This is a genomic window from Thiohalorhabdus sp. Cl-TMA, assembly GCF_041821045.1.
Classification (GTDB): Bacteria; Pseudomonadota; Gammaproteobacteria; order Thiohalorhabdales; family Thiohalorhabdaceae; genus Thiohalorhabdus; species Thiohalorhabdus methylotropha.
The window spans coordinates 219671-445779 of sequence record NZ_JBGUAW010000002.1 but is presented as its reverse complement, the minus strand read 5'-3'; the positions used below and the strand labels follow the sequence as shown (position 1 = coordinate 445779).

214 protein-coding genes, 5 tRNA genes, 4 pseudogenes and 1 riboswitch (2 of these 224 running past the window's edge) are annotated in these 226109 nt (G+C 66.0%); of the genes and pseudogenes, 105 read left to right on the top strand and 118 right to left on the bottom strand.

Annotated features, from left to right (window positions below; genetic code table 11):
• The 3 genes from ACERLL_RS04410 to ACERLL_RS04400 all read right to left on the bottom strand — a co-directional run.
• Positions 1–8, bottom strand: the 5' end (the start) of a protein-coding gene (locus ACERLL_RS04410) for a hypothetical protein (RefSeq protein WP_373654834.1). Its footprint begins 208 nt before the window's first position; the window shows 8 of its 216 coding nt (coding positions 1–8); the start codon lies at positions 6–8; its stop codon lies beyond the left edge, outside the window.
• A gap of 68 nt (positions 9–76) precedes the next feature.
• Positions 77–1036: a fatty acid desaturase gene (locus ACERLL_RS04405; RefSeq protein WP_373654852.1), complete on the bottom strand. Its 960-nt coding sequence runs from the start codon at positions 1034–1036 to the stop codon at positions 77–79.
• A gap of 1086 nt (positions 1037–2122) precedes the next feature.
• Positions 2123–2326 (bottom strand): hypothetical protein, encoded by a 204-nt coding sequence (locus ACERLL_RS04400; RefSeq protein WP_373654833.1) that lies wholly within the window; start codon positions 2324–2326, stop codon positions 2123–2125.
• Between the two features lie 320 nt (positions 2327–2646).
• On the opposite strand from ACERLL_RS04400, the gene ACERLL_RS04395 reads away from it, so the two are divergent.
• The 8 genes and pseudogenes from ACERLL_RS04395 to ACERLL_RS04360 all read left to right on the top strand — a co-directional run bounded on the left by ACERLL_RS04395 (position 2647) and on the right by ACERLL_RS04360 (position 11476).
• Positions 2647–3729 carry an NADH:ubiquinone reductase (Na(+)-transporting) subunit F gene (locus ACERLL_RS04395; RefSeq protein ID WP_373654832.1) on the top strand — a complete coding sequence of 361 codons (1083 nt, stop codon included), beginning with the start codon at positions 2647–2649 and terminating at the stop codon, positions 3727–3729.
• Between the two features lie 237 nt (positions 3730–3966).
• Entirely contained in the window at positions 3967–4599 is a 633-nt protein-coding gene (locus ACERLL_RS04390; RefSeq protein ID WP_373654831.1) for a response regulator transcription factor, read from the top strand.
• A gap of 40 nt (positions 4600–4639) precedes the next feature.
• Positions 4640–4990, top strand: a pseudogene (locus ACERLL_RS04385) (acyl-CoA dehydrogenase family protein); the annotation flags it as partial.
• An 18-nt stretch (positions 4991–5008) separates the two neighbouring features.
• Positions 5009–5827: an acyl-CoA dehydrogenase family protein gene (locus ACERLL_RS04380; protein WP_373654851.1), complete on the top strand. Its 819-nt coding sequence runs from the start codon at positions 5009–5011 to the stop codon at positions 5825–5827.
• A gap of 80 nt (positions 5828–5907) precedes the next feature.
• Positions 5908–7896 (top strand): PAS domain-containing sensor histidine kinase, encoded by a 1989-nt coding sequence (locus ACERLL_RS04375; RefSeq protein WP_373654830.1) that lies wholly within the window; start codon positions 5908–5910, stop codon positions 7894–7896.
• A 609-nt stretch (positions 7897–8505) separates the two neighbouring features.
• Positions 8506–9762 (top strand): OmpP1/FadL family transporter, encoded by a 1257-nt coding sequence (locus ACERLL_RS04370; RefSeq protein WP_373654829.1) that lies wholly within the window; start codon positions 8506–8508, stop codon positions 9760–9762.
• 793 nt (positions 9763–10555) lie between these two features.
• A complete protein-coding gene (gene fae / locus ACERLL_RS04365; protein ID WP_373654828.1) occupies positions 10556–11068 on the top strand; it encodes a formaldehyde-activating enzyme in 513 nt (170 codons plus the stop codon).
• A 72-nt stretch (positions 11069–11140) separates the two neighbouring features.
• Complete coding sequence (locus ACERLL_RS04360) at positions 11141–11476, top strand: LuxR C-terminal-related transcriptional regulator (protein WP_373654827.1); 336 nt, start codon at positions 11141–11143, stop codon at positions 11474–11476.
• Positions 11477–11482: 6 nt separating this feature from the next.
• Here ACERLL_RS04360 and ubiT read toward each other — a convergent pair whose 3' ends face one another.
• A complete protein-coding gene (ubiT, locus tag ACERLL_RS04355; protein WP_373654826.1) occupies positions 11483–12094 on the bottom strand; it encodes a ubiquinone anaerobic biosynthesis accessory factor UbiT in 612 nt (203 codons plus the stop codon).
• Positions 12095–12341: 247 nt separating this feature from the next.
• Between ubiT and ACERLL_RS04350 the strand changes: the two genes are divergently transcribed.
• The 8 genes from ACERLL_RS04350 to ACERLL_RS04315 all read left to right on the top strand — a co-directional run bounded on the left by ACERLL_RS04350 (position 12342) and on the right by ACERLL_RS04315 (position 23435).
• Positions 12342–14489, top strand: a complete 2148-nt coding sequence (locus ACERLL_RS04350) for a 4Fe-4S binding protein (RefSeq protein ID WP_373654825.1) — start codon at positions 12342–12344, stop codon at positions 14487–14489.
• A gap of 68 nt (positions 14490–14557) precedes the next feature.
• Positions 14558–16507 (top strand): TAT-dependent nitrous-oxide reductase, encoded by a 1950-nt coding sequence (gene nosZ / locus ACERLL_RS04345; protein ID WP_373654824.1) that lies wholly within the window; start codon positions 14558–14560, stop codon positions 16505–16507.
• A 70-nt stretch (positions 16508–16577) separates the two neighbouring features.
• Positions 16578–17831: a nitrous oxide reductase family maturation protein NosD gene (locus tag ACERLL_RS04340; RefSeq protein ID WP_373654823.1), complete on the top strand. Its 1254-nt coding sequence runs from the start codon at positions 16578–16580 to the stop codon at positions 17829–17831.
• Positions 17828–18766 (top strand): ABC transporter ATP-binding protein, encoded by a 939-nt coding sequence (locus tag ACERLL_RS04335; protein ID WP_373654822.1) that lies wholly within the window; start codon positions 17828–17830, stop codon positions 18764–18766. The genes ACERLL_RS04340 and ACERLL_RS04335 overlap by 4 nt, the downstream gene beginning before the upstream one ends.
• Before the next feature lie 190 nt (positions 18767–18956).
• The gene (locus ACERLL_RS04330; protein WP_373654821.1) at positions 18957–19790 is read left to right on the top strand and encodes an ABC transporter permease; all 834 of its coding nucleotides are present in this window, start codon (positions 18957–18959) and stop codon (positions 19788–19790) included.
• A gap of 11 nt (positions 19791–19801) precedes the next feature.
• Positions 19802–20368: a nitrous oxide reductase accessory protein NosL gene (locus ACERLL_RS04325; RefSeq protein ID WP_373654820.1), complete on the top strand. Its 567-nt coding sequence runs from the start codon at positions 19802–19804 to the stop codon at positions 20366–20368.
• Between the two features lie 314 nt (positions 20369–20682).
• Positions 20683–20789: riboswitch (TPP riboswitch) on the top strand.
• A 143-nt stretch (positions 20790–20932) separates the two neighbouring features.
• Complete coding sequence (thiC, locus tag ACERLL_RS04320; RefSeq protein ID WP_373654819.1) at positions 20933–22822, top strand: phosphomethylpyrimidine synthase ThiC; 1890 nt, start codon at positions 20933–20935, stop codon at positions 22820–22822.
• Positions 22823–22886: 64 nt separating this feature from the next.
• A complete protein-coding gene (locus ACERLL_RS04315; protein WP_373654818.1) occupies positions 22887–23435 on the top strand; it encodes a gamma-glutamylcyclotransferase in 549 nt (182 codons plus the stop codon).
• Positions 23436–23506: 71 nt separating this feature from the next.
• Here the strand turns inward: ACERLL_RS04315 and metE are convergent, their stop codons facing one another.
• Complete coding sequence (gene metE, locus ACERLL_RS04310; RefSeq protein WP_373654817.1) at positions 23507–25798, bottom strand: 5-methyltetrahydropteroyltriglutamate--homocysteine S-methyltransferase; 2292 nt, start codon at positions 25796–25798, stop codon at positions 23507–23509.
• Positions 25799–25940: 142 nt separating this feature from the next.
• Here metE and ACERLL_RS04305 point away from each other — a divergent pair, with 142 nt between their 5' ends.
• The 4 genes from ACERLL_RS04305 (at position 25941) to cydB (ending at position 30904) form a co-directional block, all read left to right on the top strand.
• Positions 25941–26873 (top strand): LysR family transcriptional regulator, encoded by a 933-nt coding sequence (locus ACERLL_RS04305; RefSeq protein ID WP_373654850.1) that lies wholly within the window; start codon positions 25941–25943, stop codon positions 26871–26873.
• 147 nt (positions 26874–27020) lie between these two features.
• Complete coding sequence (locus ACERLL_RS04300) at positions 27021–28010, top strand: zinc-dependent alcohol dehydrogenase family protein (RefSeq protein WP_373654816.1); 990 nt, start codon at positions 27021–27023, stop codon at positions 28008–28010.
• 505 nt (positions 28011–28515) lie between these two features.
• Complete coding sequence (locus tag ACERLL_RS04295) at positions 28516–29898, top strand: cytochrome ubiquinol oxidase subunit I (RefSeq protein WP_373654815.1); 1383 nt, start codon at positions 28516–28518, stop codon at positions 29896–29898.
• 1 nt (position 29899) lies between these two features.
• The gene (cydB, locus tag ACERLL_RS04290; protein WP_373654814.1) at positions 29900–30904 is read left to right on the top strand and encodes a cytochrome d ubiquinol oxidase subunit II; all 1005 of its coding nucleotides are present in this window, start codon (positions 29900–29902) and stop codon (positions 30902–30904) included.
• Positions 30905–30989: 85 nt separating this feature from the next.
• On the opposite strand, the gene ACERLL_RS04285 is transcribed toward cydB, so the two are convergent.
• The 3 genes from ACERLL_RS04285 to ACERLL_RS04275 form a co-directional block, all read right to left on the bottom strand.
• The gene (locus tag ACERLL_RS04285; protein ID WP_373654813.1) at positions 30990–32285 is read right to left on the bottom strand and encodes an NAD(P)/FAD-dependent oxidoreductase; all 1296 of its coding nucleotides are present in this window, start codon (positions 32283–32285) and stop codon (positions 30990–30992) included.
• 164 nt (positions 32286–32449) lie between these two features.
• On the bottom strand, positions 32450–32770 hold the full coding sequence (locus ACERLL_RS04280) for a cyd operon YbgE family protein (protein WP_373654812.1): 321 nt from the start codon (positions 32768–32770) through the stop codon (positions 32450–32452).
• A 26-nt stretch (positions 32771–32796) separates the two neighbouring features.
• Positions 32797–33378, bottom strand: a complete 582-nt coding sequence (locus tag ACERLL_RS04275) for a Tll0287-like domain-containing protein (RefSeq protein ID WP_373654811.1) — start codon at positions 33376–33378, stop codon at positions 32797–32799.
• Positions 33379–33599: 221 nt separating this feature from the next.
• Between ACERLL_RS04275 and ACERLL_RS04270 the strand changes: the two genes are divergently transcribed.
• The 3 genes from ACERLL_RS04270 to ACERLL_RS04260 all read left to right on the top strand — a co-directional run bounded on the left by ACERLL_RS04270 (position 33600) and on the right by ACERLL_RS04260 (position 35912).
• On the top strand, positions 33600–34142 hold the full coding sequence (locus tag ACERLL_RS04270) for a tetratricopeptide repeat protein (protein ID WP_373654810.1): 543 nt from the start codon (positions 33600–33602) through the stop codon (positions 34140–34142).
• 101 nt (positions 34143–34243) lie between these two features.
• A complete protein-coding gene (dusA, locus tag ACERLL_RS04265; RefSeq protein ID WP_373654809.1) occupies positions 34244–35242 on the top strand; it encodes a tRNA dihydrouridine(20/20a) synthase DusA in 999 nt (332 codons plus the stop codon).
• A 91-nt stretch (positions 35243–35333) separates the two neighbouring features.
• A complete protein-coding gene (locus ACERLL_RS04260; RefSeq protein ID WP_373654808.1) occupies positions 35334–35912 on the top strand; it encodes a thioredoxin family protein in 579 nt (192 codons plus the stop codon).
• 103 nt (positions 35913–36015) lie between these two features.
• On the opposite strand, the gene ACERLL_RS04255 is transcribed toward ACERLL_RS04260, so the two are convergent.
• The 4 genes from ACERLL_RS04255 to ACERLL_RS04240 all read right to left on the bottom strand — a co-directional run bounded on the left by ACERLL_RS04255 (position 36016) and on the right by ACERLL_RS04240 (position 38976).
• Complete coding sequence (locus tag ACERLL_RS04255; RefSeq protein WP_373654807.1) at positions 36016–36246, bottom strand: DUF6494 family protein; 231 nt, start codon at positions 36244–36246, stop codon at positions 36016–36018.
• 45 nt (positions 36247–36291) lie between these two features.
• Positions 36292–37257, bottom strand: coding sequence for a YihY/virulence factor BrkB family protein (locus tag ACERLL_RS04250; protein ID WP_373654806.1), 966 nt, complete (start codon positions 37255–37257; stop codon positions 36292–36294).
• Positions 37258–37402: 145 nt separating this feature from the next.
• Positions 37403–38203: a lysophospholipid acyltransferase family protein gene (locus ACERLL_RS04245; RefSeq protein WP_373654805.1), complete on the bottom strand. Its 801-nt coding sequence runs from the start codon at positions 38201–38203 to the stop codon at positions 37403–37405.
• Positions 38200–38976, bottom strand: coding sequence for a GNAT family N-acetyltransferase (locus ACERLL_RS04240; protein WP_373654804.1), 777 nt, complete (start codon positions 38974–38976; stop codon positions 38200–38202). Before ACERLL_RS04240 ends, ACERLL_RS04245 begins: the two co-directional genes overlap by 4 nt.
• A gap of 206 nt (positions 38977–39182) precedes the next feature.
• Here ACERLL_RS04240 and ACERLL_RS04235 point away from each other — a divergent pair, with 206 nt between their 5' ends.
• The 3 genes from ACERLL_RS04235 to ACERLL_RS04225 are packed head-to-tail and all read left to right on the top strand — an operon-like array spanning position 39183 to position 41704.
• Positions 39183–40208: a glycosyltransferase family 4 protein gene (locus ACERLL_RS04235; RefSeq protein ID WP_373654849.1), complete on the top strand. Its 1026-nt coding sequence runs from the start codon at positions 39183–39185 to the stop codon at positions 40206–40208.
• A 27-nt stretch (positions 40209–40235) separates the two neighbouring features.
• Positions 40236–41456: an NAD-dependent epimerase/dehydratase family protein gene (locus ACERLL_RS04230; protein WP_373654803.1), complete on the top strand. Its 1221-nt coding sequence runs from the start codon at positions 40236–40238 to the stop codon at positions 41454–41456.
• A gap of 29 nt (positions 41457–41485) precedes the next feature.
• On the top strand, positions 41486–41704 hold the full coding sequence (locus ACERLL_RS04225) for a hypothetical protein (RefSeq protein ID WP_373654802.1): 219 nt from the start codon (positions 41486–41488) through the stop codon (positions 41702–41704).
• Positions 41705–41753: 49 nt separating this feature from the next.
• Here ACERLL_RS04225 and metX read toward each other — a convergent pair whose 3' ends face one another.
• From metX to ACERLL_RS04155, 14 genes are all read right to left on the bottom strand, one after another.
• Positions 41754–42866: a homoserine O-acetyltransferase MetX gene (metX, locus tag ACERLL_RS04220; RefSeq protein WP_373654801.1), complete on the bottom strand. Its 1113-nt coding sequence runs from the start codon at positions 42864–42866 to the stop codon at positions 41754–41756.
• A gap of 132 nt (positions 42867–42998) precedes the next feature.
• Positions 42999–43937 carry an ROK family protein gene (locus tag ACERLL_RS04215; protein ID WP_373654800.1) on the bottom strand — a complete coding sequence of 313 codons (939 nt, stop codon included), beginning with the start codon at positions 43935–43937 and terminating at the stop codon, positions 42999–43001.
• Entirely contained in the window at positions 43934–44392 is a 459-nt protein-coding gene (locus tag ACERLL_RS04210; protein ID WP_373654848.1) for a putative molybdenum carrier protein, read from the bottom strand. The genes ACERLL_RS04215 and ACERLL_RS04210 overlap by 4 nt, the downstream gene beginning before the upstream one ends.
• An 83-nt stretch (positions 44393–44475) precedes the next feature.
• Entirely contained in the window at positions 44476–45597 is a 1122-nt protein-coding gene (locus ACERLL_RS04205; protein ID WP_373654799.1) for an FIST signal transduction protein, read from the bottom strand.
• Between the two features lie 157 nt (positions 45598–45754).
• Complete coding sequence (locus ACERLL_RS04200; protein WP_373654798.1) at positions 45755–47365, bottom strand: hypothetical protein; 1611 nt, start codon at positions 47363–47365, stop codon at positions 45755–45757.
• A gap of 111 nt (positions 47366–47476) precedes the next feature.
• Positions 47477–50506: a TonB-dependent receptor gene (locus ACERLL_RS04195; RefSeq protein ID WP_373654797.1), complete on the bottom strand. Its 3030-nt coding sequence runs from the start codon at positions 50504–50506 to the stop codon at positions 47477–47479.
• Positions 50507–50556: 50 nt separating this feature from the next.
• Positions 50557–51735, bottom strand: a complete 1179-nt coding sequence (locus ACERLL_RS04190; protein WP_373654796.1) for a tetratricopeptide repeat protein — start codon at positions 51733–51735, stop codon at positions 50557–50559.
• A gap of 21 nt (positions 51736–51756) precedes the next feature.
• Positions 51757–52404, bottom strand: a complete 648-nt coding sequence (locus ACERLL_RS04185) for an energy transducer TonB (protein WP_373654795.1) — start codon at positions 52402–52404, stop codon at positions 51757–51759.
• A gap of 10 nt (positions 52405–52414) precedes the next feature.
• On the bottom strand, positions 52415–52825 hold the full coding sequence (locus tag ACERLL_RS04180) for an ExbD/TolR family protein (protein WP_373654794.1): 411 nt from the start codon (positions 52823–52825) through the stop codon (positions 52415–52417).
• Positions 52822–53547, bottom strand: a complete 726-nt coding sequence (locus ACERLL_RS04175) for a MotA/TolQ/ExbB proton channel family protein (RefSeq protein WP_373654793.1) — start codon at positions 53545–53547, stop codon at positions 52822–52824. The genes ACERLL_RS04180 and ACERLL_RS04175 overlap by 4 nt, the downstream gene beginning before the upstream one ends.
• Entirely contained in the window at positions 53547–54971 is a 1425-nt protein-coding gene (locus tag ACERLL_RS04170) for a MotA/TolQ/ExbB proton channel family protein (RefSeq protein WP_373654792.1), read from the bottom strand. Before ACERLL_RS04170 ends, ACERLL_RS04175 begins: the two co-directional genes overlap by 1 nt.
• The gene (locus ACERLL_RS04165) at positions 54972–55754 is read right to left on the bottom strand and encodes a DUF3450 family protein (protein ID WP_373654791.1); all 783 of its coding nucleotides are present in this window, start codon (positions 55752–55754) and stop codon (positions 54972–54974) included.
• Positions 55755–55865: 111 nt separating this feature from the next.
• On the bottom strand, positions 55866–56903 hold the full coding sequence (locus tag ACERLL_RS04160; RefSeq protein ID WP_373654790.1) for a hydrolase: 1038 nt from the start codon (positions 56901–56903) through the stop codon (positions 55866–55868).
• Between the two features lie 145 nt (positions 56904–57048).
• A complete protein-coding gene (locus ACERLL_RS04155; RefSeq protein ID WP_373654789.1) occupies positions 57049–57405 on the bottom strand; it encodes a hypothetical protein in 357 nt (118 codons plus the stop codon).
• A 333-nt stretch (positions 57406–57738) separates the two neighbouring features.
• Here ACERLL_RS04155 and ACERLL_RS04150 point away from each other — a divergent pair, with 333 nt between their 5' ends.
• Entirely contained in the window at positions 57739–58092 is a 354-nt protein-coding gene (locus ACERLL_RS04150; RefSeq protein WP_373654788.1) for a hypothetical protein, read from the top strand.
• Between the two features lie 91 nt (positions 58093–58183).
• Positions 58184–59092: a homocysteine S-methyltransferase family protein gene (locus tag ACERLL_RS04145; RefSeq protein WP_373654787.1), complete on the top strand. Its 909-nt coding sequence runs from the start codon at positions 58184–58186 to the stop codon at positions 59090–59092.
• A gap of 12 nt (positions 59093–59104) precedes the next feature.
• Here the strand turns inward: ACERLL_RS04145 and ACERLL_RS04140 are convergent, their stop codons facing one another.
• From ACERLL_RS04140 to ACERLL_RS04125, 4 genes are all read right to left on the bottom strand, one after another.
• Positions 59105–59443 carry a hypothetical protein gene (locus ACERLL_RS04140; protein WP_373654786.1) on the bottom strand — a complete coding sequence of 113 codons (339 nt, stop codon included), beginning with the start codon at positions 59441–59443 and terminating at the stop codon, positions 59105–59107.
• A 301-nt stretch (positions 59444–59744) separates the two neighbouring features.
• Entirely contained in the window at positions 59745–61592 is a 1848-nt protein-coding gene (locus ACERLL_RS04135) for an AI-2E family transporter (protein ID WP_373654785.1), read from the bottom strand.
• Positions 61593–61688: 96 nt separating this feature from the next.
• Positions 61689–62756: a glycerol-3-phosphate dehydrogenase/oxidase gene (locus ACERLL_RS04130; protein ID WP_373654784.1), complete on the bottom strand. Its 1068-nt coding sequence runs from the start codon at positions 62754–62756 to the stop codon at positions 61689–61691.
• A complete protein-coding gene (locus tag ACERLL_RS04125; RefSeq protein ID WP_373654783.1) occupies positions 62753–63433 on the bottom strand; it encodes a glycerophosphodiester phosphodiesterase in 681 nt (226 codons plus the stop codon). The genes ACERLL_RS04130 and ACERLL_RS04125 overlap by 4 nt, the downstream gene beginning before the upstream one ends.
• A gap of 271 nt (positions 63434–63704) precedes the next feature.
• On the opposite strand from ACERLL_RS04125, the gene ACERLL_RS04120 reads away from it, so the two are divergent.
• The 6 genes from ACERLL_RS04120 (at position 63705) to ACERLL_RS04095 (ending at position 70222) form a co-directional block, all read left to right on the top strand.
• A complete protein-coding gene (locus tag ACERLL_RS04120) occupies positions 63705–64694 on the top strand; it encodes a type I glyceraldehyde-3-phosphate dehydrogenase (protein ID WP_373654782.1) in 990 nt (329 codons plus the stop codon).
• A gap of 48 nt (positions 64695–64742) precedes the next feature.
• Positions 64743–67259 (top strand): plasma-membrane proton-efflux P-type ATPase, encoded by a 2517-nt coding sequence (locus tag ACERLL_RS04115; protein WP_373654781.1) that lies wholly within the window; start codon positions 64743–64745, stop codon positions 67257–67259.
• A gap of 154 nt (positions 67260–67413) precedes the next feature.
• Positions 67414–67866, top strand: coding sequence for a protein tyrosine phosphatase family protein (locus tag ACERLL_RS04110; RefSeq protein ID WP_373654780.1), 453 nt, complete (start codon positions 67414–67416; stop codon positions 67864–67866).
• Positions 67867–67977: 111 nt separating this feature from the next.
• A complete protein-coding gene (locus ACERLL_RS04105; RefSeq protein ID WP_373654779.1) occupies positions 67978–68787 on the top strand; it encodes an OBAP family protein in 810 nt (269 codons plus the stop codon).
• 94 nt (positions 68788–68881) lie between these two features.
• Positions 68882–69613: a hypothetical protein gene (locus ACERLL_RS04100; protein ID WP_373654778.1), complete on the top strand. Its 732-nt coding sequence runs from the start codon at positions 68882–68884 to the stop codon at positions 69611–69613.
• 54 nt (positions 69614–69667) lie between these two features.
• Positions 69668–70222, top strand: a complete 555-nt coding sequence (locus ACERLL_RS04095; protein ID WP_373654777.1) for a hypothetical protein — start codon at positions 69668–69670, stop codon at positions 70220–70222.
• A 25-nt stretch (positions 70223–70247) separates the two neighbouring features.
• Here ACERLL_RS04095 and ACERLL_RS04090 read toward each other — a convergent pair whose 3' ends face one another.
• Positions 70248–70883, bottom strand: coding sequence for a hypothetical protein (locus ACERLL_RS04090; protein WP_373654776.1), 636 nt, complete (start codon positions 70881–70883; stop codon positions 70248–70250).
• Between the two features lie 1160 nt (positions 70884–72043).
• Between ACERLL_RS04090 and ACERLL_RS04085 the strand changes: the two genes are divergently transcribed.
• Both ACERLL_RS04085 and ACERLL_RS04080 read left to right on the top strand, forming a co-directional pair.
• Positions 72044–72991, top strand: a complete 948-nt coding sequence (locus ACERLL_RS04085; RefSeq protein WP_373654775.1) for a PAS domain-containing sensor histidine kinase — start codon at positions 72044–72046, stop codon at positions 72989–72991.
• Complete coding sequence (locus ACERLL_RS04080; RefSeq protein WP_373654774.1) at positions 72992–73486, top strand: sensor histidine kinase; 495 nt, start codon at positions 72992–72994, stop codon at positions 73484–73486.
• A gap of 15 nt (positions 73487–73501) precedes the next feature.
• On the opposite strand, the gene ACERLL_RS04075 is transcribed toward ACERLL_RS04080, so the two are convergent.
• Together ACERLL_RS04075 and ACERLL_RS04070 are read right to left on the bottom strand one after the other, a co-directional pair.
• Positions 73502–75178 carry a PAS domain S-box protein gene (locus tag ACERLL_RS04075; RefSeq protein ID WP_373654773.1) on the bottom strand — a complete coding sequence of 559 codons (1677 nt, stop codon included), beginning with the start codon at positions 75176–75178 and terminating at the stop codon, positions 73502–73504.
• A 546-nt stretch (positions 75179–75724) separates the two neighbouring features.
• Positions 75725–76351, bottom strand: a complete 627-nt coding sequence (locus ACERLL_RS04070) for a hypothetical protein (protein WP_373654772.1) — start codon at positions 76349–76351, stop codon at positions 75725–75727.
• 202 nt (positions 76352–76553) lie between these two features.
• Here ACERLL_RS04070 and ACERLL_RS04065 point away from each other — a divergent pair, with 202 nt between their 5' ends.
• Together ACERLL_RS04065 and ACERLL_RS04060 are read left to right on the top strand one after the other, a co-directional pair.
• Complete coding sequence (locus tag ACERLL_RS04065) at positions 76554–77072, top strand: MarR family winged helix-turn-helix transcriptional regulator (RefSeq protein WP_373654771.1); 519 nt, start codon at positions 76554–76556, stop codon at positions 77070–77072.
• 75 nt (positions 77073–77147) lie between these two features.
• Complete coding sequence (locus tag ACERLL_RS04060) at positions 77148–77615, top strand: YybH family protein (protein WP_373654770.1); 468 nt, start codon at positions 77148–77150, stop codon at positions 77613–77615.
• 298 nt (positions 77616–77913) lie between these two features.
• Here the strand turns inward: ACERLL_RS04060 and ACERLL_RS04055 are convergent, their stop codons facing one another.
• Positions 77914–78813 (bottom strand): sulfotransferase family protein, encoded by a 900-nt coding sequence (locus ACERLL_RS04055; protein ID WP_373654769.1) that lies wholly within the window; start codon positions 78811–78813, stop codon positions 77914–77916.
• A gap of 413 nt (positions 78814–79226) precedes the next feature.
• Positions 79227–80057: a formate/nitrite transporter family protein gene (locus ACERLL_RS04050; RefSeq protein ID WP_373654768.1), complete on the bottom strand. Its 831-nt coding sequence runs from the start codon at positions 80055–80057 to the stop codon at positions 79227–79229.
• A gap of 429 nt (positions 80058–80486) precedes the next feature.
• On the opposite strand from ACERLL_RS04050, the gene ACERLL_RS04045 reads away from it, so the two are divergent.
• The 4 genes from ACERLL_RS04045 (at position 80487) to ACERLL_RS04030 (ending at position 85380) form a co-directional block, all read left to right on the top strand.
• Positions 80487–82211 (top strand): bifunctional protein-serine/threonine kinase/phosphatase, encoded by a 1725-nt coding sequence (locus ACERLL_RS04045; protein ID WP_373654767.1) that lies wholly within the window; start codon positions 80487–80489, stop codon positions 82209–82211.
• A gap of 154 nt (positions 82212–82365) precedes the next feature.
• A complete protein-coding gene (locus ACERLL_RS04040) occupies positions 82366–82593 on the top strand; it encodes a hypothetical protein (RefSeq protein WP_373654766.1) in 228 nt (75 codons plus the stop codon).
• Between the two features lie 275 nt (positions 82594–82868).
• Positions 82869–83894, top strand: a complete 1026-nt coding sequence (locus ACERLL_RS04035; protein ID WP_373654765.1) for an IS110 family RNA-guided transposase — start codon at positions 82869–82871, stop codon at positions 83892–83894.
• A 445-nt stretch (positions 83895–84339) separates the two neighbouring features.
• Positions 84340–85380 carry a hypothetical protein gene (locus ACERLL_RS04030; protein ID WP_373654764.1) on the top strand — a complete coding sequence of 347 codons (1041 nt, stop codon included), beginning with the start codon at positions 84340–84342 and terminating at the stop codon, positions 85378–85380.
• 116 nt (positions 85381–85496) lie between these two features.
• Here ACERLL_RS04030 and ACERLL_RS04025 read toward each other — a convergent pair.
• The 4 genes from ACERLL_RS04025 to ACERLL_RS04010 all read right to left on the bottom strand — a co-directional run bounded on the left by ACERLL_RS04025 (position 85497) and on the right by ACERLL_RS04010 (position 85973).
• Positions 85497–85572, bottom strand: a tRNA-Lys gene (locus tag ACERLL_RS04025).
• Positions 85573–85589: 17 nt separating this feature from the next.
• Positions 85590–85665 (bottom strand) — tRNA-His (locus ACERLL_RS04020).
• Positions 85666–85766: 101 nt separating this feature from the next.
• Positions 85767–85843, bottom strand: a tRNA-Arg gene (locus ACERLL_RS04015).
• 53 nt (positions 85844–85896) lie between these two features.
• Positions 85897–85973, bottom strand: a tRNA-Pro gene (locus ACERLL_RS04010).
• A 328-nt stretch (positions 85974–86301) separates the two neighbouring features.
• On the opposite strand from ACERLL_RS04010, the gene folD reads away from it, so the two are divergent.
• Both folD and ACERLL_RS04000 read left to right on the top strand, forming a co-directional pair.
• On the top strand, positions 86302–87162 hold the full coding sequence (gene folD, locus ACERLL_RS04005) for a bifunctional methylenetetrahydrofolate dehydrogenase/methenyltetrahydrofolate cyclohydrolase FolD (protein WP_373654763.1): 861 nt from the start codon (positions 86302–86304) through the stop codon (positions 87160–87162).
• Positions 87163–87240: 78 nt separating this feature from the next.
• Positions 87241–87813, top strand: coding sequence for a YceI family protein (locus ACERLL_RS04000; protein WP_373654762.1), 573 nt, complete (start codon positions 87241–87243; stop codon positions 87811–87813).
• A gap of 87 nt (positions 87814–87900) precedes the next feature.
• Here ACERLL_RS04000 and clpB read toward each other — a convergent pair whose 3' ends face one another.
• Complete coding sequence (gene clpB, locus ACERLL_RS03995) at positions 87901–90498, bottom strand: ATP-dependent chaperone ClpB (protein ID WP_373654761.1); 2598 nt, start codon at positions 90496–90498, stop codon at positions 87901–87903.
• A 606-nt stretch (positions 90499–91104) separates the two neighbouring features.
• Here clpB and ACERLL_RS03990 point away from each other — a divergent pair.
• Together ACERLL_RS03990 and ACERLL_RS03985 are read left to right on the top strand one after the other, a co-directional pair.
• Positions 91105–95721 (top strand): glutamate synthase-related protein, encoded by a 4617-nt coding sequence (locus ACERLL_RS03990; protein ID WP_373654760.1) that lies wholly within the window; start codon positions 91105–91107, stop codon positions 95719–95721.
• 97 nt (positions 95722–95818) lie between these two features.
• Positions 95819–97294, top strand: a complete 1476-nt coding sequence (locus tag ACERLL_RS03985; RefSeq protein WP_373654759.1) for a glutamate synthase subunit beta — start codon at positions 95819–95821, stop codon at positions 97292–97294.
• 195 nt (positions 97295–97489) lie between these two features.
• On the opposite strand, the gene rsmI is transcribed toward ACERLL_RS03985, so the two are convergent.
• A complete protein-coding gene (gene rsmI, locus ACERLL_RS03980; protein ID WP_373654758.1) occupies positions 97490–98350 on the bottom strand; it encodes a 16S rRNA (cytidine(1402)-2'-O)-methyltransferase in 861 nt (286 codons plus the stop codon).
• Between the two features lie 36 nt (positions 98351–98386).
• Between rsmI and ACERLL_RS03975 the strand changes: the two genes are divergently transcribed.
• The 3 genes from ACERLL_RS03975 to ACERLL_RS03965 are packed head-to-tail and all read left to right on the top strand — an operon-like array spanning position 98387 to position 101335.
• Positions 98387–100312, top strand: a complete 1926-nt coding sequence (locus ACERLL_RS03975) for a penicillin-binding protein activator (protein WP_373654757.1) — start codon at positions 98387–98389, stop codon at positions 100310–100312.
• 38 nt (positions 100313–100350) lie between these two features.
• Positions 100351–100725 (top strand): YraN family protein, encoded by a 375-nt coding sequence (locus ACERLL_RS03970; RefSeq protein WP_373654756.1) that lies wholly within the window; start codon positions 100351–100353, stop codon positions 100723–100725.
• A gap of 1 nt (position 100726) precedes the next feature.
• Entirely contained in the window at positions 100727–101335 is a 609-nt protein-coding gene (locus ACERLL_RS03965) for a D-sedoheptulose-7-phosphate isomerase (RefSeq protein WP_373654755.1), read from the top strand.
• Positions 101336–101402: 67 nt separating this feature from the next.
• Here the strand turns inward: ACERLL_RS03965 and ACERLL_RS03960 are convergent, their stop codons facing one another.
• From ACERLL_RS03960 to ACERLL_RS03940, 5 genes are all read right to left on the bottom strand, one after another.
• Positions 101403–102737 carry a tRNA nucleotidyltransferase/poly(A) polymerase family protein gene (locus tag ACERLL_RS03960; protein WP_373654754.1) on the bottom strand — a complete coding sequence of 445 codons (1335 nt, stop codon included), beginning with the start codon at positions 102735–102737 and terminating at the stop codon, positions 101403–101405.
• Positions 102738–102832: 95 nt separating this feature from the next.
• Positions 102833–103288, bottom strand: coding sequence for an MgtC/SapB family protein (locus tag ACERLL_RS03955; RefSeq protein WP_373654753.1), 456 nt, complete (start codon positions 103286–103288; stop codon positions 102833–102835).
• Between the two features lie 97 nt (positions 103289–103385).
• A complete protein-coding gene (locus tag ACERLL_RS03950) occupies positions 103386–103547 on the bottom strand; it encodes a DUF1328 family protein (RefSeq protein WP_373654752.1) in 162 nt (53 codons plus the stop codon).
• 52 nt (positions 103548–103599) lie between these two features.
• Entirely contained in the window at positions 103600–103785 is a 186-nt protein-coding gene (locus tag ACERLL_RS03945; RefSeq protein ID WP_373654751.1) for a hypothetical protein, read from the bottom strand.
• A 340-nt stretch (positions 103786–104125) separates the two neighbouring features.
• On the bottom strand, positions 104126–104263 hold the full coding sequence (locus ACERLL_RS03940; RefSeq protein WP_373654750.1) for a hypothetical protein: 138 nt from the start codon (positions 104261–104263) through the stop codon (positions 104126–104128).
• A 185-nt stretch (positions 104264–104448) separates the two neighbouring features.
• Here ACERLL_RS03940 and ACERLL_RS03935 point away from each other — a divergent pair, with 185 nt between their 5' ends.
• Positions 104449–105618, top strand: coding sequence for a pyridoxal phosphate-dependent aminotransferase (locus ACERLL_RS03935; protein ID WP_373654847.1), 1170 nt, complete (start codon positions 104449–104451; stop codon positions 105616–105618).
• A gap of 73 nt (positions 105619–105691) precedes the next feature.
• Positions 105692–106840: a bactofilin family protein gene (locus tag ACERLL_RS03930; RefSeq protein WP_373654749.1), complete on the top strand. Its 1149-nt coding sequence runs from the start codon at positions 105692–105694 to the stop codon at positions 106838–106840.
• 10 nt (positions 106841–106850) lie between these two features.
• Here ACERLL_RS03930 and ACERLL_RS03925 read toward each other — a convergent pair whose 3' ends face one another.
• Positions 106851–108449: a methyl-accepting chemotaxis protein gene (locus ACERLL_RS03925; protein ID WP_373654748.1), complete on the bottom strand. Its 1599-nt coding sequence runs from the start codon at positions 108447–108449 to the stop codon at positions 106851–106853.
• A gap of 126 nt (positions 108450–108575) precedes the next feature.
• On the bottom strand, positions 108576–109229 hold the full coding sequence (locus tag ACERLL_RS03920) for a YiaD family glycine zipper/OmpA-like lipoprotein (RefSeq protein WP_373654846.1): 654 nt from the start codon (positions 109227–109229) through the stop codon (positions 108576–108578).
• A 150-nt stretch (positions 109230–109379) separates the two neighbouring features.
• On the opposite strand from ACERLL_RS03920, the gene ACERLL_RS03915 reads away from it, so the two are divergent.
• The 4 genes from ACERLL_RS03915 to ACERLL_RS03900 all read left to right on the top strand — a co-directional run bounded on the left by ACERLL_RS03915 (position 109380) and on the right by ACERLL_RS03900 (position 113523).
• Positions 109380–110270: an NAD(P)-dependent oxidoreductase gene (locus ACERLL_RS03915; protein ID WP_373654747.1), complete on the top strand. Its 891-nt coding sequence runs from the start codon at positions 109380–109382 to the stop codon at positions 110268–110270.
• A 45-nt stretch (positions 110271–110315) separates the two neighbouring features.
• Positions 110316–111317: a hypothetical protein gene (locus ACERLL_RS03910; RefSeq protein WP_373654746.1), complete on the top strand. Its 1002-nt coding sequence runs from the start codon at positions 110316–110318 to the stop codon at positions 111315–111317.
• A gap of 185 nt (positions 111318–111502) precedes the next feature.
• The gene (locus tag ACERLL_RS03905) at positions 111503–112006 is read left to right on the top strand and encodes a SixA phosphatase family protein (RefSeq protein ID WP_373654745.1); all 504 of its coding nucleotides are present in this window, start codon (positions 111503–111505) and stop codon (positions 112004–112006) included.
• A gap of 14 nt (positions 112007–112020) precedes the next feature.
• Complete coding sequence (locus ACERLL_RS03900) at positions 112021–113523, top strand: Ppx/GppA phosphatase family protein (protein ID WP_373654744.1); 1503 nt, start codon at positions 112021–112023, stop codon at positions 113521–113523.
• A gap of 50 nt (positions 113524–113573) precedes the next feature.
• On the opposite strand, the gene ppk1 is transcribed toward ACERLL_RS03900, so the two are convergent.
• Positions 113574–115652, bottom strand: coding sequence for a polyphosphate kinase 1 (gene ppk1 / locus ACERLL_RS03895; RefSeq protein WP_373654743.1), 2079 nt, complete (start codon positions 115650–115652; stop codon positions 113574–113576).
• A gap of 292 nt (positions 115653–115944) precedes the next feature.
• On the opposite strand from ppk1, the gene ACERLL_RS03890 reads away from it, so the two are divergent.
• The gene (locus tag ACERLL_RS03890) at positions 115945–116130 is read left to right on the top strand and encodes a Lar family restriction alleviation protein (RefSeq protein ID WP_373654742.1); all 186 of its coding nucleotides are present in this window, start codon (positions 115945–115947) and stop codon (positions 116128–116130) included.
• A gap of 88 nt (positions 116131–116218) precedes the next feature.
• On the top strand, positions 116219–116434 hold the full coding sequence (locus ACERLL_RS03885; protein WP_373654741.1) for a hypothetical protein: 216 nt from the start codon (positions 116219–116221) through the stop codon (positions 116432–116434).
• Between the two features lie 106 nt (positions 116435–116540).
• On the opposite strand, the gene ACERLL_RS03880 is transcribed toward ACERLL_RS03885, so the two are convergent.
• A complete protein-coding gene (locus ACERLL_RS03880; protein WP_373654845.1) occupies positions 116541–117545 on the bottom strand; it encodes an alcohol dehydrogenase in 1005 nt (334 codons plus the stop codon).
• Between the two features lie 493 nt (positions 117546–118038).
• Between ACERLL_RS03880 and ACERLL_RS03875 the strand changes: the two are divergent.
• The 5 genes and pseudogenes from ACERLL_RS03875 to ACERLL_RS03855 all read left to right on the top strand — a co-directional run.
• Positions 118039–118353 (top strand): annotated as a pseudogene (locus ACERLL_RS03875) (glycoside hydrolase 100 family protein); the annotation flags it as partial.
• A 32-nt stretch (positions 118354–118385) separates the two neighbouring features.
• Complete coding sequence (locus ACERLL_RS03870) at positions 118386–118844, top strand: glycoside hydrolase 100 family protein (protein WP_373654740.1); 459 nt, start codon at positions 118386–118388, stop codon at positions 118842–118844.
• Between the two features lie 573 nt (positions 118845–119417).
• Entirely contained in the window at positions 119418–119870 is a 453-nt protein-coding gene (locus ACERLL_RS03865; protein ID WP_373654739.1) for a Ros/MucR family transcriptional regulator, read from the top strand.
• A gap of 573 nt (positions 119871–120443) precedes the next feature.
• The gene (locus ACERLL_RS03860) at positions 120444–120794 is read left to right on the top strand and encodes a hypothetical protein (protein ID WP_373654738.1); all 351 of its coding nucleotides are present in this window, start codon (positions 120444–120446) and stop codon (positions 120792–120794) included.
• Positions 120795–120842: 48 nt separating this feature from the next.
• Positions 120843–123449: a PAS domain S-box protein gene (locus ACERLL_RS03855; RefSeq protein ID WP_373654737.1), complete on the top strand. Its 2607-nt coding sequence runs from the start codon at positions 120843–120845 to the stop codon at positions 123447–123449.
• A 289-nt stretch (positions 123450–123738) separates the two neighbouring features.
• On the opposite strand, the gene ACERLL_RS03850 is transcribed toward ACERLL_RS03855, so the two are convergent.
• The 3 genes from ACERLL_RS03850 to ACERLL_RS03840 form a co-directional block, all read right to left on the bottom strand.
• Complete coding sequence (locus ACERLL_RS03850) at positions 123739–124026, bottom strand: hypothetical protein (protein WP_373654736.1); 288 nt, start codon at positions 124024–124026, stop codon at positions 123739–123741.
• A gap of 28 nt (positions 124027–124054) precedes the next feature.
• On the bottom strand, positions 124055–124435 hold the full coding sequence (locus tag ACERLL_RS03845) for a hypothetical protein (RefSeq protein WP_373654735.1): 381 nt from the start codon (positions 124433–124435) through the stop codon (positions 124055–124057).
• Between the two features lie 94 nt (positions 124436–124529).
• The gene (locus ACERLL_RS03840) at positions 124530–125333 is read right to left on the bottom strand and encodes a DUF3108 domain-containing protein (RefSeq protein ID WP_373654734.1); all 804 of its coding nucleotides are present in this window, start codon (positions 125331–125333) and stop codon (positions 124530–124532) included.
• 175 nt (positions 125334–125508) lie between these two features.
• Between ACERLL_RS03840 and ACERLL_RS03835 the strand changes: the two genes are divergently transcribed.
• The gene (locus ACERLL_RS03835) at positions 125509–125721 is read left to right on the top strand and encodes a hypothetical protein (RefSeq protein WP_373654733.1); all 213 of its coding nucleotides are present in this window, start codon (positions 125509–125511) and stop codon (positions 125719–125721) included.
• 61 nt (positions 125722–125782) lie between these two features.
• On the opposite strand, the gene ACERLL_RS03830 is transcribed toward ACERLL_RS03835, so the two are convergent.
• Positions 125783–126199, bottom strand: coding sequence for a hypothetical protein (locus ACERLL_RS03830; protein ID WP_373654732.1), 417 nt, complete (start codon positions 126197–126199; stop codon positions 125783–125785).
• A 379-nt stretch (positions 126200–126578) separates the two neighbouring features.
• Between ACERLL_RS03830 and ACERLL_RS03825 the strand changes: the two genes are divergently transcribed.
• Both ACERLL_RS03825 and ACERLL_RS03820 read left to right on the top strand, forming a co-directional pair.
• Positions 126579–127631: a hypothetical protein gene (locus ACERLL_RS03825; protein ID WP_373654731.1), complete on the top strand. Its 1053-nt coding sequence runs from the start codon at positions 126579–126581 to the stop codon at positions 127629–127631.
• Between the two features lie 25 nt (positions 127632–127656).
• Positions 127657–128667, top strand: a complete 1011-nt coding sequence (locus ACERLL_RS03820) for an alpha/beta fold hydrolase (RefSeq protein WP_373654730.1) — start codon at positions 127657–127659, stop codon at positions 128665–128667.
• Between the two features lie 290 nt (positions 128668–128957).
• Here ACERLL_RS03820 and ACERLL_RS03815 read toward each other — a convergent pair whose 3' ends face one another.
• The 3 genes from ACERLL_RS03815 to ACERLL_RS03805 are packed head-to-tail and all read right to left on the bottom strand — an operon-like array spanning position 128958 to position 130379.
• A complete protein-coding gene (locus ACERLL_RS03815) occupies positions 128958–129461 on the bottom strand; it encodes a TspO/MBR family protein (protein WP_373654729.1) in 504 nt (167 codons plus the stop codon).
• A gap of 8 nt (positions 129462–129469) precedes the next feature.
• Positions 129470–129670, bottom strand: a complete 201-nt coding sequence (locus tag ACERLL_RS03810; protein ID WP_373654728.1) for a hypothetical protein — start codon at positions 129668–129670, stop codon at positions 129470–129472.
• Between the two features lie 37 nt (positions 129671–129707).
• Positions 129708–130379, bottom strand: a complete 672-nt coding sequence (locus ACERLL_RS03805; RefSeq protein WP_373654727.1) for an HAD family hydrolase — start codon at positions 130377–130379, stop codon at positions 129708–129710.
• 144 nt (positions 130380–130523) lie between these two features.
• On the opposite strand from ACERLL_RS03805, the gene ACERLL_RS03800 reads away from it, so the two are divergent.
• Positions 130524–131027 carry a hypothetical protein gene (locus tag ACERLL_RS03800; protein ID WP_373654726.1) on the top strand — a complete coding sequence of 168 codons (504 nt, stop codon included), beginning with the start codon at positions 130524–130526 and terminating at the stop codon, positions 131025–131027.
• A gap of 16 nt (positions 131028–131043) precedes the next feature.
• Here the strand turns inward: ACERLL_RS03800 and ACERLL_RS03795 are convergent, their stop codons facing one another.
• From ACERLL_RS03795 to ACERLL_RS03740, 12 genes are all read right to left on the bottom strand, one after another.
• Entirely contained in the window at positions 131044–131469 is a 426-nt protein-coding gene (locus ACERLL_RS03795) for an iron-sulfur cluster assembly scaffold protein (RefSeq protein ID WP_373654725.1), read from the bottom strand.
• Positions 131470–131733: 264 nt separating this feature from the next.
• Positions 131734–132570, bottom strand: a complete 837-nt coding sequence (locus tag ACERLL_RS03790) for an XdhC family protein (RefSeq protein ID WP_373654724.1) — start codon at positions 132568–132570, stop codon at positions 131734–131736.
• A complete protein-coding gene (locus ACERLL_RS03785; protein ID WP_373654723.1) occupies positions 132567–133205 on the bottom strand; it encodes a nucleotidyltransferase family protein in 639 nt (212 codons plus the stop codon). Before ACERLL_RS03785 ends, ACERLL_RS03790 begins: the two co-directional genes overlap by 4 nt.
• Positions 133202–134197 (bottom strand): XdhC family protein, encoded by a 996-nt coding sequence (locus tag ACERLL_RS03780; protein WP_373654722.1) that lies wholly within the window; start codon positions 134195–134197, stop codon positions 133202–133204. Before ACERLL_RS03780 ends, ACERLL_RS03785 begins: the two co-directional genes overlap by 4 nt.
• A 13-nt stretch (positions 134198–134210) precedes the next feature.
• A complete protein-coding gene (locus ACERLL_RS03775) occupies positions 134211–135341 on the bottom strand; it encodes a vWA domain-containing protein (protein ID WP_373654721.1) in 1131 nt (376 codons plus the stop codon).
• A gap of 166 nt (positions 135342–135507) precedes the next feature.
• On the bottom strand, positions 135508–136380 hold the full coding sequence (locus ACERLL_RS03770; protein ID WP_373654720.1) for an AAA family ATPase: 873 nt from the start codon (positions 136378–136380) through the stop codon (positions 135508–135510).
• Positions 136381–136491: 111 nt separating this feature from the next.
• On the bottom strand, positions 136492–137100 hold the full coding sequence (locus ACERLL_RS03765; protein ID WP_373654719.1) for an SRPBCC family protein: 609 nt from the start codon (positions 137098–137100) through the stop codon (positions 136492–136494).
• A gap of 26 nt (positions 137101–137126) precedes the next feature.
• On the bottom strand, positions 137127–139529 hold the full coding sequence (locus ACERLL_RS03760) for an aerobic carbon-monoxide dehydrogenase large subunit (RefSeq protein WP_373654718.1): 2403 nt from the start codon (positions 139527–139529) through the stop codon (positions 137127–137129).
• 12 nt (positions 139530–139541) lie between these two features.
• A complete protein-coding gene (locus ACERLL_RS03755) occupies positions 139542–140039 on the bottom strand; it encodes a (2Fe-2S)-binding protein (RefSeq protein WP_373654717.1) in 498 nt (165 codons plus the stop codon).
• 2 nt (positions 140040–140041) lie between these two features.
• Positions 140042–140911, bottom strand: coding sequence for an FAD binding domain-containing protein (locus tag ACERLL_RS03750; protein WP_373654716.1), 870 nt, complete (start codon positions 140909–140911; stop codon positions 140042–140044).
• A 215-nt stretch (positions 140912–141126) separates the two neighbouring features.
• The gene (locus ACERLL_RS03745) at positions 141127–141849 is read right to left on the bottom strand and encodes a LytTR family DNA-binding domain-containing protein (RefSeq protein WP_373654715.1); all 723 of its coding nucleotides are present in this window, start codon (positions 141847–141849) and stop codon (positions 141127–141129) included.
• A gap of 250 nt (positions 141850–142099) precedes the next feature.
• A complete protein-coding gene (locus ACERLL_RS03740; protein ID WP_373654714.1) occupies positions 142100–142465 on the bottom strand; it encodes a VOC family protein in 366 nt (121 codons plus the stop codon).
• A 230-nt stretch (positions 142466–142695) separates the two neighbouring features.
• Here ACERLL_RS03740 and ACERLL_RS03735 point away from each other — a divergent pair, with 230 nt between their 5' ends.
• From ACERLL_RS03735 to ACERLL_RS03725, 3 genes are read left to right on the top strand one after another with little or no spacing between them, the layout of a single operon-like run.
• Positions 142696–143376, top strand: coding sequence for a haloacid dehalogenase type II (locus ACERLL_RS03735; protein ID WP_373654713.1), 681 nt, complete (start codon positions 142696–142698; stop codon positions 143374–143376).
• A gap of 27 nt (positions 143377–143403) precedes the next feature.
• Entirely contained in the window at positions 143404–143877 is a 474-nt protein-coding gene (locus ACERLL_RS03730) for an SRPBCC family protein (RefSeq protein ID WP_373654712.1), read from the top strand.
• A gap of 21 nt (positions 143878–143898) precedes the next feature.
• The gene (locus ACERLL_RS03725; RefSeq protein WP_373654711.1) at positions 143899–144282 is read left to right on the top strand and encodes a hypothetical protein; all 384 of its coding nucleotides are present in this window, start codon (positions 143899–143901) and stop codon (positions 144280–144282) included.
• A gap of 112 nt (positions 144283–144394) precedes the next feature.
• Here ACERLL_RS03725 and ACERLL_RS03720 read toward each other — a convergent pair whose 3' ends face one another.
• The 4 genes from ACERLL_RS03720 to ACERLL_RS03705 all read right to left on the bottom strand — a co-directional run bounded on the left by ACERLL_RS03720 (position 144395) and on the right by ACERLL_RS03705 (position 148427).
• Positions 144395–144931 carry a hypothetical protein gene (locus ACERLL_RS03720; RefSeq protein ID WP_373654710.1) on the bottom strand — a complete coding sequence of 179 codons (537 nt, stop codon included), beginning with the start codon at positions 144929–144931 and terminating at the stop codon, positions 144395–144397.
• Positions 144932–145350: 419 nt separating this feature from the next.
• Positions 145351–147144, bottom strand: coding sequence for an ABCB family ABC transporter ATP-binding protein/permease (locus ACERLL_RS03715; protein ID WP_373654709.1), 1794 nt, complete (start codon positions 147142–147144; stop codon positions 145351–145353).
• A 161-nt stretch (positions 147145–147305) separates the two neighbouring features.
• Positions 147306–147503: a hypothetical protein gene (locus tag ACERLL_RS03710; protein ID WP_373654708.1), complete on the bottom strand. Its 198-nt coding sequence runs from the start codon at positions 147501–147503 to the stop codon at positions 147306–147308.
• Positions 147504–147656: 153 nt separating this feature from the next.
• A complete protein-coding gene (locus ACERLL_RS03705) occupies positions 147657–148427 on the bottom strand; it encodes a phosphatase PAP2 family protein (RefSeq protein ID WP_373654707.1) in 771 nt (256 codons plus the stop codon).
• A 207-nt stretch (positions 148428–148634) separates the two neighbouring features.
• Here ACERLL_RS03705 and ACERLL_RS03700 point away from each other — a divergent pair, with 207 nt between their 5' ends.
• The 3 genes from ACERLL_RS03700 (at position 148635) to ACERLL_RS03690 (ending at position 151286) form a co-directional block, all read left to right on the top strand.
• On the top strand, positions 148635–149138 hold the full coding sequence (locus tag ACERLL_RS03700; protein ID WP_373654706.1) for a hypothetical protein: 504 nt from the start codon (positions 148635–148637) through the stop codon (positions 149136–149138).
• A gap of 174 nt (positions 149139–149312) precedes the next feature.
• Positions 149313–150194 carry a hypothetical protein gene (locus ACERLL_RS03695; RefSeq protein WP_373654705.1) on the top strand — a complete coding sequence of 294 codons (882 nt, stop codon included), beginning with the start codon at positions 149313–149315 and terminating at the stop codon, positions 150192–150194.
• A 354-nt stretch (positions 150195–150548) separates the two neighbouring features.
• A complete protein-coding gene (locus tag ACERLL_RS03690; RefSeq protein ID WP_373654704.1) occupies positions 150549–151286 on the top strand; it encodes a vWA domain-containing protein in 738 nt (245 codons plus the stop codon).
• A 100-nt stretch (positions 151287–151386) separates the two neighbouring features.
• On the opposite strand, the gene ACERLL_RS03685 is transcribed toward ACERLL_RS03690, so the two are convergent.
• The gene (locus tag ACERLL_RS03685) at positions 151387–151596 is read right to left on the bottom strand and encodes a hypothetical protein (protein ID WP_373654703.1); all 210 of its coding nucleotides are present in this window, start codon (positions 151594–151596) and stop codon (positions 151387–151389) included.
• A 591-nt stretch (positions 151597–152187) separates the two neighbouring features.
• Between ACERLL_RS03685 and ACERLL_RS03680 the strand changes: the two genes are divergently transcribed.
• Entirely contained in the window at positions 152188–152652 is a 465-nt protein-coding gene (locus ACERLL_RS03680) for a DUF3015 family protein (protein WP_373654702.1), read from the top strand.
• Between the two features lie 214 nt (positions 152653–152866).
• Here ACERLL_RS03680 and ACERLL_RS03675 read toward each other — a convergent pair whose 3' ends face one another.
• Both ACERLL_RS03675 and ACERLL_RS03670 read right to left on the bottom strand, forming a co-directional pair.
• A complete protein-coding gene (locus ACERLL_RS03675) occupies positions 152867–154057 on the bottom strand; it encodes a multidrug effflux MFS transporter (RefSeq protein WP_373654701.1) in 1191 nt (396 codons plus the stop codon).
• Positions 154058–154437: 380 nt separating this feature from the next.
• Positions 154438–155568: a hypothetical protein gene (locus ACERLL_RS03670; protein ID WP_373654700.1), complete on the bottom strand. Its 1131-nt coding sequence runs from the start codon at positions 155566–155568 to the stop codon at positions 154438–154440.
• 533 nt (positions 155569–156101) lie between these two features.
• On the opposite strand from ACERLL_RS03670, the gene ACERLL_RS03665 reads away from it, so the two are divergent.
• The gene (locus ACERLL_RS03665; RefSeq protein WP_373654699.1) at positions 156102–156956 is read left to right on the top strand and encodes a hypothetical protein; all 855 of its coding nucleotides are present in this window, start codon (positions 156102–156104) and stop codon (positions 156954–156956) included.
• Between the two features lie 503 nt (positions 156957–157459).
• Here the strand turns inward: ACERLL_RS03665 and ACERLL_RS03660 are convergent.
• The 4 genes from ACERLL_RS03660 to ACERLL_RS03645 form a co-directional block, all read right to left on the bottom strand.
• A complete protein-coding gene (locus ACERLL_RS03660; protein ID WP_373654698.1) occupies positions 157460–158272 on the bottom strand; it encodes a redoxin family protein in 813 nt (270 codons plus the stop codon).
• Positions 158273–158341: 69 nt separating this feature from the next.
• Complete coding sequence (locus ACERLL_RS03655; RefSeq protein ID WP_373654844.1) at positions 158342–158530, bottom strand: protein-disulfide reductase DsbD domain-containing protein; 189 nt, start codon at positions 158528–158530, stop codon at positions 158342–158344.
• Positions 158531–158670: 140 nt separating this feature from the next.
• Complete coding sequence (gene dsbG, locus ACERLL_RS03650; protein ID WP_373654697.1) at positions 158671–159273, bottom strand: thiol:disulfide interchange protein DsbG; 603 nt, start codon at positions 159271–159273, stop codon at positions 158671–158673.
• Positions 159260–159748, bottom strand: coding sequence for a DsrE family protein (locus ACERLL_RS03645; protein ID WP_373654696.1), 489 nt, complete (start codon positions 159746–159748; stop codon positions 159260–159262). Before ACERLL_RS03645 ends, dsbG begins: the two co-directional genes overlap by 14 nt.
• A gap of 141 nt (positions 159749–159889) precedes the next feature.
• Here ACERLL_RS03645 and ACERLL_RS03640 point away from each other — a divergent pair, with 141 nt between their 5' ends.
• The 9 genes and pseudogenes from ACERLL_RS03640 to ACERLL_RS03600 all read left to right on the top strand — a co-directional run bounded on the left by ACERLL_RS03640 (position 159890) and on the right by ACERLL_RS03600 (position 168388).
• Positions 159890–160549 (top strand): response regulator, encoded by a 660-nt coding sequence (locus ACERLL_RS03640; protein ID WP_373654695.1) that lies wholly within the window; start codon positions 159890–159892, stop codon positions 160547–160549.
• Entirely contained in the window at positions 160539–161888 is a 1350-nt protein-coding gene (locus ACERLL_RS03635; protein ID WP_373654694.1) for an ATP-binding protein, read from the top strand. The genes ACERLL_RS03640 and ACERLL_RS03635 overlap by 11 nt, the downstream gene beginning before the upstream one ends.
• Positions 161889–162223: 335 nt before the next feature.
• Positions 162224–163516 carry a tyrosine-type recombinase/integrase gene (locus ACERLL_RS03630; RefSeq protein WP_373654693.1) on the top strand — a complete coding sequence of 431 codons (1293 nt, stop codon included), beginning with the start codon at positions 162224–162226 and terminating at the stop codon, positions 163514–163516.
• A gap of 56 nt (positions 163517–163572) precedes the next feature.
• Complete coding sequence (locus tag ACERLL_RS03625; protein ID WP_373654692.1) at positions 163573–164133, top strand: hypothetical protein; 561 nt, start codon at positions 163573–163575, stop codon at positions 164131–164133.
• A gap of 87 nt (positions 164134–164220) precedes the next feature.
• Positions 164221–164430, top strand: coding sequence for a helix-turn-helix transcriptional regulator (locus ACERLL_RS03620; RefSeq protein ID WP_373654691.1), 210 nt, complete (start codon positions 164221–164223; stop codon positions 164428–164430).
• 226 nt (positions 164431–164656) lie between these two features.
• Positions 164657–167362, top strand: a complete 2706-nt coding sequence (locus ACERLL_RS03615; protein ID WP_373654690.1) for a DUF927 domain-containing protein — start codon at positions 164657–164659, stop codon at positions 167360–167362.
• Positions 167363–167540: 178 nt separating this feature from the next.
• Positions 167541–167966, top strand: a complete 426-nt coding sequence (locus ACERLL_RS03610; RefSeq protein ID WP_373654689.1) for a hypothetical protein — start codon at positions 167541–167543, stop codon at positions 167964–167966.
• Positions 167963–168142: pseudogene (locus ACERLL_RS03605) on the top strand (DUF5681 domain-containing protein); the annotation flags it as partial. The gene ACERLL_RS03610 and the pseudogene ACERLL_RS03605, both read left to right, overlap by 4 nt.
• Positions 168143–168208: 66 nt before the next feature.
• Positions 168209–168388, top strand: coding sequence for a hypothetical protein (locus ACERLL_RS03600; protein ID WP_373654853.1), 180 nt, complete (start codon positions 168209–168211; stop codon positions 168386–168388).
• 439 nt (positions 168389–168827) lie between these two features.
• Here ACERLL_RS03600 and ACERLL_RS03595 read toward each other — a convergent pair whose 3' ends face one another.
• From ACERLL_RS03595 to ACERLL_RS03580, 4 genes are all read right to left on the bottom strand, one after another.
• A complete protein-coding gene (locus tag ACERLL_RS03595; RefSeq protein WP_373654688.1) occupies positions 168828–169571 on the bottom strand; it encodes a hypothetical protein in 744 nt (247 codons plus the stop codon).
• Between the two features lie 248 nt (positions 169572–169819).
• Positions 169820–169895 (bottom strand) — tRNA-Lys (locus tag ACERLL_RS03590).
• 126 nt (positions 169896–170021) lie between these two features.
• The gene (locus tag ACERLL_RS03585; protein ID WP_373654687.1) at positions 170022–170456 is read right to left on the bottom strand and encodes a hypothetical protein; all 435 of its coding nucleotides are present in this window, start codon (positions 170454–170456) and stop codon (positions 170022–170024) included.
• A gap of 259 nt (positions 170457–170715) precedes the next feature.
• Entirely contained in the window at positions 170716–171114 is a 399-nt protein-coding gene (locus tag ACERLL_RS03580) for a hypothetical protein (RefSeq protein ID WP_373654686.1), read from the bottom strand.
• 230 nt (positions 171115–171344) lie between these two features.
• Between ACERLL_RS03580 and ACERLL_RS03575 the strand changes: the two genes are divergently transcribed.
• The 6 genes and pseudogenes from ACERLL_RS03575 (at position 171345) to ACERLL_RS03550 (ending at position 174837) form a co-directional block, all read left to right on the top strand.
• Positions 171345–171986 (top strand): class I SAM-dependent methyltransferase, encoded by a 642-nt coding sequence (locus tag ACERLL_RS03575; protein ID WP_373654685.1) that lies wholly within the window; start codon positions 171345–171347, stop codon positions 171984–171986.
• Between the two features lie 34 nt (positions 171987–172020).
• Complete coding sequence (locus tag ACERLL_RS03570; RefSeq protein ID WP_373654684.1) at positions 172021–172299, top strand: hypothetical protein; 279 nt, start codon at positions 172021–172023, stop codon at positions 172297–172299.
• Positions 172300–172330: 31 nt separating this feature from the next.
• Complete coding sequence (locus ACERLL_RS03565; RefSeq protein WP_373654683.1) at positions 172331–172852, top strand: DUF2062 domain-containing protein; 522 nt, start codon at positions 172331–172333, stop codon at positions 172850–172852.
• Between the two features lie 131 nt (positions 172853–172983).
• Positions 172984–173328 carry a PAS domain-containing protein gene (locus ACERLL_RS03560; RefSeq protein ID WP_373654682.1) on the top strand — a complete coding sequence of 115 codons (345 nt, stop codon included), beginning with the start codon at positions 172984–172986 and terminating at the stop codon, positions 173326–173328.
• A gap of 355 nt (positions 173329–173683) precedes the next feature.
• Positions 173684–174340: pseudogene (locus tag ACERLL_RS03555) on the top strand (PAS domain S-box protein); the annotation flags it as partial.
• Positions 174341–174516: 176 nt separating this feature from the next.
• Complete coding sequence (locus ACERLL_RS03550) at positions 174517–174837, top strand: ATP-binding protein (RefSeq protein ID WP_373654843.1); 321 nt, start codon at positions 174517–174519, stop codon at positions 174835–174837.
• Positions 174838–174873: 36 nt separating this feature from the next.
• Here the strand turns inward: ACERLL_RS03550 and ACERLL_RS03545 are convergent, their stop codons facing one another.
• The 3 genes from ACERLL_RS03545 to ACERLL_RS03535 all read right to left on the bottom strand — a co-directional run bounded on the left by ACERLL_RS03545 (position 174874) and on the right by ACERLL_RS03535 (position 180330).
• Complete coding sequence (locus tag ACERLL_RS03545; RefSeq protein ID WP_373654681.1) at positions 174874–177594, bottom strand: AAA family ATPase; 2721 nt, start codon at positions 177592–177594, stop codon at positions 174874–174876.
• Entirely contained in the window at positions 177591–178832 is a 1242-nt protein-coding gene (locus ACERLL_RS03540; protein ID WP_373654680.1) for a metallophosphoesterase, read from the bottom strand. The genes ACERLL_RS03545 and ACERLL_RS03540 overlap by 4 nt, the downstream gene beginning before the upstream one ends.
• A 106-nt stretch (positions 178833–178938) precedes the next feature.
• Positions 178939–180330: an FAD-binding oxidoreductase gene (locus ACERLL_RS03535; protein ID WP_373654679.1), complete on the bottom strand. Its 1392-nt coding sequence runs from the start codon at positions 180328–180330 to the stop codon at positions 178939–178941.
• A gap of 179 nt (positions 180331–180509) precedes the next feature.
• Here ACERLL_RS03535 and ACERLL_RS03530 point away from each other — a divergent pair, with 179 nt between their 5' ends.
• Positions 180510–180770 (top strand): hypothetical protein, encoded by a 261-nt coding sequence (locus ACERLL_RS03530; protein WP_373654678.1) that lies wholly within the window; start codon positions 180510–180512, stop codon positions 180768–180770.
• 41 nt (positions 180771–180811) lie between these two features.
• Here the strand turns inward: ACERLL_RS03530 and ACERLL_RS03525 are convergent, their stop codons facing one another.
• Entirely contained in the window at positions 180812–181381 is a 570-nt protein-coding gene (locus ACERLL_RS03525; RefSeq protein WP_373654677.1) for a cytochrome P460 family protein, read from the bottom strand.
• Complete coding sequence (ppc, locus tag ACERLL_RS03520) at positions 181378–184137, bottom strand: phosphoenolpyruvate carboxylase (RefSeq protein WP_373654676.1); 2760 nt, start codon at positions 184135–184137, stop codon at positions 181378–181380. The genes ACERLL_RS03525 and ppc overlap by 4 nt, the downstream gene beginning before the upstream one ends.
• 326 nt (positions 184138–184463) lie before the next feature.
• Here ppc and ACERLL_RS03515 point away from each other — a divergent pair, with 326 nt between their 5' ends.
• Positions 184464–184814 carry a hypothetical protein gene (locus ACERLL_RS03515; protein ID WP_373654675.1) on the top strand — a complete coding sequence of 117 codons (351 nt, stop codon included), beginning with the start codon at positions 184464–184466 and terminating at the stop codon, positions 184812–184814.
• 77 nt (positions 184815–184891) lie between these two features.
• On the opposite strand, the gene ACERLL_RS03510 is transcribed toward ACERLL_RS03515, so the two are convergent.
• The 25 genes from ACERLL_RS03510 to ACERLL_RS03390 form a co-directional block, all read right to left on the bottom strand.
• Entirely contained in the window at positions 184892–185272 is a 381-nt protein-coding gene (locus ACERLL_RS03510; protein WP_373654674.1) for a hypothetical protein, read from the bottom strand.
• 4 nt (positions 185273–185276) lie between these two features.
• The gene (locus ACERLL_RS03505) at positions 185277–186410 is read right to left on the bottom strand and encodes a lipoate--protein ligase family protein (protein ID WP_373654673.1); all 1134 of its coding nucleotides are present in this window, start codon (positions 186408–186410) and stop codon (positions 185277–185279) included.
• The gene (locus tag ACERLL_RS03500) at positions 186358–186789 is read right to left on the bottom strand and encodes a hypothetical protein (protein WP_373654672.1); all 432 of its coding nucleotides are present in this window, start codon (positions 186787–186789) and stop codon (positions 186358–186360) included. Before ACERLL_RS03500 ends, ACERLL_RS03505 begins: the two co-directional genes overlap by 53 nt.
• Before the next feature lie 109 nt (positions 186790–186898).
• Positions 186899–187813: a hypothetical protein gene (locus ACERLL_RS03495; protein ID WP_373654671.1), complete on the bottom strand. Its 915-nt coding sequence runs from the start codon at positions 187811–187813 to the stop codon at positions 186899–186901.
• A gap of 95 nt (positions 187814–187908) precedes the next feature.
• Positions 187909–189294, bottom strand: coding sequence for an OmpP1/FadL family transporter (locus ACERLL_RS03490; protein ID WP_373654670.1), 1386 nt, complete (start codon positions 189292–189294; stop codon positions 187909–187911).
• A 340-nt stretch (positions 189295–189634) separates the two neighbouring features.
• Positions 189635–190786 (bottom strand): radical SAM protein, encoded by a 1152-nt coding sequence (locus ACERLL_RS03485; RefSeq protein WP_373654669.1) that lies wholly within the window; start codon positions 190784–190786, stop codon positions 189635–189637.
• Between the two features lie 113 nt (positions 190787–190899).
• Complete coding sequence (locus ACERLL_RS03480; RefSeq protein ID WP_373654668.1) at positions 190900–192003, bottom strand: NAD(P)/FAD-dependent oxidoreductase; 1104 nt, start codon at positions 192001–192003, stop codon at positions 190900–190902.
• Positions 192000–193100, bottom strand: a complete 1101-nt coding sequence (locus ACERLL_RS03475) for a lipoyl protein ligase domain-containing protein (protein ID WP_373654667.1) — start codon at positions 193098–193100, stop codon at positions 192000–192002. Before ACERLL_RS03475 ends, ACERLL_RS03480 begins: the two co-directional genes overlap by 4 nt.
• Positions 193101–193109: 9 nt before the next feature.
• A complete protein-coding gene (locus ACERLL_RS03470) occupies positions 193110–194156 on the bottom strand; it encodes a radical SAM protein (RefSeq protein WP_373654666.1) in 1047 nt (348 codons plus the stop codon).
• 162 nt (positions 194157–194318) lie between these two features.
• Complete coding sequence (gcvH, locus tag ACERLL_RS03465; RefSeq protein ID WP_373654665.1) at positions 194319–194756, bottom strand: glycine cleavage system protein GcvH; 438 nt, start codon at positions 194754–194756, stop codon at positions 194319–194321.
• A 125-nt stretch (positions 194757–194881) separates the two neighbouring features.
• Complete coding sequence (locus tag ACERLL_RS03460) at positions 194882–195268, bottom strand: DsrE family protein (protein WP_373654664.1); 387 nt, start codon at positions 195266–195268, stop codon at positions 194882–194884.
• A 32-nt stretch (positions 195269–195300) separates the two neighbouring features.
• Positions 195301–195747 carry a biotin/lipoyl attachment domain-containing protein gene (locus ACERLL_RS03455; protein WP_373654663.1) on the bottom strand — a complete coding sequence of 149 codons (447 nt, stop codon included), beginning with the start codon at positions 195745–195747 and terminating at the stop codon, positions 195301–195303.
• A 67-nt stretch (positions 195748–195814) separates the two neighbouring features.
• A complete protein-coding gene (locus tag ACERLL_RS03450) occupies positions 195815–196729 on the bottom strand; it encodes a CoB--CoM heterodisulfide reductase iron-sulfur subunit B family protein (RefSeq protein WP_373654662.1) in 915 nt (304 codons plus the stop codon).
• Positions 196722–197441, bottom strand: a complete 720-nt coding sequence (locus ACERLL_RS03445) for a 4Fe-4S dicluster domain-containing protein (protein ID WP_373654661.1) — start codon at positions 197439–197441, stop codon at positions 196722–196724. The genes ACERLL_RS03450 and ACERLL_RS03445 overlap by 8 nt, the downstream gene beginning before the upstream one ends.
• A gap of 67 nt (positions 197442–197508) precedes the next feature.
• Positions 197509–198243: a hypothetical protein gene (locus ACERLL_RS03440; RefSeq protein WP_373654660.1), complete on the bottom strand. Its 735-nt coding sequence runs from the start codon at positions 198241–198243 to the stop codon at positions 197509–197511.
• Positions 198244–198310: 67 nt separating this feature from the next.
• Positions 198311–199363 (bottom strand): FAD-dependent oxidoreductase, encoded by a 1053-nt coding sequence (locus ACERLL_RS03435; protein WP_373654659.1) that lies wholly within the window; start codon positions 199361–199363, stop codon positions 198311–198313.
• Positions 199364–200707 carry a heterodisulfide reductase-related iron-sulfur binding cluster gene (locus ACERLL_RS03430; RefSeq protein WP_373654658.1) on the bottom strand — a complete coding sequence of 448 codons (1344 nt, stop codon included), beginning with the start codon at positions 200705–200707 and terminating at the stop codon, positions 199364–199366.
• A gap of 54 nt (positions 200708–200761) precedes the next feature.
• Positions 200762–201427, bottom strand: coding sequence for a 4Fe-4S dicluster domain-containing protein (locus ACERLL_RS03425; RefSeq protein ID WP_373654842.1), 666 nt, complete (start codon positions 201425–201427; stop codon positions 200762–200764).
• Between the two features lie 173 nt (positions 201428–201600).
• Positions 201601–202074: a sulfur carrier protein DsrE2 gene (dsrE2, locus tag ACERLL_RS03420; protein ID WP_373654657.1), complete on the bottom strand. Its 474-nt coding sequence runs from the start codon at positions 202072–202074 to the stop codon at positions 201601–201603.
• Between the two features lie 61 nt (positions 202075–202135).
• Positions 202136–202366, bottom strand: a complete 231-nt coding sequence (locus ACERLL_RS03415; protein WP_373654656.1) for a sulfurtransferase TusA family protein — start codon at positions 202364–202366, stop codon at positions 202136–202138.
• A 128-nt stretch (positions 202367–202494) separates the two neighbouring features.
• The gene (locus ACERLL_RS03410; RefSeq protein WP_373654655.1) at positions 202495–202818 is read right to left on the bottom strand and encodes a rhodanese-like domain-containing protein; all 324 of its coding nucleotides are present in this window, start codon (positions 202816–202818) and stop codon (positions 202495–202497) included.
• Positions 202819–202914: 96 nt separating this feature from the next.
• The gene (locus tag ACERLL_RS03405) at positions 202915–203853 is read right to left on the bottom strand and encodes a dimethyl sulfoxide reductase anchor subunit family protein (protein ID WP_373654654.1); all 939 of its coding nucleotides are present in this window, start codon (positions 203851–203853) and stop codon (positions 202915–202917) included.
• Positions 203854–203906: 53 nt separating this feature from the next.
• A complete protein-coding gene (locus tag ACERLL_RS03400; RefSeq protein ID WP_373654653.1) occupies positions 203907–204602 on the bottom strand; it encodes a 4Fe-4S dicluster domain-containing protein in 696 nt (231 codons plus the stop codon).
• Between the two features lie 30 nt (positions 204603–204632).
• On the bottom strand, positions 204633–207518 hold the full coding sequence (locus ACERLL_RS03395; protein ID WP_373654652.1) for a molybdopterin oxidoreductase family protein: 2886 nt from the start codon (positions 207516–207518) through the stop codon (positions 204633–204635).
• Complete coding sequence (locus ACERLL_RS03390) at positions 207518–208747, bottom strand: molybdopterin molybdotransferase MoeA (protein ID WP_373654651.1); 1230 nt, start codon at positions 208745–208747, stop codon at positions 207518–207520. Before ACERLL_RS03390 ends, ACERLL_RS03395 begins: the two co-directional genes overlap by 1 nt.
• Positions 208748–209046: 299 nt before the next feature.
• On the opposite strand from ACERLL_RS03390, the gene ACERLL_RS03385 reads away from it, so the two are divergent.
• From ACERLL_RS03385 to soxB, 11 genes are all read left to right on the top strand, one after another.
• The gene (locus ACERLL_RS03385) at positions 209047–209352 is read left to right on the top strand and encodes a hypothetical protein (protein ID WP_373654650.1); all 306 of its coding nucleotides are present in this window, start codon (positions 209047–209049) and stop codon (positions 209350–209352) included.
• 115 nt (positions 209353–209467) lie between these two features.
• Entirely contained in the window at positions 209468–209962 is a 495-nt protein-coding gene (gene moaC / locus ACERLL_RS03380) for a cyclic pyranopterin monophosphate synthase MoaC (RefSeq protein ID WP_373654649.1), read from the top strand.
• A 99-nt stretch (positions 209963–210061) separates the two neighbouring features.
• On the top strand, positions 210062–211525 hold the full coding sequence (locus tag ACERLL_RS03375) for a M48 family metalloprotease (protein WP_373654648.1): 1464 nt from the start codon (positions 210062–210064) through the stop codon (positions 211523–211525).
• A gap of 45 nt (positions 211526–211570) precedes the next feature.
• Positions 211571–212500 (top strand): phosphate/phosphite/phosphonate ABC transporter substrate-binding protein, encoded by a 930-nt coding sequence (locus ACERLL_RS03370; RefSeq protein WP_373654647.1) that lies wholly within the window; start codon positions 211571–211573, stop codon positions 212498–212500.
• Positions 212497–213954: a sensor histidine kinase gene (locus tag ACERLL_RS03365; RefSeq protein ID WP_373654646.1), complete on the top strand. Its 1458-nt coding sequence runs from the start codon at positions 212497–212499 to the stop codon at positions 213952–213954. Before ACERLL_RS03370 ends, ACERLL_RS03365 begins: the two co-directional genes overlap by 4 nt.
• An 8-nt stretch (positions 213955–213962) precedes the next feature.
• Positions 213963–215348 (top strand): sigma-54-dependent transcriptional regulator, encoded by a 1386-nt coding sequence (locus ACERLL_RS03360; protein WP_373654645.1) that lies wholly within the window; start codon positions 213963–213965, stop codon positions 215346–215348.
• A 431-nt stretch (positions 215349–215779) separates the two neighbouring features.
• Positions 215780–216169, top strand: coding sequence for a sulfur oxidation c-type cytochrome SoxX (gene soxX, locus ACERLL_RS03355; protein WP_373654644.1), 390 nt, complete (start codon positions 215780–215782; stop codon positions 216167–216169).
• Between the two features lie 37 nt (positions 216170–216206).
• Positions 216207–216710, top strand: a complete 504-nt coding sequence (gene soxY / locus ACERLL_RS03350) for a thiosulfate oxidation carrier protein SoxY (RefSeq protein WP_373654643.1) — start codon at positions 216207–216209, stop codon at positions 216708–216710.
• Positions 216711–216769: 59 nt separating this feature from the next.
• On the top strand, positions 216770–217099 hold the full coding sequence (gene soxZ, locus ACERLL_RS03345; RefSeq protein WP_373654642.1) for a thiosulfate oxidation carrier complex protein SoxZ: 330 nt from the start codon (positions 216770–216772) through the stop codon (positions 217097–217099).
• 39 nt (positions 217100–217138) lie between these two features.
• Positions 217139–218011 (top strand): sulfur oxidation c-type cytochrome SoxA, encoded by an 873-nt coding sequence (soxA, locus tag ACERLL_RS03340; protein WP_373654641.1) that lies wholly within the window; start codon positions 217139–217141, stop codon positions 218009–218011.
• 608 nt (positions 218012–218619) lie between these two features.
• Entirely contained in the window at positions 218620–220389 is a 1770-nt protein-coding gene (gene soxB / locus ACERLL_RS03335) for a thiosulfohydrolase SoxB (protein WP_373654640.1), read from the top strand.
• A gap of 72 nt (positions 220390–220461) precedes the next feature.
• On the opposite strand, the gene ACERLL_RS03330 is transcribed toward soxB, so the two are convergent.
• The 4 genes from ACERLL_RS03330 to ACERLL_RS03315 form a co-directional block, all read right to left on the bottom strand.
• On the bottom strand, positions 220462–221562 hold the full coding sequence (locus ACERLL_RS03330) for an AI-2E family transporter (RefSeq protein ID WP_373654639.1): 1101 nt from the start codon (positions 221560–221562) through the stop codon (positions 220462–220464).
• A gap of 183 nt (positions 221563–221745) precedes the next feature.
• Positions 221746–222132, bottom strand: a complete 387-nt coding sequence (locus ACERLL_RS03325) for a Crp/Fnr family transcriptional regulator (RefSeq protein WP_373654638.1) — start codon at positions 222130–222132, stop codon at positions 221746–221748.
• A gap of 15 nt (positions 222133–222147) precedes the next feature.
• Positions 222148–222897, bottom strand: coding sequence for a type 1 glutamine amidotransferase (locus tag ACERLL_RS03320; protein WP_373654637.1), 750 nt, complete (start codon positions 222895–222897; stop codon positions 222148–222150).
• Between the two features lie 23 nt (positions 222898–222920).
• Positions 222921–223871, bottom strand: coding sequence for a selenium metabolism-associated LysR family transcriptional regulator (locus tag ACERLL_RS03315; protein WP_373654636.1), 951 nt, complete (start codon positions 223869–223871; stop codon positions 222921–222923).
• 162 nt (positions 223872–224033) lie between these two features.
• Between ACERLL_RS03315 and ACERLL_RS03310 the strand changes: the two genes are divergently transcribed.
• The 3 genes in view from ACERLL_RS03310 to ACERLL_RS03300 are tightly spaced (at most 6 nt apart) and all read left to right on the top strand, a layout consistent with a single transcriptional unit that may run on beyond the window.
• Positions 224034–224447 (top strand): TM2 domain-containing protein, encoded by a 414-nt coding sequence (locus tag ACERLL_RS03310; RefSeq protein ID WP_373654635.1) that lies wholly within the window; start codon positions 224034–224036, stop codon positions 224445–224447.
• Entirely contained in the window at positions 224444–225643 is a 1200-nt protein-coding gene (locus tag ACERLL_RS03305; RefSeq protein WP_373654634.1) for an acetoin utilization protein AcuC, read from the top strand. The genes ACERLL_RS03310 and ACERLL_RS03305 overlap by 4 nt, the downstream gene beginning before the upstream one ends.
• A 6-nt stretch (positions 225644–225649) precedes the next feature.
• Positions 225650–226109, top strand: the 5' end (the start) of a protein-coding gene (locus ACERLL_RS03300; protein WP_373654633.1) for an aldo/keto reductase. It continues 734 nt past the right edge of the window; 460 of the gene's 1194 nt are visible here — the first part of the coding sequence; it begins with the start codon at positions 225650–225652; its stop codon lies beyond the right edge, outside the window.

Here is a 226109-nt window from a genome sequence, read left to right as displayed (position 1 = left end):
GTTTTCATTCCGGATTTCTCCTTGTCTCCTACCGGGCTACCGGGAATATTCCCGGTAGCGCCCTCGTCCCGACTTCTTAAGCCGCCGCGGCCTTACCCGAGGACTCCACCACGGGGTACCCAACCTGGCGATTCACTTGTGCGGCAAGAGCTTTCTCTTCAGGGCTGGCAAAGTCTCGATCCCACTCGGCCAGCTTGCGCTTCATGTAGGCATGCCAGAGGGGCGGGGTCAGGGTCAGCGGAAACAGGGTGAGATACCCCCAGCCAGTATCCGGGGCACCAACCGGCTGCAGATTCCAGAAGCTGGTCTCCCCCCGGTCGTGGTGGTCCGCCTGCCGGCCGATTTCGATGAAGGCCATTCCGGTCAGCATGGTGCTGTTGTCCCAGGAATGCCGGTACTCGATGGGCGCGCCTTTTTCCCTGATCAGCCCGTAATGCTCCATATAATTCAGAGCCTCGAGCTCAAGGTTGGCGATTGCCCAGATAGCCAGCATCGAGACAATTCCGATCCAGCCACCGGCCCAGAAGAACAGAGCCACGGTGGGAATGCTCATGGCATAGCCACGGAGCCACCGATTCTGAGGGGAGAAGAAGGGAGTCTTGCGCCGATTCAGCCGGCCCTTTTCCAGGCGGTAGGCAAACTTGGATTGGCCGAGGAAAGAAATGACGGTGTGCTTGTAAAGGTTCCGCCCCCGGGGTGCCGTGGCGGGGTCATCATCGGTGCCCAAATCCGTATGGTGATTGTAAACATGGGCGAAACAGAAGCTTGCGGCACCACTTAGAGCCATGGTCCAGCGCGCCAACCAGAAGGTGAAGCCTTTCTTGGTATGGGCGAGCTCATGGCCGAAAATAATGCCCATGCCCAGCCAAATTCCCGCCGATATGGTGGCTCCCACCAATTCAGCACCAGTCGTCCCCATCTGGATGGGTATCCCGAAAAATTCGGTGATGCCCATGGGAACGCCGGCCATGTAGGAGTACACCCTGGCCGCGAGGGCAAGCTGCAAGGCCATGAATATCGGCAACATGGCATACATCATGGCCTTGAGAATTGCCGGGCTGCCCAGTGAGCGGCCATTCTCATCCACAGCGCCATGCGTCCGAACCGGTACCGCCGTATCGGCCACGATGGCGGAGACTAGGAGCGCAAGTCCCAGCCAGACGTACACCCCACCGACAGCGACCCCGGTGAGGGCCGCGCCGATCAGCACGGGGGTGATGAAGTACTGAAGGTTCACCAGTAAACGCTTCATCCCTGAGTCCTCCCTAGGTGGTTTTTTGCTCGGCCCTTGGGTCGGCCAAACAAATTCGACACCTATATTTCTAGGCCTCAGGGGACCCCCGATAAAATCGGCAATTCCACGGCGGCCCATTGCGGATTCCCGAGCGTGAGCTACGTAGTAGCCTCACCATTTTTTCCTTCAGCCCAGTGATGAAGGGGGAATGTTTGGTCCATTCCGAAGCGAGGGTGTTGAGACCACCCGGGGAAGTACTGACATCCACAGTTCGCCCAATGGCCCCTAGGGAAAGCCCGGGACAACGGGAGCCTGAGGCTGTCGTACGAGGAGGGACCTCCCCTTCGACTTCCCAACCAGCCAAATCAATTTGGGGGCCGATTACCCCCGGGATCGGCAGACGAACGGAAGGAAAAAAGGCTCAGGGGAAGGAGATCATCCGGATATGGAAGGCGGCCGGGATACCCCATTTCGGTAAAGGGCCCTTGCCGCGAGCAGGGCTTCAGCGACGTCCGACTGCCAAAACTGGTCGTCCAAGTACGCAAGACCGAAGATGGTTTCGCGCTCCGGAAAATTTTCCGAGGGGGACTCGCCGCCACAAGAAGCTACTGGCGGAGAGCGGACTTCCCAATGCGGTCCTGCAAACGGAGCTCCCGAAAGTAGCGAGCCCACAAAGCGCTTGTAGCACATCGACGGGGTAAATCCGTCTCCGGCAGCAAGCCCAAGGCTATGCGCAAGAGGGCGCTATTTCAGCTTCCTGCGCATTGATGTCTTTCCGGATCCGAACGCCGAATCTCGGCGGAGCAATCGGCGATCCGCTGTCCGTGCATGAACTGGCCGAATAGCCCAGCGGTACTACAAGTAGGAAGTGGCCTGAAAAGGGGAGATTCAGAAGATGCTCTGAGTATTCCTGCTCATCAAGTCATACTCCAGCAATCTGAGCAGCGACTCAGGCAGGGATTCCCCGGGGTTATTTCCGTCAACCCATGTCAGGACCGTGACCACTGACACATCCAGCCTCCGGGCCACATCACGGTGAGTCAGCTCGAACTCATTAATTAGCCGCCGCAGTTCGGCGCAGGTATCGATCATGACCATTTCCTCGCTTCCATACAGGTATGCAGATTACTGAGACAGTACCTGCTATCTCATCCCACCCCCTCCTCCCACGAAACCCGTGGTTCCCAGTGCTCCCTTTCGGGTTTCCCGAACCTCTTTGAGGGATGAGCTCAATCCTGCCTGCCAGTAGTCCGTTTCAAGCTTGGCGAGGCCTTGGCCCCCTGCGGATTCCCGCTACTTAATTGCGGACCCCCGAAGCCCGGCTGTGGGAATCGCTAAGTTCGATCGACCATCCCCACCGCTAGAATCATAAAAAAACCTACCGATGGTTCATTGCTCCGAAGGGGTTCTAGATGTTTGGCCTAATTAAATCAAGTAAGCAGAAACAAACCGCTCAGGTTCAGCCCTCCGGCCAAGTATTCCAGGTTGAGCCCGGTGAAAAGCTTTTGGATGCCGCCCTTCGTGCCGGACTGGACTGGCCACACGACTGCCGTGTCGGAAGCTGCGGCTCCTGTAAGTGCAAATTATTGGAAGGGAAAGTCAAGGAGCTAGCGGATTTTGATTACACGCTGGACGAGGAGGAAATGGAGAGCGGCATGATACTGGCGTGCTCCAGCACCCTAAAATCCGATGTCGCGGTGGAGGTGCAGCTAGGCTCCAGGGAAAATTTGGAAATTGGCACCGTTGCGGGGGAAATCGCAAAAACCACCCCGCTCACGCATGACATCCTCCAGGTGGAAATTGCCCTTGATGAGCCCTTGCCGCCATACACTGCGGGACAGTACGCGGAAATATCCGTACCTGGCCGAATTGAGCACCCGCGGTCCTACTCCTTTGAAAAGGCCCCAGAGGACGAATCCCCCGATCGAGTCACCTTCCAGATTCGCCACGTCCCTAAAGGCGAATTCACTTCGTGGCTGCATGGAGAGAACCGAAACGGTGAAAAAGTCCAGGTAAGCGGCCCCTTTGGCAACCTCCTCGCGGATCCCCAAAAAATGTTGACCGAGCGAAACGATCCGATGATATGCGTTGCTGGAGGCAGCGGCATGGCCCCTATCAAGGCGTTACTGGAACATGCCCGCAACCTGGAGTGCCGACGAGAAACGATCTTCCTCTTTGGCGCTCGGAAACAGGAAGATCTATTTTGTCAAGAAGCGATGCAGCTCCTTGAAGAAAGTTGGGCGGTGACTGGAGGATTTTCTTTTATTCCCGTGCTTTCGGATGAACCTTCGGACAGCCAATGGCAAGGAGCAAGGGGGCTAGTAACGGAAAAAATCGCTGACCTGGGGCTGAATTTCGCAACAGCTGATGCGTTCCTTGCCGGCCCTCCTCCCATGATCGATGCGGCCGTGGAAACATTGACCTGTTGCGGCGTGCAGGAGGACAGGATTTTCTTTGATAAGTTCCTGGATGCGAGCCACACTTCCGGGAGGTGAATCCGCTTTTTGGCGTTACAACGCCTATTGGCTCCACTCCGGGGGTCTTCATTGGCCCTAGGTGACCTCTGCTTAAGGTATAGCCTTGACCCGGGTATACCGTTGACAGGCCCCCCGGTTGAGCCTAGGTTAGTAAATACTAACCCTAATAAGGGTCGAGATCCCTCCTTACCCGGATGAGCGGGCTAATAATCCTCTACCCCAGATCCCTGGGGTAACTGGGAATTGGTAGCGACCATGAGCACCGGAGAATCCACGGTATTCATCGTAGACGATGATTCTGCCGCCCTCGATGCCACAACGGCACTAGTCCGTTCGGTTGGCCTTCAGGCTATGGCGTATTCCTCAGCCAGCCAATTCCTCAAGGAATATGACCCTGAGTGGTCCGGGTGCCTAGTGCTGGATGTGCGCATGCCCGAGATGAGCGGGCTCCATGTCCAGGACAAGCTCCGGGAGCGGGAGCTCGACGTGCCTGTGATCGTGCTTACGGCGCACGGGGATGTCCCGGTAACGGTGCATGCAATGAAGGCAGGAGCCTTCGACTTCCTTGAAAAGCCCTGTAGCGAGGAAGTCCTTCTAGACACCATACAACGGGCCATCGAGCAGGACCGCGAAGTAAGGAAAAGAACCCAGGAAAGCTGTAGGCTCGCCGCAAGGATGGAAAATCTGACCCAGCGAGAGCGAGAAATCCTGGATCAGATCCGGGCGGGGAAGGCAAACAAAGTAATCGCTATTGAGCTTGGCCTCAGTGAGCGGACGATCGAAGCACATCGTTCGCGCATAATGGAGAAATTGGAAGCCCGCTCATTAAGCGACTTAATTCAAATGATACTTCAAGTAAATCCCGATCCCAATAGTAACCGTTACTGATTAGAAAATACCTGCCAACACACCTCTATAAGGTGCACCTATGGGACCACCGAGATCAGAATTTGAATACGATGGAGGCCTAGCTACGGCCCTTGAGTCGATTCGAGAAATTGCTTTTGAGGTGGCAGGGCCCAATGCCGAGCAGGTAGACCAGGAAGCGGCATGGCCCGAAAGGTCCCTCCGCAGTTTGCAAAAGGCCGGATTGGGGGGCTTGGTAGCTCCCACCTCGGCAGGCGGTCTGGGATATGGACTGCTAGCACTTGCCCAATCCTGCGAGACCCTTGGGCAGCATTGCGCGTCAACCGCCATGTGCTTCGGGATGCATTGTGTCGGCACCGCTGTAATCGCTGCAAAGGCCACCACCTACCAACAGGAACGGCACCTTGGTCCCATAGTCGAGGGGGGCAACTTGACAACCCTCTCTCTCAGCGAACCGGGGACCGGAACGCATTTCTACCTTCCTCAGACCACGCTGGAAGCCATTTCCCCTGAACAGTTTCGCGTTTCGGGGAAAAAAACCTTTGTAACCAACGGGGGTTATGCTGATCTATATGTGGTTTCCACAGTGGCGGCGGAGCCCCATGCCCCCCCGGGGCAATTCTCCTGCATAGTAGTCCCCGGAGACGCCGAAGGGTTGGAAATTGGTCCTCATTGGCAAGGCCTCGGGCTCCGGGGAAATTCCTCCCGAACGATCACCCTGAATGATGTTGTTATTAACCGTCGCGATCTACTGGGCAGGGAAGGGGACCAGATCTGGTATGTATTCCAGGTTATCGTTCCCTATTTTTTAATGGCTATGGCTGGCACCTATCTAGGGGTTGCTGGGGGAGCCCTGGAGGAAGCCCAGACGCATTTATGCCAGCGCCATTACTCCAGCAGCGGTTCGACGTTGGCTCAACAACCGGTGGTTCAGCACCGTTTGGGGGAGCTCTGGGGCACATTCGAACGAACCCGACAGCTCATATACCACGCGGCGCAATCTTTTGATGCGGGGCAGCCTTCCAGTCTTACTTCGGTGTTTTCAGCAAAGGCGGAAGCAGCAGACGCCGTTGTGCATATCGTCAATGAAGTAATGACGCTCATGGGGGGCACGGCCTATGGAGAGGGGTCCAAGCTTCATCGCATGCTCCGAGACGCCCGAGCAGCGCACGTGATGTCTCCCACTACCGACCTCCTGCGGATCTGGGCGGGAAGAGCCTTACTGGATCAACCCCTTCTCAGCCCCTAACCATGGAAAAATAAATGGCGGGAGTAATCGAGAAGCTAGGACCGTCATAACTCCCAAAAACAACTTTAATGGGAGAATATGTGGAAGCAGATAACCCGTACATTATTCTGGTGGACACCGATCGGAATTCTTTCGAGCCACTCCAGTTGCTGATTCCGGAACGAGTGTCCCTTCTGCAAGTATCAGATAGGGAGGGATTCCAGGACCTTATAAAAAACCAAGGGAATTCTCCCTCTACCCTGATTATTAGCCGCTCCGCCGATGACCCAATTCAAATTGCGCAACAAGCCCATCTATTGGACACCGGGATTCCTGTTCTAATACTTACCTTTCCTTCGCAGCACCAGAAACTTAAGCAAGCACTTCATTTTTCTCCTTTTCTGGGCAGTGATATTACACTGTGGTCTGGGGATTATGATGCTGAGCTCGGGGCTATTTTCCAGGAAATGGTAAAAAGGGCACAGCAGCGCAAGATCTTCCGTGGGCGCATGGCTGCGGTCCAAGCCGATATCCCCAACCTCCATGAAGGGCAGGCCCGAGTAACACACTATTTGGACCGCTTGCTCGATCGGGCCCCAGTAGGAGTAGTAACACTAAACGTGGATCGCCGAATTGTTGCAGTCAATCGACAAGCCAAAAACCTTCTTGAGAGTACCGAGCAGGAGCTTCTGGGCCAGAAACTACTAGACTTCTTTCCTGATGACGAGCAAAAACGGTTACAAAGCCTCTTTATACAGTCAGATCAAAACCCCCCTGTATCCGGTCCGGGCCCGGAACAGGTATACAAACTAATTACCCCTCAAAACGATCCCCTGTTCCTTGAAATTACGGTGGCTCCTCTATCGGATACCCCATCGCCTCAAGGCGCCATAGTTATTTTCCAGGATGTAACACCACGGATTCAGGCCGAGCGGGAACGCATAGATGCGGAGCTAGCCCTGCGCAACAGTGAGAAACAGCTTCGCCTGATCACCGACACTGTACCCGCCCTGATCGGCTACATAGACGCTGATGAGCGATACCGTTTTAATAACAGGGCCTATGAAGACTGGTTTGGATGGAAAAGGGAGCAGTTTTATGGACAGCACATAAAAGACATGCTTGGGGAAAATGTCTATGAGGAAATTCGACCTCATGTGCAATCCGCCCTCGCGGGAGAATGGGTGGAATACGAGTCAGAGCTACCTATTCCAGGCGGGGAAACCCGATTTGTTAGGGGAACCTACGTACCGGATCGATCGGAAGACGGGACTACCATCGGATTTTATACCCTATTGTCCGATATAACAGAACAAAAGAAGAATCAGGACCAAGAACGCCAGCGAATGTTGGAGTTTTGCCACGCTTCTAGATTAACCACTATCGGAGAGATGAGCAGCCAGTTAATCCATGAACTGGCCCAGCCCCTTGGAGCAATTGCTTATTATGGAAGTAGCTGCCTTCGTTTAATGGACAACGAAGGCCTTGAATCCAAAGAATTGCGTCGCATGACAGAGAGTATTCAAGAACAAGCGGATCGCGCTGTACAGATCATGAACCGGCTTCGCCGGTTTGCCAGGAAGGAGGTCACACCTACTACTTTTTCTCTAAATGAATTCGTTCACGGTGTGGTACATTTCGCTAATATTGAAGCCCGCGAAACAGGAATTACCATTCTAGAAGATTTGGGCGAGGGCGCGGGGTCTCTTATTGCGGATAGGGTCCTAATAGAGCAGGCCCTTCTCAACCTGATCCGCAATAGTATCCAGGCCATGATTGAATATGAAAATGCGGGGCAAACCATTACCGTTCAGACCTGGGAGGACTCGGAAGGAACGCTCCATGTTTCCGTTACAGATTCTGGGCCGGGATTACCGGACAGTCTCCTGGAAAAGTTATTTGAACCCTTTTTTACCACCAAAAAATCCGGTACGGGCATGGGGCTTGCTATTACAAAATCCATAATCGATTCTCATGGTGGCTCACTAACCGCTTACAACAATATCAATAAAGGGGCGACCTTTGCCCTGACCCTAGAAAAAGAATTCCCACCGTTGGAAGGATACACCCAAGCCCTGTCCGGATCCTGAATTCCCAGCAGTTTCGCCGATCTGCGTAAGGGGTAGCCATCCGGTCCGGGCTTTACCTCCCCTCCCTCTTGCTTGCTTTCTTGAAAACCTTTTTCCTGGAATGCCAATAACCACCACTTGGTAGAAACCAGCTCGCGCAAAGGACACTTCCTGCCGGGGCGGGCTGTCCTTCCATTTTTGAGCCCCTGACCAAGCAAAGCAGTCCTTAACTCGGGCCGGACATCTCCAGAGACCAATTGGGGGACTCGAGCACCAAACCGGCCTTGCCGAATTCAGTACCTAAGGTCTCAGGGCATTGTCCTTGAATGGAACCCTTCGGTTATAGGCAAGGCGCCCTTCCCGAGCCCAGCTTTCGGCCCTCAACCACCGCCGTTCCTCATCACCCTTTACCTGACGCTACCATCTTTTTGCTTTTATCTGGCATTGCGGCTTTCAGCCAACCCCTTAGAAAAGACACGATGACATGACAAATTTTCTCTATATCCAAAATAAGCCGCCAAAAAAAATAAAATTATACTTTATAATTATCGGGTTACGTTCCGGCACAGCAATTGCTAAGGGCATTGTAATTCCTTTGCACCGTTTTTCCTTCTTTACAAAGGACCAACCATGCCCGCAAAAAAGGTTTCCATCAGACGCTCCTGCATTCCAGTGCTGCTTTTATCAGGGCTCCCTGCTTTGCCGGCAAATGCCGGACCCCACGGGTTCGATTTGCACAATACGCTGATGCCCGCTTCCGGCGGCATGGCCGGGACCAGTCTGGCTACCCCGCTCGACGTACCCTCCGCCCTGTACGGCAACCCCGCCACCCTCAGCCAATTCCGGGGAACCCAAGCCGCCTTCGGAGCTACGCTTTACAAACCTCGGGTTGAGATCAACCACGACGGGAGCGTGACCGGTGCGGCATTCGACGCGGAATCGAACACTCAGGCCTTTCCGGTTCCGAACATTGCCATTACCCAGGATCTACGCGGAGGCGGCATCCCCGGAACCCTGGGAATCGGTTTTTCCGCGATTTCCGGAATCGGTGCGGAATTCAAAAACGAGCCGAAAAGCCTCGGCGCCGGCGCGGAATTTACCGTTTTCGGAGTCAACGCCGGTGGTGGGTTCGAGCTAGCCGATGGCCTTAGCCTCGGGGGCGCATTAACCGTCAGCTTTGCCCAGCTGGACGCTGGACTGGCCTCTTCCGGGGCCGAAGTACATGACCTGGGATATCGCGGGTCTCTGGGACTCACCTATGATCTTCCGGCCCACACGACTACCGCCTTGTATTACCAAACCGAGCTCAGCCACACCTTCAAAAACGCTTTCCAGACCGACTCCACTTCCGGGGGCTTCCCCTCCTATTCCTCACAGACTGTCGAGCAGCCGGCCAATCTGGGCTTTGGCTTGTCAAACCGCAGCCTATTGGATGGCAGGCTGCTGCTGGCCCTTGATGTGATTCATAAATCCTGGGAACAGAGCAAGTTCTGGGGGGATGTATATAACGACCAAACGGTGGGAAGCCTGGGAGCTCAACTGAGTAGCGGTGATTGGCGGTTCCGTTTGGGCTATGGATACGCCGAGGATCCAAACAAGGATTCTCCCGAATCTCTGGGCGGGCTCGACCAAGTCCAGGCAGGCGTGGGCGGCAAGGTGATTCCATTGTCGACACCTGTTATTCAGTACCTTCAGGCCACCCAAACGGTAGTGATCTACGAGCACCGCGCCACGGTAGGGCTGGGCTATAAGGACCTTGTCATGGAAGGGCTGGATGGAGACATCCATTTTGGCTGGCAGTTCGAGAATGACCGGGATTTCGGAGGTCATACCAAGGCCCGGGTCTCTTCCTGGCAGCTTGGGTTCGGGCTGACCTGGAGAATGTAATCCCGTCGGCGACCATCTCCGGTTGGAAGGCGGGGCGAAGGCCCTCAATTGCGCAAAAGGGGGGCTTTCCGTCCCCCTTTAGTTCGGGCCCGGGCGGCCGATTCCCAAATAGCCTCGTGTAGCGCTTCCTCCGGCTGCCGCCGCCCCCCAGGCAACATCCGATATTTCCTTTTCGCTTTGGAATAGAGGGCTAACGCCAATCCTCCCGTTTCAATCTTTGTGACCGCCATTCGTGTACCGGCGCCAAAGGGAGCCTTTCCTCGGAACCATTGAACACCCCCTAGCAGAAAAGCGGTATTTTCGAAAAATTCGAATTTACACCTTCCATAACCATTCCTTCTCTCCACGCCAAATGTCGATTTGACCTGACGCTTTGACACACCATAAGCCCGCAAAACGCCAAATCTTTGATTTTTTTATTATTTTTCAGGAAGCCATCTTTGGAACAAAGTTTGCCTATCTAGAGGAACGCTACAGCGTAATCATCCTATGGAAAGATGGGCCTCTCCGCGGTATACCCGCAAATCCCTGAAGCGACGGGTAACGGAGCCATCCCCGCCATATTGGTGGTCACCGCATTTGGCATTTGCCAAAAAATCCTGTCCATCGAATGCGGCTTGGTTCTGGATATTTTCCTAAATGGGCTGAGAGGAAACGTCATGGCTCTTTCGGACCTTCGGGCTTTTCCGCTGATCCGCCTAACAGCTAGATGAAAGGAGACTCAGCACCGGCACGGGAAGTAGTTCACTTCGAACACTGGTAGTCAAGCAACCAATCTACAAGGAACAAGATCATGCAAAAGATTTCGAAAACGCTGGTTGGAGAATCCCTCGTCGGAGACGATACCGAATTGGCCCACATTGACCTGATCATGGGGCCGAGCGGTAGCGCTGCCGAGACCATGTTCTGCCAAACCCTGACGAATCAAAAAGAAGGACACAACGGGCTTTTGGCAGTGATTGCCCCCAACCTGATGGTCAAGCCGGCCACCGCGATATTCAATAAAGTGACCATTAAGGGCGAAAAACAGGCGGTCCAGATGTTCGGTCCGGCCCAGAGGGGCATCTCCATGGCGGTAGCCGATTGTGTCGAAGAGGGCACCATCCCCCTGGATCAGGCCGATGACCTGTTTTTGAGCGTGGGGGTTTTCATTCACTGGGAAGCCGAGGACGACAACAAGATCCAAGACTGGAATTATCAAGCCACCAAAGAGGCTCTCCAGAATGCTGTGGCCGGGGAGCCCAAGGTCCAAGACATGCTTTCCCGGAGGAAGGACGAAAACCATCCTTTCGCGGCGCACAGCTAAAATCCTCCGGCGCTTCCTCTATTCGGGGAAGCGCCGTATAGACTGGAATATCCATTAAAGAGGCCTTCCTCCATGAGCTTTCTGTATCGCTCTCCAGGACAATACTCGTACCTACCAAATTGCCCTCCGCACCAATCCGACCAGAATCAATTTGTAGAGGGAAATGAGCGCTGCGACCTGACCGAACGGGAAAGGGAAATTCTCTTTCTGATCGCGGAGGGACTGACGAACAAGCACATTGCAAGAAGGCTGGGAATATGTGACGGAACGGTCAAAACCCACGTCCGCCGGATATTCCCCAAAATTAAGGCAAGGACACGATTGGAAGCAGCGGTTTGGCTGCTTCGAAGCCGGATCGATTTTCTTGAAAAGGAAATCGAGACTCTAAAACAACAAAACCCTCCCTGAACCTTCCTATCCCGTTTCTTGATAACTTCCCTGCCCAGTCCAGGATCTCTGGGTCTCGTACCCCGTACCATTTACCAACCGGTTCCGTGGCAAAAGCCGCCGTAGGGCCGCCAGGCGCTGTTCCGGCCGAACACGCCGCAGGATTTCCCGGGCCGATTTCCGTAGTGGTCCTGGCAGGGTCATCGTGATCGCCCTGCTATGCGCCTCCCAGTCCACCTCCAGGGCATCCAGCAAGTTCTTCAAGTACAGCCCGGTGGCCGTATCCCCCTCCATGCACAGGCGCCGGTTGAAGAATAGCGTGTCGGCGTCCTCCATCCCCAGCGCCAGGCGCAGCAAATCCTCGGCGCGGCCGCGCACGCGCACATCCCATCCGCACTCGCCACGGATGGGGTGGAGGCGGGGCGCGCGGACCTGAAAGCTCCAGGCATTGCCGGTTTCGGTAACCTCCACGGCGATCCGGTTGCCCTCCAGGTCCCGCATGCGGCGCCCGAAGGCCTGCCCCGCCACCACATGATTCCAAACCCGGCTGAGCGCGGCGCTGTGGAGGCAGTCGGGACAACACCGGAGGTGGAGCCGGAAAGCGCCCACCAGCACCGGGGGATGGGGAAAGTCGGTCATGTTCGCCTCCTGGGACTGGCGTGCGGCTGTGCCCGCTCGAGCGGGTAGCGCGGCAAGTCTCGGCCTCCCCGATGTTGCATTGCATTGACAACAATCATTTCCCCCGCGCCATTCAACGCCTATATTCCCCCAAAAATATTGCGGCATTTGCCACACCCGGCTCGGGGATAACACCCATATGCGGACAACCTTGAATAGCCCCCGCCCCGCTCAACCATTGCTGGCTATCACCCTCGGGGTTCTCGTCTTGCTCCAGGCGGGCGCGGCGGTGGCCGCCGAGTCCTTCGCCGAGCGCTATCCCGTGCGGGAGGTGATGCCCGAGGCGGGCAAATCGGTGGGCGAGCCCCGGGGCGACCCTCCGGCCGCGCCCGTGTACAAGGGGCGCCGTTCGGGCGGAGGGAAAGGCGCGGGGGGGAAGGTGGTGGGCTATGTATTCATCACCGGCGAGGTGGTGCATATCCCCGCCTATTCCGGCAAACCGGTGGTGATGCTGGTGGGCATGGACACCCGGGGCACCATTACCGGGGTGAAGGTGCTCCACCACGAGGAGCCCATCCTCAAGATCGGCATCCCCGAATCCACCCTGTTCGACTTCGTGGACCAGTTCGCGGGCGTCCCCGTGACCGCGCACGCCAAGGTGGGCGGCGGCGGCGAGGGGAGCACCATCGCCCTGGACGGCATCAGCGGTGCCACGGTTACGGTGATGGCGGCCAACGACACGGTCATGGCCGCCGCCCGGCGCATGGCCCGGAGCCGCGGCATCATCGAGGGTGAGGTGGCCGCCGAGCGCGAGCCGGCCACCATCAAAACCGACTTGTTCAAGGAGAAATCCTGGAAGGAGCTGCTCGGCGAGGGGGCCATCCGGTACCTGCACCTCACCGCCAAGGAGGTCAACGAGCGCTTCGCGGAACAGGGCGTCACCGAGCAGTGGTCGGGCAGCGAGCTGGCCGGCCTGCAGGGCGATGACCGCTTCATCGACCTCTACTTCGCCTACCTGAACGCTCCCACTATCGGCCGCAACCTCCTTGGCGAGTCCCGGTACCGGCGGCTCATGGACCGGCTCGAGGAAGGCGAGCACGCCCTGCTGATCATGGGCACGGGGCCCTACTCCTTCAAGGGCAGCGGCTACGTCCGGGGCGGCATCTTCGACCGCATCCGCCTGGAGCAGGGCATCGACACGGTGACCTTCCAGGACCTCGATCATCAGCGCATCGGCTCCCTGGCGAGCGAGGGCCATCCGCCCTTCGAGGAGCTGGGCATCTTCAAGGTCCGCGAGAAGTTCGAGCTGGACCCGGGCGCGCCCTGGAGCATGGTGCTGCGGGTGGGACGCTCCGTGACCCCGCTGAAAAGGGAGTTCGTCAACTTCAACGGGCGCTATCAGCTCCCCGAGCAGTACTTCATTGCCGCGGAGCCGCCAGCGGAGCCCCTGCCCACCTGGAAGCGCATCTGGCTCGACAAGACGGTGCAGATCGGTGTCCTGGTCACGGCGCTGATCCTGCTGACCGCCATCCTGGTCTTCCAGGAGTGGCTGGCCAAGCGCCCCCGCCTACTCTTCTACCTGCGGCGCGGCTTCCTGCTGTTCACCTTGTTCTGGATCGGCTGGTACGCACTGGCACAGCTCTCGGTGGTGAACGTGCTCACCTTCGCCAACGCCGTGATCGGCGAGTTCTCCTGGACCACCTTCCTGATGGACCCCCTGGTGTTCATCCTCTGGACCTTCGTTGCGGTCTCCCTGCTGCTCTGGGGCCGCGGCGTGTACTGCGGCTGGCTGTGCCCCTTCGGCGCCCTGCAGGACTACGCCAACTATATCGGCCGCTACCTCCTGCGCCTGCCCCAGATCGAGGTGCCGTTCAAGGTCCACGAGCGGCTGTGGGCCATCAAGTACGTGATCCTGCTGGTGCTGTTCGGCCTCAGCCTGCAGTCCATGGCCACCGCGGAGAAATACGCGGAGGTGGAGCCCTTCAAGACCGCCATCACCATGCACTTCTTCCGCGAGTGGGGCTTCGCCCTCTACGCCGAGCTGCTGGTGGTGGCCTCGGCCTTCCAGCACAAATTCTATTGCCGCTACCTGTGCCCCCTCGGCGCGGCGCTCGCCATCCCGGCACGCATCCGGTTGTTCGACTGGCTCAAGCGCCACAGCGCCACAAGGAGTGCGGCAGCCCCTGCCAAATCTGCGCCAACGAATGCGAGGTCCAGGCGATCCACCCCGAGGGGCACATCAACCCCAACGAGTGCCACTTCTGCCTGGACTGCCAGACCACCTACTGGAACGAGCACAAGTGCCCGCCCATGGTGCAGCGCCGCAAGCGCCGCGAGCGCGGCCCGAAGGCGCGCCGCAAGGCCCGGGAGATGGAAGAAGCCCTGGGCGGGACGGAGCCCCGGATCGAGCCGGTGAACGACTGAACATGCCGGGCCCGCCAGAGGGGCCCGACACCACGCCCCAGCGGCATAGGAGGGAGAAGCATGACCGACGACGAAAAGGCGCCCGAGCAACCGCCGGAAACCGAAGCGGAATCCCCGACCGGGCTCACCCGGCGCCAGTTCTTCGGCACCACCGCCAGCAGCGCCGTGGTGGGAGCCGGCCTGGCGGCGGGCAGCTGGCCCCTTTCCAGCAGTCCAGCCCGGGCGGCGGAGGGCAAGCAGGACGCCCACGTGGCCCCCGGCGAGCTGGATACCTACTACGGCTTCTGGAGCGCCGGGCAGAGCGGCGAGCTCCGGATCATGGGGGTGCCGTCCATGCGCGAGCTGTTGCGCATCCCCGTATTCAACTGGGACGGCGCCACCGGCTGGGGAATCACCAACGAATCCCGCAAGATCCTCTATGAGGGACTGACCCCGGCGGGTAAACGGCGCGCCGACAAGCAGGGCGGCGTGCTGCGTAACGGCGATACCCACCACCCCCATCTGTCCCTGACGGAGGGCAGCTACGACGGCCGCTACTGCTTCATCAACGACAAGGCGAACTCCCGGGTGGCCCGTATTCGCCTGGACATCATGAAGACCGACAAGATCGTCCAGATCCCCAACGCCCAGGCGGTACACGGCGTGCGCCCGCAGAAGCACCCCAAGACGGGCTACCTGTTCTGCAACTGCGAGTTCATGATCCCGCAGCCCAACGACGGACGGGACATGGACAGCCCCGACAAGTACCAGACGGTTTTCGCGGGCGTGGACTCCGACACTATGGAGGTGAAGTGGCAGGTGCTGGTGGACGGCAACCTGGACAACACCAACTGCGACTACAAGGGCCGGTACGCCTTCTCCACCTGCTACAACTCGGAGAACGCCGCGCATCTGGCGGGCATGATGCGCAAGGACCGGGACCACGTGGTGGTATTCGACATCCCGCGCATCGAGGAGGCGGTCAAGAAGGGCCGCTACAAGACCATCGGCGACTCGGACGTGCCGGTGGTGGACGGCACCAAGGGCTCGGACCTGACCATGTACATCCCCGTACCCAAGGGTCCGCACGGCATCAACACCACCCCCGACGGCAAGTACTTCGTCGCCAACGGCAAGCTGTCGCCCACCGTCACGGTGGTGGAGATCGACAAGCTCGACGCCTACTTCAGGGGTGCCATGAAGAACCCCCGGGAGGCAGTGGTCGCCGAGCCGGAGCTGGGCCTCGGCCCCCTGCACACCACCTACGACGGGCGGGGCAACGCCTACACAACGCTGTTCATCGACTCCCGGATCGCCAAGTGGAACATCCAGGAGGCCATCGAGGCGTTCCAGGGCGGCGACACCAATCCCATCAAACAGAAGCTGGACGTCCACTACCAGCCCGGCCACAACAACGCCACCCTGGCGGAAACCAAGGACGCCGACGGCAAGTGGCTGGTGAGCCTCCAGAAGTTCTCCAAGGACCGGTTCCTCAACGTGGGTCCCCTGAAGCCGGAGAACGACCAGCTCATCGATATCTCCGGCGACAAGATGCGGATCGTCCATGACGGCCCCACCTTCTCGGAGCCCCACGACTGCGTGATGGCCCGGGCCGACCAGGTCAATCCCCGCAAGATCTGGTCGCGGGACGACCCGTGGTTCGACGACATCAAGGCCCAGGCAAAGGCCGACGGCATCAGCGACCTGACCAAGGCCAACAAGGTGGTCCGCGACGGCAACCAGGTGCGGGTCTATATGACCTCCTCGGCGCCCAATTACCACATCACCGAGCTCCGGGTTCAGGAAGGCGACGAGGTGACGGTGGCGCTCACCAATGTGGACAACATCGAGGACCTGACCCACGGCTTCACGCTGACCAACTTCGACGTGGCCATGGAGATCTCGCCGCAGCAGACCTCCTCGGTGACGTTCACCGCCGACGAGCCCGGGGTGCACTGGTACTACTGCCAGTGGTTCTGCCACGCCCTCCACATGGAGATGCGCGGCCGCATGATCGTGGAGAAGGCCTGAAGGCCGCTGACGCGTCCGGGGGCGGCGGCGCCCGTCCCCGGCCCATGTTCCGGAGAGAGGCGGTTCCGACTTGCGAATCTTTCGCCACTTGCCGGGCCTGCTGGCCCTGCTGTGTACGGTTTCCCTCCCCCTGTCCGCGGCCGAGGTCCGTCCGGCGCCCGGGGAGTCTTTGCAGACCGTGGTAGCGCGGGCAGCGGAAGGGGATACCGTGGTGGTACCGGCCGGGCGGCACCCGGTGAACAACCTGACCCTGACCAAGCCCCTGACCCTGCTGGGCAGGGAAGGCGCGGTGCTGGACGGCGGCGGCTCCGGGGACGTGATCCGGGTCTCCGCGCCCGGGATCGCCATCCGCAACCTGGAGATCCGCGATTCCGGCATGGACCTGAACGCCATGAACGCCGGGGTGTTCGTGGAGCAGGAGGCCGCCGGCACCCGCATCGAGGAATGCTTCATCGACCACACCGCCTGGGGCGTCTGGGTGGACGGGGCCCACGCTCCCGTGATCCGGGGCAACCGCATCCACGGCAATACGGAGGTGGTCTCCCCCGAGCGGGGGAACGGCATCCAGCTGTGGAACGTCTCCGGGGCCCTGGTGGCGGACAACGAGGTCTGGGAGACCCGCGACGGCATCTACATCGAGGTCTCCCACGGCGGCAACGTCATCCACGCCAACCATTTCCACCACCTCCGCTACGGGGTCCACTACATGTACTCCCACCGCAACGAGGTGACCGGCAACCGCACCAACAACACCCGGGCGGGCTACGCCCTGATGATGTCGGACGGCCTCGAGGTGCACCACAACCGTTCCGACGGCGACGAGGACTACGGCTTCCTTCTCAACTACGTGAAGAAAAGCGCGATTCACCACAACCGGGTCGCCCCCGGTCCGGAGAAATGCGCCTTCGTCTACAACGCCCAGTACAACGACCTGCATCAAAACCGCTTCAAGGGCTGCGAGGTGGGCATTCACCTCACGGCGGGCTCCTTCCATAACCGGATCCACCGCAACGCCTTCCTGCACTCCCGCAACCAGGTGAAATACGTGGGCAACCGGGAGCAGGAGTGGTCCCTGGACGGCCGCGGCAATTACTGGAGCGATTACATGGGCTGGGACACGAACGGTGACGGCGTGGGCGACATTCCCTACCGCCCCAACGACGTGGTGGACCGGCTCGTCTGGAAATACCCGCTGGCGCGCATCCTGCTCAAGAGCCCGGCGGTGCAGACCCTGCGCTGGATCCAGCGGCAGTTCCCGGCCCTGCGCAATCCGGGCGTCACGGACCGCCATCCCCTGATGGATCCGCAAGGGATCGGTTCATGAGCTTTGAAGAGGGCACGGAGGCCGTGGCCGCCGAGCTGGCCGGGGTGAGCAAGCGGTTCGGCGATACGGAGGCCGTTCGCGAGCTGGACCTGCACGTGCCGAAGGGCCGGATCCTGGGGCTGATCGGGCATAACGCCGCGGGCAAGACCACGGTGATGAAGATGCTCCTCGGCATCCTCACGCCCACCACCGGACGGGTGCGGCTGCTGGGACGGGAGCCCCGCGGCGCCGAGGGTGCCCAGACCCGCCGCCGGGTAGGCTACCTGCCGGAGAACGTGGCCTTCTACGACCAGCTCACCGGCGCGGAGGTGCTGGGCTTCTTCGCCGACCTCAAGGGCGTGGGCCGTCGCCGGTGCCGGGAGGTGCTGGCGGGGGTGGGCCTGGAGCGGGCAGGCGACCGCAAGGTACGCACCTATTCCAAGGGCATGCGGCAGCGCCTGGGACTGGCGCAGGCGCTGCTGGGCGAGCCCGATATGCTCCTGCTGGACGAGCCCACTGTGGGCCTGGACCCCCAGGCCACGGAGGAATTCTACGCCCGGCTGGAAGAGCTTCGCTCCCGCGGCGCCACCATCATCCTGTCCTCCCATATCCTCGCCGAGATCGAGGAGCGCGCCGACACCCTGGCCATTCTCGGTCATGGCCGCCTGCTGGCGGAGGGGAACCTGCGCGCCCTCCGGCAGCGCGCCGGGCTGCGGATCCGCATCCGCGTCCGTGGCCGGGACCTGGGCGGCCTTCGCGATACGCTGAACGCCCTGGAGAACGTGGGCGCAGAGGGCGACGGGGACGGCCTGCGGGTAACCTGCGGCGAGGCGCAGAAGCTCACCGTCCTGGAGCGGGTAACCGCCACCGAAACGGTCTCCGATGTGGAGGTGGCGCCGCCTTCCCTGGCGGACATCTACAGCCATTTCGGCCTGGCCGGGGAAGGGGCCGGCTGATGGCGAACCGGGGGACCGATGCCGGGCAAGCGACCCTCGCCCTTTCCGGGCCTTTGGCGCGGACAAGGGCCTGTGGGGGCGGCCTCCCGGTCGCGACATTCTCGGGCAGCCTCCCCGCCACCACCGGAGGTCGCCCCCACCAAGACCGCCTTCCACGTAAAAGTGACCAGCCCAAGCCCGGGATTATGCAATGACCCCCACCCTCGCCCTGGCCCGGAAGGAATTCCGCGACGGCGTCCGCAACCGGTGGGTGCTGGCCGTGTCCGTGGCCCTCGCCGTGCTCGCCCTGGCCCTCGCCTACTTCGGCGCGGCCCCCAGCGGCCGCGTGGGCTTCACGCCCATGGGCGTGACCATCGCCAGCCTCACCAGCCTGGCCATCTACCTGATCCCGCTGATCGCCCTGGTGCTCTGCTACGGCGCCATCGTCGGCGAGCGCGAGCAGGGCACCCTACTCCTGCTGCTCGGCTATCCGGTGCAGCGCTGGCAGATCTTCGTGGGCAAGTTCCTCGGCCAGGCGGCCATCCTGACCCTCTCCATCCTGCTGGGATTCAGCGTGGCCGGAGGACTCCTGGCGATGCTCAGCCCCGAAGCGGGGGGACCGGAGGCCTGGGAGGCCTTCGGCCTGTTCGTCGCCACCTCCATCCTGCTGGCCCTGGCCTTCCAGAGCCTTGCCTACGTGGTCTCCGCGGCGGCGGCGGAAAAGACCCGGGCCGCCGGCATGGCGCTGCTGCTCTGGTTCGCCTTCGCGCTGTTCTTCGACCTGGTCCTGCTGGGCCTGCTGGTGGCCACCGAGGGCGCGGTGGGCGGCGGTGTCTTTCCCTACCTGCTTCTGCTCAATCCGGCCGACGTCTACCGCCTGATCAACCTAGCGGGATTCGACGCGGTGGCCCGCAGCTCGGGACTGGTCTCGGTTGTACCGGAGGCCCTCTTTTCCCGCACCCTGCTACTCGCGGCGCTGGCCGCCTGGGTGGTCGCACCGCTGGCCCTGGCGGCGTGGCTGTTCAATCGCGGCGAGGCCGCTTAGGAGGCCGTTCCATGACGCGAAACCTTTTTGCCGCCCTCTCCGTGGCCCTGCTCCTGCTCGCCTGCAGCGGCGGGGGACAGCGAACGGCCGCTCCGGATCCGGAAGCCCCGGACCGCTCCGCCGCCTGCGCCGTATGCGGGATGACCGTGGTGGACTACCCGGGCCCCAAGGCCCAGCTCTTCCTGAAGGGCAAATCGGAGCCGAGGCATTTCTGCTCCACCCGGGACTTCTTCGCCTACCTGCTGGAGGGGGACAGTCCCCGTGCCCACCGCATCCGGGCGCTTTACGTGAACGACATGGGGGTGACCCCCTGGGACCGGCCCAACAAAACGGACCCCGCCTGGATACCCGCCCGGGAGGCCTTTTACGTGGTGGGGAGCGACCGCCGCGGCGCCATGGGGCCGACCCTGGCCTCCTTCGCCGGGCGGTCCGCCGCCGAGGCCTTCCGCGCGGACCACGGTGGCGAAATCCGGCGCTTTGAGGACATCGACCGGGCGCTGGTGGCCGACCTCCCGGGCGGCGGCTCGGGGGAGGGCCACGGGGCCGATATGCCAGGCTCGTCCGCTGCGCACCCGTGAATTCCAGCTTCTACAATCGGCGAATCACCACGAAGTGCACGGAGCGCGCAGGGCTTTGTCCATTCTGGGCTCCGGACTGCCCTCCGGGGCAGAAATCCATTGTGGGAGCGACCTCCGGTCGCGACGCCCCGAAGCGGCAAATAAGTCGCGGCTGAAAGCCACTCCCGCAACGACAGCTCGGCCTCTGGGCAAAGCCATCGGGCCGCACAAACAATCCCCTGACCACCTTGGTGGCCAGCCTCCGTATACTCCGTGGTTATACCTCTGTAAGCGCCCCTACTTGCTTGGGAGTGGTGGCTGGGGCAACATGGGCAGTTACCACTCGGGGGAGCCGGGAACGGCTGAGAGGTCCCGTTGGGCGGGACGACCCTTGGAACCTGAACCGGGTAATACCGGCGCAGGAAGAGTGCGGCATCCGTTCGGCTGTGCGTGGGCGTCCGTCGTGGGCCCCTGCCTTCTGTCCATCCTTTGCCGACTCCCGCCCGCCCCTTGCCGTCTCGCCTCCTCCGAACCTGAATTCGCCTTTTCGAGCCACCGGCGGTTCGGCCGGGGGAGGAAGCAAAGATGAGCACCCAGACGCAAGCCGTCCAGGAAGGCGCCACCCGCGTGGCGGACGAGGTCCGCCGGCCGTTCGCCGGCAGCCGGAAGATCCACGTGACGGGCAGCCGCCCGGACCTGCGCGTGCCCATGCGTGAGATCGCCCAGTCGCCCACCTCCACGCAGTTCGGCGCCGAGGACAATCCGCCGATCACCGTCTACGACACCGCCGGCCCCTACACGGATCCGGAGGCGGACATCGACTTGCGCCGCGGCCTGCCCGACGTGCGCGCCGGCTGGATCGCCGAGCGGGCCGACAGCGAAGCGCTGGACGGCCCTACCTCCGCCTTCGGCCGGGAGCGCCGCGAGGATCCGGCCACCGCCGGGCTGCGCTTCGAGCACCTGCGCACGCCGCGCCGCGCCACGGACGGCGCCAACGTCACCCAGATGCACTACGCCCGCCGGGGCATCATCACCCCGGAGATGGAATACATCGCCATCCGGGAGAACAACCGGCTGGCCGAGATGCGCGAGGCCTACGAGGCCGCCGGACTACTGGCCCAGCACCCCGGGGAATCCTTCGGCGCCGCCCTGCCCGAGGAGTTCACCCCCGAATTCGTGCGCCAGGAGGTGGCCGCGGGCCGCGCCATCATCCCGGCCAACATTAACCACCCCGAGTCGGAGCCCATGGCCATCGGCCGCAACTTCCGGGTGAAGGTGAACGCCAACCTCGGCAACTCGGCGGTTACCTCCTCCATCGACGAGGAGGTGGAGAAGATGATCTGGGCCATCCGCTGGGGCGCGGACACGGTCATGGACCTGTCCACCGGCAAGCACATCCACGAGACCCGCGAGTGGATCCTGCGCAACTCCCCGGTCCCCATCGGCACAGTGCCCATGTACCAGGCCCTGGAGAAGGTGAACGGCAAAGCCGAGGAGCTCACCTGGGAGCTGTTCCGCGACACGCTCATCGAGCAGGCCGAGCAGGGCGTGGACTACTTCACCATCCACGCCGGGGTGCGCCTGCCCTTCGTGCCCATGACCGCCAAGCGCAAGACCGGCATCGTTTCCCGAGGCGGCTCCATCATGGCCAAGTGGTGCCTGGCCCACCACACCGAGTCCTTCCTCTACACGCATTTCGACGAGATCTGCGAGATCATGAAGGCCTACGACGTCTCCTTCTCGCTCGGCGACGGCCTGCGCCCGGGGTCGGTGTTCGACGCCAACGACGAGGCGCAGATGGCGGAGCTGCGCACCCTCGGCGAGCTCACCGATCGGGCCTGGGCCAACGACTGCCAGGTGATGATCGAGGGGCCGGGCCACGTGCCCATGCAGCGCATCAAGGAGAACATGGAGGCGGAGCTGAGTGATTGCAGCGAGGCGCCCTTCTACACCCTGGGCCCGCTGACCACCGACATCGCCCCCGGCTACGACCACATCACCTCCGGCATCGGCGCCGCCAACATCGGCTGGTACGGCACGGCCATGCTGTGCTACGTGACGCCCAAGGAGCACCTGGGCCTGCCCAACAAGCACGATGTGCGCGAGGGCATCGTCACCTACAAGATCGCCGCCCACGCCGCCGACCTGGCCAAGGGCTTCCCGGGCGCCCAGGTGCGCGACAACGCCCTTTCCAAGGCGCGCTTCGAGTTCCGCTGGGAGGACCAGTTCAACCTCGGCCTGGATCCGGACAAGGCCAAGGAGTTCCACGACGAGACCCTGCCGCAGGATTCCGCCAAGGTGGCCCACTTCTGCTCCATGTGCGGCCCGCACTTCTGCTCCATGAAGATCACCCAGGAGGTGCGCGACTACGCCGCGGCCCAGGGCGTGGACAGCGAGACGGCCCTGGAGGCGGGCATGCAGGAAAAGGCCGTGGAATTCCGCGAAAGCGGCGGCAAGCTGTACCACGAGCAATAGGGCCGGCGAGAGCTCCCGGAAAGGCCCCTGACCACCCGCAGGGCCCGGGTTAAACTGGGGGTGCATGGCATCAACGAGGGACCAGCCAATGTGGGTCTTCGGCTTCGGCAGTCTGGTGTGGAACCCGGGCTTTCCCCACGAGGAAGCCCATTTGGCCGAAGTTCGGGGCTTCGCCCGCCGTTTCTGCGTCTACACCCACGACCACCGCGGCACCTGGGAATTCCCCGGCTTGGTGCTGGGGCTGATCCCTGCCGAGGCAACCGTCTGCCGGGGCGTGGCCTTCCGCGTCCCGCGCGGCCGGGAGGCCGAGGTCCAGGCCAATCTGGACCAGCGCGAGCTGGGCGACTCGGTGTACCAGCGGGCCTGGCTGCCGGTGTGGGTGGCCGGCGGCGAGGAGACGGCCCTGACCTACGTGGCCAACCCCGACCATCCTCGCTGCCGCACGGACTTCTCCACCCCGGAGGCGGCCGCCATCATCCGGCGGGCCGCCGGCCGCTCCGGCCCGAACACCGAATACGTGGCCAAGACCTGGGAAGGCCTGCGCACTCTCGGCATCCAGGAGCCCCACATGGATGAGCTGGCGGCGCAGCTGGGCCTGCAGGCACCGGCCTGACCACGCACCGGCACCCAACCGCAAGAAGGCCCGCCACTTAGCGGGCCTTCTTGCGGGACAGCCTACCCCGCTCAGCTAACCGGCTGACGCTCCCGCATCTTGCGCGCTGCGGCCACCATGTGCCCCAGGGCCGGACGGACCTGCTCCCAACCGCGGGTCTTGAGGCCACAGTCGGGGTTCACCCACAGCCGGTCGCGCGGGATAACCTGCTCGGCCTTCTCCAGTAGCGCCACCATCTCCTCTACGCTCGGGACGCGCGGCGAGTGGATGTCGTAGACGCCCGGGCCGATCTCGTTGGGGTACTCGTAGTCCCGGAAGACCTCCAGCAGCTCCATCTCCGAGCGCGACGCTTCCACCGAAATCACGTCGGCATCCAGGGCGGCGATGGTCTCGATGATGTCGTTAAACTCGGCGTAGCACATGTGGGTATGGATCTGTGTGGCATCGGAGACGCCGCTGGTGGCGATGCGGAAGGCCTCCACCGCCCAGTCCAGATAGTCCTGCCGGTCCGCCCGGCGCAGCGGCAGGCCCTCGCGCAGGGCCGGCTCGTCTACCTGGATGGCGCGCAGGCCGGCGGACTCCAGATCGCTCACCTCGTCGCGCATGGCCAGGGCGATCTGGCGGGCGGTATCGGCGCGCGGCTGGTCGTCGCGCACGAAGGACCACTGCAGGATGGTCACCGGGCCGGTGAGCATGCCCTTCATGGGCTTGTCGGTAAGCGACTGGGCGTACAGCGACCAGTCCACGGTCATGGGCTCGGGGCGGTTCACGTCGCCGTAGATCACCGGCGGGCGCACGCAGCGGGAGCCGTAGCTCTGCACCCAGCCGTTGGTGGTGAAGGCGAAGCCGTCGAGCTGCTGGCCGAAGTACTCCACCATGTCGGGGCGCTCGGGCTCGCCGTGCACCAGCATGTCCAGGCCGATCTCCTCCTGCAGGCGCACGTCCTCGGCGATGGTGGCCTTCATGGCGGCATCGTAGTCGGCCTCCGACAGCCGCCCGGCCTTGTACTCACGCCGCGCCCGGCGGATCTCCGCCGTCTGCGGGAAGGAGCCGATGCTGGTGGTGGGCAGCTCGGGAAGGCGCAGATTGGTCCGCTGGTGGCGTCGGCGCTCCGCATAGGGATGGTCCCGCCGCGCCATGGCCGGGGTAAGGCCGGCCAGCCGCTCGCGGACCCCGTCCCGGCGGACGCGGTCCGATTCGCGGCGGGAACCGGCCGCGGCGGCGCTCACTGTCAGCTCCTTGGCCACCGGCTCGCGCCCCTCGTTCAAGGCCCGCTTCAGCAGCGCCACCTCGTCCAGCTTCTGCACCGCGAAGGCGAGCCAGCCGCGAAGCTGCTCGTCCAGACCGTGCTCCTCCGCCAGGTCCACCGGCACGTGGAGCAGGGAGCAGGAGGGCGCCACCCAGAGCCGCTCGGATCCGAGAACGCGCTCCAGGTCCCGGAGCCGTGCCAGGAGCTGCTCCAGGTCGGCCCGCCAGACGTTACGGCCGTCGATCACGCCCGCCGACAGAAGCGTCCCGGGAGGCAGGGCCTCGGCCACGCCCTCCAGCTCCGACGCCCCGCGCACGCCGTCCACGTGCAGGCCATCCACCGGCACCGAGCATGCCAGGTCACGATTGTCGCCCAGGCTTCCATAGTAAGCGGCCACCATCACCTTGGGGCCCCGGTTCACCAGCAGGTTATAGGCGCGGGTAAACCCTTCCCGCCACTCCTCGGGCAGGTCCAGCGCCAGGATAGGCTCGTCCAGCTGCACCCACTCCGCGCCCATCTCGGAAAGCCGGCCCAGGATCCGCACATAGGCGGGGATCAGCCGGTCCAGCAGCTCCAGCTTGTCGAAGTCCTCGCCCTTGGCCTTGCCCAGCCACAACCAGGTGAGCGGACCCACCAGCACGGGCTTGGGGTGGTAGCCCTGCTCGATGGCGTCGCGGGTCTCGTCGAACAGCTTGCTCGAGCCCTGCTCGAAGATCATGCCGGCATGCAGCTCGGGGACCAGATAGTGGTAGTTGGTATCGAACCACTTGGTCATCTCGCAGGGCGTGGCCTCGGCCCCATCCGACGACTTGCCGCGGGCCATGCGGAAGTAGGTGTCCAGGTCCACGTTGCGGGCCGACTTGCTGAAGCGCTCCGGCACCGCCCCGAGCAGGACGCTGGTGTCGAGCACGTGGTCGTACCAGGAGAAATCGCCCACCGGCACGTAGTCCAGGCCGGCCTCGGCCTGCTGCCGCCAGTGCCGGGCGCGCAGCTCGCGGCCGGCGTCTTCCAGCCCCTCCCGGCTGCTTTCGCCGGACCAATAGGCCTCCACGGCCTTTTTCATCTCCCGGTGGACGCCGATGCGGGGAAAGCCGAGCGAATGGGCCTGAACCATGGTTTGCACCTCCGTTGCAGAAAGACCCATTCAGCGTAAGCCCGCTTGATCAATGAATCCATTTGGAAATATTGTAGATATACATGAAAAAACTTCAGGAATATCTGCCCATGGCCCGGAATGTTCCCGGAGGGCCCCGGTGATCATCGAGCGACACCACCTCCACCTGCTCAGCCTGCTGCGGGAAACCGGCAGCCTGGAGCGCACTGCCGGCCGCCTCCACCTGACCCCCTCGGCCCTGTCCCACCGGGTCCGGGAGCTGGAGGATCGCCTGGGGGTCTCGCTCTATCACCGCCGGAGCCGTCCCCTCCGCTTCACCCAGGCCGGGGACCGGCTGCTTTCCCTGGCGGACCGCTTCCTGCCCGAGATCCAGTCCGCCGAGCAGGAGCTGGCCTCCCTGGCCGCCGGGGAGGCCGGGCGGCTCTATATCGCCCTGGAGTGCCACAGCTGCTTCGACTGGCTGATTCCCACCCTGGACACCTACCGCCGGCAGTGGCCGGAGGTCTCCCTGGACCTCACCGTGGGCTTCCGGGTGGAGCCGCTGCCCGCGCTGGTGCGCGGCGACGTTGATCTGGTCATCACTTCGGACCCCCAGGACCTCTCCGGCATCACCTACCTGCCGCTGTTCCGCTACCAGGTACTACTGGCGGCGCCGCCGGACCATCCGTTGGCCGGGCGGCCCTGGGCCGATCCGAGCGATCTGGCGGGCGAAACGCTCATCACCTATCCCGTGGAGCGCCAGCGGCTGGACATCTTCACCCGCTTCCTGGGTCCGGCCGGCATCGAGCCGGCGCAGGTGCGGACCACGGAGCTCACCGCCATGCTCCTGCAGCTCGTGGCCAGCGGCCGCGGCTTCGCCGCGCTGCCCGCCTGGGCCATGGAGGACCACCTGGAGCGGGGCAGCGTGACCGGTGTTCCCCTGGGCGAGCAGGGCATGGCGGGAACCCTGTACATGGCCATCCGCCAGGGCGAGGCGGAGCGCCCCTACATGACCGCCTTCACGCGCACCGCCGCCATCGAGTCGACGCGCGTGCTGACCCATATCCGGCCGGTGCCGGGAAACGACCCCTCCTGACCTGGCGCGGAGGCATACCACCGCCGCCAAGGCCATCGGCACCCATCCGGCCGGGCCGGCATTGGGACGAACCGGGCCCTAGACATCAACCCGGCAAAGGCCCTCCGTCCACCCTTGGAGCCAGCGAGACCCGAAGAGGAGACCGATATGCCGCGTATCGTTCGGATCCACGAATACGGCGGACCGGAAGTCCAGCGCATGGAGGAGCTCGACGTGCCCGATCCCGCCCCGGGCGAGGTCCAGATCGACGTCCGGGCCATCGGACTGAACCGGGCGGAAGCCATGTTCCGCAATAACGCCTACTTGCAGGAGGCCGAGCTCCCGAGCCGGCTCGGCTACGAGGCCGCCGGCACCGTCCGGAAGGTGGGGGCCGGCGCGGAGGGCTTCCGGGAAGGCGATGCCGTCAGCCTGATCCCGCCCCTCGACATCGCCCACTGGGGCACCTACGGCGAGATGGCCAACCTGCCCGCGTCCCTGGTGGTCAAGCATCCGGAAACCTTGTCGTTCGAGCAGGCGGCCGCGCTCTGGATGCCCTTCGTCACGGCCTACGGCGGGCTCGTCGATCAGGCCCGGCTCGGCGCATGCGATGCCGTCATCATCACGGCCGCCTCCAGCAGCGTGGGCCTTGCCGCCTTCCAGATCGCACGGAAGGTGGGCGCCACCAGCATCGCCACCACGCGCACCACCGCCAAGCGCCAGTCCCTGCTCGACGCCGGCGCGGACCACGTGGTGGCCACCGAGGAGGAGGACCTGCCCGCCCGCGTCGCGGAGATTACGGGCGGTGGGGGGGCCCGGGTGGTCTTCGATCCCATCGGCGGCCCCTTGCTGGAGCCCCTGACCGAGGCCATGGCGCCGGGCGGGATCCTGCTGGAGTACGGCGCGCTGAGCACGCAGCCCACGCCGTTTCCGGTTTTCCCCGTTCTGGGCAAGCAGCTGACGCTGAAGGGCTATCTGTACGCCGAGATCGTGTCCGACCCGGAACGCCTGGAGAGCGCCAAGCGCTTCATCCTGGAAGGAGTGACCTCCGGCGATCTCGCGCCCGCCATCAGCAAGACCTTTCCGCTCGATGAGATCCAGGAAGCGCACCGCTTTCTGGAATCGAACCAACAAGTGGGCAAGATCGTCGTCACCGTGTGAGTGTCGGCGGAGACCACGGTGAAGCCGGATAAAGGCACACCCTGGAAACAGGTGCGGCTGGTGCAGCCCGGACGGAACATGCCGTTTCCCCTGAAAAGCGGGAAACGGCCGGGAACGGCATGACACCGCGAAAGCAGCGCCGGGCTGTTCAGGAACGGTCGGAACGGGCCATGCTGGGACATGGTAAGGGGAAGCCTCGTAAGGTGCCCGGCATCCGTACCGGCAAATTGCGCCGCCGAAGGCCGCAACAGGCGGGAACGTACCGATTATTTATCTCCGGACAACCATATCGGCAGGATCAGGCAAGCCGACGCTCCACGGAGGATTCCTGATTCCATAATCGATACAGGACTGAGATTCTACGCAAAAATAGGTATAGTGGCACTGGCTGCGCCGGACATAACGCCGCGCCCGCCGCAGCCGCTGTCCGACCGGGATCAGCGCATGGTCCGGGGAGCCCCGGCTCCACGGTTCCTGATCGCCCGCCCAGCCGACGGAGGTAGTAATGCTCGATGCCTTGATGCTGTCCAGGATACAGTTCGGGTTCGTCGTTTCCTTCCATATCCTGTTCCCGGCCTTCACCATCGGCCTGGCCAGCTGGCTGGCCTTCCTCCAGGCCAACTACCTCTGGAAGAAGGAGCAGGTCTATCAGGACCTGTACTTCTTCTGGCTCAAGATTTTTGCCGTCAGCTTCGGCATGGGGGTGGTCTCCGGAATCGTCATGAGCTTCCAGTTTGGCACCAACTGGAGCCAGCTTACGGACGCGGCGGGGAATATCCTGGGGCCGCTTCTGAGCTACGAGGTGCTGACGGCCTTCTTCCTGGAGGCCACCTTCCTGGGCGTCATGCTGTTCGGCTGGAACCGGGTCTCGCCCCGCATGCACTTCCTCTCCACCTGTATGGTGGCCCTGGGAACCCTGATATCGGCCTTCTGGATCATCTCCGCCAACAGCTGGATGCAGTCTCCGGCCGGATACGCGATCCGGGACGGCGTCTTCTATCCTGTGGACTGGTTCAGTGTCATCTTCAACCCTTCCTTCCCCTACCGGCTCATTCACATGGTCCTCGGCGCCTTCCTGGCCACGGCCTTCGTCATCGGCGGCGTCTCCGCCTGGTACCTGCGCAGGAATCGGCATCGGGAGGAGTCGCACCGCATGCTCAAGCTGGCAACGGCGTTCGTCGCCATCGTGACGCCGCTGCAGATCCTGGCCGGCGACCTGCAGGGCCTGTTCGTGGTGGAGCACCAGCCGGCCAAGCTGGCGGCCATGGAAGGGCACTGGGAGACCGAGCGCGGCGCGCCGTTCGTCCTCTTCGGCATACCGGACGCCCAGGCCGAGGAGAACCACTACGAGGTGGCCATCCCCAAGCTCGGCAGCCTGATCCTCAAGCATGACCTGAACGCCGAGGTAACCGGGCTCGAGGCCTTCAAGCCGAAGAACCGGCCGCCGGTGGCCCCGGTGTTCTGGTCCTTCCGCGTCATGCTGGCCATCGGCGTGGCCATGCTGATCCTGGCGGCGGCGAGCCTCTGGGCCTGGCGGCGCGGCCGATTGGGCAGCTCCCGACCATTGCACCGGGCCTGGATGGCCATGATCCCCTCCGGGTTCGTGGCCATCCTCACGGGATGGTTCACCGCCGAGATCGGCCGGCAGCCTTACGTGATCTACGGCCTGCTGCGCACCTCCGAGGCCAATTCCGCGGTCTCCGCCGGAAGCGTGGCGACGTCGCTGACGGCATTCGCTCTGGTGTACACCGTGATCTTCGGGGCAGGCATCTGGTACCTGCTGCGCATCGTCCGCACCGGCATCCAGCCCCAGCGGCCGGAACCGAGCCCGCGCGCGCACCCCACCCGGCCCCTGTCCGCCACCTCAGACAGTTTCGAGGAGGGCTGAGATGATCGACGCACTGCCCTATATCTGGTTCGGCATCATCGGCTTCGGGGTGCTCATGTACGTGCTGCTGGACGGCTTCGTGCTCGGCATCGGCATCATCATGCCCTTCGTCGACGACGAGGAAGAGCGCGACCTGATGATGAGCTCGGCGGCGCCCATCTGGGACGGCAACGAGACCTGGCTGGTGCTCGGGGGGGCCGGGCTGCTGGCGGCCTTTCCCCGCGCCTACTCCCTGGTGCTATCGGCGCTCTACCTGCCCGTTCTTCTGATGCTGATCGCCTTGATCTTCCGCGGCGTGTCCTTCGAGTTCCGGTTCAAGGCACGGCGCTCGAAGTCCTTATGGGGAATGGCCTTCATGGTGGGGTCGATCCTGACCGCCTTCGCACAGGGGATCATCCTCGGCGCCCTCGTCAACGGGCTGCCCTTGCAGGACGGCCAATACGCCGGCGGGACCTTCGGCTGGTTCGACCCCTTCGTGATCATGACCGGCTTCGCCCTGGTCTTCGGCTACGCCCTGCTGGGCGCCACCTGGGTCATCCTGAAGACCGAGGGGGAGACCCAGCAGCTCTGCTACATGTTCGCCCGGCCCCTGGCCATGATCATGATCGCCTTCATGGTCATGGTGAGCATCTGGACGCCGTTCCTGGAGCCCCGCCTCATGGAGCGCTGGTTCTCGCTGCCCAACATCCTCTGGCTCTGGCCCATGCCGGTACTGGTGGCGGTCACCTCCTGGCTTTTGTGGCGCTCGGTGCTGGCGGGCGACGAGCTGCGGCCCTTCCTCCTCTCCCTGGCCATGTTCGCGCTCGCATTCATCGGCCTGCTCATCGGCCTCTGGCCCTATATCGTGCCGCCAAACCTGACCATCGAAGCGGCGGCGGCCCATCCCTCCAGCCAGGGATTCACGCTGGTGGGCCTCGTGATCCTGCTGCCCGTCATCCTCGGCTACACGGCCTGGTCGTACCGGGTCTTCCGGGGCAAAATCACGGCGGACATGGGCTATCACTAGGTACCGGTAGCGGGATGCGCCACCACGCAAAACGGGCCGGCTCCGCTAGGGCCGGCCCGTTCCCGTAGGTACCGGAAACTGCCGCTCAGACGGCCGTCTTGTCCTTTTCCTTGTCCTTGAGGCGATTGATCCCCAGCGCCCGCAGCACGTACCGCTCGTATACGGGCTCGCTGGTGCCCTTCTTCACCTTGCGCAGGAAATACTTCTCGAAGGCCACCTTGGCCCAATGCACCCATTTGCCCTCCTTGAACCAGGAGACGTTGCGGGGCGGGATCTGCGGCATGGCCACGAAGGCCGCTCCGGAGTCGCCGAGGTCGGCCAGGCAAATGGCGTCCCAGGTGCCCTGGGCATTGGCCGTTCCGCCTTCCAGCTCCGCCTGGATGTTGCGGACGATGGCCGTGACCATGGTCTCGATCATATAGCCCGTCTTGGGCGCGCCGGTGGGTACCGGGGTGGCCTCCACCGGGGGAATGGCGATGCATACCCCGGCGGAGAAGATGTTGGGGTAGATGGGGCTTCGCTGGTGATCGTCCACCTTGACGAAGCCCTTGGGGTTGCAGAGGTCGGGCACGTTGGCCACGGCATCCACGCCCAGGAAGGAAGGCAGCATCATGGAGTAGCTGAAGGGCAGCTCGTGCTCCTTCACCACGGCGCCGCTGTCATCGTGCTCGGCAACATGCATGGTGCCGTCCTCGACCCGGGTGACGCTGGCGTTGGTGATCCAATTGATGTGGCGCTGGCGCATCTCGTGCTCCAGCATGCCCTTGGAATCCCCCACCCCGCCCAGGCCCAAGTGGCCGATGTAGGGCTCGGAGGTGACGAAGGTTATGGGCACCCGGTCACGGAGCCGGCGCTTGGCCAGGTCACGATGGAGTATGGCGGCGAACTCGTAGGCCGGTCCGAAACAGCTCGCCCCCTGGACGGCGCCCACTACTGCCGGCCCAGGATTCTCCAGGAACGCCTGGTAGGCGTGCCAGGCCTCTTCGGCGTGGTCGATGGTGCAGATGGATTTCGTGTATCCCTGCGGTCCGAGCCCCTCGATGGCCTCGAAGTTGAGCTTGGGGCCGGTGGTGATCACCAGGTAGTCATAGGCCACGGTCTCTCCGTCGGCCAGGTGCAGGGTGCTGTTCTCGGCGTCGATGCGCTCCACCCGCTGGGCGATAAAGCCGACACCCTGCTTCTCCAGATAGGGACGCATGGGGAAGGTTATGCTTTCGCGGTCGCGCCAGCCCACCGCCGCCCAGGGATTGGAGGGCACGAATTGGAAATACTCGCTGGCATTGACCAGCGTGACCTCGTGCTCCTTGCCGAGCGCTTCCCGCATTTCGTAGGCCGCCGGAAGGCCACCCGTTCCCGCGCCCAGAATGACAATTCGTGCCATGATCCAACCTCGCTTTCAGCATGTCCGGCCGGGGAATGAGAAGCCGCAAGTACCGCGGAGAGCGGGGAAAGTGCGGACCGGGCCGGAATCATTGGCCGCACCTGAACCGCTTTCACACCTTAGACCTTTCCCCGATCACTCCGTTTGATCGCGGTCAATCCATTTCAACCGGGACTTTGCGGCAGGGGACCGCTTGCAATCAGGAGCCAGAGGAGGGCGCCGAGCAGGAGCAGCCAGGCGGGTCCGGGCCCCAGAAGGAGGCGCGTCAGAGGGTGCTCCGGCACGAGCCCCATCCCGTGCACGAAACCGGCGGCCAGCCCCCAGAGTACCGCCAGCAGGGGAAGAAGCCGGACCGCATCCCACCGCCAGAAGATCCCCGGGAATGCCATGATGAGCAGGAGCACGGTCAGGGCCAGGAGGACGGAGATCAGCCGCGGTAGCCAGCCGTAGAAAAAACTGGGCGCATCCGGGCGGCGACCCGTCATGGGAACCTCCCTTCCCGCTGCCGATCCTAATCGCCGAGGGGCTGCTTGACGCTGAAGGCCCCGCGCAATTCCCCCACCTGGAAGCCGGTGGCCCGGTCATGGGGATAGCGCTGCTTCAGAACCTCCTGCACCGCCGGGGCCAGCTGCTCCCGGGGGCCGTGGCAGGAAGTACAAAGTCCCTGCATGGGGATGGCCTGCATGTAGCGGAAATACTTGCCTTCCGGCTGCGTGACCACCTCGCTGTACTTCATGCCTTTCAGGGCCTCCCCTTCGGCGGCCCGTTGCCGGAATTTCCCCAGGACCCGCTGCTCCCAGGAGTCGGGCATGCCCAGCAGCGGGTTGCGATAGCGCGTGGAGACCCGGGTCACCTGCCATCCGCGCTCCCGGGAAATGCGGGCGTTGATGCGCGGCGCCATCTGCGTGCAGACGCGGATGGCCTTCTGCGGGCCGCCCTCCTTCATGGCCGTCTTGAGCGCTCCGCCGAGCTCCTTCATGAGGCGGTTCACTGCCGCCCTCGCCTCCTGCTCCCGCTCCGCCGTCATACCCTCCGCAAGGGCCGAACCGCCCAGCAGGAGCATCAGGATCCCGATTCCGATCTTCCGCTTCATGCGCTCCTCCCGTATGCCCGGAGATTTCCCTGATCGCCCGGAATCCGCTTCACGGGCCCGATGCCTTCATCCTGAAAGAATCCCCGCGGAGCGGCCATGGGCATGGGTCCGCATCGGGTGCTCGATTGACCCGAATCAAATATCCCCAAACGGGGAATGGGATGGCGGACGACGACCTCAACGGGCATCCTGTAGCCCTACCCATCAGGAGGGAGCCCCGCTTGCACACGCCAGTCACCGTCCGCAGCCGGAACCGTCGGGAAACGGCCGCCGGCATGGCGCGCGGCGCTTTGATGGCCCTGCTCCTTGCAGCCGGCGTCCCCATGCTGGCCGGCTGCTCGGATCCGGACTTCCGGGACGGGCTCCAGGCCTACCAGACCGGCGATTACGCCCGGGCGGCGCATGTCTGGCGGCGGCTCGCGGAATCGGGCGACCGGCTGGCCCAGCACCACCTGGCCAATCTTTACCGGGCCGGCCTGGGTGTGGAGCGCGATCCCGGCCGGGCCCTGCACTGGGCCAGGGAAGCGGCCAACGGCGGCCATCCCGAGGCCTATGCCCACGTGGCCTTCCTCTACCAAGCCGGCCTGGGAGGCCGGCCCAGACTCCGCGAGGCCTACCAATGGTACCGGCTGGCCGCCCGCAACCTGCCGGCCGGGGCCAAGCGGCGGGAGGCCATCCGCAACCGCGATCGACTGGCCGAGCGGCTCACGCCGGCGGAACGCCGGGCGGCCGCCCGCTGGCTCGCCCGATACGGTGGAGAATGAACCCCCGACCGGCGCCGATTCGCCTTGTGGCGGGCTCTGCGCCCCGGTTATCCTTTCCGCCCGATCACTGAACGACCCGAGGCCGGAAGCGCGCCGCCGCCATGACCACCCTCGACCGCACCCTCTCCGTGGCCCCCATGATGGACCGCACCGATCGCCACGACCGCTTTTTCCTGCGGCTGGTGGCGCCCCGGACCCTGCTGTACACGGAGATGGTCACCACGGGCGCCCTGCTGCACGGGGACGTGGCGCGCCACCTGGACTACAACGCCGAGGAGCATCCGGTGGCCTTGCAGCTCGGCGGCTGCGACCCGGCGGAGCTGGCCGCGTGCGCCCGCATGGCGGAGGATTGGGGCTACGACGAGGTGAACCTCAACGTCGGGTGTCCCAGCGACCGGGTGCAGAACGGCCGCTTCGGCGCCTGCCTCATGGCCGAGCCGGATCTGGTGGCGGAGGGCGTGGCGGCCATGCGCGAGGTGGTGGACATTCCGGTGACCGTCAAGCACCGCATCGGCATCGATCACCAGGACGATTACGCCCACCTGCACGATTTCGTCGCGCGGGTGGGGGCGGCGGGCTGCCGCACCTTCATCGTCCATGCCCGCAAGGCCTGGCTCCAGGGCCTATCCCCCAAGGAGAACCGCGAGAAGCCGCCGCTGCGGCCCGAGGCGGTCCACCGGCTGAAGCGGGATTTCCCCGGCTATACGGTGGTAACCAACGGCGGCCTCCGCACCGTCGACGACATGGCCACCCAGCTACCCCACGTGGACGGCGTCATGGTCGGCCGCGCCGCCTACGAGCGACCCTGGGTGCTGGCCGAGGCGGAACAGGCCTTCCTCGGCAATCACCCGGACCTGCTCGATCGCCGCGCGGTCGTTGAGCGCTACATGGCCTACATGGAGCGGGAGCTGGCGCGGGGCGTGCGGCTGCAGGCCATGGCACGGCACATCCTGGGCCTGTTCCAGGGCGTTCCCGGAGCCCGCGCTTGGCGGCGCCACATCTCGGAGAACGCGCCCGGGCGGGACGCCGGCGTGGCGGTGATCCGCGAGGCCCTGGAGCGCGTGGCGCCGGCCCCGGAGGCTGCCGCCCTGGACGGTTGACGCCTCCGCCCGCTTGACCTATAACCGAACGTGCATTCGGTAAAAACGGCCAAGGGACGGGGAGCCCGTCCACGACCTCGGAGACGGAACCATGCGCATGCGGTGCACACGCCCTTGGAAACGCTTCCTGGCGCTGGCCTTCGCCGCGCTCCTGATGGGGGCGGGACCGGCTCAGGCCGAGCGGGCCGATCCGGAGAACTTCTACAACATCGTCGCCTTCGGGGACTTCCAGCGGAACCTGAAGGACGCCCTGGCCAGCGGCAAGAAGGGCATGCTGGTCTACTTCTTCCAGGACCAGTGCCCCTTCTGCAACAAAATGGAGCAGGAGGTCTTCACCCGGCCCATCGTTCACGAGTTCTTCCACAAGTACTTCGATGTCTACAAGGTGAACATCAAGGGCAACAAGAACTTCGTGGACGTGGACGGCGACTCGGTGTCGCAGATGAAGTTCGCCGTGCAGAACCGCGCCCGGGCCACCCCGACGCTTATCATCTTCGGCAAGGGCGGGGAGGAGCTGGTACGCTTCATCACCAACCCGAGCGTCGAGGAATTCCTGGCCATGGGCAAGTTCGTGGTGGAGGGCGCCTACAAGGACGGCACGGACTTCTTCAACTACAAGCGCGAGACCGGCTCGGGGATCGAGCAGGAGGTCCGGCAGGAATACCTCTGACCCCGCCGGACGCGAAGCGCCCTTCCCCCGTCACCAGATGCCGAAGGCCAGGGTCCCCGCCCTGGCCTTCGCTGCTCCGGCCCCGGATTCCCGGGAGCACCGGTTATGCCTCTCCGTCTTCGAGCCGGATGGAGCCGTCCACTCCGTGGTCCACCAGGAGGGCTCCGTCGGGACCCTCCACGCGCAGGGTCACGTGGGCGCTCAATTCCGCATCCGGGTACAGCCGGTTCGCCTCCAGCGCCTGCTGGACGGCCTTCTCGATCTCCTGCTGGGAAGTAACGCCTACCTTCTTCAGGAACTTCCGCATGTCCTGCGTAAAGATTTCCTCGTTCAAAGCCGACTCCTTCGCTCGGTTTTTCCTGGTATGGATTATAAACCGCTAGGAGCGTTCCGGATGCCCTGAATCCGCCACGGAATCGGCCATAACGGCGCCTCGCCGCCCCGGCGGCCGATCGGGCCCCTGCGTGGTATCCCGCTCCGTATGGTGCTCCATCTCGCTGTTCAGCTCGGCGCCGAGCAGGATGACGTAGGCCGAGAGGAAGAACCACATCAGCAGGATGGCGATGGCCGCCATGGAGCCGAAGGTTTCGTTGTAGGAGCCGAAGTTGGCTACGTACCAGGAGAACAGGCCGGAGGCGATCAGCCACAGCACCGTGGCCAGCACCGCGCCGTAGCTGAGCCATCGCCAACGGGCGGCCCGCCGGCTGGGGGCATAGCGGTACAGCACCGCCAGGCCCAGGACCATGAGCACGCCGAGCACCGGCCACCGCAGCCAGGCGATCAGGGTCCGGAGGAGTGCCGGAAGCGGCAGGCTGCCCAGCACCGCGGGCGCGGCGACAACCAGGGCGATGGCCACGAGGACCGCGACGATCACGCCGAGGGTGAGGAGCAGAGCCTCCGCGTTCATGCGGATGATGCCGCGCTTTTCCTCCTCCCGGTTGGCGATGTTCAGGCCCGCCATCAGGGCCTTGGTGCCCTTGGTGGCGCTCCAGAGGGCAACCAGGGTACCGATGGCGACCCCCATTCCGAGCTGTGAGCCGCCCTGGCCGGCGAGCTGGCGGAGCTGGCCGGACAGGATCCCGGTTACGGCTCCGGGCATGACGCCTTGCCCCTGCTGGATCAGGCGCTGCACATCGGCGGGATCGGCCACCAGGCCATAGATGGCCACCATCGCGGCCAGGGCCGGAAACAGGGCGAAGAAGGCGTAGAAGGCCACGCCCGCCGAGACCACGCTCAGGTTGTCCCGGTTGACCTGGCCCTGGACCCGTTGGCCCACGGCCTTCCAGTCCGCCATGCGCAGGTCCCCGGGCCGGACCGCCTGCGTTCCCCCGTGGTTCCGGGCCATTTCGCTCCCCCGTTTCTCGACCGGCCGAGCGGTTCCGGCGGCCCTCCGTATGGGGCCACCCAAAACGGAAGTGTAGGCGGGTCGGACCGTGAGGCTCTATTGGGGCGATCCGTAGCGGGAAGCGGCGGGACGCGATCGACCGGGGTCAGCCCGGGAGGGAGGAAAGCTCGGATTCGTGGTCCCGGGAATCGGCGGCGGCCGGAACCGGGAGCAGGCCCGCCCGGACCCGGACACGCGCCTCGGCAGCGAGCGCCTGGCGGTTCTCCCCGGGAAAAACCGGTTCGTGGAACAGTACCCGCACCCGGGTACCGGGCCGGGCCAAAAGCCGCAAAAGGTGCGGCACCAGGCTGTCGTCGCCGACGAAAGGCGCCACCGTATCCGGGCTTCCCGGGGCGCCGTAGCGGAGGGTCACCGGCTGCACGCAGGCACCCGCTTCCAGGGCCGCCCGGAAGAGCCCGGGCCCGAAGGGCGCCACCTCCTGACCGGTGGTTGTCGTTCCCTCCGGGAATATGACCGCCGGTTTTCCGGCCCGCAGCCGATCCGCCAGCACGTCACCCGCGCCGAGCAGGGCGCTGCGGCGCCCCCGGTCGAGGAAGACCGTCCCCGCCCGGGCGGCCAGCCACCCGAAAAGCGGCCAGTCCCGCACCTCGCGCTTGGCCACGAAGGTGGCCGCGTGGACGGCGTTGAAAGCGAGGATATCCAGCCAGGAGATATGGTTGGCGGCGAACAGCACCCCGCCGGGCGCGGGGACGCCGGATACGCGCACGCGCAGCCCCACCAGGCGGGCCGCCGTCCGCGACCAGAGCCGTACCACCCGCGGCCGACTTCCCCCGGAGGCGGGCAGGAGCAGCACGGCAAGCAGGGGCGACAGGGCCAGAAAGAGCGTCAGGGGACCGAGGCGTACGAGCAGCCGCAGGCTGCCCGGCAAGGCGCGCCGGCGCCTCACCGGGACTCCCGGAAGAAGTGGCGGGCGTAGCGACGGGTGATGGCGCCGGTCTCCAGGAGGATGAACACATCCGCCACGTTGAAGTCTTCGTCCCAGAATGGCTCCCCGCAGACCCGGGCCCCCAGGCGCATGTAGGCCTTCATGAGGGGCGGCAGGACCGCCTCCGTCTCGGCCGGCAGCTCCGGATCCCGCGGCAGGGGATGGCGGGGGACCACCCGCAGCGATTCGGGGACGTGGTAATGGGCCCGCAGGTGATCCATCACGGCGAGGGCATAGGCTCGGCCCCCTCCCAGGGGGATGCTGGGACAGCCGATCAGGTAATCGCTCCCCTCCGCGATGGCCATGCCGGCGATGCCGTTCCAAAGGGTGGTGATGGCCGCGCCCCGCCGGTAATCGGGATGGATGCAGGTGCGACCCACCTCCAGGAACCGCCCGGGCAGGGAGAGGACCCGCCTCAGATCGAACTCGCCCGCCGAGTAGAACCCGCCAGCAGCCACCGCGCCCGCGCTCGTGAGCAGCCGGGTGGTTCCCACCATGGCCCCCGTACGATTGTCCCGGACGTACAGGTGGCGGCAATACGCATCATAGGAGTCATGGTCGAGACCGGGGCGGCTGGTGGCGATGCGGGCCCCCAGGTCGGCGGTGAACACCTCGTAGCGCAGGCGCTGGCAGCGCTCGACTTCCGCCCGGCTTTCCGCCACCACCACCTCCAGACGGTTACGCTGGAGAACCGGCTCCGCTTGGAGCGGTGAAGTTTCCTGACGGGCACCCATGCTGATTGCTCCTGGCTTCCTTGCCACTGAATTGCGCAATCAGCATAGGACCGGTCCGTGACAGCAAAATTACAGCGCAACCCCCCGCAAAAATCTCCCTTCGCTGTAGCCCGCTGCAACAAATCCGCAATATCCGCGTTACAAAACTGCAAACCGCGCAAGGCACAGTCTACGGATTGCAAATTCGAGGGAAGCCGACCGTGCCTATGCGCATCGCCATTGTAACGGACGCCTGGACCCCCCAGATCAACGGGGTAGTCACCTCCCTGGGGTACACCCGCCGGGAGCTCGAAGCCCTGGGCCACGAGGTTCGCATGGTCACCCCGCAGGGCACCCGCACGGTGGGCCTGCCCACCTACCCGGACATCCGCGTGGCGCTTCGGCCCCGACGCCTGATCCGGGAGGCCTTCCGGGAATTCCAGCCCGACGCGGTCCATATCGTCACCGAGGGACCGCTGGGTCTGGCGGCCCGCTCCCACTGCCGGCGTCGGGGCCTGGCGTTCACTACCTCCTTCCATACCCGGTTCCCCGAATACATCCAGCTCCGTCTGCCCTTCGTCCCCCTGGAGTGGGGATACGCCTTCCTTCGCTGGTTCCACCGCGCCGGGCGGCGAACCATGGTCACCAACGAGACCATGCGGGCCGAGCTGGAGACGCACGGCATCCGCAACCTGGTGTTCTGGTCCCGCGGCGTGGATACGGAGCTGTTCCGGCCCCGGGAGAAGGACTTCCTCACCGCGGAGCGCCCCATCTTCCTCTATGTGGGGCGGGTGGCCGTGGAGAAGAACCTGGAGGCCTTCCTGCGGCTGAACCTGCCCGGCACCAAGTACGTGGTGGGAGACGGGCCGGCGCGTCGGCAGCTGGAGGAGGAATACCCGGACGCGGTCTTCACCGGTTTCAAGCAGGGCGAGGAGCTGGCCCGCCACCTGGCGGCGGCGGACGTCTTCGTCTTCCCCAGCCGCACCGACACGCTGGGGCTGGTCATGTACGAGGCCATGGCGTGCGGCGTCCCGGTGGCCGCCTACCCCGTGCAGGGGCCCCGGAACGTGGTCGCGCACGGCGTCACGGGCTGCCTGGACGAGGATCTGGCCACGGCCGCCACGGAAGCCCTGAAGCTCGACCCCCGGGCCTGCCGGGAGGCGGCCCTGGCCCGCTCCTGGCGGTCGGCCACCGAAGAATTCCTCGACAATCTCACCCCGGCCCGCCCCGCCCCGCTGGCGGTGGGCTCCTGAACGCCCCGCAACCACTCTGGAGGTAGCATGCGGATCATCGTACTAGGCGGCGACGGATTCTGCGGCTGGCCCACCGCGCTCCACCTCTCCGCGCGCGGCCACGAGGTCGTGATCGTGGACAATCTCTCGCGGCGGGCCATCGACGACGAGCTGGAAACCGCTTCGCTGACGCCCATCCGGCCCATGGGTACGCGGCTCAAGGCCTGGCGGGAGCTGACCGGCCGGAAGATCGGGTTCCATAACCTGGACATCGCCCGGGACTACGCCGAACTGCTCGACCTGCTGCGGGAACAGCGCCCGGACGCGGTAATCCACTTCGCCGAGCAGCGGGCCGCCCCCTACTCCATGAAGGGATCCCGGCAGAAGCGCTACACCGTGGATAACAACCTTAACGCCACCCACAACGTGCTCTGCGCCCTGGTGGAGGGAGACATAGACGCCCACCTCGTGCATCTCGGTACCATGGGGGTCTACGGCTACTCCACCTCCTCCGCCCCGCTTCCCGAAGGCTACCTGACCGTGCACATCCCGCTTCCGGAGGGAACGGCCGAGGAACGCGAGATCCTCTATCCACCCAATCCCGGCAGCATCTACCACATGACCAAGACCCAGGACCAGCTGCTGTTCCAGTTCTACAACAAGAACGACGGGCTGCGGATCACGGACCTCCACCAGGGCGTGGTGTGGGGCACCCAGACGGAGCAGACCCGGATGGACGAGCGGCTCATCAACCGCTTCGACTACGACGGCGACTACGGCACGGTGCTCAACCGCTTCCTCATGCAGGCGGCGGTGGGCTATCCCCTCACCGTGCACGGCACCGGCGGCCAGACCCGCGCCTTCATCCACATCCAGGACACGGTCCGCTGCATCGAGCTGGCGGTGACGAATCCGCCGCACGCCGGAGACAGGGTGCGCATCTTCAACCAGGCCACGGAGACCCACCGTGTCCTGGAACTATCCCAAAAGGTAGGTTTTCTCACCGGTGCGGATGTGGCATTCCTGAATAATCCCCGCAAGGAAGCGGCGGAGAACGAGCTCCGAATGGAGAATCGCGGTCTGCAGGAGCTGGGCCTGGACCCCGTTACCCTGGACGAGGGACTGATGGAGGAAGTGCGGGACATCGCCGCCCGCTACGCCCACCGCTGCGACCTGGAGCGCATCCCGTGCCACTCGCGCTGGTGCCGGGATACCGAGAACGAAGAGGCACAAGCGCCTGAGACCCCATTCAGGATGCGTGCCGTGTAGCAGAGCGACCCCCGAGGGAGGCCGAGCCGATGAGCGAAAACCGCGGCAAGTCTGAACGGGAAGCCCGGCTGGAAGCGGAGATAGCCGCCGCGCGCGGCGTCGTCACCCGGCAACCGGAGCAGACTTCCAAGGGAACCACGGGCGAGGCCTCCGAGGATACCTACAAGCGGGAAGGACACTGGTCCTGGGGATGGCTGCTGCACCCCTGGCGGTCGCAGCGGATGGTCCGCGGCGGGCCCGGCCTGTAGCGGGCCTGCTCCCGCGCGCCCTCCCGGGAGGCGCGGGTGTCGGGGGATTCTAGCCCGAGGTGCTGGAGAAGAACTCGGCGATGACCGGGATGAAGCGCGCCTTGTCCACCAGGAAGGCGTCATGGCCCTGGATGGAGGAAAGGGGCATGTAATGGGTGGAAAGGCCGGCGTGCTTGAGCCCGTCGGCCACCTCTTTCTGCTGCCAGATGGGGAACAGGAAATCCGTTTCCACGCCGAGCACCAGCGCCCGCGTGGCCCGGATCTTCCGCAGGGCCGTCGTCGGGTCGCCGTCCTCGGCATGGTCCCCCAGATCGAACAGGTCCATGGCCCGCGACAGGTACATGTAGCAGTTGGCGTCGCAGACCTGCACGAACTTGCGGGCGTTGGCCTCCAGGTAGGATTCCACCTGGAACTCGATATCGAAGGGCTGGCTACCGGGCTCGTCCAGCCAGTCCACCCGCTCCCGCCCGAACCGCTCCAGCCATTCCTCCGGCGAGCGATAGGACATCAGCCCCAGCTTGCGCGCCAGCCGCATGCCCTCCTGCGGCTGCTGCCCCTCCGGATAGAAGCCGCCGTGCCAGCAGGGATCGCTCTTTATGCAGTCCCGCTGCAGGGAGCGGATGGCGATGGCGAAGGGGGTGGCCCGCGTGGCGGCGGAGATGACCATTAGCTCGTCCACATCGTCCGGGTACTGCACGGCAAAGGCCAGGGCCGACATGCCGCCCAGGGAGGCCCCCACCACGGCGTGCAGCCGCTCGATACCCAGCTTGTGCAGGGCCAGGCGCTGGGAGCGGACGATATCCTCCACGGACAGCTCCGGGAAATCCAGCCGGTACGGCCGCCCCGTTTCCGGATTGGTGGAGGCGGGCCCCGTGGAGCCGAAGCACGAGCCCAGGTTGTTGATGCAGATGATGAAGTAGCGGGTGGTATCCAGGGCCCGCCCGGGGCCGATCATGAACTCCCACCAGCCGCGGGAGGGGTCCTCCAGGGAGGAGGCGGCGTGGGCGCTCGGCGACAGCCCCGTGAACAGCAGGATGGCGTTGTCCCGGTCCGGGGAAAGCTCCCCCCAGGTTTCGTAGGCCAGGGTGACTTCCGGGAGGGCTCCCCCGAGGGCCATCTCGAAGGGACGGTCGAGATTCACGTACTTGGTGGCGCCGGACATTGGGCCTGGAATTTCCTTGCCGGAGATGGATAGCACGCGTCCGGATCCGGGCGCGGCAAACCGTCTATTTTGGCAGAAATTTGCGGCAAGCGGTAAACAAGCGCCCCGCCCGCCGCGTGCCCGCCGCCCGTATCAGGAAACGCCGCCCGCCAGCGCCGCGGCCTCTTCGGGCCCCCACAGCCAGGCCGCCCCCCGGACCCCGCTGGAGTCGCCGTACCGGGGCGGCACCAGCCGGGTGTCCACCCGGTCCGAGAAGACGAAGCGCCCCCACAGCTCGGGAACCGTCCGGTAGAGCCGGGCGATGTTGCCCATGCCACCCCCCAGGACGATGGTGTCCGGATCCAGGACGTTGATCACATGCGCCAGGGAACGGGCCATGCGGTGCTCGTAGCGCCGCAGGGTGGCCTCGCAGGCGCGCTCGCCCCGCTCGGCGCCGGCGACGATGTCTTCGGGGTCACGGGAAGCGCCCGTGCAGCGCTCGTGATCCGCCATGAGCCCCGGCCCGGACAGGAAGGTCTCGATGCAGCCATTCAGCCCGCAGTAGCACGCGGGACCGGGCACCTCCTCCGCGGCGGGCCAGGGCAGGGGATTGTGGCCCCATTCCCCGGCAATGGCGTTGGCGCCGGTGCGCACCTCCCGGTCCACCACCACACCCGCCCCGGTGCCCGTGCCCACGATCACCCCGAATACCAGCTCCGCACCCGTCGCCGCGCCGTCGGCGGCCTCGGAAAGGGCGAAGCAGTTGGCGTCGTTGGCCAGACGGACGGGCCTTTCCAGCCGGGCCTCCAGATCGCGGTGGAGAGGCCGGCCGTTGAGCCAGGTGGAATTGGCGTTCTTGATGGTTCCGGTGGCCCGGGAGAGGGCGCCTGGCGTGCCGATTCCCACCGTGGCCGGCGCGCCCAGCTGCTCCTCCGCCCAGGCAACCAGCCCGGCGATGGTCTCCAGGGTCGCCGCGTACTCCTCCCGGGGACTGTCCACCCGCCGGCGCAGGCACTCCCGGCCCGCCTCGTCCAGGGCGATGATCTCGGTCTTGGTCCCGCCCAGGTCCACGCCCAGCCTGATCCCGCTCATCCCGACCCCCCTTCCGTCCCGGTGAAAATTCGCCGCAAGAAAGCGAGCGCGGCCGCGTAGATCTCCCCTGCCCCGTCCCCGCGCGGGCCCGCCACGTTCAGGGTCACCACCCGCTGCTCGCGGAGCCAGACCCGGACCGCCTCCGGGTCCGGGTCGGCGTCCAGGGGGACTACCCGGTGCGGCCGGCCGTAGTCCGCGAGGATCCGCACCGTCAGCAGCGTACCGCCGCTGAGGCGGCCCCAGCTCAGGATCAGGGTGGCGTCGGAATCCCGCACATTCCAGCGCGTGCGCTGCCGGTAGTCGCGGGACGGCGTCTCGGTGAGCGGATAGACCGGGGATAGCGGACCGTCCTCCGCCCGCCTCCCCCGTGGACACCAGCCGCTCACCGGCAAACCGGCTCCCATGGCCGCGTCCAGGGCGGCACGGTCCACGCCGGTCTGCCCGCCGGAAACGATCCGGGCCGGAAACCGATCAGTGGAGGCGGTGCTGATGGACGTACACTCCCGCTGTTCGTGGCGATCTTGCCGGCGGGGTGTCCCTACGGGAACAGCGCCAGCACGCCGGTATAGCCGTAGAGCCGGCTGTCATAGATCTCGCCGTTGCAGAAAAATCCCGCCAGGGGCACATCCCCCAGTTCCTGCTGCACCAGCCGCAGCTCGTTGGAGCTCTCGCCGAACAGACTGGCGCCCCGGCCCACGCAGGAAAAATACAGCGCGCCCCGGGCGCTGCCGCCAGCCCGGTCCCGCACTTCCCGGACCATGCGGACGAGGTCCTCCCGGGCCGTGTTGCCGTCGCGGCGGCAGAACATAACCTTCTGGCCCTCGGTAACCTCCTCGCCGATGCCCACCACCTTCTTCTCCTCGTTGACGCCCACCAGGTTGCGGACCAGGTAATCCCCGCTGTCGGCCCCGCCCTGCGGGAATCCGGCGAAGATGTAGCCGGCCACTTTGTTGAGATCGCGGGCCAGGAGCTCGCCGATATCCTCGTAGAAGACGTCCAGGGCGGGACGGCCGTCGAGCTCGATGAGGGCGTTGCCGTCGCAGGCGGTCACCTCGCGGTGCGGCCCGATGGGGGTGCACCCCTGGGTGAGGCCGGTTACCAGCGGTGTCTCCTCGGAGAGGAGTACCCCGGAGAGCCCCCCCTGGGTGACCGAGCCCGCTACCTGGGGATAGGCGCGGCCCCGCGTGGCGGTGACGCCCCCTACCAGGAAGCCGTCCGGAAGCTCGTCCGCCAGCCGGCCGATGAGCTCGGGGACCTCTTCATTGCGGGGATCCCCGTGCACAACCGCCTGGACCGCGCCGTACCCGCGGTACCAGGGAGCCAGCTCGGCGCGCAGGTCGTCCAGGTCCGCCTCCAGGGTGGGCAACAGGCGGATGCCGTCCCCCGGGAAGGCGCCGACCAGGAGGCTCATGGCCGGCGTCATGTGGTACTCCTTGCCCGGGCCGCAGACGCCGGCGCCCACCGTGCCCACCCACCGCTCGATGCCGGTATGGGCCTTCAGATAATCCACAACCGCGGAAAACTCGTCGCTCCACTCGTCGGTGACATATACGAAACCGAGGTTGGCGCCCGCCGGCAGCGTGCCCACCTGCTCCAGGCAGGAATCCGCCGCGTCCCGCCACAGGGGGCCGCCGGCATGGCCGGCTCGAAAACGTTCCATATCCGGATACCGTCATAAGGAGAGAAATAACCAACCATTGTACCCGGCGACGGCGGCGAGCCACCAGTACGCAAAAAGGCCGGCTCCCTAGGGAGCCGGCCGGAATGGAAAGGGCGCCGCCGGAGCAGCGCCCTTTCGGATCAGCTTATTCGCCGGCTTAGTCGTCGGCGTCGGCGAGGGCGCCGTTGTCGCAGTTGAACACCACGTCCTCGTAGGTGAGCGGCGAATCGTCCAGCCAGCTGCTGCCGCTCATCTCATCCACGTCGATGCAGGCGGTCTTGAACTTGGTCCCGTTGTTGGGATCGTCGGTGTAGACCGTGCGGTGGATGTTGCCGCGATAGCCCTCGCGGGCCAGATGGGCCAGGGTGTCGCTGCTGTCCCCGCCGGAATTGCCGATCACGGTGAGGTTGGCAATGGTCGGCGCGGTGTACGGCTTTGCGTCGAAGTCGTCACCGTTACCGTCGGTTTCCATAGCGCGGTTGCCGTTATCGGCGCCCATGAGGATCAGGGCGTACTGAACCTTGCCCTGCCAACCGAGGTCCTGGTCCAGGCCGTCATCGTCCTGGCCGTTGATGACCACGTGGTTCATCCCGGCAGTGCCGCCGAACCACTCGACGCCGTCGTCCTCGGACCCGAGCACCTGCAGGTAGTCGACGAACGGACCGCCGTCAGTGGCGGTGGTGCCGCTGCCCACGCCCTCGAGGGTGAGCCCCTGGACCTCCTGGTCCTCGCGAAAGGCATAGCCCGACTCGGCGATGATCAGGTACCGGATCTCGCCGCTGTTGTCGTTGTCGGTGCCGCCGCCAAAGTAGCGGTCCTTGCCATCGGGCACTGCCTCACTGGCGACGCTGCCGCCGTTGCCGGGCGCGTTTCCGGGGGTGGCGGCGGAGTTCACCGTGGCCAGGCCGTCCACCACCAGGCCGCCCCATTCACCGCGGTCGGTCAAGTCGGTGACGTCGCCCGTAATAGTGGTGCCGTCGAAGTCCACCGCACCCATGATTACGGGCTGCTCCTTGGTTCCCTGCACCTTGATCTGGGAGCCGCGGGTGATGACCAGGGCCACGTCGTCAACAGTGCCGCTGGAGGCGCCCATGACCATGGTGCCCGGTTCGATGGTCAGCACAACGTCGCCGGTGCCGGCCGAGTTGTTCTGATCCCCGCCGTCGCCGATGTTAACGGTCTCGGTGAGGAGCCAAATGTGCTCGTTGTTGAGGGTGGCGGTGCTACCGGTGATATCTCCATCCGCCAGGGCGCACACGTCGTAGCTATCCCCAAACGCCGAGGTAGTACCTTTGTGGGTACCTTTAGGGCAGGACCCATCATTCGTATCCGGGCTCATGGAATTCTTGATTTCATCCTCAAGCGGATGGAAATTCGAGCTTCCGGGAAAATTGCCGTCCACGCTGCCGTTGCGGTAGGTCCAGCCCTGCCACCAGGCGTTGTTGGTGGCATCGGCATCATTATCCGGGTCGTTGATGGCATCCGGATCCACGGCGCCGTAATAATCGGTGTCGTCCATACCGGCAGCCAGGCTGCCGTCGATGTTGCTGCCATCCGGATTCGTCACGGCCAGGGTGGTAGACTTGAGATTAAAGCTGGAGGGGTTCTCGATCACGTCATAGGAATCGCTCTCCGAGAACTGCTTTTGGAAGGAGGTGGCGCTGTCATCGCCGTTACCGCCACCGCCACCGCCGCCACCGCCGCAGGCGGTCAGCCCGGTAGCGGCCAGTAGACTGATCGTGGCCGCCAGTGCCTTGTTCCGTTCCATGGCCTAGGCTCCTTTGTGGTTGCAAAAATCGGCTGGAACACAGATCCACATCCTAGGCTTGGCGGGTTACAGACATGTGTCGCCAGAATTGCAGAAAAATGACAGCGGAGCTCAGTAGCGCCACTTCAGGGAGAGACTGAAGTCCCTGCCCTTTTGGTACGTCCGGTACCCACGCCCCCCCTGCGTGTACTCGATGGTCGGGTCGAGCAGGTTGCCGGCCTTGAACTGCAGGAACCAATGCTCGCCAAACTGTAAGCGGGAGGACAGATCCAGATACGCCACCGGCTGCAGATACACATCCGGCAAGCCCTGGATACCCGCCTGGTACAGCCGCTCGCCCACCATGTTGTAGGAGAGCGTCAGATCCCAGATATCGCCGGCATACCCCGCCTGGAGGTTGTAGATCCAGGGGGCCTGGCCTTGCAGGGGACGGCTGTCGTTGGTGGCCAGACCGGCGTCCTCGACGCTGACGTTGGAATCCACGAAGGCGGCGTTGGCCTGGGCATAGAGTCCTTCCGGGCCCCACAGCCGCTCGGCCAGATCGATCCGGGCCCCCAGCTCGAAACCGTTCACCTCGGCCTGATCGAAGTTGCGCATCTGATTGAGGGTGCGATCCCCGCCCGCCAGGTCGGCGAAGCTGCGCTCGATCGGGTTCTCGTAAGCCTTCCGGAACCAAGCCAGCGTCAGCATCTCGGCATTGCTGGGGTACCACTCCCAGCGGATATCGAAGGCGCGGATATCCACCGGCTCCAGATCCGGATTGCCCTGGAAGGGCTCGCCGGTATCGGGATCGGAATAAACGATAGGGGCGATCTCCGTGAGCATGGGCAGGGAATAGGTTTCCGAGAAGGCGAACCTCAGATTCATGTCCTCGCGGATCTTCCAGGTGGCGGTGGCACCGGGCAGGGTGCGCGTCTCCTTGAACCCGGAGGACGGATTGTCGCCTTCGGGGGCCACCTCCATGTCGACCTGTTCCTGGCGAACCCCGAGATTCAGCTTCAGGGCCTTCATCAGCTCCAGGTTGATCATGGCGTACCGGCTGCTGACATCGACCGAGCCGGTGTAGCTGTCACCGGGGCTGGTATCGTTCCGGATCTCGAAGGCATCGCCGTATCCTTCAGGATCGAACAGCGCATTCGGATCCCGCGTCAGGTCGACGCCGGCTTCGTCGTCGGGCAGAAAGCTGAAGGTTGCGGTATCGCTTTCCCGGTCCTTGCTCGAATTGGAAATGCCGAGCTTGGCCTCGGCCTCGCTGAGCCAGCCGGCCTCACCCAGAGGTACGGTCAGGTCGGCACTGTAGGCTCCGACATCGTCCTTCACCGTGTTGAACTTGCGCTCCATGCCGATATCGGAGCGCAGGTAGGACTCGTCCCCCAGGAAGTTGTAGGTATAGGTTCGGCGATCCGGTAGCTCGCGCTCGGCCTCGCCGGTCAGGAAACGCCAGTCGAGACCCAGCCCCAATGGCAGCTTGTGCTGCCCGATGAGCTGCTGCAGCAACAGCGCACGCCGGTTGAACGCCAACCGGTATTCCTGGCTCCTCTGGTACTCGGCGGTAAGCTCCCCATCGGCTATCTGGGTACGATCCCGGGTCTTGCGCATCAGGAAGGTATTGCTGGTGATGCTCTGGTCCTCGCCCCATTCGCCGCCCAGGGTAAGCATGCCCCCAACACCCACTTCCCTGTCGGTCCGCTCGAGGGTGTACTCCTCATTCTTTTGAAGCTCGCCGCCTCCGAGACTGTAGATAGTCCGGTATTCCTTGCGATGGCGCCACTTCTGGTCGTAGCTAAAGGAGGCAACCGCCCCATATTTGCCCACCGGGGTGTCAATCCGCCCCCCCCCCGCCACCGCCAGTGAGCGGTCGGGACCGAGGCTTTCCCGCTGCACGACGTGCTCGTCGTTGCCGAAATCGCCGGGTACGGGGCTTGTGGTATCCCCGGAAGGACCCGAGCGACTGCCGTCATCCACGCCCCGCCAGTCGCTCCCGCCTCCTTCGTACGTAAGCCCTTTTTCACCGAAGCTTTGTGTGTTGAGGCCGGCACCGATTTCTATCTCGCCGAATCCCGACTCGGGCAGGCCCCGGGTCCTGAGGTCGATCAGTCCCGCCCCGAAGGTTCCGGGCTGGTCCGACGTATAGCTCTTCTGGACCTCAATGGCGCTCAATACCCCTGTGGGAAAGAGATCGAGAGGAACGATACGTCGCATGGGGTCGGGACTCGGCAGGGGGGAGCCATTCAGCACAGTGGCGGTGTAGCGGGCCGGCTGGCCGCGAATAACGACGTATTTGCCGTCTTCGATGGTCAGACCCGTAACCCGGGCCAAGGCGTCGGCGGCGTCGGAATCGCCCGCACGGGACATCTGGTCCGCCCCCAAGACCTCGGTAACCCCCGAGGCTTCCTCCTGCTGGGAAAGCGTGGAGGCCACCGAACCCTCGATATACGGCACCGTCACCACGAAGTCCTGCAGCTCCAGGCCGGCCGGGGTGAGCTCGACGCTAGCCTTGGCGGTCTTGTCGGCCCCGACCTTGATGCCGTCCTTCGTCTGGGTGCTGTAGTCGCCGTGGATCACGGACAGGGAGTAGGTGCCCTCCGGCAGCTTGGTGCGGAAGCGGCCCTCCTTGTCGGTCTGCATGTCCACGGGCGTGCCGCTGATGAACACCCGGGCCCCGGATACCGGGCCGCCGTCCTCGGCGGAAACCACCCGCCCCTGGAGCGTGCCCGTGGGACCGCCGTCCTTGCCCTGTTCGCCACCCACCGCCAGGAAGGATTCCCTCGGCCCGGAGGACTGGATGTCCACCTCCGGCTTGCCGCCTTCCGGCTTTAGCGTGGTGATGACGCGGAGGTTCTCTCCCCGGCCCACCTTCAGGCGGATTTCGGTGCTGGCCCGCCCCGGCTTCTCCAGCGTCAGCTTCCGCTTCCCGGAGCCGATCAGCAGCCAGGCCGCGCCGTTGTCGTTGGTCACCGCCTGGGGGCGGCCGTCCACCTTGATGGTGACGTCGCTCAGGGGGAGCTCGTCGTCGAAGACGAACATGGACAGATCCGCCGGCGCCGGCTCCTCCTGCGCCCGGACTTGCGGTACCGCGAAGACGGATAGGAGGAGGAGCAGCCCGAGCTTTTTCATGAAACTGGTCTTGGTGCGGTCCATTTTCGTTCGAATCCTGGGCGGATTGGCGGAGCGGATTCCCGTGGCCGCGGCTAGTAGCACTTCCAGGCGGCGTCCCGGCAATCGGCCATGGCCTTGCGCAGCTTGGTGGCCTTGCGGAACAGGTCCGAGCGGGTCAGCCGGGAGAGCTGGGCCTCGGCCTTCTCGAACTCGCCGTTCTTGAACCGGGCATAGGCGAGCGCGTAGCGGATGTCCTCGTTCTCCAGCAGCCCCGCCCGCAGGAGGTCGTCCCGCATGGCGGCGGCCATGGCATAGCGCTCGGTCTCCAGGAGAATAGCCAGGCGCTGCTTCAGCTTCTTCCCGGAATCGGCCACCTGGGCATTGAGGTTCAGGGCGCGATAGAGCTTGCCGCTGCGCCGGTACAGCTCCGCGGCTTCCGTCAGCAGCTCGGGGTCGCGGAAGGCGGCCTGTTCGTAGATCTGGGCGGCGGTGAGGGTCTGGTCCAGCTTCAGGTAGACCTGGGCCAGCTCCATGCCGAGGCGCGGATCACCGGGGTACTGCAGCCGGGCGGCCTCCAGGAAGTCACGCGCCTGCTCGAGCTGGCCGCTGCGGCGCATGGCCCGGCCGATGGCCAGATAGTCCGCCACCGTGGCCCGCGCCCCGGCCAGGTATTCCTCCCCGAGCCGGGCCGCCTTCTGGTAGAGCTCCAGCTCGATCAGGTAGAAGATCTTCTGGCGCAGGAAGGCGGTGTGCTCCGGATAGCGCTTCTGGCCCGCATCCAGGGCGGCCCAGGCCTCGGCCCCGTTCTCCAGCTCCCAGTGGGATCGGGCCAGGATGGCGTAGAGATTGGGGTTGTCCTGCTCGCCCAGTCCGGCGCGCTCGATGGCGTCGATGGTGGGCCGGTACTCCTGCAGGCGGTAATGGGCCTGGGCCAGGTAGAGGTAAACCGTCTTCCCGGTCTGGCCCGCGTCGATGGCCCGGCGCAGGTGATCCCGGGCGGAGGCGTTCTCGCCGCGCTTCAGGTCCACCAGCCCCCAGAGGGTGTACAGCCGGGCGGCGTCCACCTCCTCGGCGGCCGGATCGGCCTTTTTCAGGGCGGACTCCGCGCGGCCCAGGTGCCCGTCCTTGAGCAGGCGGGCGCCCAGGCTGACGTAGTCCACTTCCTCGCCCTTCTGCTTCTCCGCTTCCTCGTCCGCCGCCATCCCACCCACGGGCAGGACGAGCAGGCCGAGGGCCAGGAGGCGGGCGGCGTATGATTCGGGGATCGGCATGGAGTGCGTTCCTCGGAGCGGTCAGCTGAGGTTGAAGCGGATCTTCTGCTTGGCCCAGACCTTCACGGCCTCGCCCTCGTACTTGGCCGGCTCGAAGCGCCATGCCCGCACCGCCTCCACCGCGGCCTCCTCGAAGACGCCGCCCGGCTTGGAATCGAGCACTTTCACCTTCTCCACCCGGCCCTCGGCGTTGACGAGCAGGTTCACCGTCACGAACCCGGTAATGCCCTTCTGGCGGGCCGCGGCGGGATACTGCATGGCGGCGCGCTCCACCGCCTTGGGCGGCACGTCCACGGAGTCGTCGGTCATGACCACGTCGCGGGTGTCGCCGAGCAGGGAGTCGTCGAGGCCGCCGGCGTTACCGCCGAAATCGGGGGTGGCGATCTCGAAGCTGCCAGCGCCCACCGAGGTACCCAGGCCCTGCAGCGGCGAGGGCGGCGGATTATTGGCCTGGGGCTCCTGCTCCGGTTCGGGCTCGGGCTCCACCTGCTCCTGCTTCGGAGGCTCCGGCGGAGCCACGTTGAAGCGGGCGGTGTCCTCCACTTCCTTCTTATCCGGACCCTTGTTGTAGGCGTTGATCAGGAGCACCGTGCCCAATACCAGGGCCGTGCCCAGGACCATGAAGCCCGTCGCGGAGGCATAGTTGCGCAGGGGATGGGTGTGGGCCATTGGGGCGGTCCTAGCTGCCGCTTGCCTGGGTGGAGACACCCACGTCCTCGGCCCCGGCCAGCTTGGCCTGGTCCACCACCTGCACCAGCTTGCCGGCGGGCACCTTGTCGTCGGTGACCACCAGGACATTCTTGGAGGAGCTCACCTGCAGCATGTCCCGCAGCCGGCTCTGGATGACCCAGGTGCGCACCGGCTGCCCGTCCAGGAAGGTATTGCCGTTGCCGTCGATGTAGACCCGGATGGTATTGCTGTCGGCCTGGCTGGCACTGGAGGCCTTGGGCCGGTCGATATCCAGGTTCATGTCCTTGACGAAGGTGGTGGACACCATGAAGAAGATCAGCAGGATGAACACCACGTCGATCAGGGGGTGGATATCGATCTTGTCGCTCTCTTCGCCCGCGTTCCGGTAGCGGTATTTCATCCGTCAGCCTGCCTTTGTGGTGCGGTCTGATCCGGGGCCGTCTCCGCCCGCGGCAGGAAGAAGCCCGCCGGCTCGGTGCAGAGCAGGTCCTTGATGCGGGCCAGCTCCATACGGATGGCCTGCTGCTTCTTGCGCAGCAGGCCGTGCATGATGAGCCCGGGGATGGCGACCACCAGCCCCATCTGGGTGGTGAACAGGGCCTGGGAGATGCCCCCGGCGATACCGCCGGACTGGGTGAACAACGCCATGTCCCGGAGGGAATCGAAGGTCTCGATCATGCCCACCACGGTGCCGAGCAGGCCCATGATCGGCGCCACCTCCACGAGGGTTACGGTGAGCCGGGAGAACTTCTTCAGCTCCGCCTCGTAGGCCATGAACTCGTCGTCCAGCCAGCGCCGCAGGTGGGCGTGGCCCTCCCGGGCCAGGGCCAGGCCGCGCACCGCCGCATCGTCGACGATGCCCCGGGTGCGCGCCGGCGGGTGGCCGGCGTAACGCTCCAGGAGGTCCTGCACATCGCGGGTGGTGCCCATGCGCAGGGCGGCCACCCGGTAGCCGATGGCGAACCACAGGAGCACCGCCGCCAGCACCAGCGGCGGCATGACGAAGCCGCCGGCGGCGAAATAGCCGGCGAAATCACCGGCGATCCGCTCCGCCCCTTGCTCGGTCACGCCCACCTGCTCCAGGAGGAGCTGGACCAGGTCGGCGAGCGCCCCGTACCCCATCACGCACGGCCCGCGTACAGGTTGGTGATGCGCAGGGCGGTCTTCTCCATGTCGTTCTTGATGCGCTCCGCCCAGCCGGACAGGAGGTTCCCGGCGAGCAGGGTGGGCACCGCCACGATGAGCCCCAGCTCGGTGGTGACCAGGGCCACGGAGATGCCGCCGGAGAGCAGCTTGGGATCGCCGGTGCCGTGCTCGGTGATGACCTCGAAGGTGGAGATCATGCCGGTGACCGTGCCGAGCAGGCCGAGCAGCGGCGCCACCGCGGCGATCACCAGGATCAGGGGGCCGAAGCGGTCCAGGCGTGTGCTCTCGCGCAGGATGGACTCGGAGATGATGTCTTCCAGGTGCTCGCGGTCGCGGTTGAGGTTGCGCACGGCGGCGCCCACCACCTTCCAGGCGGCGCCGCGCTTGCGCTCGCAGAGCGCCTGGGCCTCCTCCACCTCGCCCCGGCTCACCAGGGCGCCCACGCGGTCGATGATGCGGCCGGTGGAAGCGCTGGCCCACTGCAGGAAGCCGGCGCGCAGCAGGGCCAGCAGCCCGGCGAAGGCGCCCATGGCGACTATGATCCAGCCGATGGCTCCGCCCTTGCGGATGGTGCTCAGCACCGTGTCCGAATCCGGCGTGGCCACTTCCTGGTCGAGGGATTCGTACAGGAAGATCTTCAGCTGCTCGGGCGCATCGCCGTTGGCGAGCCCTTCGGCGACGCCGGCGGCGGGCTTCTTCCAGAGCTTCAGGGCACCGCCGCCGGCGGGCGCCAGGGCGCCGGAGGCCTCGTCGCTAAGGCCGTAGGACGCCACCCGGCCCACCTTGAGAAGGGTGCCGTCCACCTTGGTGCCGTCGGCCAGGAAGAAGCTGCCGGACTCGCGCCGGATACCGCTGGTCCGATCCAGCACCGCATTGCCCATGGAGAACAGCCGCTCCACCTTCCTCCGCTCGTCATCGAGCTGGCGGAATTCGCTGCCCTTGCCCACGGGAAAGCCGAAATCCTTGAGGGTCACGCCCGCCTGGGTGAACGTGGCCTCCAGGATCTGCCGGCTGTTCTTGTTGGACTGGAGCTGCTCCTCGGCGGTCTTCACCTGCTCCCGCAGCGTTTCCATGCGGGTCTTGAGGCGCACCGCCTCGTCCTTGAGCCGCTGGACCTCTTGCTCCAGCGCCTGCTTTTCGCCCGCCGCGCGGTCCTGGAATTGCGCGAGGCGCTCCTGAAGGGAGCGCTTCTGGGCTTCCAGGAAGGCGAACTCCCGCTTGTACGCCTTTTCCAGCGCTTCCCGGCCCATGGCGGGATCCGGATCCGGGGCACCACCGCCCTTGCCGGCACCTTCCGGCCCACCGCCCGACGTCTGCGCCTGGGCCGGCGGGATGCTCGGCACAGCAACGAGCAGTGCCGCGGCGAGAGCGAAGCCCAACCACTTTCCTGCTGCGCGCATCTATTGGTCCTCCGTGCCGGTCAGCGCATTGGGGATGGTGAAATAGCCGGTCCGGACCTGCTTGCGGAAGGAAGCGAACAGGTTCTTCACCTGCTCGCGCGCGGCATCCCGTCGGTAAACGCGATAGGTCCAGCCGCCATCCGAGCGCACCGCCCGTCCGTATTGGCTGGCCGGGGTACGGAAGAACAGCATCACCATGCCCACCCGGGCCACGTCGGCGAGCTTCTCCTCGCCGTTCACGGTGACCGTCTGCTGGTAGATGCCGTTCTCCTCGGCGAGGCGGATCTCATCCTCGTAGAAGGTCCAGAGGCGCTTTGCGGCCTTGTGGGGAGTCAGGACACCGGTGGCCATCTGCTTGCGGATGTCCTCCAGCTCGCCGACCCGCTCCGCCACCTTGAAGGGCAGTCCCCGGCGCACCCGGGTCTTCAGGGTCACGATGGCGTCGGCCACCTTGGGCTCGAGGGCCTCCGCCTCCACGCCGGCCTTCTGCGCCTCCTCCCGGATCTCGCGCAGGTTCGTCCGCAGCTCGTCCACCTGGACCTGCCGCTGCTGGATCCGGCTCTGGAGGTCCGACTTGCGCCGGCTCAGGGAGGCCATTTCGTTCTTGTGCTGGTCGCGAAGGCTGTCCAGCCGGCTGTTCAGCTCCTCCACCTCGCCGCGGAGGTTGACGAGCTTCTCGGCCAGCCGGTCCAGGGATTCACCGGCGGCCGAGGCCGGCTGCATGAGGAGGAGGCACAGCAGCTGCCCCCCCAGGAGCCGGACCGGGAAACTGCGGATCGCCATCCTTGACTCTCCGGTTGGGATCTGTGGCTTGCGGGGGATTCCGCGGCCGCCCGGGGACAGCGCCAAGGACGGCCCGCAGACCACATACCTTCACGGACAGGCGTTACAGTTTTATGAAGACAGGGTGCGGTCGGGGCTGACGACTCCCCGGGCGGGGGTTTCGGGGGTGGTAACCGTATTGCAAAGGAAGGCGGGCACGCGCTCCTCGATCCAGTAGCGCGGCCTCCCGGGGAGGTTCCCGATCACGAAGCCCACGTGGCCGCCGTGTCGGTGGAGCTCCAGTTGCACGTGCCCGGATAGCTCCCCGGGGGCGGGAACGGCATCGGGCGTGGTGAAGGGATCGTCCAGGGCGTGGAGGACGAGGGTGGGAACGGCGATGCCCCGGAGGTAGGGGCGGCAGCTGCCGCGGGCATAGTAGTCGTCCACCCCGGCGTAACCGTGCACCGGCGCGGTGAAGGCGTCATCGAAGGCGCGGAAGCTGGACGCGGAGCGCACCCGGTCCAGGGGCACCGGACAGGCCTGCGGTCGATGGGCGTACTTGGCCGTCACGGACGCCCGGAGGGCCCGCAAGAGGTGCTCCTGGTAGAGCCGCGACAGGCCATGCTCCAGCCGGTCCGCCGCCCGGTCCAGCCGGAAGGGCGGCGAGACCGCCGCCGCGGCGGCCAGGGGGTTGTCGGCCCCCGTCTCCCCGAGCCATTTGAGCAGGAGATTGCCGCCCAGGGAGAAGCCCACCGCGGTCAGGGGCATGTCGGGCTCGCGGGTGCGCAGGATCTCCGCCACCCAAGCCAGGTCGCCGGTGTCCCCGCCGGTGTAGCGGCGGTCGGTGCGGTTGGGCTCGCCGCTACAGCCGCGGTGGTACATGAGCACCGGGCGCATGCCGCAGTCGGCCAGCGTGCGCATGAGGCCGGGCAGATAGTGGGATTCCAGGGAGCCTTCCAGCCCGTGAACGAGGATCACCACCGGACCACCGGCGGGAGCCTCCGCCAACCAGTCCAGATCCAGGAAATCGCCGTCCTCCAGCTCCAGGCGCTCGCGCGCCACGGCCACCCGCGGCGGCCGGCGCAGCAGGGCCGGCCACAGGGTCTGCAAATGGCCCCCGGGCAGCCACCAGGCCGGACGGTATTCACCCGTCATTTCGGACGCGGCCATTCCGGGCGGCTCCCCGACGGGCAGTCCTTATGGGGGCACGAACGCTCCCCACGGTCCTGAACCGCCATCCTTGCCTATCCCCTGGCCCTGGCGGCGTTATGTAGGCGCCGCGCCGGGGCGTATTCCGCGTCCGCCCGCGGGCGCATCACCTGTCCATGGCCGAGCGAAGCTCCTGCCACCTCGCCCGATTGGTGATCTTGGTGTCACGGACCTCCGCCCCTTCATAGAGGACAACGGCATACAGGGCTTCGGTGTCCGCATCCAGGTATCGCTCCACCACGTCCCGGGTCACGTCGCGACCCACCTCCCACTCGGTCTCCGACGGCCCCTGAAAGGCGTCGAGGACATGGACCTTCACCCGGTCCAGGCGCCGCACCCGATATCCCTTGGCCTCCAGCCGGACAATCCGTCCGGAGCGTACCCGCCGGCGGCGCTTCCGGCCCCGCCTGTCGGTGAGCTCCACTTCTACGCGCTCCCCGCGCCAGGGGATTCGTATGCGCATGGCTTCCTCATGATTCCGGCGATGTCCGCGTCCGGCGGACTTCGGCAGCTCCAAATGACCTGAAATGGTTGCGCGAGAGGGACTGTCGCCACAAGGCATCACCCTGCCCACCCCCCTGACAAATGGGCATTTCCCGGGCCGCCGCCGGGCTCCGCAGGCCGGCAGCCCCGTGCCCGGCCCGGGTCACGTCGGCGATCGGCGACGCTTTGTCCGCGCCGCAAGCGCCGCCCGCTGACAGGGCGCCACCAACCAACTGAAGATAAAAGATTTTTTATTTCAGGCACGGGGTTTGCCCCTACCGGGGAGCGGTACCCCCATACCCAGGAGAATGCCATGAACCAACGTCTTTATCCGCCCCGCGAATTGGATATGCTGGTTACCATATACGTGGAAGGCCTGCCGTTCGCCATGTGCATGGCCGAGAAAGCGAGCCTATCCGCCATGCAGATCCGGCTCAGCGCCTGGTCGGTATCCCCCTACTCCATCGACGAGGTGGAGTTTACCCGGGAGACCCCTGTAGGGGTTGAGCGACACCGGATCCCTGTCAAGGTGGACAAGGTGCTGGAGAATCGCGCCCGGGCGGTTTTCCGCGAAGTACCGCCCAAGGCCCTGACCGCCCTGCGTCAGCTCCTATACGAGGAAGGGGACGACGCGCGGACGCCAGAGACTCAGGCGGGAACCGCCTGACCCGGCATGCGCTCCCGCAGCGGGACCCGGTCGTTCCGCCGGGATACGGACGGCGGGCCGCAGGCGCATAACCGCCCGGAGGGTCCCGGATATGGAACCGCAGCCGGAAGCCAGCAGCGTTCGGAATCGCCTGGAAGCGGGAGCCGCGCTCCTGCTCGACGGCGGGATGGGTCAGGAGCTAATCGCCCGCGGGGTGGACGCCTCCACCGGCCTCTGGTCCGCGCAGGCGCTGTTCGATCATCCGGATACGGTAATGGCCGTCCACCGTGCCTTTATCGACGCCGGAGCCGATGTCGTCACCACCAACACATACGCCACCACCCGCCGGCGCATCCCGGATTGTGCCACTTTCTGGCACCTGAACCGAAAGGCCTGTGAGCTGGCGGTTCGGGCGCGCGAGGACAGCGGTCGACCGGTGGCCATCGCCGGCTCCCTGGCCCCCCTCCATGGCAGCTATCGGCCCGATCTGGTCCGTTCGGCGGACGAACTGGCCCCCCAGTATGCGGAGCAGGCCGAGGTATTGTGCGGTTATGTGGACCTGTTCCTGTGCGAGACCATGTCCACCGCCACGGAAGCGCAAGCCGCCGCGCGCGGCGCCGGATCCACGGGCAAGCCCGTATGGGTCTCCTGGACCCTGGCGGACGACGGATCCGGACGGCTACGCAGCGGCGAGACCATCGCCGAAGCCATTGCGGGTCTGGATGGCCTGGACGTTGAAGCGGTGCTGGTGAACTGCTCCATCCCCGAGAGCATCGCCGCGGCCATGCCCGAGCTGGCCAACTCGGCCGGGCGTCCCTTCGGCGGCTACGCCAACGGCTTCACGCCCATCCGCGGCGGCGTCGACGACGGCCGGGCCCTTCCGGACACCCGCCAGGATCTGGACCCGGAAGCCTACGCCGGGCACGCCCGCCAATGGCTCAGCCAGGGCGCCCGCATCGTCGGGGGGTGCTGCGAGGTGGGACCGGCGCACATCGCCGAGCTGCGCCGGCACCTGGCGTGAGGCGCTCCCCTGCTAGTTGTCGAGCACGCCCAGGATATTGAACTCCACATACGCCCGGTCGGCGGCATTCCATCGCAGGGTCCGCGGCGACAGGAGCATGGCCGGACGGATCTGGCCGTAGCCCTTGCAGACGGGACACTCCTTGTATCGGTGAAACAGCAGATTCAGCTCGCTGGCCTCCGTCTCGCTCAGCTCCATCTCCCCCATCAGCACCGGCGGCCCGAGGGCCTGCGAAGCCTCCCTGTGCGCACCGCGGCTCCCTTCCAGCCAGCCGTCTCGTCCCTCACCCAATTCCTCCAGCTTTGGTACCAGAATATCCGGAATCTGGGGCAATTCCCGGGATCGCTCCATTGCTTCTCCCTTGCCGCATTTTATTTTCAGAGTAGGACATTTCAGAAACACTATTACAGAACAAAATAAAACAACCAAGCATTCTAAAAATTAAACAGCCAAATAATAGTGTAAAACAATCATACATGTTGTATTATCTTTACATGATAAGCACTATACACATAAACCCTTCCTGTCATTTTATTTTCCAAAGAAAAAAGAACACAAAACAAAAACCCTAATACCGCACAGTCAAATAACAGCGACGCTTCCCCCATGCCGGAAATTTGGCCAACGGCTACCGCTCCCGCATGCCGTATCTTCACCCTTGCTCAGAATCCATCCGTGGGGTGGGGGCCCGGCCGGATTCCAGGGTCTCGATCTCCTCCAGCTTCCGTTGGATCCAGTGCCGGGACGCTTCCAGGGAGCCGGCGATCTGATCGGCTCCCGCCTCCCGGAGGGCGCGTCCCGTTTCCCGCTCCGCGCCCCAGGCACCCACCAGGAGGGGCCATCCGGGCCGGCGGTGCCGGATGCGCTTGCACAGATAACGGACGCGGTAGGTATCCGGAGGATGGATGGTGGTGATGCAGAGCACGGAGCGGTGCGTCCCGGGGATCCGGGAGGCCAGCTCGCCGGCCAGGATCCCAGTGGGCACGTATGCCGTCCGCGCTCCTTCCCCGCGCAGCAGGGCCGCCAGGAGCCTGGCGAGCAGCTCGTCGATCTCGTCGTAGGCGGCAATGCAGATCAGGTCCGGAGGCCGCGGGAACTCCGTGGACGGCTCCGGAAAGGCGCCGCCCGGGAACAGGGGCGCGATGGCCTGCTCGGCCATCTCCACCATCTCCACCATCCGCCGGCGGTCCAGGCTTCCCTGACTGTGGTGCTGCCGGACCAGGCGCATGGCCGGGAGCACCACCTCATCCAGGGTCGCCTCCAGGCCGTGCTCCTCCCGGTACTCGGCGAGCAGCCGGGCGGCGGTCTCCGTATCCGCGGCGAACAGCCGGTAATAGAGCCCGGCCGAGGGCGGTAGCGCCGGCTCCCGTCCGAGCATGACCGGTAGGAACTGGAGCGCCGGTACGTAGCGCCCCAGCACCACCAGGCAGGCGGTCAAGGGGATGGCCACCACCAGCCCCACCAAGCCCCAGAGGGCACTCCAGAACACCACCGCGAACAGCACCGCCACCGGGGAGAGCCCCGTGCTCGCCCCGTACAGCCAGGGCTCCACGATGTTGTTGGAAATCAGTTCCAGGACCAGGAACAGGCCTAGCACCTCCAGGGGCCGGATCCAGCCGTCGAACACGGCCAGGGACAGGAGCACGGGCAGCCCCGCGCCGACCCAGGGACCGAGATAGGGAATGAACCGCAGGAGCGTGGCGAGGATGCCCCACAGCGCGGCGTTGGGCACCCCCAGGAACCAGAGGCCCACACCCACGGGGATGCCGTAGGTGACATTGATGATCACCTGGGCCCGCAGGAAGTGGCTGATCTTCCGGCTGGCCTCGTCCAGGGCATCGGAAGTGACATTGATCTGGCTGATGCCGGCGAGCCGGATCACCCGCTCCCGCAGATCCTCCCGATAGACCAGGAAGAAGATCAGGTAGATGAAGGCCAGCCCGGCCATGCCGATGGGCTGCAGGAGGGCGCTGCCGTAGTTGCGGATGATGCCCAGCACCTCGGAGGTGGGCTCCTCCCGGATCTGCACGGGGATGGGCTCCCGCGTCTCCGGTTCGGCATTCCCCTGTCCCCGGGCCGGCGCCCCCCGGCCCTCCTCCTCCGTCACCTCGCGCCGCATATTGCGGAAGGCCGTCAGGGCCCGGGAGAGGACCGTGCTTCCCTGGGCCTGAATGCCCTCGATGCGCTGGACGATATTCGACCGGTAGTCGGGCAGCGCGTCGGCCAGGACCACCACCTGGCGGGAGACCACCCCCGCCACCGAGGCGGCAAAGATCGCCAGAAAGACCGCGATGAGGAGGGCGCTGCCGATGCGACCCAGGTGCAGCCGCTCGAGCTGGCCGGCCACCGGCGCCAACAGGGAGCTGAGGAGCGCCGCCACCACGATGGGGATCAGCACGTTGCTGCCGATGTACAACAGGCCCACTACGGCGGCGGCGCCCAGCAGGCTCGGGGCCGCCCCGGGGAACAGGGAACGGAAGGATGGGCGGGCGGACTGCAAGGAAGCTACCCGAACGAAGGAACATTCGGGCCATTGTTAGCATGATGCCGCGGGCGAAAGGCCGGGGTGAGGGAGGACCCTGGCGGGGAGCGCCCGCTAGCGGGCGGCGATCCGGGCCGCCTCCCGGCCCAGCCGGCGGGCGGTGGTCCACTTCCCGCCGTAGACCGTTATCAGGCGGCCGCGCCGCGTGATCCGGTATTCCCGGCTGACGCGGTTCATGTCCGGCCCCGACCCGATCAGGGGCCGGATCCCGGCGAAGGTCTCCGCCACGTCTTCCCGGCCCGCGTCGTCGCGGAAGTAGTGGCTGTAGGCCGCCAGCAGGTAGTCCCGCTCCTCGGGACTGCAGACCACGGGGGTATCCGGCGACTGACGCACCTCGGTGGTGCCCACCAGGGTGCGTCCCTGGTAGGGGAGCACGAAGAAGGGCCGGCCGTCCTGCGGCGCCTCCAGCAGAAGCCCGGCCTCCTGGGGCCGATCGAGGAGGATGTGGCTGCCGCGAACCGGATCCAGATGGATGCCGTCCTCGATACCGCTGTTGGTGCCGAGCCGCTCCGCCCAGGGTCCGGCCACGTTGACCACGCGGTCATAGGCACGCTCCGTATCGGAGAGGACGAGCGTCCCCCGCTCGCTCACCCGCCGCACCGGCGCATGCTCGTGGAGCCGCCCGCCCAGCTCCCGGACCCGGTCGGCCACCCAGAGCCCCAGCCGGTAGTCGTCCATCTGGCCGTCGTAGAAGGTGTACCCGCCGCGCAGGCCGTCCTCGGCGAGCCCGGGCATCAGCGCCGTCAGCGCCGCGGTGGACCGCCATCGGTGCGCGCCGATGCCCGCCTTCCCGGCCAGGCGGTCGTACAGCCACAGCCCCGCCTTCAGCTTCCAGCGCGGCCGCGAGGCGCTCCGGTAGAGCGGCACTGCCAGGAGCAGCGGGCGGGCCAGCTCGGGTACGGTGCGCAGCCACCACGCCCGTTCCCGCAGGGATTCCCGGACCAGCCGCAGCTCGCCGTGCTCCAGGTAGCGAAGTCCGCCGTGCAGCAGCTTGGAGGAGGCGCTGCTGGTGGCGCCCATCAGGCGGTCGCGCTCGAAGAGCTCCACCTCGTGGCCGGCCCCCAGGAGCGCCCAGGCGGTGGCCAGGCCGTTGATGCCGCCGCCCACCACGCCCACCTTCATGGGCTCCCGCCCTCCGGACCCGCCTCGCGCACCGCCCCGGGCCGGTCCAGGATCACCCCCGCGCACCGCCGGGCGCGCGCCAGCTCCACATCCGCCTGTGTCTGTAGGTTGTACAGGAAATTGTCCATGCCCGCCGTCCGGGCCTCTTCCAGAAGCGTCCCGTCCAGGTACTCCCCGTTCCAGATGAAGCAGCCGGGCCTCGGGCTCTCCCGCCAACCATAAAGCAGGGAGGCCACCGACAGCGGCCGGTGACCGATCACCAGGCCCACCGGGCATCCCCCCAGGGTCCCGTCGTATGCATGCAGCAAATCGTGCCGGAAGGAGGTAAGAAGCGGGCGGCGGCCTCCCAGGCCGGGGAGCACGCGCCGCAGGGCGGGAAACACCGCGGCGTCCTTGATCTCCAGGTCCCACAGCAGGTCCGGCCAGAGGCCCAGCGCCTCGGCGAGCTCGGGCACATGGTGGCCCTGCATCGCCTCCAGGTGGCCGTGATCGGTCTCGGCCACGGGTACCCCGGCGGCGCTGAGTCGGTCGTGGAAGAGGACCAGACGGCCGTCGCGGGTAAGGCGGACATCGGTCTCGATGCCGTCCACGCCCTGCTCCGCCGCCCGCTGGAAAGCCTCCAGGGTGTTCTCCGTGCAGCCCGGCTCCCTTACGCCGCGATGCCCGATAACCAGCATTCCGGCCTCCTCGGATATCCCGTATTCGAACCTCCCAGTTTTGACGCCCGCGGGCAACTCCGCGCCCGCCAAGCTCTCCCCAACGCCAGTAGGGCGAAAGCCAATTGCCGCCCGGTGCCCCGTGCCGAACCATTTAACGGAGGGCTCACCCACCGGATCCGGAGCTCCCGCGGAGCGCGACTTGCCGCTCCGGACCCGGACGCACCGCGGAAATACCGAAAACGAGGGCGGACCAACGCCCGCCGGAACGCCCAGGCGGAAGGAGCGAATCATGGCGAAGGTTGCGATCAACGGCATCGGGCGCATCGGCGGGGCCACGCTCAAGCAGGTCATGGAGGAGCCGGCCCTGGACCTCGTGGCCGTGAACGACCGCTCCGGCCCCGACCAGCTGGCCTACCGCCTCCAGTTCGACTCCGTCTACGGGCGCTATCACAAGGTCCTGGAAAGCCGGGGCAGCTCGCTGGTCCTCGACGACCACGAGGTCAAGGTCTTCGGCGAAAGGGACCCCGCCAACCTGCCCTGGGCAAGCCTGGGCGTGGACCTGGCCTTCGAGTGCACCGGGGTGTTCACCGACGCCGCCGGACTGGAGAAGCACGCCCAGGCCGGGGCCGGGAAAGCCATCCTCTCCGCGCCCAGCAAATCCGGCGGCATGCCTTTCGTGGTACCGGGAGTCAACCACGCCGGGGACGCCAACCTGTTCTCCTGCGCCAGCTGCACCACCAACTGCATCGCCCCCGTGGTGGAGATCCTGTCCCGGCGGATCGGCGTGGAAAAGGCGGTCATGAGCACCACCCATGCGCTGACCGGGGGGCAGTCGGTGGTGGACGGTCCCGTCAAGAAGCCGGAGCGCGGCCGCGCCGGCACCCTGAACACCATTCCCACCTCCACCGGCGCCGCCGATGCCATCACCAAGGTAATCACGGAGCTGGAGGGCCTGTTCAACGGGCTCGCTCTGCGGGTTCCGGTGGCCATCGGCTCCATTTCCGACATCACCCTGGTCACCGGCCGGGACACCTCCGTGGATGAAATCAACGGCATCTTTCGCGAAGAGGCGGCCACGGAGCGCTATCTGGGCATCCTCGGCTATACGGAGCAGCGCCTGGTCTCCTCGGACATCGTCCAGGACCCGCGCGCCTCCATCGTCGAGCTGGGGCTCACCGAGGTGGTGGGCGGCAACTTGGTGAAGGTCATGAGCTGGTACGACAACGAGTGGGGCTATGCCGCCCAGATGGTACGGGAGGCGGTGCGGGTGACCTCCTGAGGTACCCGCTCCCGCCAGCGGTCCCTTCCCCTCCGGCAGGTATCGCCGATGGCCGAAGCGCAGTCGCGGATTTCTTCCATAAGTGCCCATGACGCCCGGGAACAGGAAGCCCGGGAGACCATTCAAGAGCTGGGCACGAGCCCCGAGGAGGGCCTGTCCAGCGAGGAGGCGTCTCGCCGCCTCGACCAGGTGGGCCCCAACACCCTGCAAGAGGAAGAGGAAAACCCGCTGCTCCGTTTCCTTTCCTATTTCTGGGGCCCAATCCCCTTGATGATCGAGGTGGCCGCCGTGCTGGCGGCGGTGTCCCAGCGCTGGGAAGAGCTCGTCGTCATCCTGGTTCTGCTCGCCATCAACGGCGGCGTCAGCTTCTGGCACGAGCGCAAGGCCAGCCAGGCCATCTCCGCCCTCAAGGCGCAGCTCGCCTTGCGGGCCCGGGTCCTGCGGGACGGGCACGATTCGGCCATTGAGGCCAGGGAGCTGGTTCCCGGCGACATCATCCGGGCGGGCATCGGCGACGTAATTCCCGCGGATGCCCAGCTGCTCGAAGACCAGGCCCTGAGCGCCGACGAGTCCACCCTGACCGGGGAGTCCCTACCCGTCGGCAAGGGGGGCGGAGACTTGATCTACTCGGGCACCACCGCCAATCAGGGCAGGGCCTGGGCGGTGGTGGTGGCCACGGGCGGCCAGACGAAGTTCGCCCGGACCGTGGAGCTGGTGGAAGCGGCCGGCGGCCATTCGCACTTCCAGCGGGCCGTGATGCGGATCGGCTACTTCCTGATCGGAGCCTCGCTGGTGCTGGTGGGTTTGGTGGTGAGCTTCTCCCTCATCCGGGGCATGGACGTCTGGGCCGTGGTGCTGTTCGCCCTGGGCCTGGTGCTTGCCGGCATACCCCAGGCCATGCCGGCGGTGCTGTCCGTTACCATGAGCATCGGCGCCAACCGGCTCGCCCGCATGCGGGCCATCGTCTCCCGGCTCGCCGCCATGGACGAGATGGCGGGCCTGCAGGTGCTCTGCGCCGACAAGACCGGGACCCTGACCAGGAACGAGCTGACCCTCCAGGAGCCCGCCCCCATCGAGGCGGAAGACCCCGATGAGATCCTTTTGGCCGCCGCCCTTACCGTGGATCACGACAAAGAGGACCCCATCGACCGGGCCATCTGGAGCGCCCTGGAAGACCCCGCGGCGGTGGAGCGGTACCGGATCGTGGAATTCCGGCCTTTCGATCCCACCCGGAAGCGTTCCGACGCCGATGTGGAGAGGGACGGGCACCGTTTCACCGTGACCAAGGGAGAGCCCCAGGTCCTTCTGGACTGGCTGGGGCTCTCCGGGGACCGCGCCCGCCAGGTCCGCGAGCGGGTGGACCGGCTCGGCGAGGAGGGCTTCCGCGCCCTGGGCGTGGCCCGCAGAGACGGCGAAAAGGGCTGGCGCTACCTGGGCATCCTGCCCCTCCTGGACCCGCCGCGCGACGACGCGGCGGAGATGGTGCGGGACACGAAGGCCCATGGCATCGATCTGCGCATGGTAACCGGGGATCACCCGGCCATCGGCCGGCAGATCGCCGCCCAGGTGGGTCTGGGGACGAACCTGAAACGGGCCACCGAACTGTTCGAACGGGGGAATTCCAGCCACGAGGACCAAGCGGGCATCGACTGGTCCATCCATGATGCGGTGGTGGGCGCCGACGGCTTCGCGGAGGTCACGCCGGAGCACAAATACAACATCATCCGCCATTTCCAGGCGGAGGACCGCATCGTCGGCATGACCGGCGACGGGGTGAACGATGCCCCGGCCCTGCGGCAGGCGGATCTGGGGATCACGGTGAGCGGGGCCACGGATGCGGCCCGGAGCGCCGCCGACCTGGTACTGACCGCCCCCGCCCTGGGGGTGATCACGCAGGGCGTGGAGGAGGCCCGGCGCATCTTCGAGCGCATGACCAGCTACGCTACCTTCCGTATCACGGAAACCATCCGCCTGCTGTTGTTCCTCTCCATCTCCGTGCTGGTATTCAACTTCTTCCCCATCACCCCGATCATGATCATCCTGCTGGTGATCCTGAACGATATCGCCATCATCGCCGTGGCCTGGGACAACGCGGCCACCCCGAAGCGGCCGGTGCGCTGGCAGATGCAGCGGATTTTGGCCATTGCCGGGGTTCTGGGCTTCCCGGGGGTCCTGGAAAGCTTCCTGCTGTTCTGGTTCCTTCAGGGGCCCATGGGCTTACCTCACGCCACCATTCAGACCCTGCTCTTCCTCAAGCTCCTGGTGGCCGGCCACCTGACCTTCTTCCTCACCCGCCAGCCCAGCTGGTTCTGGCAGCGCCCCCACCCCAGCCTGGTGCTGTTCGCCGCCCTGGAGCTCACCCAGATCGCCGGCACACTCGCCGCCGTCTACGGCTTTCTGATGCCGGCCGTCGGCTGGATGTGGGCGGGGGTCATCTGGGGCTACGCCATCGTCTGGATGTTCATCCTGGATGCGGTGAAGGTCTTCGCCTACCGCCGGATCTTGCAGACCGCACCCCGGGAAGAGCAGGTGGGGCGGACCCCCACCGCCGAGATGGGGGGATAACCGCCCAAGGATATGGGGGAGAGGCCGGAACGCCAGAACAGCCGTCAGGCCCCCTCCGTCTCATTTCCAGAGGGCCTTCCGGTCCAGCACCACCCGCCCGGATGCTCGGGGCATGCGTGTCCGAACAGGGCCCGGAAGCGAAAGGAGCATCGCCATGATGCAAACCATCAAGATGGACGAGAACTATTTTGTCGGGATGTCCGTCCCCGATGCATCGGAGATCGACGAGCTCGCGGAGCAAGGCTTCGGCTCCGTGGCCAACCTGCGGGAGGAGGGCGAGGAAAAGGAGTACCTGAGCCCCGAGGAAGAAGCGGACCGGGTACTCCGGGACGGCATGGAATATTTCCATTCTCCGGTTTCCGCCGAAGCCCTCAATGAGGAGCAGGTGGACGAATTCCGGGAGGCGGTATCGGGGATGCCCAAGCCCGTGCTCATCCATTGCAAATCCGGCAAGCGCTCCGGGGCCTTCACGCTGATGCACGCCGCCAGCGAGCAGGGGCAGCCCGGCGAAGAGGCCGTGGAGCAGGCCGAATCCATGGGCTTCGAATGCGAGAACGCCGAGATGGAGGCCTTCGTTAAGGACTACATCAACCGGCACAACGGATAGCCGGCCCATGGGAGACCTCCGCCGGCCCGGCAGCGCGGCCCGTGAGCGTGAAGCTTCCACGGGCCGCGCGACCGGATCGTGGCGCATAGACCGCTCCAGAAGGAGAAGACCATGCTGAACTGGATGTCTGCACTACGCACCTCCCCCCTGGGGCTGGCCGTGGGCCTTTCCGCGGCGGCCGCCTATTTCCTGCTTCAGCCGGGCCGGACCCGGAACGCCACCCGGCCCCGCGGCGACAGCAAGGCACCCCGCACCTGGATGCTGGAGACGGGGGCCGCGGTCCTGCAACGGCGTCCGCCCCTGCGGGGCTTCGATACCTACCTGGCCGGCTTCCATCCCATGAAGGAGGATCCGGAGCACCAGTGGATCGCCCATCACTGGTGCAAAGTGGTTAACGAGGACTTCATCCAATGCCTGCTTTTCGACGGCAACACCGCCGACGCCAACCTGGTGGGGGTGGAATACATCATTTCCGAGCGGCTGTTCCGGCAGCTGCCGGAAGAAGAGCGCGGCTATTGGCATCCGCACAACGGCGAGATCCTGTCCGGTCAGCTCGCCGCGCCGGGCCTTCCGCAGGCCGCCGAGAAGATGCTGATGAAGCGCCAGATCAACAGCTATGGAAAGACCTGGCACCTGTGGGACACCGGCGTGGACGGGCGGGCCGGGGACGATCTGCCCTTCGGCGCGCCCCGGCTGGCCTGGTCCTTCAACCATGACGGGGAGCTTCAGCCGTGGCTGCAGGAGCTGCGGGACCGGGAGCTGAGGCTGCGCACCGAGGAGCGGCGCGCCGCCCGGAAGGATCTGGTCGCCTTCGCCCACCCGCAGGAGGGAACCGATGCCCTGAAGGGCCGGTTCGAGCGCCCCACCAGGGAGATTCCCGGAGCGCAGGAAAAGCGCGCCCAATTGACGGGCAGGCACTGAGGGCTGGACCGGGGATTCAGCGTCACCCGCCGGGCGCGGCGCCCGATCCTGTTATCCTTTCCCCGAACATTCCCGCTCCGGAAAGGAGATTCCCGTGCGCCGCGCTCTATTCCGGGCCTTCTGGTCCCTGGCCGGTCTGGCCGCCTCCGGTCCGGCCCTCTCCTACGGCACCCAGTTCATTCTGGCCCCGCCGCCCCTCGGCCACCCCGTCTACCGGGACGGTCAGGTCCAGTACCGGGTGAGCGGCGGGCTCCGCGGCTACAGCTCCGAGGAGACGGACCTGACCGGCGCCACGCTCAGCCTGTCCCGCCGTCAAGCCCTCTCCGACCGGCTGGCCTTCAACCTGGGCGGGCAGGCCGATTATCTTTCGGGTACCGACCGAATCTTCTCCGATGACAACGACTTAACCGTTTGGCAAACTATGCTGCACCTTACCGGGGAGGTCCAGCACCGCTTCGCCCCCGGCTGGAACGCCATCTTCTTCGCCGGACCCAAGGGGGGCTACGGGGAGTACCGGGTGGAATACGGCGAGCGCCTGGAGGGGCGGGAAACCCTCTACGGCTACGTCGTGGGCGTGCAAAGCTCGGTGCGCGTGGACAGCCTCCGCGTGACGCCGTTTCTCTCCTACGAAGCGCTGGAATCCCGCCGCAACGAGGACTTTTCCACCGGGACCAGCCGGGCCATCGACCGCACCCACCGGATCACCCAATATGGGCTGGAGGTGCTGTTCCGATCCGGCCTGACCCTCGGGGTCACGCGCCAGCACTGGAGCTCCGGCTCGGAGGAGGCGCGCTACACCTTTTACCAGGCGGGGTATCAATTCTAGCGGGCGGGGCTCCCGGATTAGCCCCGCCCGAGCGACCACGGAAAAGAGGGGAACATGACGGGAGCATTCTGGCGGAGATTCCTGCCGGCCCTGGGGCTGCTCGCCCTTTCCGGCCCGGCCGGCGCGGCGACCCATCTGGGCGTTTTCGGCATCGCGGAAAGCGCTTCCTGCTCGGGGGATTGCGGGAGCGCCGTGGACGAGCAAAGTCCCAGCTACGGCGGCTCCTTCCTGTTCACCGGCCGCTTCGACGACTGGGGTCTGTTCCTGGAGATGGGGGGTACCAACCGCGCCCCCTTCGCGGGACTGGGTGCCATCCGCTGGTTCGGTCCCGTGCGGGTCATGGTGGGCCCGTACATCCTCACCCGCCAGGCACGCTACGACTTCGCGGACCCTTTCCCTTCCACGGAGGCCAGCGATCAGGCCACGGCACTTTCCGCCGAGCTGGCCGTCCGGGGCTTTTTCCTGCGCTACCAGCGTTACAGCTACAAGGTTTCCTTCGAGTCCTCCATTCCCGACCCCAACAACTCGGATGCGACCCTGACACGGAATGCCGCCTCCTCCTTCGACGTGGACTTCTTCGCCCTCGGCTACCGCTACCGGTTCTGGTAGGGCCGGTCCAGGAAGCGGCGCTGGTCTAGGGCAAGAGCCGATTCAGCCGCTGCCGTATCCCGGTGCCGATGGTCCTGGCGGTGTCCCTGAGCCGATCCCACTTCTCGCTCTGCCCGGTCGCGCGCAGATAGGCGTAGCTTCCGCCCACCGCGAGGAGCACCAGCAGGAGGATGTTGAAGAGTCCCACCTCGTCCACGATCTCGACCCCGAGCACCACCAGGGCTACAAGCCCCACCAGGAGGATCGGGGCGCACAGCCCGCCGAGCTTTTCCTCGCAGAGGGCCATCATCCGGTCCCACTGGTGGAGGGGATCCCGCTCGCCCCGCTCTTCGGATTCCAGCGGAATGGCTTCGGGACCGGGGATCCCCATACCCTCCCCACTGCGCTCGTTCACGGATTCCGAGGCGGCAGATGCCCCTTCGGGCTCCGGTATCCTGCGAGTCTCGGCGGGCTGCTCCGCGTTCCCGGACGCATTGCCGGTACCGGCCTCCTCCGCTTCTTCCCGGCGCGCCAGACACGTCTTGCAGAGCTCCCCGGGGTCAACCTGCTCCGGATCCGCGACCCGCTCGGAAATGGTTCGCTCGCAATAGGTTGTGCTGTCGGTGCGCACGATGTGGATGCGCTGGCCTTTTCCTACATATCCGTATTCGGCATCCTGCATGGGCCCCTTCTCCTTTCGGGTGACAGCCGCCGCTCGTGCTCATCCGGACAATTCCCCGTCCCGATCAAACCATTACCGGGAAATAAAGGCAAGATCGCACCTTCCTGCCTATCTTTACAAAGGCAGGCACCGCCTTCCATCTTCGGGCACATTGCATAAGCAAAAGGCACTATTGTCGTTTTTGGGCCGGTACGGCAAACGGCGAGCAAAGGCTCGATTTGAATAGTCCGGTGCGTTTCCATCCTATGCCGACCCCCTCGGCAAACCGCACCGATTTCCATCACGCTCACCGAAGACCCCTTGGCCGCTTTTCCCTTACCGAAACCGGGTCGAAACCGCTGACGGCACCCCCCAGCGTAATGTTTTAAAAATTGCGCACGATCAAGTATTTATCTTGCAAATCCCTACCCATTCCGTACCGTTTCTTACTTTCCCGGAATAATTCCTATTTGTTCTCGGAAGTCGTCGAGTGATCATAGGCAAATAACTCGAAGAGGGGGCTCCGGACCCCGTATGGAGCAACATCTATCCCCTTTCATTACTAGCCGGGGATGCCCAACCGATACCTGCCGAACGCCTGGGAGCGCACCATGCCCGATATGCCAGCCTGACGAATTGCGCGTTTCTTTCTGAAAACCACTTTGCGCCCGCAAAAGTGTAACTTTTCAAGCTTACTCCCGCCGGAGATTCATGACGGGCTCCCGGGGACGGCCACTTGGTACCGACCGGGAACAGCAACGGCCAGCCGCGCCATTCTTCCGTCCAATCGCCCGCCCAATCCAGCCAGGGCGATACAAGGGACGGGGAAGTGCCCCCCTTTCCCTTGCGGCCGTTCCACCCTTTCCCTTCCGGACCTTCCCGTCCAGCACGCTCCGCGCTGCCGTCCATGGGTGCATTCTCCGGGAAAACTGAGGAAGCTTCGAGCAAGCAGCGCTTACTGGATACCGAAAAGGGGCGAAGATGCCAGGGAAGCCCATGCCCGGCTCCTTCGAGCAGGGCGCCGAGCTATTGGAACGACTTTTCGGCGATGCCTGCGCGCCCAGGGGCTGGTCGTCCGCCTGGAGGGGGCCCGGGGCATCCATTGCTGCCTGCGGGAGGTGCCCCGGAAGGAAGCGCCGCAATCAACCGCCGACACTTTTCTCGGCATCGGCACGGGACGCTTGGTCGAGCATATCCTGCGGCATGCCTCCGAAGGCTTCCTGGTGGCGGATATACACACGCTGGAGATCCTGGAAGCCAACGAGGCCCTCTGCCGGATGCTGGACAGCTCGCGGGAGGCCCTGGTGGGCTCCCATCCAAACCGCTGGCTGGACCCCAGGGATCGGGAGACCTTCCGGCACGAAGTGCAAAAGCGCTGGAATGGAGCGAACCGCTACCATGAGCTGCGCTTCGTCCGCGGCGACGGCCAACCGGTACCCGTGCTTGCCAATGGAACGACGTGCCTTGACGAGCAGGGAGCGCCCTCCCTGTCCGTCGTATTCATCACCGATCTGTCCCGACTGAAGCAAAGCGAGCACTCCGTCGACCAGCTAACGGAAATCCTGGAGGCGTTTCCCGGCTTGGTGGGCCGTTGTGACGGCAATCTCCACTTCCTCTATCACAACCGGTACGCCAAGGAGCTTCTGGGAAGCGATCTTTCCCCGCATGTCACGGTGCGGGGCATACATCCCGATTGGGCCGGGCAGCTCATGCAGGACGAGGCGTTTCCCGCGGCGGCCCGGGAAGGGTATTGGGTGGGCGAGACGGCCCTGCTGGATAAAAGGGGGCAGGAGGTACCGTTCCTGGTTACCGTGGTTGCCCACTACGACGCACCCGGAAACGTGGAGCGCTTTTCCCTGGTTGGGATCGACCTTTCCACCCAGAAGACCACCGAGGAACGGCTACGCCAGTACGCCCAACAGCTCCAGAGCGTGAGCCGGCTGATCTCCATGGAAGGACTGACCTCGCTGCTCACCCACCAGCTCAACCAGCCGCTCGCGGCGCTGAACAATTACGCCGCGGCGGGGAACCAGCTTCTCTCCCAGCGCTCCCTGGATTCCACCCGCTTCGCGGACCTACTCGACCGGATCACCGAGGAGGCGCAGAAGGCCAGCGAGGTGCTCGTGTAGGTGCGGAAATTCCTGAAGGGCGACGGCCCCGATTTCAGGCGCCTGGATGTGAACGGTCTGCTGCGCCGCCTGCAGCCTTTCCTCCGGGGCGGCACCTCCGACGCCAAGGTGGCCATCCGGCTCGACCTGGAGGAAGCCTTACCCAACGTCGTTGCCGACCGCCTGCAAATCCAGGAGGTGCTCCACAACCCGATCCATAATGACCAGGAAGCCAACCGGGCGCGGCTTGCAGACACGCCGCCGCCGGTCATCGTCCAAACCCGGTCGACGGAGGACAAGGTGCTGATCTCGGTGGTGGATGCGGGCCCCGGCCTGCCGGAGACCATGGACATGGACGTGATCGTGCGGCCGTTTTTCACGACCAAGGAAGACGGCGTGGGCCTGGGGCTGTGGATCGCCTATTCCATCGTCGAAGGGCACGGGGGCCGTCTGGACGCCCGCAACAACACTCACGAGCCGGGAGCCACCTTCCAGATACGGCTCCCCCGCGAATAAAAAGGCACGACGGCCCTAGCAGGCCGGCAGGTACACCCGGAAGATGCTGCCCTGGTTCTCGCCCGGGCTTTCCGCCTCGATTTCCCCGCCGTGCATCTCCACCAGGCGGCGCACGAGGGAAAGTCCGAGCCCGAGGCCGCCCAGTTCGGAGTCCTGGAAGCCCTTCTGGTCGAAGTCCCGGAACAGGGTGCGGAGCCGGGCCTTCGGGATCCCCTTGCCGTCATCGCTCACCGCGATGACCACCTGCTTCCCTTCCCGGGCGCAGCGTACCTGGATGGTTCCGTCAGCCGGGGTGAATTTGGTGGCATTGCCGAGGAGATTGGCCACGATCTGGGTCAGCCGGGTGGGATCGCCGGCGGTCGGCAGGGGGTGGTCGGGAAGCTCCACCCGCATGGTATGGCGGTTCTCCTCGACCTGCGGCGCAATGGAATCCATCGCCTGCCGAACAGCCTTTCGGGCATCCAGCGCCGGTTCCATCTGCAGGGCGAGCCGGCCGCGCTTGATGCGACTCAGATCCAGGAGATCCTCCACCATGCGCGCCAAGTGGGTGCTCTGCTGATAGATGATCGACACCGCCTCCTGGACGCGGTGGTGGTCCGTTCGCTCCCAATTGTTCACCAGATGCTGGCTCATGGTGGTAATCGGGGTCAGGGGATTGCGCAGCTCGTGGCCGAGCATGGAAAGGAATTCATCCTTGTGCCGATCCGCGTCCTCCAGGGCCTGCTCCGCCTCGTGGCGCTGGGTAATGTCCTGGGCGATACCCACGAACTGCATGGGGAAATTATGATTCTCCGGGAGCCGCGCCACGGTCACCAGGGCCCACACCGTGCTGCCGTTCCTGTGCCGGTACCGTTTCTCCAGGGAGTACGAATCCATCTTTTCCGCGCTGAGCCGCGCGGCCTCCTCCTGGATCTGGATCCGATCCTCCGGGTGGGTGACCTGGAAAACGGTCATGCCGCCGTCCACCAGCTCCGCGCGGCTGTAACCGACAAGCTGCTCAAAAGCGGGATTCACCTCCTGAAAGCGTCCATCCACGTCCGTAATGACGATCCCCACCCCCGCCTGTTCGAAGGCTTCCCGGAAAGTCTCTTCGCTTCGGCGAAGGGCGGCCTCGGACGCCGCTTTCTGGATGTTGGTCGCGAGCACATTGGCCACCGCTTGCAGGAAATGCACGTCGTACTGCGTGAAAAGACGGTGGCTACGGGAATGCACGCCCAGCACCCCGTACGGCTCCTCCTCGGGACCGCGGATGACCACGCTCATGCCGCTGACCACCCCGTGCTCAAGGAGCAGAGACGGGCCCGAGAACCGTGCTTCCTCGGCCAGATCCGTTACGATAACCGGACCGTCGCATTCCAGGGTGTACCCGGCCTGCGAGTCCAGCCCCGTGGAGACCGCCATCCCTTCCGCCGTCCAATCCCACCCCACTCCCGCCACCAGCCGGGCCGTCCCGGAAACAGGCTGGTTTTTCAGCACCTTGGCATAATCCACGTCCAGGACCTCCCTGAGCCCCTGAACCGCCTCCTCGAACAGGGTTTGCAGGGAGGCCCCGCGCAGCGCCATTTCACCGAGCTCCGCCACCACCGCTTGCTGTCGCAGACGGATTTGCAGGGCCTCCGGAGAAACGGCTTCTCCCACTTCGAAGGAATACTGGGAAAGGGCTCGGGCTACCTGAGACGCTCCTTCACTCATTTCAAGGTTTTCCCCTGGAAAAAGTGGTTCGTAGTCCGGGACCACCTCCTGCGCCTGGGCACCCCGACAGGACCCAATGCGGGAGCACGTTTCGCAGCCCCTGGCAGAACAGGCCTAAACTAGAGACAGCTTGGGATAATCCCGGTTCAATGCCCCGGAAAAACCGGGTGGGCCCTCGCGGATGTAAATTTACCCTCACAAAGACCCTCCCGGGGAAAACAGAATACCTCCGGCCCAACCAAGCAAGCTATTCATTTTTCTGGATAAAGCACACCCTCCTCGCAGCGCCCCGGACTTCCTCGGTCCGCTGGCGGACCTTCCGTACCCGTTGCCGGGCACTGCCCCCAACAATCGAGGGAATTCACTAGTCTAGCAATCCGGAACTGAATCATGGCGAGCGTGAGGGGCTACGGTAGCCGGGGGGTAATCGGCGGGTCCACGGAGAGCAAGGCGGGGGAGGGCAGGCATGCGACGCGCACTAAAAAGGCCTTATGCCACAGGGCATAAGGCCAGGGCGCGTATCCGCCGGTTGAAGGGTCTTATCCCCTACCGGGTCTGGCGGATCTCTCCGCAAGCGATGGGAAGGGTGACTTGGGCGGGCACACCGGGCAGGGAGCGGACCGAATCCGGCAGCGAGGCCGACTTCGCGGTTCCATGCAGGAAGACTACCCGCTTGTCGAAGTCGACATCCGATACGTCGTGCTCCCGCTCCAGAGCGCTTTCCAGCTCGTCCATGGCCACCGTTTGCTCGTACCTGATGCGGCCGTCGGAGTCCGCGGTCGGATAGGAATGGGTCGCGATCTTGAGGCTGGCCGGGCTGCCGTGGAAGGGCACGAGGGTAGTGCCCGCCATGGGCTCCGTCTCCAGCAGATCGACGTAGCCGTCGCCGTTGGTATCCGCATCGGTGCCGGGGCACCCGGCGTCTTTGCCGGTGGTGAAGCCATGATAGTGCTGCAGGTGCATAGTTCCGGGCGCCGTGCCGCTTGCCTGAACGCTGATGGTCAGGCGGCCGTCCCGCACCTCGAGCGTGGCGGTACCTTCGGCCGAGCGGCCCAGCTTGTCGGCATTCAGCGGCTGTAGCTCAGCCACATACGGATCGCCGGCCTGTGCCGTACCGGCGGACAGAACGGCGGCGGCCAGTAGGGTCCCGAAGCATTTGATCGGCAAAGCCATGACAGCCTCCTCTTCTGCAGTGGGGGTATTTCCCGGGAACCTATCAATCCACGCCGCAAAAAGAAATATTTTATATACACCTTTTGGGTAGGCTAGCCGGAATTTCCCCGCCTGGCGATCCCGCCCCGAGACCCGAGCGCCCCGGAAAATCATGATCGAATGGGGCTTGACCAATTGGTTAGGATCCGTATAATTAGGACCCATGCTATGGCTCCGTGATCTTCCCAAATACGAGACGCTGCAAAAGTTCGCCAGCCGCTATCCGGGCATGGACATTTCGGCAGTGGAGAGCTTCCTTACCCTGCTGCGGGTAGCCAGCGATCTTTTCGACGGCCTGGATGCCTGCCTGGCCCGCCACGATCTGCAGCAGGGCCGATGGTGGGTGCTGGTACTACTGATGCGGCGGGGTAATTTGACCGCGGCGCCCTCGGAGCTCGCGGAGCAGGCGGGCGTGACCCGGGCCACCATGACGGGCCTTGTGGACAGCCTGGAGCGAGCAGAGCTGGTGGAGCGCATTCCGGATCCCCGGGACCGACGCTCCACCCAGGTCCGCATGACCTCTGCCGGAAAAGAGCTGATGGACGTCGTAATGCCGGATTACTACCGGCGGGTAGCCGCCCTGTTCACAGACCTGGAAACGGAGGAGCGCCAGCGCCTAGTCGCGGACCTGGAGGCCATCCAGTCCCGCGTCGCCATGCTGGGGGCGGAAACTGCCCCCTGAAGGGGTTCCCGCTTTCCTGCCGGAAAGTTAGGATCCTTACTATACCGCACCTTCCAATCGATAGGGATTAGACCCATGATGAATCTGCCATTTCGCGCGCCGGAACTCGGCTTCGCCCGCCTTCTAGTCATCAGCTTCGCCCTGCTGACCACCGCATCCGCAGCGTGGGGTGCGGGCCCGGAAGAGACTGTCCGCTCGGCGAACGAGCGTTGGAACGCCACCTTCAACCGGGGTGACGCCGCCGGGCTCGCCGATCTGTATACCGCCGACGCCCTGGTGATCCCGCCGGGCACCGAGCCGCTACGCGGCCGCCAGGAGATCGAAGGCTTCTTCGAAAACCTCCTGGGCAAGGGCTTTGAGGACCATTCCATCGAGATCGTGGAAGTGCGCGACCGTGGGGACACGCTCTACCAGGTCGCCCGCTGGCAGGCCCGGGGACCGGACGGCAGTGGCGGCATGAAGACCTACGGCGGGCGTCTGGTAAGTATCTTTCACCGTCAGGAGGACGGCGACTGGAAGCCGGCCCTGCACACCTGGAACTGAGCCTGGCTCCAGTTTCCGGAGGGGACCGGGAGCCCGGCGGCTGCCGGTCCATCCACGAGTGGTCTGGGCTGCCACGGCGCGACGGATGGTCTGGATTTCGACTTGGGCGTGGTCGGCCGCCAATTCCTCGCCAGGAGCACCATCGACGACGTCAGCGCCAACGGGTCTACGCCGGATTGACGGCCGGATCGGCGGACCTTACCCCAGGGCGGGCCCTGATAGATCGATGAAGGGCTCCGGATTCTAGCTTTCTGTTAAGGCTATTCGGCTTTCAAGGAAGAAACAGGGCCACTAGGGGCTATTTTTCAGCGGCCTGCTCACTTTCAAAGTATCCCAATTCCCGCAGGGTACTTCCTACCAGCTTTTCCAGGGCACGCACCTGCCCCTTTGACAAGCGTCTTTTCCAGCTCCCTATAGAATTCCCCGAAATTGGCTTATTTAGATTCTTGTGGGCTTCCCTATAAGATACTCGAATATCGCCAGGACTTTTATAATATTCTTGCATTTTATAACTATAGGTTACCCCGAGAAAATTGCACAATTCCTTTATCTTTGAATCCGGATAGGTCACAAAATGCTCGTATTTTATTTCCAAGAAGGCCTCATCAGGTAATTGCAACCCCAGATCTCTACATGCCCTTACATCTTTCTCCCATCGCCGGGCAGCCTCTTCTATATCATCATAGATACCCGCCCTTATGGCGGAAGAGACGGCATCACGACCATCCCGAACAATATGCACAAACTGCGCATCAGGAAAAGTGTTTAGTAGGGAAGGCAATGCAACGCAATTATAGGGCGTTTTGTCACCCCACCTTCTTTCTTCACCGTAATTCTGTAATGAATATTCCTTATATATGGATTCTATTATGGAAGCCAGGCTCCTCTCACTTTCCGGCAAAGCAATCATTCGCTCGTAACATGGGGAGACATCCATATTCCAGTCGGAATGCCAGAATGGATCGGAGACAAACTCACCAATAATCAGCTTCACCAAATCGCTCCAGGGGAGATAGCAATAATTCTTGAATTTGGTAATGACTTCCGGCAGGACGAAGGATTCAGGAGGGATTGCCAGCTCCCCGCCGGAATTCAGCACCGAACGTAGTAATGTAGTTCCCGACCGTACCGAACCGATTATGAAAACGGGACTCGGTTTCCTGAATGGCCTGGCTTCCAGGCTGGGGCGCTGAAGCATGGCCGGGAGGACCTTCATGCGGGTCCGTATCCAGTAGGGGCGATCGAGCCCACCGCTGCTTGTCAGCCTTTGGCGTCCGAAGTCTTTGAAAACCACCTGGTAGACCTCTTGCGTTCCCCCTGCGGTTGGTCCCCGTAGATTGGGGATAGCGGTCCATCTTTCCCCTAGTATCAAGCTCAGATACCCCATGCACATACGTACCGACCACCGGTACCCCTACGGACATGGCCCTTTCACAAAATGGGGGACCTTGCTCGGACGGGCTCGGAGCCGGGGGCATTTGGAGAAGAGGCTTCGTAAGAAGCTCTCGCGGGAAGGCCGTGTCATTCCAATCAAAATTGGCCCGGCCTTTCGGCCGGGCCAATGGAACGGGGTCTTGAAGGAGGAGTCTGGCGGTCAGCCCCGGCGATGGCCTACTTGGCCGTCGCCACCTCGGGGAACTCCTTCTTGGGCCCGGTACGCACATGGGTCGTGTAGAGCACCAGGCCAACCAGGACCAGTCCGCCGGCGATGTTGCCGAGCACCGTCGGGATCTCGTTCCAGAACAGATATTCGGAGAAGGTGAAATCCGCGCCCATCATGAGCCCGATGGGGAACAGGAACATGTTCACCACGGAGTGCTCGAAGCCGAGGTAGAAGAAGACCATGATGGGCATCCACATGCCGATGACCTTGCCCGGCACGGTCGTCGAGATGGCCGCCCCAACCACACCCATCGAGACCATCCAGTTACAGAACATACCGCGCATGAACAGGTGGAGCAGGCCCCAGAACCCGGCATCGGCGTACATGCTGGTGCGCTTCTCGCCGACGGCCATTATCTGCTGACCGATGGCGTTGACTTCGGCGTTGAAGCCGTCGGTGAAATACAGGAAGGCGAAAAAGGCGATAAAAAGGGAGCCGGCGAGGTTCCCGACACCGACGAGCAGCCAGGACTTCAACATTCTTGGCAATGTCACGCCCGGGCGGCCATCGAGCCATGCTATCGGGATGATCGTGAAGACGCCGGTCAACAGGTCATAGCCCATGAGATACAGCATGGAGAAGCCGACCGGGAAGAGAAGGGCCCCCACAAGGAACGAGCCCGTGTTAACCGCGATTGAGACGGCGAACACCACCGCCAGGGCCAGGGTGGCACCGGCCATGAAACCACGCAGGATGGTATCGCGCTCGCTCATGTAGACCTTGGACTCGCCCTGGTCCACGAGCTTCGTCACGAACTCCGATGGACTAAGATAAGACATGATTTTGCCTCCAAAAGTGGCCCGCTTCGCGCCGGCATCCAGAGGCGGGGGGTCGCCGGGTGCACCGGCAACGCCCAGCCACTGCATCCGGCCGGTTCGCCCGGGATAGAGCACGGGCTGTGCCAACCTGCGCCGGACGGCCCCGGGCGGGCCCCGCGATGGCGGCGCGATGGGTCCGTGATGGGGCCTCGTCTCCTCGGCCGGACCCCCGCCGGGGATCATGGCCGCGACTCTGCCGCCCCCCGTCCACCCACCAAAACGGTGCATAGGAGCCTTGCCGGCACTACATTGGGGCACTGCGCCGGGCAGGCGTCCGGCGACGAGCGCCCTGAAAGGGGCACGGCGGTTGCAGCCGGGGGGCGGCAACGGGCCGGCCAGTAAGCGCCGGGCCCGGACTCTCAAAGGCGGGCTACCTAGTCAGGGGGACCCATGGGCGGGCGATTGGAGATCTCCGTGGGGCAGAGCTCCCACCCGGGGCGCAAGGCGGAGAACCAGGACTTCTACGGGGCCTTCCTTCCCCAGGGGGCGCAGCGGGGCAGCAAAGGCGTGGCCGTCGCCCTCGCCGACGGCATCAGCACCAGCGAGGTGGGCCGGATCGCCAGCGAGACCGCGGTCAGCGCTTTCCTGGAGGACTACTTCTGCACCTCGGAGGCCTGGTCCGTGAAGCAGTCCGCCCAGCGGGTGATCATGGCCACAAATGCCTGGCTGCACTCGCTGACCCGTCACGGTGCCAATCCCTTCGACCGCGAGCGGGGTTACGTCTGTACCTTCAGCGCCCTGGTGCTCAAATCCGCCAGCGCCCACGTCTTCCACGTGGGCGACGCCCGCATCTATCGGCTCCGCGGCGGGACCCTGGAGCAGGTCACCGAGGACCACCGCGTCTGGCTGTCCCCGAATCAGAGCTACCTGGGCCGGGCCCTGGGGGTGGACCGTCAGGTGGAGGTCGACTACCGATCGCTGCCGCTGGAACGGGACGACGTCTTTCTGCTGGCCACCGACGGCGTCTACGAGCACCTGCCCCCGGCGGCCATGGCGGCCACCATCAACCGCCACGGCGACCACCTCGACGACGCCGCCAAGGCGCTGGTGAACGCAGCCTACGAGCAGGGCAGCACCGACAATCTGACCGCGCAGCTCGTCCGGGTGACCGACCTGCCCGAGGCCGGGCTCGAGGAGAACCGGCATCGCTGGGCCGACCTCCCCTTCCCCCCCGCTCTGGAGCCCGGGACCGAGCTCGACGGCTTCCAGGTTCTGCGCGAGATCCATGCCAGCCACCGCAGCCACGTCTACCGGGCGCGGGACCTGGAGTCCGGGATCACCGTTGCGCTCAAGACCCCCGCCGCCGAGCTGAAGAACGACCCGGTGCTGCTGGAGAAATTCCTGACCGAGGAGTGGATCGCGCGGCGCGTGAACAGCCCCCACGTGATCCGGCCGTGCCTGCCCGATAGGGCCCGCAACTTCACCTACATCGTCCTAGAGCTCATCGAGGGTCGGACCCTCACCCAGTGGATGCGCGACAACCCCGAGCCCGGCCTGGAACGGGTGCGCGGCATCGTGGAGCAGGTGGCGCGCGGGCTGCGGGCCTTCCATCGCCACGAGATGGTCCATCAGGACATCCGGCCCGACAACATCCTCATCGACGAAGCCGGAACCGTACACATAATCGATCTCGGGGCAACCCGGGTAGCCGGGCTGGTGGATGGCCGAGCGGGGTCCGGCGGGGAGCGGCTGCTGGGCACCGAGCAGTACTCGGCCCCGGAGTACTTCCTTGGCGCGGCCGGCACCCCGCGCGCGGACATCTTCTCCCTGGGCGTGACCGCGTACCAGATGCTCACCGGCGCCCTGCCCTACGGCACCCGTGTACCGAGCGCCCGCACCCGGGCGGCCCAGAACAAGCTCAAGTACGACCCCGCCTGGAACCACAACCGGGCCGTCCCCGGCTGGATGGACGCGACCCTGCGCAAGGCGGTCCATCCCAACCCGGAGCGCCGCTACGCCGACGTCGACGAGCTCGCTTACGACCTGCGGCACCCGCGCAAGGAATTCCTCAACGAGACCCGCCGGCCGCTGATCGAGCGCAGCCCGGAGCGCTTCTGGCAGGGTGTGTCCGCGATCCTGGCGGGCATCATTGCGGCCCTTTTGGTCATGCGCTGAATCGATGGCGGAAGGTTCGGCAGGGGGGCGCATGGCGCGTACGGGGAAGCGGAAACAGAAAAGGCCTCACACCGGATGGCTTCCGGCAAGTTCGCAGCTGGTGAGACACGCCATCACCCGCCGAGCGAGCGACGCCAAAGGGAGGGAGGCGGCAATGGCCCTAACCCCCAGCCGGACGGATAGAAAACGAAAGAAGGAGCCGCGGCGCAAGAGGGAAGATCCCGACGCCTTCAACGCCGCCGAGCGGCCCAGCGGCCCGGCCCGCCCGGCCACCGGGGGAGACGCCGCCCGGTACGGGAGGGTGAAGCACGAGGCCACCCTGGAAAGGAGCCTGGAGACCGGGGAGAACTACAAGGAGATCGCCCACCGGAACCACCGGTAAGCCCCCGGGGAGCCGCTGGAATGAGCGGCGGGTAGGGCGAGACGCCACCCGGGTGGCGATCGGTGGGTTTTTGCACCCGTAATGACCCCGTAATGCCAACAAAGGCGGCCCGGAGGCCGCCTTTTCCTAGCTTCGCCAATGTCCCATCCGAGCTCGTGTGGCCCTTGACCGTGTCCTGTCCCGGGGGTGGAGCTTTAATGGAATGGACCGCTCCCCCTTTATTAGGCTGAGTCCGTCCCTCGAAGCGATGGACTCATTCACGGAGGAGCGGCTCCATGCGCATTGCAACGCTTGGCATTGACCTGGGCAAGAACACGATCCATGTCGTGGGTCTGGATGAAAGCGGCCACTTGGCGGAGCGGAAAAAACTGACCCGCACGAGCTTGATTCGGTTTCTGGCCAAGTTGGCCCCGTGCCAGGTTGCCATGGAGGCCTGCGCGGGCTCACACCATGTGGCCCGCAAGGCCGAGGCGATGGGCCACCGGCCGGTTATCCTCCCCGGCCAATTCGTGCAGGCCTATACCAAGGGCCAGAAAAACGACGAGGCGGACGCCGCTGCGATTGCCGAGGCGGCGACCCGGCCGACCATGCCCGAGGTGACCGTCAAGGATGCCACCCAGCAGGAAATCCAATTCCTGCATCGGTCGCGCCAGGGCTGGATCAAGCAGCGCACCGAAACGGCGAATCGCGTGCGGGCCATGCTCCTGGAATTCGGCATCACGGTACCCAAGAAGATGGCCAATCTGCGCAAAGCGTTGCCGACCATCCTGGAGGACGCGGAAAACGGCCTGCCAGACGGGGCCCGTGACCTGATCGCCCAGCACTGGCACCAGCTGCAGGAACTGGATGATCGGGTAACCCGGGCCACCCAGCAGTTGAACCAGCTGGCCCGCCAGGATGCCCGAACCGCCCGGCTTTTAACGGTACCAGGCATCGGTCCCATGCTCGCGACTGCCTTCGTGGCCGCAGTGGGCGACGGCAGCCAATTCGCAAAAGGCCGCGATTGTTCGGCCTGGGTGGGCTTGGTCCCCCAGCAGTTCACGACAGGCGGCAAGCCGCGGCTATTAGGCATCAGCAAGCGGGGCAACCGCTACCTGCGGACCCTGCTGGTTCACGGTGCCCGGGCCCTGCTCCGGCATGCGCACAGACACAATGATGCGTTGCGCCGGTGGATCCGGCAGCTCGATGGGCGGACCCATGCGAACAAGGCGGCGGTGGCGCTGGCCAACAAGCTCACCCGCGTGGCCTGGGCGGTACTCACCCGCGGTGAGGAATTCCGCTCGGAAGCGGCGGCTGCCTGATCAGCACCCTTCCGCCAAGACGCGCTGAAACCGGCAAATAGGAACGATCACCCCGAGCAATTGCAAGCGACCCAGAGGATGGCGGAAACGGGAATCGGCCTGCGGCAACCCTGATTCAAAAAATGGCTCTTTGAAGCCGGGACTTTATGCAGGATCCGCAGGCGCGAATCTCTCCATCACGGCTCGGGGCCGATAGCGCCCCATCACGAAGCCGGATAGATTAACGCAACCCGTCCCTTCCCCAACCGGAGGTGCCGCTTGCAAACAGGGAGCGGTCCATAGATTTTTTAACACTGGCCGGGGAAAAGCTTGGGAAGGTCCGGAGACCGGAAAAAGGAATATCCTATAAACAGCATTCTAGGACCTTGGCACGGCGGTTGCCCCGTAAGCCCCAGAGTTCATGACACCTACGTTGGTACACCTAGCGGGACGTACGAGGCAAGCCATGCCAAGCAAGACCCTTTTAGCCGGTTTGGCTGGTGCCGGCATGATGACGCTTACCAGCACCGTTGCGGCCCTGCCGACCTATGAGGTCACCCCGATCAGCAACTACTGGTGGGGCCGGGCGATGAACGACAATGCCAAAATCGTTGGCAATAGCCCCGATGCGGGAGGAAGAACCTACCTTTTCAAGTGGGAACCCAACACCGATTATGGGGACCGGCAGGTTGGAGACCTGGAACGGGCCTTCCCCTTCTCCGAATACCCCAGTCGAAATTACGCGGCGGCCACGGCGGTCAACAACAACGGGGCGGCCGCGGGGATGAATTACGCTGGCGGCTATTCCCCCGAGGAAGAGAATACTTCACGGTTAGTGGTCTGGAACCCCGATGGCGAGACCCGGGGCTCCATAGAGGTTTACGGGCATAACCTTTACCGTGATCTTCACCTCACCGAGGCCGGTCAGGTCTACTTCCAGGGGTCCGAGGACGGGACTACACAGTATTTGCGCTACGAGCCCGGCCCGGGCCTCCAGGAGGTAACCCGGGCGGCCTACGAGGAGGCAACCGCCGAGGAGATGACCCCCAAGGAGGAAAGGACCTGGGAGATCGTGGAGGAGTATGGGCTTCAGGGGCACTCCCCTGACTCTGCCGACATTCAGGACTTTATCGATCCCAGTGATCCCCATTACACCGAAGAGGGGGAAAACCCGCGCATCGTGGGAACCGTCACGGACGTCAATGCCTCCGGCCAAATCCTGTTACATGGACCTTCTGACCTGGTTGAGTTTGGTACGTTTCCCGGGGCCAATGGGACCCAGCTCCTGACCCCCAACTGGCCGGAAGGGGCGTTCGAGGACGGCGAGCCGATCCCGGCGCCCCATACGGCGGCCCTGCTTGGGCTGGGCCTCGTCGGGCTGGCGGGGTGGCGGGGTGGCAGGGTGGCGGCGGAAGGTAAATACGGCGTAGCAGGCCGACCGGATGCCCCTCTGGGGAGATTTAGGCTGCCCCGGCGTGGCCGCTGGGCACGCTGGCAATTGGGTTGAGGGCGTCCCTCCCAGCGAGGCCCTTCCCCGGCGTCTCCTTGGGTTACGTCGTTACCCATACCGTTACCCAAACAAAAAAAGGGCCTAGGCGATTGCGCCTAGGCCCTTGATTTAGATGGTGGGCCGTGAAGGATTCGAACCTTCGACCCGCTGATTAAGAGTCAGCTGCTCTGCCAACTGAGCTAACGGCCCATCTACTGCTTAAAAAATGGGGTGAGCGAGGAGATTCGAACTCCCGACCACCGGAGCCACAATCCGGGGCTCTACCAACTGAGCTACGCTCACCACTGCATCCGGCTTGGAAGCCGGCCGGGGATTACGTTGCGTCCCCGAACCCGCATTCTAGCATACGGCGCGATACCCGAAACGGATTGCGCCTTTCCGAATGGCGCGCCCGGCGGGAATCGAACCCACAACCTGCGGCTTAGAAGGCCGCTGCTCTATCCAGTTGAGCTACAGGCGCCAAAGAAGTACCGGATACGGCATTCTATGGGGTTGCAGGCCCGTATTCGGATTTGGTCGGGGTGAGAGGATTTGAACCTCCGACACCCTGCTCCCAAAGCAGGTGCGCTACCAGGCTGCGCCACACCCCGGCAGAATTCCCTCGATCCGAACAGGCCGGGGCCGCGCCACGGCGCCAACCTCGGCGATCGTTCACATCTGACCGGCTCGGGGCGGAATCTTCGGCGGCTGCCCGCCCGGGCCACCAAGACGGACAATCCTACCGGGACGCACCAGATCTCGTCAATCGGTTCAGCTTTGCGCGAAGAGGCGGTTCATGGCAATATCGCCCGCTTTACCCGTCCGGTCTTCGCGCCGTTTCGCCATCCTATCGCCAATCGAATTTTTTCGTGGAATTTTGGTGGGAGGATCCCCGCGGGACGGCGGAGTTCCCGTTTTGCGGAGCAGATGAGGAGCCCCATGGCCGCGCAGATGATCGATGGCAAGGCAACCAGCACCAGGGTCCGGGACAAGCTGACGGCCTTGGTGGCCGATCGGGTACGCAGGGGCTACCGGCCGCCCGGGCTGGCGGTGGTGCTGGTGGGCCAGGACCACGCCTCCCAGGTGTATGTCCGCAACAAGCGCACCGCCTGCGAGAAGACCGGAATCAAGTCGTTCTCCTACGACCTCCCGGACAGCGTCAGCCAGGAGGAGCTGCTTTCCCTGGTGGAAAGCCTCAATTCCGATGACCAGGTGGACGGCATCCTGGTGCAGCTCCCGCTGCCGGCGCATATCGACTCCAGCGTCGTTATCGAGACCATCGATCCGGCCAAGGACGTGGACGGCTTCCATCCCTACAACATCGGCCGGCTGGCCCAGCGGAACCCCCTGTTCCGCTCCTGTACCCCGCGCGGCATCATCACCCTTCTGGAGGAGCACGAGCTCGACCCGAAGGGCCTGCATGCCGTGGTGGTAGGGGCCTCCAACCACGTGGGCCGGCCCATGGCGCTGGAGCTGCTTCTGGAAGGAGCCACGGTGACGGTCTGCCACCGCTTCACCCAGGACCTCGGCACCTACGTACGCCGCGCCGACCTCCTGGTGGTGGCTGTCGGCAAGCCGGGTCTGGTGCCCGGCGACTGGATCAAGGACGATGCCATCGTGATCGACGTGGGCATGAACCGGCTTCCGGATAACCGCCTGGTGGGCGATGTGGATTTCGAGGCCGCCTGCGAGCGCGCCTCCTGGATCACGCCGGTACCCGGCGGGGTGGGCCCCATGACCGTGGCCACCCTCCTGCAGAACACCCTCCAAGCCTGCGAGCGGCACGACCCCTCCATCTGAACGGCGGCGACTTGCCTCCGCGGCTCCTTTGTCCAAGACTGGATGCCTTCCGGAATTGGACAAAGGAGACACTCGGCCATGAAACGGCTTATCCTGACTTTCACGCTGCTCACCCTGAGCTTCCCGGCCATGGCGGCCTGGCAGCTCGATGCGCAGCGCTCTTCCCTGTTCTTCGTTTCCACCAAGAAGAATACGGTGGCGGAGACCCACCATTTCGACGATATTTCCGGGAAATACGAACAGGGGCAGGCTCGGCTGGCCATCGATCTGGCCAGTGTCGAGACCAATATCGACATCCGCAATGAGCGGATGCAGGAGCATCTGTTCGAGGTGGGCGACTTCGCCACCGCCCTGGTGACCGTGGAGGTTCCCGAGCAGCGGGTGGCGGATCTCGCCCCCGGGGACAACCTCATCCTCGACACCACCGCCACGCTGTCCCTGCACGGCTCGGAAAAGCCGGTGGACACGGTCCTGTCGGTTACCCGTCTGGCCGATGACACCATCCAGGTGGCCAACCTGCGTCCGGTAATCATCAATGCCGGGGATTTCGGTCTGGCACGCGGCGTGGAAAAGCTCCGCGAGATCGCCGGCCTGCCCTCCATCAGCCCCGCCGTCCCGGCGCAGTTCACGCTCTACTACACCAAGCGGTAGACCGGTCGACCGTGTTGGCGACAGCCACGAAAAACGCCGCCCCGGAACCGGGGCGGCGCTGTCGCGTCGGGGAGGAGCTCCCCGCGCTCAGGCGGAGGCGGCCTGCGCGTAGCCGTTCTCGCGCCGGTGGAAGACGAAGTCGCCGCCTTCCACGCCCACCTCGACCACATCGCCGGGATAGAAGTTGCCGGCGAGGATCTCCTTGGCCAGCGGATTCTCCACCCGTTGCTGGAGCACCCGCTTGAGCGGCCGGGCGCCGTAGACCGGGTCGAAGCCCGCCTCGGCCACCTTGTCCAGCGCCTCCTCGGAGATCTCCAGGTCCATGTCCTTGTCCCGCAACCGGTCGCGCAGATACTGGGACTGGATGCGCACGATCTCCTTGATCTGCGCCTGGTCGAGCTGCTGGAAGACGATGGTCTCGTCCACCCGGTTGAGGAACTCGGGCCGGAATTCGTCCTTGACCACCTCCATGACCGCCTCGCGTATTCGCTCCTCGCCCTCGCCGGCCAGGCTGACGATGCGGTCGGAGCCGAGGTTGGAGGTCATGATCAGCACTGTGTTGCGGAAGTCCACGGTGCGGCCGTGGCCGTCGGTGAGGCGACCGTCGTCGAGCACCTGCAGCAGGATGTTGAACACGTCCGGGTGGGCCTTCTCGACCTCGTCGAGCAGGATCACCGAGTAGGGCCGGCGCCGCACGGTCTCGGTGAGGTAGCCGCCCTCCTCGTAGCCCACGTAGCCGGGGGGCGCGCCGATCAGCCGGGCCACGGAGTGCTTCTCCATGTACTCGGACATGTCGATGCGCACCAGCGCCTCCTGGGAGTCGAACAGGAACTCCGCCAGGGCTTTGGTAAGCTCGGTCTTGCCCACGCCCGTGGGGCCGAGGAACAGGAAGCTGCCGATGGGCCGGTTGGGATCCGACAGGCCGGACCGCGAGCGCCGGATGGCGTCGGCCACCGAGGTGACGGCGGTTTCCTGCCCCACCACGCGGTCGTGCAGGCGATCCTCCATCTTGAGCAGCTTCTCGCGCTCCCCCTCGAGCATCTTGGAGACCGGGATGCCGGTCCAGCGGGAGACCACCTCGGCCACCTCGTTATCGGTGACCTCCTCGCGCAGCATGTCGTGCGGCGCATGGGAAGTCTCCTCGACCTTCTTCTCCAGCTCCGGGATCTTGCCGTACTGGATCTCGGCCATCCGGTTCAGGTCGCCGGCGCGCTGGGCCTGCTGCATCTCGGCCTTGGCGCGCTCCAGCTCCTCCTTGGCGTGCTGGTGCTCTTGGATGGCGCCCTTCTCCTTCTCCCACTCGCCTGAGATCTCCTGGAGCTTGGCCTCCTGCTCGCTGATGGTCTCCTCCAGGTCGGAGAGGCGCTTCTGGGAGGCCTCGTCGGACTCCTTCTTCAGCGCCTCCCGTTCGATCTTGAGCTGCATGAGGTGGCGCTCGATCTCGTCGATCTCCTCCGGCTTGGAGTCGATCTCCATGCGCAGCCGCGAGGCCGCCTCGTCGATGAGGTCGATGGCCTTGTCGGGCAGCTTGCGGTCGGTGATGTAGCGGTGCGAGAGCTGCGCCGCCGCCACCAGCGCCGGGTCGGTGATGCGCACGCCGTGGTGGACCTCGTACTTCTCCTTGAGACCGCGCAGGATGGCGACGCTGTCCTCCTCGGAAGGCTCGTTCACCATCACCTTCTGGAAGCGCCGCTCCAGGGCGGCGTCCTTCTCCAGGTTCTCGCGGTATTCGTCGAGGGTGGTGGCGCCGATGCAGTGCAGCTCGCCGCGCGCCAGGGCGGGCTTGAGCATGTTGCCTGCATCCATGGAGCCCTCGGCCTTGCCGGCGCCCACCATGGTGTGGATCTCGTCGATGAACAGGATGACCCGGCCTTCCTCCTGCTCGATCTCCTGGAGCACGCCCTTCAGGCGCTCCTCGAAGTCGCCGCGGTACTTGGCACCGGCCATGAGCGCGCCCATGTCCAGGGACAGCACGCGCTTGTCGCGCAGGCCCTCGGACACCTCGCCGTTGACGATGCGCTGGGCCAGGCCCTCGACGATGGCGGTCTTGCCGACGCCCGCCTCGCCGATGAGCACCGGGTTGTTTTTGGTGCGCCGCTGGAGCACCTGCATGGTGCGCCGGATCTCGTCGTCGCGGCCGATGACCGGGTCGAGCTTGCCCTGCTGGGCGCGCTCGGTGAGGTCGATGGTGTATTTCTCCAGCGCCTCGCGCTGGTCCTCGGCGTTGGGGTCGTCCACCTTCTCGCCGCCGGTAACCTCTTCCACCGCCTTCTCGAGGGACTGCCGGTCGCCGCCGGCGTCCTTCAGGGCTTGGCCGGCGGGACCCTTGTCCTCGGTAAGGGCGAGCAGGAAGTGCTCGGTGGCGATGTAGGAGTCGCCCCGCTTGCTGGCGGTCTTGTCGGCGGCGTTCAGGAGATTGCCCAGAGCGCGGGAGACGTAGATCTCCCCCGCCTCGCCGCCGGACACCCGGGGCAGTTTGTCGATCTCGCGGCCGCAGGCCGAGCGCAGGGCGTCCACCTTCACCCCGGCCTTGGCCAGCACCGAGCGCGCCGAGCCGCCTTCCTGGTCGAGCATGGCGCAGAGCAGATGGACCGCCTCCACCTGCTGGTTGTCGTTCTGCAGGGCCATGCTCTGGGCATCCTGGAGCGCCTGCTGGAATTTGGTCGTCAGTTTGTCGGTCCGCATGGAACCCTCCGCTTGCATGCCGTTCACCCGGGGAAGGGGCGGGAATGGGGCGTCCATTCCGGCCCACTCCCCGTTGCTTATCCGGCGGCCAGAAGCACGCCGCCGAAAACCCTACGCTGTAGATGGGGATGGGCGTCCCGTTTTCAACCGCTACCGGCAAATTTGTGGGTACTTACCCGATACCTCCGGGGGCGTACGGCACGGTTCGGCGAGCTTCCCGGCCATGGCCGGGGGAAAACCCATCTTTCAGTGCTCTGGGCACCGGGATTCACCCTGAACCACGCCCGGGGGCGGGAAATCCAAGCCAAAAGGGGCCGTGCATGGCACCATGAATCATGTTAACTGGGTTGTCGCCAGCGGAGGAAAACGCTAGCCTCTTAAGGCTCGACTGTAGACAACGGGTGGAGATTGGGCCCGTGACCCCTTAACACCGGGCCGGGTGGGCCGCCCGCCGCGAATCCTGACCTGATTCGGGGTGGCCCACTCGGCTTTGCCGTGTCTGAAGCCCGCCCCGCTTCTTACCGGACGTTCGCTTGGGACCGCACCGCGCGGCTTGAATTGCGGCACCGGACCCCGGGCGGGGGCCAAAAGCGGAGATAGATATCCATGGCGCCACATTCGGATCGGACCAATCCTGGCCTGTACCAGCCGGGCATGCACAAGGACAACTGCGGTGTCGGCTTCGTGGTGGACATGCAGGGCCGCGCCTCGCACCAGATCGTCCAGCAGGGCCTGGAGATCGTGCACAACCTGACCCACCGCGGCGCGGTGGGCGCGGACGCCTATACGGGTGACGGCGCCGGAATCCTCATCCAGAAGCCCCACGCCTTCCTCCGGAAGGCCGCCGCGGAGGTGGGCATCGAGCTGCCCGCCGACCCCGCCGACTACGGCACCGGCCTGGTATTCCTGCCCACCGACGATGCGGCGGCCCGGGACTGCATGGCAGCCCTCGAGCGGATCACCGCCGAGGAGGGCCAGCAGATCCTGGGCTGGCGCGATGTGGAGGTCCATCCGGAGGAGATCGGCGACATCGCCCGGGAGATGCTGCCCACCATCCGGCAGGTCTTCATCGGCCGCGGCGACGCCACGGCCCGGGAGCGCTTCGAGCTCAAGCTGCTGGTGGTGCGCAAGCGCATGGAGCACACCATCGCCGACGACCATCCGGAGTACGCCGAGCACTTCTACATCCCGAGCCTCTCCAGCCGCGTGCTGATCTACAAGGGCCTGCTGCTGGCGGAGCAGGTGCCGGCCTTCTACCCGGACCTGGGCGACCCGGACATGGTCTCGGCCCTGGCCCTGGTGCACCAGCGGTTCTCCACCAATACCCATCCCACTTGGCCGCTGGCCCAGCCCTTCCGGATGATCGCCCACAACGGCGAGATCAACACGGTGCAGGGCAACCACTACATGCTGCGTGCCCGGGAGGCGGCCATGGCCTCCGGGGAGTTCGGCGAGGACCTGGAGAAGCTGTTCCCCACCATCGAGGACGGCCTCTCCGACTCGGCGAGCCTGGACGCGGCCATCGAGCTGCTCTCCGCGGCGGGCCGCTCGCTGCCCCACGTCATGATGATGCTCATCCCCGAGGCGTGGAGCACGGATCCGTTCATGCCCGAGGACCTGAAGGCCTTCTACGAGTACCACGCCACGCTCATGGAGCCGTGGGACGGCCCCGCCGCCGTGGCCTTCACCGACGGCACCCGCATCGGCGCCACTTTGGATCGCAACGGCCTGCGCCCGGCGCGCTACGTGGTCACCGACGACGACATGGTGGTGATGGCCTCCGAGGTGGGGGTGCTGCCCATCCCCGAGGAGAAGATCGTCCTCAAGGAGCGCCTCCACCCGGGCAAGATCTTCATGGTGGACACCGAGCGCGGCAAGATCATCCCGGACCAGGAGCTCAAGCAGGAGATGCTGGCCCAGGCGCCCTACAAGGACTGGGTGGCGGAGAACCTGCTGCGGCTGGCGGAAATGCCCGAGCCCAAGGGAGAGCCCCGCGAGGCGCACCGGCCCCTGCGCGAGCTGCAGCGCACCTTCGGCTACACCTTCGAAGAGCTGAACATGCTGCTCAAGCCCATGGCCACCACGGGCGCCGAGAGCGTCGGCTCCATGGGCGACGACACCCCCATCGCCGTGCTCTCCGAGCGGCCCCGGCTGCTGTTCGACTACTTCAAGCAGCTATTCGCCCAGGTGACCAACCCGCCCATCGACCCCATCCGGGAAGAGCAGGTGATGTCCCTGGTCTCCTACCTGGGCCCCGAGGGCAACGTCCTGGAGCAGACGCCGGAGCAGGCGCGGCGGGTGGAGCTCAAGCACCCGGTACTGACCCAGGCGGAGATGGACAAGCTGCGCTTCTGCGGCGATCAAGCCTGCCGCACCGAGTTCCTGGAGGCCACCTTCTCCGCCGAAGAAGGTCCCGAGGCTCTGGAAACCGGCGTGGACCGGCTCTGCGCTGCCGCCGAGCAGGCCGTGCGCGACGGCGCCACGGTGCTGGTGCTCTCCGACTGGAGCACCGATGACAGCCGCGCGCCCATTCCCAGCCTGCTGGCGGTGGGTGCCGTGCACCACCACCTGATCCGGGCCGGCCTGCGCACCAGGACCAGCCTGGTGGTGGAGACCGGCGAGGCCCGCGAAGTGGCCCATTTCGCCCTGCTCATCGGCTACGGCGCCGGCGCCGTGCACCCCTATCTGGCCTTCGAGACCCTCGACGACATGCTCGAGCGCGGCATGCTCGACGACCAGGCGGATACGGACACCGTCAGGCACCACTACATCAAGGCGGTGGGCAAGGGCCTGTTCAAGATCTTCTCCAAGATGGGCATCTCCACCCTGCAGAGCTACTGCGGGGCGCAGATCTTCGAGGCCATCGGCCTGTCCCGGGAGCTGGTGGACAAGTACTTCCGCGGCACGGTCACGCAGATCAGCGGCGCCGGCATTCGCGAGATCGGCGCCGATGCGCTGGAGCGCCACGCCTTCGCCTACCACACGCCGCATTCCTCGGACCTGGCGCTGGAGGACGGCGGGCAGTACCACTGGCGGGTGGACGGCGAGCGCCATAGCTGGAACCCCACCACCATCACCCTGCTGCAGCGCGCCTGCGCCACTCAGGACTTCGGCCTCTATCAGAAGTTCTCCGAGGCGGTGAATAAGAACCGCCAGGAGGGCGGCGCCCTGCGCGGCCTGTTCCAGCTCGCCAACGAGGCGGACGGCCACCCCGTTGAAGGCCCCGAGGCGGACAGCGACGAATGGTACGCCGCCAAGCCGGGCAGCCCGGACCATCTGGGGCCGAAAGCCGTGTCCCTGGACGAGGTGGAGCCGGTGGAATCCATCATGCGGCGGTTCACCACCGGCGCCATGTCCTTCGGCTCCATCTCTCGCGAGGCCCACGAGACCCTGGCCATCGCCATGAACCGCATCGGCGGCCGCTCCAACAGCGGCGAGGGCGGCGAGGATTCGGTGCGCTTCAAGCCCTATCCCAACGGTGACCTGGCCCGCTCGGCCATCAAGCAGATCGCCTCCGGCCGCTTCGGCGTGACCACGCACTACGCGGTGAACGCCGACGAGCTGCAGATCAAGGTGGCGCAGGGCGCCAAGCCCGGCGAGGGCGGCCAGCTGCCCGGCCACAAGGTGGACGAGAACATCGCCCGGGTGCGCTACGCCACGCCGGGCGTGAGCCTGATCTCGCCGCCGCCGCACCACGACATCTACTCCATCGAGGACCTGGCCCAGCTCATCTTCGACCTGAAGAACGTCAACCCGGCGGCCGACGTCTCGGTGAAGCTGGTGGCCAAGGCCGGCGTGGGCACGGTTGCGGCCGGCGTGGCCAAGGCCAAGGCGGACCTGATCACCGTCTCCGGCAACTCCGGCGGTACAGGCGCGAGTCCCAACACCTCCATCAAGCACGCCGGCATGCCGTGGGAGCTGGGCGTGGCCGAGACCCAGCAGGCCCTGGTGGCCAACGGCCTGCGCGACCGGGTGCGGCTGCAGACCGACGGCAATATGCTCAACGGCCGCGACGTGGTCATCGCCGCGCTGCTGGGCGCCGAGGAGTACGCCTTCGGCACCACCGCCCTGGTGGTGGAAGGCTGCATCATGATGCGCAAGTGCCACCTCAACACCTGCCCGGTGGGCGTGGCCACGCAGGATCCCTATCTGCGCAAGAAGTTCACGGGCAAGCCCGAGGACGTGATCACCTACTTCCGCATGGTGGCCGAGGAGGTGCGCCAGTACATGGCGGAGCTGGGCTTCCGGAGCATGGACGAGCTCATCGGCCATACCGAGATGCTGGTACCGCACGATCTCTCGGAGCATCCCAAGGCGCACGGCCTCGATCTGCGGCCGCTGCTCAAGCGGATGGACACCGGCACCGAGCCGCTGCATCAGGTGCGTCGCCAGCACCACGAGATCGACGAGATCCTGGACCGGGACCTCATCAAGCGCGCCTCGCCGGCGCTGGAGAACGCCACCCCGGTGGAGCTCGAGTCCGAGATCCGCAACTACAACCGCACCACCGCCACCATGCTCGCCGGTGAGGTGGCCAAGCGGTTCGGCATGGAAGGGCTGCCCGAGGACACCATCCAGATCACCTTCCGCGGCACCGCCGGGCAGAGCTTCGGCGCCTTCTGCCACAACGGCATGAGCCTGACCCTGGTGGGCGACGCCAACGACTACCTGGGCAAGTCCATGTCGGGCGGCCGCATCGTGGTGCGCATGCCGGAGGAATCCCGGCTGGACCCGGAGGGCAACATCATCGCCGGCAACGTGCTGCTGTACGGCGCCACCGGCGGCGAGCTCTACGTGCAGGGCGTGGTGGGCGAGCGCTTCGGCGTCCGCAACTCCGGTGTCCAGGCCGTTGCCGAAGGCTGTGGCGATCACGGCTGCGAGTACATGACCGGCGGCGCGGTGGCCATTCTGGGCGGGACCGGGCGCAACTTCGCCGCCGGCATGAGCGGCGGCGTGGCGTACGTGCTGGACGAGGACGGCCGCTTCGAGCAACGCCTCAACACCGGCATGGTGGAGACCGAACTGGTGGACCACGAGGACGCCGACCTGCTCATGGAGATGATCGAGCGCCATGTCCGCTATACCGGCTCGGCCAAGGGCCAGCGGATCCTCGACCAGTGGCACAGCTACCGGTCGAGCTTCGTGAAGATCATCCCCACCGAGTACCGCCGCGTCATGGAGGCCCGCAAGCGTGAGCCCCAGCAGCGGACGGAGACGGCCTGAAGGCATCCTGTTTCGTGGCAGCGACCTCCGGTCGCGACGGCTTGCGGCGCCCCCGGCGTGCGCCGCTCCTACATCCGATTGTCAGGGAGGTTTGACCGTGGGTCAGATCGACGGCTTTATGAAATTCCCCCGGCACGGCGCGCCGCTGCGGCCGGTGGCGGAGCGCCGGGAAGACTACCGGGAGCTCTACCGGGAGCAGTCCGACGCCGAGCTGGCCGAGCAGGGCGCCCGCTGCATGGACTGCGGCATCCCCTATTGCCAGACGGACACCGGCTGTCCGGTGGACAACCTGATCCCGGAATGGAACGACCTGGTCTACCGGGGCCAGTGGCACGAAGCGCTGGGCCGGCTCCACGATACCAACAACTTCCCGGAGTTCACCGGCTGGCTGTGCCCGGCGCCCTGCGAGAGCGCCTGCACGCTGGACCTGGTGGAAAACGCCCCGGTCACCATCAAGAACATCGAGCGCAACATCATCGAGCGCGGCTTCGACGAGGGCTGGGTGGCGCCCGTGGCACCCGCCCCCGAGACCGGCTTCAAGGTGGCGGTGGTGGGCTCCGGACCGGCGGGCCTGGCGGCCGCCCAGCAGCTGGCGCGCTGGGGCCACACGGTGACCGTGCTGGAGAAGCACGACCGCATCGGCGGCCTGCTCCGCTACGGTATCCCCGACTTCAAGATGCAGAAGTTCCGCATCGACCGCCGTATTGAGCAGATGGAGGCCGAGGGCGTGACCTTCCGCACCGGGGTGAGCGTGGGCGAGGACGTCACCGCCGAGGAGCTGCGGCGGGAGTTCGACGCCGTGATCCTCGCGGGCGGCGCGGAGAAGCCCCGCGACCACGACGTGCCCGGCCGCCATCTGGAAGGCATCCACTACGCCATGCCGTTTTTGATCCAGCAGAACCGGATCAACGCCGGAGACACCATCCCCGACGCAGAGCGCATCACCGCAGCGGGCAAGAACGTGGTGATCATCGGCGGCGGCGACACCGGCGCCGACTGCGTGGGCACCTCCATCCGCCAGGGCGCCAAGAGCGTCCGGCAGCTCAATATCCATCCCGAGCCGCCGGAGGAGCGCTCCGAGCGCACCCCCTGGCCCGAGTGGCCCCACAAGCGCATGGACTCCACCTCCCACCAGGAGGGCTGCGAGCGCCTCTGGAAGGACTACGTGAAGTCCTTCGAGGACGACGGCAGCGGCCGGGTCCAAAAGGCCAACTGCGTCCAGGTGAAATCCGCCCAGCGCCGTCCCGACGGCACCCGCGAGCTCATCGAAGAGCCGGGCGGTGATTTCGACCTGGATGCGGAGCTGGTGCTGCTCGCCATCGGCTTCGAAGGCCCGGAGCGCAGCCCGCTGCTCGACGCCCTGGGCGTGGCGGTGGACAAGCGGGGCAACGCCGCCGCCGACCCCGCCACCCGCATGACCAACGTGGAGGGCGTCTTCTCCGCCGGGGATATGTACCGCGGCGCCAGTCTGATCGTCTGGGCCATCCACGACGGCCGCCGCGCCGCCGAAGGCGCCCACCAGTACCTGATGAAGCAGAAGGTGGCCCGCGGCATCAAGGAGATGGCGGACTGACTCACGCAGAAGCCCGAACAGAAAAGGCGGCCCCGCCGGGCCGCCTTTTTGCGTGTAGGGACCACCAAAGTCGTCGCGACGGGGGCCGTCGCGCCTACGGAAGGCCGAATCAGAGGGGTAGGAGTGAGCTCCAGCTCGCGACCTGCCAAATAGAAAGTCGCGGTCTGGAAACGGCTCCTACAGGTACTCGACCCCTCATTCCTTCCCGTCCAGCTCCATGGCCCGCTGGTACAGGGCGTTCTTGGGCCGGCCGGTGATGCGGGCGGCCACCTTGGCGGCGCGGCTCGGCGACAGCTCCGCCAGCAGCGCCTCCAGCACCTTGTCCGCCTCCACCGTGGCGGAGCCGTCCCCGGGCTGCTCCTCCGGCGCCCCGGCCACGCACACAGTGAATTCCCCGCGCTGCTCCTCGTCGTGACCGGTGAAGTGGCCGGCCAGCTCCCGGAGGGGGCCGCGCCGATTGGTCTCGAAACGCTTGGTCAGCTCCCGGGTCACCACCGCCTCCCGTTCGGACCCGCACGCCGCCTCCAGATCGTCGAGCAGCCCGGCGATGCGGCGCGGCGACTCGAACAGCACCACCGTGCGGGGATCGCGGGCGATCTCCCGCAGGCGGGATCTGCGCGCCTCGCCCTTGGTGGGCAGAAAGCCCTCGAAGGCGAACCGGTTGGCGGCGAATCCGGCCACGGACAGGGCGGCGGTGACGGCACTCGGTCCGGGCACGGCGCGGACGGGTATCCCGGCTCCGTGGGCCGCGGCCACGAGCCGCCCCCCGGGATCGGAGATGGCCGGCACCCCGGCGTCGCTCACCAGGGCCAGATCCTCCCCGCCGGAAAGACGCTCCAGAAGCCGCGGGATGCGATCCTCCTCGTTGTGCGCGTTCAGGGACACCCGGTCGCCGCGCACCGGGGTATCCGCGAGCAGGCGCTGCACATGCCGGGTATCCTCCGCTACAATCGCCGCTACCGACCCCAGGGTCTCCAGGGCGCGCGGCGTGCAATCACCGCGGTTGCCGATGGGGGTCCCGACCACGTATAAAATACCCGTCTCGAATTGCTGCATCGCGCTCGCCTGATTCGGAAAAAAGGGATCATCCGCTTGCCACTTCCACGCCCGCTGCGCCCCGCCTTTCTGCTCACCGCCGCCGCGCTGGCGGCCGGCGGCTGTGCCCCCGGACCCGGGCCCTCGCCGGAGCGGCCCTCCGCCGAGGCGCCGGCCACCACGCCCGAAGGCATGGAGCAGGCCGGCGCCTACGGGCAGGCCGCCGAGGCGTATGCCCAGCGCGCGGAAGAGGCCCGGGGCGAGGAGGCCTCGCGGTTCCGGTTCCGCCAGGCCCGGGCCCTGGCCCTTGCCGGAAGGGACGTGGATGCCCTAGAGGTGCTGGAGCGACTCGCGGGGACCGCACAGGCCAACCGGGCGGCCCTGCTGCGCGCGCGCATCCACATGCGCCACCAGCGCTTCGACACCGCCCGGCGCATCCTGGAGCGCCTGAACGGACAGCGGGGGGATGTGGACACCCTCTCCGCCCGCCTGCAGGAGGAGGTGCTCGACTACCTCGCCCAGCTGGAGCTGGCCCAGGGGCGGCCAGGGACGGCCTTCGACGCCCTGGTGCAGCGGCACCGCATCCTGAGCGGGGAGAAAGCTCGGCATTCGAACATCGCCCGCGTGCGCTACCTCCTCGAATCCATGCCGGAGCAGGTACTGAGCAAGCGGATCGAGCGGGTGGGCGAGGAATTCCCGAGCGGGTACCTCCGCTTCGAGCGGCTCATGCGCCGCGCCACCCGTCAGCCCCTGGAGAAGACCGGTGGGGATCTGCGGCGCTGGCTGGAGCAGTACCCGGAGCACCCGCTGGCGGGTATTGTGCGCGACCGCCTGGAGCGGGTCCAGGAAGCCCCGCTCCGGATCGCCGTGCTGCTTCCCCTGGAATCCCGCTATGGGCGGCTGGCGGAGGCCATCCTGCACGGCATGCTCGCCGCCTACTATCAGACCGACCGCGGCGCCGACATCCGCGTCGAGCTGCTCAATACGGGTGCCAGTCCCGAGGGCCTCGAACGGGCCCTGGAGAAGGTCTACGCGGGGAATTATGCGGCGCTCATCGGACCCCTCACGCAGCCGGCGGTGCGCGCCTACGTGCAACAAACCCGCCGCGGTTCGGAGCTGCCGCCCGCGCTGGTGCTGAATACCACCGAGAACTGGGCCAAGGCGGGCTCCCGGGTGTTCCAGCTCGGGCTGGACCCGGAGACGGAGGCCCGGCAGGCCGCCGAGCACGCCTACCAGGCCGGGTATCGCCAGGCCGGCATCCTGTTCCCGCAGACCCAGTGGGGGCGGCGCATGGTGGGCGCCTTCCAGGAGCGCTGGCAGGAGCTGGGCGGCGAGACCCGGGCCATCGAGATGTTCAACCCCGACCAGTCGGACCACTCGACCACCCTGAAGGCCCTGCTCGCCCTGGACAAGGTCACGCAGCGCCGGCGCCGGCTCGAGGACACCCTGAAGGTGGACCTTCCCGAGTACTCCACACCGCCGCGCCGCGAGGATCTGGACTTCCTGTTCCTGGCCTCGGAGACCCTGAACGCCCGGCTGATCAAGCCCCAGCTGGAGTTTTACGCCGCCGGGGGCCTACCGGTCCTGGCCACCAGCCATGTCCACAGCCCCGGGGACTCGCGCTCGGACCGGCGCGACATGGACGGCATCCACTTCCAGCAGCTTCCGTGGTTCCTGGAGCCCCATCCGCAGCACCGAAAGGCGGCCCGGAAGCTCGCGGAGAGCTATCCGCGTCAGCAGGCCAGCCTGGAGCGCCTGAACGCCCTGGGCTATGATGCCTATTCGCTGGTGGTGGGCGCTTGGCGCCGATCCCTGCTTCTGGACGATCCCATGGACGTGGCGCTAAGGAATATCCGCCTGGAGGGCGGCACCGGTCGGCTGGCGGCGGACGCCGACGGCCGCATCAAACGGCGCCTGCAGTGGGCCGAGTACCGGCATGGCCGCATCATGCCGCTTCCCGGCATGCTCACGCCCGGCAACTAGGCGCGGTTCAGGCGGCCGCCGCCCGGAGCTTGTGCCCCATGGCCCGCACCTCCGCCCAGCGTACCGGCGACGCCGCCGAGCGGCAGGCTCTCAAGCACCTGCAGCGCAGGGGCAAGCACCACTTCGTGGCGCGGAATTTCCACGCCAAGGGCGGCGAGGTGGACCTGGTGACCCTGGACGGCGAGGTGCTGGTATTCACCGAGGTGCGTGCCCGCGCCGACAGCGCCTACGGCACCGCCGAGGAAACGGTGGGCCCCCGCAAGCAAAAACGCATCATCCAGGCGGCTCGCGCCTTCCTGGCCATCCATCCCGAGCATGCCGCGCGCTTCTGCCGCTTCGACGTGGTAGCCCTGCATGGCCGGGAGCTGCGCTGGATCCGCGACGCCTTCCGCCCGGACGCAACCTGGAGCTGAAATGGAGCAGTACGGACAAGACCCGGCCACGCGCATCCAAGGCCTGTTCAACGAGAGCGCGGAGCTCAAGCAGCGCATGGGGGAGGAGCTCGCCCCCTCCATCGTGGAGGCGGCGAAGCTGATCCGGGAGACCCTGCTCGGCGGCAACAAGGTCCTCGCCTGCGGCAACGGCGGCTCCGCCGGGGACGCCCAGCATTTCGTGGGCGAGCTTGTGAACCGCTTCGAGATCGAGCGGCCGCCCCTGCCCGCCATCGCCCTGGGCACCAACCCGGTTACGGTCACCGCCGCGGCCAACGACTATTCCTTCGAGGAGATCTACGCCAAGGAGGTCCAGGCCCTGGGCCAGTCCGGCGACCTGCTCCTGGTGATCTCCACCAGCGGCCAGTCCGCCAACGTCCTCCAGGCCGCGGAAGCGGCCTTCCAGCGTGGCCTGCGGCTGCTTGTCCTCACCGGCGCGGACGGCGGCGAGCTCGCCGACTTGGCGCGCCCCGGCGAGGACCTGGTACTACGCGTGGATTCGCGCACCACGGCACGCATCCAGGAGGTGCACATCCTGATCCTGCACGGGCTCTGCATGCTGGTAGACCAGGAGCTGTTCGGCAGCGGGTAGGAGGCCTCAGGGCGCTCCGATCGGCGGTGGAGGAGCCGGGACCGGCCTCTCCCTCCGGAGCCGCGCATTACGCTTCCGACGGCCGCTCCGGCGGTCCGCCCTCCTCCAGCCGATCCCGGAGCCACGCCAGCCCCGCCTCCCGGCTGGCGAATTGCCCATCGAGCTGGGCCTCGAAGGCCGTCTCCAGCCACCTCCCCAGGCCCGGCCCCGCGGGTACACCCAGTGCCTGCAGGTCGCGGCCCGCGAGCAGCGGCTCCGGGGCCCGTCCCAGAAGCCCCTCAGCGGACCAAATGGCGCGGGCCTGCTCGCCCGCCGGGTAACCACTGCTCCCCGGCGCTTCCGCCTCGTGCAGCGCCTCCGCCAGCCGCAGCAGCAGGTCCGTATCCACCCGGCAGGCCAGCCGCCGGTAGTCCGGGCGGCCCGCCCGGGCGGCGGCCAGGGCATTCACCGCGCCCTGCTCGCGGAGCAGGGCGCGCACCGTCCGGGCCCGCCGCTGGCCGCGGTCCACACCCCGCAGCCATAGCGCCGCCTTGCCGGCCGCCACCGCGGCGTGCCCCGGCGCGGTCGGCGCCCGGCCGGGATGCCGGAAGGTGGCATCCGGACGCCCCAGGCTTTGGAGAAGCGCGGCGAGCATGAGCGGCCAGTCGCGCTCGCGCTCCTCCACCCGCCGGCGCGCGGCGGCATCCAGAACCGCCCGTGTGCGGGCCCAGGCATCGGCCCCGGCACCCGTACCGGCAACCGGACAGCCCAGCAGGGCGGCCAGGAAGGGGAAATGCCGCTCCGCGCCCGTGTACAGGAGCCCGTCCATACCCCGCCCGGGGCGGGACGCCCCCAGCAGCCAGCGCTCCAGCTCCTGACCGATGCGCTCCCAGGCCACGCCATGAAGGGAGAGGCGCCGGCACAGGGCCGCCGTGGCGGGATCGATGCGGAACCCCAGCTCCGCGTGCAGACGCGCCACGCGCAGCACCCGCAGGGGATCCTCGGCGAAGGTGTCGGGATCCACGTGCCGCAGGCGGCGCCGGGCGAGGTCCTCCCGGCCGTGGTGGAAGTCCAGGATCTCCCCGGTGCGGGGGTCGCGGAGCAGAGCGTTGATAGTTAGGTCCCGCCGGCGGGCGGCCCGCTCGGGAGTCAGCCGCGGATCCTCCACCCCGTCGGGCCCCTGGGGAAGGGCGACCTCCACCCCCTTGAGGACATATACCCCGAGACGCGCCCCGACCCGTCGGACCCGGCCGAACCGGGCGATCACCGCCTCCAGCTCCGGGGCCTCCAGGCCGTATACCTCCAGGTCCACGTCGCGATGCGGCCTGCTCAGGAGCCGGTCCCGCACCGCGCCGCCCGCCTCCAGGGCCCGGCCCCCGGCGCCATGCACCGCCTCGGCGAATTGTTCGGCAAATCCCGGCATCCGCCGGCCTCCCTCCACGCTCATGATGCCTACATACTGCGGGGAGCGCCCGCGGGGAACAAGCGGGCCCGGATGGGCGGGGCGGCCGGCGGCGATTAGTCGCCGGGGCCCTTGTGCACCATCCGCTTGAGGGAAGCCACGAAATACAGGGTGAGAAAAGTGACAAGGCTCAGGGTGATGGCGATCTCGTATTGCCCCCAGGCCACGGCCGCGCCAACGGCGCCAGTGATCCAGATGCTCGCCGCGGTGGACATGCCGCGCACCCCGCCCTCCTGCTTTAGGATGGCGCCGCCGCCGATGAATCCGATACCGGTTATGAGGCCGTACAGAACCCGCGCCTGGGGCTCCGGGGCCGTGCCCAGGGTTTCCAGCCCCAGGAGCAGAAACCCGCAGCTTCCCACGGCCACCAGCGGAAAAGTGCGCAGCCCCGCCCCACGGGCCTCGCGCTCCCGGTCCCAGCCGACCGGGATGGCCAGGAGGTAGGCGATGGCGAGCTGAATCAGGTTGGAAAGGATGCGGAGCCAGTCGATCTGTGGCCAAAGCTCAGGCACGGCAACCGGTCCTCCGACCGGCGACCCCGTGCTTCGCGGGGTGGGCTTTGGGCGTCCCGTTTGGAGGCCGGATGGCCGGACAGGCCCCCGGCCCCGCTCAGGAGCCACGCCTCCCGAAGAGCAGCGAGAGCACGAAGAGCACCAGGAATACGACGAATAGAACCTGGGCGATCCAGGCCGCGGTGCCCGCGACCCCACCGAACCCCAGGGCCGCCGCCACCAGGGCGACCACCAGGAAGATCAAGGCCCAGGAAAGCATTCCTTACCCGTCATAATGCGAAGCGTCCTCGCCCACCGCGCCCCGGGCCCGGCTACATGCCGCCACCCCCCTGGTCTTGCTGACCGTCCTGTTGATTCTGGCCGCCATCTTGCTGCTGGCCGCCCTGCTGCTCCTGTCCGCCGCCTTGCTGACCGCCACCGCCGCCATCGCAGGCGGTCATGCCGAGAAAGCCCACGAACAGCAGCGGAAACCAGAGGGAAGAGCGCCTTATGTCCATGAAATGCTCCTTCGCTGAGAGCTCCGAAAGAAATCGGGCCAACGGCCTCCATTTCCATTTCTGAGCAATTCGCCGCGCCCTGCCAATGGGGGCCACCCCCGACGCAGCGCTCTACCCCCCGCAGCCCGCCCAGAACCCATTCAATCTCCTGAATACCGGGGAGAACCGGAAACCCGGGCATTTGTCCTTTTTCCCGTGAAGGCTCCCGGGAAGACGCCCGTTTCACCACGTTCGCTGCGTCAATTCACACCGGATGCCGCAGCACGGGAAAGGACCGCATTCTCCGCAAAAAAGTCCCACCGGCGGACAGGGGCTGGCCGGGGAAGCGGCCGCTCCACCCTCAATCGGTTGCTTCCTCGGCGGCCTCGTCAGCCTTCTCGCCGGCCTCTTCGGCCGGACCCTCCCCTTCGCAGGCGGTCAGCGCCAGCAGGGCGGCGAACAACAGGGCAAGGAACCGAACGGATATCGCCTTCGTCATGTCGGATTCTCCTACACCGGGCTCGGTGACTCGTGAATAGTCGGTTCGCATCCTGTCCATTTCTGGGCCCTTCCCGCACGGCTGCCTATGGGGGCGGACCCTAGTAGCGCGGCTCGCGGGGCCGGTCCCGCCGGAACGACGGCCGCTCCCCCACCGGGCGAGGCCTCGTGCTACCCTTGGCGGCCATGAACAAGTCCTTCCCCACGGCGCGACGCATGGGGGATATCGCCCCCTTCCATGTCATGGATCTCCTGGCCCGCGCGCGGGCCCTGGAGGAGGCCGGCCACGACATCGTGCACATGGAGGTAGGCGAGCCCGACTTCCCCACCCCGGAACCGGTCCTCCAGGCAGGCATGGAAGCCCTGCGGGCGGGCCATACCCGGTACACGCCCGCCACCGGGCTGCCGGCCCTGCGCGAGGCCATCGCCGGCTTCTACGAACGGCACCACGGCGTCAGCGTGGATCCGGCCCGCATCGTGATCACGCCGGGAGCCTCGGGAGCGCTGCAGCTCATCATGGGCGTGCTCCTCAATCCGGGCGACCGGGTGCTCCTGCCCGATCCCGGCTACCCCTGCAACCGCCATTTCGTCCGCCAATTCGAGGGGGAGGGACTGGGGGTACCGGTGGGCCCGGAGACCGACTACCAGCTGGTAGCCCGCCACCTGGAGGAGGCCTGGGACGCGCGCACGGTGGCGGCCATGGCGGCCTCCCCGTCCAACCCCACCGGCACCGTGGTGGAGGCTGCGTCCCTGGAGGCGCTGAGCGCTGCGGCGCGGGAGCGGGGCGGCGTCCTGGTGGCTGACGAGATCTACCAGGGACTGGTGTACGACGGGCACGCGCCCACGGCCCTGTCGGTGACCGACGAGGCCTTCGTCATCAACAGCTTCTCCAAGTATTTCGGCATGACCGGCTGGCGCCTCGGCTGGATCGTGGCGCCGGAGGAATACGTCCGCGCGCTCGACAAGCTGGCGGGCAACATCTTCCTGTCCGCTTCCACCCCCGCCCAGCACGCCGCGCTGGCGGCCTTCTCTCCCGAGACCGGGGAGATCCTGGAGGAGCGCCGGGACGCCTTCCGGGAGCGCCGCGATTTCCTGCTGCCCGCGCTGCGCGAGCTGGGCTTCCGGCTCCCTGGTGCGCCGCGCGGTGCCTTCTACCTGTACGCCGACTGCAGCGCCTTCACCGACGACAGCTTCGCCTTCGCGGGCGACCTTTTGGATCGGGCGGGCGTGGCCATCACCCCGGGAATCGATTTCGGCGCCCACCGACCCGACGCCCATGTGCGGTTCGCCTACACCACCCGGCTGGACCGCCTCGCCGAGGGCGTGGAGCGCCTGGACCGCTTCCTCCGGACCTGACGGGCCCGCTTGTGGCGTCCCATACCGGCCCGCTAGGTTGGGAGGTCCCCGCTCGCACCCAACGGAGCCCACCATGGTAAGCCGCGGCATTCCCGCGCTGCTCGGCCTCCTGCTCCTGGTCGGCATGGGCCCGCTGGCGGCGCAGTGGGCGGGGGAGACCGTCACCATCCAGGAGCCCGCCGACCGGGACCTCTACCTGGCGGGACGGGTGCTGGAGGTCCTCGCCCCGGTGCGGGGCGACGTGGCGGCAGCGGGACAGCACATCACCGTCCACGGGCCGATCGCCGCCGATCTGATCGCGGCCGGGGAGACCCTCCGGATCACCACGGAAGTGGGTGACGACGTGCGCGCCGCGGCCCGTCGGATCCACCTGGATGCACCGGTGGGCGGCCACGTGGTGGCGGCGGCGGAGGAGATCACCCTGGAGCCCGCGGGCCGCGTGGAGGACTGGCTCTGGACGGCGGCAGGCCGGGTCCGCCTCGATGGGGAGGTGCGCGGGACCTTCCGCGCCTATGCGGAGGAAGTGGCCATAAACGGCCGGGTGGGCGGCGACGCCTACGTCCGGGCCGAGGAGGTCCGTATCGGCCCCCGGGCCCGGATCTCGGGGGACCTGATCTGGACCGGTCCCGGGCAGCCACGGGTAGCTCCCGAGAGTGGGATCGGCGGGCGGGTCATACAGCGGCCCGCGGAAGACCCCGGGACGGTCCCTCCGAAGCGGGGGGACGGCGGCTGGGGCGCCACGCTGTTCTTCCTCGTCAGCCTGGCGGTCACCGGAATCGTGGGCTTCCTGCTGTTCCCCGGCGCCGCAGTGGCTGCGGCGGACGCCGCCCTGCGCCGGCCCTGGGCCTCCCTGGCACTGGGGCTGGCGGGCCTGGCCACCACGCCGGTGGTGGCCGCCATGCTCCTGGCCACCGGCGTGGGCTACTTGCTAGCACTCACCCTGCTGGCCCTGTATATGGTGGGATTGCTTCTGGGCGCGCTGGCGGGGCTGTTCCTGGCTGGGGAAGGCGGGCTACGCCTGTTCGGCGCCCGGTCCACGCGGCTCCGCCGGTCGCTGGCCCTCGCCGGAGCCGTGGTCCTGGTGGCGGTCCTGCAATGGATTCCCTACCTCGGTCCGGCAACGGCCATTCTGCTCCTGTTGCTGGGTCTGGGCGGCCTGCAGTGGCTCGCCTTCCGGGCCTACCGCGACGGGATGCAGGGGGGCGCCGGGGCGCCCGCCTGAGCCGCGGTGCTCAGGCGGCGGCCTGGAAGCGGCGTATGGATGCGCGCAGCTCCTGGGACAGGCCGCCCAGCTCCCCGGTGGCCTCCTGGATGCGGTCCACGCTGCCCGCCACCGATTCCACCCCGGCATTGATCTCCGCCATGTTCTCGGTGGTCTCCCCCATGGTGGCCGCCAGCTCCTCGGCGCTGGCGGCGATGCGGTTGGCCGACTCCCGGGTATGCTCCACGGCGCCCTGAACGCGGTCCATGACCCCCTGCACCTGCTCCATGGTCCGGGTGGAGGTTTCCGACTGCGCCTCCAGCTCGTGCACGATCTCCCGCACTTGGCCAGTGGCCTGCGCGGTGTGCTCGGCCAGCTTGCGCACCTCGTCGGCCACCACCGCGAAGCCCTTGCCGGCCTCGCCCGCATTGGCCGCCTCGATGGCCGCGTTGAGGGCCAGCAAGTCGGTCTGCTTGGCGATGGCGGCGATGGAGGCGTTGATCTCCTCCACGCGGCTGGTGGAGCCGCGCAGGCGCTCCAGCTGCCGGCCGGCCTCCTGCAGGGTTTCACGGCCCTCGCGGGTGGTGGCGGCGGTCTCCTCGGCGGATTCCGATACCGAGCTGATCTCACGGGCCACTTCCTGGACCACGCCGTTCACCTCGCGGGCGTTGCCGCTCACATGGTCCGCATTGGCGCTGGAGCTCTGGGCGTTGCCGGCGATCTCCTCCGCCGTTTCCTCGAGCTGCTCGCTGGCCCCGGCGAGCTGGCCGGTCTTGCCGCCCACCTTGGCCACGAAGGCCTGAAACTCCTCGACCAGGCGGTTGAAGTCGGCGGCCAGCCGCCCTATCTCGTCCCGGCCACGCACCGGCAGGCGCAGGCTCAGATCACCGCTGCGGGCCACCTCGGTGATGGTCTCGTGGGCCTGCCGCAGCGGCCGCGAAACGCCCAGGGCCAGCCACAGGCCGAACACCAGCGCCGCGCCCAGACCCACCACCGCCACCCCGGCGATAACGGCAAGGCCGCTGCGCTTGAGGGCGGCCGTCTCCTCCGCCGTACCCCGGGTGAAGGCGCCGATCTCTTCCACCAGGCCATCCAGCGCCTTGCCGAGCGCGGCGTCCGCCTCGCGGACCGCCGGCACCTCCTTGCGGGCGAGCTGAGGGCTGCTGGTTTCCCGGATCACGTCGAAAACCCGCCGCGCCTTCTCCGCATAGGCGTCCAGCAGATCCTCGATGTTCGTCAGGGACTTCCGGAGCTTGGCGGCCTTGGGGGCATCCAGGGCATCCAGATAGGCCCGGCCGTCCCGCAGCGCCGCGCGGGCGCGGTCACCGGCCACCTCGAAATCTTCCCGGATGGCCGCCAGGCGCTCCTTCTTTCCAGAGATGAGCATATAGGGCAGGCGCAGGGCCCGCTCCAGCAGAACGCCCTGCTCCAGGTGGCCCACCTCGGCGCGGCGCAGGGCCGTGGTCAGGGGCAGTCCCCCCTCCACCAGATCGTTCAGCCGGCCGCCGACCGCCTGCATGCGGTCGAGGCCCACGCCGCCGATAATGGCGGTGATGAGCGTTAGGAACAGCACCAGGCCGCCGATCTTGCGGCCGATGCTCAGGTCGCGGAGGGACTGCAGGATTTTCATTGCTACCTCGGCGTGGGAGTGGCCCCCAGGGGGCTCCGTGCGCCGAGGTATTTATAGGCACCGCGTATGACATTTTCGTGACCCGGGCGCGACGGCCCGGGGGGAAAAGGCTGGCGCGCCGGGGTCTTAGCGCGTCACGGGCTCCAGCGTCAGCTCTACCCGGCGGTTCTGCGCCCGGCCCTGGGGGGTGGAGTTGTCGGCGACGAAATGGGTCTCCCCGTACCCTCGGGTGACGATGCGCTCCTCCAGGATCCCCTGTGCGCGCAGGTAGGAGGCCACCGCCTCCGCGCGGCGCTCGGATAGGCGCTGGTTGTAGCCCTCGGAGCCCGTGCTGTCCGTGTACCCCGCCACATGGATGACCGTCTTCTCGTACTCCTGCAGGACCTTGGCCACGTTGTTCAGGACGTCGAAAAAGCGAGCATTCAGGTCCGCGCTGTCGTGCTGGAAGGTCACGTTGCTCGGCATGTCGAGGACGAGCCGGTCGCCCTGGCGGGTTACGCCGACCCCGGTGCCCTGCAGCTCCTTGCGGAGCTCGGCCTCCTGCTGGTCCATGTAGCCCCCCACGGCGCCGCCTGCCAGGGCGCCGATCCCGGCGCCGATCAGGGCCCGCTTGGCGCCGTGGCCGCCGGTGATGAGCCCGGCCACGGCACCGGTGGCGGCCCCGATGGCGGCCCCCTTGGTGGCCTTGCTGGTCTCTTCCTCCCCGGTATAGGGATTGGTGGTGGTACACGAGGTCAGGAACAGGGCGGCAACCAGGCCCAGAGCGGTAAGCTTGCGGATCCGCGGCATCGGCGTCACTCCTCTCTGCGTGCACGCATGGGGCTCTCCTGGCAACGTAACAGGGGTTTCCCGGGCGTGCGGACCCTGCGCTCCGCCCCCTCCGGAACGTTACTATCATCGTAAGTGCAACACCTCACGCAGGAGGGAAAAGTGATTGAGCGCGTAGGCTTTATCGGGCTGGGCGCCATGGGGACGCCCATGGCCTGGAACGTTTTCCGGGGCGGCTACGAGCTGGGGGTTTTCAATCGCTCCCCGGCGAAGACCCGGCCCTTCGCCGAAGGCGGCGCCACGGCCTACAGCACCCCTGCCCTGCTGACCGCCGACTCGGAGGTGGTGATCCTCATGGTCACCGACCCGGAAGCACTGGCCGGAGTGCTCTACGGCGACGTGGGCGTCCTGGCGGGCCTCGGGCGCGGCAAGACGGTGATCAACATGAGCACCGTCTCCCCGGAGGCCACCCGGGACGCCGCCGAGGCGGTGCACGCCGAGGGCGGGCGCTTCATCGACGCGCCCGTTTCCGGGACGGTGAAGCCTGCGGAGGACGGCAGCCTGGTGGTGCTGGCGGGCGGCCTGGCGGAGGACCTGGAGCGGGTCCGCCCACTCCTGGAGACCATGGGCAAGACGGTGGTGCATTGCGGGGACATCCCCCAGGGCACGCACATGAAGCTGGTGATCAACCTCATGCTGGGCAACCTCATGCAGAGCCTCGCCGAGGGAATGAGCCTGGGCCGGGCCCTGGAGCTCGATCCGCAGCAGGTGCTGGCGGCCATCGGGGGCGGCCCACTGGGGGCGCCCCTGTTCCAGATGAAGGGGAATAATATCCTGTCGGGCGACTTCGCCAAGCAGTTTCCCATGGACCTGCTCTCCAAGGACCTGGACCTGGTGTCGGACACGGCCGGCAAGGTGCGCCTGCCGCTGCCCCAGACCGCGGCCACCCGGGAGAGCGTCAACGCCGCCCGGGCCCTCGGGCACGGCGACGAGGACATGGCGGCCCTCATCCGGGTGCTGGAGCGGCTCACGGGCCGGGAGGTGCGGGACTGAGCCTCCCGGAAAGCACTCGCGGACCCGCTTCGTAGGCGGGGAAGCTTGTCCGCCTGTCATGGCATCCGGCAAGCCGAGCAGGTATCCTTTGCGGCCCAAGCAAGGGACCCTCTGGAGAGGAAATGCCCATGGGCGCAAAGCCCGGAGAAGGGCTATGGGGACTGGGTCTTCTATCTGGGGGTGCCGCTATTCGGCCTCTCCACCCTGGTCTTCCTGTATCTCATCTACCACTGGCTCCGGGAGCTGCGCGGCATCCGCGGTGCGCGGCTCGTCTCCGCCAATGACGCGGAGGAAGGCATTCTGCGCATTCAAGGGGTCCTGCAACCGCTGCAGGAGGCCCCCCTTACCGCCCCTTTCAGCGGGCGGTCCTGCCTTTGGTACCACGCGAAGATTGAGCGGGTCCGATTCGACGAATCCACGAGCAGTCGGGGCCCGGCTCCCTCCTGGGTAGGCCAAAGCGAGATTCCCGCCTGGCTGGGGGACGAAACGGGCCGCGCCCTGGTGGACCTGGGCACCGCCTCCATCCCCGTATCCAGGAAGAAGGCTTGGCTACTCTGGCCGGGTCTCTGGAAGCTCACGGGGGGCAGACGGGTACCCGCCTACCTGCGGGAGCTCGTAGAGCGCCACGAGCTCAAGGGCCTCGTGTGGGTCGTGGAGGAATGCCTGGAGCCGGGCACCGCGATCGTCATGGGCCCCTTGACGGTGGCCGACGACGAGGAACGGGCGTCGAATGCCGGAGTCCAGCAGATCCTGAGCAGGTGGCGGAATCCCGACCCCGCCGCCCTTCATGGCATTCGCCTGGGCGTGGGCCGGGGCGGGAGGAACGCGCACACCTCCGATGACCGCTTGGCCGCGTTGAAAGTGCTCACCGGCGAGGTCGCCGGGTGGCCGGCGAAGTTTTTCTCCGCCCGGCGCGACTGCCCGGAGCTCATGGTCTTCAGGGGAGGAATGCGGCAGGTGGCCTGGCACTACTACAGGCTGGCCCTGTTGATGGGCTTCTTCGCCGCGATTACCGGCGGTTTTTTGCTCCTGACCCTGTCCCTCTGACCGCCGGAAGACCGACCGCGCTTTTTCCGCGCCTCGGGTCATGAACGCAAAGGGTCACCGACCGGCTTCCCTTGGGCGCCGCCCCGCGTCCTGAGGGCGGACCCCTAGGCATTCAGCATTTCTAAGGCCTCCGGGGTCGCCCATAATGCCGGAATAGACCTTCCTGCAAACGCCGGGGAGCTGCCATGAAATCCGTCATCCTCATCCGCCATGGAACCGCCGAAGACGTGGCCGCCGACGGCTCGGACGCCAACCGGGAGCTGACTCCCGAGGGCGTTCGCGAGGTGGAGACCGTCGCCCGGGGCCTGCATACCCAGGTTTCCCGGGTCCACCTGATCGCTTCCAGCCCGGCGAAGCGTGCGGTTCAGAGCGCGCAGACCATCGCCCGCGTCTTCAACGACCCCGCCTTCATCCGCACCGACGTCCTGGCCCCGGGACGGCGCCCCCAGGACCAGCTGGGATGGCTGTGGCAGACCCCGCCCAACGAGATCATCGTGCTGGTGGGCCACGAGCCCGACCTCGGGCACCTGCTGAGCCTGTCCGTGGCCGGCGTGGACTGGACCTTTTTCCATTTCGAAAAGGGCGGATGCTGTATGCTGTCGGTACCCGACAACGCAGAGCCCGGCACCGGCAGGCTCAACTGGGCCCTCACCACCGCCCAGGCCCGGGCCCTGGCGGGAAAGCCCTAACGCCCGAGGGAACCTTGTCCTCCGAGAACGCTCCCCAGACCGTCGCCGCCGTCGACCTCGGCTCCAACAGCTTCCACCTGATCGTCGCCCAGCTCAGCCCCGGAGAGCTCAAGGTCATGGACCGGCTCAAGGAGATGGTGCGGCTGGCGGGCGGCCTCCGGCCCGACCGCACCCTGGATCCGGAGGTGCGGGAGCACGCCCTGGCCTGCCTCACCCGCTTCGGTCAGCGCCTGAGCGGCCTCCCCGACGACCGCGTGCGGATCGTCGGCACCAACACCCTGCGCCGGGTCCGCAGGGCCGACGACTTTCTGGAGCAGGCCGAATCAGCGCTCGGCCATCCGGTGGAGATCGTTTCCGGGATGGAGGAGGCGCGCCTGATCTATCTGGGGGTGGCCCACAGCCTCGCGGTGTCGCCCGAGGACCGGCGGCTGGTCATGGACATCGGCGGGGGCTCCACGGAGCTGATCGTCGGCGACGGCTTCACGCCCCGACGCATGGAAAGCCTGTACATGGGCTGCGTTTCCCTGACCCGGGAGCACTTCCCCGACGGACGGATCACCGCCAAGCGCTTCCAGAGCGCGCTGACGGCCGCCCGCCAGGAGCTGGAGCCCTGCGGGGAAACCTTCCGCGAGCTGGGCTGGGCGGAGGCTGTGGGCGCCTCCGGCACCATCCGCTCGGCGGCCAAGGTGCTGGCCGCCGCCGGCTGGACCGAGGGCGCCATCACCCGGTCCGGCCTGGAAACGCTGCGGGAGGCGCTGATCAAGGCGGGGCACGTGGACAAGGTGGACCTCAAGGGCCTGGGTGCGGACCGCGCCCCGGTGTTCGTGGGCGGGGTGGCGATCCTGCTGGCCGCCTTAGAGGAGCTGGGCATGGAGCGCATGGATGCCGCGGAGGGCGCCCTGCGCGAGGGCCTGCTGCACGATCTGGTGGGCCGGATCCGGCACGAGGACGTTCGCGAGACCAGCGTGGCCGCCCTGGCCGAGCGCTATCACGCGGATGCCGCCCAGGCGGATCGGGTGGCGGAAACCGCCCGCTACCTCCTGGAGCAGGCCGGACCGGACTGGGACATGGACCCGGAATGGTCCGGGCCCTACCTCCGCTGGGCGGCCCGGCTCCACGAGATCGGCCTGGACATCGCCCACAGCGGCTACCACAAGCACGGCGCCTATATCGCGGACAATGCCGACATCCTGGGCTTCACCCGCGAGGAGCAGGACCTCTTGTCCGCCCTAATCCGCTCCCACCGCCGCAAGTTCCCGTCCGCCCCCTTCAAGGAGCTCCCCAAGCGGTGGTCCGCAAGCGCGCGGCGGCTTGCGGTGCTCCTGCGGCTTTCGGTGGTGCTCCACCGCAACCGGCGCCCGGTTCCTCTGCCGGAGATGACGCTGCGCGCCCGCGAGGACAAGCTGCGGCTCGCCTTTCCGGATGGCTGGCTGGAGGAGCACCCCCTGACCCGGGCGGACCTGGAGGAGGAAGCGAATTTCCTGAAGGCCGCCGGTTTCACGCTCAAGCTCGAATGACACCGCTCGCCCGGCGGGCACCCCCCCCGACCGGCGCCGTGTGCTACCGCCTACATCTCTTCGGCGAGCTCCTCGAGCAGGGCCTGCTGGGCGGAAAAGGGCGCCTCGCCCGCCGCCGGCTCAGCCCGCCGGTACTGGCCGTCGCTGTCCAGCAGCCATGCCTGGGTATTGTCCCGCAGATAGGCGTCGAGCTCGCGCAGGAGGCGTATGCGGAGCCGCGGGTCCCGGATGGGGAAAGCCACCTCCACCCGCCGAAAGAAGTTCCGTTCCATCCAGTCGGCACTGGAGCCGTACAGCTCCGGGCTGCCACCGTTCTCGAAGTAGTAGATGCGCGTGTGCTCCAGGAACCGGCCTACCACCGAGCGCACCCGGATGTTCTCGGAGATCCCCTCCACGCCGGGCCGCAAGCAGCACATGCCGCGCACCACAAGGTCGATCTGCACCCCCGCCATGGAGGCGGCGTACAGGTCGCGGATGAGCTTGGGCTCCACCAGGGAGTTGACCTTGATGATAATGCGGCCCGGCTGCCCGGCCTCGGCGTTGTCCCGTTCCCGCTGCACTTTTTCGCGCATGGCATCGTGCAGCGTGAACGGCGACTGGAGCAGCGACTGCAGGTCGGAGGCCCGGCCCAGGCTGGTGAGCTGCAGGAAAACCTTGTGTACGTCCTCGCCGATGCCGGGATCGGTGGTGAACAGGCCGTAGTCGGTATAGAGCCGGGCGGTGCGTGGATGGTAATTGCCCGTACCCAGGTGCACGTACTGGCGCAGTCGCCCGCCTTCCCGGCGGACCACCAGGATCATCTTGGCGTGGGTCTTGTAGCCCACCACGCCGTACACAACGTGCGCGCCCGCCTCCTGGAGCCGGTTGGCCAGGGCGATGTTGGCCTCCTCGTCGAAGCGGGCGCGCAGCTCCACCACCACCGTCACCTCCTTGCCCGCCCGGGCGGCCTGCACCAGGGCGTCCACCACCGCGGATTCCGGCCCGGTGCGGTAGAGGGTCTGCTTGATGGCCAGCACGTGGGGATCCTTGGCGGCCTGCCGGAGGAAGTCCACCACCGGGGTGAAGGACTCGAAGGGGTGGTGCAGGAGGATGTCCTGCTCGCGGAGGACCGCGAACAGATCCGGCTGGTAGGCGATGGGCTGCGGCAGCCCCGGGGTGAACCCGGTGTACTTGAGGTCGGGACGGTTAACCAGGTCGGGAATGGCCAGCAGGCGATTGAGGTTCACCGGACCGTTGACCCGATAGAAGTCCTCGCGGCCCAGGTGGAACTCCTCCAGGAGGTAATCGCCCATGTCGTCGGGACAGTTGTCCGCCACCTCCAGGCGCACCCCGGCACCGTAGCGCCGCTGCGGCAGCTCGCCCTCCAGGGCCCGGCGCAGGTCGTCGATCTCCTCCTCGTCCACGAACAGGTCGGAATTCCGGGTTACCCGGAACTGATAACAGCCTGTCACGGTCATGCCCGGGAACAGCTCATCCACGAAGGCGTGGATGATGGAGGACAGGAAGACGAAGTCGTAGGCCCCGCTGCCCGTCTCGTCGGAGGGCAGCTGGATCAGCCGCGGCAGCGCCCGCGGCGCCTGCACCACGGCGACGCCGCCGCTGCGGCCGAAGGCATCCCGGCCCTGCAGGCTGACGATGAAGTTCAGCGACTTGTTGAGGATGCGCGGGAAGGGGTGAGCCGGATCCAGGCCCAGGGGCGACAGGATCGGCAGCAGCTTCTCCCGGAAATAGCGGTGGAGCCAGGACCGCTGCTCCCCGGTCCAGGAGCCGCGCCGGATGAAGCGGATCCCCTCGCCCTCCAGGGCGGGGACCAGGACCTCGTTGAGGACGCGGTACTGCTCCTCCACCAGCTCGTGGGCCTCGCTGCTGATGGCGTCCATCACCTCCGCCGGGGTCCGGTTGTCGGGGCCCACCTGGGTCACGCCCAGCTCGATGCGCTGCTTGAGCCCGGCAACCCGGATCTCGAAGAATTCGTCCAGGTTGGTGGAGGAGATGCAGAGGAACTTTAGCCGCTCCAGCAGCGGCGTGGCCGGGTCCTTGGCCTGCTCCAGCACCCGGCGGTTGAAGGCCAGGAGCGACAGCAGGCGATTGATGTAGAATTGGGGCTGCTTGAGATCGGGGGTATCCATGGGGATCCGGGGGTTCCTATCGGACGAAGGAGCGCTTGCGGAACGGGGCGGCGGGTACCGGCCGCCCGATTCCATCTATGCCGGTACGGGACTGTAGTGCGCCCAGTCCCCGTCTTTCCTATCATAGGGGCGAGTCGAACGCCCATCCTTGGATGTGCCATCGGCCCCACGAGCCGGAAGCATGCCCGGCGGCCCCGGGCTCCGGGAGCATGCCGTGCTCCCCTGCGGAGATCCGGCCCGCCTTCCGCGATACAGCCGCCCTACTTGCGGCCTTTGCCCTTCGGAGGACCGAATGATGGACGAAGACCTGAAGCCTTGCCCATTCTGCGGCGGCACGGACCTGGAGATCCTGGACATCGACGAGGGGTTCTGCGCCGTGGCCTGCGAGACCTGTGACGCCTTCGGTCCCATGGGCATGGGTCACGATGGAGCCCGGCAGGAATGGAACCACCGGGTGGTCGAAGTAGACCCCTATTGAGCCCGGTCCAGGCCGCTACAGGATTCTTCAAAGCAATTGCGGGAGTATGACACTCCTGCGCCCGCTAGGACACCGGAGGTAACGAGCCATGGAGGACGCACCCGCCGACGGGCTGCCCGTGCGCTACTGGGTAGGAGTGGATCGGCATGCGGAGGATGGCCGTCGCGTGCTCGCGGAGGCCTTGAGTCCGGCGTATGCGGATTTCGGCTCCGCCCTGGTGGCATTGAAGGAAATCCAGCTCCAGCGTCCGGACGCCCGGGTTATCGCCGAAACAGACCTCCATCCCGGAAAAGGGAAAGCATAGGATAGAAAAAGCATGGGGGCCGCACGGCCCCCATATGCTTTCCGGTCGATCCGGGCCTCGTATCCACCCGGAGCCAACCTTCCCGCCTGCACGGAATCCCGGCTTCCTACATGGTCAGGACCACCCGGAAGCGCGCCTCGTTGTTGATCATCCGGTCATAGGCCTCATTCACCCGGTCGAGCGGATAGGTCTCGATCCGCGCCTGGATGTCGGCGAGGCGGCTGAAGGCCAGGGTGTCCTCCGCCTGCTTGGGCGTGCCGCTGGCCCATCCGGATACAGTGCGCCGGGCCATGATCAGCTGGAACGGGCTCACCTGGATCGGCTCGGGGGTGGCCCCCACCGCGATGAGCTCGCCATCCACGCCCAGACCGTCCACCACGCTGGTCATGGCGTCGGCGCTGGGGGCGGTGGCCAGAATCACCTTGGCGCCGCCGAGCTCCTGCAGCACCGCGTTGACATCCTCACTCTTGGCATCCACGTAGCGGTGGGCGCCGAGCTCCAGGGCCAGATCGCGCTTTTCCGTGCCGTTGGACAGGGCCACGGTGTGGTAGCCCATCCGCCGAGCGTACTGGATACCCAGGTGGCCGAGACCGCCCACGCCCTGCACGGCGACCACATCGCCGGCATCGGCACCGCTATGCCGCAGGGCGTTGTAGGTGGTAATGCCGGCGCAAAGCAGAGGCGCGGCGGCCACCGAGTCGAGCTCCTGCGGCATGGAGACGAGGGCCTCCTCGGGGGCGATCATGTACTCGGCATAGCCACCGTCGTAGCTGATTCCGGAAATCTGGGCGTTGCGGCAAGTAATGAAATCACCGGCCCGGCAACGGTCGCACTGGCCGCAATGGCCGCCGTGCCAGCCCACGGCCGCGCGCTGGCCGTTGCTCCAGCTCTGCACGCCGGATCCGACCTGATCCACCCGGCCGGTCACCTCGTGCCCCGGAACCCGGGGATAATCGATGCCGGGAAAGGCGCCATCCTTGGTGAAAGCGTCGCTGTGGCAGATTCCGCAGGCCTCCACTTTCAGGCGCACCTGGCCCGCTCCCGGCTCGGGGATCTCCCGCTCCACCACCTCGAAGGCGGCGCCGGGCTCTCGGACCTGGGCCACTTTCATGGACATGGGACCCTCCTTCTTTCGCATTGGGCAATTGGATCTCGGTCAGGCGTGAACGGCCCGGAACAGCCCCGGCAGACATGCGGACGCCGGCAACGGCCTGCATCCTTCCATCTCCGGAACCGGACGAAAAACGCCGCGGTAGTACGGTTGGCGCTTTATCGAAGCGGGTATCCGCTCCGGTGTCGGAGGCCGTCTGCGTGCCGGCGCCAGCCGCCGCTGATCGGCAACGGCCCGGGCGTCACGACCAAGAGAAGGCTATCTGATGACATGCGGGAGAAAACCGCATGATGGGCATGCTAACCATCCCATTGTGCAAAAATCGCCCTCCGGTTCAACCCGGGGCTGCAGAGCCTGCGTCGTCGGAGCTTCATTCCCCGGTCCCCTTCCATTTCCTGCATAAGCGCCGGACACGCATGCTATACAGGAGCCAGGGGCCCCTCCCAGGTAACGGGGACCCATCCCGCCATTCACCCGGTCTTCGGAGGGCGTCATGCCATCGGTACCGGATGATATCGCTTCCGCCTACCAGCTCCTCTCCGACACCCGGATGTACTATGGAGCCCGGCCGGTTGGAGCAGCGGCCTCCTATGCGCCGCACCAGACGAAATCCGGCCACTATCAGGAATGCTTCGTGCGGGATTTCACCGTGGCCGCCCTGGTGCATCTGGCCGACGGCCATACCGGGATCGTCGGCAACTTCCTGGAAACGGTGGACGAGATCCGGAAGCTGGACCAGCCGGATAAAGGCTTCGATCAGGCTCCCGGGGTCATGCCGGCAAGCTTCTGGGTGCGTACGGACGCGAATGGCCGGGAAACGCTTGAGGCGGATTTCGGGGATTGGGCGGTGGGGCGCGTGGCGTCGGCAACCTGCTCGCCATCGTGCTCGGGCTTACCACCCCGAGGCAGAGCGCCCGGATCATGGAGACCTTCGAAGTGCACTGGAGGGACTTGGTGGGCGACATGCCCATGAAGCTTTGCTTCCCCGCCGTGGAGGGAAAGGACTGGTACGTGCTCACCGGGGCCGATCCCGTGAACCTGCCCTGGCGATACCAGAATGGCGGGCATTGGCCGATACTCCTGTGGGCCTTCGTGGCCGCCCGGAGCCGGCTGCCCTGGGAAGGCTGGGCCGAATTCTACGACGGCCGGTACGGACGTTACGTGGGCCGGCATGCCAACCTGAACCAGACCTGGTCGGCGGCGGGCTTCCTCCTAGCCCTGCGGCTTCTGGAAGATCCCGACCTACTGGCCATGCTCCCCGGCCAGCCCCCGCCCAGCCGGGAGGGCGACGCCCCTTGATGCGCTCCGCCCTCCCGAGGCCTCTTCCCCGCACCTGCCCCCTCCCGAAGGCGTTCCGGGCGTTGGACCGCTAGGCGTGGACAGCGCCTTCAGGCTAGCCGAAGAGCACCACGGAGAAAACGCTCACCAGCCCCAGGGCCGCCATGGCGGCGACCAGCACCATGGGGAGGTTGTCCAGAATCTCGCGCTTGGTGGTGGAATCCATTTGCACCTCCTGCGGCTGCGTATTGCTGGGTTTCCGGGCGCAGGTACCGTCGGCGCCTGCCGCCCTTTAACCATATTCCATGTGTGGGAATATACCCACAAATTTATTGCGGGTTCAAGCCCGCGCCAAGCCGCCCGCTCTCTGGAGAGAGGCATAACCGGGGTGCAAACATTCTCTTTGGCCTGTGTGATGCTCTGCCCTGGAAGGTTCAGGGAATCCCCCAAGGGATCGCGCTTTACTTGAAGAGCTACACTCTGAAATGATGCTTTGAGTACTTTGGCATTGATGAAGGAGAAACTATTTTGGAAAAAAATACTCTACGTATGTATACTCCGATCCCTCCGAACCAACCAGGAAGGAGATATTCTTTGGGAACCCGTGAGCTCGCTGCCCAGATCGCTGCCAACTACGCGGCCAATGCCGAATCCGCTCAGGAAGTAATCCAGCTCCTGCAGGAATCTTATAGCACCCTGGTCAAGATGGAAGGCGAGGGCGCCATCCCCGCCCCTGAAGGAGAGGCCGAAGGGGTCGAAGAAGGCGGTTCGGAAAAGCGCGAACCGATCATGTCCCCGCAAAAGGCCATCGGCAAAGACGCGCTGACCTGCCTGGTCTGCGGAAAATCTTTCAAGACCCTCAAGCGGCACCTCAACAACGCCCATGGCATGACCCCGCAGCAATATAGGGAAGCCTTTGACCTGGACAGGGACTATCCCCTGGTGGCCCCGAACCTTTCCGAACAGCGTGCCAAGGTGGCCAAGGAGCGCGGCCTTGGCGAGCGGCTCGCCGAAGCCCGGCGCAAGCAGCGTGAAGGCCAATCCTGATTCGCAACACCAGCTTGCGGCTTTCGCCGGACCGGTGGCCGCGCCACCGGTCTTTTTTTCGTGCTCCCAGCGGCGCGGGGAGGCGGAGTGCGCCTCGAACCGGCGGCTCCCGGATCGGCCCCCTTAGGCCCGTTACGGCGGCGCATCGTCCTACTGCCGATGGAAGGACCGTGCCCCCTCGCCGAAACTTGACGAGCGGGGAAAACGTTTCCGGGCCAGAGCGGTCCAATTTCTGAAGAGGCGAGAAAAGGTTAGGAAACGGGTCTTCCTGCTGGCGAAAGCGGATGGGCGGAAAGCCCTCCGAACGGAGCGCTTGTTGCGTCTATTGGGCAATGCGATGCACCGCCCATCCCCTTTTCTCCCTCCGTGCCCTCCGCGCCGGGGTTTCTTCGGTCCCCAGCCCCGGCGGGAGGCGGCCCGGGCATAGCGCCCGGGCCTTTTTTTGTCCAGCTCGACGACGACCTGGCCGAACCCTGCCCATTTTCCGGACCCGATTTGGGATCTGCCCACATCCCCGCGTATCGTCCGGGTGGTCCATAATTTGATTTTCGGACAGGAAAAGAGAAGATCACCATGAATCAGCAACGTGTGCCGCTCTCCATCAATCCGGACTCCCTGGCGGGGGAGGAGAAATACCGCGTATCCGGCGCACCTCTCCGGGGGCAGGATTGGTGGTTCTCCCTGGACGGCGAGGGCAACGCTTCCATCGTCCTGGCCGATAACACCGGCAGCGAGGAGGATCACCTCGTTATCGACCTCTCCCCCAACGAGGACGCTACCCGGGCTCAGCTCCGCGAGGCGGACCTACTCACCCTGGCCTATTGGCTTCGGGCCGCGGCCGTGGAATACCTGACCGGGTACGGCCTGGAGGAGATCCCCCGCTCCGAATGGGAGGCGGTAACCGAGGGGTCCCCGGTTCAGTAGCTGGCGCCCCGGACCCGCTCCCCCCACCCCCCCTTTCGGGATTGGGCGATGACCGATTACGCACTGGAACAGCCGCTCGGGCGCCCCGCTTCGGACACCCTGCTGGGGCAGTTCTTCCGGCGCAGCCCCCAGCCGCAGTTGCTCCTCCAGCCGGACCCGCCGCGCGTCCTGGAGGCCAACGCGTCCTTTCTGTCCCAATTCGGCTACCATGCCGGAGGCATCTCCGGCTGCGCCCTGCACCGGCTGTTCCCCGCCGAGACCACCCGCGCCCGGGTGGAGCTGCAGCGCACCTCGCAGGAGTCGGCGGCCTGTTTCGAGATCGATATGGCCCTGCCGGGGGGCTCCGCCTGCCCCGTGGAAGTACAGGTGACGCGCCTCTCCCTGGAGGAACAGCCCCTCCTGCACGTAAGCGTCCAGGACCTGCGCGACCGGGCCCGGGAACGGGAGCAGGCCGGCCTGTTCGCCACCCTGCTCGGGCCCTTTCCCGACATCGTGTTCTACAAGGATATCTACGGCGCCTACCGGGGCGGGAACGCCGCCTTCGAAAAGCTCCTCGGGCGTTCGCTTGAAGAAGCCATCGGCCGGACCGATGAACAGCTCTTCCCGCGGGAGGTGGCCGAAGCGTGCGCCGCGGGCGACCGCAAGGTCCTGGCCTGGAACCAGCCCCGGCACGACGAGGAATGGGTGCGGTACCCGGACGGCGAGTGGGTCCTGCTGGACACGGTCAAGACGCCCTTCATCGGCCCCCATGGCGAGATCCGGGGGCTGGTGGCGGTTAGCCGCGACGCCACCGACCGGCACCGCGCGCAGGAGAAGCTCCGGGAGCAGGAGCGCAGGTACCGCCAGATTCTGGCCACCGCCCAGGAAGGCTTCTGGATGGGCCGGTACGAGGATCTGGTCACGCTGGACGTCAACGACGCGCTATGCACGTTGCTGGGGCGGACCCGGACGGAGATGATCGGCCGGCCCCCCACCGAATGGCTGGATGCCCCGAACCGGGAGATCCTGCAGCAGGAATCCGCGCAGCGGGACCGGGATCAGCACCGGCGCTACGAGATAAGCTTCCTGCACAAGGACGGCTCCGCCGTTCCGGTGATGGTCCAAGCCACCACGGCGCGGGACAGCGCGGGGAATCCCGATTTCATTTTCGCCTTCGTCACGGACCTGACCTGGCAGAAGGCCGCCGAACGGGCGCTGCGCGAGAGCGAGAACCGCTATCGGGCCATCGTGGAGCAATCCCCGGACCCCATCCTGCTCCACGACGGCCGCCGCCTCCTCTACGCCAACGAAAGCATGGCTCGACTGGTACAGGCGGAATCCGCCGAGGAGCTGATCGGCACCTCCATCTTCGACCTGGTGCCCACCGAGGAAGCGGAACACGTCGGACAGCGGAGCCGTCGACTCCACGCGGACCAGGGACAGGGGAGTCTGTTCGCGGAAGGGCAGGCCCTGCGCCGGGACGGAAGCCGCGTGGAAGTGGAAGTGCACGGCCGGCTGATCCGCTACCAGGGGATGCCCACCACCCAGGTGATCCTGCGTGATATCACCGCGCGCAAGGAGGCGGAGCGCGCCCAGGAGCGCCTCCTGAGCATCCTGGAGGCCTCGCCGGATCTCATTGCCATGTCGGACCGGGAAGGCAATATCCTCTATCTCAACCCGGCCGCGCGCCGGTTCCTCGGGGAGCGCTCCCCGGACAGCCATCAGGTGGGCGGCGACCAGCCCCCATGGGCCGCTCGCCAGATCCGGGAAGAGGGCCTGCCGGTGGCCGCCCGGAGCGGCCTGTGGCGCGGGGAAACCGCCTTCTACGACCGCGAGGGGCAGGAGGTGCCTTTTTCCCAGACCATCGTCGCCCACTTCAACGACCAGGGCGAGGTGGAGCGCTTCTCGAGCATCGCCCGCGACCTCTCGGAGCAGAAGGCGGCCGAGGCACGGGAGAAAACCCATCGCGAGCAGTTCAACCAGGCCCGGCGGCTCATCTCCATGGGAGAGATCGCCACCATCCTCGCCCACCAGCTCAACCAGCCCCTCGCCGCCGCCGTGAACTACATCCAGGCTGGACTCAACCACCTGCCCAGGGAATCGGATCCGCCGAGCACCTCGCTGCGCGCTTCCCTGGAACGGGCCATGGGGAACATCCAGAAGGCGGGAGAGATCGTCTCCAACGTCCGGGGCTTCCTGAAGGGCGAGGAGGCCCATTTCCAGCCCACGGATCTGAATGCCCTGGTCCGGGATCTGTTGTCGCACCTGGACAGCGAGCGGCGTGCCGCACATGTGGAGCTGACCACCGATCTGGCGGACCCCAGCCCCGTCCTCCCCGTCGACCCGATCCTTATCCAGGAGGGCCTGCTCAACCTGGTTCGCAATGCCCTGGATGCCAACCGCGAGGCGCACGGCGAGGAGCCTTCCCGGGTGACCGTGCGCACGCGCCGCTGCCCGCACGGGGCCACCGTGGCAGTGGAAGACGAGGGTCCGGGCCTGCCCGAGCCGTTGAAGAACGAGGACTTCGCACCCTTCTTCACCACCAAGAGTGGAGGGCTCGGGCTGGGCCTGTGGATCGTCCGGTCCATCGCCGAAACCCATAACGGCAATCTCCACGCCCGGAACAATGATCCGGGCCCGGGCGCCACCTTTACCATTTTCCTACGGCAGGGCTGACGCCGGAGACCTGTGCCGGGGTCATCTCCCGGAAACGGAGGCCTTTTCCATGGTCTCCGGGACTGATAAACAAAGCGGTAACCGGAAAGTCGTCCTGATATAGCCCGCATTGCCGAGCGGGCTTTCCGGCGTACTGCCTTTCGTCGATATACCATGCGCGACGAGGTCGATAATGGATGACACCACACTCCTGATTATCGCCCTGATCGGTGTCGGGGTAGTCCTGGCCATTGCCGGCGTCGCCACCCTTGCCTTGTCGGGAAAGCCCCGGAAATAGCGCGGCCCGGAATCAGCTACCCATCGCCATGCGCACCAGGGCGCCCACGTCGTTTTCCTCGAGATGGGTGGCGGCCAGCTGTGCCAGATCCTCCGCCTCGCGCACCGCTTCGCCGTGAAGCTGGTCAAGGCTCCGCTCCCCGGAATACGCCACGGGGACCCGCAGGCGCACCACCGGCTCTAGATCCGTTTCCTCCTGGCGGAAGACCAGCTCCACATCCAGCCATGCGGACCGGCCCGCTCGGGCAAGTACCAGGTCCTCCTCCGGAGGCAGCCGGAGATGCTGGAACGTGTAGGTCATGGCACCCCTCCTTCCGGCCGGTACGGGCTCACTCCGCCGCGAAGTCCTCTTCCCGCACCTCTGCCGAAAGCTGGTAGTAATTCTTTTGCGCCTCGGCCTTCAATCCCACGCCCTGGGGCACGATGATGACGAAATGGGCCTGGTCGTCGTGGCGGGCGAACCGGCTGAACGCCTGCCACTGAAGGCGGGTCTCCTCGGAGCTCAGCGTCTCTTCGGTCTCTACTTCATAGATATGGAACCGATGTCCACGGGCGGTGACATCCGGAACGCGGCCGTCGATGGTGTCGGGCAGCTCGAATCCATCCACCCCGTCGGCTCGCACCTCGTTGAAGCCGCCGTCGCGCAGGCCATGCGCGATGCGGCGCACCATGCCATCATGCCGCTCCTGGCCAGGAATCAGCCGCCTCATACTCGCTCCCGTTGGCTATCGGCCCCTCGTTTGATTAAAGCAACCTCCGGAGCCGAACGTCCATGTTCCCGCAGCGCTCCATACCCCCGCCTCTTCAACGGGGCATGCGCACGCTCTTGTCGCAAAACAGCTGTTGGCCGTCCCTGCCGTTGGATGTATCCCGGACCCCGGTGAGACGGAGGTGGAGCGTACCGAAGGAAAGCTCCAGCTTCATGCGCACGGGGATCCGGCCCTCCTGGCTGAGGTACAGCTCCCAATTCTTTCCCCCGTCGCGCTCGCCGTCCTCCCCCACCGTGTAGGGCCGCACCTCCAGGACCACCTCGCCCCCTTCCTTGGTGCGCCCCTCGACGGGAACAACCAGCATCTTCACGTCCTTGCCATCGATCAGCGGAACCCGATGGGTCACCCCCACCTCCAGCGGCATCCGGCGGATGGAATAGATGGCGGTAAGCACTTCCAATACGCCCGGCGGTACGGAAATGAGCTTTTCCCGCCCCTTCCGCTCGAACATCACCCGGTGCTCGGTCAGGAATTCCAGCACCGTCTCTTTGGTGCTGCCCCCCTCAATCTGGGTGACCCGGTGGTATTCCGGGACCAGCTTCCCGTCTTCCACCCGGGCACGCGTATAGATCTGATCCCGTACCGAATGCAGGGCGTCCACCCAACCGGTGGAGCAGATCTGCGCCCGCAGGATCAGGCCCTCTTCCGTGGGCCGGGCGCGGAACATGCCCTTGCCGGCCTTCATGCCCGCCCAGCTTACTTCATAGCGCAGCTCCTCGAACTGGATTTCCCAGCTTTCGGGGCCCGGGGACGCGGAGGTTTTCGAAGTGAGGAGGAGGGAGGAAAGCAGACCAAACAGCAGGAGCCGTCCTAGGAAGGAAACCGGCAGCGCGGCCATTAGCCGGTTTCCTTGCGGGAGCGGGCCTTCAACCGGGCATGGACCCGGCACCGGAACGGGACCTTGAAAGACCTCAAGAGCACCTCCAGATCAGGTTATTGGTTGAATTTGCTTGACTTTTTCCTGGACTCTACGCCTATTGGACACTGAGGCCATGGACTACGGGAGGTTGCACATGGCGAGCCCCAATCAGAATATCCACTGTGGAATCGTCGGTCCGATCGTGGCCTTCGTGGTACTCGCGGCCCTCGTGCAATGGATCGGCACCCAGCTGCTCGGCCAGAACGTGGGAGGCACCCTGGTTACCGCGCTCCTCCTGGGCGGTATCGGTGTCCATATTTTGTGCACTTATAACCTGGAACGTAAGCGCCGCGCCATGGGCGGCTGAGCGTACCCACCGCCCAACAAGGCCCGGGAAGCTCCCCGGGCCCTCCTATGGTCGGCTCCGTTCAAGGAAACAGCAGCGTGTCCGGATCCTCGTCCCCCATCAGCCGCCGGTACTCATAGCGGGTGATGGCGTCCCTTTCGCTCAGGATCCCCTCCACCTTCTCCCGCAGCTCCGGACTGCGCACGGCACGCTCCCAGAGACGCTCGTACTCCAGTTTGCGGATGGGCGCGAAGGCGGCCGGAATGCCGTCGAACTCCATGGCCACCTTGAGCAGGGGCCCCAGGCAGGCGAGCCCCGCCCAAAGGGCGAATACCGCCCCCAGAACGGCGCCGGAGGCCGCCACCAGCACGTAGCCGCCGAGCCCGGTGGCCACGGCGCCGGCGAGCACCAGAAGCTGAAACAGGGCATAGCGCCGGACCCGGCGCCGAACCCCCTGGATATCCGAACGCCGTTCCGGCTGCTCCACCTTAACCATCATTCTTCCCCCGCCAGTAGACCGCGCAATACAACCATGAGATATCACTTTCCCGGCAAACGTCTACCCAGGGGCGTATACCACCCCTTTTACCATGAGGCCGGGATTTTCCTAGCCGAGTTCCCGTAACCGGACAATAACAAATAAAACAGATATCTAATCTTTATACCCCGACCCAGGCCGAATAAAGTTGTATATTTTTTGCATCTTAAAGACCGGAAAGGCCCTCCCGTCCCTGTTCCCGGAAATTCCCCAACCTTTCGCCAGACCCTGCCAGGCCGCCATTTCCAGGCGGATCAACTACCGGGAAGCGCGGCTTGCATCCGGGTTCCGGGCAAGGGAGCCTGAAAAAAGCCCCCCACTGCAACCGGAGAGACGGTCAATGCTTTTCAGGTACGGGTCCTGCCTGGGCCTGCTGCTGCTCCTGCTCGCCGCTCCGGCGGGCTCCGCCACGCAGGACGCCTTCAAGGCGGGCCGATGGCGGGGAGAGATCCTCCTCAGCGACAGTTCCGGCGCCTTCCAGGGCTGCATTATTTCCACGCCACTGGAAGGGGAAACCTCCTTCGGGTTCGCTCTGTTTCTCAACGGCCACCTCGGGCTGCTGGTGCAAAACGTCAACTGGGTGCTGCCCGAGGGGGAGAGCTATCCGGTCACGCTCGCCGTCGACGCGGAGGAAATCGGACGCTTCCAGGCGAGCGCCCTCCGGGACAACGTCGTGCATATCGACCTGGGCTCCTGGGAGGAGGCCCCCATCCGCCGCCTGCGGCACGGGGAGAAGCTGGTGCTGCGGGCGGAGGCCTCCGGAAGGGAGTTCAACCTGAATCTGACCGACACCTACAGCGCCCTTCCCCGGCTGCATGAATGCTTTCTCGCCCACGCGGACAGCAACCCATTCAATTCCAACAATCCGGAGCAGGACAGGAAGCGGGTGAACCGGGCCCTGCGGGTGGTGTTCCGGGAAATGGTGCAATCCTGGACCTGGGATGCCGGATTGCCCGAGCCGCGCTTCCGGTCCGCGGAAGCGCCGGCGGGGCGGAACCTGAGCTGGAGCAACCCGGGGCACTACTGGGCGCGTCTCACCGCTCTGCCCCGGGAAGCCGGGGAGGAGCTGCGCCCCGCCGTGGCGGGCCTGCAGACCCGTTTCTCCCGGACCTGCACTCGGCACAGCGCCGGAGAGCCCCAGATCTCCCCCATCCATCCCGTCTCCGGAAACGATGCTTACGCGGCCATGTTCCAGGGACGCTGCCGGCGAGAGGACAGCCGCGACTACTGGCAGTGGGCCATGCTGTATCCGGGCGGCGAGGGAACCGCCTTTCTCGTGGTGATTCTGGGACCGGACCGCTCCCAGGTGGAGCCGCTGGGTCGGGCGATCTGGCGCCAGGAGACCCGGGCCGAGGATCCGCCGTCCTTCGAAAAGGCCGCACTGACCATTTGATCCAACAGCCGTCTCGGGAGGAACCATGCGCGGGACATTCCTGCCCGCATTGGCGCTGACCCTGTTCCTGGGGATGCTGCCCGGCGCGGTGCCGGCCGCGGAACCGGGCTACGACGCGCGCCTCTCCGGCTACGATTACCCCTTCCCGGTGCATTTCCTGGGCCTGGACGTCCAGCGCCAGGCGCTGGAAATGGCCTTCATGGACGTCCGTTCGGAGCGTCCCAACGGGCGTACCGTGGTTCTCCTGCATGGCAAGAACTTCTCCGGGGCCTACTGGGAACGGACCATCGAGGCCCTGACGGCGGAAGGCTACCGCGTCATCGCGCCGGACCAGATCGGCTTCGGCAAATCGAGCAAGCCCCGGGCCTTCCAGTTCAGCTTCCACGCCCTGGCCACGCACACGCGGCGGCTGCTCGACGACCTGGGTGTGCGGCAGGCCACGGTATTGGGGCACTCCATGGGCGGCATGCTGGCGGCCCGGTTCGCCCTCATGTTCCCGGAGCGGACGCGGAAGCTGGTGCTGGTGAACCCCATCGGCCTGGAGGACTGGAAGCGCAAGGTGCCCTACCGTACCGTGGAGGAATGGTATCGGCTGGAGCTAAAGAAAACGCCGGAGCGCATCAAGGCCTACATGCGGGAGCGCTACTTCGACGGCGACTGGAAGCCGACCTACCAGGAGCTGCTGGAGATCCAGGCGGGCTGGGTGCGCGGACCCGACCGCAAGCGCATCGCCTGGGTCGCCGCCCTGGCCGATGACATGGTCTTCACCCAGCCGGTGCTCTACGAGCTCTCCGAGATCCGCGTCCCGACCCTGCTCCTGATCGGCCAGGAGGACCGCACGGCCCTGGGCAAGAATCTGGTCTCCCCGGAGGTGGCCGAAAAGCTGGGCAACTACCCCGCCCTCGGCAAACGGGCCGCCCGCGAGATCCCCAACAGCACCCTGGTGGAGCTGGAAGACGTGGGCCATGTGCCCCATTACGAGGCGTGGAAGGCGTATATCGGCGCCCTGAAGGCCTTCCTGGAGAATACGGAATGAGCCCGCACAAAAGACGGCGGGGCCGGCATACCATGCCGGCCCCGCCTTTATGGAACAGCCCGCCGGACCTTAATGCGACCCGGATCCGGCCTGGATGCCCGACACGAGCACGGTAACGGCCATGCCGAGACCGATCAGGCCCAGCAGGAGTGCCAAACCCACGAGAATGTAGCCCACCGGTGTTCTCCTCCTCTTGTGAATACGCTTTTCCGGGCCCCTCTTCTATATGCTCCCCGCCAAGAGAACAACCCCCCGGACGGAAAAGCGCCTCTCCGGTGGGCACCGGCGGCTCAATTGAGCGCCCAGATCATGCCATTCAGCACCCCCGCGTAGGCCACCCACACGGCGTAGGGCACGAAGCAGACCGCCGCCCACCGGTCCACCCGGGCGAAAACCGCCAAGGAGGCGACAATGGCGGCGAGCAGGAAGAGGATCTCCACCAGGGCGGCCCCGGGCGACCGGAGGCCGAAGAAGAGCACGGACCAGAGGAGATTGAGCACGAGCTGCACCACGAACAGGGCAAGCGCCAGGCTCCGCCGGGCCGCCCGGAAACGGCGCCATACCCGCCAGCCGGCGATGGCGATCAGCACGAACAGGGCCGTCCAGACTGGTGGGAACACCCAGGCGGGCGGATTGAAGGCGGGCTTGTGCAAGGTGGGATACCAGGTGGCCACCGAGGTGGCGGTGGCCTGTCCGCCTGCGGCGAGGACCAGCAGGCTCAGGGCGAAAAAGCCCGCCAGGGCGGCCAGGTCGCGGCCCCGGGACGGGGTGGCGGACGCCTCGCGGCCGGCCACGACCGCGCCTATCCGTCCGCGTCCGAACCGGAGCCCTGGCGGGCCTCCCAGGCGGCAATCACCCGCTCCGGCAGGTCGGTCTGGATCAGGTCCATGGCGAGCTCTCCCGAGGCCGTGCGGGCGGCCTGTTGCAGCTCGCCGTCGTCCAGATCCTCCAGGGACCGGAATCCCATATCCAGATCCCCCAGCAGGCGTGCCCCTTCACTCATCGGATGCCGCTCCGTCGTGTCGCAGGAATTCCCAATATCACGGCGCCTCCCGGGGCAGGCAAACCCCGAGGTCGCCGAGGACCCCGGCGAGCCCCTCATAGCCGGCCACCACCCGGTCCGCCTCCCGCAGGTGCGCTGCGGGGTGGGTGGTGGTCAGCCCGATGCACCACATGCCGGCCGCCCTCGCGGCGGCGACCCCGTGCGGGGCGTCCTCCAGGACCAGGCAGTGCGGCACCGCCGCCCCCAACCGGGCGGCGGCGTGCAGGAAGAGGTCCGGGTGCGGCTTCCCCCGGCCCGTATCCGCCACGGTGTACAGGTGGCCCCCGAATAGCGCCGAAAGACCCAGCCGTTCATCCACCAGGGCGAGGAGGTCCGGGGCCAGCCCCGTGGCCAGCGCGGTGGGGAAACCGTTGCCCGTCGCGTCGAAGAAGGCCCGAAACCCCGGCACGAAATCCGCCTCCTCCGCAAAGGCCCGCCGCACCAGGTCGGCCCGCTCGCGCGCCAGTTTCCCGGTATCGCCCCGGAGACCGAGCTCGCGCTTGAGCGCCTCGGTGCTTTCCTGCAGAGAGCGCCCGGCAAGCAACGGTTTGAGCCGCGCGCGGTCATACGGTAGACCGCGCCTGCGCAGGAATTCCGCCTGACCACGATCCCAGAGCGGCTCCGTGTCGATGACAACGCCCTCGGCGTCGAAGAGCAGGGCGCCGATCACCGGAGCCCCCGGAGACTGTCTCCGGCACCCCGAATTCCGATTCGCGGAGCGGGCCTGCTACTTTGGCCATAGGGTCCGGGAAGCGATTCGCGCTCCCGGAAGGGAATCTGGACTGCCGCCACCGACAAGCTCGGGAGCCCCTTCGTGCTCGATTTCGTCTGGAACTGGATCACCGCCAACGAGGAACTCACCGCCCTCCTTGCCGGCGCATCCGTGCTCATGCTGGTGGGGAGCCTCGGCGCGCTGCCCTTCGCGGTGCGGCTTCTGCCGGCGGACTACTTCTACGCCGAGGAGCGCCGGGCGAGCCCCCTGCGGCGGAACAGCCCGGCGCTCCACGTTCTGGTGCTGGCCGCCAAGAACCTGACCGGCGGCGTCCTCCTCCTGGGCGGCCTGGCCATGCTGGTGCTGCCCGGGCAGGGTCTGCTGACCCTCCTGGTGGCCACCCTGCTCCTGGATTTCCCGGGCAAATACCACCTGGAGCGCCGGATTATAGGGTACCCCCGGGTCATCAGCACGCTCAACTGGCTGCGCAGCCGGACCGGCGCCCACCCCCTCCGGGTGCCGCCCGACCTCCAGCAAGGCGGCGAGGGGGAAGCCTCCGCCTCCGGATCCCGGGAGCAACCCGGTACCGGGCGCGACGACCAGTAGCCGAGGCCCCGGACCGTCACGCCTTCCGGGAAGCCTCCCGCAGTCCCTCTTCCAGGGCCTCCCACGGCAGGAGCACGCAGCGGCGACGGGCGCCCTCGCCGCGGACGGGCTCCAGGACATCCAAGGGCGCCGGAGGCGCCCCGTCGCCGCCGTCCAGCCAGGACTCCAGCGTGCGCCGCAGCTCCCCGGCCTCGGGGATTTCCCGCCCTTCCAGGACCACGGTCAGGAGGGAGGCGGAGGCGGTGCAGATGGCACAGGCGCGGGCGCGGAACACCACCTCCGCAAGCCGGCCGCCCTCCAGGCGCAGCCCCACCTCCACCTCATCGCCACATAGGGGGTTTGCACCCCGCCCCGTTGCCTGGGCCCGCTCCAGCCCGCCGCGATTGCGCGGGTTGCGGAAGTGGTCCATGAGGGCGTCCTTGTGGTAGGCGGCAATGCCCATGGAAGCCTCCCAGTAAAGATGCGAAGGCAAAAACGCCAAATCGCCAGAACGTCAAGTCACGCCAAGAAGACCACCAAAGCCCTATCGGCAGGATCCAATCCTTTACCGGTGACCGCAGGAGCGATGTCCACTTGCGCCCTAGACCCCATGAAAAGTGCCGCGGTCCGGAGGCCGGCTCCTACAGCTAGGCTTCGAGGCTCCTCTTCTGGATATTTTCTCTTCGGGTTTTATTGGCGCTCTTGGCGGTTCAATTCCTTCTGTTTTTCAGCCTTTCTTGGCTGTTTGGCGTCTTGGCGTTTTCTCAGCCTTTCCCTCGCCGGGGATGGCACACATGGGCCGCCCCGTGCCGCCCCGCCGGCGGAGGACGATCTCGCTGAGGACGCACACGGCGATCTCCTCGGGAGTGCGCGCCCCCAAGTCCAGGCCCGCCGGGGCATACACCCGCCCCAGATCGGCCTCGCCGAAGCCCTGCTCCCGCAGGAAATCGAGGACCAGGTTGGATCGCTTGCGACTGGCGATCAGGGCGATATAGCCGGCCCCGGCGGCCAGGGCCCGGCGCATGGAGTCGTGGTCGCCCTTGTGCTGGGTGGCGATGACCACATAATCGTCCGCGGTGGGCTGCAGGGCCTCGTAGTCGATATCGTCCGTGATCAGCCGGTCGGCGTCCGGGTAGCGCTCGGCGTCCGCCTGGGGGTCGTTCACCACCACCCGCAGCCCGGCGAGGGCCGCCATGCGGCTCAGGGTCTCCGCCACCCGGCCGTGACCCACGAGCCACAGGGTGGGAGCCGGCGGCACCGGCTCCACGTAGACCCGCATACTGCCGCCGCATGGCATGCCCGCGCCCAGCACCTCGTCGTTCATGTCGATGTCGAGCACGGCGGTTTCACCGCTCTCCAGGCAGCGCAAGGCCTGCTCGCTGGTATTGGACTCGGCACAGCCGCCCCCCACCCAGCCGGCCACCACCCGCCCGGACTCATCGATCACCGCCTTGGAACCGGTCTTGGCCGATACGGAGCCCTCCGTCTCCACCACCGTCGCCACGGCATAGGGCCGGCGGCTGTCCCGCAGCGCCCGCTGCACGTCCAGGATGTCTTGCTTCATGGCTGTTCGCTTACCCCCTCCAGCCGCAGGCTGATCCGCTCCAGATCCTCGGGAGTGTCCAGGTCCTCTACGAAGTGGTCGCTCGCCATGGGCACCGCCTCCACCAGCTCCGGGTGGCGCTCCATGAAATGGCGGCACCCCAGGTTGGGCCCCCCGGCCAGTACCGCCTCCCGGTAGGCCGCCGCCAGGACGATGGGGTTGCCCCGCTGGCCATCAAAGGTGGGCACCACCACCTCCCCGCGCTCCCGGTTGCGAAAGGCCGCCATCAGTGCCCGGATGTCGGCGGCGGTGAGCAGGGGCTGGTCTGCCAGGGCCACCAGGATGCCTTCTGCGGGATGCTCCAGGGCAGCCAGCCCCACCGTCACGGAGCGCATCTGGCCCTCCTCCGGCTCCGGATTAGACACCACGCGCAGCCGTCCATCCCCCGGCTTCCCGCCCCATGACATCAACAGCTCCCGCACATCCTCCCGGTCCGCGGCCACCACCGCCACCAGCTCATCCACCCCCGCGGTAAGCAGGGTCCGGGCGGTGCGACGCACCAGCGGCTCGCCTCCCAGCGGTAGGGTGAGCTTGTCGCGGCCCTGCATACGCCGGGAGGCCCCGGCGGCCAGCAGAACCGCCGAGAAATCGTTCATGCCGGCGCCCCCGCGTCGGCATAGGCGGCGGGGTCCTGCTCGAAGCGGTGCTGGCAGTGGCCGCAGCAGAAGTACCAGGTGCGGCCGCCGTATTCGGTGGAGAAATCCGCTGTGGCCGGATCCACGGTCATGCCGCAGATGGGGTCCACGACCTCGGCGGCGGGGGCCGGGGCTGGCTCCGGCTCGAGGACGGCGCCCGCGCCGAGGCGATGGCGGGCGTTGACCAGCCCAGCCAGAACGGAGACGGCGATCTCTCGTGGATTGCGGGCATCCAGGGGTACCCCGGCGGGGGCCTCGATGGCGTCAACCGCGCCCGCATCGAAGCCCCGCTCTTTGAGGTCGGTCCGGAGCTGCTCCGCCTTGCGCGCGCTGGCGATAAAGGCGATGTGGTCGGCGCCCAGCGAAAGGGCCGTCTCCAGGCCCAGCTCGTCCCCCTGGCCCTGGGTGGCCACCACCGCCAGCAGCGGCCGTCCGGCGGGACGCCGCTCCAAGCGCAAGCTCGGCACCACCTCGCTGGCCTCGGGGAACACCGACGCGCCCGCCCCCTTGGCCGCCACGGTCACGGTGAAGCCCACCCGGCCCGCCAGCGCCGCCAGGGTGTGCGCCGCCGGCGAGCCACCCAGCACCAGCAGGCCCGGGGCCACGGTGAGGGGCTCAATGAAGATCTCCAGGGTGCCGCCGCTGTGGCAGCGCATGGCCACATCCTCCACCCCCGACTCGGGGGCCTCTTCGGCTCCCGCTTCCTCGGGGCGGATGCGGATGAGGCGCGACTCGCTGTCCGCCATGGCCTGCCGGGCGGCGCGGATCACCGCCGGCTGGGCGCACCCGCCGCCGATCCAGCCGTGCAGACGGCCCTCACCGTCCACCACTGCCTTGTCCCCCGGCTTGCCCGAAGTGGGCGAATACACCCGGACCACCGTTGCCAGGGCGCCGGGGAGCCCCGCCGCCTCCAGGCTCCGGGCCCGCTCCAGCACGCTGTCTCCGTTCGACATTTTCGACCTCCTGCTACAGGCGGGTGAGCGCATCCTCCAGGGACGCAAGGCTTTCCAGGTTGTGGGCCGGAGCGAACAGGTCCAGCCACGGCAGGGCCGCGGCCATGCCGGCGGCGGTGGGCTCGTAGCCCGCCCGGCCCAGCAAAGGGTTCAGCCACACTACCCGCCGCGCCCGGCCGCGGATGCGGCGCAGCTCTTCGCCCAGCTCGGCGGGGTCGCCGGTCTCCAGGCCGTCGCTGACGATCACCACCACCGTGCGCCGATCCAGCATGCGGCCGCCGTAGGTATGGCGGAAGGCGGCCAGGCTCTCGGCGATGCGGGTTCCGCCGCCCCAGCCCGCGGAGCGCAGGGCAAGGCGCTCCCGGGCCCGGGTGAAATCCCGCTGGCGCAGGGCGTCGCTGGCCCGCACCAGGCGGGTATGGAACACGAACGCCTCCGCCCGCGGGAAAACGCCCAACAGGCCCCGGGCAAAGCGGAGGAAGAAAAAGCTGTAGAGCTCCATGGAGCGGCTGGCGTCCAGCAGCAGCACCAAGCGCGGCGGCCGCAGGCGGCGCCGGGCGCGCACCGGGCGCAGGGGAACCCCGCCGTAGCGCAGGCTGGCCCGCAGGGTGCGGCGCATGTGGATACGCCGGCCGCGGGGGGAGGGCCGCCAGCGCGCCGACGGCCGCCGCTGCATGCGCCGGGCCAGGCGCTCCGCCAGGGCGCCCACCGCCTCCATCTCTTCGCCCTCGGTCAAGTCGCGAAAATCCGTACCCGCCAGGCGTTCGCCGCGGCTCGCTCCGCCGCGGGGAGCGGTGGCGGACTCCCCTTCCGCCCCTTCCCCGGCGGCAGCCTCCCGGGCGAGGCGGGCCCGATTCGGCCCTTGACCCCCGGAAGCGCGGCGCCCTCCCTTCCCGCTGTGACGCACGGTGCCCCGGGGTTGGTCCCGGCCCCAGTAGGCCTCGAACAGCCGCTCGAAGTCCTCCCAGTCCCGCCGGCTGGCGCAGAACAGCCCGCGCAGCTCCCAGTAGAGCCGGCGACGGTCCAGCAATGAGCCGCCTGCCGCCGCCCGCAGGGCATCGGCCTGCTCCGCCATCCCCACCCGGAGCCCGTGGGCGCGCAGGAAGCGGGCGAAGCCGACCAGTTGGCGTTCGGGGGTGGTCATGGGAAGCGCTCTGGATGGCGAAACGGAAAACACCAAGGGAAAGGATTCAAGAAATGAGGCGGGAAAACGGCAATTCCTCCGTAGGAGCGGCGTCCCCGCCGCGACCTGCCCAATCCTGGCCGGGAAATCACGGCGGGGACGCCGCTCCTACGGGGCCCATTCGGCTTCATTCCCCCGCCTCCCCGGCCAACCGCTGCAGCACCTCACGGGGCACGCTGGCCTGGTCCTCCCGGGTCTTGAGCAGGCAGCCCAGGGTCTCGGCCACGGTCTCCACCTCCAGCCGGTCCACTTCCAGCCCCGCCAGGGCCGCCGCCCAGTCCAGGGTCTCCGCCACTCCGGGCTTCTTGCGCAGGTCCAGGGCCCGCAGCCGCTGCACGAAGGCCACCATCTGACCGGCCAGGCGCTCGCTCATCCCCGGCAGATGGGCCTGGAGGATACGAAGCTCCTTGCCGAAATCCGGGAACTCCAGGTAGTGGTAGAGGCAACGGCGGCGCAGGGCGTCGGAGAGCTCGCGGGTGGCATTGGAGGTGAGCACCACGCGGGGGATATGCACCGCCTTCAGGGTCCCCAGCTCCGGGACGCTGATCTGGAAGTCGGACAGCACCTCCAGCAGGTAGGCCTCGAACTCCTCGTCGGCGCGGTCGATCTCGTCCACCAGCAGCACAGCCCGCTCCGGGCTGCGAATGGCCTGGAGCAGAGGACGGGACAGTAGGAACTGCTCACTGAACAGGTGGTCCTCGGTCTCCTCCGAGCGGCCCTCCAGCTGACCCATCTGGATGGAGAGGAGCTGGCGCTGGTAGTTCCACTCGTAGACCGCGGCGTTGACGTCCAGCCCCTCGTAGCACTGCAGGCGGATCAGGGGGTGGCCGTTGGCGCGGGCCAGGGCCTTGGCCACCTCGGTCTTACCCACCCCCGCCTCGCCCTCCAGCAGCAGGGGCCGACCCAGGCGCTCGGTGAGCAGCAGGGTGGCGGCCAGGGGCTTGTCGGCGATGTAGCCCACCTCGGCGAGCCGCTTCTGGAATTGGGCGATGTCCTCCATTCCCCCTACCTTTGGGCTGGATGCCCACCATGCCCCGTAGGAGCCCGCTTTAGCGGGCGATTTTTCAACCAGGATCGCCCGGCGGAGCCGGGCTCCTACGTGATCCCTCGGCTACGCCTGGTGCTCGCCGTGGTGGGATCCCTTGTGCCCGAATAACCGCCGGAAGAAGCTGACCACCATGCTCCAGGCGAGCTGCAGGGCGTTGAGCTCGCGGGGCTGACTCGCCACCCGCTCGGCGGCGGCCTCCGCCTCGGCGCCCTCGCCGCGGGCCGCCACCCGGTCGTTCAGGTTGCGGGCGAACTGCTGCATGATCTGGTCGGCCACCTGCTCCATCATGCGCCCGCCAAAGCTCGCCATCTTGCCGGTGACGCTCACCTCCGAGACCCCGGCCACCTCGCTCTTGCCATCGCCGGTATCCCTGACCGTCGCCTTCAGGTCCATGGTGGCGCTGGAGGTGCCCTTGGTGTCCTGCCCCTTGCCATGCAGGTGGAGCTCGTGCTGACCCGCGTCCAGGCCCAGCACCTCCACCTCGCCCTTGAAGGTGCTAGACGCCGGGCCCACCTTGACCTTCACCTGGCCTTTGTAGTGGCTGTCGTCCACCCGCTCGGTGATCTCCGCCCCCGGCAGGCATTCGGTGACCTCCTCGATATCCTGCAGAACCGCCCAAGTGGCGGCGGGCGGGCCGTCGAGAGGAATGTTCTTCTCCAGTGTTACCTGCATTTCCGGCTCCTGGCGGGCCGGACGCCTCAGTCGGCGTCCAGCCCCAGCTCGTGGATGGTGCGCCACACGCGGTAGGCGTCGTGGGGCATGTTCATGTGGCTGATCCCCTGGTGGGCAAAGGCGTCCACCACGGCGTTGGAAAAGCAGGGGATGCTGCCCACATGGGGCGACTCCGCCACCCCCTTGGCGCCGATGGGGTGGTGCGGCGAGGGGGTCTCGGTGTAGTCCAGCTCCCACTGCGGTGTCTCCACCGCGGTGGGCACGAAGTAGTCCATGAGGCTGGCGCCGAGGATGTTGCCGGCCTCGTCGAAGGCCAGCTGCTGGCCCATGGCCACCGCGAAGCCCTCGGTGAGACCGCCGTGGATCTGGCCCTCGATGATCATGGGGTTGATGCGGGTTCCGCAGTCGTCGAGGGCGTAGAAACGGCGGATGTGGCTCTCCCCGGTGTGGCGGTCGATGTCCACCACGCAGACGTAGGCACCGAAGGGGAAGGTCAGGTTGGGCGGGTCGTAGTACTCCACCGCCTCGAGGCCATGCTCCATGCCCTCGGGCACGTCGTTGTAGGCGGCCCAGGCCACCTCGGTCATGGTCTTGGCCTGGTCTGGCACGCCCTTCACCTGGAAACGGTCCACGTCCCACTCCAGGTCGTCCTCGCTCACCTCCAGCAGGTGGGCGGCGATGCGCTTGGCCTTGGCGTGGACCTTCTGCCCCGCCCGCGCGGCGGCGGCGCCGCCCACCGGGGTGGAGCGGGAGCCGTAGGTGCCGAGGCCATAGGGGGCGGTGTCGGTGTCGCCCTCCTCCACCTGGATGTTCTCGGAAGAGATGCCGATCTCGGTGCCGAGGATCTGGGCGTAGGTGGTCTCGTGGCCCTGGCCCTGGGACTTGGTGCCGAAGCGGGCGATGGCGCTGCCGGTGGGGTGGACCCGCACCTCGCAGCTGTCGAACATACCCACGCCGAGGATGTCGCAATTCTTGCTCGGCCCGGCGCCCACCACCTCGGTGAAGGTGGAGATGCCGATGCCCATGAGCTTGCCGCGGGCGCGCTTCTCCGCCTGCTCCTTGCGCAGCCCCTCGTAGTCCACCGCCTCCAGCACGCGCTCCAGGGCGGCCGGGTAGCTGCCGCTGTCGTACTCCCAGCCGAGCGGCGTGGAATAGGGAAACTGCTCGGGCTGTATGAAGTTGCGCCGCCGGATCTCCGCCTTGTCGATGTCCAGCTTCTGGGCGAGCACGTCGATCATGCGCTCGATGAGGTAGCTGGCCTCGGTGACCCGGAAGGAGCAGCGGTAGGCCACGCCGCCGGGCGCTTTGTTGGTGTAGACGCCGTCCACCCGGGCGTAGGCGGTGGGGATGTCGTAGGAGCCGGTGCAGATGTTGAAGAATCCGGCGGGCCACTTGCGCGGGTCGGCGCAGGAATCGAAGGCGCCGTGGTCGGCCAGCACATTGGCGCGCAGGGCCTTGATGCGGCCCTGGCTGTCCGCCGCCAGCTCGCCGGTCATGTGGTAGTCGCGGGCGAAGGCGGTGGTGGAAAGGTTCTCGATGCGGTCCTCCACCCACTTCACCGGCCGGCCGAGGACGATGGAGGCCACGGAGGCCACCACGTAGCCGGGATAGACCCCCACCTTGTTGCCGAAGCCGCCGCCGATATCCGGGGAATTGATGTGGACCTTGCTCTCGGCGATGCCGGAGAGCTGGGAGAACACCGTCCGTACCACGTGGGGTGCCTGGGAGGTGAGGTGCACGGTGAGCTCGCCGTTTATGGAATCGAAGCTGGCCACGCAGCCGCAGGTCTCCAGCGGGCAGGGGTGCACCCGCGGATAGAGCAGGTCCTGCTTGACGGTCACCTCCGCCTCGTCGAATACCCGGTCGGTGGCGTCCTTGTCGCCCACCTCCCAGGTGAAGATGTGGTTGTCGTGCAGGCGCAGACCGTGGCCGCCCTCCTTCTTGCCGGCGATGTCCTCGCGGATCACCGGGGCGTCGTCGTCCATGGCGTGGTGGGGATCCACCAGCACCGGCAGCTCCTCATACTCCACCTCCACCAGCTCGGTGGCGTCGGCGGCAATGTAGCGGTCGTCGGCGATGACCATGGCCACTTCCTGGTTCTGGAAGGCCACCTTCTCGTCCGCCAGCACCGCCTGCATGTCGCCCGCCAGGGTGGGCATCCAGTGCAGGTTCAGGGGCTTTAAGTCCTCGGCGGTGAGCACGGCGTGCACGCCGGGGTGGTTGAGCGCCGGCTCCTTGTTAATGGACTTGATACGGGCGTGGGCGAAGGGGCTGCGCACGAAGTCGCCGTGCAGCATGCCCGGCAGCTTGATGTCGTCCACGTAGTTGCCCTTGCCCTGGATGAAGCGCGGGTCCTCTTTGCGCTTGCGGGAACAGCCGCGGTTCTGCTGCTCGTCGGCACGGACTTGGGATTCGGTTACAGTCGTCATAGTCCCCTCTCCTCAGGCCATCTCGCGGGACTTTTCCGTGGCGAGCTTACTCGCCGCGTAGCGCACCGCCTTGATGATGTTCTGGTAGCCGGTGCACCGACAGAGGTTACCTGCCAGGCCCTTGCGGATCTCTTCGTCGGTGGGGTCCGGGTTTTCCTGCAGGAAGCGGTAGGCGCGCACCTCCATACCCGGCGTGCAGAAACCGCACTGCAGGCCGTGCTCCTGCATGAAGCCCTCCTGCACGGGGTGCAGCTCGCCCCCCTGGGCGAGTCCCTCCACCGTCAGCACCTCGGAACCGTTCGCCTGCATGGCGAGCACGGTGCAGGACTTCACCGAGGCGCCGTCCAGGTCCACGGTGCACGCACCGCAATGGCTGGTCTCGCAGCCGATGTGCGCTCCAGTAAGGCCGAGCTGCTCGCGCAGGGTATGGATCAGCAGCTCGCGGGGATGGACCAGCACCTCGCGCTGCTGGCCGTTTACCGTCAGTTTGATGGGCGTCTTGCTCGCCATGGTCAGCTCCCCTTGGCCCGGTCGCGCGCCAGGCGCAGGGCCCGTTTGGTCATCTCGCCCGCCATGTGGGTCTTGTACTCCTCGTCGCCGCGCAGGTCGGCCACCGGCGTGGTGATGGCCATGGCGGCCTCGGCCGCTTTCTTGATGCGGGCCTCGTCCCAGGCCTGGCCGGTGAGCTCCGCCTCGGCGTCCGCGGCCTTGAGGGGCGTGGGCCCTACGTTGGTCAGGCCGATGTGCACCCACTGCACGGTGTCTCCGTCCATGCGCAGATTCACCGCCGCGGCGGCGGTGGCATAGTCACCGGTCTTGCGCTTGAGCTTGGCGTAGGCCTGGCCACCACCCGCCTCCATGGCCGGGATGCGGATCTCGCGCAGGATCTCGCCTTCCTCCATGGCGGTCATGTAGGTGCCGATGAAGAAGTCGTCGGCGGGCACCTCCCGCTCTCCGTCGGGACCCACCAACAGCAAGTGCGCTTGCAAAGCCAGCATTGCGGCCGGGTGGTCGTTTCCCGGATCGCCGTGGACGATGTCGCCGCCGATGGTGCCGCGATTGCGCACCTGCGGGTCCGAGGTCCAGCCCGCCACCTCGGGAACGAGGGGGCACTTTCCCCACAGCAGATCCGAATCGATAAGCTGGTTCTCGGTGGTCATGGCACCGATGTATATGTGCCCGCCCTCCTCGCGGATGCCGCGCAGCTCGCCGATGCCGTTCAGGTCCACCAGATGCTCCGGCTCGGCGAACCGGAGCTTCATCATGGGCAGCAAGCTGTGCCCGCCGGCCAGCACCTTGGCTTCGTCCCCGTACTCCCCGAGAAGGCGCAAGGCCTCGTCGATGGTACCGGGGGCGTGGTATTCAAATTCCCCGGGAATCATGGCTACCTCCTATCGGGCCGGCCCCCAGGGACCGGCGGGACTGCTCGGGAATTGCCCTTCGCTCCTCAACCTCGCCTGGATCGCGAAAGGAGCCAACAGAAGATTCCTCAATGGGAAATGGGGTTCACGAATGGTTACCGGGGCGCCTGAACGGGAACCGCATAAAAGTTTGTTAATAAAATAATAATTTTCCGGCCCTGGAACGGGGTCCGGGATCACTCCATGCCGATCACCTCCCGTAGCTCCCGCTCCTTGCTGCGGCTCACAGGTACGGGATCCCGGTAGCCGTCCAGATAGAGGCGGGCGCGATTGCCTTCCTTCCAGAACTCGCGGGCGTGGTCGATATTCACCATGTGGCGGCGATGCACCCGGAGGAAACGCTGGGGGTCCAGCCGCGCCTCCAGGTCGGACAGGGAGAGGTTGCAAAGGTAGTGGCCGTCCATGGTGTGGATGGAGGTGTAGTGGCCATCGCTCTCCAGGCGGAGGACTTCACCCAGGTCGAGCAGGATCAATCGGCTGTGCCGATAGACGGGGATCTTGAACATCCGCCGGGGCCACATGCCCTCCTCTTCCGGGCCTGCGGGCTCGGTGGTCACTGAGGTGAGGTCATAGAAGACCATGCACGTTCCGGCCCCCCCGCCTTCCGTACCGAGCATTTTGGACACCTTGATCATGAGGACCCGATCCGGAATGTTGATAAGCATGGTCATGGGAGGTGGTGAATCCATGGGGCAGGTGGCACCGCTATTCAGCAGCCACCGGACCTTTTCCCGGCTCTTGATGGGATGAAACTGGGTTATCTCCCGACCAATAGCCTCCCCGGGGTTCACTCCCAGGACCCGAGCGGCCACTCCGTTCATGGCGGAAACCTGGTCCCCGGCGTCCAGCCATACGATTCCGGGGTCGAACTTTTGCAGCTGATGGGAAAAGCTTTCCAAACTCCGCCCCCACTTTTTTCCAAAGATTCGGTCCATTAATTAAGACTCTTGCACAATTTTTTGGTTTTTTTGCAAGAAAAACATTTTCCGCATTAATTCCTAATATTAAAAAACGTTTAAACAATGAAAATATTGTTTCTAAATTCCTTGCAGCTACCCTTGGCATGGGTTTCTTCTTACCTAACCTGCTCTCCTGGCTAGCCGGGGGAACTGGCGTGAAGGAGAGGGAACCGTTCTAGGACCAAGCCTTTCATAGGGGTTTAGCGAAACTGATCTCGTGCCCGTCGGGATCGATGATGTGGAAGTACCGTTCCCCCCAGGGCGCGTCTTCCGGAGGGAACTCCGGGTCGATGCCCTGATCCAGGGCGCGCCGGTATTGGCGGTCGACATCATCCACGTAGAAAATTATCCGCCCCCACCAGTGGGCCGAGCGCTCCGGATAGTGGGCCAAGTTCAGGTAGCCGGCGCCGGCATGAAAGCTGGTGAAGGATTCGGTCTCGCCGCCGTAGCGCATGACGAATCCCAGCCCCCGATAGAAGGCCACGGAGCGGGCCATGCTGGAGACACCGACGGTGACGGCACTCAGGGCGGTGATCGGGATGTCGGCTTCGGCCATGGCTCTGCCTCATCGCACAGTGTTTTTCCCAGCATGTCGGAGAATGCCGTCCCCTCCCATTGGGGGTCCGCCCGTGATTCCTGTCGCTTCCCCCGCAGTCCAAGCCCTCAGTCCCTCGCAGGCCTGGACTTTTTCCCGAAAAACCAGACCATGGGGACCCGCCCGCAGGTTGCCGGGCGCGGTTTTCCGCTACGGTATGAAAATGGACCGGCCCATCCGGGAAGGAAGTAATGGCGCGCACACTGGTCTTCGACGTCAACGAAACGCTCCTCGACCTCCGGGGCCTCGACCCCGTATTCGAGCGGCTCTTCGGCGATGCCGCCGTACGCAGGGAATGGTTCTCGCAGGTGCTGCAATGGGCCCTGGTGGCCACGGTTCTGGGGCGCTACCACCGCTTCACCGACATCGGCGCCGCCGCTCTACAGGCCCTGGCCGATCGTTATCAGCGCACCCTCGGCGAGGCGGATAAGGCGGAAGTCGCCGCGACCATGCGCCGCCTCCCCCCACACCCGGAGGTACCCGAGGCCCTGGAGCGGCTGAAGACCGGGGGCCTGCGCCTGGCCGCCCTGACCAACTCGCCCCCCGGCGCCATGCAGGAGCAGCTCCAGAACGCGGGACTGGCGGAATTCTTCGAGCGGCAGCTGTCCGTGGACCAGGCGGGGAGGCTCAAGCCCGCTCCCGAGCCTTATCGGATGGCCGCCTCGGAGCTGGGCATCCCGCCGGCGAATATGCGCATGGTGGCCGCCCACGGCTGGGACCTCGCCGGTGCCTCCGCAGCGGGCTGCGCAACGGCATTCGTGGCCCGTCCGGGACAATCCCCCGACCCCTTTTCCCCGCCCCCGGATCTCTCCGGAAGTGACCTGCTCGACCTCGCCGAGAAGATCCTGATCGCCGAGGCGCAGGCCCCATAGCCTCCCGATTCCGTATTGGAGCCCGCAGTGCCGGACTATGATTTTTCCTCCGAATGGCGGATCGAGGCTCCCGTGCAAAACGTCTGGGACCAGATCGCCAATCCCCCGCTGTGGCCGCAGTGGTGGCCGGGATGCATACAGGCCGTGGAGGTCGCCCCGCACAGGGAAACGGGGCCGGGGCGGCGATACCGGTTTCAGTGGCGGGGCAGGCTCCCCTACCGGCTACCCATGGAGATCGAGCTCACCGAGCGGGAGCCGCCGCGCCTTCTGGCGGGAACGGTGGAGGGCTCCCTGGCCGGAAGCGCCATATGGCGGCTGAGCGGCGACGAGGCGCAGACGCGGGTCGGCTTCCAGCTCGCCGTGGACGTTCAAAAGCCCTGGATGAAGCGCTGGGTCCCCCTGACCCAGGCCCTGTTCCGGTGGAATTTCCGCACTCTGATGGAGGAGGGGCGCAAGGGCCTCGGGAACCAGCTCGACGCGGCCACCGCTCCCATCGAATAGCGGAACGAAGCGGAGACCGGCATGCGCGTGCTCCTGATCCTCGGCCATCCCCGCCGCGAAAGCTTCGGGGACGCCCTGTTCCGCGCCTTCGGAGCAGTCCTCCGGAAAGCGGGCGTGGAGCTTCGCACCCTGGCGGTACGCTGGGGACCCCGCAAGGTTACCCGGGCGGCCGCGGCCACAGGCGCGCTCTCCGCGGTTCCCGCATGGTGGCTCGCGCACCGGTCAACTGCGGCGGACCTCTATGGCCCGCTGATCTACCTGGCGCTGGTGCTCGACGGCATGCTTCTGCCCCGCCTGGCCCGGCCCCACATGCGGGTCTCCTGGACCAGCCTGCCGATCCCCCTGGTCACGGCGCTCACCTTCATTCTCTGGTTCGGGGTTCTGCCGCTGATCCGGCTGGGATAACCGCGCCCCGCGAGCGCGCACTCCCAACCAAACGGGGCCCGGGCCGTGCGGCCGGACCCCGGAGGGAGGGAGAATCGGGGAATTTTCCCGGCAGGAAAGCGAGTCCGTCCCGCTAGAAGTTGAAGCCGACGCCCACCGTATGCACCCAGGAGCCGTCGTCGATCACGTCTTCGGCTTCATTGGTGCTGGTGAACAGGAACTGGTACTCCGTCTCCCAGTACACGAAGGTCTTGTTCTTCACGTAATACTTCACTCCGGCGTCGGGCCCCGCAATCATGGTGTCCTTGACGCCATCCCCGTAAATAAAGCCTCCGTGCAATCCGACATAGGGCCACCAGCGGCCCACATCGAAGTGGTAGTCGGCCGCCACCCGCGTGGATCCGGTCCAGGCGCTGTCATCGGTGAGGTCCGTCACGTTCAGCTGCTGTTTTAGGCTAAATTTCAGCCGATCTTGGAAGTACATACCGTAGGTGGCCGAAAGCCCCATCCGGTTGTTGTCGAATTCCGTATCGCTGGTTCCCGTTCCGGAGATCGTGAGCTCCTGGTCCCCTTCCTCGGGGCCGTAGGGGTTGTCGTCCTGCTGCGCCCAGACAGCCATTGGCGCCATACCCAGGAGCGCCCCAACAAGGATCAAACTGTAAACAGGCATTTTCGCCTCCATGGACCAAAAGATTGTCATCTCCCTATGGGTAGAAAGTAGGAAAAATGCGGCGCTGCCTCCATTAGGGCCAACGCATACGCCAATGCACTTTTCCCTATTCCGGTCCATGGCTGTCTTTTTTCTTTACACATTCAACAAGGAAGACCTGTAACTCCTTGGCCCTCTTGGCCCCCGCCAATGCGCGAAAACCATCCCTCCATTTTTACCGCGGACCCGAGATGCGCACGCCAAATCTCCGCCCAAAGAGGGAAAATCCTGTTTAGCCTGCTTTACACGTCGGGCGACGGCATGCGCTCCATTTGCATATTTTGCGGATTTTTAGGCCGATGGAGGGGCTCCGGGAGGTCTCGGGGAAGCACTCCGAGAAACCGCTCGCTGGCGCCGGAGCGGGATGGACCGGAAGAGGCTCAGGTAAGCGCCCGGGCTTCCTGCTGCTGCAGGGTCCAGAGCCGGGCATATTCCCCGTCCTGGGCCAGCAGCTCCTGGTGGGTGCCCGACTCCACTATCCGGCCCGCTTCGAGCACCAGGATGTGGTCCGCGTCCACGATGGTGGAGAGGCGATGGGCGATGACCAGGGTGGTGTGGTCCGCGGAGGCCTCGCGCAGGGCCTCCAGGATGCCCTGCTCGGACCGGGAATCCAGGGAGGAGGTGGCCTCGTCGAAGACCAGGATTGGAGCGCCCTTGAGCACGGCCCGGGCGATGGCCACGCGCTGCTTCTCGCCGCCGGAGAGCTTCAGGCCGCGCTCGCCGACCACCGTTTCATAGCCCTCCGGCAAACTGGCGACGAACCCCTCCAGGTGGGCCACCCGGGCGGCCCACTCCACCTCCGAGCGGGTGGCGCCCGGGCGCGCATAGGCGATGTTGTAGAACAGGGTCTCATTGAACAGCACGGTGTCCTGCGGAACGATGGCGATGTTCTCGCGCACGCTGTCCCGGGTCACGCCGCGCAGGTCCTGGCCATCGATGGTCACCCGGCCCCCGGTAACGTCGAAGAAGCGGAAGAGCAGCCGCACCAGGGTTGACTTGCCGGCCCCGCTAGCCCCCACCACGGCCACCTTACGCCCCGGCGGGATGGTAAAGGTGATGTCCCGCAGGATCGGCCGCCGCCGTTGATAGGCGAAATCCACGTGCTCGAACCGCACCTCGCCGCGCTCCACGTGCAGGGGGCGGGCCTCCGGGGCGTCGGTGACCTCCGCCGGCTCGCTCAGCAAGCGCACCAAGCGGTCCATGTCGGCCAGGGCATAGCGGATCTGCCGGTACACGGTGCCGAGAAAATTGAGCGGCATGAAGAGCTGCAGCAGCAGGGCATTGATAGCCACCAGGTCGCCCAGCGAGAGGCGGCCGTCCCGCACCCCGTCGGCGGCCAGGAACATCACCGCCGTGACTCCCAGGGCGACGATGGCCCCCTGGCCGAAGTTCAGAAGCGACAGGCTGGTCTGGGCACGCACCGCGGTGTCCTCCCAATCCCGCAGGGTTTCGCTGTAGCGCTGCGCCTCCAGGTCCTCGTTGTTGAAATACTTCACCGTTTCGTAGTTCACCAGGCTCTCCACCGCTTGATTGTTGGCGGCGGATTCCAGGCGGTTGGATTCCAGGCGGTCCTCCAGGCGCCAGTTGGAAAGGGCGACGGTGAAGGCGATGAAGACCGCTACGGCGGCGAATATGGCCACGGCGAATAGCCAGCTGTACTGCCCGAGCAGGATCCCCGCCACGAGCAGGAATTCCACCGCTACCGGGAGAATGGAGAAGACCATGTAGTTGAGCAGGGTGGACAGACTGCCGGCGCCGCGCGACAGGTCGCGGCTGATGGCCCCGGTCCGGCGGTCCAGGTGGAAGCGCAGGGAGAGATTGTGCAGATGCTCCAGGGTCCGCACCGTTAGCCGGCGCATGGCGCGGTGGCGCACCCGGGCGAAGAGGATGTCGCGCAGCTCGGTGAACAGGCTGTTGGCGATGCGCAGCAGGCCGTAGCCGGCGAGCAGGACCACCGGAAGCCCCAGGGCCGCCTCCTGGCGGTCCAGGGCGTCCACCACATCCTTGAGGACCAGGGGCACCGCCACGTTGGCGCCCTTGGCCAGCACCAGCGCCCCCAGCGCGGCCAGCACCCGGCCGCGGTAGTCCCACAGGTAGGGGAGCAGGGCCCGAAGGTTCTGGAAATCGCGGCGATTGCCTTCCGGCGGCTCGGTCTGGCGGTATCTTCCTGACATGCCTGTGCGGATCCGACGGCTGGGGATGGGCTCGGCGAAGATGCCCGTGCCTACCGCGGGGGACGGAGCTTAGCCCCGGGGAGGCGGATCGGGCCCCGGCCTTTCCGTTACCGGGGCCCTCCGGTCGAAGAGGGAAGGTCGGAAAGCGGTACGGGACGGCCCTATTCTTCCGTTTGCCCGCCCAGGTTGGACCGGATGGCCTCGCCGAGGTCGGGGCGCCGGTATTCGACGTATTCGACGGTCACGTCCAGCATGCCGCGCTCACTGGCCTGGGCCAGAAGCGTGGGGATCTGCTCCGGGGTCAGTGCACGGCAGCCGCCGAACTCGTCCTCGATCATGCGGGCGGGCGTACTGTCCATGAAAGTATCCTCTTCGGCTACGGTGGTCGGCTATGGGGGACCGGCGGCCCGGCCGATTTCGGCCGCCGCAATCCCGATCCTGCGAAGGGAATCAAAGAATAACAGATCCGATCCGGACCATGGGCTAGGGACCTCGGTACCGACCGGGGCCCGCTAGCGCCCCTGGCCGACACCGTTGCGCTCCTGGAGGAAGGCCTCCGGCTCCATGCGGCCGCGATACTGCAGCCAGCGGGCCACCAGCCAGCACAGGATGGCCCAGGCCGAGCCGATGCACCACCCGGCCACCACGTCCGTGGGCCAGTGCACGCCGAGGTAGACCCGGCTAGCGCCCACCATTCCGGTCAGGAGCAGCGCGATGGTCAGCAGGTAGGCCTTCACCCGCCGCCGCGATTGGGTGCGGGCCAAGAGCACGCCGAGGGTCAGGTAGACCACGGCGGAGAGCATGGCGTGGCCGCTCGGGAAGCTCGCCGTGAACACCTCCGTGGCGTGGGGCACCAGGTCCGGCCGTGCCCGCTCGAATCCCATCTTGAGCAGGGTGCTCAGGAGCGTTCCCCCGCCCACGGAAACCACCACCAGCAGCGCCGCCGCGGGGCGCCGGACCAGGAACAGGAAGCCCACCGCGGCCGCGGAGACCATGAGCAGGATCACCACGCCCCCCAGGCTGGTGATGTCACGGGCCATGGCCTCGAACCAGGCCGGGCCGAGGGGGTCGCTCAAATCCGCCTGATTCCGCAGGGCCAGCAGGACGAACCGGTCGAACCGGTGGGTTTCCCCCTCCATTACCTCGTCGGCCAGCTCGGCGAAGGTCCATAGCCCCCCGGTGAGCAGCATGACGGCGGTAAGGATCCGGATCTCCCGCCAGCCCGCACGCAGCCATTTCCGCACGGTCCGGGCCGAGGGGATCAGGGGCGGCAGCTTCTCCATGGGCTCCGTGCCTTTCCGGTATCCGCGGGGCCAGAAGGGGCCGGGTACCGACCTTCCCCCTCTTGCATCACGTTTTTCAACCCTTTGGCAAGCCGGGGAGCCGGCCCGTGCGCCACCGCCTTACGGGTGGCCCCAATAGGCTCGGGCGCCGCCCTTGTCTACCCTGGTTCTTTGGAGGCAAATATCCCCTGCGAAACGGAGATCCCCATGAAGGGCAAAGGGGCGGCCGCGATCCTCGCCGCGCTTCTCGTCTCCTCGGCAACCGCTCAGGACGTGCAGGAGGAAAAGGTGCCGGGGGTGGTACACCTGCGGGGCGGGGATACCCTGAAGGCCAGTGACATCAAGATCGACGGACTCCTGGCCAACCGGGGCGTGGAGCTGGAAGCGGACAACAAGGAATACTACATCAAGCTGCCGCGCATCGACTCCATGCGCTTCCTGCGCGTCAGGGAGACGGCCAACCGGTATGTGGGGTCGGATTCCAGGATCCGGGTGACTCTGAAAAACGGCGAGACGATCACGGCCACCAACGCCCAATTGAGCACCCGCGCGGAGATCACCTACACGGGGAAGCCGGCGAACGAGCCCCGTACCCGCCCCTTCTTCCTGAACGGCAGCAAGGAATTCGCGCTCTCCGATCCCGACGACGTCGTCCGGATCGACTTCCGGTATGGCGACCAATCGGGGCGTCGGGACAACGCCTCGCCGTAATAGCCGCATCCCGTCACTCCGGGCCGGCTGGACTCCCCCGGCGCAGCCGGTAGGTTCACTCTCCGATTTGGGAAAGGGGCGCCCGGGTCGCCAACCCGCGCCGGTTCCGGTAAGGTCCCGAGGCCGGGTCTACGCGACCCGTCCCCCCCCGCCACGGCGCAAGCGAGAAGACCGATGGAGCCCCTGGACCTGACCGCCGCCGCCCTGCCTTTCCTCGAAGCCATGCCCGGCAATCTGCGCGAACAGGGCCTGGACCAGGATGCCCTGGTGCAGGAATGGCTGCTCGCCGGGCTCCGGGCCGCCACCCGGTTCCGGCTGCCGGACGGCGGCCTGCAGCTGGCCGACCCGGAGCGCCCCGTGCTGGCCCGGGGGCTGCTTCCGGAGCACCAGATGAGGGAGGCACCGCTCGCCGCGGAATTCCGGCAATACGACCCCTCCGGTCCCGCCCTGGGGGATGTCGAGCCCCGCCTGCGCAACCGGATCACCCTGGGCGTGCGGCTCGCCGGCGATCAGGCGGTCCGTCCGTATTTGCTGGCCCCGGATCTCGAGGAAGCCGAAAGCCGCGCGGGCACGCTCATCTGGCCCATCCAGGAGGTGGAGGAAGGCCGGGCGTGGGCCTTCCAGCCCTGGGGGCTGTTCCTGCCGGATTCCCCGGAAATCCGGGAATTTCCGCTTTCGGAGGCGCCGCTGCGCAAGCGCCGTTTTCTCCAGGAGGTGCGGGGCTGGGAGGAAGAGGACCCCGTTCAGAAGATCGAGGCCTACCCGGCCTACCTGCGGGAGATGGTGGGCCGGACCATGGCGGGCAAAGGCCTGGAGGAGGCCGATGTGCTGGATTCCGTCTACGGCGATACCCAGGGCGACCTGGCCGTCCTCCTCGATCTGTGCGCGGCGCTCGGTTGCGGCAACGTCGCCCCGGTCCCGCGCCAATCCCGGGCAACCTATTACGAGCTCCAGGGCCGCGCCCGGGAAACGGAAGCCCCGGTACCCGTGGCTGGCGGCAAGGTGGAGTGGCCGCAGGGTGCGCCGATCTGGATCCCTCCGCAGCCCAGCCACTAGACGGCTACCCAGGCGGTGTCCCTGCCGGGCTCCGCCCGCCTTCCTCCTCTCCTTATCCTGGACAATCCCCCCTGCCGATTCCGGGGGTTTTCAGCGCCGCCGTCAGGATTTTTTACAGCTTCGGCCCAGCCCAAGCCGAGGCCAAAAGCGCCATACCCGCTCCCGAACTAGGTGCAGCCCCGCACGCCGTGCGGATCACTACCCGTAGAAAATCTTTACATCTTGTAAAGCTTCGCTTACGCCCGAAGTCCGGGAATGCAACCAAATTTCTGTTTTTTAAATTAATTTTCCAATAGGCACGCAGAATGCGTAGACGGGAGGGAACCAGTCACCACACTAGTAAGGAGATTTAACATGAAAACCTCCAAGGTAATCGGCAGCCTCTTACTGGCCATCCCCCTGGCAACGGCCAGCTTCTCGGCCCAGGCGGTGCCCATGGAAACCGCACTGGGGATCGTGATCGACGGCTCCGGAAGCATATCCGGCTCGGAATTCGCCACCCAGCAGAATGCCTACGCCTCGGTCCTGGGCAATGCCAGCCTCGTCCCCGCGAATGGAAGTATCGCGGTCAATCTCGTCCAATTCTCCAGCAACGCCCAATTGGAGCAGACCGCCCTCCGCATCGAGTCTTCCTCCGACCGGGACACCCTCGTCGACGCCATTAACGACATGAGCCAGCTGGACGGCAGCACCAGTATCGGCAGCGGCATTGAACGTAGCCGGATCAATATGGACAGCTTCCTATCGGGCTTCGGGCCGGCAGCCTTCTCCACCGATTTCCGAAAGCTCATCGATGTCTCCACGGACGGCGAGCACAACACCGGTTACAGCCCCTCGCTCGCCTCCCAGCAAGCCTTGGGTGACGGCTATACCAAAGTAAACTGCCTCGGGATCGGCAATTCGGCGGACTGTACCTGGAATCCTAGCGGCTCCTCGGATTTTGACGCGGATTCCTTCGAGGACCTCGAGCCCGTCTTGACCCAAAAAGTGGGTACCGAGCTGGATACCATTCCGGCGCCCTCTTCTCTGGCGCTGCTCGGCGCCTCGCTCTTCGCGTTCGGTGCCATCCGGGGCAGGAAGTCCGAGGCGTAACCCCTCCCCCTCCCCGGCGGCCGCGGTCGCGGTCGCCGGGGCTTCATTCCGACCGCAGTCATCTCCCGGTCATGCATGCCTAGAGACAAACCGACCGGATTCACCCCGCCATCCGATAGCCGGTGGGCGCTTCGGCGATTTCGCTGCTCCGCGCTTCCGATTCCACCACGCACCGGTCGCAGAATTGTCCGTGTGACGGCGTCCAGAAGCGCTCTTCATAGTTCCTGGCGGGCCAGTCGGGGCAGTCGGGATGGAAGTGCCAGATCTCGACGGGATCGAAATAGGAAAACACCGATTTGCGGTAAGACATCGCGGGAGCCCTCCCCCCTTTGATTACGCCGTTGGTTATGCTCTGAAGGAATTTTTTACACCATCGGCGAAGGGCGGCAATCCGGGGAGCTCCTATCGTTTCGCGGGAATCCCCCGGAAAGCGGGTCCTGTACATAAGAACATAAGGGAAAAGTCCCGCAATGACCCACTGAACCGGTCGAATTCTGCCTCCGGGCTTGGGCCCGGAGCCGGATTCTCTACGCTCCCGGTCGGGGGCGCTCCCGAAAACACGGATTTCCTCGCTTACTTTCTCCCGGGGCCCGCATTTCCCGGTGCGGCCCCCGAAAGGCCCGACCGCCCGGGCGGTCTTCGCGCGGCCACGCTACGACACTTTCTCCGCCCCTCCGGAAATGGATTCCGCGAAAGAATAGAAAAAACCGGGAAGGCGCCAGGGCCCGCCATGCCAGCTGGAGGGTTCAGCACACTTGCGGCCGAGGGATTCCCGCGCCCTGCGGGCCATTTCCATCCGCGTCTGCCGGCAACTCCTTGTCTTGCTTGACACTTCCGGGAACCTGAGGCCCAATAAAGCCAACCTCAATCGACCACAGAACCTAAAAGGGGAAAACCGGTAATGTGGAAGAAAACCGCCGTTATCGCCGCCCTTGCGGCCCTGCCCATGTCCGCCGCCAATGCCGCCGACAGCACCGGTTGCGGTGTGGGCACCATGATCTTCGACGGGCAATCCGGCGTGGTCCCGCAGGTGCTTGCCGTAACCACCAACGGCACCTCCGGCAATCAGACCTTCGGCATCACCTCCGGCACCTTGGGCTGTGACCAGGACGGCGTGGTGAAGCACGAAGCGGCCCTGACCACCTTCGTGGCCTCCAACATGGAGAAGCTGGCGGGCGACATGGCATCCGGCGGCGGGGAGACCCTCGCTTCCGTGGCGCAGCTCATGAACGTGCCGGAAAGCGAACGGACTGCCTTCTATCAGGCCGCCAAGGAGAACTTCGCTTCCATCTACGCGGGCGACGCCGTCACCGCGGGCAAGGTGGTGAAGAACCTGAAGCAGGTGGCTGCCGGCACCACCGCCTGATCGGCAAAGAATGCGGAAGCATCGGGGCGGCCTCTCAAGGGGCCGCCCTTTTTGCGCGTCAATCGCGCTTAGGGCGTGGATTCGGGTAGGTCTATATCCTGACCTTGTCGTCAGCGGGCGCCCGGACTTTAGTACCTTCCCGAAAAAAATTTCGCCCCCGGCGAATTCCCCGCCGGGGGCGTCCTCCATCCGGCTCGGGCCACGGCTTCGGGGCTCATTCCACCCCTTGGCTGCGCGCCACGGCACCCGGCGTATCCCAGACCAGGGCCAGGGCCGCCAGCGAGCAGACCGCCATCATCATTACTACCGCGGTCAGATCCCCGCCCACGAGGAAGGAGGAGAAGCCGCTTATGGCCCCGGCCGCGCTGAACTGCAGCGCCCCGAGCATGGCGGAGGCGGTGGCCGCGATCTCCCGGAAGAACTCCAGAAACAGCGTGAAGATGTTCGGCAGCCCGGCACCGAAAGTGCCCATGGCCAGCAGCACGCCCGGCAGGAAAAGCGCCAGGGAGGGTCCCATGTGGGTGACCACCAGCAGGTAGATCATGGCCAGGGCCTGGAGAACCACCGTGGCCCGCAGGATGGAGGCCGGTCCGAAGTGGCGCAGGAGCCAGCTATTGAAGAGGTTGAACCCCGCCATGGCCCCCACCGTGCCGGCCATGACGAGGGAGAACACCTCCGGGGTGAGCCGGAACCATTCCTGGAGCACGAAGGAGGCATGGGTCAGGAACAGCATGTTGACGCTGAACACCAGGGCCAGGATGAACAGCAGCCGCATGGCGGTGCCGTGGCCCAGCACCAGACGGTAGTCGGTCACCAGGGTATGCAACGGCTTGCTGCGATCCGGCTGCACGGGATAGCTCCGGAACAGAGTGCGCCGCAGCATGAGCTTGATGCCGATCGCATAGGTGGCCATCAGGGCGAAGATGCCCGGCCAGTCGGCGAACTCCAGGGTCAGGGTACCGATGAAAGGGGCGACGGCCGGGACCAGGAACGTGACCAGGGCGATCAGGCTGAACAGGCGTGCCGATTCGGGACCGTCGGAGTGGTCCCGGGCGATGGCCGGCACGCTCACCAGGCAGAAGCCCGCTCCGAGCGCCTGGAGTATCCGCCAGGCCAGCAGCCAGGTCAGGGACTCCACCCCGACGATGGCCAGGCTGCCGCCGACGAACATGACCAGGCCGGCGCGCATCACCATCGGACGACCGTAGCGGTCCGACAGGGGCCCACCCACCAGATGCCCCAGGGCCAGCCCCAGGAGGAAGATGCTTACCGTCAGGCCCACGTCCTGCGTGGAAACGCCCAGTGTTTGGGCAATCGCCGGAAAGGCGGGCAGGCTGGCATCCAGGGCCAGAGGGCTAACGGCGATCGAAGCGCCAAGAAGCAAAGCGAGGCGGATATGCGACATGGTGCTCCCTCTTGAGCCATTGACGAAGGGCGCGCAAGCACCCACCGCAGTTATTAGGATTTCAGAAACAAGCCCTTACCGGATCCGGGCTGGCCCGGGCTTCACCTTAGGGGCGTAGGGTTTCGCCTTAAGGAAATCTCCCAAAACCCATAAGAAGATTTTTCATCCGGAAAATTCCCGGGGCGGCCAATAAAAATTTCGCGATGGGGCCGAGGCGGCCCGGGACGCAGGGAGCCGGTTAGGAAGTCTCTTGTTTTTCCGATAAGAAAAGCCGAGGAAAGGCGGTCGGCGATGGAAGGAGGGGGGGACCCGGAACGCATGACGGGCCCGCGCCTGGTTGCGCGGGCCCGTCCGGGACTACCGGCCGTCGCGGAGCGCGGTTACCTATCCGGGCCCCGCAGGCGCCAGGCCACGGGGCCCAGTGCGAGCAGGGCCAGTACGCCGGGAGCCGGAATGGGAGTGCCGTTGGGCGGTGCCCCATCGCCGAGCGGGGTCAGCAGATACCTACCGGCCACGATCTGCCCCTGGTCGTTGATCGCCCGGGCGGAGCCTAGATCCATGCCCGGAAAGCGGTCGGCCTCGGCGATCAGGCTCTCCAGCGACAGCATTCCCGCCCCGTCGGTCCAAAGGAAGGGCTCCGCACCGGCACCGTCGCCGCCCACCACCCGGCCGTCCTCGTTGATGTCCTCCGCGGACCGTCGTCCGAGCGGGCCGAGCCCGTCCTCCAGGCGGCGCATTCCCTCGCCCTCGTTCCAGAGGAGGGCCTGGCGGGCACCTCCGCTTCCGGGCTCGTGCCCGCTCCATCCCACCACCTGGCCCTGGTCGTTGATCGCCGTGGCGTAGCTGTGTGGAGCGCTCCCGGCGGCCACCCCCAGGTCGGTCATGCCGCTGCCCGCCTCCCACCGGAAGGCGTGCTTTCCCGAGGTCGTGCCAGCCCACCCCGCCGCCTGACCCTGGTTATTGATGGCAAAGGCCACACTGGGCGCCCCTGGGTGCAGGGCGCCCAGTCGCCGCATGCCGCCGGCCGAGTCCCAGAGGAAGGCCCGCTCCTCGAAGGGCCCGCCGCTGAAGCCCACCACCTGACCGTCGTTATTGATGGCCATGGCCTGGCTGCGGTCCTCACCGCCCGGCAGGGCCCCCAAGCCCTGCATGCCCGAGGCCCCGTCCCAGAGGAAGGCTTCCTGATCCGTATCCAAGCCCGGACCGGCCCCGCTGAAACCGACTACCTTCCCCTGGTCGTTGACCCCCGAAGCGCTGCTCCATGCCGCCCCGGGGGACAGGGTGCCGAGCTGGCTCATGCCACTCCCCGCATCCCAGAGAAAGGCGCGATAGCCGTCGCCGGAAGCACTGACCCCCACCACCTGGCCCGCGCTGTTGATGTCATGGGCAACCGTGTAATCGTCCCCGCCGGGCAGATCCCCGAGATCCTGCAGACCGTAGGTGGGGACGGCGGAGGCCCCGGTGCTGAACGCTCCGAGGACAAGAAGTGCTGTCGTAGGAAGTGCGCGCATTATGCGGTCCTTGCGTGTAGGCCATGAAAAAAGCCCCGGGGAATACCCCCCTTGAGGAATTCGGCGGACAAGGCGCGTCCTCGATAAAACAGACAGCACCTGTCGCTGTACGCGGTTCCGCAAGGATCAGGCCAACAAGAAAAATGCTGGGGCTCAGTCCCCTATAAAGGGCGGGCCACGGCAAGGGCGCAATCCGTAAAGAATCAGGACACGCTCCCGCCGCTTGTCTTTCATTCCCCGGTAGCCAGGGGGGCCTCCAAACCCGGCCGCGATCGGCCTTACCCCTTTCCGGCCCGGTTAAGCCACGAGACCCCAGCCTGTAAAGTAATCCCCCTTCGTCCCGACTCTTCCCCCTTTTCCGGAGCCCCCGGTTCTTGCTTCATGCCAGCAGACCGGCCCTCCGTGGCAAAGCCGGCGCCAGCGCGACCGGGGTATACGGAACTGACGGCTCGCTGCCCGTATGCCAACAATAAAGAAAGATCCCCGGAGGCAGGCTCCCGGCCTTCCCGTTCCGCAGACGAAGGAGCATGCTCATGCCCACGCTGCCCCGCGCGGCGCTATCCCTCCCCGTTTTCCTGGTCCTTTTCTGCGGGCCCGCCGCAGCGGAGCCCGATTCTTCCCAACGCATTCTCCCCACCTTCGATGTAATGCCGATCGGCAAGGGCGACGCGGACCTTCGAGCCCGCGCCCTGAACGACCAGGGGGTCGTAGTGGGCAATATCGGTACCGTATGGACGGCACCCTGGCGCTGGAAGCCCGGCGCGGAGGAGGTAACCGTGCTGCCCTTTCTTCCGAAATGGAAGAAGGCCGGAGGCGACCCGGGCGGCAATCCGGTGGCCAAGGTGCGGGATATCAACGACCGGGGCACGGCCGTGGGATCCGGGGGCGGGGATTATTCCCCGGAACAGGACCCGGTTTCCTGGGATGCCGAGGGCCAGATCCGGGACCTCGGGGAGCTGCCGGGCGCCGCCCGGGAAGGAGGCGCGGCCGAGAAGATCACGCCCGAGGGAGCCATCTACGGATGGACCTGGGGGGCGGATGGCCGCAAGACGCGCTTCCGCTGGACCGAGGAGGTAGGCATGGAGCCGCATCCGGACGCACTTCCCAACGACGCGCCCAGCCCTACGGAACGATGGGTGCGGCAAGCCCTATCAAAGCACGCGCTCGGGACGCTGGTAGACCCGGCGGATGTCCCGGAATTCCCCGTGGAAGAGAAGTTCCAGCCCGGCCGTGAATACTTCGACGACCTGCGGATCCAGGACATCAATGGCGCGGGACAGATTATCGGCTGGAAGAAGGGACTGCTGGGGAGGCATCGCTCCTACCTGCTTACCCCCCGGGGAGGGCCTGCGGAGGGATCGGACGCCAAGAGCGGCCCGGCGCGATAGAAGGGCGGATCCGACTTCCGCAGACTGGCCCCCCTTTGGCCCGGGAGGGCTGAAGCCCTTCCCAGAGATCCGCCGCCGTTTGGTGGTGGTGGCGTGTCCTCAAGCCGCTTTCGTCAATGCGGGTCCGGCGCACAGCGGGAAGCGCCGGGGAGGTTTAACCGGTAGCGCGGGCTCAAGGTGCGGCTAACGACGAATCTCTGGGAAGGGCTTCGTATGAAAGCTCCCCGATCCGGCGGGAACGGGATGAAACCCCTTGCCCGCTTTATAAGCAATGTCCGTACCAACATGGAGAAGCCCGAGGCGGGAACCTGCCTCACCGGCAAGTCCTGGCCTCCCACGGATTTTCCGCCCGCCTCCCGAAATCAAGGGACCGCCCCCATCAGGTGGGCGGGCGATTTCTGGCTAAAAGTGGCCAGCGGGGGTGGTTAATCGCACAAAATGCGACCATTGACGACGGTTGGGGGGGTTGAGTGGATAAAAGAGCTCTAGGGGCTCCATGCCGCTTACGACCCGCCTTTTATGCGCTTCAGACCCCGATGCAGTGTGGCCTCCGAAAGCATCCCCGTATGCGCGTCCACTAGGTGCCCTGCTCGGTTATAGAACAGGGTAGTGGGAAGACCATTGGCCCCCACTTCAGCCCCCACCGCCCGAGCTCGATCGAGCAGGACGTTATCGAGCTCCAGGCCCTCCCTGTTCAGGTAGGATCCAACGGCCTTGAGCCCCTCACCTTGATTCACGAAGACGAAGGAAATGCCGTCGCGCCGGTCCTGGGCTTGCTCCAAAAGGGGCATTTCCCGCCGGCAGGGTGGACACCAGGATGCCCATAGGTTCACCACCATGGGTTTTCCCCGGAATTCGCCGAGGTGGGCCGGGTCGCCTTCCAGGGTCGCCAGCTGACTTTGGGGCAATCCCCGACTGGTGCTTTCGATGGTTGCGATGCTGCCTGCGGTTACCCCCCAGACCAAACTCCCAACCAAAATTCCCATGGCTAGGGGCCGCCGCTTGGAGGGTGCTCGCCAAAACCACCATCCCAGATACGCAGCTCCCGAGACCGCCCCCGGGAGAGCCAGGAAACCGCCATCGCGCATGTCCAGCATGGCGAACCAGTCACCCTGATATTGGGGATAGGAGCCGAGGACGAACGCTACACGCGCCATTATCACGCCAACCAACAGGGCGTGAAGCAAAAGGGGGCCGGCACGCTGACTGGGCTCGCGGGCGGCAAGCCCGGCCGCAGCCAGAGCCGCGCCCGTGGCCAGGGCGATCAATACTTGTCCTACCGAGAAGGCCAAAGGACCCAAACCGACGGACAGCATGAGCATACCTCCTGTCTGACTGACGAAGGTGTGGCTAATCCGGCTAGCCGGCTCCGGGGCGGGGCCGATCTAGCTCGCACAATGGCCTCCTTCGTATGCTTTCGGTGGCGACCACCTCGGCCCCTCGGGTCGCACCACGGCCAGTTCGAACTTGTCCCGGTAGAGGTAGGTGGCCGCACTAATGTCCCAGGTGAGTCGGACGGTTCCCGGGCCCGAGGCCCTGGCCGAGACCTGGAATGCCTCTCCGGGCTGCGGAATATTGGATCGGGCTCAGGCACCCCCGCCGGCGAGGACCCCGGCAAGCAGGGCGACAACAAGCAGAAGGGCCCCCAGGGCGGGGCGGCTGGATCAGGCGCTACGCAATGGCGCAGTCTCCTGTGGCCTGGGCAAGTGGGCAATCAGAGGTACTTCTGCAGATCGGGGTCTTCGATGGGCTGCGCAGGCAGCCGGAGGATCCCGGGCAGGGCCTGCAAGCGAGGCATACCGGAAAGGGCCTGAGCCCCTCCGTCCCCGTCCCGATAGACCACCGTGGGCGTAGCGCGCGCGCCGAACCGACGCATGAGCTGCTGGTTATTCTCTAACTGGGTCCGCACCAGCTGTGCCGGATCTTCCGCAGGGGCGATGCCGCCGTCTTCGTAGTTTTTCTCGTGCCTACGCAACGCGGCAGCGGGGTCATTGGCACTGAGGATGGCCGCCGCCTTCGCGGGGCTGCTCGGCTTCAGGATGCCGACCAGGATGTGGCGGACCTGGAGGCCCTCGCTGTAGTACGGTTTAGTCACCTTCCAGAGGTCGTGGCAGTAGGGGCAGTTGGGGTCGGTGAAGACATAGATGACCCGCTCGGGCTCCTCCGCCCCGGCGGGGATCCAGTGGGCCTCCTTCTCCAGAACCGTCCAGGCGTCCGCCCCGGACTGCCCATGGGCGGCATTCCCGCCCAGAAACAGGGCCACGGCCGCCGCTAGCATGGGCAGGAGGGAGCGCGGCCTCAGGTTACCAGGCCACATAGGAAAATCCTTTCTGTTGCAGTTCGGCCATCTCCAGCACGCCGGCGGGGACGGTTTTCACTCCGTCCCGCAGGTCGTCTCCGGTGGCGTCCAGGGCCTGCATGGTGTTCTCGCAGGCCCGTAAGCCGACCCCGTAGGTCATCAGGCTGCTGACCTTGTCGCCGTGGTCGCTGCGCACCGTCGCCGGTGGGTCCTTGAGCAGAAGGTTCAATCCCGGTCCGAAGCCCACACCCACCAGCTCGGCCCGGTTGTCTAACTGGCGCAGGATCTCGCCCATGCTGAACAGGATCCGGTCGTAGTACTCCGGATCATCCCGGTTGATCTGGAACACGATGCGGATCTCCGGATCCTCGCCGGGGAAGCTCAACCCCCCTTCCGACGCCCGGGCTGCCGGGACCAAACCGACTCCGCCCACCACGCTCCCGGCTGCAGCCAGGAACTGCCGGCGGGAGGAAACGCTCGAATCGTCCGCCATGATCTGCTCCTCTGATTGCGTTCGGCGGACAGCATGGCGCAGGAGGCTTAACGGCGCCTTAAACCCCGCCCTTCCCTGTGACGGCGGCTTAAGGTCCATTTAAGGCTGTTCGGCCAGGCTGGGGCTCCAGGGGAGGAACGCATGCGGGTCTTGATCGCGGAAGATGACACCCTGCTCGGGGACGGCATCCAGGCCGGCCTCCGGGCCAAGGGCTTCACCACGGACTGGGTAACCGAAGGCGGGGCGGCCGAGCAGGCCCTGCGGGCCGAGCCATTCGACCTGGTGGTGCTGGATTGGATGCTGCCCGAGCGCTCGGGCTTGGAGGTGCTGCGGACCCTGCGCGCGGCCGGCCTCACGGTGCCCGTGCTCATGCTGACGGTCCGCGACGCGGTGCAGGACCGCGTGGACGGGCTGGACGCCGGCGCGGATGACTACCTGACGAAGCCCTTCGATCTGGAGGAGCTGGCCGCCCGGCTACGCGCCCTGGCCCGACGCCGCACCGTGCCCCCCGCCGAGCGCGTGGTGGTGGGTGCGGTGGAACTGGAGCCGGAGCAGCTCCGGGTGCGCGTGGACAGCGCAGAGCATCCCCTGGGCCACCGGGAGGTCGCCGTGCTGAGCATGCTCATGGAACGGTCAGGCAGCGTGGTAGCCCGGGAGCACCTGGAGGAGCGCTTGTACGGGTGGGACGAGGCGGTTGCCAGCAACGCCCTGGAAGTGCATATCCACAACCTGCGGCGCAAGCTGGGCAGCCACCACATCGAGACCGTGCGCGGGGTGGGGTACCGCTTCCATGAAGAATAGCCCACCCTCGCTACGGCGCCGGCTCTTCTGGGTGATCGCCGGGACCTTGGCCGTGGTATGGACCGCCGCGGCGGGCTGGATCTTCGTGGCCCTGCGGGCCGAAGTAAACGGGGTCCTGGACGCCAAGCTGGTGGAGTCCGCCAACCTGGTCCAGAACCTGTGGCACGGGGCGACCGCTCCGGACCCCGGCCGGCAGAACCCCATGCAGGGTGCGGGAGGAACGACGCTGACGGAGGGCCTGGCCTGCCAGGTCTGGTCCCTGAACGGCCAACTGCTTTCGCGCTCCGACGGCGCCCCCCAGAACCCCCTCAGCCAGACCCCGTCAGGCTTTTCCGAGGCCACCGCGCGGAACGAGCGCTGGCGGGTCTACGCCGCGCCGGCGAACGGGGAGGCCCCCCGAGTGGTGGTGGGCGAGCGGCTGGCCATCCGCGATGGCCTGGCCAACCGCATTGCTGCCGGGCTGACGCTCCCCTTCCTGCTGGGCCTTCCAGCCCTGGCCCTGGCCATCAGCTTCGCGGTGCGCCGGGGGCTGAAGCCCCTTCAGGCGGCTGCCCGGCGGGTGGAGAACCTGACTCCGGACGCCGTGGAGCCTTTGGGCGGCAGCGACAAGTCTCCCGGGGAAGTAGCCCCCCTACTCGCAGCCATCGACCGGCTCCTGGGACGCCTGCGCGAGACTCTGGCCCGGGAGCGACGTTTCCTGGGCGATGCCGCCCATCAGCTACGCACCCCCCTGGCCGCCCTGAAAACCCAGGCCCAGGTCGCCCTGGACAGCCCCCAGCCCGAACAGCGCGAACATGCCCTGCACCAGCTGGTAGCCGGCGCGGATCGGACTGATCGGCTGGTGTATCAGCTGTTGACCCTTGCTCGCCTAGACGAGTCAGGGCAATTCCCGAAGGAGCCGGTTGACCTGCGGGGGGTAATCACCCGGGCAAGGGAGGTCTTGGCGGGACAGGCCAAGGAGGCCAGGATCCGCTTGGAGACCTCCCTGCCCGAGGACCCCGTAATCGTCCAGGGCAGTAGCGAGGCCCTGGAGTCCCTGCTGACCAACCTGATACACAACGCCATCCGGTATGGTCGCAGGGATGGCCGGGTGCGGATGCGCCTGAATAGCAATCCGCCGTCGCTGGAAGTGGAGGATAACGGGCCGGGATTGGCCCCGGAGGAACGGGAGAGGGCCCTGGCGCGTTTTTACCGGGGCAACCAGAGTACCGGACAGGGCTCCGGTTTGGGACTGCCCATCGCGGCCAGGGTGGCGGAGCTTCACGACGGCTTCCTTGAAATGGGCGAAGGAGCCGAAGGCACGGGGCTACGGGTAACCGTTTGGTTTCCCAACGTCTAGCCCGGTAAGGCTCCCCCTCCGAAGAGCCCGGACGCCGACATACTTGGGAGCTTTAGTATGGATTCCGGCTATAGGCCCCAAAAAGAAAAGGGCTTATAGCCGAAGCTATAACCCCTTGATTCAGATGGTGGGCCGTGCAGGAGTCGAACCTGCGACCCGCTGATTAAAAGTCTGCATTTTACCTTTCCTGCCGTTTTCATTCTATTCCTAGCCCTTCCTTCCAAGCCCTTGTATAACCACGCATAACCGGGCAACATCCGTCTTAGAACGTCCCAGGCGTTCCCGCCAAAGCCAAGGTCTATGGTTCACCCCACAGTTCACCCCGAGGCTCACCCATGGCCGAAAAGCTCACCGCGAAGCGCATGGAATCCCTCAAGCCTCAATCCCAGCGTTACGAGGTTACGGAGCCCGGTGGCCTGGGATTGCGCGTCACCCCCAAGGGGACCAAGTCCTTTTTCTACTTCTACAAGGAGGATGGCCGCACGCGCCGCCTGACCCTGGGCACCTACAAAAAGCCCGGGGATACCAAGCCCACCATGAGCTTGAGCGCCGCCCGCGATGCCCTGGCGGCCGCCAAGGGGCAACGGGCCGAAGGCGTGGACCCCGCCCAGGCCAAGGCGGAGGCCAAGGCCGAAAAGAAGCGCACCCCCACCGTGGCCGATTTCGCGGAGACCTACTTGGAGCGGTGGGCCAAGCCGAACAAGAAGTCCTGGGAGGAAGACGAGCGCGTCCTTAATCGGGAAGTGGTGCCGAGGCTGGGCAAGCTCAAGCTGCCGGAGGTGGAGCGCAAGGACCTTGTGAAGCTGGTGGACGGCATCCGCGCCCGGGGGGCGGAGGTGCAGGCCAACCGCACCCTAGCGGTGGTGCGGCGCATGATGAACTTTGCCGTAGAGCGCGGCGAGCTGGAGCACTCCCCCGCCACCCACATCAAGCAGAGCCGGGAGAAAGCCCGGGACCGGGTTCTGAGCCGGGAGGAAATCCGGCTACTGTTCGCGGAGCTGGACAGCATGAACCTGTGGCCCGCCACCCGCGATGCCCTGGAGCTGATCCTCCGCACGGCGCAGCGCCCCGGGGAAGTGCTCAATCTGGAGTGGGCGGACGTGGATCGGGAGCGGGGCCAGTGGATCATCCCCAAGGAGAAGGCCAAGAACGGGGAGGCCCATGTGGTGCCCCTGACGGAAAAGGCCCTAGCCATCCTGGACCAGGCCGCCGAAGTGGCCGGGGGTAGCCAGTGGGTATTTCCTGCCAGCCGGGGCGCCAACCACTTGAGCGAGTACGCCATGGGCCAAGCTATGCGCCGCGCCATCAATCCAGCCGAGCGCCCCGGCAAGGATGCCGACCCGGAGGCGGAGCCTATCATGGACCGGGCCACCCCCCACGATCTGCGGCGCACCGCCGCCACCCTCATCACGGAGATAGGGTTTAACCGGCTTGTAGTGGACAAGCTGCTGAACCACAAGGACCAAACGGTGGGCGGGGTCTACGACCGCCACAGCTACGATAAGGAGAAGCGCCAAGCCCTGGAAGCCTGGGAGCGGGACTTGGGAGCCACCTTCTCCGGGCAGGGCCAAGGGGCGGCGGTGGTGGAGTTGGCTAATGGGCTGAAAGGAAAAGCCTCGAATGCCTAAGATTTGCACCAGCCACTAAGTCCGGCGAAACGGGAGCAAATAAAAAGGTCACTTTGTTGAACAAGCAAGAATTATTGGATCGAGCCAAACAATGCCTCCAGGAATTGGGTTATAGCGATAACCCGAATGAGGCTTGGCAGGCCCTTTTGCGCATCGAGGAGACGGAAGCGGTGCCTAAAGAGGGATGGGAAGAAGAGGCTCTAGAAGAACTAAAATGGATTGCCCAGGCCAACCCAGAAAGTATAGATATTTACCAGTACCACGCATTAATTGATTTCATAATTACAAGCGTTAAAGAATCAGGGGTGGTGCCTAGTTTTTGCCAAGATTTTCACGCTAAGGTTTTACGAGGAGAACTAAAGCCTCCAAAGCAAAAACCAGGGAAGGACCCCAAACAAAATAAGGCCAGGGACTATATAATATACAGGGCCTGCACTAGACTTGTTAGCGAATATGGAATACATCTTTACGGGGAAAGCAAGAACCGCCCTAGTTCCGTAAGTATTGTAAGTGAAGCGCTTTTTTCTTTCTCAGATTCATGGGCCCGCTCTGGAAACCCTGAAGCTTCGGTAAAGAAAATCTGCCAGAACGTAGAAAAACGCCAGCGTCAAGGGTAACGCTCCCACAATCATTTCCCCTGCCATTCGCTTCCCGCATTCCGAAACTAGCCTCCGTTCCCAATCAACCTTAACGGAGGCTTTTCTATGCCTACCCCTATCGAACAAGCCGAAAAGCGCGTACTTCGTCTACGCGAAGTTAGTGACCGGTACGGGCTCAGCCGAAGCACCGTCTATCGGTTGATGGGCCAGGGAAAATTCCCCAAGCCGATCCAGCTTGGCCCCCAAGCCGTGGCTTGGCGCGTGGAGGACCTGGAAGAATGGCTGGCTTCCCGCCCGGCGGCGGGGGAGGACTAACCCATGGCCCGGACGTGCGAAGGCCCGCACCCGGGAGGGGGCGCGGGCCGGAGGCAAGGGGTCTCGCCTGATTGGGGGCAAGCGTACCCCGATGCTAACCGGCCCCGCAACGGCTCCCCCGTCCTTGTCCGTGAAGTCCTGGCGGCCCTGGTTCTCCGCTGGTTCCAGCGCCGGCAGATTAGCGGTGCCCGCCCCCGGGAGCTACTACGGAAAACGGGGGTGGCCGATGGGTGAAGCCGCACCGAGTCCGAGCCCCGCCGGCGAAATCGAGGCCCGGTTCTGGGAGGCCATGCAGGAGGCGGGCCTGGAGCCGCCCGAGCCCATCCCTGCGGACGGTGACCTCCACCGCTTCGATGCCCCGGACGACCGCCGAGGCCAGCGCACCGGCTGGGCCGTCCTGTACCCACCCGGCGACTACGGGGCCGGCGGCGCGTTCGGCAGCTGGCGGCACGATGGCTCCCATACCTGGAGCGACCGCGACCGGCGGACCATGAGCCGGGCGGAGCGCAGGGCCTGGCAAGAGCGAATGGCGGAAGCCCGCCGGCAGCGAGAGGTGGAACGGCAGCGCCGGGCGGAAGAGGCCTCCGCCAAGGCTGCCCGTATATGGGAGGAGGCTGACCCCGCCCCGGCGGATCACCCCTATCTCCAGGCCAAGGGGGTGGGAGGTTACGGCCTCCGCCAGCATGGCGACGCCCTGGTGGTTCCTATGCGCGACGCCGGCGGCGCCCTTCGATCCCTGGAGTTCATCGACGGGGGCGGTGGCAAGCGGTTCCTAAGCGGCGGCACCAAGCGCGGCTCCTACCACGCCATAGGCCGGCCCTCCGCCCGCCTTTACGTTGCCGAAGGCTACGCCACCGCCGCATCCATCCATGAGGCCACCGGAGACGCCGTGGCCGTTGCCTTCGATGCCGGCAACCTGGAGCCGGTGGTCCGCGTCCTGCGGGACAAGCTGCTGGGGGTGGAGCTGGTGGTGGCCGCCGATCATGACGAGTCGGGCACCGGGCAGGCCAAGGCCCGCGCCGCCGCCGGGGCGGTGGGCGGGCTGGTAGCAGTACCGCCGAAACCCGGCGACTTCAACGACCTAGCCCAAGCCTACGGCCTGGAGGCGGTAGCCGAGGCCCTGGCGGCACCATACGCCCCCAACCCTGAAGAGGAATCACCGGCGGGCGAAGACCGTGACCCGGAGACCGGGCCGCCGTGGAGGGAAGCCGAAACCCCGCCGGGATGGCGGATTTCTGCAAGCGGAGTCCACCGGGTGGATGACGACGGGAACGAGGATTGGGTGGCCCTGGCCCCGGTATGGGTGGCCGCCCTCACCCGCAACCCCCACGGCGGCGGCTGGGGTGGCGTGGTCCGGTGGCTGGACCGCGACCATAATCCCCAAGAGCGGGCCATTCCTTACAGCCGTTTCCATGAGCAGGGCAACACCCTAGCCCAAGAGCTGGCGGACGATGGGCTGGCCGTGATTCCCGGCAAGGAGCGCAAACTGGCCCAATTCCTGGGGAGCTGCGCTCCCACCGCCCGCGTCCGTTCCGTGGAGCGCCTGGGCTGGCTGGATGATTCCGGTGGTGCCCTGGCGTACGTCCAGCCCCACCGCGTCATTACCGCCGGCGGCGACGAGGAAGTGGTCTACCAGCCCGAGCGGTACAGCCCTACCGCCCGCACCATCCATGCCGCCGGCACCCTGGACGAATGGCGGGCGCACGTCGCCACCCCATGCCACGGGAATCCCTCCCTGATCTTCGCCATTTGCGCCGGGCTGGCGGCACCCCTGCTACGGGCTGCGGAGCTGGAATCCGGGGGCTTTCACCTGTACGGCACCACAACTTCCGGGAAAACGACGTGGCTTCAGGTAGCGGCCTCCGTGTTCGGCTGCGGGGCCGATCCGGCCCAGAACCCGGACACGGCCTTTATCCGGCGATGGAACGCCACCGGCAATGCAGTGGAGGGGCTGGCCGCCGCGCACAATGACGCCCCCTTGTGCCTGGACGAAATCGGGACGTGCTCCGCCCGGGACTTCGGCGCGTTGGTCTACAACGTGGCCGGCGGACAGGGCCGCGCCGCCATGAGCCAGAACCGGAACCTGAAGGCCCCACGTTCCTGGCGGACCCTCCTACTTTCCACGGGGGAGCTGTCCACCGCCGCCAAGATTGCCGAGGGCGGCAAGAAGGCCAAGGGCGGGCAGCTTGTGCGGATTGCGGACCTGGCCCTGGACCCGGTCCTGGCGGATACCCACGGGGAGCCGGTGGCGGACTTCGGGGATGCCCTCAAGCGGGCCTGCGGGCGCTACTACGGCACGGCAGGCCCCGCCCTGGTGGAGTACCTGGTGGGGCAGTCGGATGATGCCTTCGACCTGCGGAACACCGTTTCCACCCTTCTCGACCGGGCCGCCCACCGTCTCACCCCCGACCACCTTCCGGCAGAACAGCGCCGTGTTCTCCGCCGGTACGGCCTCGTCCTGGTGGCCGGGTGGCTGGCCCGCCGGGCGGGGCTGGTTCCCTTCGTGGATGAGGAGGTGGAGCAAGCCGTCCGGGTGGTGGTGGACAAATGGCTCGCCAGTGCCGAGACCCAATCCGAGGCGGAGCGGGGGGTGGAGGCCATTCAGGCTTTCATCCTGCGGCACGGAGCCCGCTTCCAGGCCAAGAGCGGCGGCCCCGAAGTCCGGGAGCGGGTGGGCTACCACGACGAGGGAAACGCCCTGTACCTGTTCACACCCGAGGGCTTCCGGGAAGCCTGCGGCGGGCACGACTCCAAGACCGTTGCCAATGAGCTGGACCGGCGGGGCCTTCTCTACAAGAACGACGCCAGCCGGCACCGCTCATTACATTCGGTGGGCGGGAAACGGCCCCGCTTCTATGCCGTCCGGGAGCAAATCCTGAACGACGATTCGCAACCGGAACCCCCGGAACAAGCGGAACGGAGCCCAGCATGACGGGGAATTTGCCTGTTCCGCCCCCTGTTCCGGTCACGCCAATACCGGAACACCCGAGAGGATACCTGTTCCGGTTGTTCCAGCACCGGAACATCTACCGGAACACCTACAAAGCCCGGCCACACGAAGCCTTGTTCCGGTTGTTCCGGTTGTTCCGGTCCTTTTCGGAGGTTTGGAAATGAGCCTTCTAGATGCCGTCAGTGACTTACTAGACGATTCCGCCGAAACCGAGCCCCAGCCCCAGAAAGAAGAACCCGAGGCCCCCTGCCCGGCCTGCGGCTCCGCCCGCTGGTGGGAGGACCGCGCCGGGGGGTGGTGGTGCGAACGCTGCTACCCCTGGGAGACGGGCCAGTGGGCGCGGCTGCTTACGCTGCCCAATGGTGAGCGCCCGACCCCGCCGCCCGTCACGGATGAGGAGGTGGAGGCCGCCGTGGCGGTGGCGAAGCGGTACGGCTGGAGCCGAGAGGCATTCCGCGAGTTCTGCGGCGGCGATTGGTCCGGCCTGCCGGAGCCGGAGGTCCTGGAGGCCATGCTACGGGACGTGGTGCCCCATCCGGGGCTCAGTGGGGCCGGCGGTCCTGATATGCAGGGGAGAACAGGGTGAGGCGAGACAATAAGGGCCGCTTCCTGGCCGGACAATCCGGCAACCCCCAAGGCCGGAAGCCCGAGGCGGAAAAGGTCCGAGAGCTACTGGAGCCCTGCCGCGACGATCTGGTGAGTCAGGCCGTTACCCTGGCTCTCCAAGGAGACGCCACTGCCCTAAGGCTCTGCCTAGACCGCTTGGCCCCGCCTCCGAAGTCCGAGGCACGCCCCGTGGAAGTGCCTGGCTTGGCGGAGGCATCCTCTATGACGGATAAGGCAAAGGCCATCATGGCGGCGGTGGGTACGGGCCAAGTACCTCCCGATACAGGGGAGCGACTATTAGCGGCCCTGGGCAACTACGCCAAGGCTATTGAGATGGACGAACTGGAGCGCCGTATTTCGGCCTTAGAACAAGGAGAGACAAACGATGGGGATAAACGATAAACGCCGCAGGCTAAAGCATCTGGAGGCGGAAAGCTCAGAGAAGAGGATGAAAATAACTAATATTGCGAGCCTTGTGGCCCTAGCGAACGAACCTTTACATGAAGACTGGGAATATACTCCTCGGGAAAAGATACCTGTTAGCTCCGAGATAGCCGCCCTGGTGCATGGGATGGATAATGCTGAATTAGATCGAGGTGGGAAACCGCAGAAGAAATCATATTCGGATAGAATAATTACGCTAAGAAGGCGACCACATAAATAATCCGGCCTGCTGCGAATCTAGAATGCTTCGTAATAATTAATTCCCAAATTTACCCTGAAGACTATTTTCTTTTCAGAATTTAATATGCCAGTTACCGCTTACAACCAGCACCTTTATTTCCCATAGAAGAAAAATTAAACAATACTGTACCCTTTATAAAAAATTTCCCCGGAAGGGCTAATCGGTTGTGCTTTCTAATCCCCCACCTTTCCAAAGCCTGAAACTAACGTTCCCAGGAGTGGCGTTTCGTGCCTCCCTAAAAGATACTTTTGGAGTACTTCCACCCAAAAAATGCTTAGTTAAAAAGGTCTGACAAAACTGGGATGCAGTTGCCCCATCAACAGAGTGAAATGGCCCTATAAAATTTTTGCACATTGTAGAACGAGATAGCTCACCCCCAAAATCTCTATACCCATTTTTACAACATAAAGAAATATACGTTTTCTTAGTACCTCCCCTTACATGTAAAGCGCGCTTTATCTTTTCGGGACCTACCCATCCATCAACGGCAAAATGTATCCCATTACTTTTTCCATGACCAATCCAAATAACATGTGAATAGATACCTTGCTCTTTGTGCCATAGGATTTTAAGTTCTTCTAAACTCCGAACTCTAATCTGCCTAAATTGGTCATCTGGAATTAGAAGCTTGCAAAATTGGCCAACTGATTTGGCCAAGGGGTCCATAAGGTATTCTTCGGTAGACAGATCCCCAATATTTATTATCAAAACTCCTACTTTTTTGTGAAGTAAAGAAACTCCAATCCAATCTGAAGCGGTGCCATCATCCAATTTAACCTTAACGCTATTAGCTTCCCGTTCAAGAATCTCCGTTTGCTGAAGCGCGAAATCCCAACTATCTAATCCATCCACCCTAGAAACCGGGACGTACGCCCTTTCTCCTGGATTAAACTCTGACATTATTCTCCCTCGCTTTATATATCTTCTCGACCCAATTTCCCACCTAAAAAAGAAGGAGATTTATTTGCATAAGCCAACAAATTAATGCTAGCCAGAGATTGGAACCGCACACTCCCGAGCTAATAGGACCTAGGCACCTACTCTCATTCCTACACCCAGGCTGGCCAAACTTAAGGGGTCAGTTCACCCAACAGTTCACCCCAAATTAAAAAGGCTCTACACGTTTCCGCGTAGAGCCTTGATTTACTTGGTGGGCCGTGCAGGAGTCGAACCTGCGACCCGCTGATTAAAAGTCAGCTGCTCTGCCAACTGAGCTAACGGCCCGACAGTCGTCGAGAAGCGCTGAAGTTTGCCAATGGAATGGGCAAAGGTCAATTCCTCTACCCTTCTGGCCGGAGCGTGAACGCGCTTACAGCCTCCCTCGGCCTTTAGCGGCCAGGAAGCCGGAACTTAGCCTGCCCCAAGGCCTTGCGCCTTTTCAAGAGCGCCCGACTCTTCGGCGCGCGTGCGCAGATAGAGGTATACGTGCCGGGCGGTGCGGATGGCCTGCTTGTGGGCGTTCTCGGGCAGGGCGTCCCGCCGGTCCATGTCCACGCAGTTGTAGTAGTAGATGAGCTCCCGGCAGTTGTCCCGAATGGTGTTGAGGCTGGGATTCTTCTTCACCGCCACCTTCCAGAGGGCCAGGAGGTCGTCCTCGGTGCCTTCCCACTCCCGGTCGAGGACCAGAAGGTAGGCCTTGATCAGGTCCTTCAGGATATCGATGGCCGCGTTAGTGGAGTCCCAGACATCCACCTCCTCGCCGACATTGATGCGGCGCTCCCAATCGCGCAGGGCGTCGTCGCTGCGCTCGAATCGTTCGACTATGCTGGATTGCTCATCGCTCATGGCTGTTTCCCGTCGGTTCGGTCCCTGCCGGGCGACCCGTGGCTTCAGGTTGGGGATATTCGTTCCTTGGACCGAGTATTCCAGTCGGGATTCCGGGCAGTCCACCCCGCGTGCTGCGTGGTCCCATCAAGCCCCGGAAACACTCCAGGAGCCGCTTGCTCCGGAGCGATCCGAAGGCGGGTCCATCCTGCCGGTCCGACCGTCAGGGCGAAGCCCGCCCGGCCCCCTTTCCCGAAGCGGCGCTGCGGGAGCGCTGCTCCTAGAACCTTCCCCGGATCAGATCCACGCGAACGCCCGTCTCCCGCTGACCGCCGATTTCGGTGGTAAAGGCCTGGGGAACGGGCACCGAGTAGTGCGTGGCTCCGGTCTCGTCCACGTTGGCGAGGGCCCCGTAGCTCGGCGTGGCCGCGTAGGAGTAGATGCCGTAGAACAGACCGGAGAGGATACCGATTCCGACCCCGCTTACCACGTAGTCGGTATGTTTCAGGGGATCGTCCGTGAGTAGCATGACCCCGGTCCCGGCGACACCGCCTACGGCCGCTCCGTATAGGGTGCTGTACCACACATCCTGGGCCACGTAGCTGGCGGCCTTGCTGTTGGTTGGCAGGGCAAGCAGGAGGCTCGCGCCAAGGACCATGGAGGCAACGATGCGTTGCATGCAGGGATCCTTTGTTCCGTTCAGGGTTGCATTCGCGGTAGGCCGGATGGCGCACCGAACGGTATTGTAATGGATTGCCCCTAGGGCCTCCACCACATTCCGGTAAGGAACTTCCGGCATCCTGCCGTTAACTTGCCGGATTCCTCGGGAGTCTGGCATCGTACTTCCTTTTTTCCGGGGGCATTCGGGGCTCCCGGGCACGCACCCCAGCAAGAGGACCCGCCCAGCCCATGGACCTAAGCTCCGTAGAAAAGGCCTACAAGCGACTCGCCGGCACCTACGACACCTTCTTCGGGGCCATCTTCCAGCCCGGACGCAAGGCCGTGCTGGAGCACATCGACCTGAACCCGGGCGAGAAAGTCCTGGAGATGGGCGTGGGCACCGGCCTGTCGCTCCCCCTGTATCCGCGCGACGTGGATATCTACGGCATCGACATCTCCGAGCCCATGCTGGAAAAGGCGCGCCAGAAAAAGGTCAGCGAGCACCTGGAGAACGTGAAGCTGCTTGAAGTGATGGACGCCGAGGAGACCACCTTCGAGGACGACTCCTTCGACGTCGTGGTCGCCGCCTACGTGGTCACGACGGTGCCCGACCCGGCGCGCTGCATCGACGAGATGCGCCGCGTCTGCAAGCCGGACGGCGAGCTGGTGATCGTCAACCACTTCCAGTCGGAGAACCCCATCGTCGGCGGCGTGGAGCGGGCACTGGCGCCGCTCTCCAGCGCCCTGGGCTGGCGGCCCAACATGCGCCAGCGGGACCTGGAGGCGGAAACCAGCCTGGAGGTGGTCGAGCAGCACCGGGTAAACCTGTTCGGCTACTGGTCGATGCTAAAATGCCGGAACAACAAGGAAGCCATCGCGTCGAAGGGTTGAGCCCGTTGACGCCCCGCCGCCCAGGAGGCGCACAGTGGCAGGGGAAAGGCAGGCAAACGAGCAGGTGGTCACCGGCATCTACCAGGGCCGCGAGGTCACCCTGACCGACAAGACCGGCGAGGCTCCGCGCCAGGAGCTCCAGGAAATCCTCGACTCCCTGATCCGGGAAGACAAATTCGGTATTGCCGGCATGTCCAACAGCGGCAGCGGCACCATTCAGATCGGCGCGCCGGAAGGGGCGCACATCCAGATCGGCCAGGGCCTGTACCGGTTGATCGTCACCGGCTATGAGGCGTACGTGGACGCCTTCTGAGTCCCCAACCCCGGATTCGGGGGGCACGAAAATGCGCAACGCGATCAAGAAATGGCTGCCTACGGAGCACGGGCTTCGCCGGCGCATGGGCGAACGCCGCGCCCAACGGTGGCTATTCGCCCGCCGGGGTGTATGGAGCCTCCATCGGCGCGCCCTGGCGGGCGGCATCGCGGCCGGCCTGTTCATCGGCCTTACTCCAACCGTGGGGCTCCAGACCCCGCTCACCCTGCTGGCCGCAATCGGGCTCCGCGTGAACTTCCCCCTCGCCTTCCTGGCCCTCTGGATCAGCAACCCCCTGACCACGCCTCTGCTGTATTGGGGCTTCAACCGGCTGGGCGCCCACCTCCTGCGCGAGCACTTCCCGGCCGAGCTGCTTACCAACCTGGCGCCCTACCTGCAGGTAGTCATCCAGCAGTCCACCTATCTCTGGCTGGGCAGCCTGATCCTGGCCATTCCCGCGGCACTGCTCAGCTATACCGGCTTCATGTGGGCCTGGCGGGTCCACACCATGCGCCGCTGGCGCCGCCGGAGCGTAGCCCGGCAGGCGGTATAGTCCTTCCTCCGAGACCTCGTCCCCCGACTCGCATAGCGCGCCCTCCCAGGGAAAACCCGGAACCGGGAATTTCATTCCGGCACGGTTCCCTAAGTTTCAAGGAAAGAGGCGGCAATACAGGCAGCACCGGCATGTTCGAGACCCCCAACCTCGGCCACGAGCGACAGGCCGAGCTCACGGACTTCTTCCTGCACCAGTTTCCCGAAGGACTCGTAGGCGTCGACGAGGAGGAGCGCGTCCGTCTCCTCAACCGGGAGGCGGAGCGGGTGTTCGGCTACGATTCCTGGGAGCTGGAAGGCAAGCCGCTCACTCGGCTATTTCCTTCCTTTTTCAGCGCCACCAACCATTCCGAGCTGCACGCGACCGTGGCGCGCCTGGCCGAACGGACCGCCCGAGAAGCGGTTCCTTTGGCTACAGGCACGGAACGGGGACGGCGACTCCCTGCCCGTGGAGGTCCGGCCCTTCCACCTGGATAGCGGCCACGGACCACTGTTCCTCTTCCAGGTCCGGCCCACCAGCGAGCCCCAGCGGAGCTGGCGTCGGCGGCAACGGGTGGTGGACGCGCTCGCCAGCCTGCCGGAGGTGGTCTGGATCGCGGATTCCAGGGGCCTGGACCGCTTCCGGGAGGACAGCGAATCCAGTATCGGCGTCCCGCCCGGTGAGGATCGGGCGGCGAAGGAGGAAGAGAGTCCGGCTGGCAAACAGCCGGAGTGGGCCCTGCAAAAGCTCCGGGAGGAGGGTCTGCCCAGGGCCCGGGAACGGGGCATCTGGATCGGCGGGACGGCTTTCCTGGACCCGCAAGGCCGGGAGGTGCCCGTCAACCAGATCATCATGACCCACTACGATCCCGGGGACGCCCAGAAGCATTTTTCCTCCATCATCCGGGATCCCTCCGAAAAGTCCTCCCGGGACACGGAGGTCCGCCTGCTCGCGGAGGTCTTCCAGATCGGCATCGCCACCGTGATCAGCGACCACGCGGGCACCCTGCTGCGCGTGAACCCGGCCTTTTCCCGGGCCACGGGCTATGCAGCGCAGGATCTGATCGGCCAAAACATATCCACCCTGGTCTCCGGCATTCACGGCGCCGATTTCCGGGACCGGCTCCAGTCGGAGCTGCGCGAAAACGGCCACTGGCAGGGCGAGCTCTGGACGGAGACGCGGTCGGGAGAAACCGTTCCCAAATGGGCGGTATTCACGGTGGTGGACGGCAACGCCCGATCCTACCCCGAAGGCTACGTGGTCGGCATCTTGTCGGACATCCAGGAGGAAAAGCAGGCGGAGCGGGAACCGCAGCGGCGGCTGGGAAGCTCGGAGCAGCTGGGCAGCGTCCTCGCCCACCAGCTCAATCAACCGCTATCGACCATCCATAACTACGCGGAAGGCGCGCTCCTTCGGCTCCAGGAAGGATCCGAGCTGCCCAGCGATTTCCGCTTCGTGCTGGAGAAGGTGCTCTCCCAGACCGACCGTGCCCGGAACCTGGTCAACGACTTCCGCGGCTACCTGCGGGGGGACGGGAGTCAGACCCGAGCCATCGAAGTGAATCAGCTATTGTCCTCCCTGCAATCCGGCATCTCCTCCACCTTGACGGAATTCAGCGTCGAACTGGACCTGCGCCTCTCGGAGAACCTTCCCCCCATCCTGGGGAACATGATGCAGCTGGAGGAATGCCTGCTGAACCTGCTGATCAACGCTGTACAGGCCATGGAGGGCGTCCGGGACCGCAAGCGCCTAGTCCGCCTCAGCGCCCGGGAAAAGAACGGGGAGGTGGGGATCGTGGTGCGGGACAACGGCCCGGGCAACCCGAGGGCCTGGAGAACGAGGTCTTCCAGACCTGGTTCACTTCCAAACCGGAGGGCACCGGGCTCGGCCTGCCCATCTGCCGGTCCTTCATCGAGGGAAAGGGCGGGAAGATCTGGGCGGAGCGGAACGCCCCCGAGCCCGGCACCACCTTCGTCATCCGGCTACCCGCCGGGGATTCGGCCTAGGGCCCGGCCAGGGGCCGGCCTTGCGGCCCGCCATGGCTACTCGGCCCGCACCTCCGGTCCGGGCAGGGACAGCGGCTCGGTATTCAGCAGTCTCGCCATGCGCTCGCCGAACTCGCGGTGGCAGGTGAACAGCACCACCTGCCGGTCGCCGGCCATCTGCAGCAGCCCTTGCAGCCCGGCCTCCTGGCGCGCGCCGTCCCAGTGCACGAGCACCTCGTCGAGCAGCAGGGGCAGGCGCTCGTGGCTGCTGTCCAGGTGGTCGGCCACGGCCAGGCGCAAGGCGAAGAACACCTGGTCCCGGGTGCCCCGCGAAAGCTCCGCGGACTCGCCGTCCACCATGTGCTGCCGACCTTCGGCATCCCGCACGCACAGGGCGTCCGATCCGCCCCCCTCCTCCATGAGCAGGTGCGTGTACCGGCCGCCGGTCACGTCCGCTAGGTAAGCGCTTGCTCTTCTCAGAACATCCGGCTGATGGGCCTCCCGGAAGCGGCGGTCCGCCTCCCGCACCAGGCGCTCCAGCAGCCGCAGGCGGTCGTGCTCCCGCTCGGCCTCCTCCATCTCCTGCTCGATGTCGGCGATGCGCCCCTGGATCAGGCCCACGTCCTGCAGGGCCCGCCCCTCCTCCAGGTCGCGGTCCAGGCGCGCGGCCTCCTCACGCAGCCCGGTGCGCTCGTTGTCCAGCTCCTCCAGCTCCTCGCGGGCTTCCTGCAGGGCCGTATCCTCCAGCAGGTCATCCCCGGCCAGGGCCACGCGGGCGCGGGGATCGGAGACATCCGGATAGTGCTCCCGCAGGGCGTTCCAGCCTTCCTGCCAGCGGTGATAGGCGGCGGCCACCTCCCCGGCCCGGTCCAGGCATTCCTCCAGGCTCCCGGCATCGGGGATGGCCCGCGCCAGGCGGGCGGCCAGCGCTTCGTGGTTCTTGGTCAGCTCGGCGTCCTCGGCCCGCAGCCCGTGCCGACGCCGGGCCAGATCGGCCAGCGCCTCCCGGGCCTCGTCGGCGACGGCCTGGCGCCGGCGGGCGGCGTGCAGATCCTCCTCCAGCGCGGAAGCGGCCGGATGCAGCGGACCCGCCTCGCGGTGGACGCCGTGGCGCCGCAGCACCTCCGCCACCGCACCCGCCCGCCGCTGCCAGTCCTGCTCGGCCCGTTCACGCTCCTGCCGAACCGCCCGATAGCGCCGCCAAGCGCCGCGCAGGGCCTCCAGCCGGTCGGCCAGCTCCGGCCGGGCCTCCGCAAGGGCGGACCGGGGCAGGGGCAGGTCCGCCGTGAGCTCCGCCACCGCTGCGGCGGCCCGTTGCTGGGCGGTGCGGGCCGAATCCACCTCCGCCTGCAGGGCCTCCCGAACGCCCTCCCGGGCGCCCTGCTCCTGGTGCTCGAGGCTGGCCATGGCGCGGTTATAGGCCAGCACCGCGGCCGCTCCCGCGGCGGCGGCCACTGCCGGGATCGCCAGGGGCGGCCAGAGGACGGCGGCACTCCCGAAGGCAGCAGCCAGAGCCAGCGAGGCAACGAGGTAGGCGCGGGGCAGGCGCGGCCGCGGCCGGGCCGGCTCCTGATCGGCCAGGCGGCGCTCCGCGTCCCGCAGGCCTTCGCGCGCTTCCGCGGCGGCATCGCAGCGGGCCCGGAGGTCGGCGGGGGTCAGGGCCTCCAGGGTCTCCCCGTAGGATTCCCGCCAGTCCGCTTCCAGCACGCTCTCGGCGGTCTCCATCAGCTCGACGCGGGCCCGCTCCTCCGCCTCCCGCTGGCCGGCGAGCGCATCGCCGGCCTCGTCGACCTTGGCCGCCACGGCCGCCAGACCGGGCACCTCCGGATCCCGGAGCAGCGCCCGGTCCTCCACGGTGACCGCGGCCCGGCGGGCGCGCTCCCGGGCCACCGCCTCCGCCCATTCGCGGCGTCGGGCATTCAGGTCCTTCTCCGCCCGGGAGAGCTGCTCCCAGTCCCGGCGCGGATCGGCACCCAGGGCCCGCGCCGCCTCGGGATCGCCCAGGGACTCCCGCAGCCGGTCCAGGCGCTCCAGCTCGCGCTTCAGGTGGCCCACCGACTCGCTGCGCTCGATGCGGGCGCGCAGGGCGTGCCGCCGGCTGTCCAGCACGGCGAGCCGCTCGCCGATACGGGCGCGCTCCGCCTCCTTCTCGCGCAGCGCGCCCTGATGCTCCTTGGCGGCCTTGAGGTCCTTGCGGCGCTCGCCGTGCTCCTTCTTCAGCTCGGCGTGGCGGCTCTTGCCCCGCTTGTCGCGGCGCCACTGCCGTTTGGCGGCCTGATCCAGCTCCTCGGCCACCTCGCGGGCCGGGCGCTGCCAGGAATTGCCCAGCTCGCCGAGCAGGCGCTGCTCCACGCGGGCGAAGGCTTCCCCCTCCAGGGACTGCATGTCCTCGATGGTAAGGGCGTACACGGCCTTGTAGAGGCGCCGGTCCACGTGGTCGGCAACCGGCAGGGGGCGGTTGGCGAGCTTCTCCCGGCCGCCGTCCGATTCCCACTGGGCGTCGGGACTGGCCATGAGTCGCCGCCGAACGTGCGCGCTCGCTCCGCTGTCGAGGACGAGGTCCGCTTCCAGCTCGGCACGGCGCCCGGCGCGCGGGGTGTACGGGAATTGGGCCTCGTTGGCGGGATCGAAGCCGTAGAGGATGGTGGTGAGGGCATTGAACAGGGTGGTCTTGCCCGCCTCGTTGGGGCCCATCACCACGGCGGGACCGTCGGGGAATTCCAGGCGCCGGTCGAGGAAGGCGCCGAAAGCAGCCAGATCGAGGCTACGGACCTTCACCCGCCGTTCCCCGGCTGCACCAGCCGATCCACCAGCTCCGGCTCCAGGTCCGTCAGCAGCGCGCGCAGGTAGGCCCGGCGCTCTTCGTCCTCGGTGGGGGCGGCGGGGCTGAGCACCTCGGGCGTCAAGGCATCCAGCAGGGCATCGTCGCTTTCCGCCCGCTCCAGCAGCTCCAGGGCGGTGGCCAGCGGTGAAGGGCTGCTGCGCAGGCCCTCCCGGTCCACGGGCTGGTGGAGGCCGCGGTCGCGCACTTCCACCGCCAGGGCATCGAGCCGGTCGGCGAGCTGTTCCTCCAGCTCGCGGCGGTTCTCCGCGTCGCCCAGCTCTCCGGCCAGGAGGTGCGGCCCCGACAGCTCCAGGCGCACCAGCCGCTGCTCCGCATCGGGCTCCGGCACCCGGGCGACGAGGTCCGCCACCAGGGCGTCCAGGTTCCCACCACCGGGATCGGCGACGGCCACGGTCTGCCAGGTGAGCGGCGCCAGCGGCACGAACTCCACCTGCGCCAGCCCGAAGGGGGGGATCTCCACCCAGTTGCCGCCCTTCGGCCCGGGCTCGCGGGGATGGCGTCCCTGGAGGTTCCCCGGGTACCACACCGGCGGGTCGGACCGTATCTGCTGGCGCTTGTGGATGTGGCCGAGGGCCCAGTAGTGGTAGCCGGGCTTGTCGAAATCGGCAGGCTCGCTGGGGGCGTAGGTGTCGTGGTTCTCGGCGCTGTCGGCGCCCACCACCTGGGTGTGGAGCAGACCCACCGTGGGTAGATCGCCGGCCTGCGCCGGAAAGGAGGAAGCCAGGTTGCGGTCCTCGCGCGCCTTGGCGTGCCCGGCGGCCACCACCCGCCCAACCGGCTCGCCGTCGCTGCCCGGGATTTCCACGCTGACGGGCTGGGCGCCGTGGGCCAGATGCACGTTGTCCGGCCAGTCCAGGGCCCGAGTGCGGTGGCTGGTGCCGCCGGGGTCGTGGTTGCCGGTGCAGCTCACCACGGCGATGCCGGCTTCGCCGAGCCGCTGACAGCCGTCGAGCAGGAAGCGCTCGGTGGCGAAGGTGAGCAGATCGCCGTCGAAGATGTCACCGGCCAGCAGAACCACGTGGGCGCCGCGATCGATGGCGGTCTCCACCGCCGCCTGGAACGCGTCGCGGGTAGCGCGGCGGAGCGCCTCGCGCACCGATTCGTCCCGCCCCCGGAAGGCGGTGTCCAGGTGCAGGTCGGCGAGGTGGAGGAAGCGGAAGGGCTCGGTCATTGGGACCTATTCAAGCAGACAATTAACCACGGAGGACACGGAGAAACGTGCTAAGTCCTTCTGTAGGAGCGGCCAAAAGGCCGCTCCTACAGGGCAATATGCTCCTTTAAAAAGCCTTGCCGGGATTGAGGATCCCCTTGGGATCGAAGGCCGCCTTGATCTGGTTGTGCAGCATGCGACTGGTGGCGTCCAGCTCGCGGGCCACGAAGGGCGCCTTCTCGGAGCCCACGCCGTGCTCACCGGAGAGGGTCCCGCCCAGCTCCAGCACCGTGTCGAACACCCGGCTCAGGCACTCCCGGGCGCGGGCCATCTCGTCGGGATCGTCCGGGTGGACCATGAGGTTGACGTGGATGTTGCCGTTGCCGGCGTGGCCGAAGTTGACGATGGGCAGGGCGAATTCCTCCGCCAGCCCTTCCAGGCGGCCGATGAAGGTGGCCAGGGCGGTGACCGGAACCACCACGTCCTCGTTGATCTTGAGCGGTGCGAGCCGCTTCACCGCCTTGGAAAGGGACTTGCGCGCCTTCCACAGGGCGGCGATCTCCTCGGCGGAGGCACCGGTCTGCACCTCCAGCAGGCCGGCGCCGTCCAGACTCCGGGTCAAGGCGGCGAATTCCTCTTCCACCGCCGCCTCCGGTCCGTCGGCCTCCACCATGAGCACCGCGCCGGTGCCCTCGGGAAGATCGTGGCCGAATCCGCCGCGCCGCAGGGCATCTATGGCCAGGCTGTCCATGAATTCCAGGGCGGATGGCACCGCGCCCTCGGCCATGATGCGCTGCACGGCCTGTCCGGCGTCGGCGACGCTGGCGAAGGCCGCCCGGGCGGTGCGCTTGGCCGCCGGGCGCGGCCACAGGCGCAGGGTGGCCTCGGTAACCAGCCCCAGGGTTCCTTCGGAGCCGATGAGCAGCCGGGTCAGGTCGTAGCCCACCACGCCCTTGCTGGTCCGCGTCCCCGTCCGGAGCACCTCCCCCGTTCCGGTGACCGCCTCCAGTCCGAGCACCCAGTCGCGGGTGACCCCGCGCTTCACCGCGCCGGGCCCGGCGCTGTTCATGGCCAGGTTACCGCCCACCTGGCAATAAGCGGAGCTGCCCGGATCCGGCGGCCAGAACAGGCCGTGGGCGGCGGCCGCCTCCTGCACGTTCTGGTTGGTAACCCCGGGCTGCACGCGCAGGAGGCGGTTGGCCGGATCCACCTCCAGGACGGCGTCCATGCACTCGAAGGACACCACCAGGGCGCCCGGAACCGGCAGGGCACCGCCCACGTTACCGGAGCCTGCGCCGCGCGCCACCACGGGCACCGCATGGCGATGGGCGGTGCGTATCACCGCGGCCACCTCCTCGGTGGTGGCCGGGAAGACCACCCCCGCCGGCGCGATGTTGCGCGGCGTGTCGTCGGTGGCGTAGAGGGCGAGGACGTCCGGATCCGTATGGCACCGCGCCTGTCCGAACAGCAGCTCCAGCTCGTGCGCGGCACCCGGGGGCAGGCCGGGAGTATCGGCCATTTTCCTGCTCCTGGCGTGGGGTTCGTGCGGCCCCGAACGAAGGGGGATCCCGGGTATTGTAGTAGCCCCGGCCGCCCGGTGCGAAGCCGGGCACGCCCCGGATCGCGGACAGGGGCCGTATCCCCTTCCCGGGCGCTTTCGTATACCCTGTCCGGGCATTCCCTTACACGGAGAGCCCCATGCGCCGATTGTTGCTGCTGGCCGCCCTGCTAACGGCCCTCCCCGCGGCCGCCGAGCCGCCCCGGAGCCCGGATCGGGGCGTCCTGCTCCAGGTAACGATCCCCCTGGGCGGACAGGCGGAAACCAACCCCTGGCGCCCGCGGCGCGGCCAGGCCCTGGATGCCAGCTACGTGCTCAAGAACCTATCGGAAGGCTGGTGGGGAGTCGGCATCCTGGCCGTGGGCGGCGGGGTACTGCTGTACGACCACCTGGACCGGTAGCTTCCGGAGCGCGGACCGGGCCGCCGTGCCCGCCCGGCACTTCAGTCCCGGAAACGGGGGTCGAACAGGAAGTCGGTGCTCTCGGTGTAGCTGTGGCAGTGGATGCAGCCGCGGTTCTTCTTCCTGGCCTTGCGCTGGGCCTCCCGGTCCGATACCAGCACCTCCCCGCCAGGACTGAAGCGCATGAAGGCCCAGTCGTTGGTGGCCGGATTGTGGCCTTTCACCTTGATCATGACGTCGATGGAATAGACGTGGGGCTCGGTGGTGTGATTCTCCAGGACGACGACGGAGCCCGGGGGCAGGGGTTCCTTGCCCAGCGGCCGGGCGTTGTCGGCCGTGTCGTTGAGGAAGGTGTCGATCAGGGGCCCGTGGGGCTCGCGGCCGCGGTGGATGCCGGGCTTGACCACCGATTGCGCGGGCCAGAAACGGCGGTAATCCGAGCCTTCCAGATAATTCCAGATCTTTTCCGGCTGGACCGTTTCAGGGACCGGAGGGCCCAGGGGGTTGGGCTCGGGCGCCTCCTTGCCGGCACAGGCGGCGAGCAGCAGCACCGCCGCCGCGGCGAGCCCCGTCGCCAGGACCGTAAGCCGCTTGTCCCCCGGCACCCTCATCCGGTATTCCGCTGACCGGTGGCGATGCCGTTGATGGTGCGCAGCAGCAGGCTCAGCCAGCGCTGGCTCTCCTCCTCCGACATGCTCTCGTCCTGGTAGCGGCGCAGGAGCGTGAGCTGGATGTGATTCAGCGGATCGATGTAGGGATCCCGCCGCTGGATGGAGCGCGCCAGCATGGGCGTCTCCTCCAGCAGACCGTTCAGCTGCGCCACCTTCAGCACCAGCTTCCGGGTGCGGTCGTACTCGCTCCGGATCTTGTCGAAGATGGCCTGGCCCCGCTCCTCGTCGAGCACCAGGGAGGCGTACTGCGAGGCGATGGCCATGTTGGCCTTGGACAGCGACATCTGGATGTTGGACAGGAAGGTGTTGAAGAACGGCCATTCCTTATACATCCGCTGCAGCATCTCCAGGCGTTCGTCGCTGTCGCCGATGAACTCCTCCAGCGCGGTGCCCAGCCCGTACCAGGCCGGCAGCGTGTGGCGGCTCTGGCTCCAGCCGAACACCCAGGCGATGGCGCGGATGGAGTTCAGGGAGCGGTCGCCCTTCGCCCGGTGGCTGGGCCGGGACCCGATGTTCAGTCGGCTGATGCCGTCCAGCGGCGTAGCCTCGTAGAAGTAGTCCAGGAAGCCGTCGGTGCTCCGGGTCAGGTCCCGGTAGGCGCGCTCTCCGGCATCGGCCAGCTCGGCGAAGGCATCCAGGTAATCCTGGCGGTCGCCGGGGATCTCCTGCACGGTGCAGCGGCTGGCCTCCATCGCCCCGGAGGCCATGACGGTGAGCTCGTAGACCGCGGTCTCCAGATTGGCGTACTTGCTGGACAGCACCTCGCCTTGCTCGGTGATCTTGATGCCGCCGCGCACCGTCCCGGGGGGCTGCGCCCGGATGGCCTTGTGCGTGGGTGCGCCGCCGCGCGCCACGGTCCCGCCGCGGCCATGGAAGATGCGGACGTTGACGCCGTAGTCGCGCCCCAGGTCGGTGACCTGGCGCTGGGCCTGGTAGAGCACCCAGGAGGAGGCGACGATACCGCCGTCCTTGCAGGAGTCCGAGTAGCCGATCATGACCTCCTGCTCGTCGCCCATGGCGGCCAGCAGGTTCCGGTACACGGGGCTCTCCAGCAGGCCGGTCATGACCTTCTGGATGTGCTCCAGATCCTCGATGGTCTCGAACAGAGGCGCCACGGAGATGCCGTTGTACCAGGTGCCGTCGGCGCGCCGGCCCAGCAGGCCGGCGGTCTTGGCCAGCCACAGCACCTCCAGCACGTGGCTGGCGCTGCGGGTCATGGAGATGATGTAGCTGCCGAAGGCCTGCGGGCTGATCTCGTCCCGCATGTCGGCCATGACCCGGAAGACGTCCAGCACGCCGCGGGTCTCCGGCGTGAACTCCACGCCCTGCGGCACCAGCTCGGATTCCTCGGCGATCTCGCCGGTGAGCAGCTCCACCCGCTCCTCCTCGGAGAGCTCTTCGTACGGCCGCCCCTGGTCGCCCCGGGCGGCGAGGATCTCCGAAACCGCCATGGTGTGGCGGGTGGACTCCTCGCGAACGTCGAGCCGGGCGAGGTAGAAGCCGAAGGTCTCCAGGATGCGCCGGAGGTCCTTAAGCTCCCGCTCGGCGACCGCGCGGTCGCCGTGGCTCGCCAGGGAGTCGGCGATGCTGTGCAGATCGGCGAGCATCTCCGACTCGTCCACGTAGGCGTAGTCGCATTCGGCGCCGGGGATCTTCCCGGTGAGGCGCGCCTCGTTGGCGTTGTAGGCGCGCGTGAGCCGCTCGCGCATGAAGCGCAGCTTCTGGCGGTAGGGCTCGTGGAAATAGCGCTGCTGGAGATGCCGGGCAAGCTCCGGGAAGCAGCGGCGGTCGTGCTCCAGGCGCTCGTAGAACTCCTCCGAGGGCCGTCCGAAGCGGTCGGAGTGCGACAGGATATGGTGGAGCTGCTCCAGCCGGTTGTTGTAGCAGGCGAGGATCTCGCGCTTGTGGGTGCGCAGGGCCCAGGCGGTGGTCTCCGCGGCCACGTAGGGGTTGCCGTCGCGGTCGCCGCCGATCCAGGAGCCGAAGCGCATGATGGGCGGCACCTCGGGCGCCTCGTCGCCATAAACCGCGTGCAGCGCCTGCTCCAGCTTGCGGTAGATCCGGGGGATGGCCAGGAACAGGCTCTCGCGGAAGTAGTAGAGACCGTTCTCGATCTCGTCCTCCACCTGCGGCCGGCGTACCCGGACCTCGTCCGTCTTCCACAGGATCTGGATGTCCACGCCCAGATCCCGCTCGAGACGCTCGCGCTCCGCCGGCGGCAGGCGGTTGTCGTCCAGGGTCTTGACCTTGAGGAACATCCGCCGCTGCCCTTCCAGCAGGGTCCGCCGGGTGGCCTCGGTGGGGTGGGCGGTGATCACCGGAGATATGTCGAGGTGCTGCAAAAGCTCCCCGCATTGCTCCGGGGTGAGCCCGCTGTCCTTGAGCCGGGTCAGTACGTGCTCGAAGCTGTTCTCCCACGCTTCGCCCTCCTGCTCCGCGCTGTACAGCAGGCGGTGCGCGTGCGCTTCCTCGGCAACGTTGACGAGCCGGAAATAGGCGGAGAAGGCCCGGATCACGTAGGTGAGGATGTCGGGGTCCAGGTCCTTGATGAAGGCCGCCAGCTGCTCGCGGAGGGCGGTATTCTCCTCTTCGCGCAGCTGGATATAGCCCTTGCGCAGGTATTCGACGGCCTCGAACACTTGGCCGCCGGCCTGGCTCTTCAGGACGTCACCGAGCATGCGGCCCAGGGTCTTCACCCGGCCGCGAAGCTCCGTATCTAGCTGGGAAAAACTCGCTTCGGTACGAATCGGTCCGCTCCATGGGAATGTGGGGGGCATTCCATTGAGAACCCCCTATTATCCATCATCGATCTGCTCAAAGCGAGAGCAAGAATCCGGCGCGCAAATAAAGCACATCCGAGCGCCCATTACAAAAGCTTATTCGCGCGTTCATTGGTGGGCGGTATAATTTGAACCTCCCAAAAATCAGGCGGCCTGCACGCGGCGGGCCACCCCGGCTGAAAAACGGGCGGTTCCAGCGTCCCCTTTCATAGCCGATTGGATGCACAGCCATGGAGGCCGGCATGAGCCAGAATCTGATCAAACAGGTCAACATCAACGGCCTGGAGTACAACAAATTCCGCGATCCGAACAATTACCGGAAAGCCCCGGGCGAGGATTACCGGTTCAAGATCCGCCTCAACGGCTCCGGAACCGCCACCGCCCGGCTGGAGATCGACGACCAGATCATCTGCGAAGAGCAGGTCACCCTGCCCGGGATCTTCTCGTGCACCACCAAATTCGAAACCCCGGGAGCGCGGCCCGCGTTCCTGACCGTGGAAACGGACAGTGAGAAGGAAACCCGGGATCTGACCATCCACATCTGGGAGCATCCCAAACGGGATACCAAGGAAGAGGTACCCTCCCACCACTGAGCGCTTCCTCGCCCGACACGCAAGAAGGCCCCGGCTGCCCGGGGCCTTCGCGCGACGGGCGCCCCGGCCGGCCGCGCTCACCAGCCCAATGCCGCCATGAACTCCGGCAGCTTGCCGACGATCTCCTCCCGCTCGAACAGGCGGTCGACGCCCTCCGGACGCACCCGATCCCAGACCTCCTTGGTGCCGCCGAAGCCGAGCACGGGGGTGTTGATCATGTACTCCCGGCGGATGCGCTGCAGCTGCTCCACCGGATCCGCGGCCGACTGCGCAAGGTCCAGCAGGATGAACCGGTAGAGCAGGATCTCGTTCCATTCCCCGGCCTCCTCGATGGAGGGCACCACTTCCACCTGCCAGTCCTCGCCGGCCACCTCCTTGAGGTCCCTGGCGGCACCCTCGTCGGTGGTGACGATGATGAACCCGGGCTGCAGACGCCGGTTGATGGTCGGTTCACTCATGGCTTCATCCCCTCGTATCCGCGGGATCGGCCACGTGGCCGGTGGCTCCCGCATGGTCGTCCTGCACGGCGGTGGCAACCACCGCTTCCGCCCACCGGCGGCCCACCTCGCCACCCCCGAGCCTGGCGGCCAGGAGTCCGGCGTGGAGCGGCAGGCCGGTGCAGGCGGCCGTCCGGGCGGGATCGATACCGGCCAGATCGAGTCTGCGGATCCGACCCCCCTCGGTCTGAACGGTGATCCGCCCCAGGGTCGGGATGGCCCGTTCGGTGAGGAAGGCGTCGCCCTTGAGCTTGATACCCTCCCGGACGGCGCGGTGCCCGAGCGGCTCCCACCGCCATTCCGGATCCCGGAGCTCGTGCCTGGCCTCCCGAATGGCCCCGACCTCCTCGGTGGAGCACCTATCCGGACTGACGACCCAGCCCAGGCTCCGCGCCGCCGCCTGCCGGAAGGCGCCCTTCAGCGGCGCCGCCCGGGGCGGCTTGCCGAAGGCGTCCCAACCTCTCACGGCCTCCGCCAGCGCGGCGGCCAGGAAACGCCGATAGGCCGGCGAGGGACTGTTCACCGCGGCGGCGAAGCGGGCGGCGGGGAAGCGGAGCATGAAGCTGCCCACGAGTACCAGGGCATTGCCGAGAGTGGCCATTCCGGTACCCCCGATCTTCCGGTTGCCGCACCATAGGTCGTTGCGGCTGCGGCGCGACACGGACAGGCCGAACCGGGCGAAGGTGGCCTCCACCGCGGGCAGCAGGTGCCCGTAGAGGTCCACCGGCCGGCCCCGCAGCCAGGTTCGGGGCACTAGGAACGCGTAGACCCATTGATCCCCGTCCACGTAGACGGTTCCGCCGCCGGTTTCCCGGCGGACCACCTCCATGCCGCCGGCGCGGCCGGAGGCGTCCAGGGAAAGCTCCTCGGCGGCATCCTGGTGCGGCCCCAGGGAGATATGCGGCCGGTCAGCCCGCGCCCAGGCCAGGATGGGGGCATCCTCCGGCCCCATGGCGTATCCCAGGCCGTGGTAAAAGGCGTGCAGGTCGAAGGGAGCCAGAGGCCCGGCCTCCAGCCAGCGCGCCCGGCGCGCGCCGCTTCCCGGCTCAGGAGGAACCGTCGCCGCCCTCCCCGGAGTCGCCGGACTGCTGCTCCTCACCGGGGTTCTCATAGAAGTACTCGAAATAGAACTCCCGGCGGTTGATGGCCTGGAGCTGATCGACCCGGTCGCGAACGCCCTGGCGGATCACGTCGGCGATGGCGTTGCCCTGCTCCCCGTCCAGGATGGTGATGGAGTCCGGCATATCCTCGTAGACCTCCAGCTGGGTCGCCGGCAGTCCCTCCGGCGGCTGGATGTACATGAGGTAGGAATCCACCTCGTCGTCCTCCGGGTCCAGGGGAGTGAGCACCACGAAGCCGAAATAGGCCAGACGCGCCACCCGGTTGAACTCCTGAATGGTAAGCTTCTGCCCCTTCTGGTATTTGCGCAGCTCGTTCTTCAGCGAGCCGGTATCCTGCAGCGGGATCGTCTTGGCCATGGCGGTTGCCTGCCTTGGTTGATTAGCAAACTCGAATATACGATTTTCCGGGGGGCATTCCCCCTTGTCAAAACGGGAATGCCCCCTCTTCCGCTGCCGTCCAACCGGGTCAGTCTCCGGCCGCCACGCGGCGCAGAATGCGCTCCGTATCCCCGGGGGCATCCATGATGTTGGAAAAGGTGGCCATACTCAGCTCCGGCCAGGACAGGGCGATCCGGTACCGGCCGTGGAGCATGTAGACCGTGCCCCCCACCACGTAAAGCTCGTAGGGCAGGGCCGCCACATGGCGCCGGACCAGCTCGGGGTACCAGCTGGGCGTGCCGTGATCGGGGTCGTTCATGGCCACGCCGAGCACCGCCTGCTCCTCGTCGGACAGCACCACCTCGTAGACCTTCTCCGTTTCCGCCACGCCGCGCCGCAGATTGGCCCGCACGGTCCGGAGCGCCGTGTGGAAATCCGCGTGCTCCGCGAGCGTGACCCGATCCTCGAAATAGGGCATGAAGAGCATGTAGTGGTAGTGGGACAGCTCCTCCACCGCGCCGCCGAAGGGCGCACCGGAGGCCTCGCCGAGTCCGCCCAGGGTTTCCTGCAGCCGTTGCCCGGCATCCCGGACCTCATCCCGCACCTCCGGATAGGCCTCCTGGAAATAGGCCTGGTAGAGATACGCGGGGTTCACGTAGCTCACCTCCACCCCGCCGTCCCGGGAGCGAAGCAGGCCGATCCGGAGACCCGCCCCGGCGATGGGGTGGCCGCCGCGCCCGGTCTCCGGATGGCTTCCGATGGCACGCAGCAGGGCGGGGTCGGTGGCCACCACCACCGCCCGGTCCTTGCGGCCCATGGGGGAATAGCTCCCCGCCACCCGGAACCCGGCACCGCGCAGGGCGGTTTTCACTTCGGGAACCACCTCCGCCACTCCTCCGTCGGCCAGGTGGCTCGCCGCGATGTACGGGCGCTCCCCCGCCGCCACGAGCGGGGTCAGCAGTCCGACGAGCAGCACCGCGCCGAGTATGGACATGCTGCGCATGATCAATCCCTCCTTTTGCGTGGGTCCGTCCGGAAACGGGCCCGCAAACAAGAACCGGGGCGGCGTGGGCCGCCCCGGTCGGCCATCGAGCCCGCTCAGAAGCGGTAGCCCACGTTGATGCTGTAGGTCTCCTCCTCCAGGGCGATCTTCGCGTTGGAGTCCTCGGAGAACCCGGCGGCGCGGAAGGATTCGGGGATGTCCCCCTTGCCCTTCTCCTCGTTCTCGAAGGCCTTCATGAAAGCGAGGGAAACGTCCCAGTGGCGGTTGATCAGGTAGGTGGCCCCGAGGCTCAGATGGGTTTCCACCATGGCCGGGAAGATGGCGTTGGCGAACACATCCTCCTGGTCGATGGGTGTCTGGGAGTAGTTGAAGCCCGCCCGAAGCCGCAGACGGTCGGTGGCCGCGTAGTCCGCGCCCACGGCGTAGACGATCTGGTCATCCCAGCCCGGATCCAGGGCGGCCTCCCGGGCTCCCCCGGCCACCGGGCTGCCCGCCGGACTTACCACGTCGAAGCCGCCCGTGACAGCCAGATCGTCCAGGGTGGCCGACCAGTTGATCCACTTTACGTCCGCGGACACCTTGAGCCGCTCCACGGGCTGTACCTTGATGCCCAGGGCGGCCTGCTGCGGGTAGTCCAGGTCCATCTTGTAGGTGCCGCTGTTGGCGTAGACGAAGTTGCCCTTGCCGTTGGGGAATTGGTTGATATCGTCCACCGAGCCCCCGGCACCGTCACCGCTGAGCTGGAACTCCAGATCCTCGAAGGACTGCGGGCTCTTGTAGGAAAAGCCCACCGTGACCCGCTCGCTGACGTCATAGAGGAGCCCGGCGGAGATTCCGTAGCCGAAGGCGTTGGCGGTTCGGGCCAGGTTGAAGTTGGTGTCCAGGGCGTTGCCGCCGAACTGGCCGCTGATGCGCTCCTGGAAGGCCACCGACTGGTAATCGAGATTCAGGGAGATGCCCACTTTAAGGCGATCGCTCGCCCGCCAGGCCAGGGTGGGCGCCGCCTGCCAGAAGGCGATGTTGCTGTACCCGGTGAATTGCAGGTCGGTGTTCTGGGGCGGATTCACCACGAAGTCCGTCACCCCGTAGTCCACCCCCAGCCCGGAGGTCCCGTACATGCCTCCGCCGAAGTAGAAATCGGAGCCCTCCGAGACCGGCGCCGTCCAGCCGATGGCCGGCACGCCGTAGCTTTTCGCTTCACTGTCCTGCTTGTCGCCCCCGGTGGCGGTGAAATCGTTGTACCGGTCCGGCATGAACAGCTCCATGGAGAAATCCGCCCGGTTCCCGACCGCGGCCATGCCCGCCGGGTTGGTAATGGCGGTCATGGCGCTTCCCGGGTTGGCGGTGACCGCACCTCCCATGCCCTTCTGGTAGGCCCCCACGCCGATGAGCTGATAGCCGTTGGTGGCGTGGGCCGTGGTCGCGAGGCCGATGGCTCCCCACCCCGCAAGCGCGGCAGAGACAATTCGGTTGGTCCGCATTGGTTGCATCCTCCTTGTCAGGATTGCCCTTTTTTGCTCGTGCCGGTTGCTCGTGCCAAACAACCACCGACCTTGATACTACACGGACCACAACCCCAAAAATCACGATATTTTATTGTCCGAAAGAAAAATTAATCCTGTATATCAATATATTCTTTAAGTTGCTGTATTTCAGGGGAAATAACCGAACAAGAAAGAAAAATTCTCCCGAAACAATACCGACTTTTTTTCGGGAGATCCTTCTATATTTACCATTCTCTACAACTTCAATCGGGAATCTGCACCAAAAAAAAACGGCGGCCCGGAGGCCGCCGTTTTCCATCATTGGAGCGTCGATGCGCTATTCGTCGTCTTCCTCTTCCAGCTCGAAGCGGTTACGGATCTGCTCTCCCGCCATCTGCCGCCGGACGAGCTCCACGTCGGTCCCGTCCAGAGCGAAGGGAAAGGAGCGGATGTCGGTGGGCGGGGAGTCCCCGTAGGGCCGGTTGCAGGCGGAGACCTCCTCGTCGTCCTTACCCGGGCAGCCGCTGGTCTGGAAGGGCTTGCCGGAATTGATGACCCGCTCCAGATCCTCCTCGGGGTAGCCGAAGTCCTTGATGCGGCCCGCCTCGTCGAAGGTCATGTCGGCGTAGTGGCCTCCCCCGTAGTCGATCAGGAAGCGGCCGAGCTGCACGCGGCGCCACTGGTCCTGGGGCACCGCCTCCCAATCCTCCATGAGGCTGCCCTGCTCGGGGAAGAAGGCGAACATGTGGTTATGGCCGCCCAGATCCTTGATCCGCTGGGCCACCTCCATGGTCTCCTGCTCGGTCTCGCCCATGCCGGAGATCAGGTGGGCGCCGAACTTCTCGGGGCCGAAGATCTCGGCGGCCCATTCGATGGCGCGCCAATACTTCTCCCAGCGGTGGGGCGACTTCACGGTCTTGCCGCGGGTCTGCTCGAAGATCTCCGGAGTCACCGCGTCGAGTGCCACGGTGAAGATATCCGCGCCGTGGTCCTTGAACCGCTGGATGTCGTCCTTCCGCAGGGTGGTCGGGTTGGACAGGATGGAGACGGGAACGTGCGGAACCTCCGCTACCCAGCGATCCAGGATGGTGAAGGAATCCTCGTCGGAGTTGGGGTGCGTGATCATGGAGATGCACATGCGCTGGAAGGCGCCGCCGTCCTTGCCTTCCTTAACCCGCTCGATGACGTCCTCCAGCTTGGCCGTTGGCCAATCCACGCGGATGAAGTTGCGGTCGGCGTAATCCCGGTCCTCCTCGCGGTGCCGCGCCAGTCCGCAATAGGAGCAGTTGGCCCGGCAGCCTTCCGGGTAGGTGACCAGGAGATTCAGGCAGTGGGTGCAGCCCGTCCGGTACATCTGCCCGTCCATGAGCCCCAGCGAGATGGCCGCGGCGGTGGACATCTGGACATACTCGGGCGAGCGCATCTCCGGGGTCTTGGTAAACAGGTCCGGCTTGTAGAACTGGATCGGCGCTGCCGTCGGTTCACTCATCGGTGCCTCCTCGTGGATCTATCCGGCAGGCCCCGCGGGGCCCTCTCGGGGCGTGCGGTCATTACGCGACCGATACGTCGTGCAGTAGGTTTTCCGGCCCGGAGCCCGGCCCCTTACCGGGGCACGGCTTCCGGTGCTGCCTCCGCGCGACCGAAATACTCGGAAAAAGCGATCCAGCCGCGGCGATGGGGACCGTCGGCGTCCGCCGCCGGACTCCCCCAGATGCGCTCCAGCTCCTCGCGCCGTTCCACGCCCCGGGCAACGGAGGTCTCGAACTGGTCGCGCACGTCCTCCTCGAAATCCGCCAGCGCCTCGGCATCCCCATCCTCCAGGTAGTCCGCGGCGGCTTCTCCCGCGCGCTCCCCGGAGATCAGGGCCGCCGGGATGCCGGCACCGGTGATCGGATGGGTGAGCCCGGCGGCGTCCCCCACCAGCAGGATCGGTCCGGGATGCACCATGGGCCGCAGCCCGCCCACCGGAATGGAGCCTCCGGTGCGCCCGAGCAGGCGGTTCTCCACCAGCCCCCGCTCGGCCAGGTGGCCGATAAGGTCCGTGAGCGGGCCGCCCAGGTCCTCGCCGAAGCGCCGGTCCATGCCGAGGCCCACGTTGGCCACCTCCCCCTTGGGGAAGAGCCAGCCGTAGCCTCCGGGGAAATCCGGGGAGAGGAAGATGTCCGTGTCGGGGTAGGTATCTGCCAACGGCAGGGTGTGCTGACGGGTATGCACGGTCTTTTGCGCCGGCAGCCCGGCCGCTCGGGCCACCGGGGAATGGGGCCCGTCGGCGCCGATTACCACCCGCGCGGAGACCGTGGTTTCGCCGCCGGGCCCCTTCAGGCGCGCCTCGCCCGTTTCCGGGTCCAGGTGCAGGAGCCGGGTCTCGAGGCGCAGCTCGGCTCCGGCCGCGGCCGCCTCGTCGGCCACCGCGCGGTCCAGGTTGCCGCGATCGATCATGAGCCCCGGGAAATCGGAATCCTCGCGCTTCCCCGAGGGCAGGAAGGTCTTCATGCCGGTGATCTTCTGCACCAGCACGCCGGGCAGATTGCCGTGCCGGAGCATGGGATTGGGCAGGAACTCGGCACACTGCACGGGCTGGCCCACCACCTTGCGGCGATCCACAGCGAGCACCCGGCGGCCGCGGGCGGCGGCAGCCCGGGCCGCCGAGCCGCCACCTGGCCCCAGCCCCACGACCAGCACGTCGTAGACCGCCGCCGCGCTCAAGGGGTGGCCTCCCCTTGGCCGGAGGGTCTCAGCTCCGCCAGAGCATTCTGGACCGGCTTCAGGAAATCCTCGGGACCCAGCAGCAGCATCTCCACCTCGGAGCGCCGGAAGAAGTCCCGCACGGCCTCCTCCAGACGGACCATGGGCAGATTGCGCAGGGTGGACTCCAGGTCGAAGACCATTCGCTTGGGATTGACGAAGAAGTCGCCGCTGAAGGTGACGTGCTTGATCATGCCGCGGTCCGCCTCCACGGCCACCGCCGCCCGCACCAGGCCACCCTCGCTTCGATGGGTGGCCTCCACCACGGTGGCGTCCTCATCGCCCATCGGGGCATGGAGATGGATCCACTCCTCGTCCTCCATCTCTGCCAGCGTCTCGGGGAGCTTGTCCTGCTCCACCGCGTTCAGGTCTCCGGGCTCCAGGTCGATGCCGAGCTCCTCGGCAAAGCCGTCGGCCAGGCTCTGCTTCACCTCCGGCCAGGGGACCTCGCGCCCGCCGAGGACTTCCTTGACGGTGGTCAGCCGCTCGCCGATGTCGGCGATCTGCCGCTTGGAGAGCTTTTCCGGGGCCACGCGCAGGGCGCCCAGCATCTTCTCCAGCTCGGCGTCGATGAGCACGGTGCCCTGGAACACCACCGAGCTGCCGTCGAAGGCGCCGCCGGTTCCGGAGATCTTGCGGCCGTTCACCTCGATGTCGTTTCGGGGCCGGAAGTGGGCGTCCACGCCCAGGCGCTGCAGACCGCCCGCAGCGGCGCGGCAGATGCGCTCCGACAGGGCGGCCATGTCGCCGGTGCCGAGGAAGGCGCGGTCAAAATACAGCTCCCAGCCGAGGTGCAGGGGATCGAAGTAGATGGTGCCGCCGCCGGTGATGCGACGGTTCACGGCGATACCGTGCTCGGCGCAGAAGTCCTCCCACACCTCGTGCGCCACCTTCTGGTGGTAGCCCACCAGGACGCAGGGCTCGAAGCGCAGGAAGCGAAGGGTATTCGGGGAATGGCCCTCCTGGTGGCTCTCCAGGAGCACCTGGTCGAGGGCCATATTCTCCGCCGCGCCGCGCAGGCCCGTATCCAGGAGCCGCCAGGTGGGACGCTCCGCCACCGGGCCCTCCTAGGCCGTCTCGGCCACGGGGAGGATCTCCTCCCCGACAATGACGGAGCAGCAGGACGGCGTGGTGCGGTGCCGGATCCCCAGGGTGTCGGCCAGCTCCAGCATGCCGTCGGACGGGAAGGCGATTCCGTCCAGGCCCGCCATCACCGCATAGGTGTCGGTAACCACCCGCTGGGTACCGCCCGGCCGGGCGCAGCCCAACAGCACCGGGGTTTCGCCGCCCATGCGCTGGCGGGCGTCCATGAAGAAACGGCCCACCTCGTTGGGGTCCGGGACCTTGAAGGGCCGGTTGCTGGGGGCGAAATAGGGCTCGGTGACCACCAGGATCAGGGCATCCGGGCTATGGCGGGCGATCATCTCCAGGGCGTTGTACTCCCCCAGGAATTCGCCGTAGTGCAGGCCGAGCACGATATGCGGCACCACCTTCATGTCGGTCTTCACCAGCGCGGCGACGGACTTCTCGAAGTCCTCCACGGGCCGCTTCAGGTGATAGACCTTCTGCACCGTCTCCTGGGCGCCGATCACGTCCAGCATGGCCACGTCCACACCGGCCGCGTCCATCTCGGCGGCGTAATCGTCGTCCACCAGCGCCGTGTGCATGGCGATCTGGAAGTCCGGATACCGGTCCTTGAGCTTGCGGATGGTGGGAAAGTAGCGCGGGTAGTCGATAACGTTCTGGTGGTTGGAGCCGCCGGAAAGGAGCATGCCGCGCGCCCCGTCGGGGATGAACTCCTCCTCCACCAGCCGTTCCAGCTCCTCCGGAGTCTCCGCCGGCTGCATGCCCTCCAGGACCTTGGCCTTGCAGTGGTCGCACTGCAGCTTGCACCGGGGTCCCGTGACCGACACGGCCGGGAAGCGGTTCTTGCCGCAGCCGGCGATCTCGTCGGTCTCGAAATGCTTGAAGGAGGGAACGTAGAAATTGATATTCGGTGCGCGCTCCGCGGGCAGGCGGGTGAGGGTATCCTGCATCTCGCGGATGAGCCCGTGATCGAGGTCCAGATCCTCCAGGGCCTCTACTTGGCCAATGGCAGTCTGCCAGTCGAGCATTATCGGGTCGCCTCTCGGTCCCTAACCATCGGTGTACGGCTGGCCTCGTTGCGTCCGGCCCCCGGCGATGGGCTCACGGGAGCCCATCGCCGGGACCCGCGGGTCCCCGCTGCCGCACTCGCTGGAGGCGGGGAGGTCGGCCCCTTCCCCGCCCCGTCCCGACTAGCAGCCGTCGAAGCCGTCCGCGTCCATCTTCTTCTCGAACGCATCCAGGGCATCCTGGCCGGTGACCAGGTCGCCGGAATCGCCGTCCCAGTCGGCGGGGGTCAGCTTGGCCAGCCAGCCGTCGCCATAGGGATCACGGTTCACCAGGCTGGGGTCGTTGGCCACCTGGTCGTTGGTGGCGGTGACGTCCCCGGCCACGGGACTCTTCACCGGGCCCACCCACTTGCCGGACTCCACCGTGGCGGCGGACTTGTCCTTCTTGATGGACTTGCCTTCCTTCTTGGGGGTGTAGGCCACCAGATCACCGGCCAGGGCCGCGGCGAAGGCGGTCATCCCGATGGTGATGGACCCGTCGTCCTCTTTGCGCGCCCAGACGTTGTTCTCGACGTTGTAATAGAGGTCTTCCGGAATATTGCACCCGCGAACGGTCCCCATCGACAATCCTCCTATTAGGTACGGGGTAAGACCGGCCTCGGCCGGCATGCTCCAATGCTACTGCCTGTCTTCTATGCTCCCGGCGGAGGGGACGGCACCGCCACCCGCCTCCGCGTTCAGCCCCATCAGAAGGTGATGAGCTTGTCGCAGCTCAGAATGAGATCGGCCAGCCGCCCGGCGTTGGCCACCTCATCCACCTCGTCGATGAGCTCGCCGGGCTCCAGCTCGTACCCCGGAAGGGCGGGCTTGCATCCGATCAGCTCCACCCCCGAGCGCTTGGCTTCCTGCATGAACGTATGAATGTATTTACCGCCTTCCATGGCGGTCAATTTCTCCGGCACGCCCTTCTGCAGCAGGCGTACGCCTTCCATGGTAAAGAAGATTTTCACGTCACAGTCCATAGCCGCGAGCAGGGACCCCAGGTAGAACGGCGTGGCGCACCGCTGGGGGGTGCTCGGGCCGCTGGTCATCAGGAAGATGACCAGCTGATCTTCGGCCTCGTCGAAATCCATGGCCCAAACCCTCTAATAGGACCGGGTACCGCTCAGCGAATGTCCCGGCTGCATTCCCACCCTTCCTCCCGGGCGCGCCGGCAGAATTCCTCGCACGCCGGATCGCCGGTGAGCATCCCCGTCAGGGCGGACTCCACCCCGTTCACGGGCTCCACCACCGCGATGAACGCCTCGTAGGGCTCCAGGTTGAGGAGCGTCGGATCCTTCATGATCTCCTCGTTGGGCTCCACGATCACGCAGTCGAAGAAGTTGGGCACCGGACCGGCCCACTTGCCGGATTCCAGGGTCGCGATGGGCTTGTTGGCCGGACGCTTCGTGCCCGGCTTGCGGACGCGGGCATGAAGGATCTTTCCGGCAATGGACTGGGAGTAGTCGGTCATGCCCACCGTGAGGCTGCCGTCCTCCTCACGCCGGGCCCAGATCTGGAAGTCCGGGTCGTAATAGAGCTCCGGACGGATCTCGCAACCGTTGCACTCCATGAGCGCCCTCTAAAGACGCGAAAGGCGGTACCGCTCCCGAGCGGCCCGCCTTCCGGATTCCCGGGACCTACGCGACGCCTTTTTGCTTGAGCAGATCCATGGAGTCGCTGATGTTTTCATGGATGCCGAGCTTGCGCGGCGAGAGCCCCATGGCGAGACCGAGCAGCTGCGTGAAATAGATGATCTTCACGTTGGTCTCGATGCCGAACTCCTTCTCCGCCCGGATCTGGTGCATCTCCAGACCGGAATGGCAGGTGGGGCACTCGGTGGCGATCACCTCGGCGCCGGCGTCCTCCGCGGCCTGCAGAAGGTTGAGCACCAGCTGCGTGGAGGTATCGGCGTCGGACAACGTGTGGGCCCCGCCGCAGCAGGCGGTCTTCAGGGGGTATTCCACGTTCTCGGCGCCGGCGGACTCCAGCAGGTCGTCCATGAAATGGGGCCGGTAGGAGGATTCGCTGCCCGGTCCCTGGTCCTTCTCGGGGAAGATCTGCCGCGGCCGGGTGTACATGCAGCCGTAGTAGTTGGCGATCTTCATGCCGTTGAGGGACTTCTTGATCTTGGCCTTCATGCCCTCGGGGCCCAGCTCCTCCATGAACCACTCAAGGGCATGAACGGTACGCACGTCGCCGTTGTAGACCGGGTCGTCCGACTTCTTGGCGAGATCCTGGACGGTGCCCATGGTCTCTTCGTCGGTGGCGCACTCGTACTCGGCCTTCTTGAGGTTGTGGTAGCAGCCGTTGCACGGCGCCATCACGGTGTCGTAGCCCTGCTGCTCGGCCGCGATGGCCATGACCCGGGAGGACATGTAGGTCTGCAGCATGGGATGGACGTTCTTGGCCTCCATGGCGCCGCAGCAGCTCCAGTCGGAGACCTCCTCCATCTCCAGACCGAGGGCCTTCACCAGGGCCTTGGTGGACTTGTCGTAGGGACCGCCGGACCCCTCCAGGGCACAGCCCGGGTAGTAAGCGACTTTATTAGGCATGCTGCCTGGCCTCCTTCTGCTCCCGGATGTATTCGCGCAGCACCTCGCCGGTCTTGCCCCAGGACTTGGACTTCGGCCGGAACACCGAAGCAAGCCCCATGTGCATGAGGTGGCTGAAGGGCAAGTGCTTCACCATGCGCTTGCCCATTTCCACGATCCACTCCTGGAACAGGGACTGGTTGCTCTTCTTGTAGAAATTCTTCAGAACCTCGCCGTCCTCGATGCGACCGCGCTCGAGGATCTGCTCGGTGAACTCCTCGTCGAACAGCGTGGAGTTGGTGGTATCGGTGTACCCATTCTCCTCCAGCCAGTGTGCCGTGGCCTTCATCACCCCCTCGGGACGCACGTCCTTGGGGCAGATGTTGGTGCACTTGTTACAGGACACGCACTGCCAGATGATGTCCTTGTCCTTGAGGAGCTCGTCCTTGAGCCCGAGATTGATCAGGTAGATCCAATACCGCGGATTGAAGTCGGTATTCAGGGCGTACACGGTGCAGGAATTGGTGCAGGAGCCGCACTGCCAGCACCGGTGCACGTTCTCCGCCTGCGGCATGGCCGCGATCTCCTTGCGGAGCTCCGGATCGTAATCCGTGAGGTACCGCGGGCGGATCATGGTGTTCCAATGGCCGGAGACATCCACACCGTCAACGGTGAGGTCCTCCTCCTCCATTATGTTTTCGGCATCGATCAGAGACTTTTCATGAATCGCCATTACTGACTCCTAGCCAGGCCTCATCCGGCGCGTCGCCCCGTGGGCTCGACGAAACCGGGTAACCCCTTCAGCCCTCGGACTCGCCCTTGAGGCGGGACCGCCCCTTGAGCCGTTGCTCGTCGATCCCCAGCAGCTTGCGCACGTGCTCGCTGGGGTCCTCGCTGTTCGACCCGAAATCCGTTCGCAGCATGCCTTCCGCCATGGCCTTGATGTACTGGGCGTACACCTGGGCCAGCAAAAGGTCGGCCATCAGATCGAGGTCCCGATAGAACGCCTGGGCCTCCAGCTGCTCCCGTACCCAGTTGCGCAGGGTGAGGTACACCCCGGGATCGCTTCCGGTGGGCAGCTGGTTGATCTGGTCGCTGTACGGAACCAGCTCCCGCAGGGCCCCCGAATCCGTGCTCACGTCCCAGACCCAACGGCTCATGAGCGGATACCGCGCCGGGTCGTAGAAATGGAGGAGGTCGGCGGCCAGGTCGCGCCGCGCGCGGCACGCCTTTCCCTCGCAGGGCAGGGCCTCCACGAAGGCCTCCATCCGCTCCTCCACACTCCCCTTGCCGTGCAGCAGGTCGCTCACCAGGGCGCGGAAGTCGGAAACCTCCATTTCCCGCAGGAACGGCGCCAGCCGGCGACGGGCGGAGAACACCCGTTCCAGCACGGTGTCCCGCGCCTCCTCGTCCAGCTGGGCGAGCGCATCGGGCGCGAGCAGGCGGCCGAACAGCTCGCTCTTCATCTTGAGCGCGGCGACATAGCGCTCCACGCCGCCGTCCGACTCGAGATTCTCGAAGAGCTGGTGAAGCATCTGCTCGAACCGCTGGGGGCTGAGCTCAACCCCCAGCTCCGAAGGCTCGAGGGCCTCCCCGGACCCTTTAGCTTGCTTTCTTCTCAGCCACGCCATTGACGGTCGCTACCGCGCGCAGGGCCGCGGACTGGCCCTCGGCGACGCTGCTGTCGATATCGTTGGGCCCGGTGGCGGCGCCGGCCACGAACACCCCTTCGCGGGTGGTGCCCTGGGTGTTGGTGTACATCTCGGCCCGGGCGATGTAGCCATGCTCCTCCAGGCCGATGCCGAAGGTCTTGGAGATCTCCGGATTGTCGTCCTGGGGATCCATGCCGATGGCGTGGACCACCATGTCGAACGGGATGATGATGGGCCGCTTGACCAGGGTGTCCTCGCCCTTCACCAGCAGGCGGCCGTCCTCGGAGGTGGTAACCTCGGCGATCCGGGCCTTGACGAACTTGGTTTTGAACTCTTCCTGGGACTTCCAGTAGAACTTGTCCTCGTAGAGTCCGAAGGTGCGGATGTCCATGTAGTAGATGTAGACGTCCGTCTCCGGCGACAGCTCCTTGACCTCCATGGCCAGGTTGCAGGAGACCGTGCAGCAGATCTTGGAGCACCACTCGCGGCCGATCTGCCGGTCCCGGGAGCCTACGCACAGGAGAATCGCCACCCGCTCCGGGACGCGTCCGTCGGAGGGGCACTTCACCGCGCCGCTGCCCACCATCTGCTCCAGCTGGGTGGTGGTCACCACGTCCTCGTACATGCCGAAGCCCCACTCCGGCTTGTTGATGGAGTCGAAGTGGGTAAAGCCGGTGCCGAGCACCGTGGCGCCGCACTCCACGGTCTCGCCGTTGGAGAGCTTGGCGGTGAAGCTGCCGGGCTCGCCGTCGAACTGCTCCACCTTGGTGGAGGTGTAGACGGTCACGTTGTCGTCATCCTCCACCCGCTTGACCATGCGCCCGATGGCGTCCTTGGCCCATTCCCCGCTGGGAACCAGCTTGGCGTAGCCGGAAAGGATGGGAGCCCCGCCGAGGATGTCTTCCTTCTCCACCAGGGCGACCTTCTTGCCGGCGGTGCTGGCGGCGTTCGCCGCCGCCAGGCCAGCCGGACCGCCACCTACGACAAGAACGGTGTCGGACATTTAATTCGTGCCTCCGTACGCCAGTTCGGGGTTATAGAGATATTCGATATTGCCCTTCTCCACTTCCTTGAGGTAGGCCTCGAAATTGGCCTTGGCGTCGGCCCAGGAGATGCCCATCTTCTCGACGAGCTCCTCCACCGGGGAGGCGTGCCACTGCAGCTGCACGATCTTGAACGGGTCCGCGCCGCAGGCCAGGGCCGCCAGCTGAACCTCGGCGATGATGGGCATCTGATAGGGCTGGTTGTGCGCCTTACCGATCCACTGGTTCTTATCCATGGTGGTAATGCAGCCCGTATCGTTGCCGAGCATCACGTCGGCCTGGGCCTCCTCCTGCGCGACCTTGATCTTCCGGTCGATGGTGAAGGACCGGGTGAACTCGCGCTCGGAAATAATGTGCCGGAAACCGAAGCCGCAGCAGTCGTACCAGGTGGAGTAGTCGATCACCTGGGCGCCCAGGGCCTGGGCCATGGCGGTGCCGATGGCGGTCCGGTTGCCGCCGAGGACGTTGGGGTCATAGACCGCGTCCTCGTGGATCATCTTGTAGTAGTGGCAGGCGACGTGCATCGTCACCCGGATGTTGCTCATGTCGATGGTCTGCAGCTCCGAGGCGATGCGGTTGCGCATCACGTGCACCCACTCGGAGTAGTGCACCACCTCCTCCGGGATCACCAGCTTGCCGTCCACGGTCCGGCCCAGCTTGTCGAGGATCTTGGTGACCTTCTCGCGCAGCTCGGCGGATTCGATGAGGTACTTGCGGATCTCCTTGTAGTTGCCGAAGGAGGTGCCGCAGTGCACCAGCGGGAAGAAGTGCCCGTCGTCGTAGCCGTGCTGCTTGCCGGAGACGTAGGCCTGATGGAAGTTGCGCAGGAACACCGCCGCCAGGGATTCCACGTTGCCGATGCCGGAGCCGTGGTAGTTCCAGGCGGTGCAGGAGGTCTGGTCCGTCTCGTCCAGGTAGTCCTTGCCCGGCTCCATGCCCAGATTGTTCATGAGCCACAGGAGGCTGGCGGGATACCCGGGGATGTTGCCGCACTGGCCGCAGGACTTGTGATGCCAGAGCTGCCGGGTCGGGACCTTCTTGTTCCAGCCATAGAGGGTCTCGACGTCGATGGGCTCGTGGTCATCGGTAATGCGGTGGACGATGATCTCGCCGTCCTTCTCGAGCTCCCACATGTGCTCGCGGATATCGTCCACGCGCTCTTCATTCTGGTATCGGCGCTTGTCCACCTCCTTGCGGACCCACTCGGTGGCCGCCTGGGCCTCCTGCGGGGACAGGTCGGTGGGCTGGAAGAAGGATCCGTGCCCGGCGATGCCGCCCTGATCGGGAGTATTTTGATCGGCCATGGTTGCTCTCCTGTATATTCGGAAGCAGCTACTCGGAGCGACGACTAACCGGAATTAGTCCTCTTCCTGCTCCTCGAGCCAGTCCTCGTAGTCCTCGCGCTTCTCGTCGATGAAGTCCTCGATCACGTCGAAGAGGTTCTCGTCCATCGTTTCCAGGGAGGACAGCACGCCCGTCATCTCCCAGATGGTGTACATCTCGACGGAGGTCTTCAGGCTTACCTCCCAAGCAGTCTCCACCGTCTGGAGGGTCTTCACGGGGATGGCGTTCCGGAGGGTCTGCAGATCCCCCTCCACCTTCTGGATATTGGGACCCCAGTCGGGAAAGGCGTCCGGCTGGATCATGTCGGGGGAAAGCTGGTTGCCGGTGGTGATGAGCTTGAGCATCACCCGGCCGAAGGGCCGCAGCACCTGCTTGGCGGACTCGAAACCGTGCTTGATGGCCACCTCGCGCATGATCATGACCAGTCCACCGGGACTGTTGCGGAAGGGGCACCGCGCCGCGCAGGTCATGCACTGGGCGCAGGCCCAGATCTTTTCCTGCATGGCGTTGTAGACCTGCTCCACGTTCTCGGTCCACAGCAGCTGGACGATCTCCCGCGGGGAGTAGTCGTAGAAGTGCGCGGAGGGGCAAGTGGCGGTGCAAATGCCGCAGTTCAGGCAACCGTTGAGCTCATGGTCGTAACGGAAGTCCTGGGTGATCTCGTTGAATATATCCTGCATCTCGGCGTAAGTAGCCATCGCCTCCACTCCTGATTGGTGGTGATCCTGCAGCCGGAACCGCCCGCGCAAGGGCTCCGGAACCCGACCAAAAAAGTCGGACTTATCGCCGCCCTACCGCTTTGACTCCCGGACGAAACGGCATGCTTCCGGGCGGATTCCCGGCTCTTCCCCGTCTAGATGAACAGGGAAATATCCGATCCACCCGCAAACTCGAAGAAGGTCGCCGCGCCGCCGTAATCGATTCCGTCGATGAAATCTTTCGGGTTGTAATCAAACAGATCGACGGTCATCTGACAGGCGATCATGGTGACCTCGGCCTCCTGGCACAGATCGCGGAGATCCTCCAGGCTGGCCACCCCCTTTGCTTTCATCTTTTTCTTCATCATCGAGGTCGCCATCGCCTCCATGCCCGGAAGCACTTGCACCAGATTGGGAATGGGCATGGGCATCGGCATGGCCGGATTGCCCAGCGGGCTGACCTTGATGTCGCTGATGTCCTTCTTCAGCAGGTTGAGTCCGTAAAAGGTAAAAAATATCTGTGTCTCGTAGCCCAATGCCGCCGCGGTGGACGCCAGGATGAAGGGCGGATAGGCCCAGTCCAGCGTTCCTTTCGTGGCGATAATGGCGAGCTTCTTGTCATCGGCCATAGCAGTGTTCCCCTCCCCCGGAACAAAAAAGAGAGCGCGTAGCCGCGCCCCCTTTCGGTTATCACGCCTTCTTCAGGAAGAAGGTGTACTCGCCATTGTTCTCGCTATGCTCCAGCAGTTCGTCGCCGGACTGGCTGGCATAGGCTTCAAAGTCCTTCACGGCACCCGGATCGGTGGCCAGGATCTTGAGGACCTCGCCGGAGCCCATGTCCTTCAGCGCCTTCTTGGTCCGCAGGATCGGCAGCGGGCAATTCAGACCGCGGGCGTCCAGTTCCTGATTCGCTTCCGGCATTCGCCATCCCTCCTGGTGAAAGCGGTGAGCCCTAAATGTCAGAGAGAATGGGCCAGGTGTACCCAACAGGCAACGCAAATCTTTTGATAAAAGAATAAGGGTGCTTTATTTCCTCCCTTATAGCTGACTTATGCTTCTTGCGGGGCCGTTAGGGGATATTGCTGTGCCCAATCCTGTATTCCCCCTATGAGGTTATAAACCTCGCCAAACCCGTTCTGGACCAGATAATGCCCGACCTGCGCCGAGCGCGCCCCGCTGGCGCAGTAGACGACCACCGGCCGCCCGGGGTCCAGCTCCTCGGTCCGCACCGGCACGAGGTGCATGGGGATGTGGACCATGCCGGGAATCACCCCGCGCTGCACCTCCCCATCGTTACGCACGTCGATCAGCTGAAGCGACCCCCCGGACCAGCCCTTGAGCTCCTCCGGAGTAATCTCGCGCAAGGAAGCCATAGACGCATTTACCCCCTAATTCACTATTCCGGAACGTAGCCAAATTCTAATATTAAGACCACAAGGCTCGCTTGGGAATTCCCTCCGGGTGCATTTTCAGGTGGTTTGCGCGCCGTGGTAAAGGTTGACCACATGCCGGGCCTCGGCGAAGAACAGCCAGCGCTCCATGGCCGCGCCGGCCAGGGCGGAAACGGCGGCCACCCACATGACGCCGCTGCCGGGCGCCTCCGCGGCCGGCCAAAGCAGGACCAGGGGCAGCAGATAGGTGAAGACGTAGACCCCCACCTTGAGGCCCTTCACGAGGTTGGCGGGCGGTACGTAGCCGAACTCGTGGGTGAGGAAGGTGCCGTAGCTGTGGCCGGGATCCAGTATCTGGACCTTGGCCCGGGTAAAGCCCGTGGCGGTATTGATGGTGGGACCGGCCGGCTGCGCCACCCAGAAGTAGTAGACGGACTTCACCATGGCGGCCAGGAGTATGAGCGCCGCCGCCAGGGCGATCATCCCGCTGACCGGCTGCAGGCCGCCCAGGCCCAGGGCATACAACAATAGGATTCCGGTACTGAAGGCCTTGGTCAGATAGTTCACCGGCACCAGCGGGCTCGACCATTGCCGGATGGTCTTGAGGCTGGCGTAGATCATGCCGGTGGAGAACAAGGTGGCCAGACCAAGGAGGAAGGCGATCACCCCGAAGAACAGCGCCCACCCCGGGGTACTACCGGCGCCGCTGTAGACCCCCAGCATGTAGAGCAGGAAGAAGGGGTAGAAGAGGACCGCGAACACCCCCTCCTTGGACAGCCAGGAGGTCTTGAACCGGGAGAACGAGCGCCACGCGTTCTTGGGGTTGGCCAGGTGCGCGGTGGAGGCCAGCAGACCCACCGAGATCAGGACGAAGGCCAGGCCGCCCGCCGCCAGCAGGCTGCTGCGGTCCAGCCCCCCGCCCAGGCCGAACAGATCGAAGAGGATGCCCAGCATGATGAGGCCGAACCCCGCTCCGGAGGCGACCGTGAAAAGAATCACCGAGAATGCCGGTTTCATGGCTCCCTATGGCTCCTTGACTGCAGTGCGTCGGATTGGGCGCGGCCCGGCCGCTACCGGTTGACCACCTTGTTGGTCCATTCCTTGACCTTGTCCTTGGCGTTGGGCTTGGGCAGGTCATCGGTGGGAATGGGCCGGCTGGCGCGCGGCGGCAGGTACTGGTTGGTGGGCTCGTAGCCGAGCTCCGGCATGAGGGAGTAACCGCCGCGACGGCGCACGGTCTCGCCCACCGCCGAGTCCGGATCCTCCAGGTCGCCGAACATCCGGGCATGGGCCGGGCAGGCGAGCACACAGGCCGGCTGGCGCTCCCGCTCCTCGAGCTCCTCATCGTAGATGCGGTCCACGCACAGGGTGCACTTCTTCATGGTCCCGCTGGACTTGTCCAGCTCGCGGGCGCCGTACGGGCAGGCCCAGGAGCACAGGTTGCAGCCCATGCACTTGTCCTGGTCCACCAGGACGATCCCGTCCTCTTCCCGCTTGATGGAGGCGCCGGTGGGGCACACGGTCACGCACTCGGCGTTCTCGCAGTGCAGGCAGGACATGGGGAAGTTGACGGTCTTGTTCTCCGGGTACTCCCCCACCTCGAAATGGCGGATGCGGTTGAACCAGACCCCGGAAGGCTCGGCCCCGTAGGGATCGTAGTCCGAGATAGGTCCGGTGACGCCCGAGGCGTTCCATTCCTTGCAGGCGGTGGCGCAGGCGTGGCAGCCCACGCATGTATCCAGATCGATGACCAGTCCGAGTTTCATCGTGTGCTCCTTGCTCGCCATGACGGCTGCTTACTTCCGGCCCCGCGTGTCGTACCGCAGCACCTCGGGACGCTCCGGCTCACCCGGGAAGGGCTTGATCTCGGGGAATTCCGGCCAGACGCCGTGCTCCCCCGGAGCCGCCGGGGAGATCCTGACCCGGAGGTCGAACCAGGCCGCCTGCCCGGTGATCGGGTCCGAGTTGGTAATCCGCCGTTCGCCCATCTTCTCCGGCAGCAGCTCGGATATGAGGTGGTTCATGAGGAAGCCCTCGTTGGACTCGGCCGCCTCGGTCTTCAGTCCCCAGGAGCCCTTCTGCTTGCCGATGGCGTTGTAGGTCCACACCGTGGTGGGCTCGGTACCCTCCATGTGCTTCACCTGGCAGCGGATCTTGCCGTGGTGGCTCTCCACCCAGGCCCACCCCTGGTCCGGGATGCCCAGCTGCTCGGCGCGCGCCCGGTTCATGTAGAGGTAGTTCTTGGCCAGGATCTGGCGCTGCCAGGCGTTCTGGGAGTCCCAGGAGTGGTACATGATCATGGGCCGCTGCGTGAGGGCGAAGAACGGATACTCGTCGTCCTCCACGCGCTGCTGCTCGAGCGGCTTGTACCAGAAGGGCAGCGGATCGAAGTAGCTCTTCAGTCGCTCGCGGTCCACCGGATCCTCGGGCCGGGGCCCGTCGTAGACCCCCTCGCCCGCCAGCCGGAAGCGCTGCAGCGGCTCGGAATAGAAGTTCATCACCACCGGATCGCTGGAGCCCAGGTAGCCGGACTCCTTGGCGAATTCCAGGTAGTCCTTGTTCCAGCCCTTGTAGAACCGCATGCGCTCGGGCAGGTGGTAGGCGAAGAAGGACTGATTCTCCAGGTACTTCTCCCACTGATTGGGATTGGGCTCGCCCACCAGCGATTTCTCGCCGTCCTTGCCGCGCCAGCCGGAAAGGAAGCCGATGCCGGGCGCGCGCTCGAAGTTGGCGATGAAGTCCTTGTAGTCCTTGTACTTCGGCTCGCCGTCTTCGTCGGTAAAGGCCGGCAGCTTCAGCCGCCCCGCCAGGTCCACCAGCACCTCCTGGAAGGCGCGCACGTCCCGGTCCGGCTCGATGACCGGATGGCGGATAGCATCGGCCGGACCGTCCGGCTCGGAGATGGGCCGGTCGAGCATGGAGATGCAGTCGTAGCGCTCGAAGTACGTGGTATCCGGCAGCACCAGGTCGGAGTAGTTGACCATCTCCGAGTGGAACGCGTCCGAGACCACCACGAAGGGGATGCGGTACTCGCCGTCGTCCTTCTTGGCGGTGAGCATGTCCATGACGCCCGTGGTGTTCATGGTGGAGTTCCACGACATGTTCGCCATGAACGTCATGAAGGTATCGATGGGGTACGGGTCCTCGTTGTAGGCGTTGGTGAGGACCATGTGCATCATGCCGTGGGCGGCCAGCGGCGCCTCCCAGGTGTAGGCCTTGTCGATCCGCAGGGGCTTGCCGTCCTCGGTGTACAGCAGGTCCTCCGGCGCCGTGGGCTGGCCCAGGGGTGCCCCGGCCAGCGGCGTGTCGGGCGCCAGCGCCTTCTCCACGTCACCCCCCATGGGCTTGGCGTTGGGTGGAACCGGCTTGGGGAAGGGCGGCTTGGAGCGGAACCCGCCCGGCACGTCCACGGTACCCAGCAGCATCTGCAGGAAGTGGATGGACCGGCAGGTCTGGAAGCCGTTGGAGTGGGCGGAGATGCCGCGCATGGCGTGCATGGACACGGGCCGGCCGATGAACTTTTCCTGCTTGCGGCCCGCCCAGTCGGTCCACTCCTGGTCGATCTCGATGGTCTCGCGGAAGGCCACGTGGGCCATCTCCAGGGCGATCTGCTCGATGCGCTCGGCATCGATGCCGGTGATCTCCGCGGCACGCTCCGGGCTGTACTCCTCGGAGAGGTAGCGCTCCGCCATGAGCGTCATGGCGGTCTTGACCCGCTCGCCGTCCGGGCCGGTGAACTCGCCGAACAGCGCGGGCGCGATATCGGTGCCGGTGGCGTCGGCGAAATCCCCAGCGTTCTGGTCCCAGATCAGCGGGCGGCCGTCGCCATCGCGCAGGAACAGGCCGTGATCCGAGGCGCCCTCGTTGTCGATCACCAGGTAGGGCGCGTTGGTGTAGCGGATCAGGTATTCCCAGTCGAACAGCTCACGCTCGAGCAGGACGTGGACCATGGACAGCGCCAGCATGGCGTCCGTGCCCGGTCGGATGCCCACCCAGTCGTCGGCGATGGCCGCATAGCCGGTACGCACCGGATTGATGGCCACGAACTTGGCGCCCCGGCGCTTGATCTTCTCCAGACCGATCTTGATGGGGTTGGAGTCGTGGTCCTCGGCCACTCCCCACATCAGGAAGTACTTGGTGCGGTCCCAGTCGGGGCTACCGAACTCCCAGAACGGGGAGCCGGTGGTGTAGATGCCGCCGGCCGCCATGTTCACCGAGCAGAAGCCACCGTGGGCGGCGAAGTTCGGCGTGCCGAACTGGGTCGCCCACAGGCCGGTTAGGGCCTGCATCTGGTCGCGGCCGGTGAAGAAGGCGAGCTTGCGCGGGTCGCTGGAGCGGATCTTCTCCAGCCGCTCGGAGAGCATGCCCAGGGCCTCCTCCCAGGAGATCTCCTGGAACTCTCCGGAGCCGCGCTCGGCACCGGGCTTGCGCAGCAGGGGCTTCTGGAGCTTGGCCGGGGAGTACTGCTTCATGATCCCCGCGGACCCCTTCCCGCACAGGACGCCCTGGTTGGTGGGGTGGTCGGGGTTGCCCTTCAGGTAGCGGAGCTTGTTGTCCTCCACATACACCTTCACCCCGCACCGGCAGGCGCACATATAGCAGGTGGTGTACTTCACCTCCTGGCGGGAATGGTCCTCGTAGTGCTCAGGATCCGAATAGTAGGTCAATCCGCTCGCAGTCATTATTCGCCCCTAGATTGCGGCTCGCCAAAGCTGCACCAGTCGCTGATGGGCTCCACCACCACCGGGTCGCCGGCCTGGAAGCCGTGATCGCCCGCCTCCACGACGATGTACGCGTGTGCGCGGCTCATGCCCCAGATCATCCCGGAGCCCTGCCGGGTAAGGGGGCTGGCCACCAGCCGCCCGCCGTCCCATTGCAGACGGGCGCGCAAGAATTCGGTGCGGCTCGTGTGTGGCCGCTGGTACTCGCTCCCCGCCATTGCCGACACCCGGACCGAAACCGGAGTGCCGCCCATCCAGTGGATTAAGGCAGGGCGCACGAACTGCTGGAAGGTAACCAGGGATGAAACGGGGTTCCCCGGGAGCCCGAAGAAGTAGGCGCCGCCGAGACGTCCGAAGGCGAAGGGCTTGCCGGGCTTGATGGCCACCTTCCAGAAGCCGATCTCGCCCTTCTCCTCCAGGATCCGCTTGACGTGGTCGAACTCGCCGACGGACACCCCGCCGCTGGTGATGACGGCGTCGTACTGGGCGGCGCTGTCCATGGAAGCGCGCAGGAGATCCAGGTCGTCGGGTACCCGCCCGCCGTCCACCGCTTCGACCCCGATCTGGCGCAGCATGGCCAGCAGGGCGAAGCGGTTGGAGTCGTAGATCATGCCCGGCGCCGGGGGCTCCCCGGGATCACTTAGCTCGGATCCCGTGGAAAGCACCGCCACGCACGGCCTGCGGGCCACCCGGACGGTGCCCACGCCGGCGGTCGCCAGGGCGGAGACCGTGATGGGGGAGATGCGCTCCCCCGGCTCCGCCAGCCGGGCATTCGGATGCACATCCTCGCCGCTGCCGCGGATATTGCTGCCCACCGCCGGGCGCTCGCCGAAGCGGGCCCGTCCCTCCAGGGCGGTCACCTTCTCCTGCATCACCACGCTGTCCGCGCCGGAAGGGATGGCGGCTCCGGTCATGATGCGGGCGCACGCGCCCGGCGGTAGCGCCTGGGGGTCGTCGCCGGCGGCCACGGTGAAGGCCACCGGCAGCTCGCCGCCATCGTCGCCCAGATCGGTGGCGCGCAAGGCGTAGCCGTCCATGGCCGAATTGTCGAAGGCCGGACTCCCCACCCGGGCCAGGGGGGCCTCGGTCAGGTAACGGCCCGCCGCATCGGCCGTCGGGACCGTTTCGCTCTCCGGGCTGGACACGATTTCCTGCAGGACTCGGTTCCGGGCATCTTCCACGGCCAGCATGATAGTTCTCCAGATGCAGCCCAGACCGCCAACCCGCCGAACCCCCGGAAGACGCGAGGTGATCGGGGGTTTTTGAGAACGGGCAATGTTGGCGATTGCCCTGCCCCCTGGCAAGGCAGTAATTTTAATTCGGGGATCAAAGCCCTTTATTTGTTGCCCCCGAACCCCCGTGCTAGCTTGACCTCGCTTAGCGAATTCCCCCATGGATTGTACGTCCACCCGGGCATGGCCCCAAACCGGCCGGGTCCGATCCGGGCCCACGCTCTCGGGAAGGCTACGTTACCCCAGGAGGACTGACGGTGGACCGCAGCGAATTCCAGGAAAACACCCGGATTACGGTTACTTACAAGGACCGCAACGGAAAGCTCCGCCCCGGGAACTTCTATGTATTTAAGCTGTTCGATGAGTTCATGATCGTCAGGTCCACGGACAATGACGGCCTGTTCCGCAAGATGGCGTATAATGACGTGGTCAAGATCGTCAAAACCAAGCCGGCGGACCGGTCGCATTTCTTCACCGTTCCCGACGAGCTGCTCGAAGAGAAGATGTGGCGGGACCGGGAGACCATGTTCCACTACGCTTCCGCCCCGGGGCGGGGCAAGTAAGCGCCCGCCGCGCTGGTTCCCGGGGGCGCGCCCGGGGGCGATTTCGGCACCTATCCCCATTCCGGGGCCGGGACTGTCTTCCCGGCCCCTTTGTGTATTTTCCGGGAGGAGCCCCATGACCAGCGCAGAAGACCCCCTTTCCCATTTCGATCCCGAAGGCAACGCCCGCATGGTGGACGTGGGCGACAAGGCCGTTACCGAGCGGACGGCCGTGGCGGAGGGCCGGATCGGCATGGACCCCGCCACCCTGGAGCGTATCCGGGCCGGCCAGGTGGCCAAGGGGGACGTGCTCGGCGTGGCGCGCATCGCTGGTATCCAGGCGGCCAAGCAGACCGGTACCCTGATCCCCCTCTGCCACCCCTTGCCCATCACCTCGGTGGAGCTGGACTTCCGGGACGAGGATCGGCCGTCTGCGGTGCGGGTGACGGCCACGGTCAAGACGGCCAACCGCACCGGTGTGGAAATGGAAGCCCTCACGGCCGTCAACGTGGCCCTGCTCACGGTGTACGATATGTGCAAGGCCATGGACCGGGCCATGGAAATCGACCAGGTGCGGCTGGTGGAAAAATCCGGGGGCCGCTCCGGGCACTGGCGGCGCGATCCGGACTGAGCCGGGTGTCCCTTTCCGGGACAGGCAGGAACTCGAGGCTCCGGTCAGGGCCTAATAGCACGCAGTATTGTTGGGTACCGATTTTTTTCCGACCGACCCATGGCGACCATGCCCCACCTCCGGACCTCCCTGCGCACACGTAAGGCCCGCCGCGTGCTGGCGGCTCTATTAATGGGCCTGCTCGGATCGGCACCGACCGTTTCGGCGGACCAGCTCCCCTCCCTCGGCAGCCAGACCGGCGGCGCGCTCACCGCCACCCAGGAAAGGGAGATCGGCAAACGATTCCTGAGCCGGGCGCAGCGGCAGCTGACCTTCGTGCAGGACCCGGAGATCCTGGAGTACGTCCGCACCATCGGTCACCGCATCGCCGCCCAGACGGATTTCCACGCCTACCCGTTCCATTTCTACGTGGTGCAGGACCCCAGCCTGAACGCCTTCGCCGTGCCCGGCGGCTACATCTTCCTCCACTCCGGCCTGATCGAGGCGACGGACTCCGCCGCCGAGCTGGCCGGCGTGCTGGCCCACGAGATCGCCCACATCACCCAGCGCCACATGGCCCGGCAGGTGGCCGCCAGCCAGCAGACCCAGCTCGAATCCCTGCTGCTGGTGCTTGCGGGGGTGATGGCGGGCATGCAGGGACAGGGAGAGGCCGCCCAGGCGCTGGTTGCCGGCGCGAGCGCCTATTCCCAGCAGGAGATGCTTTCCTACAGCCGCAGCCACGAGCACGAGGCGGACCGCCTGGGCGTGGGCTATCTGGCGGCCAGCGGCTTCGACCCGGAGGGGCTTCCGGCCTTCCTCGAGGAGCTGCAGAACTGGGCGCAGCTCCAGGGCCAGTCGCCCCCGGCCTACATGTCCACGCACCCCCTGACCACGAATCGGATCTCCGACGCGCGCAACCGCGCCAGCCGCATGCAGGCCGCCTCCGCTTCCACCCCGCTGGGCGAGGACACCTTCCAGCGCATCCGCGCCCGCATGCGCGCCATCAGCGCGGAGTCCAGCCAGGAAGCCTATAACCATTTCAGGGAGGCGGTGAAGCGGAGGCCCCAGGACCATTCCGCCCGCTACGGGCTGGCCCTGGCCGCCCGGTTCAGCGGACGCACCGAGGAAGCCATCGGCATCCTGCGCGGCCTCATGGAGGACGCCCCCGAAGAGGTGGCCTACCGCAGCGCCCTGGCCGAGCTCCTCCTGAGCGCCGGACGGCCCGGCGGGGCGGTGCAAGCCATCCGCTCTGCCCTGGAGCTCCGCCCGGACGCGCCCGAGCTGCGGGAACAGCTCGGGGAGGCGCAGCTCGCCGAGGGCAATGCCTCCGAAGCCCTGCGCACCCTGGTGGAGGTCACCCGGGACTATCCGGACCGCGCCTCCGCCCATCGCGCCCTGGCCGAGGCCTACGCCCGGACCGATCAGCCCATCCAGGCCCATCGCGCGGAGGCCGAGGCCCGCTGGCTGCTGGGGCAGCGCGCCGAGGCCCTGGAGCAGCTGCGCCTGGCCGAGCGGCTGGCGCAGGAGCAAAGCTCGGATCAGCTTGGCCTGATCCGGGCGCGCATCAAGGAGCTTCAGTTATAGGGCGGGCCCCGCGCCGGCCCCCCCCGCTTCCCCGCAAGGAATCCCATGCAGGCGCCCCTTAGACTCGCCAAACGCCTCTTCTTCCGCGGTTTGCCGCTCCTGGCGGGGCTGTTCCTGCTGGCCGGGGCGCCGACCGCCTCCGCGGAGCCCCCCGAGCGGCTCCGCCTCCTCCTGCCGCCCCTGTCCAGCGCCGATCAGGTCTACGCACGGTTCCAGCCCCTGGCCCAGCACCTGGAAAAGGCCCTCGACATTCCGGTGGAAGCGCGGGTGGCGGGGGACCTGGAATCCCTGCTCCGCCTGGCCCGGCAGGACCGGCCGCAGATCGCCTACCTCTGTCCGCTCATCTACACGCGCCTGGCCGATGAAGGGGCACTGACCGCCCTGGCACGGCTCGAGCGTCACGGGCAGAGCACCTTCCGCACGGTGGTGGTGGTACGTGACGGCAGCCCCTATGCCCGTCTGGAGGAGCTGGAGGGGGCGCGGTTCGCCTACGGCAATCCGGTCTGCGCCGCATCGCGCCTGGTTCCGGAGGCCATGTTCGCGGAGGCCGGCCTCAATCCGGGCCGGGACTTCTTCGAGAAGCGCACCCTCGGATCCAACGAGAATGCCCTCTACTCGGTGGCCGCGGACCTCTTCGACGCCACCGCCGTGGACGAGTCCTCCGCCCGGCCCTTCCTGGAGAAGGGGGTGCTGCGGGCACTCCGCTATTCCCGGCCCATCCCCCAGTATCTGCTGGCCGCCAACCGAGGGATCGACGCCGCCTTCCGCCGGCGCCTCACCGGCATTCTTACCAGTCTCCAGGCCGAATCCGTACTGCGGGCCATCGGCAGCGACGTGAACGGCTTCGTGGCCACGACGGATGCGGACTACGATGTGATCCGGGCGATGGAGCGCCGCCATGGCACGCCGTCTACCCCCCTGAACCTGCTGGATCCCGCGGACCGGACCACGAGCACCGAAGGAAGGCGGGAATGATCAGCCGCTTCCAGCGACTGCCCCTGCAGACCAAGGGCGCCCTGTACGTCCTGCTGCTGATCACCGGCATCTTCCTGGCGGTGGCGCTGGTGGTGTATACCTCCGTGAACCGGGACCTCGAGCAGCAGCTGGTCTCCGAGAACCTCCGCATGGTCCGGGACCTTTCCACCAGCGCCCGCAGCCCCCTGCTCACCACCGATCTGGCCGCGCTCCAGACCCTGGTGGAGCAGGCGGGCAGCAACCGCGCCGTGGAGGCGGTGGTGATCACCGACGCCACCCAGCGGACCCTGGCCTCCACCAAGCTGTCCGAATTGGGACAGAAACGGCCCGATTGGGCCAGCGACAGCGCACCTGCGTCCCCTTCCTCCTCGGCCCTGGACCTGCTGCCTCTGACCTCCAGCAAGCTCCTGAAGACGGCGAGCCATCCCATCAACGTCCGCGACGAGCTCCTGGGGCGGGTCCATGTGCGCTTCGACCCGGAGGAGCTCCAGCAGATCGTCGCCGAGAACCTGTCGGCGACCCTGCAGAAGCTCCTGTGGCTGGGCCTGCTCACCGGCGTGGTGGGAACCGCCGGCGCCTTCCTGGTCTCGGGCTTCGTCACCCGGCCCATCCGACGCCTAACCGGACAGGTGGAGGCTATGGAGCGGGAGTTCGCCACCGCCGGCAGCGAGGACGAGAGCGGCCCGCCCGCCGGCGACGAGCTGGCGCGCCTCCAGCACGGCTTCGGACGCCTCCGCTCCACCCTCAGCAGCTACCTGATCGAGCTGGACCGTCTGCATCGCAAGCAGCAGGCCCAGTACTGCCTGGCCACCATCGGCGAGATGTCGGCCCACGTGGCGCACGAGCTGCGCAATTCGCTGTCCAGCCTGCGCGGCGCCGCCCGCTATCTGCGCCGTCACCCGGAGGCCTCCCAGAAGGCCGAGTTCTCCGAGATCATCGAGGAGGAAGTCTACCGGCTCTACGAGATGACCGAGGGCTTCCTCGATTTCAGCCGACCCTTCGAGCCCCAGCTGGAGGAGCGCGATCTGTGCGCCCTGATCAGGGATACCTGCGGCCGCCTGGAGAACGACTACGCCAATGCCGGGGTGACGCTGGACTGCCGCTGCTCCGAGGAGAAACGGTGTCCGGTGGACGCCCAGCTCCTCCACCAGGCGCTGGTGAACCTCCTGACCAATGCCCTGGACGCCCTGGAGCCGGGGGACCGGGTAAGCGTATGGTTGGAGCCCGGACCCCGCAGCACGCGCAAGATCATCGTGCGCGATACGGGGCCGGGCATCCCCGAGGCGGATCGCGAGCGGATCTTCAAGCCCTTCGTGACCACCAAGAACCACGGTAGCGGGCTGGGGCTGGCGGTGGTCTCCAAGGTGGTGCTGCAGCACGGGGGCCAGGTGGAGGTGGACGACGCTCCGGGCGGCGGCGCCCGCTTCACGCTGACGCTTCCCAGAACCGGGTAATCGGAGCCATGGCAGAGCGCACTATTCTGATCGTCGAGGACGAACGCAATCTGCGCCGGGTGATGGCGGCCTGGGTGGAGGGCGAGGGCTTCCGCACCCGGACGGCGGAGGACGCCGAGGAGGCCCTTGCGCAGTTCGCCCGGCACGGCGCGGACCTGGTGGTTACCGACCACCGGCTGGGGGGCGACCGCAACGGCCTGGACCTCATGCACGCCCTCAAGGCCGAGCATCCGGACCTCCCGGTGATCATCGTCACCGCCTACGGCAACGTGGAGCACGCCGTGGAGGCCATGAAGGCCGGGGCCGACCATTATCTCACCAAGCCGGTGGAAGAAGCGGACCTGGTGGCGCTGGTCCGCAACCTCCTCAACCGCTCCGGACACGCCCTGCCCACGCAGTACCCCGAGCAGGACTACGGCATCGTGGGCAACAGCCCGCCCATCCGCGAGCTGCTGCACACCATCGAGCTCGTGGCGCCGGCCCCGTCCACCGTGCAGATCACGGGGGAGTCGGGCACCGGCAAGGAGCTGGTGGCGCGTGCCCTGCACACGGCCTCGCCGCGGTCCCGGGAGCCCTTCGTGGCGGTGAACTGCGCCGCCCTTCCCGGCGAGCTGATAGAGAGCGAGCTGTTCGGCTACGAGAAGGGGGCGTTCACCGGCGCCCACCAGGCCCGGCCGGGCAAATTCGAAGAGGCGGGCAAGGGCACCCTGTTCCTGGACGAGGTGGGGGAGATGCCCCTGGCCATGCAGGTGAAGCTCCTGCGCGCCCTCCAGGAGCGGGAGATCACGCGCCTCGGCAGCCACCGCGCCCTGCCGGTGAACGCCCGCCTGGTTACCGCCACCAACCGGGATCTTGCCCGGGACGCTGAGGAAGGACGGTTCCGGGAGGACCTCTATTACCGCCTCAACGTCATCCCCCTGCACCTCCCGCCCCTGCGCGAGCGCATGGAAGACATCCCCCTGCTGGCCCGCCATTTCCTGGAACGGTTCGCCCATCAGCTGGGCCGCAATCCGCCGGTGCTCACCGCGGAGGCCCTCTCGGTCCTCCAGGCCTATCCCTGGCCCGGCAACATACGGGAGCTGGAGAACATCCTCGAGCGCACCGTGGTCATGACCCAGGGCGACACGATGGGCTCCGAGGACCTGCCACACGAGCTCTCCAGGCCGCCCGCCGCTTCGGCCAAGGCCGATTTCCCCACCCACCACCTCCCCACCATCGAGCGGCAGGTGGTGATCGACGCCATGGAGAAGACCAACTGGAACCAGAGCCAGGCGGCGGTCCTGCTGGGCATAAGCCGCAAACAGCTGCGCACCAAGATGAAGAACCTGGGCCTGCTGGGCAGCGACGGTGAAGAGGAGCCGGAGGGCGCCCCCGACCCGTCCGCGCCTTCTTGAGCGACAATGCGGCTACCGACGGTACGGCACTTGCAGTAGAAGAATCAGAGCTTGCTGCGCCGTCTGAGTACAAGAAAACTCAAATATTAAAGTTTATTAATATACCAAAATTGAGCATTCGAATCCTTTAAGGGCCCATTTACGAAACTTTTCTCCTTCAAAATCGGCCTCCTACAGGGGCTCAGCTTGTGGACAGGCTTCTGGGAGATGCTATTCTAAAGCCAGTGTGCGCCTGGGGCGCGACCCGCCTCTGTAATCCAAAGGCAATACACAATTTAGAATAATGCATCCCAATGAGGAATGAACGACGAATCTCGAAAACAATTGGTTGCGGCTCCGCAGCCCAATATGGCATACAGGATGCATTCTTGGGCCCCGGGCTGGTTTTCGGCCCTTCGGCCCTACAGTCAAGCCGCAAAGGAGGAGTGCACATGGGGATCAATGTAATCTCCCGGCTCGGCGCCCCGCTTTTGGGAGCCGCCATGCTCGTCGTCGGCAGCGCCGCCAACGTTGCCATTGCCCAAGACGACGGAGAAGAGCTGGGCCGTACGGAACAGCAGGGCAAGGACCTCGCCTTCGACCGGAAGAAGGGCAACTGCCTGGCCTGCCATGAGATTCCCGGCGGGGAGCTCCCCGGAAATCTCGGACCCAGTCTGGTAGGCGTCGCCGACCGGCTGAGCAAGGAGCGCATCCGGAACCAGATCTGGGACCCGGAGCAGTTCAACACGGTCACCTCCATGCCCCCCTTCGGGAAGCACGAGATCCTGTCCGAAGAGGAAGTGGACAAGATCGTCGCCTACCTCATGACGCTTCACTATTAAACGGCGAAGCGAAACCGATTCACGGAGGAACCACTCGATGCGCGTTGCAAACACTCAGAACACCGGCCGGCGCTCCTTCCTGAAGACCCTCGGCACGACGGGTGCCGTGGTGGCCGCCGCCGGAGCCGGACTGCTGAAACCGGTCAAGAGCCTGGCCGCCAACTTCCCGTTCCCCAAGGAAGCCTTCAACCAGGAAAGCATGGATTCCGCCATGCAGACGGCTCTCGGGACCACCGACGTGCAGGAGGGGCACGTCAGCCTGAAGACGCCCACCATCGCCGAGAACGGCGCCGTGGTGCCCATCACCGCGAGCAGCGATCTGGAGCCCGGGAAGGTGGCCAAGTTCCACATCTTCGTGACCAAGAACCCGGCCCCCTATACGGCCCGCTTCCACATGCTCGAAACCGGCCGGCCGGAGGTCTCCACCCGCATCAAGATGAACGAGACTTCCGACATCGTCGCCGTCGCCGAGACCACCGACGGCCAGTTCTACAAGACCAGCAAGGAAGTCCGGGTCACCATCGGCGGCTGCGGCGGCTGAGCCACCGGGCAGACCGCAAAGACTTCGGCCTACACAGAATACGATAGGGGAAAATCAAGATGGCTAAGACTGGAACCGCTCGTATCCGGGTCGGGAACGCCAAGAAGGGCCAGCCCACCCAGGTTCGCGCCCTGATCCTGCATCCCATGGAAACCGGCCTGCGCAAGGACCCCAAGACCGGCGAGAAGATCCCCGCCCATTACGTGCAGAAAGTGAAGGCGGACTTCAACGGCACCCGTATCTTCGAGGCCGACTGGAGCGTGGCGATCAGCAAGAACCCGTATATGTCCTATTACATCGCCCCGGAATCCAGCGGCACCCTGAAGATGACCTGGGAAGACAATCAGGGCGGCACCTACACCGCCGAAGCCCAGGTTCAGGTCGGCTAGCCGCGCTAGCTCCCGACTACGCCAGCAGGAGGACCCAGCATGAAAGAACGTCTGTCCGTAGCCGCGGCCACGCTCGCGCTGTTGCTCGGCACGAGCCAGGCCGGCGCCCAGCTAACCGGCGAGGAGCAGCAGCGGGCCGTTTCCGAGGAGGGTGCCGAGGCCATCGGGGAGCAGTTCAACCCCGGCGAGCTCGACATCGATGAGGGCAAGGCCCTGTTCCAGCAGGAAGGCCCCAACGGCAAGTCCTGCGCCTCTTGCCACGGTGAGGATGGCGAGGACCTGAAGGGCGCCGCCACCCAATACCCCAAGGTGGTGGATTCGGTCTATCCCATCGGGAACACCTCCGGGCCCGAGCTAGTCCATAAGGGCCAGAAGCAGGGCGAGGCGCTGAACCCCAACAAGGCCATCGAGGACGAAGGCGTGCGCACCCTGGCGATGCAGATCAACATCTGCCGGGCCAACAACATGGACGCCGAGCCCTGGAACTGGAGCCAGAAGCACGGCAAGAAGATGCGCTACATGACCATCTTCGTGAAGTCCCTCTCCACCGGCATGCCGCTGGATATCGCCACCGACGGCAAGGCGAAGGAGTACTGGGAGAAGGGCAAGAAGTTCTACTGGATGAAGCGCGGCCAGCTGAACTTCGCCTGCGGGACCTGCCACGTGCTGAACGGCGGCATGCGCATCCGCGGACAGATCCTGTCCGATGTGCGCGGGCAGTACAACAAGTTCCCGACCTTCCGCATGAAGCAGCAGCAGACGCGCCTCATGCATACCCGGTATCGGGGCTGCAACCGCCGTGTCCGGGCGCACGACCTGCCCTTCCAGGATCCCGCCTATCGGGCCCTGGAGCTTTACCACGGCTCGCTCTCCAACGGTGAGCCGATGCGGGTGCCGGGGCACAGCCTCTAGCCGCTCCGCAGGAGCCGCCGTATTAGGCCCGGGTCCGCCCCGGGCCTATTTTTTTGCGACCTGAGCCGAACCGGGACTTGCGGCGATCCGGCCAAGGAAAAGGGAGGGCGCCCAATGCGGGCAATGGCTACCGGGAAGCCCGCCGACCGCAGATTTTTCTGGGCCTGGTTTTTGCATTTTCCTCGGCGGTCCCCGGCTGGGCCGGATTCGTTGGAACCGGCACCGATCCGCGGGCTATCCGCGCTAATCGGCCCTCCGACGAGCCCCTGTAAGGCCCGGAAGGGCACTTCCGGCCCGATGCCAGGGTACGCAGCCCGCGGACGGGGAGCCCAGGATGAGGTCACGGGGATGCGTAACCGGGATCTCGCCCGCGCACGGGCCCGCATGGTGTACCGGGTGTGCCATTTGGGCCCGGGCGTGGGGGTTCCGCGAAAGCGTCACTACCCCGGTGGCCCGCCGAGGGCTGGGCGCATCGCCGTGGAGACGGACCAGAACATCACCCGAGACCGGAATGCCGCCATAGCGGGCGGATTCCAGTAGGGCGACCGTGCCGACCGGCATCGCTCTCCCTACCCAACGCACGCAACGCCAAGGGAGTTACCCAAGCCATGCAGTTGTCCCGTCGTGAATTCCTTCACGCGCTGGGTTTGGCCGGCGCAGCTGGCATGCTACGTCCCCGCGGGGCGCAGGCCATGGGGTGGTTCAAAGAGGACGCCTACGCCGTCCCGGACTTCGGCAACGTCACCCTGATGCACTTCACCGACTGCCATGCCCAGCTCAACCCGGTTTACTTCCGAGAGCCCAACATCAACATCGGCGTTGGCCCCATGAAGGGTGAGCCGCCGCACCTGGTTACGGATGCCTTCCTGGAGCACTACGGCATCAAGAAGGGCTCCAAGCGGGCCCACGCCTTCACGCCCATCAACTACGTGGAAGAGGCCGAGAAGCACGGCAAGATGGGCGGCTTCGCCCACATGAAGACGCTGGTGGACCGCTTCCGCAGCGAGCGGGAAGGCAAGTCCCTGCTCCTGGACGGCGGCGATACCTGGCAGGGCTCGGCCACCAGCCTGTGGAGCAACGCCCTGGACATGGTGAACGCCACCAACAAGCTCGGCGTTGACGTCATGACCGGCCATTGGGAGTTCACCTACGGCGCCGACCGGGTACGCGAGCTCATCGAGGACGGCATGCTCGACATGGACTTCGTGGCCCACAACATCACCGACAACATGTGGGGCGAGCGGGTGGGGCTGTTCGAGCCCTACACGGTGAAGGAGCGGAACGGCGTGCGCATCGCGGTCATCGGCCAGGCCTTCCCGTTCACGCCCATCGCCAACCCGCAGTACAAGATCCCCGACTGGTCCTTCGGCATCGACGAGAGCCACGCCCAGGAGCTGGTGGACGAGATCCGCGACAACGACAAGGCCGATGTGGTGGTGATCCTCTCCCACAACGGCATGGACGTGGACAAGAAGATGGCCTCCCGCCTGCGGGGCGTGGACGTGATCCTCGGCGGCCATACCCACGACGCCATGCCTGCTCCCATGGAGATCAAGAACCAGGGCGGCGGCATCGGCGGCATGACGCTCGTGGTGAACTCCGGCTCCAACGGCAAGTTCCTCTCCCGCCTCGACTTCGACGTCAAGAACGGCAAGGTCCGGGACTACCGCTTCCACATGCTGCCCATCTTCTCCAACGAGCTGGAGCCGGATCCGGAGATGGCGAAGCTCATCGAGGAGGAGCGGGACAAGGCCCAGAAGCAGGCCGGCAAGGACCTCGGCGAGGAGCTGGCGGTCACCGAGGACCTGCTGTACCGCCGGGGCAACTTCAACGGCACCTTCGACCAGCTCATCGTCGAGGCGCTCATGGAGTCGCAGGACGCCGAGATCGCCCTTTCCCCGGGCTTCCGCTGGGGTACCTCCGTCCTGCCGGGCCAGCCCATAACCCTGGAGGACGTCTACACCCAGACCGCCATCACCTACCCCAAGGTCACCCTCAACGAGATGACCGGCGAGCGGCTGAAGTTCGTCCTCGAGGATGTGGCGGAGAACCTGTTCAACCCCGATCCCTACTACCAGCAGGGCGGGGACATGGTACGCGTGGGCGGCCTCAAGTTCGCCTTCAACCCCAAGGAGAAGCAGGGCAACCGCGTCCAGGACATGGAGCTGAACGGCAAGGCCGTCGATCCCAAGAAGCACTACAAGGTGGCCGGCTGGGCGAGCGTCACCCCTGTGGACGAAAGCCGGCCCAACATCTACGACGTCTGCTGCGAATGGCTGCGCGGCAAGAAAAACGTCACGGTGGGCGAGCCCAACATCCCCAAGCTCAAGGGGGTCAAGGGCAATCCCGGGCTGGATCTGGACGTTCGGACGGCCTGATCCTGGCCGCCGGAAACGCCGAAGGCCGGCCCGAGGGCCGGCCTTTTTATTGGCGGAATGCCCGGGTTCGGGCTATTCCGCCTCTTTTTCTCCGGACTCCACCGGGAGCCGTCCGGGGTCCTCCACGTGATGCAGGCGCGGCACCGCATCCAGAATGGATTTGACCACCGTGGCCAGGGGGATGGCGAAAAAGATCCCCCAGAAGCCCCAGATGGAGCCGAACACCAGGATGGCCAGGATGATGGCCACCGGGTGGAGCTTCACCGCTTCGTAGAAGATCAGCGGCACGAGGACGTTGCCATCGAGCCCCTGGATGATGCCGTAGGCGATAAGCAAATAAGTGAGATCCCAGCTCGGCCCCCATTGCACTAAGCCCAAAAGGGCCACGGGGATAGTGACCACCGCGGCCCCCACGTAGGGGATCAGCACCGAGAAGCCTGTGAGCACGCCAATCAGAGCCGAATAGTTGAAGCCCATCATGCTGAAGGTGGCATAGGTCACGAAACCGACGATGACGATCTCCCAGACCTTGCCGCGAATGAAGTTGCCGAACTGGCGGTCCACGTCGCGCCAGATGCTCTGAGCGAGCTGCTGGTGCGGCGGCAGGAAGCTGCGGAGGTAGCCGAGAATCAGCTCCTTGTCCTTGAGCATGAACAGGATGAGGAAGGGCACCAGCACCAGGTACACCAGCAGGGTGGCCAGGCCCGGAATGTAGGAGATGGACAGCGAGACCAGGCGCCCGCCCCAGTCCTGCATGCGCTGCCCCAGGGCCGAGATGAGGCTGTCGGCGTACTGCGGCTCGATGAAGCCCGGGTAGCGCTCCGGCAGGGTACGGATCAGGTTCTGGACCTGGCGCACGATGTCCGGCAGGTCGCGGACCACCCGCTGCAGCTGATCGGTGAGCAACGGCAGCAGGGAGAAGATCAGGAACAGGGCCACCACCAGGAAGCCGGTGAATACGATGCCCACGGCCACCCAGCGCGGCACGCGCCGGCGCTCCATGGGCCGGATGAAGCCTTCCAGCAGATAGGCGATGATCACCCCGGCAACGAACGGTTTCAGGGCCTGTCCGAACAGATAGAGCGCCGCCAGCACCCCCAGGATGACGAAGGTCAGCAACAGGATCTGGGGATCGGAGAACCGCTTTCGGAACCATTCTAGGGGGGTGCGCACCGTGCCTCCGGACAGCATTCGGTTGGAATGGGGACGGGGGGTCCGATTGTCCTGACGAGGATATCTGAAGCGGATTGCAGGATATAGACGGAATCCGGGGCTCGGCAAGCGTCCCCGGACCGGCGGGCCTGGCGGCGGAACGGTTCGGAATCAAGGGGGCTGGGCGCCGGACAGCCGGCGCGTTCACTCCGCCTCGAACTGCTGCACGTACCAGCGGTAGTGGCGCTCGAAGAGTGCCTCCAGCTCCTCGATCACCTCGCCCTCGGGCTTGTCCTGCAGATACCGTTTGGCCATGACCGAGGTGGTCTCGTCCAGCAGCTTGCTGCGCTCCAGCATGGGGTAGGTATGGCGCAGCCGCTTGATGGCCTGGACCGGACCCTCCTCGGGATCCTTCTCCACGTCCTGGGGCGGCTCGGGCGCCTCCGGCAAGGAAGGGGCCGCCTCCCCGGACCCGGCAGTGGCGCCTCCCGACCGGGCCACCAGGAATTCGGCATAATCCACCAGCTGCTCCTGCTGCTCCTCGGGAAGCTGCTCGAGCGCCGCGAGAAGGCGCTTCTCGTTCTCCGTCATCAGAATGTCCCCGCCTCAGTCGTCCCGGACGTTGAGCTCATAGCCCGGCCCTTCCTGGGCATGGGGCTGCATGAGCGCCAGCTCCTTCACCAGGGCCATTACCACCTTGTCGGTGACGGCCTGCATGCGGCCGGCCCCCCAGGACGCCCTCGAGTACTCCAGGAGGTTTCCAACGCCCTCCGGGCAGGGCCGGTCCTCCATGACCATGTCCTCGATCATCCCCGGCTTGATCTCGGGCCGGAACAGGAGGGCGTAGGCCATGGGATGGGGGCGGAAGGCGAGCCATCTGTCCCGCTCGTCCACCAGGGTGGGCGCCACGCCCTCGGGCAAGGTGACGGAGCCGGCGTGCCACAGAAAGACCTCCTGTCCGTCCAGCTCCTCCGCCAGGGCGTCCCCCTCCCCTGCTTCCGTCTTGCGGGCCGTGACGAACTCGGCGGTCAGCTCCGGATCCTCGGAGGCCGCACCGCCGTAGTGCTCGGCGAGCAGCTGGGCGCCCAGGCCGATGCCCACCACGGGCTGGTCGTTCTTGAGAAACTGTCCCGCCAGGAATTCCTCTTCCGTCAGATAGGGGAAGTCATCCTTCTCTGTGGGGTCCATGGGGCCCGCCAGCAGGAACAGGGCGTCCTTGTCCTGGGGCGTGCCGGGCACGGACTGGCCCAGGAAAGGCCGGATATAGACGAAGCCGATCTCCCGGTGCTCCAGCTGCTTCTCGATGGTGCCCAGAAATTCGTGGTGGCTGTGCTGAATGACGAAGAACTGCCGCATATGTGCAAGCCCCCCAGCGGGCGTCAGAGCGCGACCTGATCCTGGTCCTGCGCCGAACCGTTCTCCTTGGCCCAGGGGTCGCCCTTTTTGCATTGCTCCATGATGAACTGGTAGAAGTGCTCCACCGCCTGCGAGCGGAACTTCTGCTTCTGATGGACGAAGGAGAAGGCGCGCTTGAGGGCCGGCTCCAGCGGCCGCACCTCCAGGGTGCCGAGCTGGGCCTCCTTGCGCACCGTGGCCTCGGAGACCACCGAGATCCCCAGCCCGCTTTCCACCGCGCCCTTCACCGACTCGCCGGAGCCGAGCTCCATGACGATATCCAGCTTGTTGGGGTCCTCGCCGCCGTCCCGGATATAGTCGGCCAGGACCTCGCGGGTACCGGAGCCTTCCTCGCGGAGGACGAACTGGTAATCGAGCAGATCCCCGGGCGTCACCCGCTCCTTGGCGGCCAGGGCATGGCCCTGCGGGAATATGGCCATGAGCTGGTCGGGCTGGCATTCCCGGATGGCCAGGTTGCTGTTATGGACCACGCCCTCGACGATGCCTATGTCGATGGTGTTGTTCTCCACCTGCTGGACGATATCGCGGGTATTGGCCACGTTCATGCGGACCTTCATGGCCGGATAGGCCATCCGGAAGGCGCCGAGCACCCGCGGCAGCAGGTATTCGCCGATGGTGGTGCTCGCCCCCACCAGCAGGATGCCGCGCATCTCCCCGGTCAGCTCCCCCACCGAGCTCTCCATCTCGTCGTAGAGGCTCAGGATCTTGTCGGCATAGTCGTAGACGATGGAGCCCGCGCTGGTCAGGGTGATCCGGTTGTGGTTGCGGTCGAATAGCCGGGTGTTGAACTGCTCCTCGAGCTGCTTGACCTGGAAAGTGACCGCCGGCTGGGTCATGTGCAGCCGGTTAGCCGCCTTGGTGAAGCTGGAAAGCCGCGCAACGGTATGAAAGACGTGCAGCCTGCGATCGGCCATGATTCCCTACCATCCGCCCGGATTCACCGGGTCTCCCACAGGACTTTCCGGTCTGGCTCGCTTCAGGGGGCCTTCCCCTTCCGGGCGTCCTGAAAAGTTGATAAATTTTCTCAAACAAAAAACCCCATAATAAACCAAATTATTTTATGAGGGGGTAAAAGAATGGGCAAGCAGTGGGAGGCCATGGACCTCAAGGGAGGCGGCCTGCAGCAGGTCCAGATGGCTTACAAGTCCGTGGCGCGGACCCGTCTGGGGGCCTACCTGCGCTGGCTGCTGTTTCCCCTCGGTCTCCACCGCTTCTATCTCCTCGAGCGCCGGGGCGGGCTCGCCTATCCGGCTGCCTCCCTGATCGCCCTTGGGGTGCAGCTCGCTTTCGGGCTCCCCTGGCTGTGGCTGGTCCCCGGCCTGGCGGCCCTCGCCGACCTGTTCTGGATACCCGGCCGGCTGGTCCGCATCAACAAGGAGCTGCGCCTGCAGACCATGATGAGCGGCGCCCAACGCGGCGCGCCCCGCGGCTTCAAGGGCCACTATACCGAGGAGAACGCCACCGGCGAGCAGGAGGACCGGGAGCGATGAGCGGTCCGGCGGTGTTCTTCGGCGCCGCGCGGTACCGCCGCCGGAGCTACAACGACAACCATCCGCTGGGCATTCCCCGGGTTTCCCTCACCATCGATCTGCTCCAAGCCTATGGGGCCCTGCCCGAGGCAGAATACCAGGAATCCCGGCCGGCGGCAGACTGCGAGCTGGCCTGGTTCCACACCGAGGAATACCTGCGCGCCGCGCGCCGGATAGACGCCTCGGGGCGGGCCTCCGCCGAGGACCGCAAGCGCTATAACCTGGGCAATCTCGAGAACCCGGTTTTCGCCGATTTCTTCACCACCGCGGCAACGGCCACGGGGGCCAGCATCCAGGCGGCGGAGGCGGTTCTCGCCGGACGCATCGGCTTCAACCCCGCCGGAGGCATGCACCACGCCGCCCCCCATCAGGCCCGGGGCTTCTGCTACTTCAACGACCCCGTGCTCGGCATCCTGCGCCTTCGCCGGGAAGGCTGGCGGGTACTGTACGTGGACCTGGACGCCCATCACGGCGACGGCGTGGAGGAAGCCTTCGCCGGGGACCCGGAGGTATTCACGCTTTCCCTCCATATGGGCACCGATCGGGCCTATCCGTTCACCGGCGGCGGCCTGGAGGACCGGGGCCGGGGTCCGGGTGCGGGCTTCAGCCTGAATCTGCCCATGCCGACCGGCGCCCACGACGACGACTATCGCGCCGCTTTCGGGGGGATCTGGGGGCCGATCACCGACCGCTTCCAGCCCGACGCGGTGGTTCTGCAGGCCGGGACGGACATCCTGTTGCCCGACCCCCTGAGCAGGTTCCGGATCTCCACCCAGACCTTCCTCGAAATGACCGCACGCATCCAGGCCGATGCGGCCCCCAGACTCCTGGTCACCGGAGGCGGCGGCTACCATCCCCTGGCGCTAGCGCGCTGCTGGGCGGGACTGTGGGCCCAGCTATCCGGGCGTGACCTGCCCGTGGCGCTTCCGGAGGCCGGGCGCGCGCACATGGAGGCCGTGGACTGGGACCTGGACGACGAGGAGGAGGACTGGTTCGACGAGCTGTTCCGGAGCCGCCTGGACCCGCCCCAGCCGGGTCCGGTGAAGCCCGAGGTCACGGAGGCGCTCGACCGTCTTCGCCGACATCACCCGTATCTCCAGCGGCCCGCGCCGACCCCCGGGGCGACGGTCGCCAACCCCGAACCCGTCAGCGAGTAGACATTCATGCTAGGAAGCACGAATCGGAAGGAACTGCCCGAGCTCATACCCGGCTCCGCCACCCACGAGGCGACCCGCACCTACGCGGAGAACAGCGGCCTGGCCGAGGGCCACTTCAGCGATTACGGCAAGGAGGCGCTTAAGCTGTCCTCCATCGGCCTGGGATCGGACTTCGGCGAGCCCAGCGACGCCGTGGACGAGGGCTACCGGCAGGCGCTGGCGCGCGGCCTCAAGGGTGGCCTCAACGTCATCGAGGCGGGACTCAGCTACCGCTACGGCCGTTCCGCCCGTGCCGCGGGCGCCGCCATCCGCGCCGCGGTGGAATCCGGCGTACCCCGGGAGGCCCTGTTCGTGGTGGGCAAGGGCGGCTTCCTGGCCTTCGAGGACGGCCCGCCCGACGACCTGGCCGCCTGGTTCAAGGAGGAGATCCTCAAAAAGGGGCTCGGCGCCCCCGATGAGCTCGCCC

Coding starts and splice junctions, on each gene's coding strand:
- ACERLL_RS03455 (WP_373654663.1), bottom strand. CDS start 195,747: ATGGAGTGCAACGGTTGCGAGATCCGTCCGGAGCTCTATTACGACCCG.
- ACERLL_RS03390 (WP_373654651.1), bottom strand. CDS start 208,747: ATGCTGGCCGTGGAAGATGCCCGGAACCGAGTCCTGCAGGAAATCGTG.
- ACERLL_RS04250 (WP_373654806.1), bottom strand. CDS start 37,257: ATGGCCCGGAACCACGGGGGAACGCAGGCGGTCCGGCCCGGGGACCTG.
- ACERLL_RS03360 (WP_373654645.1), top strand. CDS start 213,963: ATGGCAGAGCGCACTATTCTGATCGTCGAGGACGAACGCAATCTGCGC.
- ACERLL_RS03925 (WP_373654748.1), bottom strand. CDS start 108,449: ATGAAAATCCTGCAGTCCCTCCGCGACCTGAGCATCGGCCGCAAGATC.
- ACERLL_RS04370 (WP_373654829.1), top strand. CDS start 8,506: ATGCCCGCAAAAAAGGTTTCCATCAGACGCTCCTGCATTCCAGTGCTG.
- ACERLL_RS03305 (WP_373654634.1), top strand. CDS start 224,444: ATGAGCGGTCCGGCGGTGTTCTTCGGCGCCGCGCGGTACCGCCGCCGG.
- ACERLL_RS03400 (WP_373654653.1), bottom strand. CDS start 204,602: ATGAAACTCGGACTGGTCATCGATCTGGATACATGCGTGGGCTGCCAC.
- ACERLL_RS03325 (WP_373654638.1), bottom strand. CDS start 222,132: ATGACGGAGAACGAGAAGCGCCTTCTCGCGGCGCTCGAGCAGCTTCCC.
- ACERLL_RS04115 (WP_373654781.1), top strand. CDS start 64,743: ATGGCCGAAGCGCAGTCGCGGATTTCTTCCATAAGTGCCCATGACGCC.
- ACERLL_RS03775 (WP_373654721.1), bottom strand. CDS start 135,341: ATGACCACCCCCGAACGCCAACTGGTCGGCTTCGCCCGCTTCCTGCGC.
- ACERLL_RS03315 (WP_373654636.1), bottom strand. CDS start 223,871: ATGGCCGATCGCAGGCTGCACGTCTTTCATACCGTTGCGCGGCTTTCC.
- ACERLL_RS04120 (WP_373654782.1), top strand. CDS start 63,705: ATGGCGAAGGTTGCGATCAACGGCATCGGGCGCATCGGCGGGGCCACG.
- ACERLL_RS03720 (WP_373654710.1), bottom strand. CDS start 144,931: ATGCCTGTTTACAGTTTGATCCTTGTTGGGGCGCTCCTGGGTATGGCG.
- ACERLL_RS04390 (WP_373654831.1), top strand. CDS start 3,967: ATGAGCACCGGAGAATCCACGGTATTCATCGTAGACGATGATTCTGCC.
- ACERLL_RS04095 (WP_373654777.1), top strand. CDS start 69,668: ATGACGGGAGCATTCTGGCGGAGATTCCTGCCGGCCCTGGGGCTGCTC.
- ACERLL_RS04190 (WP_373654796.1), bottom strand. CDS start 51,735: ATGCCGATCCCCGAATCATACGCCGCCCGCCTCCTGGCCCTCGGCCTG.
- ACERLL_RS03885 (WP_373654741.1), top strand. CDS start 116,219: ATGGAGGACGCACCCGCCGACGGGCTGCCCGTGCGCTACTGGGTAGGA.
- ACERLL_RS03585 (WP_373654687.1), bottom strand. CDS start 170,456: ATGAGCGATGAGCAATCCAGCATAGTCGAACGATTCGAGCGCAGCGAC.
- ACERLL_RS03705 (WP_373654707.1), bottom strand. CDS start 148,427: ATGGAGAAGCTGCCGCCCCTGATCCCCTCGGCCCGGACCGTGCGGAAA.
- ACERLL_RS04070 (WP_373654772.1), bottom strand. CDS start 76,351: ATGGCTTTGCCGATCAAATGCTTCGGGACCCTACTGGCCGCCGCCGTT.
- ACERLL_RS04040 (WP_373654766.1), top strand. CDS start 82,366: ATGGCCCTAACCCCCAGCCGGACGGATAGAAAACGAAAGAAGGAGCCG.
- ACERLL_RS03970 (WP_373654756.1), top strand. CDS start 100,351: ATGGCCCGCACCTCCGCCCAGCGTACCGGCGACGCCGCCGAGCGGCAG.
- ACERLL_RS03785 (WP_373654723.1), bottom strand. CDS start 133,205: ATGAACGATTTCTCGGCGGTTCTGCTGGCCGCCGGGGCCTCCCGGCGT.
- ACERLL_RS03365 (WP_373654646.1), top strand. CDS start 212,497: ATGATCAGCCGCTTCCAGCGACTGCCCCTGCAGACCAAGGGCGCCCTG.
- ACERLL_RS04030 (WP_373654764.1), top strand. CDS start 84,340: ATGCCAAGCAAGACCCTTTTAGCCGGTTTGGCTGGTGCCGGCATGATG.
- ACERLL_RS04225 (WP_373654802.1), top strand. CDS start 41,486: ATGAGCGAAAACCGCGGCAAGTCTGAACGGGAAGCCCGGCTGGAAGCG.
- clpB (WP_373654761.1), bottom strand. CDS start 90,498: ATGCGGACCGACAAACTGACGACCAAATTCCAGCAGGCGCTCCAGGAT.
- ACERLL_RS03905 (WP_373654745.1), top strand. CDS start 111,503: ATGAAATCCGTCATCCTCATCCGCCATGGAACCGCCGAAGACGTGGCC.
- ACERLL_RS03665 (WP_373654699.1), top strand. CDS start 156,102: ATGCCCACGCTGCCCCGCGCGGCGCTATCCCTCCCCGTTTTCCTGGTC.
- ACERLL_RS04175 (WP_373654793.1), bottom strand. CDS start 53,547: ATGGGGTACGGGGCGCTCGCCGACCTGGTCCAGCTCCTCCTGGAGCAG.
- ACERLL_RS03600 (WP_373654853.1), top strand. CDS start 168,209: ATGACGGATAAGGCAAAGGCCATCATGGCGGCGGTGGGTACGGGCCAA.
- ACERLL_RS03635 (WP_373654694.1), top strand. CDS start 160,539: ATGAAGAATAGCCCACCCTCGCTACGGCGCCGGCTCTTCTGGGTGATC.
- soxB (WP_373654640.1), top strand. CDS start 218,620: ATGCAGTTGTCCCGTCGTGAATTCCTTCACGCGCTGGGTTTGGCCGGC.
- ACERLL_RS04360 (WP_373654827.1), top strand. CDS start 11,141: ATGAGCTTTCTGTATCGCTCTCCAGGACAATACTCGTACCTACCAAAT.
- ACERLL_RS03735 (WP_373654713.1), top strand. CDS start 142,696: ATGGCGCGCACACTGGTCTTCGACGTCAACGAAACGCTCCTCGACCTC.
- ACERLL_RS03320 (WP_373654637.1), bottom strand. CDS start 222,897: ATGCGGCAGTTCTTCGTCATTCAGCACAGCCACCACGAATTTCTGGGC.
- ACERLL_RS04110 (WP_373654780.1), top strand. CDS start 67,414: ATGATGCAAACCATCAAGATGGACGAGAACTATTTTGTCGGGATGTCC.
- ACERLL_RS04130 (WP_373654784.1), bottom strand. CDS start 62,756: ATGAAGGTGGGCGTGGTGGGCGGCGGCATCAACGGCCTGGCCACCGCC.
- ACERLL_RS03435 (WP_373654659.1), bottom strand. CDS start 199,363: ATGTCCGACACCGTTCTTGTCGTAGGTGGCGGTCCGGCTGGCCTGGCG.
- ACERLL_RS04280 (WP_373654812.1), bottom strand. CDS start 32,770: ATGACGGGTCGCCGCCCGGATGCGCCCAGTTTTTTCTACGGCTGGCTA.
- metX (WP_373654801.1), bottom strand. CDS start 42,866: ATGTCCGGCGCCACCAAGTACGTGAATCTCGACCGTCCCTTCGAGATG.
- ACERLL_RS03835 (WP_373654733.1), top strand. CDS start 125,509: ATGGCGAGCCCCAATCAGAATATCCACTGTGGAATCGTCGGTCCGATC.
- ACERLL_RS03640 (WP_373654695.1), top strand. CDS start 159,890: ATGCGGGTCTTGATCGCGGAAGATGACACCCTGCTCGGGGACGGCATC.
- ACERLL_RS03880 (WP_373654845.1), bottom strand. CDS start 117,545: ATGAAAGTGGCCCAGGTCCGAGAGCCCGGCGCCGCCTTCGAGGTGGTG.
- ACERLL_RS03715 (WP_373654709.1), bottom strand. CDS start 147,144: ATGTCAGGAAGATACCGCCAGACCGAGCCGCCGGAAGGCAATCGCCGC.
- ACERLL_RS03510 (WP_373654674.1), bottom strand. CDS start 185,272: ATGAGTGAACCGACCATCAACCGGCGTCTGCAGCCCGGGTTCATCATC.
- ACERLL_RS03840 (WP_373654734.1), bottom strand. CDS start 125,333: ATGGCCGCGCTGCCGGTTTCCTTCCTAGGACGGCTCCTGCTGTTTGGT.
- ACERLL_RS04050 (WP_373654768.1), bottom strand. CDS start 80,057: ATGTCTTATCTTAGTCCATCGGAGTTCGTGACGAAGCTCGTGGACCAG.
- ACERLL_RS03490 (WP_373654670.1), bottom strand. CDS start 189,294: ATGCGGACCAACCGAATTGTCTCTGCCGCGCTTGCGGGGTGGGGAGCC.
- ACERLL_RS04145 (WP_373654787.1), top strand. CDS start 58,184: ATGGAACCGCAGCCGGAAGCCAGCAGCGTTCGGAATCGCCTGGAAGCG.
- ACERLL_RS04075 (WP_373654773.1), bottom strand. CDS start 75,178: ATGAGTGAAGGAGCGTCTCAGGTAGCCCGAGCCCTTTCCCAGTATTCC.
- ACERLL_RS04045 (WP_373654767.1), top strand. CDS start 80,487: ATGGGCGGGCGATTGGAGATCTCCGTGGGGCAGAGCTCCCACCCGGGG.
- ACERLL_RS04400 (WP_373654833.1), bottom strand. CDS start 2,326: ATGATCGATACCTGCGCCGAACTGCGGCGGCTAATTAATGAGTTCGAG.
- ACERLL_RS03740 (WP_373654714.1), bottom strand. CDS start 142,465: ATGGCCGAAGCCGACATCCCGATCACCGCCCTGAGTGCCGTCACCGTC.
- ACERLL_RS04065 (WP_373654771.1), top strand. CDS start 76,554: ATGCTATGGCTCCGTGATCTTCCCAAATACGAGACGCTGCAAAAGTTC.
- ACERLL_RS04185 (WP_373654795.1), bottom strand. CDS start 52,404: ATGGCCCACACCCATCCCCTGCGCAACTATGCCTCCGCGACGGGCTTC.
- thiC (WP_373654819.1), top strand. CDS start 20,933: ATGAGCACCCAGACGCAAGCCGTCCAGGAAGGCGCCACCCGCGTGGCG.
- ACERLL_RS03450 (WP_373654662.1), bottom strand. CDS start 196,729: ATGCCTAATAAAGTCGCTTACTACCCGGGCTGTGCCCTGGAGGGGTCC.
- ACERLL_RS04125 (WP_373654783.1), bottom strand. CDS start 63,433: ATGCTGGTTATCGGGCATCGCGGCGTAAGGGAGCCGGGCTGCACGGAG.
- ACERLL_RS03685 (WP_373654703.1), bottom strand. CDS start 151,596: ATGTCTTACCGCAAATCGGTGTTTTCCTATTTCGATCCCGTCGAGATC.
- ACERLL_RS03500 (WP_373654672.1), bottom strand. CDS start 186,789: ATGGCCAAGACGATCCCGCTGCAGGATACCGGCTCGCTGAAGAACGAG.
- ACERLL_RS04260 (WP_373654808.1), top strand. CDS start 35,334: ATGCGCATGCGGTGCACACGCCCTTGGAAACGCTTCCTGGCGCTGGCC.
- ACERLL_RS04235 (WP_373654849.1), top strand. CDS start 39,183: ATGCGCATCGCCATTGTAACGGACGCCTGGACCCCCCAGATCAACGGG.
- ACERLL_RS03575 (WP_373654685.1), top strand. CDS start 171,345: ATGGACCTAAGCTCCGTAGAAAAGGCCTACAAGCGACTCGCCGGCACC.
- ACERLL_RS04160 (WP_373654790.1), bottom strand. CDS start 56,903: ATGGCCGCGTCCGAAATGACGGGTGAATACCGTCCGGCCTGGTGGCTG.
- soxX (WP_373654644.1), top strand. CDS start 215,780: ATGGGGATCAATGTAATCTCCCGGCTCGGCGCCCCGCTTTTGGGAGCC.
- ACERLL_RS03550 (WP_373654843.1), top strand. CDS start 174,517: ATGCCTGCTGAACCTGCTGATCAACGCTGTACAGGCCATGGAGGGCGT.
- dsrE2 (WP_373654657.1), bottom strand. CDS start 202,074: ATGGCCGATGACAAGAAGCTCGCCATTATCGCCACGAAAGGAACGCTG.
- ACERLL_RS03410 (WP_373654655.1), bottom strand. CDS start 202,818: ATGGCTTCCTTGCGCGAGATTACTCCGGAGGAGCTCAAGGGCTGGTCC.
- cydB (WP_373654814.1), top strand. CDS start 29,900: ATGATCGACGCACTGCCCTATATCTGGTTCGGCATCATCGGCTTCGGG.
- ACERLL_RS04090 (WP_373654776.1), bottom strand. CDS start 70,883: ATGCAGGATGCCGAATACGGATATGTAGGAAAAGGCCAGCGCATCCAC.
- ACERLL_RS04170 (WP_373654792.1), bottom strand. CDS start 54,971: ATGCGCGCAGCAGGAAAGTGGTTGGGCTTCGCTCTCGCCGCGGCACTG.
- ACERLL_RS03830 (WP_373654732.1), bottom strand. CDS start 126,199: ATGATGGTTAAGGTGGAGCAGCCGGAACGGCGTTCGGATATCCAGGGG.
- ACERLL_RS04180 (WP_373654794.1), bottom strand. CDS start 52,825: ATGAAATACCGCTACCGGAACGCGGGCGAAGAGAGCGACAAGATCGAT.
- ACERLL_RS04205 (WP_373654799.1), bottom strand. CDS start 45,597: ATGGAACGTTTTCGAGCCGGCCATGCCGGCGGCCCCCTGTGGCGGGAC.
- ACERLL_RS03855 (WP_373654737.1), top strand. CDS start 120,843: ATGACCGATTACGCACTGGAACAGCCGCTCGGGCGCCCCGCTTCGGAC.
- ACERLL_RS04200 (WP_373654798.1), bottom strand. CDS start 47,365: ATGGAACGGAACAAGGCACTGGCGGCCACGATCAGTCTACTGGCCGCT.
- ACERLL_RS03370 (WP_373654647.1), top strand. CDS start 211,571: ATGCAGGCGCCCCTTAGACTCGCCAAACGCCTCTTCTTCCGCGGTTTG.
- ACERLL_RS03935 (WP_373654847.1), top strand. CDS start 104,449: ATGAACAAGTCCTTCCCCACGGCGCGACGCATGGGGGATATCGCCCCC.
- ACERLL_RS04150 (WP_373654788.1), top strand. CDS start 57,739: ATGAACCAACGTCTTTATCCGCCCCGCGAATTGGATATGCTGGTTACC.
- ACERLL_RS04105 (WP_373654779.1), top strand. CDS start 67,978: ATGCTGAACTGGATGTCTGCACTACGCACCTCCCCCCTGGGGCTGGCC.
- ACERLL_RS04395 (WP_373654832.1), top strand. CDS start 2,647: ATGTTTGGCCTAATTAAATCAAGTAAGCAGAAACAAACCGCTCAGGTT.
- ACERLL_RS03530 (WP_373654678.1), top strand. CDS start 180,510: ATGCGCCGATTGTTGCTGCTGGCCGCCCTGCTAACGGCCCTCCCCGCG.
- ACERLL_RS03695 (WP_373654705.1), top strand. CDS start 149,313: ATGGAGCCCCTGGACCTGACCGCCGCCGCCCTGCCTTTCCTCGAAGCC.
- ACERLL_RS03680 (WP_373654702.1), top strand. CDS start 152,188: ATGTGGAAGAAAACCGCCGTTATCGCCGCCCTTGCGGCCCTGCCCATG.
- ACERLL_RS03765 (WP_373654719.1), bottom strand. CDS start 137,100: ATGCAGGTAACACTGGAGAAGAACATTCCTCTCGACGGCCCGCCCGCC.
- ACERLL_RS03750 (WP_373654716.1), bottom strand. CDS start 140,911: ATGATTCCCGGGGAATTTGAATACCACGCCCCCGGTACCATCGACGAG.
- ACERLL_RS03770 (WP_373654720.1), bottom strand. CDS start 136,380: ATGGAGGACATCGCCCAATTCCAGAAGCGGCTCGCCGAGGTGGGCTAC.
- ACERLL_RS04035 (WP_373654765.1), top strand. CDS start 82,869: ATGCGCATTGCAACGCTTGGCATTGACCTGGGCAAGAACACGATCCAT.
- ACERLL_RS03930 (WP_373654749.1), top strand. CDS start 105,692: ATGGTAAGCCGCGGCATTCCCGCGCTGCTCGGCCTCCTGCTCCTGGTC.
- dusA (WP_373654809.1), top strand. CDS start 34,244: ATGACCACCCTCGACCGCACCCTCTCCGTGGCCCCCATGATGGACCGC.
- ACERLL_RS03670 (WP_373654700.1), bottom strand. CDS start 155,568: ATGCGCGCACTTCCTACGACAGCACTTCTTGTCCTCGGAGCGTTCAGC.
- ACERLL_RS04405 (WP_373654852.1), bottom strand. CDS start 1,036: ATGTATGCCATGTTGCCGATATTCATGGCCTTGCAGCTTGCCCTCGCG.
- ACERLL_RS03595 (WP_373654688.1), bottom strand. CDS start 169,571: ATGTCAGAGTTTAATCCAGGAGAAAGGGCGTACGTCCCGGTTTCTAGG.
- ACERLL_RS04165 (WP_373654791.1), bottom strand. CDS start 55,754: ATGGCGATCCGCAGTTTCCCGGTCCGGCTCCTGGGGGGGCAGCTGCTG.
- metE (WP_373654817.1), bottom strand. CDS start 25,798: ATGGTTCAGGCCCATTCGCTCGGCTTTCCCCGCATCGGCGTCCACCGG.
- ACERLL_RS04315 (WP_373654818.1), top strand. CDS start 22,887: ATGGCATCAACGAGGGACCAGCCAATGTGGGTCTTCGGCTTCGGCAGT.
- ACERLL_RS03860 (WP_373654738.1), top strand. CDS start 120,444: ATGAATCAGCAACGTGTGCCGCTCTCCATCAATCCGGACTCCCTGGCG.
- ACERLL_RS03825 (WP_373654731.1), top strand. CDS start 126,579: ATGCTTTTCAGGTACGGGTCCTGCCTGGGCCTGCTGCTGCTCCTGCTC.
- ACERLL_RS03515 (WP_373654675.1), top strand. CDS start 184,464: ATGAGCCAGAATCTGATCAAACAGGTCAACATCAACGGCCTGGAGTAC.
- ACERLL_RS04275 (WP_373654811.1), bottom strand. CDS start 33,378: ATGAAGCGGAAGATCGGAATCGGGATCCTGATGCTCCTGCTGGGCGGT.
- ACERLL_RS04215 (WP_373654800.1), bottom strand. CDS start 43,937: ATGAGCGGGATCAGGCTGGGCGTGGACCTGGGCGGGACCAAGACCGAG.
- ACERLL_RS03690 (WP_373654704.1), top strand. CDS start 150,549: ATGAAAACCTCCAAGGTAATCGGCAGCCTCTTACTGGCCATCCCCCTG.
- ACERLL_RS04335 (WP_373654822.1), top strand. CDS start 17,828: ATGAGCTTTGAAGAGGGCACGGAGGCCGTGGCCGCCGAGCTGGCCGGG.
- ACERLL_RS03700 (WP_373654706.1), top strand. CDS start 148,635: ATGAAGGGCAAAGGGGCGGCCGCGATCCTCGCCGCGCTTCTCGTCTCC.
- ACERLL_RS03630 (WP_373654693.1), top strand. CDS start 162,224: ATGGCCGAAAAGCTCACCGCGAAGCGCATGGAATCCCTCAAGCCTCAA.
- rsmI (WP_373654758.1), bottom strand. CDS start 98,350: ATGCAGCAATTCGAGACGGGTATTTTATACGTGGTCGGGACCCCCATC.
- ACERLL_RS03395 (WP_373654652.1), bottom strand. CDS start 207,518: ATGACTGCGAGCGGATTGACCTACTATTCGGATCCTGAGCACTACGAG.
- ACERLL_RS03710 (WP_373654708.1), bottom strand. CDS start 147,503: ATGGACAGTACGCCCGCCCGCATGATCGAGGACGAGTTCGGCGGCTGC.
- soxA (WP_373654641.1), top strand. CDS start 217,139: ATGAAAGAACGTCTGTCCGTAGCCGCGGCCACGCTCGCGCTGTTGCTC.
- ACERLL_RS03525 (WP_373654677.1), bottom strand. CDS start 181,381: ATGAGGGTGCCGGGGGACAAGCGGCTTACGGTCCTGGCGACGGGGCTC.
- ACERLL_RS03580 (WP_373654686.1), bottom strand. CDS start 171,114: ATGCAACGCATCGTTGCCTCCATGGTCCTTGGCGCGAGCCTCCTGCTT.
- ACERLL_RS04155 (WP_373654789.1), bottom strand. CDS start 57,405: ATGCGCATACGAATCCCCTGGCGCGGGGAGCGCGTAGAAGTGGAGCTC.
- ACERLL_RS03960 (WP_373654754.1), bottom strand. CDS start 102,737: ATGCCGGGATTTGCCGAACAATTCGCCGAGGCGGTGCATGGCGCCGGG.
- gcvH (WP_373654665.1), bottom strand. CDS start 194,756: ATGGGGACCGTTCGCGGGTGCAATATTCCGGAAGACCTCTATTACAAC.
- ACERLL_RS03755 (WP_373654717.1), bottom strand. CDS start 140,039: ATGGCGAGCAAGACGCCCATCAAACTGACGGTAAACGGCCAGCAGCGC.
- ACERLL_RS03850 (WP_373654736.1), bottom strand. CDS start 124,026: ATGACCTACACGTTCCAGCATCTCCGGCTGCCTCCGGAGGAGGACCTG.
- ACERLL_RS04325 (WP_373654820.1), top strand. CDS start 19,802: ATGACGCGAAACCTTTTTGCCGCCCTCTCCGTGGCCCTGCTCCTGCTC.
- ACERLL_RS03460 (WP_373654664.1), bottom strand. CDS start 195,268: ATGGATTTCGACGAGGCCGAAGATCAGCTGGTCATCTTCCTGATGACC.
- ACERLL_RS03615 (WP_373654690.1), top strand. CDS start 164,657: ATGGGTGAAGCCGCACCGAGTCCGAGCCCCGCCGGCGAAATCGAGGCC.
- ACERLL_RS03890 (WP_373654742.1), top strand. CDS start 115,945: ATGATGGACGAAGACCTGAAGCCTTGCCCATTCTGCGGCGGCACGGAC.
- ACERLL_RS04285 (WP_373654813.1), bottom strand. CDS start 32,285: ATGGCACGAATTGTCATTCTGGGCGCGGGAACGGGTGGCCTTCCGGCG.
- ACERLL_RS03645 (WP_373654696.1), bottom strand. CDS start 159,748: ATGGCGGACGATTCGAGCGTTTCCTCCCGCCGGCAGTTCCTGGCTGCA.
- ACERLL_RS03610 (WP_373654689.1), top strand. CDS start 167,541: ATGAGCCTTCTAGATGCCGTCAGTGACTTACTAGACGATTCCGCCGAA.
- ACERLL_RS03795 (WP_373654725.1), bottom strand. CDS start 131,469: ATGGGCATTGCCGCCTACCACAAGGACGCCCTCATGGACCACTTCCGC.
- ACERLL_RS03790 (WP_373654724.1), bottom strand. CDS start 132,570: ATGAAGCAAGACATCCTGGACGTGCAGCGGGCGCTGCGGGACAGCCGC.
- ACERLL_RS03660 (WP_373654698.1), bottom strand. CDS start 158,272: ATGCTGTCCGTCGGTTTGGGTCCTTTGGCCTTCTCGGTAGGACAAGTA.
- nosZ (WP_373654824.1), top strand. CDS start 14,558: ATGACCGACGACGAAAAGGCGCCCGAGCAACCGCCGGAAACCGAAGCG.
- ACERLL_RS04000 (WP_373654762.1), top strand. CDS start 87,241: ATGAAACGGCTTATCCTGACTTTCACGCTGCTCACCCTGAGCTTCCCG.
- ACERLL_RS03440 (WP_373654660.1), bottom strand. CDS start 198,243: ATGCTTCACCAGCTCTTCGAGAATCTCGAGTCGGACGGCGGCGTGGAG.
- ACERLL_RS03820 (WP_373654730.1), top strand. CDS start 127,657: ATGCGCGGGACATTCCTGCCCGCATTGGCGCTGACCCTGTTCCTGGGG.
- ACERLL_RS03675 (WP_373654701.1), bottom strand. CDS start 154,057: ATGTCGCATATCCGCCTCGCTTTGCTTCTTGGCGCTTCGATCGCCGTT.
- ACERLL_RS04330 (WP_373654821.1), top strand. CDS start 18,957: ATGACCCCCACCCTCGCCCTGGCCCGGAAGGAATTCCGCGACGGCGTC.
- ACERLL_RS03945 (WP_373654751.1), bottom strand. CDS start 103,785: ATGGACATAAGGCGCTCTTCCCTCTGGTTTCCGCTGCTGTTCGTGGGC.
- ACERLL_RS03950 (WP_373654752.1), bottom strand. CDS start 103,547: ATGCTTTCCTGGGCCTTGATCTTCCTGGTGGTCGCCCTGGTGGCGGCG.
- fae (WP_373654828.1), top strand. CDS start 10,556: ATGCAAAAGATTTCGAAAACGCTGGTTGGAGAATCCCTCGTCGGAGAC.
- ACERLL_RS03560 (WP_373654682.1), top strand. CDS start 172,984: ATGTTCGAGACCCCCAACCTCGGCCACGAGCGACAGGCCGAGCTCACG.
- ACERLL_RS03445 (WP_373654661.1), bottom strand. CDS start 197,441: ATGGCGATTCATGAAAAGTCTCTGATCGATGCCGAAAACATAATGGAG.
- ACERLL_RS03620 (WP_373654691.1), top strand. CDS start 164,221: ATGCCTACCCCTATCGAACAAGCCGAAAAGCGCGTACTTCGTCTACGC.
- ACERLL_RS03495 (WP_373654671.1), bottom strand. CDS start 187,813: ATGCGCAGCATGTCCATACTCGGCGCGGTGCTGCTCGTCGGACTGCTG.
- ACERLL_RS04060 (WP_373654770.1), top strand. CDS start 77,148: ATGATGAATCTGCCATTTCGCGCGCCGGAACTCGGCTTCGCCCGCCTT.
- ACERLL_RS03725 (WP_373654711.1), top strand. CDS start 143,899: ATGCGCGTGCTCCTGATCCTCGGCCATCCCCGCCGCGAAAGCTTCGGG.
- soxY (WP_373654643.1), top strand. CDS start 216,207: ATGCGCGTTGCAAACACTCAGAACACCGGCCGGCGCTCCTTCCTGAAG.
- ACERLL_RS04230 (WP_373654803.1), top strand. CDS start 40,236: ATGCGGATCATCGTACTAGGCGGCGACGGATTCTGCGGCTGGCCCACC.
- ACERLL_RS04240 (WP_373654804.1), bottom strand. CDS start 38,976: ATGGGTGCCCGTCAGGAAACTTCACCGCTCCAAGCGGAGCCGGTTCTC.
- ACERLL_RS03780 (WP_373654722.1), bottom strand. CDS start 134,197: ATGTCGAACGGAGACAGCGTGCTGGAGCGGGCCCGGAGCCTGGAGGCG.
- ppk1 (WP_373654743.1), bottom strand. CDS start 115,652: ATGGATACCCCCGATCTCAAGCAGCCCCAATTCTACATCAATCGCCTG.
- ACERLL_RS03470 (WP_373654666.1), bottom strand. CDS start 194,156: ATGCTCGACTGGCAGACTGCCATTGGCCAAGTAGAGGCCCTGGAGGAT.
- ACERLL_RS03565 (WP_373654683.1), top strand. CDS start 172,331: ATGCGCAACGCGATCAAGAAATGGCTGCCTACGGAGCACGGGCTTCGC.
- ACERLL_RS03845 (WP_373654735.1), bottom strand. CDS start 124,435: ATGAGGCGGCTGATTCCTGGCCAGGAGCGGCATGATGGCATGGTGCGC.
- ACERLL_RS04295 (WP_373654815.1), top strand. CDS start 28,516: ATGCTCGATGCCTTGATGCTGTCCAGGATACAGTTCGGGTTCGTCGTT.
- ACERLL_RS03940 (WP_373654750.1), bottom strand. CDS start 104,263: ATGACGAAGGCGATATCCGTTCGGTTCCTTGCCCTGTTGTTCGCCGCC.
- soxZ (WP_373654642.1), top strand. CDS start 216,770: ATGGCTAAGACTGGAACCGCTCGTATCCGGGTCGGGAACGCCAAGAAG.
- ACERLL_RS04300 (WP_373654816.1), top strand. CDS start 27,021: ATGCCGCGTATCGTTCGGATCCACGAATACGGCGGACCGGAAGTCCAG.
- ACERLL_RS04195 (WP_373654797.1), bottom strand. CDS start 50,506: ATGGACCGCACCAAGACCAGTTTCATGAAAAAGCTCGGGCTGCTCCTC.
- ACERLL_RS03760 (WP_373654718.1), bottom strand. CDS start 139,529: ATGACGACTGTAACCGAATCCCAAGTCCGTGCCGACGAGCAGCAGAAC.
- ACERLL_RS03485 (WP_373654669.1), bottom strand. CDS start 190,786: ATGAGTGAACCGACGGCAGCGCCGATCCAGTTCTACAAGCCGGACCTG.
- folD (WP_373654763.1), top strand. CDS start 86,302: ATGGCCGCGCAGATGATCGATGGCAAGGCAACCAGCACCAGGGTCCGG.
- ACERLL_RS03810 (WP_373654728.1), bottom strand. CDS start 129,670: ATGAGTGAAGGGGCACGCCTGCTGGGGGATCTGGATATGGGATTCCGG.
- ACERLL_RS03415 (WP_373654656.1), bottom strand. CDS start 202,366: ATGCCGGAAGCGAATCAGGAACTGGACGCCCGCGGTCTGAATTGCCCG.
- ubiT (WP_373654826.1), bottom strand. CDS start 12,094: ATGACCGACTTTCCCCATCCCCCGGTGCTGGTGGGCGCTTTCCGGCTC.
- ACERLL_RS03535 (WP_373654679.1), bottom strand. CDS start 180,330: ATGGCCGATACTCCCGGCCTGCCCCCGGGTGCCGCGCACGAGCTGGAG.
- ACERLL_RS03430 (WP_373654658.1), bottom strand. CDS start 200,707: ATGGCCGATCAAAATACTCCCGATCAGGGCGGCATCGCCGGGCACGGA.
- ACERLL_RS04140 (WP_373654786.1), bottom strand. CDS start 59,443: ATGGAGCGATCCCGGGAATTGCCCCAGATTCCGGATATTCTGGTACCA.
- ACERLL_RS03405 (WP_373654654.1), bottom strand. CDS start 203,853: ATGAAACCGGCATTCTCGGTGATTCTTTTCACGGTCGCCTCCGGAGCG.
- ACERLL_RS03375 (WP_373654648.1), top strand. CDS start 210,062: ATGGCGACCATGCCCCACCTCCGGACCTCCCTGCGCACACGTAAGGCC.
- ACERLL_RS03310 (WP_373654635.1), top strand. CDS start 224,034: ATGGGCAAGCAGTGGGAGGCCATGGACCTCAAGGGAGGCGGCCTGCAG.
- ACERLL_RS04055 (WP_373654769.1), bottom strand. CDS start 78,813: ATGCTTCAGCGCCCCAGCCTGGAAGCCAGGCCATTCAGGAAACCGAGT.
- dsbG (WP_373654697.1), bottom strand. CDS start 159,273: ATGTGGCCTGGTAACCTGAGGCCGCGCTCCCTCCTGCCCATGCTAGCG.
- ACERLL_RS03540 (WP_373654680.1), bottom strand. CDS start 178,832: ATGACCGAGCCCTTCCGCTTCCTCCACCTCGCCGACCTGCACCTGGAC.
- ACERLL_RS03965 (WP_373654755.1), top strand. CDS start 100,727: ATGGAGCAGTACGGACAAGACCCGGCCACGCGCATCCAAGGCCTGTTC.
- moaC (WP_373654649.1), top strand. CDS start 209,468: ATGACCAGCGCAGAAGACCCCCTTTCCCATTTCGATCCCGAAGGCAAC.
- ACERLL_RS03425 (WP_373654842.1), bottom strand. CDS start 201,427: ATGCAGGATATATTCAACGAGATCACCCAGGACTTCCGTTACGACCAT.
- ACERLL_RS03990 (WP_373654760.1), top strand. CDS start 91,105: ATGGCGCCACATTCGGATCGGACCAATCCTGGCCTGTACCAGCCGGGC.